This is a genomic window from Pseudomonas sp. B2M1-30, from assembly GCF_025447575.1.
GTDB classification, from domain to species: domain Bacteria; phylum Pseudomonadota; class Gammaproteobacteria; order Pseudomonadales; family Pseudomonadaceae; genus Aquipseudomonas; species Aquipseudomonas botevensis.
The window spans coordinates 1-184,589 of the sequence record NZ_JAOEJT010000014.1; the positions used below are offsets into that span (position 1 = coordinate 1).

At 60.4% G+C, this 184,589-nt stretch carries 171 protein-coding genes; 112 read left to right on the top strand and 59 right to left on the bottom strand.

Features of this window, described 5'->3' with window-relative positions:
- Positions 1–318: 318 nt before the first annotated feature.
- From mrdA to N8H74_RS23335, 5 genes are all read left to right on the top strand, one after another.
- Positions 319–2,211 (top strand): penicillin-binding protein 2, encoded by a 1,893-nt coding sequence (gene mrdA, locus N8H74_RS23315; protein WP_262150613.1) that lies wholly within the window; start codon positions 319–321, stop codon positions 2,209–2,211.
- 121 nt (positions 2,212–2,332) lie between these two features.
- Positions 2,333–4,237, top strand: a complete 1,905-nt coding sequence (locus N8H74_RS23320; protein ID WP_262150615.1) for a sigma-54-dependent Fis family transcriptional regulator — start codon at positions 2,333–2,335, stop codon at positions 4,235–4,237.
- Positions 4,237–5,955 (top strand): ABC transporter ATP-binding protein, encoded by a 1,719-nt coding sequence (locus tag N8H74_RS23325; RefSeq protein WP_262150870.1) that lies wholly within the window; start codon positions 4,237–4,239, stop codon positions 5,953–5,955. Before N8H74_RS23320 ends, N8H74_RS23325 begins: the two co-directional genes overlap by 1 nt.
- Positions 5,945–6,622, top strand: coding sequence for a S8 family serine peptidase (locus N8H74_RS23330; RefSeq protein ID WP_262150617.1), 678 nt, complete (start codon positions 5,945–5,947; stop codon positions 6,620–6,622). The genes N8H74_RS23325 and N8H74_RS23330 overlap by 11 nt, the downstream gene beginning before the upstream one ends.
- Positions 6,619–7,914, top strand: a complete 1,296-nt coding sequence (locus tag N8H74_RS23335) for an FAD-dependent monooxygenase (RefSeq protein ID WP_262150619.1) — start codon at positions 6,619–6,621, stop codon at positions 7,912–7,914. Before N8H74_RS23330 ends, N8H74_RS23335 begins: the two co-directional genes overlap by 4 nt.
- 53 nt (positions 7,915–7,967) lie before the next feature.
- Here the strand turns inward: N8H74_RS23335 and N8H74_RS23340 are convergent, their stop codons facing one another.
- Entirely contained in the window at positions 7,968–9,458 is a 1,491-nt protein-coding gene (locus tag N8H74_RS23340) for an aldehyde dehydrogenase family protein (RefSeq protein ID WP_262150621.1), read from the bottom strand.
- Positions 9,459–9,856: 398 nt separating this feature from the next.
- Here N8H74_RS23340 and N8H74_RS23345 point away from each other — a divergent pair, with 398 nt between their 5' ends.
- The gene (locus tag N8H74_RS23345) at positions 9,857–10,057 is read left to right on the top strand and encodes a hypothetical protein (RefSeq protein ID WP_217831522.1); all 201 of its coding nucleotides are present in this window, start codon (positions 9,857–9,859) and stop codon (positions 10,055–10,057) included.
- Positions 10,058–10,324: 267 nt separating this feature from the next.
- Here the strand turns inward: N8H74_RS23345 and N8H74_RS23350 are convergent, their stop codons facing one another.
- Entirely contained in the window at positions 10,325–12,271 is a 1,947-nt protein-coding gene (locus N8H74_RS23350) for an amidohydrolase family protein (protein WP_262150624.1), read from the bottom strand.
- Between the two features lie 371 nt (positions 12,272–12,642).
- Between N8H74_RS23350 and peaA the strand changes: the two genes are divergently transcribed.
- The 4 genes from peaA to peaD all read left to right on the top strand — a co-directional run bounded on the left by peaA (position 12,643) and on the right by peaD (position 17,220).
- Positions 12,643–14,223 carry a quinohemoprotein amine dehydrogenase subunit alpha gene (gene peaA, locus N8H74_RS23355; RefSeq protein WP_262150626.1) on the top strand — a complete coding sequence of 527 codons (1,581 nt, stop codon included), beginning with the start codon at positions 12,643–12,645 and terminating at the stop codon, positions 14,221–14,223.
- Positions 14,224–14,302: 79 nt separating this feature from the next.
- Positions 14,303–15,733 (top strand): quinohemoprotein amine dehydrogenase maturation protein, encoded by a 1,431-nt coding sequence (gene peaB / locus N8H74_RS23360; protein WP_262150628.1) that lies wholly within the window; start codon positions 14,303–14,305, stop codon positions 15,731–15,733.
- A 1-nt stretch (position 15,734) separates the two neighbouring features.
- Positions 15,735–16,058, top strand: coding sequence for a quinohemoprotein amine dehydrogenase subunit gamma (qhpC, locus tag N8H74_RS23365; protein ID WP_007971075.1), 324 nt, complete (start codon positions 15,735–15,737; stop codon positions 16,056–16,058).
- Positions 16,059–16,098: 40 nt separating this feature from the next.
- Entirely contained in the window at positions 16,099–17,220 is a 1,122-nt protein-coding gene (peaD, locus tag N8H74_RS23370; protein ID WP_262150634.1) for a quinohemoprotein amine dehydrogenase subunit beta, read from the top strand.
- A gap of 93 nt (positions 17,221–17,313) precedes the next feature.
- On the opposite strand, the gene N8H74_RS23375 is transcribed toward peaD, so the two are convergent.
- Positions 17,314–17,718, bottom strand: coding sequence for a lysozyme inhibitor LprI family protein (locus N8H74_RS23375; protein ID WP_217831529.1), 405 nt, complete (start codon positions 17,716–17,718; stop codon positions 17,314–17,316).
- A gap of 193 nt (positions 17,719–17,911) precedes the next feature.
- Between N8H74_RS23375 and N8H74_RS23380 the strand changes: the two genes are divergently transcribed.
- Entirely contained in the window at positions 17,912–18,400 is a 489-nt protein-coding gene (locus N8H74_RS23380) for an SRPBCC family protein (protein ID WP_217831530.1), read from the top strand.
- Entirely contained in the window at positions 18,393–19,208 is an 816-nt protein-coding gene (locus tag N8H74_RS23385; protein WP_262150636.1) for an aminoglycoside phosphotransferase family protein, read from the top strand. The genes N8H74_RS23380 and N8H74_RS23385 overlap by 8 nt, the downstream gene beginning before the upstream one ends.
- Before the next feature lie 295 nt (positions 19,209–19,503).
- Here the strand turns inward: N8H74_RS23385 and acnA are convergent, their stop codons facing one another.
- Complete coding sequence (gene acnA / locus N8H74_RS23390; RefSeq protein ID WP_262150638.1) at positions 19,504–22,245, bottom strand: aconitate hydratase AcnA; 2,742 nt, start codon at positions 22,243–22,245, stop codon at positions 19,504–19,506.
- Between the two features lie 221 nt (positions 22,246–22,466).
- On the opposite strand from acnA, the gene rlmM reads away from it, so the two are divergent.
- Positions 22,467–23,540 carry a 23S rRNA (cytidine(2498)-2'-O)-methyltransferase RlmM gene (rlmM, locus tag N8H74_RS23395; RefSeq protein WP_262150640.1) on the top strand — a complete coding sequence of 358 codons (1,074 nt, stop codon included), beginning with the start codon at positions 22,467–22,469 and terminating at the stop codon, positions 23,538–23,540.
- Between the two features lie 113 nt (positions 23,541–23,653).
- Positions 23,654–23,905, top strand: coding sequence for a sulfurtransferase TusA (gene tusA, locus N8H74_RS23400; RefSeq protein ID WP_217831533.1), 252 nt, complete (start codon positions 23,654–23,656; stop codon positions 23,903–23,905).
- A 48-nt stretch (positions 23,906–23,953) separates the two neighbouring features.
- Here tusA and N8H74_RS23405 read toward each other — a convergent pair whose 3' ends face one another.
- Entirely contained in the window at positions 23,954–25,363 is a 1,410-nt protein-coding gene (locus tag N8H74_RS23405) for an MATE family efflux transporter (protein ID WP_262150642.1), read from the bottom strand.
- 159 nt (positions 25,364–25,522) lie between these two features.
- Between N8H74_RS23405 and pdxB the strand changes: the two genes are divergently transcribed.
- Positions 25,523–26,665 carry a 4-phosphoerythronate dehydrogenase PdxB gene (gene pdxB, locus N8H74_RS23410; RefSeq protein WP_262150644.1) on the top strand — a complete coding sequence of 381 codons (1,143 nt, stop codon included), beginning with the start codon at positions 25,523–25,525 and terminating at the stop codon, positions 26,663–26,665.
- 57 nt (positions 26,666–26,722) lie between these two features.
- Here pdxB and N8H74_RS23415 read toward each other — a convergent pair whose 3' ends face one another.
- Positions 26,723–26,905 carry a PA1571 family protein gene (locus N8H74_RS23415; protein ID WP_217831536.1) on the bottom strand — a complete coding sequence of 61 codons (183 nt, stop codon included), beginning with the start codon at positions 26,903–26,905 and terminating at the stop codon, positions 26,723–26,725.
- A gap of 258 nt (positions 26,906–27,163) precedes the next feature.
- Between N8H74_RS23415 and N8H74_RS23420 the strand changes: the two genes are divergently transcribed.
- Positions 27,164–28,936 carry an ABC transporter transmembrane domain-containing protein gene (locus N8H74_RS23420; protein ID WP_262150646.1) on the top strand — a complete coding sequence of 591 codons (1,773 nt, stop codon included), beginning with the start codon at positions 27,164–27,166 and terminating at the stop codon, positions 28,934–28,936.
- Between the two features lie 137 nt (positions 28,937–29,073).
- Here N8H74_RS23420 and N8H74_RS23425 read toward each other — a convergent pair whose 3' ends face one another.
- The gene (locus N8H74_RS23425) at positions 29,074–31,002 is read right to left on the bottom strand and encodes a transglycosylase SLT domain-containing protein (RefSeq protein ID WP_262150648.1); all 1,929 of its coding nucleotides are present in this window, start codon (positions 31,000–31,002) and stop codon (positions 29,074–29,076) included.
- A 215-nt stretch (positions 31,003–31,217) separates the two neighbouring features.
- On the opposite strand from N8H74_RS23425, the gene N8H74_RS23430 reads away from it, so the two are divergent.
- Positions 31,218–33,140: an ATP-binding cassette domain-containing protein gene (locus N8H74_RS23430; RefSeq protein WP_262150650.1), complete on the top strand. Its 1,923-nt coding sequence runs from the start codon at positions 31,218–31,220 to the stop codon at positions 33,138–33,140.
- A 69-nt stretch (positions 33,141–33,209) separates the two neighbouring features.
- Here N8H74_RS23430 and N8H74_RS23435 read toward each other — a convergent pair whose 3' ends face one another.
- Positions 33,210–33,647 carry a universal stress protein gene (locus tag N8H74_RS23435; RefSeq protein WP_217831540.1) on the bottom strand — a complete coding sequence of 146 codons (438 nt, stop codon included), beginning with the start codon at positions 33,645–33,647 and terminating at the stop codon, positions 33,210–33,212.
- Positions 33,648–33,750: 103 nt separating this feature from the next.
- On the opposite strand from N8H74_RS23435, the gene N8H74_RS23440 reads away from it, so the two are divergent.
- The 7 genes from N8H74_RS23440 to N8H74_RS23470 all read left to right on the top strand — a co-directional run bounded on the left by N8H74_RS23440 (position 33,751) and on the right by N8H74_RS23470 (position 42,163).
- On the top strand, positions 33,751–34,188 hold the full coding sequence (locus N8H74_RS23440) for a hypothetical protein (RefSeq protein ID WP_217831541.1): 438 nt from the start codon (positions 33,751–33,753) through the stop codon (positions 34,186–34,188).
- Between the two features lie 538 nt (positions 34,189–34,726).
- A complete protein-coding gene (gene fadB, locus N8H74_RS23445; protein WP_262150653.1) occupies positions 34,727–36,874 on the top strand; it encodes a fatty acid oxidation complex subunit alpha FadB in 2,148 nt (715 codons plus the stop codon).
- Between the two features lie 29 nt (positions 36,875–36,903).
- Positions 36,904–38,079, top strand: a complete 1,176-nt coding sequence (gene fadA, locus N8H74_RS23450; protein WP_217831543.1) for an acetyl-CoA C-acyltransferase FadA — start codon at positions 36,904–36,906, stop codon at positions 38,077–38,079.
- Between the two features lie 99 nt (positions 38,080–38,178).
- Complete coding sequence (locus N8H74_RS23455) at positions 38,179–38,415, top strand: DUF1653 domain-containing protein (protein ID WP_262150656.1); 237 nt, start codon at positions 38,179–38,181, stop codon at positions 38,413–38,415.
- Between the two features lie 114 nt (positions 38,416–38,529).
- Positions 38,530–41,157 (top strand): type I DNA topoisomerase, encoded by a 2,628-nt coding sequence (gene topA, locus N8H74_RS23460; protein WP_217831545.1) that lies wholly within the window; start codon positions 38,530–38,532, stop codon positions 41,155–41,157.
- A 141-nt stretch (positions 41,158–41,298) separates the two neighbouring features.
- Entirely contained in the window at positions 41,299–41,823 is a 525-nt protein-coding gene (locus tag N8H74_RS23465) for a DUF6586 family protein (RefSeq protein ID WP_262150658.1), read from the top strand.
- A 106-nt stretch (positions 41,824–41,929) separates the two neighbouring features.
- The gene (locus N8H74_RS23470) at positions 41,930–42,163 is read left to right on the top strand and encodes a hypothetical protein (RefSeq protein WP_217831547.1); all 234 of its coding nucleotides are present in this window, start codon (positions 41,930–41,932) and stop codon (positions 42,161–42,163) included.
- Between the two features lie 89 nt (positions 42,164–42,252).
- On the opposite strand, the gene sulA is transcribed toward N8H74_RS23470, so the two are convergent.
- Together sulA and lexA are read right to left on the bottom strand one after the other, a co-directional pair.
- On the bottom strand, positions 42,253–42,726 hold the full coding sequence (sulA, locus tag N8H74_RS23475) for an SOS-induced cell division inhibitor SulA (RefSeq protein WP_262150660.1): 474 nt from the start codon (positions 42,724–42,726) through the stop codon (positions 42,253–42,255).
- A gap of 10 nt (positions 42,727–42,736) precedes the next feature.
- The gene (gene lexA, locus N8H74_RS23480; protein WP_217831549.1) at positions 42,737–43,345 is read right to left on the bottom strand and encodes a transcriptional repressor LexA; all 609 of its coding nucleotides are present in this window, start codon (positions 43,343–43,345) and stop codon (positions 42,737–42,739) included.
- A gap of 229 nt (positions 43,346–43,574) precedes the next feature.
- Between lexA and N8H74_RS23485 the strand changes: the two genes are divergently transcribed.
- From N8H74_RS23485 to N8H74_RS23495, 3 genes are all read left to right on the top strand, one after another.
- A complete protein-coding gene (locus N8H74_RS23485) occupies positions 43,575–44,282 on the top strand; it encodes a TetR/AcrR family transcriptional regulator (RefSeq protein WP_217831550.1) in 708 nt (235 codons plus the stop codon).
- Positions 44,283–44,440: 158 nt separating this feature from the next.
- Positions 44,441–45,451, top strand: a complete 1,011-nt coding sequence (nagZ, locus tag N8H74_RS23490) for a beta-N-acetylhexosaminidase (RefSeq protein ID WP_225929995.1) — start codon at positions 44,441–44,443, stop codon at positions 45,449–45,451.
- 12 nt (positions 45,452–45,463) lie between these two features.
- Entirely contained in the window at positions 45,464–46,201 is a 738-nt protein-coding gene (locus tag N8H74_RS23495) for an S-methyl-5'-thioinosine phosphorylase (RefSeq protein WP_217831551.1), read from the top strand.
- A gap of 113 nt (positions 46,202–46,314) precedes the next feature.
- Here N8H74_RS23495 and N8H74_RS23500 read toward each other — a convergent pair whose 3' ends face one another.
- Genes N8H74_RS23500 through mfd form a run of 3 tightly spaced genes read right to left on the bottom strand, consistent with a single transcriptional unit; the run spans position 46,315 to position 53,058 of the window.
- Entirely contained in the window at positions 46,315–49,005 is a 2,691-nt protein-coding gene (locus N8H74_RS23500; RefSeq protein ID WP_262150663.1) for a DEAD/DEAH box helicase, read from the bottom strand.
- 11 nt (positions 49,006–49,016) lie between these two features.
- Positions 49,017–49,598, bottom strand: coding sequence for a CsiV family protein (locus N8H74_RS23505; RefSeq protein ID WP_217831553.1), 582 nt, complete (start codon positions 49,596–49,598; stop codon positions 49,017–49,019).
- Positions 49,599–49,608: 10 nt separating this feature from the next.
- Positions 49,609–53,058: a transcription-repair coupling factor gene (gene mfd, locus N8H74_RS23510; protein WP_262150666.1), complete on the bottom strand. Its 3,450-nt coding sequence runs from the start codon at positions 53,056–53,058 to the stop codon at positions 49,609–49,611.
- Between the two features lie 354 nt (positions 53,059–53,412).
- Between mfd and N8H74_RS23515 the strand changes: the two genes are divergently transcribed.
- A complete protein-coding gene (locus tag N8H74_RS23515) occupies positions 53,413–54,876 on the top strand; it encodes a glyceraldehyde-3-phosphate dehydrogenase (RefSeq protein ID WP_217831555.1) in 1,464 nt (487 codons plus the stop codon).
- A 94-nt stretch (positions 54,877–54,970) separates the two neighbouring features.
- Here N8H74_RS23515 and N8H74_RS23520 read toward each other — a convergent pair whose 3' ends face one another.
- Entirely contained in the window at positions 54,971–56,272 is a 1,302-nt protein-coding gene (locus N8H74_RS23520; protein ID WP_217831556.1) for an MFS transporter, read from the bottom strand.
- Between the two features lie 137 nt (positions 56,273–56,409).
- Here N8H74_RS23520 and N8H74_RS23525 point away from each other — a divergent pair, with 137 nt between their 5' ends.
- A complete protein-coding gene (locus tag N8H74_RS23525) occupies positions 56,410–57,396 on the top strand; it encodes an FAD:protein FMN transferase (protein WP_262150669.1) in 987 nt (328 codons plus the stop codon).
- Positions 57,397–57,593: 197 nt separating this feature from the next.
- Complete coding sequence (gene sthA, locus N8H74_RS23530) at positions 57,594–58,988, top strand: Si-specific NAD(P)(+) transhydrogenase (RefSeq protein WP_065260713.1); 1,395 nt, start codon at positions 57,594–57,596, stop codon at positions 58,986–58,988.
- A gap of 42 nt (positions 58,989–59,030) precedes the next feature.
- On the opposite strand, the gene N8H74_RS23535 is transcribed toward sthA, so the two are convergent.
- Both N8H74_RS23535 and N8H74_RS23540 read right to left on the bottom strand, forming a co-directional pair.
- Positions 59,031–59,753 (bottom strand): glycerophosphodiester phosphodiesterase, encoded by a 723-nt coding sequence (locus N8H74_RS23535; protein WP_217831558.1) that lies wholly within the window; start codon positions 59,751–59,753, stop codon positions 59,031–59,033.
- 14 nt (positions 59,754–59,767) lie between these two features.
- Positions 59,768–60,349 (bottom strand): PilZ domain-containing protein, encoded by a 582-nt coding sequence (locus N8H74_RS23540; RefSeq protein WP_217831559.1) that lies wholly within the window; start codon positions 60,347–60,349, stop codon positions 59,768–59,770.
- Positions 60,350–60,443: 94 nt separating this feature from the next.
- Here N8H74_RS23540 and N8H74_RS23545 point away from each other — a divergent pair, with 94 nt between their 5' ends.
- The 3 genes from N8H74_RS23545 (at position 60,444) to N8H74_RS23555 (ending at position 63,693) form a co-directional block, all read left to right on the top strand.
- Positions 60,444–61,694, top strand: coding sequence for a lipoprotein-releasing ABC transporter permease subunit (locus N8H74_RS23545; protein WP_262150672.1), 1,251 nt, complete (start codon positions 60,444–60,446; stop codon positions 61,692–61,694).
- A 7-nt stretch (positions 61,695–61,701) separates the two neighbouring features.
- Complete coding sequence (gene lolD / locus N8H74_RS23550; protein WP_217831561.1) at positions 61,702–62,385, top strand: lipoprotein-releasing ABC transporter ATP-binding protein LolD; 684 nt, start codon at positions 61,702–61,704, stop codon at positions 62,383–62,385.
- A 63-nt stretch (positions 62,386–62,448) separates the two neighbouring features.
- Positions 62,449–63,693, top strand: coding sequence for a lipoprotein-releasing ABC transporter permease subunit (locus N8H74_RS23555; protein ID WP_217831562.1), 1,245 nt, complete (start codon positions 62,449–62,451; stop codon positions 63,691–63,693).
- A gap of 93 nt (positions 63,694–63,786) precedes the next feature.
- Here N8H74_RS23555 and N8H74_RS23560 read toward each other — a convergent pair whose 3' ends face one another.
- Both N8H74_RS23560 and N8H74_RS23565 read right to left on the bottom strand, forming a co-directional pair.
- Positions 63,787–65,136: a heavy metal sensor histidine kinase gene (locus N8H74_RS23560; RefSeq protein WP_262150676.1), complete on the bottom strand. Its 1,350-nt coding sequence runs from the start codon at positions 65,134–65,136 to the stop codon at positions 63,787–63,789.
- Positions 65,136–65,816 carry a heavy metal response regulator transcription factor gene (locus N8H74_RS23565; protein WP_262150679.1) on the bottom strand — a complete coding sequence of 227 codons (681 nt, stop codon included), beginning with the start codon at positions 65,814–65,816 and terminating at the stop codon, positions 65,136–65,138. Before N8H74_RS23565 ends, N8H74_RS23560 begins: the two co-directional genes overlap by 1 nt.
- 168 nt (positions 65,817–65,984) lie before the next feature.
- On the opposite strand from N8H74_RS23565, the gene N8H74_RS23570 reads away from it, so the two are divergent.
- Positions 65,985–66,533, top strand: a complete 549-nt coding sequence (locus N8H74_RS23570; protein WP_262150681.1) for a cupredoxin family protein — start codon at positions 65,985–65,987, stop codon at positions 66,531–66,533.
- Positions 66,534–66,594: 61 nt separating this feature from the next.
- Positions 66,595–67,425 (top strand): NADPH-dependent 7-cyano-7-deazaguanine reductase QueF, encoded by an 831-nt coding sequence (gene queF / locus N8H74_RS23575; RefSeq protein ID WP_262150683.1) that lies wholly within the window; start codon positions 66,595–66,597, stop codon positions 67,423–67,425.
- Positions 67,426–67,512: 87 nt separating this feature from the next.
- Here the strand turns inward: queF and N8H74_RS23580 are convergent, their stop codons facing one another.
- Together N8H74_RS23580 and N8H74_RS23585 are read right to left on the bottom strand one after the other, a co-directional pair.
- Positions 67,513–67,776: a DUF4404 family protein gene (locus N8H74_RS23580; protein WP_262150685.1), complete on the bottom strand. Its 264-nt coding sequence runs from the start codon at positions 67,774–67,776 to the stop codon at positions 67,513–67,515.
- A 107-nt stretch (positions 67,777–67,883) separates the two neighbouring features.
- Positions 67,884–68,504, bottom strand: a complete 621-nt coding sequence (locus tag N8H74_RS23585; protein WP_262150687.1) for an HAD family phosphatase — start codon at positions 68,502–68,504, stop codon at positions 67,884–67,886.
- A 185-nt stretch (positions 68,505–68,689) separates the two neighbouring features.
- Here N8H74_RS23585 and N8H74_RS23590 point away from each other — a divergent pair, with 185 nt between their 5' ends.
- The 3 genes from N8H74_RS23590 (at position 68,690) to rssC (ending at position 71,364) form a co-directional block, all read left to right on the top strand.
- On the top strand, positions 68,690–69,379 hold the full coding sequence (locus tag N8H74_RS23590; protein WP_262150689.1) for a VacJ family lipoprotein: 690 nt from the start codon (positions 68,690–68,692) through the stop codon (positions 69,377–69,379).
- 321 nt (positions 69,380–69,700) lie between these two features.
- A complete protein-coding gene (gene rssB / locus N8H74_RS23595; protein ID WP_064117871.1) occupies positions 69,701–70,882 on the top strand; it encodes a two-component system response regulator RssB in 1,182 nt (393 codons plus the stop codon).
- On the top strand, positions 70,882–71,364 hold the full coding sequence (gene rssC, locus N8H74_RS23600; RefSeq protein WP_217831570.1) for an anti-sigma factor antagonist RssC: 483 nt from the start codon (positions 70,882–70,884) through the stop codon (positions 71,362–71,364). The genes rssB and rssC overlap by 1 nt, the downstream gene beginning before the upstream one ends.
- Before the next feature lie 86 nt (positions 71,365–71,450).
- Here the strand turns inward: rssC and tal are convergent, their stop codons facing one another.
- Both tal and N8H74_RS23610 read right to left on the bottom strand, forming a co-directional pair.
- A complete protein-coding gene (gene tal, locus N8H74_RS23605) occupies positions 71,451–72,377 on the bottom strand; it encodes a transaldolase (RefSeq protein ID WP_217831571.1) in 927 nt (308 codons plus the stop codon).
- A 192-nt stretch (positions 72,378–72,569) separates the two neighbouring features.
- The gene (locus tag N8H74_RS23610; protein WP_262150693.1) at positions 72,570–73,514 is read right to left on the bottom strand and encodes a glycosyl hydrolase family 5; all 945 of its coding nucleotides are present in this window, start codon (positions 73,512–73,514) and stop codon (positions 72,570–72,572) included.
- A 290-nt stretch (positions 73,515–73,804) separates the two neighbouring features.
- On the opposite strand from N8H74_RS23610, the gene N8H74_RS23615 reads away from it, so the two are divergent.
- Genes N8H74_RS23615 through N8H74_RS23650 form a run of 8 tightly spaced genes read left to right on the top strand, consistent with a single transcriptional unit; the run spans position 73,805 to position 83,319 of the window.
- The gene (locus N8H74_RS23615) at positions 73,805–74,245 is read left to right on the top strand and encodes a low molecular weight protein-tyrosine-phosphatase (protein ID WP_217831573.1); all 441 of its coding nucleotides are present in this window, start codon (positions 73,805–73,807) and stop codon (positions 74,243–74,245) included.
- Positions 74,246–74,284: 39 nt separating this feature from the next.
- Positions 74,285–76,510 carry a polysaccharide biosynthesis tyrosine autokinase gene (locus tag N8H74_RS23620; protein ID WP_262150695.1) on the top strand — a complete coding sequence of 742 codons (2,226 nt, stop codon included), beginning with the start codon at positions 74,285–74,287 and terminating at the stop codon, positions 76,508–76,510.
- 41 nt (positions 76,511–76,551) lie between these two features.
- Entirely contained in the window at positions 76,552–77,634 is a 1,083-nt protein-coding gene (locus N8H74_RS23625; protein WP_262150697.1) for a glycosyltransferase, read from the top strand.
- 14 nt (positions 77,635–77,648) lie between these two features.
- Positions 77,649–78,761 (top strand): polysaccharide pyruvyl transferase family protein, encoded by a 1,113-nt coding sequence (locus tag N8H74_RS23630; RefSeq protein ID WP_217831576.1) that lies wholly within the window; start codon positions 77,649–77,651, stop codon positions 78,759–78,761.
- Positions 78,758–79,987 carry a polysaccharide biosynthesis C-terminal domain-containing protein gene (locus N8H74_RS23635; protein WP_262150700.1) on the top strand — a complete coding sequence of 410 codons (1,230 nt, stop codon included), beginning with the start codon at positions 78,758–78,760 and terminating at the stop codon, positions 79,985–79,987. Before N8H74_RS23630 ends, N8H74_RS23635 begins: the two co-directional genes overlap by 4 nt.
- Complete coding sequence (locus N8H74_RS23640) at positions 79,978–81,081, top strand: hypothetical protein (RefSeq protein WP_217831578.1); 1,104 nt, start codon at positions 79,978–79,980, stop codon at positions 81,079–81,081. The genes N8H74_RS23635 and N8H74_RS23640 overlap by 10 nt, the downstream gene beginning before the upstream one ends.
- A gap of 12 nt (positions 81,082–81,093) precedes the next feature.
- Positions 81,094–82,131 carry an acyltransferase gene (locus N8H74_RS23645; protein WP_262150702.1) on the top strand — a complete coding sequence of 346 codons (1,038 nt, stop codon included), beginning with the start codon at positions 81,094–81,096 and terminating at the stop codon, positions 82,129–82,131.
- A 27-nt stretch (positions 82,132–82,158) separates the two neighbouring features.
- The gene (locus N8H74_RS23650; RefSeq protein ID WP_262150704.1) at positions 82,159–83,319 is read left to right on the top strand and encodes a GDSL-type esterase/lipase family protein; all 1,161 of its coding nucleotides are present in this window, start codon (positions 82,159–82,161) and stop codon (positions 83,317–83,319) included.
- A gap of 4 nt (positions 83,320–83,323) precedes the next feature.
- Here the strand turns inward: N8H74_RS23650 and N8H74_RS23655 are convergent, their stop codons facing one another.
- The gene (locus N8H74_RS23655; protein WP_262150706.1) at positions 83,324–83,740 is read right to left on the bottom strand and encodes a mannose-1-phosphate guanylyltransferase; all 417 of its coding nucleotides are present in this window, start codon (positions 83,738–83,740) and stop codon (positions 83,324–83,326) included.
- Between the two features lie 53 nt (positions 83,741–83,793).
- The gene (gene galU / locus N8H74_RS23660) at positions 83,794–84,624 is read right to left on the bottom strand and encodes a UTP--glucose-1-phosphate uridylyltransferase GalU (RefSeq protein ID WP_217831582.1); all 831 of its coding nucleotides are present in this window, start codon (positions 84,622–84,624) and stop codon (positions 83,794–83,796) included.
- 394 nt (positions 84,625–85,018) lie between these two features.
- Between galU and galE the strand changes: the two genes are divergently transcribed.
- The 6 genes from galE (at position 85,019) to N8H74_RS23690 (ending at position 91,221) form a co-directional block, all read left to right on the top strand.
- On the top strand, positions 85,019–86,035 hold the full coding sequence (galE, locus tag N8H74_RS23665; protein ID WP_262150709.1) for a UDP-glucose 4-epimerase GalE: 1,017 nt from the start codon (positions 85,019–85,021) through the stop codon (positions 86,033–86,035).
- 227 nt (positions 86,036–86,262) lie between these two features.
- Entirely contained in the window at positions 86,263–86,499 is a 237-nt protein-coding gene (locus tag N8H74_RS23670) for a hypothetical protein (protein ID WP_217831584.1), read from the top strand.
- 144 nt (positions 86,500–86,643) lie between these two features.
- Positions 86,644–87,705, top strand: coding sequence for a polysaccharide biosynthesis/export family protein (locus N8H74_RS23675; protein ID WP_225929997.1), 1,062 nt, complete (start codon positions 86,644–86,646; stop codon positions 87,703–87,705).
- Positions 87,706–87,719: 14 nt separating this feature from the next.
- A complete protein-coding gene (locus N8H74_RS23680; RefSeq protein ID WP_262150710.1) occupies positions 87,720–88,385 on the top strand; it encodes a YjbF family lipoprotein in 666 nt (221 codons plus the stop codon).
- Positions 88,382–89,146 carry a capsule biosynthesis GfcC family protein gene (locus N8H74_RS23685; protein WP_262150711.1) on the top strand — a complete coding sequence of 255 codons (765 nt, stop codon included), beginning with the start codon at positions 88,382–88,384 and terminating at the stop codon, positions 89,144–89,146. The genes N8H74_RS23680 and N8H74_RS23685 overlap by 4 nt, the downstream gene beginning before the upstream one ends.
- Positions 89,143–91,221, top strand: coding sequence for a YjbH domain-containing protein (locus N8H74_RS23690; protein ID WP_262150713.1), 2,079 nt, complete (start codon positions 89,143–89,145; stop codon positions 91,219–91,221). Before N8H74_RS23685 ends, N8H74_RS23690 begins: the two co-directional genes overlap by 4 nt.
- A gap of 204 nt (positions 91,222–91,425) precedes the next feature.
- Here N8H74_RS23690 and N8H74_RS23695 read toward each other — a convergent pair whose 3' ends face one another.
- From N8H74_RS23695 to N8H74_RS23705, 3 genes are all read right to left on the bottom strand, one after another.
- On the bottom strand, positions 91,426–92,820 hold the full coding sequence (locus N8H74_RS23695; RefSeq protein WP_217831589.1) for an undecaprenyl-phosphate glucose phosphotransferase: 1,395 nt from the start codon (positions 92,818–92,820) through the stop codon (positions 91,426–91,428).
- Between the two features lie 383 nt (positions 92,821–93,203).
- Positions 93,204–93,863: a helix-turn-helix domain-containing protein gene (locus tag N8H74_RS23700; RefSeq protein ID WP_262150715.1), complete on the bottom strand. Its 660-nt coding sequence runs from the start codon at positions 93,861–93,863 to the stop codon at positions 93,204–93,206.
- Positions 93,864–94,153: 290 nt separating this feature from the next.
- A complete protein-coding gene (locus tag N8H74_RS23705) occupies positions 94,154–94,891 on the bottom strand; it encodes a winged helix-turn-helix domain-containing protein (RefSeq protein ID WP_262150872.1) in 738 nt (245 codons plus the stop codon).
- Between the two features lie 554 nt (positions 94,892–95,445).
- Here N8H74_RS23705 and N8H74_RS23710 point away from each other — a divergent pair.
- Complete coding sequence (locus N8H74_RS23710; RefSeq protein WP_262150717.1) at positions 95,446–96,276, top strand: undecaprenyl-diphosphate phosphatase; 831 nt, start codon at positions 95,446–95,448, stop codon at positions 96,274–96,276.
- Between the two features lie 43 nt (positions 96,277–96,319).
- Here N8H74_RS23710 and dusA read toward each other — a convergent pair whose 3' ends face one another.
- A complete protein-coding gene (dusA, locus tag N8H74_RS23715; protein WP_262150718.1) occupies positions 96,320–97,339 on the bottom strand; it encodes a tRNA dihydrouridine(20/20a) synthase DusA in 1,020 nt (339 codons plus the stop codon).
- A 102-nt stretch (positions 97,340–97,441) separates the two neighbouring features.
- Between dusA and N8H74_RS23720 the strand changes: the two genes are divergently transcribed.
- Both N8H74_RS23720 and N8H74_RS23725 read left to right on the top strand, forming a co-directional pair.
- Positions 97,442–98,551: a site-specific integrase gene (locus N8H74_RS23720; protein ID WP_262150719.1), complete on the top strand. Its 1,110-nt coding sequence runs from the start codon at positions 97,442–97,444 to the stop codon at positions 98,549–98,551.
- 25 nt (positions 98,552–98,576) lie between these two features.
- Positions 98,577–99,158: a hypothetical protein gene (locus N8H74_RS23725; RefSeq protein WP_262150720.1), complete on the top strand. Its 582-nt coding sequence runs from the start codon at positions 98,577–98,579 to the stop codon at positions 99,156–99,158.
- Positions 99,159–99,185: 27 nt separating this feature from the next.
- Here the strand turns inward: N8H74_RS23725 and N8H74_RS23730 are convergent, their stop codons facing one another.
- From N8H74_RS23730 to N8H74_RS23760, 7 genes are all read right to left on the bottom strand, one after another.
- Positions 99,186–99,455, bottom strand: a complete 270-nt coding sequence (locus N8H74_RS23730) for a pyocin activator PrtN family protein (protein ID WP_150592490.1) — start codon at positions 99,453–99,455, stop codon at positions 99,186–99,188.
- On the bottom strand, positions 99,452–101,134 hold the full coding sequence (locus N8H74_RS23735; RefSeq protein WP_262150723.1) for a DNA cytosine methyltransferase: 1,683 nt from the start codon (positions 101,132–101,134) through the stop codon (positions 99,452–99,454). Before N8H74_RS23735 ends, N8H74_RS23730 begins: the two co-directional genes overlap by 4 nt.
- On the bottom strand, positions 101,127–101,492 hold the full coding sequence (locus N8H74_RS23740; protein ID WP_262150725.1) for a hypothetical protein: 366 nt from the start codon (positions 101,490–101,492) through the stop codon (positions 101,127–101,129). Before N8H74_RS23740 ends, N8H74_RS23735 begins: the two co-directional genes overlap by 8 nt.
- On the bottom strand, positions 101,489–101,920 hold the full coding sequence (locus N8H74_RS23745; RefSeq protein WP_262150727.1) for a hypothetical protein: 432 nt from the start codon (positions 101,918–101,920) through the stop codon (positions 101,489–101,491). The genes N8H74_RS23740 and N8H74_RS23745 overlap by 4 nt, the downstream gene beginning before the upstream one ends.
- A gap of 58 nt (positions 101,921–101,978) precedes the next feature.
- Complete coding sequence (locus N8H74_RS23750; RefSeq protein ID WP_262150729.1) at positions 101,979–102,296, bottom strand: pyocin activator PrtN family protein; 318 nt, start codon at positions 102,294–102,296, stop codon at positions 101,979–101,981.
- A 158-nt stretch (positions 102,297–102,454) separates the two neighbouring features.
- The gene (locus N8H74_RS23755; protein ID WP_262150731.1) at positions 102,455–102,739 is read right to left on the bottom strand and encodes a phage antirepressor KilAC domain-containing protein; all 285 of its coding nucleotides are present in this window, start codon (positions 102,737–102,739) and stop codon (positions 102,455–102,457) included.
- A 15-nt stretch (positions 102,740–102,754) separates the two neighbouring features.
- Entirely contained in the window at positions 102,755–103,345 is a 591-nt protein-coding gene (locus N8H74_RS23760) for a hypothetical protein (protein ID WP_262150733.1), read from the bottom strand.
- A 379-nt stretch (positions 103,346–103,724) separates the two neighbouring features.
- Here N8H74_RS23760 and N8H74_RS23765 point away from each other — a divergent pair, with 379 nt between their 5' ends.
- Positions 103,725–104,714, top strand: coding sequence for a DUF2806 domain-containing protein (locus tag N8H74_RS23765; RefSeq protein WP_262150874.1), 990 nt, complete (start codon positions 103,725–103,727; stop codon positions 104,712–104,714).
- A gap of 17 nt (positions 104,715–104,731) precedes the next feature.
- On the opposite strand, the gene N8H74_RS23770 is transcribed toward N8H74_RS23765, so the two are convergent.
- Positions 104,732–105,463, bottom strand: a complete 732-nt coding sequence (locus N8H74_RS23770) for a S24 family peptidase (RefSeq protein ID WP_262150735.1) — start codon at positions 105,461–105,463, stop codon at positions 104,732–104,734.
- A 79-nt stretch (positions 105,464–105,542) separates the two neighbouring features.
- On the opposite strand from N8H74_RS23770, the gene N8H74_RS23775 reads away from it, so the two are divergent.
- From N8H74_RS23775 to N8H74_RS23940, 34 genes are all read left to right on the top strand, one after another.
- Positions 105,543–105,803, top strand: coding sequence for a hypothetical protein (locus tag N8H74_RS23775; RefSeq protein ID WP_262150737.1), 261 nt, complete (start codon positions 105,543–105,545; stop codon positions 105,801–105,803).
- 331 nt (positions 105,804–106,134) lie between these two features.
- Entirely contained in the window at positions 106,135–106,653 is a 519-nt protein-coding gene (locus N8H74_RS23780; RefSeq protein ID WP_249490060.1) for a phage regulatory CII family protein, read from the top strand.
- The gene (locus N8H74_RS23785; protein ID WP_227233039.1) at positions 106,646–106,873 is read left to right on the top strand and encodes a TraR/DksA family transcriptional regulator; all 228 of its coding nucleotides are present in this window, start codon (positions 106,646–106,648) and stop codon (positions 106,871–106,873) included. The genes N8H74_RS23780 and N8H74_RS23785 overlap by 8 nt, the downstream gene beginning before the upstream one ends.
- A complete protein-coding gene (locus N8H74_RS23790; RefSeq protein WP_262150744.1) occupies positions 106,863–109,079 on the top strand; it encodes a VapE domain-containing protein in 2,217 nt (738 codons plus the stop codon). The genes N8H74_RS23785 and N8H74_RS23790 overlap by 11 nt, the downstream gene beginning before the upstream one ends.
- Complete coding sequence (locus tag N8H74_RS23795) at positions 109,072–109,431, top strand: hypothetical protein (RefSeq protein ID WP_119739013.1); 360 nt, start codon at positions 109,072–109,074, stop codon at positions 109,429–109,431. Before N8H74_RS23790 ends, N8H74_RS23795 begins: the two co-directional genes overlap by 8 nt.
- Before the next feature lie 527 nt (positions 109,432–109,958).
- A complete protein-coding gene (locus N8H74_RS23800) occupies positions 109,959–110,297 on the top strand; it encodes a phage holin family protein (RefSeq protein WP_085701142.1) in 339 nt (112 codons plus the stop codon).
- Between the two features lie 132 nt (positions 110,298–110,429).
- Positions 110,430–110,954 (top strand): terminase small subunit, encoded by a 525-nt coding sequence (locus tag N8H74_RS23805; RefSeq protein ID WP_262150748.1) that lies wholly within the window; start codon positions 110,430–110,432, stop codon positions 110,952–110,954.
- 43 nt (positions 110,955–110,997) lie between these two features.
- A complete protein-coding gene (locus N8H74_RS23810; protein ID WP_262150877.1) occupies positions 110,998–112,887 on the top strand; it encodes a phage terminase large subunit family protein in 1,890 nt (629 codons plus the stop codon).
- 10 nt (positions 112,888–112,897) lie between these two features.
- Positions 112,898–113,113, top strand: coding sequence for a hypothetical protein (locus tag N8H74_RS23815; RefSeq protein WP_262150750.1), 216 nt, complete (start codon positions 112,898–112,900; stop codon positions 113,111–113,113).
- 2 nt (positions 113,114–113,115) lie between these two features.
- On the top strand, positions 113,116–114,723 hold the full coding sequence (locus N8H74_RS23820; RefSeq protein ID WP_262150752.1) for a phage portal protein: 1,608 nt from the start codon (positions 113,116–113,118) through the stop codon (positions 114,721–114,723).
- Between the two features lie 2 nt (positions 114,724–114,725).
- Positions 114,726–115,958 carry a S49 family peptidase gene (locus N8H74_RS23825; RefSeq protein ID WP_262150755.1) on the top strand — a complete coding sequence of 411 codons (1,233 nt, stop codon included), beginning with the start codon at positions 114,726–114,728 and terminating at the stop codon, positions 115,956–115,958.
- Between the two features lie 12 nt (positions 115,959–115,970).
- Entirely contained in the window at positions 115,971–116,321 is a 351-nt protein-coding gene (locus N8H74_RS23830) for a head decoration protein (RefSeq protein ID WP_262150757.1), read from the top strand.
- A 12-nt stretch (positions 116,322–116,333) separates the two neighbouring features.
- Positions 116,334–117,365, top strand: a complete 1,032-nt coding sequence (locus N8H74_RS23835) for a major capsid protein (protein WP_262150759.1) — start codon at positions 116,334–116,336, stop codon at positions 117,363–117,365.
- A gap of 1 nt (position 117,366) precedes the next feature.
- Positions 117,367–117,579, top strand: coding sequence for a hypothetical protein (locus N8H74_RS23840; protein ID WP_262150761.1), 213 nt, complete (start codon positions 117,367–117,369; stop codon positions 117,577–117,579).
- Positions 117,580–117,581: 2 nt separating this feature from the next.
- Entirely contained in the window at positions 117,582–117,896 is a 315-nt protein-coding gene (locus N8H74_RS23845) for a hypothetical protein (RefSeq protein WP_262150763.1), read from the top strand.
- Positions 117,893–118,549 carry a hypothetical protein gene (locus N8H74_RS23850; protein WP_262150879.1) on the top strand — a complete coding sequence of 219 codons (657 nt, stop codon included), beginning with the start codon at positions 117,893–117,895 and terminating at the stop codon, positions 118,547–118,549. The genes N8H74_RS23845 and N8H74_RS23850 overlap by 4 nt, the downstream gene beginning before the upstream one ends.
- 4 nt (positions 118,550–118,553) lie before the next feature.
- Positions 118,554–119,090 (top strand): hypothetical protein, encoded by a 537-nt coding sequence (locus N8H74_RS23855; RefSeq protein WP_262150764.1) that lies wholly within the window; start codon positions 118,554–118,556, stop codon positions 119,088–119,090.
- Complete coding sequence (locus N8H74_RS23860) at positions 119,087–119,674, top strand: phage baseplate assembly protein V (RefSeq protein ID WP_262150765.1); 588 nt, start codon at positions 119,087–119,089, stop codon at positions 119,672–119,674. The genes N8H74_RS23855 and N8H74_RS23860 overlap by 4 nt, the downstream gene beginning before the upstream one ends.
- A gap of 53 nt (positions 119,675–119,727) precedes the next feature.
- The gene (locus N8H74_RS23865; protein WP_262150767.1) at positions 119,728–119,958 is read left to right on the top strand and encodes a hypothetical protein; all 231 of its coding nucleotides are present in this window, start codon (positions 119,728–119,730) and stop codon (positions 119,956–119,958) included.
- 5 nt (positions 119,959–119,963) lie between these two features.
- Positions 119,964–120,290 (top strand): GPW/gp25 family protein, encoded by a 327-nt coding sequence (locus N8H74_RS23870; protein WP_262150769.1) that lies wholly within the window; start codon positions 119,964–119,966, stop codon positions 120,288–120,290.
- The gene (locus N8H74_RS23875) at positions 120,287–121,171 is read left to right on the top strand and encodes a baseplate J/gp47 family protein (protein ID WP_262150771.1); all 885 of its coding nucleotides are present in this window, start codon (positions 120,287–120,289) and stop codon (positions 121,169–121,171) included. The genes N8H74_RS23870 and N8H74_RS23875 overlap by 4 nt, the downstream gene beginning before the upstream one ends.
- Position 121,172: 1 nt before the next feature.
- Entirely contained in the window at positions 121,173–121,778 is a 606-nt protein-coding gene (locus N8H74_RS23880) for a phage tail protein I (RefSeq protein WP_262150773.1), read from the top strand.
- The gene (locus N8H74_RS23885; protein WP_262150775.1) at positions 121,775–123,739 is read left to right on the top strand and encodes a phage tail protein; all 1,965 of its coding nucleotides are present in this window, start codon (positions 121,775–121,777) and stop codon (positions 123,737–123,739) included. The genes N8H74_RS23880 and N8H74_RS23885 overlap by 4 nt, the downstream gene beginning before the upstream one ends.
- A 2-nt stretch (positions 123,740–123,741) precedes the next feature.
- Positions 123,742–124,197 (top strand): phage tail assembly chaperone, encoded by a 456-nt coding sequence (locus tag N8H74_RS23890; protein WP_262150777.1) that lies wholly within the window; start codon positions 123,742–123,744, stop codon positions 124,195–124,197.
- A gap of 82 nt (positions 124,198–124,279) precedes the next feature.
- Positions 124,280–125,446, top strand: a complete 1,167-nt coding sequence (locus N8H74_RS23895) for a phage tail sheath family protein (protein ID WP_262150779.1) — start codon at positions 124,280–124,282, stop codon at positions 125,444–125,446.
- Positions 125,447–125,458: 12 nt separating this feature from the next.
- Complete coding sequence (locus N8H74_RS23900) at positions 125,459–125,962, top strand: phage major tail tube protein (protein ID WP_262150781.1); 504 nt, start codon at positions 125,459–125,461, stop codon at positions 125,960–125,962.
- Positions 125,963–125,974: 12 nt separating this feature from the next.
- The gene (locus tag N8H74_RS23905; protein WP_262150783.1) at positions 125,975–126,295 is read left to right on the top strand and encodes a phage tail assembly protein; all 321 of its coding nucleotides are present in this window, start codon (positions 125,975–125,977) and stop codon (positions 126,293–126,295) included.
- A 147-nt stretch (positions 126,296–126,442) separates the two neighbouring features.
- Complete coding sequence (locus tag N8H74_RS23910) at positions 126,443–129,088, top strand: phage tail tape measure protein (protein ID WP_262150785.1); 2,646 nt, start codon at positions 126,443–126,445, stop codon at positions 129,086–129,088.
- Positions 129,089–129,097: 9 nt separating this feature from the next.
- Positions 129,098–129,943, top strand: coding sequence for a phage tail protein (locus N8H74_RS23915; protein WP_262150787.1), 846 nt, complete (start codon positions 129,098–129,100; stop codon positions 129,941–129,943).
- Complete coding sequence (locus N8H74_RS23920; RefSeq protein WP_262150789.1) at positions 129,918–130,124, top strand: tail protein X; 207 nt, start codon at positions 129,918–129,920, stop codon at positions 130,122–130,124. The genes N8H74_RS23915 and N8H74_RS23920 overlap by 26 nt, the downstream gene beginning before the upstream one ends.
- Positions 130,125–130,211: 87 nt before the next feature.
- On the top strand, positions 130,212–131,261 hold the full coding sequence (locus N8H74_RS23925; RefSeq protein ID WP_262150791.1) for a contractile injection system protein, VgrG/Pvc8 family: 1,050 nt from the start codon (positions 130,212–130,214) through the stop codon (positions 131,259–131,261).
- A gap of 32 nt (positions 131,262–131,293) precedes the next feature.
- Positions 131,294–131,857: a glycoside hydrolase family 19 protein gene (locus N8H74_RS23930; protein ID WP_262150793.1), complete on the top strand. Its 564-nt coding sequence runs from the start codon at positions 131,294–131,296 to the stop codon at positions 131,855–131,857.
- Positions 131,839–132,381, top strand: coding sequence for a lysis system i-spanin subunit Rz (locus N8H74_RS23935; RefSeq protein ID WP_262150795.1), 543 nt, complete (start codon positions 131,839–131,841; stop codon positions 132,379–132,381). Before N8H74_RS23930 ends, N8H74_RS23935 begins: the two co-directional genes overlap by 19 nt.
- 149 nt (positions 132,382–132,530) lie before the next feature.
- A complete protein-coding gene (locus N8H74_RS23940; RefSeq protein ID WP_262150798.1) occupies positions 132,531–133,325 on the top strand; it encodes a DNA adenine methylase in 795 nt (264 codons plus the stop codon).
- Positions 133,326–133,420: 95 nt separating this feature from the next.
- Here N8H74_RS23940 and N8H74_RS23945 read toward each other — a convergent pair whose 3' ends face one another.
- The 5 genes from N8H74_RS23945 to N8H74_RS23970 all read right to left on the bottom strand — a co-directional run bounded on the left by N8H74_RS23945 (position 133,421) and on the right by N8H74_RS23970 (position 137,709).
- Entirely contained in the window at positions 133,421–133,855 is a 435-nt protein-coding gene (locus N8H74_RS23945) for a response regulator (protein ID WP_262150799.1), read from the bottom strand.
- A gap of 89 nt (positions 133,856–133,944) precedes the next feature.
- Complete coding sequence (locus N8H74_RS23950; protein ID WP_217831631.1) at positions 133,945–134,199, bottom strand: DUF6555 family protein; 255 nt, start codon at positions 134,197–134,199, stop codon at positions 133,945–133,947.
- A 1,555-nt stretch (positions 134,200–135,754) separates the two neighbouring features.
- Complete coding sequence (locus tag N8H74_RS23960) at positions 135,755–136,429, bottom strand: anti-sigma factor (RefSeq protein WP_262150802.1); 675 nt, start codon at positions 136,427–136,429, stop codon at positions 135,755–135,757.
- A complete protein-coding gene (locus N8H74_RS23965) occupies positions 136,426–137,061 on the bottom strand; it encodes a sigma-70 family RNA polymerase sigma factor (RefSeq protein ID WP_262150803.1) in 636 nt (211 codons plus the stop codon). Before N8H74_RS23965 ends, N8H74_RS23960 begins: the two co-directional genes overlap by 4 nt.
- A gap of 54 nt (positions 137,062–137,115) precedes the next feature.
- The gene (locus tag N8H74_RS23970; RefSeq protein ID WP_262150805.1) at positions 137,116–137,709 is read right to left on the bottom strand and encodes a fasciclin domain-containing protein; all 594 of its coding nucleotides are present in this window, start codon (positions 137,707–137,709) and stop codon (positions 137,116–137,118) included.
- Between the two features lie 782 nt (positions 137,710–138,491).
- Here N8H74_RS23970 and N8H74_RS23975 point away from each other — a divergent pair.
- Positions 138,492–139,166, top strand: a complete 675-nt coding sequence (locus tag N8H74_RS23975) for a helix-turn-helix domain-containing protein (RefSeq protein WP_262150807.1) — start codon at positions 138,492–138,494, stop codon at positions 139,164–139,166.
- A 109-nt stretch (positions 139,167–139,275) separates the two neighbouring features.
- Here the strand turns inward: N8H74_RS23975 and N8H74_RS23980 are convergent, their stop codons facing one another.
- Complete coding sequence (locus tag N8H74_RS23980; protein WP_262150809.1) at positions 139,276–139,647, bottom strand: NUDIX domain-containing protein; 372 nt, start codon at positions 139,645–139,647, stop codon at positions 139,276–139,278.
- A 515-nt stretch (positions 139,648–140,162) separates the two neighbouring features.
- On the opposite strand from N8H74_RS23980, the gene N8H74_RS23985 reads away from it, so the two are divergent.
- Positions 140,163–140,777 carry a LysE family translocator gene (locus tag N8H74_RS23985; protein ID WP_262150811.1) on the top strand — a complete coding sequence of 205 codons (615 nt, stop codon included), beginning with the start codon at positions 140,163–140,165 and terminating at the stop codon, positions 140,775–140,777.
- A 340-nt stretch (positions 140,778–141,117) separates the two neighbouring features.
- Here the strand turns inward: N8H74_RS23985 and N8H74_RS23990 are convergent, their stop codons facing one another.
- Together N8H74_RS23990 and N8H74_RS23995 are read right to left on the bottom strand one after the other, a co-directional pair.
- Entirely contained in the window at positions 141,118–141,333 is a 216-nt protein-coding gene (locus N8H74_RS23990; protein WP_262150813.1) for a hypothetical protein, read from the bottom strand.
- 1,266 nt (positions 141,334–142,599) lie between these two features.
- The gene (locus tag N8H74_RS23995; protein WP_262150815.1) at positions 142,600–143,670 is read right to left on the bottom strand and encodes a helix-turn-helix domain-containing protein; all 1,071 of its coding nucleotides are present in this window, start codon (positions 143,668–143,670) and stop codon (positions 142,600–142,602) included.
- Here N8H74_RS23995 and N8H74_RS24000 point away from each other — a divergent pair.
- Positions 143,669–144,460 (top strand): alpha/beta hydrolase, encoded by a 792-nt coding sequence (locus N8H74_RS24000; RefSeq protein ID WP_262150817.1) that lies wholly within the window; start codon positions 143,669–143,671, stop codon positions 144,458–144,460. The genes N8H74_RS23995 and N8H74_RS24000 overlap by 2 nt on opposite strands.
- A 100-nt stretch (positions 144,461–144,560) precedes the next feature.
- Positions 144,561–144,773 (top strand): hypothetical protein, encoded by a 213-nt coding sequence (locus N8H74_RS24005; protein WP_262150819.1) that lies wholly within the window; start codon positions 144,561–144,563, stop codon positions 144,771–144,773.
- Between the two features lie 3 nt (positions 144,774–144,776).
- Here the strand turns inward: N8H74_RS24005 and N8H74_RS24010 are convergent, their stop codons facing one another.
- From N8H74_RS24010 to N8H74_RS24035, 6 genes are all read right to left on the bottom strand, one after another.
- Positions 144,777–145,568 (bottom strand): transporter substrate-binding domain-containing protein, encoded by a 792-nt coding sequence (locus N8H74_RS24010; RefSeq protein ID WP_217831640.1) that lies wholly within the window; start codon positions 145,566–145,568, stop codon positions 144,777–144,779.
- Positions 145,569–145,627: 59 nt separating this feature from the next.
- Positions 145,628–146,500 carry a copper homeostasis membrane protein CopD gene (gene copD, locus N8H74_RS24015; protein ID WP_262150822.1) on the bottom strand — a complete coding sequence of 291 codons (873 nt, stop codon included), beginning with the start codon at positions 146,498–146,500 and terminating at the stop codon, positions 145,628–145,630.
- Positions 146,501–146,503: 3 nt separating this feature from the next.
- Positions 146,504–146,878 carry a copper homeostasis periplasmic binding protein CopC gene (gene copC, locus N8H74_RS24020; protein ID WP_262150824.1) on the bottom strand — a complete coding sequence of 125 codons (375 nt, stop codon included), beginning with the start codon at positions 146,876–146,878 and terminating at the stop codon, positions 146,504–146,506.
- 55 nt (positions 146,879–146,933) lie between these two features.
- A complete protein-coding gene (locus N8H74_RS24025) occupies positions 146,934–147,803 on the bottom strand; it encodes a copper resistance protein B (protein WP_262150826.1) in 870 nt (289 codons plus the stop codon).
- Between the two features lie 11 nt (positions 147,804–147,814).
- Positions 147,815–149,512 carry a copper resistance system multicopper oxidase gene (locus tag N8H74_RS24030; RefSeq protein WP_262150827.1) on the bottom strand — a complete coding sequence of 566 codons (1,698 nt, stop codon included), beginning with the start codon at positions 149,510–149,512 and terminating at the stop codon, positions 147,815–147,817.
- Positions 149,513–149,676: 164 nt separating this feature from the next.
- Entirely contained in the window at positions 149,677–150,159 is a 483-nt protein-coding gene (locus tag N8H74_RS24035; protein WP_217831645.1) for a hypothetical protein, read from the bottom strand.
- 164 nt (positions 150,160–150,323) lie between these two features.
- Between N8H74_RS24035 and N8H74_RS24040 the strand changes: the two genes are divergently transcribed.
- The gene (locus tag N8H74_RS24040; RefSeq protein WP_262150830.1) at positions 150,324–150,989 is read left to right on the top strand and encodes a ribonuclease T2; all 666 of its coding nucleotides are present in this window, start codon (positions 150,324–150,326) and stop codon (positions 150,987–150,989) included.
- A 66-nt stretch (positions 150,990–151,055) separates the two neighbouring features.
- Here the strand turns inward: N8H74_RS24040 and N8H74_RS24045 are convergent, their stop codons facing one another.
- The gene (locus N8H74_RS24045; RefSeq protein WP_217831647.1) at positions 151,056–151,913 is read right to left on the bottom strand and encodes a LysR substrate-binding domain-containing protein; all 858 of its coding nucleotides are present in this window, start codon (positions 151,911–151,913) and stop codon (positions 151,056–151,058) included.
- Between the two features lie 109 nt (positions 151,914–152,022).
- On the opposite strand from N8H74_RS24045, the gene N8H74_RS24050 reads away from it, so the two are divergent.
- From N8H74_RS24050 to N8H74_RS24060, 3 genes are all read left to right on the top strand, one after another.
- Entirely contained in the window at positions 152,023–152,727 is a 705-nt protein-coding gene (locus N8H74_RS24050) for a haloacid dehalogenase type II (protein WP_262150832.1), read from the top strand.
- A gap of 15 nt (positions 152,728–152,742) precedes the next feature.
- Complete coding sequence (locus tag N8H74_RS24055) at positions 152,743–153,516, top strand: aldolase (protein WP_262150834.1); 774 nt, start codon at positions 152,743–152,745, stop codon at positions 153,514–153,516.
- A gap of 188 nt (positions 153,517–153,704) precedes the next feature.
- Positions 153,705–155,273, top strand: coding sequence for a diguanylate cyclase (locus N8H74_RS24060; protein ID WP_262150836.1), 1,569 nt, complete (start codon positions 153,705–153,707; stop codon positions 155,271–155,273).
- Between the two features lie 107 nt (positions 155,274–155,380).
- Here N8H74_RS24060 and N8H74_RS24065 read toward each other — a convergent pair whose 3' ends face one another.
- Positions 155,381–155,680: a hypothetical protein gene (locus N8H74_RS24065; protein WP_217831651.1), complete on the bottom strand. Its 300-nt coding sequence runs from the start codon at positions 155,678–155,680 to the stop codon at positions 155,381–155,383.
- A gap of 208 nt (positions 155,681–155,888) precedes the next feature.
- On the opposite strand from N8H74_RS24065, the gene N8H74_RS24070 reads away from it, so the two are divergent.
- The 7 genes from N8H74_RS24070 to N8H74_RS24100 all read left to right on the top strand — a co-directional run bounded on the left by N8H74_RS24070 (position 155,889) and on the right by N8H74_RS24100 (position 168,308).
- Complete coding sequence (locus N8H74_RS24070) at positions 155,889–156,329, top strand: carboxymuconolactone decarboxylase family protein (RefSeq protein ID WP_217831652.1); 441 nt, start codon at positions 155,889–155,891, stop codon at positions 156,327–156,329.
- 416 nt (positions 156,330–156,745) lie between these two features.
- The gene (locus N8H74_RS24075) at positions 156,746–158,473 is read left to right on the top strand and encodes a ShlB/FhaC/HecB family hemolysin secretion/activation protein (protein ID WP_262150839.1); all 1,728 of its coding nucleotides are present in this window, start codon (positions 156,746–156,748) and stop codon (positions 158,471–158,473) included.
- 98 nt (positions 158,474–158,571) lie between these two features.
- On the top strand, positions 158,572–163,038 hold the full coding sequence (locus N8H74_RS24080) for a hemagglutinin repeat-containing protein (protein ID WP_262150841.1): 4,467 nt from the start codon (positions 158,572–158,574) through the stop codon (positions 163,036–163,038).
- 433 nt (positions 163,039–163,471) lie between these two features.
- Positions 163,472–164,170: a class I SAM-dependent methyltransferase gene (locus N8H74_RS24085; RefSeq protein WP_262150843.1), complete on the top strand. Its 699-nt coding sequence runs from the start codon at positions 163,472–163,474 to the stop codon at positions 164,168–164,170.
- A 91-nt stretch (positions 164,171–164,261) separates the two neighbouring features.
- Positions 164,262–164,762: a sigma-70 family RNA polymerase sigma factor gene (locus tag N8H74_RS24090; protein WP_217831655.1), complete on the top strand. Its 501-nt coding sequence runs from the start codon at positions 164,262–164,264 to the stop codon at positions 164,760–164,762.
- A gap of 40 nt (positions 164,763–164,802) precedes the next feature.
- Positions 164,803–165,786 (top strand): FecR family protein, encoded by a 984-nt coding sequence (locus N8H74_RS24095; protein WP_262150845.1) that lies wholly within the window; start codon positions 164,803–164,805, stop codon positions 165,784–165,786.
- A gap of 98 nt (positions 165,787–165,884) precedes the next feature.
- Entirely contained in the window at positions 165,885–168,308 is a 2,424-nt protein-coding gene (locus tag N8H74_RS24100) for a TonB-dependent receptor (RefSeq protein ID WP_262150847.1), read from the top strand.
- Between the two features lie 43 nt (positions 168,309–168,351).
- Here the strand turns inward: N8H74_RS24100 and N8H74_RS24105 are convergent, their stop codons facing one another.
- Positions 168,352–169,503, bottom strand: a complete 1,152-nt coding sequence (locus N8H74_RS24105) for an MFS transporter (protein WP_262150849.1) — start codon at positions 169,501–169,503, stop codon at positions 168,352–168,354.
- Between the two features lie 235 nt (positions 169,504–169,738).
- Between N8H74_RS24105 and N8H74_RS24110 the strand changes: the two genes are divergently transcribed.
- Positions 169,739–170,728, top strand: coding sequence for a diaminopimelate epimerase (locus N8H74_RS24110; protein ID WP_262150850.1), 990 nt, complete (start codon positions 169,739–169,741; stop codon positions 170,726–170,728).
- A 23-nt stretch (positions 170,729–170,751) separates the two neighbouring features.
- Here the strand turns inward: N8H74_RS24110 and codA are convergent, their stop codons facing one another.
- From codA to N8H74_RS24135, 5 genes are all read right to left on the bottom strand, one after another.
- Positions 170,752–171,999 (bottom strand): cytosine deaminase, encoded by a 1,248-nt coding sequence (gene codA / locus N8H74_RS24115; RefSeq protein ID WP_262150852.1) that lies wholly within the window; start codon positions 171,997–171,999, stop codon positions 170,752–170,754.
- Between the two features lie 13 nt (positions 172,000–172,012).
- A complete protein-coding gene (gene codB, locus N8H74_RS24120) occupies positions 172,013–173,284 on the bottom strand; it encodes a cytosine permease (RefSeq protein ID WP_262150854.1) in 1,272 nt (423 codons plus the stop codon).
- Positions 173,285–173,556: 272 nt separating this feature from the next.
- On the bottom strand, positions 173,557–174,369 hold the full coding sequence (locus N8H74_RS24125) for an alpha/beta hydrolase (RefSeq protein WP_262150856.1): 813 nt from the start codon (positions 174,367–174,369) through the stop codon (positions 173,557–173,559).
- A 192-nt stretch (positions 174,370–174,561) separates the two neighbouring features.
- Positions 174,562–174,918: a 6-carboxytetrahydropterin synthase QueD gene (queD, locus tag N8H74_RS24130; RefSeq protein WP_007955941.1), complete on the bottom strand. Its 357-nt coding sequence runs from the start codon at positions 174,916–174,918 to the stop codon at positions 174,562–174,564.
- Between the two features lie 95 nt (positions 174,919–175,013).
- Entirely contained in the window at positions 175,014–176,093 is a 1,080-nt protein-coding gene (locus N8H74_RS24135) for a patatin-like phospholipase family protein (RefSeq protein ID WP_262150859.1), read from the bottom strand.
- Between the two features lie 158 nt (positions 176,094–176,251).
- Here N8H74_RS24135 and N8H74_RS24140 point away from each other — a divergent pair, with 158 nt between their 5' ends.
- From N8H74_RS24140 to N8H74_RS24155, 4 genes are read left to right on the top strand one after another with little or no spacing between them, the layout of a single operon-like run.
- The gene (locus tag N8H74_RS24140) at positions 176,252–176,560 is read left to right on the top strand and encodes a PepSY domain-containing protein (protein WP_217831664.1); all 309 of its coding nucleotides are present in this window, start codon (positions 176,252–176,254) and stop codon (positions 176,558–176,560) included.
- On the top strand, positions 176,560–176,871 hold the full coding sequence (locus N8H74_RS24145; RefSeq protein WP_217831665.1) for a PepSY domain-containing protein: 312 nt from the start codon (positions 176,560–176,562) through the stop codon (positions 176,869–176,871). Before N8H74_RS24140 ends, N8H74_RS24145 begins: the two co-directional genes overlap by 1 nt.
- A gap of 3 nt (positions 176,872–176,874) precedes the next feature.
- Entirely contained in the window at positions 176,875–177,543 is a 669-nt protein-coding gene (locus tag N8H74_RS24150) for a response regulator transcription factor (protein WP_262150861.1), read from the top strand.
- On the top strand, positions 177,540–178,853 hold the full coding sequence (locus tag N8H74_RS24155; RefSeq protein ID WP_262150863.1) for an ATP-binding protein: 1,314 nt from the start codon (positions 177,540–177,542) through the stop codon (positions 178,851–178,853). The genes N8H74_RS24150 and N8H74_RS24155 overlap by 4 nt, the downstream gene beginning before the upstream one ends.
- A gap of 34 nt (positions 178,854–178,887) precedes the next feature.
- Here N8H74_RS24155 and N8H74_RS24160 read toward each other — a convergent pair whose 3' ends face one another.
- Positions 178,888–181,035, bottom strand: coding sequence for a methyl-accepting chemotaxis protein (locus tag N8H74_RS24160; RefSeq protein ID WP_262150865.1), 2,148 nt, complete (start codon positions 181,033–181,035; stop codon positions 178,888–178,890).
- Between the two features lie 294 nt (positions 181,036–181,329).
- Here N8H74_RS24160 and N8H74_RS24165 point away from each other — a divergent pair, with 294 nt between their 5' ends.
- Both N8H74_RS24165 and N8H74_RS24170 read left to right on the top strand, forming a co-directional pair.
- The gene (locus N8H74_RS24165) at positions 181,330–182,649 is read left to right on the top strand and encodes a Na+/H+ antiporter NhaC family protein (RefSeq protein WP_262150867.1); all 1,320 of its coding nucleotides are present in this window, start codon (positions 181,330–181,332) and stop codon (positions 182,647–182,649) included.
- A 113-nt stretch (positions 182,650–182,762) separates the two neighbouring features.
- A complete protein-coding gene (locus N8H74_RS24170; protein ID WP_262150868.1) occupies positions 182,763–184,445 on the top strand; it encodes a methyl-accepting chemotaxis protein in 1,683 nt (560 codons plus the stop codon).
- Positions 184,446–184,589 lie beyond the last annotated feature (144 nt).

The window sequence follows — 184,589 nt, forward strand, 5'->3', positions numbered from 1 at the left end:
TCCCCATGTGAGAGTAGGTCATCGTCAAGATTAAATTCCGAAACCCCAATTGCGAAAGCAGTTGGGGTTTTGTTTTGCCTGCGAAAAAGTGGCTGGCCGACTCTACGGGCTCGAAGCGAGAAGCCGCACGAATCGGAACTTCAATCCTGCACAAAGCGCACGAATCTCGAAGGATCCAATCGTCGCCACGACAACCGTCTGAGGAATTCCTCATGAAGTAACCATTCGGTTTTTGTTATGGTGCAGCTCGTTTTTTTAACGGACTGATGTCTCGCCCAAGGATCGGCGCTCATTTTTCGTCAAAGAGTTGCTGTAGAAATGCCTGAACCGATACCTATCAAGGATCACGAAAAAGAGACGAAGCTGGTCAACAAGAGGTTGATCGCCTGTGCTTTGTTCGTCTTCGTGGTCAGTTGCGCGCTGGTCGTGCGCTTGTACATCCTGCAAGTGGTGGAGTTCGACTATCACTCCACGATCTCCGAGAACAACCGGGTTCACGTCCTGCCAATCCCGCCGACACGCGGCCTGATCTATGATCGTAACGGTGTGCTGTTGGCCGACAACCGCCCCAGCTTCAACCTGACCATCACCCGCGAACGCGCGACCAACGTCAATCAAGAGTTGGATGAGGTCATCAATCTTTTGCACCTGCCGGCTGAAGATCGCGGAGTCTTCGACAAAGCCATGAAGCAGTCGCGCCATCCGTTCACACCGGTGACGTTGTTCTATGAGCTGACCGAAGAACAGATCGCGGTGCTGGCCGTGAATGAGTTCCGCCTCCCAGGCCTTGATGTCGAACCACAGTTCGTCCGCAACTATCCGCTGGGCGCGCACTTCGCTCACTCTATCGGCTATGTCGGCCGGATCAACGAGAAAGAATCCAAGACCCTCGACTCCGTGGAGTACCGTGGCACGCAATCCATCGGCAAGACCGGCATTGAACGGTTCTACGAGCCGCAACTGCATGGCCACGTCGGTTACGAAGAAGTGGAAACCAATGCCCAGGGCCGGGTCTTGCGAGTGTTGAAACACACCGATCCGGTGCCCGGTAAAAACATCGTCCTGAGCCTCGACGTCAAACTCCAGGAGGCTGCGGAAGCTGCTCTGGGCGATCGGCGCGGCTCGGTGGTTGCGCTGGATCCTTCGACCGGTGAAGTGCTGGCCATGGTCAGCAATCCGAGCTTCGACCCGAACCTGTTCGTCACCGGCATCAGTTCCAAGGAGTATTCGGCGCTGCGTGATTCCATCGACCGGCCGCTGTTCAACCGCGTTTTGCGTGGGTTGTATGCGCCCGGTTCGACGATCAAACCGGAAGTGGCGATCGCCGGTCTCGATGCCGGGGTGGTCACGCCGCAAACCCGGGTGTTCGATCCGGGTTATTACCAACTGCCGGACTTCGATCACAAATACCGCAACTGGAACCACAGCGGCGACGGCTGGGTGGACATGGACGCCGCGATCATGCGTTCCAACGACACCTACTTCTACGATCTGGCACACAAACTGGGTATCGATCGTCTGCATGATTACATGGCGATGTTCGGTCTCGGCGAGAAAGTCTCGCTGGACATGTTCGAAGAGTCGCCTGGCCTGATGCCATCGCAAGCCTGGAAGCGCGCAACCCGTCGTCAGGCCTGGTTCCCCGGCGAAACCGTTATCCTTGGTATCGGCCAGGGCTACATGCAGGTCACGCCGCTGCAACTGGCTCAAGCTACGGCGCTGATCGCCAATAAAGGTGTCTGGAATCGTCCACACCTGGCCAAGACCGTCGATGGCGTCGCTCCGGTGGACGAGCATCCGATGCCGAACATCCTGCTCAAGGACCCGCGCGACTGGGATCAGGTCAACCACGGCATGCAGATGGTCATGCACGATGCCCGGGGTATTGCCCGCGCGGCAGCGGCGGGCGCGCAATATCGTATCGCGGGCAAAAGTGGTACGGCGCAGGTGGTGGCGATCAAGCAGGGCGAACGCTACAACCGCGAGAAAACCCTTGAGCGCCATCGTGACAACGCCTTGTTCGTTGGTTTCGCGCCGGCCGAGCATCCGAAGATCGCGATTTCGGTCATGATCGAAAACGGCGAGGCCGGTGGTCGGGTTGCCGGCCCAGTGGTGCGGCAGATCATGGATGCCTGGCTACTGGATCAGGACGGCCACCTCAAGCCGCAATACGCGGCGCCGACCAAGGCGCCGGGTGATCCGCACGTCTAACCGCTCCCGCTGCAGCCCCAAGTGTCGCAAGGCTATTGCCATCGCCCTGACGTTAACGTAAACATTGGCGTCAGGGCGCTGAAATAATAAAAGCGCAAAGCGGACCGCTCCGGAGCGCTTGATGGCACTTATAAAAACAACCGATCCCAAGTCCCCTCACGAAGCCCGTCTCGCCCGGGAAAAACTGCATCTCGAAGGCCAGGTGCCGGACGGCGTGCTGCGTGCGGAGATCGACGCCTCGTGGCGGCGCAGCCTGAGCCACGGCGTACATTTCAATGGCAAACATGAGCTGAGCCTGGAATCCAGCGCCAGTCTCGACGTGCTGCTGGCGAGCAATCGCCTGCTGATCGACGCCGCGCTGCCGGCCATCGATTACCTTGCCGAACGCCAGGGCAAGGAAGGTCTGATTATCCTCGCCAACTCCGATGCCACCATCCTCGCAGTCGAGGGGCGCGCCGATCGTCTCAAGGGCAGTGGTCTGCAAGACATCACGCTGGGTGCCTGCTGGAGCGAAGCCGCCCGTGGCACCAATGCCCTCGGCACCGCGCTGGTGGAGGCACGGCCCACCCTGATCGACTGTGGTGAACACTACCTCGACCGCCTCACCGATTTCTCTTGCACCTCGGTGCCCATTCATTGCCCGCAGGGCGAAATCCTCGGTGTCCTCGACCTGACCCGCGAAGGCCCCCTCGGCCGGGTGCATGACAGCACCGCGTTGCTGAGCATGGCGGTCAGTCAGATCGAGAGCCGGGTGTTCAATAACAGCTTTGCGGATCAGATCGTTCTGGCGTTTCACAGTCGCCGGCAGTATCTCGAATCGCCGTGGCAGGGCCTGCTTGCGGTCAGCCTCGGCGGGCAGATCCTGGCGGTCAGCGCCCAGGCCTGCCAGTTGCTGCGGGCCGAGCGCTCGGCGTTGGTCGGGCACCGGTGCGAGGAGTTTCTCGGGGTCGATGGCGTGCAGTTGCTGACCCGCTTGCAACAGGGCGGAGTCGGTAGCGTGCAGACCGCCAAGGGCGAATTTTTCTACAAGACCCTGCGGGCTCCGGCGCGTTCGGTCAATCTCGGCGGACCGCCGCGCAGCGTGGCGAAAACCGCCAAGCCGCCACCGAATCTCGACGCTCTCGCCGGCAGCAATACCCGCTACGCCCGTGCGCTGCGCATGGCCCGGCAAGGACTGGCCAACGAGTTGCCGGTGTTGCTGCTCGGCGAAACCGGCACCGGCAAGGAAGTGATCGCCCGCGCGCTGCACATGGCCGGCAGCCGCTGCGACAAACCCTTCGTTGCGGTGAATTGTGCAGCGATTCCCGAAGGCCTGATCGAATCGGAACTGTTCGGCTACCGCGAAGGCGCGTTCACCGGTTCGCGCCGGGGCGGGATGATCGGACGCCTGCAACAGGCCCACGGCGGCACGCTGTTTCTCGATGAGATCGGCGACATGCCGTTGGCCTTGCAGGCGCGGCTGTTGCGGGTGTTGCAGGATCGCAAAGTGGCGCCACTCGGCGCTGGCGAGGAGCAGGACATTGACGTCGCGCTGATCTGCGCCACCCACCGCGACCTCAAGCGCCAGGTCGAGGACAAGCAGTTCCGCGAAGACCTGTTCTACCGGGTCAACGGTATCAGCGTGATGCTGCCGGCCCTGCGCGAGCGCGATGATTTCGCCGCTTTGGTCGAGCGTCTGCTGAGCAAGCTCGATGCGCCGAAAGTGCTGCTGCACGATGACCTCGAACGACTGCTCGGCGCCTATCACTGGCCGGGCAACATCCGCCAACTGGAGATGGTCCTGCGCACTGCGCTGGCGATGCGCGAACCCGGCGAAACCGTGCTGACCCTCGATCACCTGCCTGACAGCATGCTCGACGAACTGTCCGCCAGCGAGAAACCCCAGGCCGGCAGCATTCGCGAGAACGAACTGGAAATGATCCGCCAATCCCTCGACACCCATCAGGGCAATGTCTCGGCCGCCGCCGACGCGCTGGGCATCAGCCGCGCGACCCTGTACCGCAAACTCAAACAGTTGCGCTCATGATGCAGCGCCTGATCGTGCGGCTGATCGACAGCCACAACCCAGCCGCGCTGCAAGCGGCGTTGCGCTGGCTGTACGGTTTCGTGCGGCCGCAGCGGCTGGCGATTGCCGGGTTGCTCGGGTTGTCGGTGTGCGCTTCGTTGCTGGTCCTGGTGCAGCCCTGGCTGGTGAAGTTGCTGATCGACGACGGGCTGCTCGCGCGCAATTTCCCGATGCTGGTGTTGATCGCGGTGCTGATGATTGTTGCCGGACTGCTCGGCACCGCGTTGTCGGGGATCAATCGCTACCTGCACACGCGTCTGTCCGGGCGAATTCTGTTTGCCCTGCGTGACGACCTCTACCGGCATTTGCAGACCCTGTCCCCAGGCTTCTACGGTCAGCGGCGGATCGGCGACCTGATGTCACGGCTCGACGGCGATGTTGCCGAGATCCAGCGCTTCGCGGTCGACTCATTGTTCTCGGCGGTGTCGAGCGTGATTGGCCTGGTGGTGGCGATCGCGATGCTCTTTACCCTCTCATGGAAACTTTCATTACTGGCGTTGGTGCTGATCCCGCTCGATGTGTTGTGGCTGCGCTGGATGCGACGCAAGGTCGAGCGGGATGTGCGGCAATTGCGCGAGCGTTCGGCGGACATGTCGTCGTTCATGGTCGAGACCTTGCCAGTGATGAAATTCATCCAGTCCGCCGGCCAGCAGCAGCGTGAAGCGCGGCGCCTGGAAAGCCTCGGCCAGGGCTACATGAATCAGTTGCTGCGCCTGCAAGTCACCGAGTTTTTCACCCAGGCAGTGCCGGGCACGTTGACCTCGTTGTCTCGCGCCTGTGCGTTTCTGATCGGCGGTTACTGGGTGGTTCAGGGCACCTGGCAACTGGGCGCGCTGATTGCGTTTTCCACGTACCTGGGCATGGCGGTCGGGCCGGTGCAGAGCCTGTTGGGGCTGTATGTGGCGATCCAGCGCATGACCGTCAGCCTTGGCCGGGTCATGGAGTTGCGCGGTGAAGAGCCGACGGTGCGTTCGCCGGTCACGCCGCAACCGTTGCCGAGTTCTGGCGAGCTGCGTTTCGACGATGTGCATTTCAGTCATCCGGGACGTGCGAGCACCCTGAGCGGGATTGCGGCGACGATCCCCTACGGTTTGAAGGTCGCGTTGAGCGGCGGCTCCGGGGTCGGCAAATCGACCCTGATCGATCTGCTGCAACGCCATCACGATCCACAGTCCGGGCGGGTGCTGCTGGGAGAGGTGGACCTGCGGGAACTGGATCTGTTCGAACTGCGCCGCCGCATTGCCGTGGTCAGTCAGGACATCGTGCTGTTTCGTGGCAGCCTCGCTGACAACCTGGCCTACGCGGTGCCGGATGCCAGTCGCGAAGCGGTTGCCGAAGTGGCGCGACTGGCGCAGCTCGACAGCCTGATCGCGTCCTTGCCCGAAGGCCTCGACAGTCCGCTCGGGGAGCGCGGGCAGCAGTTGTCCGGCGGGCAGAAGCAGCGTATCGCCATCGCTCGGGCGCTGTTGCAGGATCCGTTGATTCTGGTGCTCGACGAAGCGACGTCGGCAGTAGACGAAGCCACCGAGCGTGAAGTGATCGAAGCCATCGACCGCTTGTTTGCCGGGCGCACGCGGATCCTGATCAGTCACCGGCCGTCGACTCTGGCCGATGCCGACCTGCGCTTTGAACTCCTCGATGGCGTGCTGGTGTCGAAGACGGTGCTGCATGAAGCCTGAATGGCGTATCGGCGTGGTCGACAGTGGACACTCGGCGGCCCAGCGGGTGCAAGTGGTCGCCGGGCGCCGGTTTACCCTGCTGGAAGATGGCTTGGTGACGTCGGAGCTGCGCGACGATCCCCTCGGTCATGGCAGCGCAGTCATCGAGGCGATCAGTCGTCGTGCACCGGCCGCGCAGATTTGCGTGGCCCAGGTGTTTGATCAGCGCGGGGTGACCAGCGCGTTGCAAATCGCTTCGGCCATTGATTGGCTGGTGGCCGAGGATGTGCGGCTGATCAACCTGAGTCTGGGGCTGCGTCAGGATCGCAGTCTGTTGCGCGCAGCCTGCGAAGCGGCGGTGGCTCGCGGGGTCTTGTTGTGTGCATCGAGCCCGGCGCAGGGCGCTGCGGTGTTTCCGGCGAGTTATCCGCAGGTGTTGCGGGTGACCGGGGATGCGCGTTGCACCGATGAGCAGTGGTCGTGGCTCGACAGCGCCCAGGCGGATTTCGCCGCGTGTGTGCATGGCACGTATCCGGGGCAGTCAGGCGCGAGTCTGGGGTGTGCGGCGCTGAGTGGGCATATCGCTGCTTTTCTTGTGGAGCATCCCGAGGCGAGCAATGCCGAGGTGATTGACTGGCTCCGGCAAAACGCCCGTTATCGCGGACCGGAACGGCGAACGGGGCCATGACGACCCTGGTGATACTCGGCGCGGGGCCGGCGGGCGCAGCGGTGGCGCTGGGGCTGCGACGGTTGGGCTACGCGGTGACGCTGGTCAGCGAGTGGCGACGCTTTGCGGCGCTTGAGGGCGTCTCGCAACGGGTGCTGGAGGCGTTACGCGGAGCAGGGTTGCAACGAGCGCTGACGGACGCGACATTGCCGTCCCAGCGTCAGGTGGCGTGGAACGGCCAGCAACATGCGCAGAACATCGAGTTTCTGCTGGACCGACCGACCTTCGATCGTGGTTTGCGCGAAGACTTGGCGCTGGCCGGGGTCGAGTTGATCGAGGGGCGGGCGCTCAGTGTGCAATCCCGCTCGGACGGGCATCGGATCGAACTCGACGGCGGCAAGACCCTCGAGGCGGATTTTCTGGTGGAGGCCCGTGGGCGTCAGGCACCGGCGTCGGGCAAAGGCCTGCGCGGGCCGGAAACCGTCAGTCTGCTCAATCGCTGGCAAGGCACGCCGGGCGCAACCGCCAGTGCCGTGGAAAGCCTGGAGGATGGCTGGGCGTGGATGGCGCGTCGGGCCGATGGGCAATGTTATTGGCAGTGGACCGTGGATGTGGCGAGCGCCGGGCTGCCGGGCAAGGCGCAGTTGCTCGATTACTGTCGTGAGCGGCGCCAGGGTTCGGGTTTTGCGCGTGCTTTTTTTGCCGACGGCGACGAATTGGGTCTGCAACTGCACGCCCGCAGCAGCACGGCGATTCTGGCGCCGCAGGTCTGTGGCGAAAACTGGATTCGTGTCGGCGATGCGGCAATGGCGGTGGATCCGCTGTCCGGCAACGGGATTTTCCAGTCGCTGTCTTCGGCGTTGCAGGCGCCGGTGGTGATCAACACTTTGTTGGTCAAGCCCGAGCGAGCGTTGTTGGCGCAAGCCTTTCATCGGCAACGGGTGGAGCAGTTGTTCATGCGCTTTGCGCGGATCGGCCGGGATTTTTATGCCGATGAACAGCGTTGGGCCGAGCAACCGTTCTGGCTGGCGCGGCGGCAGTGGCCGGATGCGGAAGTGGCGCATGCGGCAGCGGATTTTGCGGCATTGCGGATCGAGCGGATGCCGGTGCTGCGCGACGGGTTGGTCGATGAGGCCGAGGTGGTGATCACGGCGGATCAGCCGCTGGGGATCTGGCATGTGCAGGGGGTGGAGTTGGCACCGCTGGTGCGGCGGTTGCGGGGCGAATCGGTCGGGCAGGTGTTGGCGGGGTTGAGCGAAGAGCAGGGCAGGGTGATCCGGGGATGGTTGTTGAGTCAGGGATACCGGCCCTGACCCTCTCCCAATGGGAGAGGGAACCTGCGCTGGGGTGAGGGGCTTTTGATCTTCTACAACTTGATCAACACCGATTTCAGTTCGGTGTAGTGCTCTATCGCCGCATACCCCATCTCCCGTCCAACCCCCGACATCTTGTAACCGCCAAACGGCAGCGCCGGATCCAGCGCGCTGTGACAGTTGACCCACACCGAGCCCGACTTGATCCGTGGAATCATCCGATGCACCGCCGCCAGATCATTCGACCAGATACTGGCGCCCAGGCCATAAGGACTGTCATTGGCCATGCGCAACGCATCCGCCTCGTCATCGAACGGAATCGCTACCAGCACGGGGCCAAAGATCTCTTCCTGCACCAGCGAATGCTGCTGATCGACATCGACGATCACCGTCGGCTTGACGAAGAACCCCGGCCCGAACTGCTCGCCACCGCAGGCGATGGTCGCGCCGCTTTCCCGGCCCATTTCGATGTAGCGGTAGACGCGCTCCTGCTGGCGCGCGGAAATCAGTGGACCCATCTCCACGCTCGGGTCGAGGCCGTTGCCCAGTTTCATGGCGTTGGCGATGTCGCTGATGTCCGCCACCACATTGTCGAAATGCTTGCGCTGCACATACAGGCGCGAACCGGCGCAGCAGACCTGGCCCTGGTTGAAGAAAATCGCGCTGGCCGCACCGGCTGCTGCGGTTTTCAGGTCGGCGTCGGCCATGACGATGGTCGGTGATTTGCCGCCCAGCTCCAGGGTCACGCGGGTCATCGAATCCATGGCGATCTTGCCGATCTGTTTGCCGACGGCAGTGGAACCGGTGAAGGTCAGTTTGTCGACCAGCGGGTTGTGGGTCAGGGCCGAACCGGCGGTGATCCCGGTGCCGGTGACCACGTTGAACACGCCTTCGGGGTAGCCGGCCTCCAGCACCAGTTCCGCCAGTTTCAGCGCAGTCAGTGGGGTTTCGTCGGCAGGCTTGAGCACCACGGTGCAACCGGTGGCGAGCGCAGGGCCGAGTTTCCAGCAGGCCAGCAGCAACGGGAAGTTCCAGGCGACGATGGCGCCGACCACGCCCACCGCTTCGCGGCGAATGAAACTGTGGAACTGATCGCCAGGCATCAGTGGCAGCGATACCTCGACGCTGGAGCCTTCGATCTTGGTCGCCCAGCCAGCCATGTAGCGCAGGAAGTCGATCGCTAGTTGCACGTCCATCACTTGCGCCACGGCCGCGCTTTTGCCGTTGTTCAGGCATTCCAGTTGCGCCAGCAGCTCGGCGTCGCGCTGCATCAGGTCGGCGAGTTTCCACAGCAGGTTCTGCCGCTCACGGGGACGGGTGCGGCTCCAGGCCGAATCATCGAAGGCCTGACGTGCAGCGAGTACCGCGCGGTCGACATCCTCCGCAGTGGCCCTGGGCACCACGCACAGTATTTCCCCGGTGGCGGGGTTGTGCAGCGGCATGGTCTGGCCGTCGGCAGCTTCGACCCAATCGCCGCCGATCAGCATGCGTGGCGGGCGCTGGATGAAGGCCGAAGTGGCGGGAAGCAGATAGGGCAGGGACATGGCGAGACCTCTTGTTCTTCGATGGTGTGAGCAGGGTTTCGCAATGGCTGTGCCAACACTCCGGAAAGGGCGTGCAGCGCTGTCATGCGGGGGGAAAGGCAGAGCGAGGAGGGGGTGATGAGGGGGAATTTGTCGCAAAACGCAACAGTCATTGAGACGCAAGATACGGATCGGGGCCGTGTTGTCGGGCTCGGGACAAAACAGTGGCCGATCTGCTGTAGGAAGAGTCGCTGGCCTGTTGGTTTACAGCGGCTGGTAGATAAAAGAGGTTCGAGCTAACGTCCTTTTCCATCGGCGTCTCGGGGGTGGACGCGGATTCGGCGGATGATTCGTTGCCGCCGGTTTTTCAGCTTTGTCTGCCATGGAACCGGCAGGTTCGGGTTTTCACAAGGATGTCGATGAACAACAAAACCATTCGATGGACGACCAACTTAATGATGGGTATGGGGACTGGATTCATGGTGACGGGGGCTGCTGCATTCGTGATTGGCAACGTGAGTGATGCCGACACGATCCGCACAAGTGCTGCGATGACTGTCAGCAGTTTTTTCGTCATCGCTGCCTCTTTCGCCGTAGCCCTGCTCGAGGATAAATCATGACTTACCCAATGATTTTGGGCTTGTGGGTACTCGCGATCGCTTTGCTTATCGCGTTCGCGTTTTACCGGGATTATCGGATTGAAACCAAATCGCGTGGCACCAGAGAGTTGGCCGCAAAAGCGCAAGTACAGGAGACGAACTCAATGGTTTGCGAGTCTTGTGGGCGCTACAGGGTTCACCCGGACAACTCCGTTCGCTAGCCCCGAATGGGCGCTTGCCAATACAGGTCCGCCCGAGGGTGAGACCTGTATTGGCAAGGAGAATCGGTCAGCGCTCAGGGTTGGTATAAACCTTGTGCCCACCTTTCCAGGTTTCGCAGACCTTGATGTCACGGATGCTGGTGGCCGGGACGTTTTCGTCGAGCGGGTTCTGCCCGAGGATCACGAAGTCGGCGAAGTATCCGTCCTGCAACGAGCCGGTGAATTTATCCGCGTGACATTGCCAGGCCGCGTCATAGGTGATGGCTTTCAACGCCTCTTCTCGGCTCAGGCACTGGGCCTTGTTGAGCACCGGTTGTTGCGCTGGATCATCAATGAAGGTGCCGTCCTCGCCGCGTTTGCCTTCGAGTTTTCGGGTCACCGCCTGTTCCATGGAGCGCAGCGGTCCCAGTGGCGTGACCGTGCAATCGCTGTGCAGTGAGATGCGCAGACCGCGGCCCAGGGCGTCCTTGCACAAGTCGAGCATGTCGGTGGCTTTGGATTCGAAAATCGCCTGCTCGAACACATAACCCCAATAACCCACATGACCGATCAGGAAGCTGGGCGAGATGCCCAGGGTCTGCAGTTGATCGAGGGTGTCGGTTTTCAGCAGTGAGCAGTGTTCGATGCGATGACGTTTCTCCAGGCCGCTCTGACCGTTCAGTGCAGTCTTGTACGCCTGTAGGGTGAATTCGATCGCACGGTCGCCGTTGGCGTGGATCATCAGTGGCCAGCCCGTGGCCACGGCCTTGTTCAGGGTCGTCTGATAGGCGTCGGGGAGGGTGGTCGGTGTGGTGTTTTCCGCGCCGGGATCACAGAAGTTGAAGTTGCCTTTTTCCGGTGTGGTCTCGCAGCAGTAGCGATGCTCCTGATAACCCGTCAGCCCCTGGTTCGAGCCGTCGGAGATCAGTTTCACCGAGCCCTGGTAAAACAGCCGGGCCGCTTCTTTGGTCACCGGTTTGTAGGGCGCGATGTGGCTGAAATCCACGCCGTCGCAAGCCGCCGCGTAACCCACGCGCAGGTTGCGTGAATGGGTCAGGCCGTACGCTTCGAGAATCAGTTTGGAGGTCTTGTCCACCATCGCGTCATACAGCAGGGTGATGCCGCGTTTGGAGGCCGTTTCAAAGTAGTGCTTCATGTACTTGAAGATATTCACCACATCCAGCGCCTGCGCCAGCGGGATCGACAGGATGGCCGGCATGATGCCGGCTTCTTCCTGCAGCCTGCCCTGGGTTTTCTCGAGGAAGTCCTCGTAGCTGGTGTAGTGACTGCGCAGCTTCTCGCTGGCCTTGTTCTGATGGTGATACACGGCGTCGCACGCGGCGGTATTCAGGTAAACGGTGTGCATCGAGGCGCTGATCATCAACAGCGGGCGGTCGGACACGATGCTGTCAAGGTTGCCGGTGTTGTCGGTGTTTTTGTCGAAGTGCCGGTCGCAGTAAAAGGACGTGAGGGTGTTCAATTCACCCTTTTTCCTTGCCTTGACGAAGGGCATCAGGGCGGGGTCGACCATGCGTCCCAGAAACCAGCTCGACTTTCCGTCGGGAAGGTTTTCACTGATCCTTTTTTTGAGCCAGCTCCAGTCATAACGGGGTTTCAAGCGCTGCGTAGCGTTGTCGATCGGCCCCAGATCGACCCAGCCTTCCATGATGCAGGACTGGACGATATGCATGTGCGGCTCGATCAGGCCCGGGATCAGCGTCTTGCCGTTCAACGGATAGGTCTTGTAATGAATGCCCCTGTCTTTCATGCACTGCTGAACGTAAGCCAGGGTGCCCGAAGCGACCACGTCGCCGCCATGGATGCCGAGCGCGTCGACCCGTTCCTTCATGTTGCCGTCTTTGAGGGGATAGATGATGCCGTCGGTGAAAATCAACGACTCGCTGCCGGGTTCCGGCAGCAGGCCGGCGACCGTGCCTGTGAAGGCTTTGAGGTCGACCGTGTGCTTGAGTGCGTTCCATACCGGGTTTTCACAGCCGCAGTGCGTGCAGTTGTGACCAGTTCCTTGTGATCCCATGATTCCATTCCTCAGGTTGTCGGTGGTGTGAGGTGTGTCGCACTGAACATGCGAACAGCAAGCGTAGCAGGCACATTGATATCAGACGGTCACTCGTCGGCCGTCCGCTGGCGGGCACGGCAACTATGCTTGTCTCACACTGCAACAGCTGTCGCGAAATTGGACGCTGGCGAACATCGCCAGTGTCGTTGCGGCGTAGTGATCTTCACGTAACTGCTTGATTGAAAAGCTTATCGGCAAGCTGGCACGCTCCGTGTATTGCTCATCGCAGACGTTTCGCTTGCCTCCGTTCGCGGCGTGCCGCCAACGGCAGAAACCATAAAAACGATAAGCCACAACAATAAGAAAGCACCGTGCGAGGTTCGACGTTGATGAAGAGAAAACTCCGATCAGGCATGAGCGCCAGCCTGCTGGCCGTGGCCGCTTGTGTCGCCCTGCATTCCCCCCACAGCCTGGCGGCGCGCGATGCGCAGACCATCCTCAAGGAAACCTGCCAAGGCTGTCACACCCCGGAAGCCGATAATGCCCTGAGCCGCATCAGCCACCAGCGCAAGACCCCGGAAGGCTGGCTGATGAGCATCGCCCGCATGCAAACCATGCACGGCCTGCAGATCAGCGACGATGATCGCCGCACCCTGGTCAAATACCTGGCCGACACCCAAGGCCTGGCGCCTAGCGAAACCGATGGCGTGCGTTACGCGCTGGAGCGGCGGTTGAACACCGTTGAGCAGTTCGACGAGAAAACCGCGCAGATGTGCGGCCGCTGTCACTCCGGCGCGCGGGTCGCCCTGCAACGGCGTCCGGCGCAGGAATGGGAACGGCTGGTGAATTTCCATCTCGGTCAATGGCCGTCGCTGGAGTATCAGGCCCTGGCCCGCGACCGCGACTGGTTCGATATCGCCCGCAAGGAGATGGTGCCGCTACTGGCCAAGCGTTATCCGCTGGACAACCCGGCCTGGCAGAAGTGGCTGAAAACCGCACCGAAAGCCGACGCGCTGGTCGGCAACTGGAACTTCAGCGGCCACCTGCCGGGCAAGGGCGAACTGGCCGGCAGCATGAACGTCAGCGCCGACGGCAGCGACACCTTCAAGGTCAGCGTCAAGGGCCAGTACGCCGATGGTAGCCCGTTCAATGGCGACGGCAGCGCGATCCTCTACAGCGGTTACGAATGGCGCGGCAACGTGACCATCGACGGCGTGACCATGCGTCAGGTGTTCGCTGCGCAGGGCAATGCCATGCAGGGCCGGATGTTCGAGGCCGAGCATGACGAGCGCGGCCTGGACTTTGTGGCAGCCAAGCAGGGTTCGCAACGCTTGCTGGCGGTACAACCGGGTTACGTGAAGGCCGGCAGTGAAACCGAAGTGACCCTGATCGGCAGCGGTTTGAGCGGCAAGCCGAGCTTTGGCAAAGGCGTGGAAGTGGTCGAAGTGCTCGAGCAGAGCGCCGGGCAAATCAAGGTCAAGGTTAAAACGGCAGCCAATGCCCCGGCCGGGTTGCGCGCGGTCAGTGTCGGCAACCTGAAAGGCCCGAGTCTGTCGGTGTACAGCCAGATCGCCTCGGTCAAGGTCGTGCCGGAGTTCTCCGTGGCGCGGATCGGCGAGGGCGGCGGCTCGACGCCGAAAGTCCAGGGCCGTTTCGACGCGGAAGCCTGGGGCAAGGGCGCCGACGGCAAGCCGTATCGCATTGGTGTGTTCCCGGCGCAGTGGAAGGTCGAAGCCTTCGACGAGCGCGCCAGGGAGGACGAGGACGTCAAGTTCGCCGGCACCATGCAGGCCGATGCGGGCGTGTTCACGCCGGGTGATGCCGGGCCGAATCCGGCACGCAAGATGTCCACCAACAATGCCGGCAACCTCAAGGTGATCGCCGCCGTCGACGACGCAGGGAAATCCCTCACCGGCGAAGGTCACATGATCGTCACCGTGCAACGCTGGAACAATCCACCCATTCCGTAAGGCTGGCCGGAAACGCTTCCAGACACTTTTCGGAATGACCGCAGGTCCCGCCGGACGGGGCTTGCACAGGAGGTTTGCAATGGGCGCTATCTTGAATCTGGTCGAGCGTAACCTGCACGAAGTGCACGTTGATGCCGACCGCATGCTGTTCCATATCCCCAGCAGTTCGCTGTTCGCCAGCGATGAGCTGACCGGCACCATCATCGACGCGTTGCGCGGCCCCGGCTGCTCCTCGGAAGACCTGATCCAGCGCCTTGGCGCGCGCTTCAACGGCGAGGAAATCCACGAGACCCTGCGCGAGCTGATCTCGCTGGAGCTGGTCAGCGACGGCTCGCCACTGACCCCGGACATCGCTGTCAAACGGGTCGAGCGCACGGCGATCAACACCGTGGTGCTCAACGTCAACACCGGCTGCAACCTGAGCTGCACCTACTGCTACAAGGAAGACCTCGACAAGCCGTCCGCCGGCAAGAAAATGGACGTCGAGACTGCCATCGCCTCCGTGGAAATGCTGCTGCGCGAGTCCCCCGACGAAGAGCGTTTCACCGTGGTGTTTTTCGGCGGTGAACCACTGAGCAACCGCAAGCTGATCGAGTACATGGTCGACTACTGCGAAAAACGCTTTGCCGAGGCAGGCAAGTTCGTCGAGTTCGTCATGACCACCAACGCCACGCTGCTCACCGAAGAAACCGTGGACTATCTCAATGCCCACCGCTTCGGTTTGTCGGTGAGCATCGACGGGCCGAAAACCGTGCACGACCGCAACCGCATCACCGTGGGCGGGCAGGGCACCTATGACGTGGTGCGGCGCAAGGCCGAGATGCTGCTGTCGCGCTACAACAGCCGTCCGGTCGGCGCGCGGGTGACGTTGACCACGGGTGTCACCGATGTCGAAACCATCTGGGATCACCTGTTCAACGAGTTGAAGTTCGCGGAAGTCGGGTTTGCCCCGGTGACCTCTGGCGACATCAGCAGCTTCAACCTGAGCAACGCCGAACTGGTCGAGGTGTTCGCCAGCATGAAGCGCCTCGGGCGACGTTATCTGGACGCGGCACTGGAACATCGCAACATCGGCTTTTCCAACCTGCACCAGTTGATCACCGATATCCACGAAGGCCACAAAAAGGCGCTGCCGTGCGGCGCGGGATTGAAGATGCTGGCGGTCGATCACAAGGGCGAGCTGAACCTGTGCCACCGCTTCACCGGCTCATCGCTACCGACTTTCGGCAACGTCCACAACGGTGTGAAACAGGTTGAACTGAACGACTTCCTGTCCCAGCGCCTGGATCGCACCAACACCGGTTGCCACGACTGCCGGATCCGCAACCTGTGTTCCGGCGGCTGCTACCACGAGAGCTACGCCCGTTACGGCGATGCGGCGCACCCGACGTATCACTATTGCGAACTGATGCGTGACTGGGTCGATTTCGGCATCGAGGTCTACACCCGGATCATGGCCAATAACCCTGCGTTCATCAGCAGCTACATCACTCCGCGCAAGGCTCACTGATATGAAACATCTCAAGGCAATCAATAACAAAGCGTTGAAGCTGGATCAGGCGGCGGACGAGAACCGCATTGAAGAGGTGGTGGCGATGAGCTCCGTCGCCGGTTGCGCCTCGACCACCGATCCGGGCTGGGAAATCGATGCGTTCGGCGGGGTGTCGTCGCTGTGCCAGCCGATGGAGGCGGACCTGTATGGCTGCTCCGACCCTTGCTGGTGGCCGGCCCAGGTGCCGGACATGATGAGCACCTACCCGGACTGGAACAAGGATGCCCAGGCGTCCAACGAAAACTGGCGCAACCTCGGCACGGTCTTCCCGAAAGACAAATGATGCCCTTGAACAAGCAGCGTACAAGAAGAAGGATTCCAGCATGCCTAGCATCAACACAGCCTGCGGCCTGGCCGCGTTCGCCGCGCTGAGCGTTTGTTCGTTCAGTGTTCTGGCCGATGAGAACACCGCGCTGCAGGACGGTCACGAATACATGTTGACCACCAATTACCCGAACAACCTGAACGTCATCGACCTGGCCACCGACAGCCTGTACAAGACCTGCAAGATGCCCGACGCTTTCGGTCCCGGCACCGTGCAGCTGTCGCCGGATCGCAAGACCGCCTATGTGCTGAACAACCATTACGCCGACGTTTACGGTGTCGAACTGGACAACTGCAAACAGGTGTTCCACGCCAGCATCACCCAGCAACCGGGGGAAAAGGCGCGGTCGATGTTCGCCTTTACGGTCAGCCATGACGGCAAGGAAATCTACACCATCGCCAACCCGACGCTGATGCTCAACGACCGCTACGAGGTCAGGCAGCCGCGCCTGGATGTCTACGCCGCTGACGCCGGGATGAACGCCAAACCGGTGCGCAGCTTTGCGGCGCCACGGCAGTTGACGATCATGCAGAGCGGCGATGATGGCACGTTGTATGTGGCCGGCGCCGATGTGTACAAGGTCGATGTGAAAACCGGCAAATTCGATGTGCTGATCCCCAGTCGCCACTGGAAGCGCCCCAACTACAGCGCACCGGACGTGCTCTACGTGTGGAACCAGCAGACTTATCGCCACGACTTCTCGCTGCTCTACACCGCTGCCAAGTTCAAGGACAAGAAGCAGGACCCGGCCACCGCCGAATACCTGTACGGCCTGTTCAGCATCGACCTGAAGACCGGCAAGACCGAAACCACCGACTTCGGCCCGCTGACGGAAATCTACTTCAGCGGCATGCGCTCGCCGAAGGACCCGAACCTGATGTTCGGCGTGCTCAACCGCCTGGCCAAGTACGACATCAAGCAGAAGAAGCTGATTCAGGCGGCAACCCTGGATCATTCCTACTACTGCATTTCGTTCAACAAGGAGGGCACCAAGATCTACCTGGCCGGGACGTTCAACGATGTGGCGATCTTCGATGCGGAGACGATGAAACAGACCGGCAGTATCAAGTTGCCGGGTGGGGATATGGCGATTACCACGGCGCAGGTTTTCGTCCGTTAATTTGCCTCACCTGAACTGCCGCCATCGCGAGCAAGTCGAGTCGTTGTACCGAGTCGACTTGCTCGCGATGAGGCCGTCACAACCTTCAAGTCATCAGGCCCCAGGCACCGGGCACCCCAAATCACCTTCCTCACACTTCAAATACTGCTTGAGCGCCTCGACCCGTGCCTTGGTCACGCCAGTCATGCAGTTGCTGTAGATCAGCGGATAAACACTCCCGCCCGTCACCCCGGACGCAGAGAACTTGCACTCCGCATCGCGAAACCCGATCCACGCCCGTTGCGCGCCCACCAGCAGCTTTTTGCCGTCGGGGTTGTCCTTCAGTCGCGCGGTGATCTGCTGGTAGACCGTGTTCAGTTCCTTGTCCGCCGCCTTGAATTCCTGCCCGGCGCATTGGTTCATCGTCGACTGGTCGCTGGCGTTGGCACAGTCGACGGCGGCGTGGGCCAGGGAGGTGAACAGCAATGGCGTCAGGAGCAAAAAGAGGCGTGGGGACATAAGGGTTCTCACTGTGATGAATGGACGTGCCGAGCAGTGTAGTGACTTCAATGCACTACTGAGATTCGCGCAGCCTGGACGCCTTGAGCAACGGGTCAGCCGTCGCCGCGATCGAGCGTCCGCACGGGATTGATACAACTTCGCATTGGACATGTGGTCATACAAGCCTACTGTTCAAAACAGGAGGTGACGTATGAAACCAGTACCTAACAGCTTTGAACGTAAAATCACCCTCAAGTCGCCGCGTTCCCACGTCTGGCGCGCTCTGGTCGATGCGGAGGCGTTCGGCCAGTGGTTTGGCGTTGCGCTGGAGGGCCGGCGGTTCATCGCCGGTGAGTGGACGCAGGGGCAGGTCACGTATCGCGGCTATGAGCATGTGTTATGGAATGTGTTGGTGGAGCGCGTCGAACCGCAGACCTTGTTTTCCTTCCGCTGGCATCCCTACGCGGTGAACCCGAAGATCGATTACTCCACGGAGCCGACCACGCTGGTCAAGTTCGAGCTGGAGGATTACGAGGGCGGCACCTTGCTGAAAGTCTCCGAGACAGGCTTTGCGCACATCCCCGATTTTCGCCAGAAAGAGGCGTACTACATGGACAGTCGTGGCTGGGAGGAGCAAATGAGCCGGCTCGAGCAATTCCTCATTGAAAGTGATCGGGCCCGGGAGCGTGAGGGTGGCTGACGGCGACCTGTTCGAGCCGTGGCTGCAACGCTGGGCGCTGGTGCCGGACGGCGCGCCGATCATCACCCCGGGCAGCCGTCTGTTGCCGGTGCGCCGGGGCGATACCCCGGCGATGCTCAAGGTCGCCGTGGATGCCGAGGAAAAGTACGGCAATCTGCTGATGACCTGGTGGGATGGCGACGGCGCGGCCCGGGTGCTGGCCCAGCATCAGGACGGGTTGCTGCTGGAGCGGGCCATGGGCCGGCGTTCGTTGATGCACATGGCGCTCAATGGCGAGGACGACACGGCCAGCCGGATCCTGTGTACGGCGCTGGCGCGCTTGCATGCACCGCGTCCAACGCCGCCACCGCCGCTGGTGGAGCTGGCGCCATGGTTCGCTTCGCTGCGAATGGCTGCCGCCGAACAGGGTGGGGTGTATAGGCGCAGCTTGCAGACCGCCGAAACCTTGCTCGCCGAACCTCAGGAGGTTGTGGTGCTGCACGGCGACATGCACCACGACAATGTGCTGGACTTCGGCCCGCGTGGCTGGCTGGCCATCGACCCCAAACGGGTGTGCGGTGAGCGCGGCTATGACTACGCCAACCTGATCTGCAACCCCGAGTTGCCCACCGCCACCGATCCCGAACGCTTTCGACGACAGGTCGAGGTCATCTGCGAAGCGGCAGGGCTGGAGCGCCGACGTTTGCTGCAATGGGTGCTGGCGTTCGCGGGACTGTCTGCTGCGTGGTTCCTGGAGGATGACGAGCAAACGGCCGCTGCGGGGCAGCTGAAAGTCGCACAGCTCGCGGCTTGCGCGCTCGATGCCTGACAGGGCTAAGGGTTTTCGGAAGGGGCGCTATGGCGAATGTCTTACACGCGATGGTAGCTATGTCGACTATTGCCGATTGGATCCGAAGCGTAATCTAGCCTCATCAACTGAAGCACAGGGAGTGTTTCAGGATCACGGATGATCGACCAATGCAAGGATCGCTGCCGACAGGGAGTCGATATGGTCTTGGGAAAAACCCGCTTCGGCGGGTTTTTTTTCGCCTGTAGGAAAGTGCCGTCTCCAGCCGTGTTTGCAGATCGTCCCCCGCGCGGAGCGGGGGAACGATCAAAGCGGATCAAGAGGCAATCAACTGCCGCAACACGTAATGCAGGATTCCGCCCGACTTGAAGTATTCAACTTCGTTCAGGGTATCGATGCGGCACAGCACTTCGATTTTCTCCTGACGCCCGTCTTCGCGGGTGATCACCAGCGTCAGGTTCATGCGCGGTGTCAGCTCGACGCCGGTCAGGCCCTGGATGTCCAGGGTTTCCTTGCCGGTGAGGTTGAGAGTCTTGCGGTTCTGATCGAGCTTGAACTGCAAAGGCAACACGCCCATGCCGACCAGGTTGGAACGGTGAATCCGCTCGAAACTCTCGGCAATCACCGCTTTCACGCCCAGCAGATTGGTGCCCTTGGCCGCCCAGTCGCGGCTGGAACCGGTGCCGTATTCCTGCCCTGCGATCACCACCAGCGTGGTGCCCGAGGCCTGATAACGCATGGCCGCGTCGTAGATCGCCAGTTTCTCGCCGGTAGGGATATAGATCGTGTTGCCACCTTCTTCCCCGCCGAGCATTTCGTTGCGGATACGGATGTTGGCGAAGGTGCCGCGCATCATCACTTCATGGTTGCCCCGGCGTGAACCGTAGGAGTTGAAGTCCCGTGGCTCCACGCCTTGTTCGCGCAGATAACGCCCGGCGGGGCTGTCGGCCTTGATGTTGCCGGCCGGGGAGATGTGGTCGGTAGTCACCGAGTCGCCCAGCAAGGCCAGCACTCGCGCACTCTGGACATCCTTGATCTGCGGCAACGGGCCGGCGATGTCATCGAAGAACGGTGGATGCTGGATGTAGGTCGAATCGTCCTGCCAGACGTACGTCGCGGCCTGCGGCACCTTGATCGCTTGCCATTGTTCGTCGCCGGCGAAGACCTCGGCGTACTCCTTGTGGAACATCTCGGTATTGACCCGCTCCACCGCGTCGGCAATTTCCTTGCTGCTCGGCCAGATGTCGCGCAGGTACACCGGATTGCCCTGTTGATCGTTGCCCAGGGGCTCGTTGCTGATATCGGTGCGCACGCTGCCGGCCAGCGCGAACGCGACCACCAGCGGTGGCGAGGCCAGCCAGTTGGTTTTCACCAGTGGATGTACCCGGCCCTCGAAGTTGCGGTTGCCGGACAGCACCGAGGCCACCGTGAGGTCAGCTTTCTGGATGGCTTTTTCAATCGGTTCCGGCAACGGCCCGGAGTTGCCGATGCAGGTGGTGCAACCATAACCGACCAGGGAAAAGCCCAGTTGGTCCAGATACTGGGTCAGCCCGGCGGCCTTGTAATAGTCGGTGACCACTTTCGAGCCGGGGGCCAGGGAACTCTTGACCCATGGCTTGCGGGTCAGGCCTTTTTCCACGGCTTTTTTCGCCAGCAGCCCGGCGGCCATCATCACGCTCGGGTTCGAGGTGTTGGTGCAGGAGGTGATGGCGGCGATCACCACGGCACCGTTTTTCAGGCGATAGGTTTGGCCGTCGGATTCATAGTCGGTTTCGCCCACCAGATCGGCATTGCCCACGGCAACACCACCGCCGCCCTCGCTTTCCAGACGACCTTCTTCCTTGCTGGTCGGTTTGAATTGCAGGTCGAGAAAGTCACTGAACGCCTGGCCGACCTGCGGCAGCGAAACCCGGTCCTGCGGACGTTTCGGTCCGGCGAGACTGGCTTCGACGCTGCCCATGTCCAGCGCCAGGCTGTCGGTGAACACCGGTTCCTGGCCCGGCAGGCGCCACAGGCCCTGAGCCTTGGTGTAGGCCTCGACCAGTTTCACCACTTCGACGGGACGGCCGGACAGACGCAGGTATTCAAGGGTCACGTCATCGACCGGGAAGAAGCCGCAGGTCGCGCCATATTCCGGTGCCATGTTGGCGATGGTCGCACGGTCCGCCAGCGGCAGGTCGGCGAGGCCGTCGCCATAGAATTCGACGAATTTGCCGACCACGCCTTTCTTGCGCAGCATCTGGGTCACGGTCAGCACCAGATCGGTCGCGGTGATGCCTTCCTTGAGTTTGCCGGTGAGTTTGAAGCCGATCACTTCCGGAATCAGCATCGACACCGGTTGCCCGAGCATCGCCGCTTCTGCCTCGATCCCGCCGACGCCCCAGCCGAGCACGCCGAGACCGTTGATCATGGTGGTGTGGGAGTCGGTCCCGACCAGGGTGTCGGGGAAGGCGTAGGTGCGGCCGTCCTCGTCCTTGGTCCATACCGTGCGGCCGAGGTATTCGAGGTTGACCTGATGGCAGATCCCGGTGCCCGGCGGCACCACGCTGAAGTTGTCGAAGGCGCTCTGGCCCCAGCGCAAGAAGGCGTAGCGCTCGCCGTTACGCTGCATTTCGATGTCGACGTTCTGCTCGAAGGCGCTGGCGCTGGCGAACTTGTCGACCATCACCGAATGGTCGATCACCAGGTCCACCGGCGACAACGGATTGATCCGCTGCGGATCGCCGCCGGCCTTGGCCATGGCGGCGCGCATTGCGGCGAGGTCGACCACGGCCGGGACGCCGGTGAAGTCCTGCATCAGCACGCGGGCAGGGCGGTACTGGATTTCCCGGTCGGAGCGGCGCTCCTTGAGCCAGGCGGCAATGGCCTTGAGGTCGGCGCCGGTGACGGTTTTGTCGTCCTCCCAGCGCAGCAGGTTTTCCAGCAGGACTTTCAGCGACATCGGCAGTTTGTCGAGATCGCCCAAACTCCTGGCGGCATCCGGCAGGCTGAAATAGTGGTAGGTCTTGTCGCCAATCGGCAGGGTTTTGAGGGTTTTCAGGCTATCGAGGGACGGCATTACGATCACTCCTTTGAATCCGCACGGCTACGGACTGAGGGGATGAATAGAGCTTTAAACCTAGCCCCGTTTTAGGTAGCTGGCTAATAACTGGACTCTATGGACAGAACCAAGGTTCCGACATGGGCTATCATGCGCCGGTTTTCGTGACAGGCTTTGCGTCAGCGCAAGCCTGGACATCGCGCAGCGGCCGAATGATCGCCCGCTGCCCAGGAGTAAGAATGAACACCCTATTCATGCATTGCCGGCCAGGCTTCGAAGGCGAAGTCTGCTCGGAGATTTCCGACCTTGCCGCCCGGTTGAACGTCGCCGGCTACGCCAAAGCCAAGCCGGCCACCGCTTGCGCCGAATTCGTCTGCACCGAAGAAGATGGCGCCGAGCGTCTGATGCGCGGCCAGAATTTCGCCGAACTGATCTTCCCGCGCCAGTGGGCGCGGGGCTTGTTCATCGATCTGCCGGAAACCGACCGCATCAGCGTGATTCTCGCGCAGATGGCCGAATTCCCGGTGTGCGGCAGCCTGTGGCTGGAAGTCGTCGACACCAATGACGGCAAGGAACTGTCGAACTTCTGCAAGAAATTCGAAGGCCCGCTGCGCAAGGCCCTGACCGTTGCCGGCAAATTGGTGGACGACGTCAGCAAACCGCGCCTGCTGCTGACCTTCAAAAGTGGCCGGGAAGTGTTCCTCGGTCTGGCCGACGCCGGCAACTCGGCGATGTGGCCGATGGGCATTCCGCGTCTGAAGTTCCCTCGCGAAGCGCCGAGCCGTTCGACCTTGAAGCTGGAAGAGGCCTGGCACCACTTCATCCCACGGGAGCAGTGGGACGAGCGCCTGCACAGCGACATGACCGGGGTCGACCTCGGCGCAGCGCCGGGTGGCTGGACCTGGCAACTGGTCAATCGCGGCATGCTGGTGACCGCCATCGACAACGGCCCGATGGCCGAGAGCCTGATGGACACCGGCCTGGTGCAACACTTGATGGCGGACGGTTTTACCTTCAAGCCGAAACAACCGGTGGACTGGATGGTCTGCGACATCGTCGAGAAGCCCGCGCGCAACGCGGCGATGCTCGAAGAGTGGATCGGCGAGGGGCACTGCCGGGAAGCGGTGGTCAATCTCAAGTTGCCGATGAAACAGCGCTACGCCGAAGTGAAGCGTTTGCTGGAGCGCATCGCCGACGGCTTCAAGGCGCGGGGCATCAAGGTCGACATCGGCTGCAAACAGCTGTACCACGACCGCGAGGAAGTGACCTGCCATCTGCGCCGCCACGACGTGAAAAAGCCAAAGTCCCGCTGACACCGCCAATAAACCTGAGGGAGCGTGTTTGCTCCCGCAGGTGTGGCGCAACGCCACAGGTGACCCGGCACCCGCCAATGCGCGACAATGCCGGCCAGTTTCAGGAGTGAATCATGAGTGAAATGATCGATACGCCGGTCGACGGCACCCTCGACGCCACCGGCCTCAACTGCCCGGAGCCGGTGATGATGCTGCATCAGCACATCCGCGATCTGGCACCCGGCGGCCTGCTCAAGGTGATCGCCACCGATCCCTCGACCAAGCGCGATATCCCCAAGTTCTGCGTGTTCCTCGACCATGAACTGGTGGGACAGCACGAAGACGCCGGCACCTATCTGTACTGGATCCGCAAGAAGTCCGCTTGATCGGACACAAAAAAAGACCTGCTTATGCAGGTCTTTTTTTATCGGCGATCAGCCCGCCGAGCGACTGATACGAATGCGCTTGCGGGCGCTGCGGGTCAGGCGGACCGACAGCATCAGCGCCGCGCAACTGAGGCCGACGATCAGGCCTTGCCACAAGCCGCTCGGGCCGCGTGGCTCGCCGAGCCAGTCGGTCAGGCCGAGGGCGTAACCCACCGGCAGGCCGATGCCCCAGTAGGCGAACAGGGTCAGGATCATCGTCACCCGGGTGTCCTGGTAACCGCGCAGGGCGCCGGCGGCGGTGACCTGGATCGCGTCGGAAAACTGGAACAGCGCCGAGTACACAATCAGCATCGCCGCGATGTGAATCACCATCGGGTCAGCGGTGTAGATCGCCGCAATGTGCTCGCGCATCAGCAACATCATGCTCGCCGACAGGCAGGCATAGGCCAGCGCGGTGCCCATGCCGACGCCTGCGGCGAACCGCGCTTCACGGGGTTCTTCACGGCCCAATGCCTGGCCGACCCGCACCGTCACGGCCATGCCCAGCGAGTAGGGGATCATGAACACCAGGGAGCTGACGTTCAACGCAATCTGGTGCCCGGCCACCACGGTGGCGCCGAGGCTGCCGATCAGCAGCGCGATCACCGCAAAAATGCTCGATTCGGCGAACACCGCAATGCCGATCGGCAGGCCGATAGCCAGCAAACGCTTGATCACCGCCCATTGCGGCCAGTCGAAACGGCTGAACAGCTCGCTCGACTGATAGGCCGGCGCCCAGCGCTCGTAACCGGCCAGGCCCAGCGCCATTACCCACATCACGATCGCCGTGGCCCAGCCGCAGCCGACGCCGCCCATGGCCGGCACGCCGAAGTGGCCATAAATGAAGATGTAGTTCAGCGGAATGTTCAGTGCCAGGCCGCACAGGCCCAGCACCATCGCCGGCCGGGTACGGCCCAGGCCGTCACTGAAGCAGCGCAGCACATGGTAGAACGCCACTGCTGGCAAACCGCTGGCGATGCCGTGCAGGTATTGCATGCACGGGCCGATCAGTTCCGGATCGACTTTCATCAGGTGCAGGATCGGCTCGGCGGCGACCAGCATCGACGTCGCGATCAGGCCCACCACCAGCGCCAGCCACAACGCCTGACGCACCACCGGGCCGATCTCGCTGTGGGTGCCGGCGCCGAAACGCTGGGCGACTTTCGGCGTGGTGGCCAGCAGGGTGCCGGTCATCAGCAGAAACACCGGCACCCAGATCGAGTTGCCCAGCGCCACCGCCGCCAGATCTCGTGGCCCCACGCGGCCGGCCATCACCGCATCGACGAAGCCCATGGCCGTCGTCGCCAGTTGCGCGATGATGATCGGCAAGGCCAGGGCGAGCAGATTCCTCAGCTCCAGGCGAACCCGGGCGGGGCGGTTGAGGGAAACGGCGGCAGGGCGGGCGGTCACGGAATTCACAGGCAAAGCGTCCACGGAGGTTGATGCGCAAGGCGGCGCATTCTACGCCCCTGACGCCTTGGTCAGGAAAAATCCTCTGTTGCGGATTTGTAAGCGCAAACCTGCTGGCCCATCGCGGCATCTGCACCTAAACTGCCGATCCGCCCAAGGAGCCTTGCCATGCTGATTGTTGCCGACGAAAACATCCCGTTGCTCGATGCATTTTTTGCCGGTTTCGGCGAGATTCGCCGCGTGCCGGGCCGCTCCATTGACCGTGCCACGGTCGAACAGGCCGACGTGTTGCTGGTGCGCTCGGTGACCAACGTCAATCGTGCGCTGCTTGAGGGCAGCCAGGTGCGCTTCGTCGGCACCTGCACGATCGGCACCGATCATCTGGATCTCGAATACTTCGCCGAGGCCGGCATTCGCTGGTCCAGCGCGCCGGGCTGCAATGCGCGGGGGGTGGTCGACTACGTCCTCGGCAGTCTGTTGACCCTGGCCGAAATCGAGGGCGCGGACCTGACCCGACGCACCTACGGCGTGGTCGGTGCCGGCGAGGTCGGCGGGCGTTTGATCAAGGTCCTGCAAGGGCTGGGCTGGAACGTGAAAGTCTGCGACCCGCCGCGTCAGGCCGCCGAGGGGGGCGACTATGTGAGCCTGGAGCAGATCATCGAGCAGTGCGACGTTATCAGCCTGCACACACCGTTGACCCGTAACGGCGACGGCGCAACCTGGCACCTGTTCGACCAGCAGCGCTTGCAGCGACTCAAACCCGGCACCTGGCTGATCAACGCGGCTCGCGGCCCGGTGGTGGACAACGCCGCGCTGCGCAAAGTGTTGCTGGAACGTGAAGACCTGCAAGCGGTGCTCGACGTCTGGGAAGCGGAACCTGAAGTCGATGTGGCCCTGGCTGAGCTCTGCGTGCTGGCGACGCCGCACATTGCCGGTTACAGCCTCGACGGCAAGCAACGCGGTACGGCGCAGATCTATCAGGCGTACTGCGAGTTCATCGGCCAGCCCGCCAGCATCCAGCTCGCCGATCTGCTGCCGACGCCGTGGTTGTCGCAGGTTTCCCTGCATGCCGAGAGCGATCCGGCCTGGGCGCTGGCAATGCTGTGCCGTGGCGTGTACGACCCGCGCCGGGACGACGCGGACTTCCGTAACAGCCTGATCGGCAGCGTCGGCGAACAGCGCGCGGCGTTTGACGTGTTGCGCAAGCAGTATCCGGTTCGGCGTGAGATCGAAGGGCTGAAAGTGCGGATCGAAGGGGATTCGCCGGTATTGCGCAAGATCGTGACGGCACTGGGCGCGGTACTGGTCTGATCGACCGGGCAGAAAAAACCCGGCCCAAGGGGCCGGGTCAGGAAGACGGTGGCTATATCACTCTTGTTCGGCAGGCTGCTTGACCAATCGCTTGTCCAGTTCGCGGCAGGCGTCCTGGATCATGTCTTCAGTGATCGGTACTTCACGGCCATCCTTATCGATGATCGAGCAACCCAGGGGCTGGCCGGGTTTGGTGCGGATCACTTGAATCTTGTCATCGCTGCTGTTTTGCAAGGACATGGCCTGTCTCCTCATCAGGTTGTGTACCCAGAATAAAACCGCCAGGTGACCGGGCTGTGACAACTCCCTGCGGTCGCTCTGGAACGGCATCTCCACTCAAGCAGAAATGACCGCTCGTCTCAACCCGGACTTTAGACCGATAGCGTCTAGGGGCTAGTCTTGGCGGTCATAATTAACCTGACTCATTGTGATTTGCAGAGTTCCACCCCATTGAATGTCCAGGCTGGCCCCATCCATCTGCACGAAATGTGAACCTGAATGATCCCGATGCTTTCCTCGCGCCATCGCCGCGCCTTGCGCCTGACCAGTCATTTTCTTGCGCCTTACCGCTGGCAGGCGTTCGGTGCATTGCTGGCGCTGATCGTCACCGCCGGCATCACCTTGTCGATGGGACAGGGCATTCGTCTGCTGGTCGACCAGGGTTTCATGACCCAGTCGCCGCACTTGCTCAACCAGTCGATCGGCCTGTTCATGCTGCTGGTGCTCGGGCTGGCGCTCGGCACCTTCGCCCGGTTCTATCTGGTGTCGTGGATCGGTGAGCGCTGTGTGGCGGACATCCGGCGACAGGTGTTCAACCATCTGGTGTACCTGCATCCGGGGTTTTACGAGGACAACCGCAGCTCGGAAATCCAGTCGCGCCTGACCGCCGATACCACGTTGCTGCAATCGGTGATCGGCTCGTCGTTGTCGCTGTTTCTGCGTAATTTGCTGATGGTGATTGGCGGGGTTGTGCTGCTGTTCATCACTAACCCCAAGCTCACCAGCATTGTGGTGATCGCCTTGCCGCTGGTCATCGCGCCGATCCTGATCTTCGGTCGGCGGGTGCGCAATCTGTCACGGCTGAGTCAGGACCGGATCGCCGATATCGGCAGTTACGTTTCCGAAACCCTCGGCCAGATCAAGACCGTGCAGGCTTACAACCATCAAGTGCAGGATGAGCAGCGCTTCGCCACGACCGTCGAGCAGGCGTTCGAAACGGCGCGCAAACGGATCTTCCAGCGCGCGTGGCTGATCACGCTGGTCATCGTCCTGGTGTTGGGCGCGGTGGCGGTGATGTTGTGGGTCGGCGGCATGGACGTGATGGCCGGGCGCATATCCGCCGGTGAGCTGGCGGCCTTCGTGTTCTACAGCCTGATCGTCGGCAGCGCCTTCGGCACCTTGAGCGAAGTCATCGGTGAGTTGCAGCGAGCGGCCGGCGCCGCCGAGCGCATCGCCGAGCTGCTGCGTTCGGAAAACATCATTCAGCCGCCCACCAGCGGGCTGGTGACGTTGCCGGAGCGGGTCAAGGGCGAACTGGAACTGCAAGACGTGCGTTTTTCCTACCCGTCGCGTCCGCAAAGCTACGCGGTCGATGGCTTGAGTCTGACGGTCAGGGCGGGCGAAACCCTGGCGCTGGTCGGACCGTCCGGCGCGGGCAAGTCCACGGTGTATGACTTGCTGCTGCGTTTTTACGATCCCGGCGAAGGGCAAGTGCTGCTCGATGGCGTGCCGCTGACCAGCCTTGATCCGCTGGATCTGCGTCGCTGCTTCGCGCTGGTTTCACAAACGCCGGCGCTGTTCTTCGGCAGCGTGGAAGAAAACATCCGCTACGGCTGCCCGACAGCCAAGTCGGAGCAAGTCCGCGAGGCGGCGAAAATCGCCCACGCCCACGACTTCATCGAACAAATGCCCGACGGCTATCAGACGCACCTGGGCGACGGCGGCCTCGGCCTCTCCGGCGGTCAGCGTCAGCGTCTGGCCATCGCCCGCGCGCTGCTGGTGGACGCGCCGATCCTGCTGCTCGACGAAGCCACCAGCGCCCTCGACGCGCAGAGCGAACACCTGATCCAGCAAGCCTTGCCCAGGCTGATGCATAACCGCACCACCCTGGTCATCGCCCACCGCCTGGCGACAGTGAAAAACGCCGACCGGATCGCGGTGATGGATCAGGGCAGACTGGTCGCCGTGGGGACGCATCAGGCGTTGATCGCGAGCAATTCGCTGTATGCGCGGCTGGCGGCGTTGCAGTTCAATGATGGTCATGGCGCCTAGACCGACCAAGTAACCGACCAAGTAATCGACCAAGTAATCGACCAAGTAATCGACCCGGAGGGGCGCCATGAAAAACGCCCGCATCTCTCGATGCGGGCGTTTTGTTTGTACGAAATTATCGGTAGTGCGGGTATCCATCACTGATCGTCAAAATACCGCTCATGCCAATCCACCAGCGGTTGTGGCGAGTTGAGTTTCTGGCCGTAGATCACCGAATAGGACAGCACGTTCTGCACGTACTGGCGGGTTTCGTCGAACGGGATGCTTTCCACCCACACGTCGAAACTCAAGTGGTCGGCGCCGCGCAGCCATTGGCGCACGCGGCCGGGGCCGGCATTGTAGGCGGCGGAGGCGAGGACGCGGTTGCCGTTGAACTGGCTGTGTACCTGGCTCAGGTAGGCAGCGCCGAGCTGAATGTTCTTGTCCGGGTCCAGCACCTGCTGAGGCGAGGCCAGTGGAATGCTGAAATTGCGGGCGGTCTCCTTGGCGGTGCCGGGCATCAGTTGCATCAGGCCGCTGGCGCCGACACTGGAGCGGGCGTCGTCCATGAAGGCGCTTTCCTGACGGGTGATGGCGAATACCCAGCTCGAATGCAGGCCACGCACCTTGGCTTCGCGCACGAGGGTGTCGCGGTGAGCCATCGGGAAGCGAATGTCCAGGTCATCCCAGTATTGCGCCTGGCTGATGGTGCGGATCGCCGGGAAATACCATTTCAGGTCATAGGCCAGTTTGGCCTGGGCCACCATTTCATCGCGGTTGAAGTGACGGCTGACGTGATACCACTCGCGGCGACCGTCGACGATCTGCCCACGGGCGTGGAACTCCAGCGCGCGGCGTACACCGGGAGTGTTGCGCACCTTGTTGATGGTGGCCTGGCTGAGCACCAGCGGTTTGTTCACCAGCGAGTAAGGCGACTGCGAGCGGTCGGCCGCGAGGAAACCGTAGAAATCACGTTCCCGCGCGAGGTTCTTGTACAGCGTCTGCGCTTCCGGGTTCTGCGGCTGGGCCAGTTCCAGGCTGCGCGCCTGCCAGTAGCGCCAGCGGTTGGTGGTGGCCAGGTCTTGCGGCAGGCGTCGGGTCAGTTGATAGGCATCGTCCCAGCGTGCCAGTCGCAGCAACAGGCGCAGACGCCATTCGGAGACGGTGTTGTCGCGCAGTTCCGGATCGTATTTGGTCATCACGTCCAGTGCGCGGCTGTCGAAACGCCGGGCCAGGGTCAGGCCGATTTCCCGGGCGATCGCAACTTTTTCATCGCGGGAAAAACGCATGCTGCTGGCATAGCCGTCGAGCAGGTCCATGGCCTTGTCCGGGTCCTGGCGGGCAAGACGGCGCAGGCCGAGGCTGACCACATCGGACATCGGCTCGTCGGCCGGGGTAAAGCGTGACGGCTGATTGAGCAGTTCGGGTTTCTGCGCCACGTCCACCAGCAGGCGACCGCGCGGGCCGAGGGTGGTCAGGCCGCTGACGAGGCTGTTGGCCAGGGGATAATTGCGATGCTGTGCGGCGAGCTTGGCCCGCTCCCAGCGCTTCTGCTCGGTCAACTGGCCTTCGGCAGCCCACATGCCGAACAACGCATCGCAAGCGGCGGGTTGCGACTTGCCGGTGAGCCAGAGTTTTTCGGCGTTGGCGAAGCCTTCGGCCTTTTTGTTGTGGCTGATCTGGTACTGCGCATTCAGGCAGTCCAGTTCGGTGAAGTTGAGTTTCGGATCGTAATACTTGACGAAGGTGGCCCAATCGCCGCGATCGGCCAGCCAGCGCAGCCAGCGCAACTTCATCCAGTTGGCCTGGGGCAGGTCACCGTGTTCGGCGAGGAATTTTTCGATTTCGGCATTGCTGGCGGTTTTCAGGCGAGCGGTCAGCTCGTCATAGGCCAGGTACGGCTCCAGCGGATAATCGGCCAGGGCCTGGCTGTAGCGGAAATAAGGGCCGGTATCGCCCTTGGCCAGGGCGCGTTTGGCTTCATCGTAATATTGACGTTGGGTGGACAGGTCCACCGCCTGAGCGGATTGAACGGCAGCGGCGGAAAGTAGCAAACAGGACAAGACACTGAGAAGGCGACTGCGCATGAGACATCCGGGCAGAGAAATCATGAATAAGCGCCGACCATTGCCGACACTGAATTATCCGTAGCTTAGCCTTTTGCCAGCAGGCGGTGAAAGCTTTGCGGGCCTTGTCGCACAAGTTCGCAACAAATGTTGTGCAGAGTGCGTCGACAGACAAATTGCCGGCCTGCTGAAGTCTCAAGTCAGGTAGAATGCGCGCCCGGTTTTTGGAGAAGCTCATGACCCTGCTCAAATTCAGCGATGTGTCCCTTGCATTCGGCGCGATGCCGTTGTTGGACAAGGTGTCCTGGCAGATCGCCCGTGGTGAGCGGGTGTGCATCATCGGTCGCAACGGCACTGGCAAGTCCAGCATGATGAAACTGGTCAAGGGCGACCAGAAGCCTGACGACGGCGCGGTGTGGCGTGCCCCCGGTCTGAAAATCGGCGAATTGCCCCAGGAGTTGCCGGTGGCCGACGAACGGACCGTGTTCGACGTGGTCGCTGAAGGCCTGGACGGCGTGGGCGCATTGCTCGCCGAATACCATCACTTGAGCCAGAACATCGTCACCGACGCCGATCTGGAAAAACTGATGCACGTTCAGCACGACCTTGAAGCCCGTGACGGCTGGCGTCTGCAAACCCTCGTCGACAGCACCCTGAGCCGCCTGCAACTGCCGGCCGACAAGACCCTCGCCGAGTTGTCCGGCGGCTGGCGTCGTCGCGTGCTGCTGGCACAGGCGTTGGTGTCCGAACCTGATCTGCTGCTGCTCGACGAGCCAACCAACCACCTGGACATCGGTGCGATCGCCTGGCTCGAAGAAGCGCTGAAGGATTTCCAGGGTGCCGTGCTGTTCATCACGCACGACCGTTCTTTCCTGCAAAACCTCGCCACCCGCATTCTTGAACTGGATCGCGGCGGCCTGATCGACTGGAACGGCGACTACGCCAGCTTCCTGGTGCATAAAGAAGCCGCGCTGGCCGCTGAGGAAACCGCCAACGCGCTGTTCGACAAGCGTCTGGCCCAGGAAGAAGTGTGGATCCGCCAGGGCATCAAGGCCCGTCGCACCCGTAACGAAGGCCGCGTGCGCGCCCTGAAAGCCTTGCGCGTCGAACGCAGCGAGCGCCGTGAACGCACCGGCAAGGCCAACATTCAGCTGGAAACCGCCGAGAAGTCCGGCAAACAGGTGATGGTGCTGGAAAACGTCAGCTTCGCTCACCCGGGCGGCCCGTTCCTGATCCGCGATTTCTCCATGGTGCTGCAACGCGGCGACCGCATCGGTCTGCTCGGCGCCAACGGTACTGGCAAGACCACCCTGCTGAAACTGATGCTCAGCGGTCTGCAGCCGACCAGCGGCACGGTGGAAGAGGGCACCAAGATCGACGTGGCCTATTTCGACCAGTTGCGCCATCAACTGGAACTGGAAAAAACCGTGATCGACAACGTGGCCGAAGGTCGCGACTTCATCGAAATCGACGGCCAGAACCGCCATGTCCTGAGCTACCTCGGCGACTTCCTGTTCAGCCCGCAGCGCGCCCGCACGCCGGTCAAGGCGTTGTCCGGTGGCGAGCGTGCGCGTCTGTTGCTGGCCAAACTGTTCAGCAAGCCGGCAAACCTGCTGGTGCTCGACGAACCGACCAACGACCTCGATGTGGAAACCCTCGAACTGCTCGAAGAAGTGCTGCTGACCTTCAGCGGCACCGTGCTGATGGTCAGCCACGACCGGGCATTCCTCGACAACGTGGTCACCAGCACCCTGGTTTTCGAAGGCGAAGGCAAGGTGCGCGAGTACGTTGGCGGTTATCAGGACTGGATCCGTCAGGGCGGTTCGCCGCGCCTGCTGGGCGTGACCGAAAGCAAGTCTGGCAAGGCCGACCTGAACTCGGCAGTGGTGACGGCCGAGCCCGCTCCGGTGGCGGCGCCTGCTGCGGCGGCGCCGGCGGCCAAGAAGAAGCTGAGCTACAAGCTGCAGCGCGAACTGGAAGCCCTGCCGGGTGACATCGACGCCAAGGAGCAGCAGATCGCCGCTGTCGAAGCTGAAATGGCCGAAGCCGGTTTCTATCAGCGTCCGCCGGCCGAAACCGCCAAGGTCATTGCCGCGCTCGAGCAATTGCAGGCCGAACTGGACGCCATGGTGGAGCGTTGGGCCGAGCTGGATGCCTGATCGGTTCCCGTTGTGAAAAAGCCCGGCCTCATTTGCGTGAGGCCGGGCTTTTTGTAGGTGCCTGAGGGGCTAGCGTTTTACCAGATGCACCGCCAGCACATCACAAGGCGCGCCGTGCAGCACATCGTTGGCGGTCGAGCCCAGCAGTAGCGCCAGGCCATGCCGGCCATGGCTGCCGACCACGATCAGGTCGCATTGCTGCTCCTTGGCGAAGTGGTGGATTTCCTGGCGCGGCTGGCCGTAGGTCAGGTGGCAATTGGCGCCTTCGAGTTCGTTGTACTTGTGCTTCAGGCGCTCGAGACGCTCCTTGGCCTGATCGAACTGCTGCTGTTGCAGTTGTGACAGATCCATTGGTACGTCACCCCCGAAGGCCATGGCCATCGGTTCGACAATATGCACCAGCGACAGCTTGGCGCCATTGCTCACCGACAGCTCTCGGGCGCGGTGAATCACAGGGTCGCACTCTTCGGTCAGATCTACGGCGACCAGGATATGGTGGTAGGGCATGAGGTGCTCCTCCTGAGGTTTCAATATTGTTAAGTATGGCTGGTTTCAAGCGCATTGGTTCCAAAGTGACACAATGGGCTCATCTAAAATCGGGAGTAGAGATATGACGGTCTGGTTGGTGGTGTCAATCCTGCTGGTGGTCTTGAGTCCGCTGGCGTGGTTGCGACCGTCGCGTGTGCAGAGTGGGCGAATGGCCCTGCGCATGGAGGCCAGGCGCCTTGGCCTGGCCATGCAACTGGCCCCCCAGGAGTGGCCGCACTGGCTGGCGCCAGAGCCGCCGAACCCGTGCGCGCAATACCATCGTCCACGACGCGGCAAGCAGCCGGCATGCTGGACGTACTGGCAGAAGTCGCCGGGTGTGTGGGTCAATCAGTGGCAGGAAGTGTGTGAGGATCCGCTGCTGGTCAATCATTTCGAAAAATTGCCGGGCAACGTTTTCAAGATCGAAGCGGACAAACAGATGATTGCCCTTTACTGGGGCGAGAAGGGCGAAGCGACAGTTTTGCACGACATAGACGCCACGCTGAAAGCGCTGGCATGACTCGCGGACTTTTCGCGCTGCAACGGTGCGAAACGTCCGGCAGACGAGCAATAAAAAGCCCGACATGCTTCATCGGGCGGGATTGGCCAGGCAGGCCGGTAAATTTTTGCGCAGTGATCGGTTTCGGTCGGGCAGCAAAAGCGCGCCTGTTTTGCCCCGTAGTCCAGCCAGCGTAGCCTTTTAAACAGGGCGCGCCGTGAATTAGGGCGAATTTTCTAACAATTGATTCTATGAATGGCTTTCCATGCAACGGCGGGTTGCTGGCCTTTGTCTTACGGAAATGACTGCAAGGTCGCATTTCAACCCCTATTTCGGGCGATTGACAATTGTCGGAAATTCCGTGAAGGTGACATACCCAAATCAAACGGGCGTATGAATTGAGCGTTTGTATTGCAGAACGCTCCTACAGAATCCCGACTATCGCGTTGGCGGGTGTGCCGGGTGGATTGGCGTCAGCATCGACGAAAAAGCGTCCTGCCGAGTCATTCGCCTGCGTCCGACGTGTACTGTTCAGCTTCCATATCGTGGAGATCAGTTGATGATTTACGAAGGTAAAGCCATCACGGTTAAAGCTCTTGAAAGTGGCATCGTCGAACTGAAGTTCGACCTCAAGGGTGAGTCCGTCAACAAGTTCAACCGTCTTACCCTGAACGAACTGCGTCAGGCCGTAGACACCATCAAGGCAGATGCTTCGATCAAGGGCGTGATCGTCAGCAGTGGCAAGGACGTATTCATCGTCGGCGCCGACATCACCGAATTTGTCGACAACTTCAAGCTGCCGGATGCCGAGCTGGTTGCTGGCAATCTCGAAGCCAACAAGATCTTCAGCGATTTCGAAGACCTCAACGTTCCGACCGTAGCCGCGATCAACGGTATCGCTCTGGGTGGCGGTCTGGAAATGTGCCTGGCGGCGGACTACCGCGTCATGTCCACCAAGGCCAAGATCGGTCTGCCGGAAGTCAAGCTGGGTATCTACCCGGGCTTCGGCGGAACCGTGCGTCTGCCGCGTCTGATCGGTGCCGATAACGCCATCGAGTGGATTGCCGCCGGCAAGGAAAACCGCCCTGAAGACGCGCTGAAAGTCGGCGCAGTCGACGCTGTGGTTGCTCCAGAGAAGCTGCAGGACGCTGCCCTTGAACTGATCAAGCGCGCCATTTCCGGCGAGTTCGACTACAAGGCCAAGCGCCAGCCGAAACTGGAAAAACTCAAGCTCAACGCCATCGAGCAGATGATGGCTTTCGAAACCGCCAAAGGTTTCGTGGCTGGCCAGGCGGGTCCGAACTACCCGGCACCGGTCGAAGCGATCAAGACCATCCAGAAAGCCGCGAACTTCGGTCGTGACAAGGCTCTGGAAGTCGAAGCCGCCGGTTTTGTGAAACTGGCCAAGACGTCGGCCGCACAGAGCCTGATCGGCCTGTTCCTGAACGATCAGGAACTGAAGAAAAAGGCCAAGGCCTACGACGAAATCGCCCAAGACGTGAAGCAGGCCGCCGTTCTGGGCGCCGGTATCATGGGTGGCGGTATCGCCTATCAGTCGGCGTCCAAAGGCACGCCGATCCTGATGAAGGACATCAACGAACACGGTATCGAGCAGGGCCTGGCCGAAGCCGCCAAGCTGCTGGTTGGCCGCGTCGACAAAGGCCGCATGACCGCCGCGAAGATGGCTGAAGTGCTCAACGGCATTCGTCCTACGCTGTCCTACGGCGATTTCGGTCATGTTGACCTGGTCGTGGAAGCGGTCGTCGAGAACCCGAAGGTCAAGCAAGCCGTTCTGGCCGAAGTCGAAGACAAGGTCAAAGAGGACACCATCCTCGCGTCCAACACCTCGACCATTTCCATCAGCCTGCTGGCCAAGGCCCTCAAGCGTCCGGAAAACTTCGTCGGCATGCACTTCTTCAACCCGGTACACATGATGCCGCTGGTGGAAGTGATCCGTGGCGAGAAGTCCAGTGAACTGGCCATCGCCACCACCGTTGCCTACGCCAAGAAAATGGGCAAGAACCCGATCGTCGTCAACGACTGCCCGGGCTTCCTGGTCAACCGCGTGCTGTTCCCGTACTTCGGCGGTTTCGCCAAACTGGTCAGCGCCGGTGTGGACTTCGTCCGTATCGACAAGGTCATGGAAAAGTTCGGCTGGCCGATGGGGCCTGCGTACCTGATGGACGTGGTCGGTATCGACACCGGCCACCACGGTCGTGACGTCATGGCCGAAGGTTTCCCTGATCGCATGAAAGACGATCGTCGTTCGGCTGTGGACGTGCTTTACGAAGCCAAGCGTCTGGGTCAGAAAAACGGCAAGGGTTTCTACGCCTACGAGGCGGACAAGAAGGGCAAGCAGAAGAAAGTCGCCGATCCGTCGGTGCTGGAAGTGCTCAAGCCGATTGTCTACGAGCAGCGCGAAGTCACTGACGAAGACATCATCAACTGGCTGATGATCCCGCTGTGCCTGGAAACCGTGCGTTGCCTGGAAGACGGCATCGTCGAAACCGCCGCCGAAGCCGACATGGGTCTGGTCTACGGTATTGGTTTCCCTCCATTCCGTGGCGGTGCGCTGCGCTACATCGACTCGATCGGTGTTGCCGAGTTCGTTGCCCTGGCCGACCAGTACGCTGATTTGGGCGCGCTGTACCACCCGACCGCGAAGCTGCGCGAAATGGCCAAGAACGGCCAGAGCTTCTTCGGTTAAGCGCCCCCAACTAGAGTGAGAGTGAACTTATGAGCTTGAATCCTAGAGACGTCGTGATTGTCGACTTCGGTCGTACTCCGATGGGCCGCTCCAAGGGCGGCATGCACCGCAACACCCGCGCCGAAGACATGTCGGCGCACCTGATCAGCAAATTGCTGGAACGCAACACCAAGGTCGATCCTGCCGAAGTCGAGGACGTGATCTGGGGCTGCGTGAACCAGACCCTGGAGCAGGGCTGGAACATCGCTCGCATGGCGTCGCTGATGACCCAGATCCCGCACACTTCGGCCGGCCAGACCGTCAGCCGTCTGTGTGGTTCGTCGATGAGCGCCTTGCACACTGCCGCGCAAGCGATCATGACTGGCAACGGTGACGTCTTCGTCGTTGGCGGCGTCGAGCATATGGGCCATGTGAGCATGATGCACGGTGTCGATCCGAACCCGCACATGTCCCTGTACGCGGCGAAAGCTTCGGGCATGATGGGCCTGACCGCTGAAATGCTCGGCAAAATGCACGGCATCACTCGCGAACAGCAGGACGCCTTTGGCTTGCGTTCCCACCAACTCGCCCACAAGGCGACCGTGGAAGGCAAGTTCAAGGACGAAATCATCCCGATGCAGGGCTACGACGAGAACGGTTTCCTGAAACTGTTCGACTACGACGAAACCATTCGTCCGGAAACCACCCTGGAAAGCCTGGCGACCTTGAAGCCGGCGTTCAATCCAAAGGGCGGCACCGTGACTGCCGGTACTTCGTCGCAGATCACCGATGGTGCTTCGTGCATGATCGTGATGTCGGCGCAGCGTGCTCAGGATCTGGGTATCCAGCCGATGGCGGTGATCCGTTCGATGGCGGTGGCGGGTGTGGACCCGGCGATCATGGGCTATGGTCCGGTACCAGCGACCCAGAAAGCGCTGAAACGTGCGGGCCTGGGCATCAACGATATCGACTTCTTCGAGCTCAACGAAGCGTTCGCTGCACAGGCGCTGCCGGTGCTGAAGGATCTGAAAGTGCTCGACAAGATGAATGAGAAGGTTAACCTGCACGGCGGCGCGATCGCCCTGGGTCACCCGTTCGGTTGCTCCGGTGCACGGATTTCCGGCACCTTGCTGAACGTGATGAAACAGAATGGCGGCACCTTCGGGGTGGCTACCATGTGCATTGGTCTCGGCCAAGGCATCTCCACCGTCTTCGAACGCGTTTAAGCGTCTCGTCGATGGAAGCCGGGGCCAAGTGCCCCGGTTTTTGTTTTTGCGGGTTTATTTTGTTTTTATTTTGAAAAAAAATTGAGAGAGGGCCGAAGCATGCCGATACAACCTGGGCTCTACCAACATTACAAAGGTCCGCAGTACCGCGTATTCAGTGTCGCACGGCACTCCGAGACGGAAGAGGAAGTGGTCTTTTACCAAGCCCTGTATGGCGAATACGGCTTCTGGGTTCGCCCCCTGAGCATGTTTCTGGAGTCGGTCGAGGTTGACGGCGAGCAGGTGCCACGCTTTGCTTTGGTGCAGGCCGAACCGAGCCTTTTTTCCAAGCCATAGGGCGAGTACGCGCAGAACCCTGCGCTTGACCTCACCTTGTAGCCACTATATATAGCGGTGCCGCGTCAGGCGCCAACCGCCTTTCACTTTTAGAATTCAGGAATTTTCTGATCCATGGGCAAATCGCTGGTCATTGTGGAATCCCCGGCTAAGGCCAAGACCATCAACAAGTATCTGGGCAACCAATACGTGGTGAAGTCGAGTATCGGCCATATCCGAGACCTGCCCACCAGCGGTTCGGCTAGCGCCAGCAAAGAGCCTGCCGCCAAGCGCGGCAAGGCCGCCGCAGGCGAAGGTCCGGCGCTCACGCCGAAAGAAAAGGCGCGCAAGCAGCTCGTTTCGCGCATGGGTGTCGATCCCGATCATGGCTGGAAAGCCAAGTACGAGATCCTCCCGGGCAAGGAAAAGGTCATCGAAGAGCTGCGCCGGCTCGCCAAGGATGCTGACACCATCTATCTCGCAACCGACTTGGATCGCGAGGGGGAAGCCATTGCCTGGCACCTGCGCGAAGCCATCGGTGGTGACGACAGCCGCTACAAGCGCGTGGTGTTCAACGAAATCACCAAGAAGGCGATTCAGGAAGCCTTCTCCGAGCCGGGCGAGCTGGACATCGACCGTGTCAACGCCCAGCAGGCGCGCCGTTTTCTCGACCGTGTCGTCGGCTACATGGTTTCGCCGCTGCTGTGGGCCAAGATTGCCCGTGGTCTGTCCGCCGGTCGTGTGCAATCGGTTGCCGTGAAACTGGTGGTTGAGCGTGAGCGTGAAATTCGTGCGTTCAACCCGGAAGAGTACTGGGAAGTGCATGCCGATCTCGGCAGCGCCAAAGGTTCGACCGTACGTTTCGAAGTGGCCCGTGAAAAAGGCGAAGCCTTCAAGCCGCTCAACGAAACCCAGGCCATGGCCGCGCTGGAGAAGCTCAAGTCTTCCAGCTACAGCATCGCCAAGCGCGAAGACAAACCGACCAGCAGCAAGCCGTCGGCACCGTTCATCACTTCCACGCTGCAACAGGCCGCCAGCAACCGCCTGGGCTTTGGCGTGAAGAAAACCATGATGATGGCCCAGCGTCTGTATGAAGCCGGCTACATCACGTATATGCGTACCGACTCGACCAACCTCTCGGCCGATGCCGTGGCGATGGCGCGTACCTACATCGAAAGCGAGTTCGGCAAGAAGTACCTGCCGGAAGCGCCAAACGTCTACAGCAGCAAGGAAGGCGCACAAGAGGCTCACGAAGCGATTCGTCCGTCCGACGCCAACACCATTCCGAGCAAGCTGTCGGGCATGGAGCGCGACGCTGAGCGCCTCTACGAGCTGATCTGGCGCCAGTTCCTGGCTTGCCAGATGCTGCCGGCGCAATACCTGTCGACCACCGTCAGTGTGGCCGCTGGCGACTTCGAGCTGCGCGCCAAGGGCCGTATCCTGAAGTTCGACGGTTACACCCGCGTTCTGCCGCAAATCGCCAAGCCGGGCGATGACGACGTTCTGCCAGACATGGCGCAGGGCGACGTGATGAAGCTGATCAAGCTCGATCCGTCCCAGCACTTCACCAAGCCGCCGGCCCGTTACTCGGAAGCCAGCCTGGTTAAAGAGATGGAAAAGCGTGGTATCGGTCGTCCTTCGACCTACGCCGCGATCATCTCGACCATTCAGGATCGCGGATACGTGACGCTGCACAACCGTCGTTTCTATTCGGAAAAGATGGGCGATATCGTCACCGAGCGTCTGTCAGAGAGCTTCTCCAATCTCATGGACTACGGCTTCACCGCCGGCATGGAAGAGAACCTCGATGACGTGGCCCAGGGCGAGCGCGACTGGAAAAACGTGCTGGACGAGTTCTACGGCGACTTCAAGAAGAAGCTCGAAGTAGCGGAAAACCCGGACGACGGCATGCGTGCCAACCAGCCGGTGATGACCGATATTCCGTGCACGACTTGCGGTCGTCCCATGCAGATTCGTACCGCGTCGACCGGCGTATTCCTTGGCTGCTCGGGTTACAGCCTGCCACCGAAAGAGCGTTGCAAGGCGACCGTCAACCTGGTGCCGGGCGACGAAATCGCTGCGGACGACGAGGGTGAGTCGGAATCTCTGGTGCTGCGTGGCAAGCACCGCTGCCCTATCTGCAGCACGGCGATGGATGCTTACCTGCTCGACGAGAAGCGCAAGCTGCACATCTGCGGTAACAACCCGGATTGTGCCGGCTACGAAATCGAAGAGGGCAGCTACCGGATCAAGGGCTACGAAGGCCCGAGCCTGGAATGCGACAAGTGCGGCAGCGAGATGCAGCTCAAGACTGGTCGCTTCGGCAAGTTCTTCGGTTGCACCAACCCGACCTGCAAGAACACCCGCAAATTGCTCAAGAGTGGTGACGCGGCGCCACCGAAGATGGATCCGGTGAAGATGCCGGAGCTGAAGTGCGAAAAGGTCAATGACACGTACATCCTGCGTGACGGCGCGTCCGGCCTGTTCCTGGCAGCCAGTCAGTTCCCGAAAAACCGCGAGACCCGTGCTCCGCTGGTGATCGAGATTCTGCCGCACAAGGACGAAATCGATCCGAAGTATCACTTCCTCTGTGACGCACCGCAGAAGGATCCTGATGGCTTGCCGGCGGTGATCCGTTACAGCCGCAAGACCAAGGAGCAGTACGTCCAGACCGAAGTCGACGGCAAGCCGACTGGCTGGAAGGCGTTCTTTGACGGTGGCAAGTGGACCGTTGAGGACAAGCGTCCGGCGGCGAAGGCGTAACGAGGCGTTCGTACTGAAAAGGCCGCATGAAACTTTCGGGTTTCATGCGGCCTTTCTGTTTTGGGCTTGCGGTGGGATCGGCTGATCCATGACACTGTCCGGCCTGTGTGAAGCAATTATTTCGTTGTGGAGAGCGCCGTCATGGCTCAAGAACTCTATACCCGTACCAATCAGAAGATCTATTTCGCTGGCTTGTCGCTGGAAGCCCTGGCAAGAGCCGAAGAGGGGCGGGCGATGAATGCTCTGGCACTGATTCAGGCCGGGCGCGAGTCGGCGCTGTTTCATCTGTATGGTGCGTTGTTGGGGCTTTGCCATGAAATTGCCGGGTTTTACCGACTGCCCGAGGCCAATGCACAGCGGGCTGAAGCGCTGTTGACCCGTGAGGTGCTGGAGTCGATCGCGATTCCGGAACTGGCTGAGATGATCGAGCTGGCTGGGAATCCGGAAACCTGGCTGGCCAAACTGTTGGCGGCGCATTCGGCGATGTTTCAGCCTCCGCGAGTGCCTCACAAGCCCAAAGGCGACGTGACGCAACCGCTGATTCAGGCAGTGAATCTGGATGAGGAAGAGGCGCCGCAAGAGCTGAGTCGCCAGGAGTTGGAAGTGTGGCGGCAAAACCTCAAGAGTCTGGCGATTCGCTTTCGCGACGGCCTGAACGAATGCTGAACGGGTTCGGGGTGATGGCAATCTGAAACATGCTGCTGGTCAAGATCCCGAGCGAAGCCTGAACGATGTCTATATAATCCCTGCCTTTCGTGGAGAACAGACCCCTATGCCAACGTCCTTTCTAGAAATTGTCGAGTTACCAGACGGCCGTATCGAGCTGCGCAGGGCCGAGGACGAGGGTTCTTTGGTTACTCTGGATTTCTCCGAGGATGCCAAGGCGTTCCTGCAGGGCCAGCATGTAGAAATCGCCAAGGCGATGCTCAGTGTCGGCGTCCAGATGGCAGGTCGCATGGTCGAGGGCGAGTTTGACAAGGATGAGGGGCAGCGGGTTCTTCATTGATCCCGGCTCAGTCGTTACCGCATCAGATCGGCTTCTCTGTCCCTGGAGAAGCCCTGCGCTTCACACAGCGCGCATTACAAGCAAGTGAATCAACCCAAGCGAATATTCAGGCTCTGCGCATCACCGATGCGTGCGGCGCTGACCAGTTGTTGCCGCGAACTTGTGTTCAGAGGGTTGAGCCAAGTGACGACAGTGTGGCTGCGACCCAGGCGCAATGCTTCGCAGGCCAGTTGCTGAGCACTTTGAGTGCCGCGCGGTTGCAACAGCAGAATGCGCTCCCTGTTCAGGCCGGCCTCCCGCAGCCAGGTCTGGGTGAGGCTGGCGGGTGGGGCGATCAAGGTCAGCCATCGCGCATCCTGATCCTCACTCAATTCGCGAAGAATGGGCGCCAGCAGGCTCAGACAGTTCCCGGCCGCACCACGCAATGACAGTTCGCTGAAGACTTCGGGTTGTGCATTCCAGGAGCGCTCGACCACGTCGTTGAGGATCGGAGCCAGTGGCTGCGCCAGAAACGCATCGAATAACGGCAATTGTGTTTGCTGAGGTGCTTGTGGGAACTGCATGGAGCCTCCTTTAGCGGCGAATGACGCCGACACTCAAGCCTTCGATGACCAGTTCCTGGTCGTTCAGGTTGACTTCGATGGGCGCGAATTCCGGATTCTCGGCAATCAGCCAGACTTTGCTGCCGTCGCGCTTGAAGCGTTTGACGGTCACTTCATCGCCGATCCGGGCCACGACAATCTGGCCGTTGCGCGCTTCGCGAGTGGTGTGAACCGCGAGCAGGTCGCCGTCGAAAATACCGATGTCCTTCATGCTCATGCCGTGTACGCGCAACAGGTAGTCGGCGCGCGGATGGAAGAAGGCCGGGTTGATGTTGCAGGATTCTTCAATGTGCTGTTGGGCGAGGATCGGGGCGCCGGCGGCCACCCGACCGATGATCGGCAACGTGGATTCGTCGTCCTTGGCCTCAAGGCCGGGAATCCGAATGCCGCGAGAGGCGCCAGGGGTCATCTCGATGGCGCCTTTGCGGGCAAGCGCCTTGAGATGTTCTTCCGCCGCGTTGGGCGATTTGAAACCCAGCTCCTGAGCGATTTCGGCGCGTGTCGGCGGGTAGCCGTTGTCTTCGAGGCAGCGTTTGATGAAGGCCAGAATCTCGGCTTGGCGTGGCGTCAGCTTTAGCATATTGATCGCTCTGTTTTTTTATACAGTGGCTGGGATTATATACAGTGAAGCGACCTTGGCAATGCCCGTTTTTTGGCCAGCTGCCGGACGGTCGGCGCGAGCGCGGATGGAAGCGTCTGCCTTGTGTGGTTAAATAGCTGACCGACCATTCCCAAAACGACTTCGCAAGCTTGACAACGCACAGGCTGAAACGTATGTTTCAAACAAGTGTTTGTCAGGCGGAGTAGCCATGGCCCAGTCGGAAACCGTTGAACGCATTCTTGATGCTGCCGAGCAGTTGTTCGCGGAGAAAGGTTTCGCCGAAACCTCGTTGCGTTTGATCACCAGCAAGGCCGGGGTCAACCTGGCGGCGGTCAACTATCACTTCGGCTCAAAAAAGGCGCTGATCCAGGCGGTTTTCTCGCGTTTTCTCGGGCCGTTCTGCATCAGCCTCGATAAAGAGCTTGAGCGGCGTCAGGCCAAGCCCGAAAACAAGCCGACCCTGGAAGAGTTGCTGGAGATCCTGGTCGAGCAGGCATTGGTCGTGCAACCGCGCAGCGGCAACGACTTGTCGATCTTCATGCGCTTGCTCGGTCTGGCCTTCAGCCAGAGTCAGGGTCACCTGCGGCGTTATCTGGAAGACATGTACGGCAAGGTTTTCCGCCGCTACATGTTGCTGGTCAACGAAGCCGCTCCGCGCATTCCTCCCATCGAATTGTTCTGGCGTGTTCACTTCATGCTCGGTGCGGCAGCCTTCAGCATGTCCGGGATCAAGGCCTTGCGCGCGATTGCCGAGACCGATTTCGGCGTCAATACATCCATTGAGCAGGTCATGCGCCTGATGGTGCCGTTCCTGGCCGCCGGCATGCGTGCCGAAACCGGCGTCACTGACGATGCCATGGCCACCGCTCAGTTGCGTCCGCGCAGCAAGACCGCACCGGCGGTTGCCAAGGCCTGATCGACTGCGATATCCGGGTGGGCGCGGCAGCTGACATCCGCTAAGCTAGCCGCCCATGCCGACTCTCGTTCTGAACCCGTCTCCATTGAAACCGCCGCCTGGGATAATCCCGGCGGCGTTTTCGTGTGCGACGGGTTTTTCGTTTTAAAGGAATCTCTATGACTGCAGGCCTGCAAGGCTCGTTGATGGTGGACGTCGCCGGTACCTGGCTGACGGCTGAAGATCGCCAACTGTTGCGCCAGCCCGAAGTGGGTGGCCTGATCATTTTTGCCCGCAACATCGAGCATCCACGCCAGGTTCGCGAGCTGAGCGCAGCGATCCGCGCCATCCGTCCGGATCTGCTGCTGGCGGTGGATCAGGAGGGCGGTCGCGTGCAGCGCCTGCGTCAGGGTTTCGTGCGTCTGCCGGCCATGCGCGCGATTGCCGACAATCCGAATGCGGAATATCTGGCCGAACAATGTGGCTGGATCATGGCCACCGAAGTGTTGGCGGTCGGCCTCGACCTCAGTTTCGCGCCGGTGCTGGATCTGGATTACCAGCGCAGCGCCGTGGTCGGCACCCGCTCGTTCGAGGGCGATCCCGAGCGCGCCGCGTTGCTCGCCGGGGCCTTCATTCGTGGCATGAACGCAGCCGGCATGGCGGCCACCGGCAAGCATTTCCCCGGTCATGGCTGGGCAGAGGCTGACTCCCACGTCGCGATCCCCAACGACGAGCGCAGTCTCGACCAGATCCGCGCCAATGACCTGGTGCCGTTCGCCAGATTGAGCAAGCAATTGGCGGCGGTCATGCCGGCCCATGTGATCTATCCGCAAGTCGACGCACAACCTGCCGGTTTCTCCCGTCGCTGGTTGCAGGACATTCTGCGTGGCGAGTTGCAGTTCGATGGCGTGATCTTCAGTGATGACTTGTCGATGGCCGGTGCTCATGTGGTCGGCGATGCGGCCAGTCGTATCGAAGCGGCGCTGACGGCCGGTTGCGACATGGGCCTGGTGTGTAATGATCGCGCCGCTGCCGAGCTCGCCCTGAGCGCTGCGCAGCGCCTGAAGGTCAAGCCGTCGGCGCGTATCGCGCGGATGCGCGGGCAGGCGTTCGCCAATACCGAATACCGTCAGGATCCACGCTGGCTGGCCGCTGTCGGCGCGCTCAAAGACGCTCAACTGATTGATTAAGGATTTTTCGCTATGACGGTTTACGCAATCATCGGTGGCACCGGCCTGACCCAGCTCGAAGGCTTGAGCATTCGTCAGTCACTGGCAGTGGACACGCCCTACGGCGCGCCATCGGCCGACGTGCAGATTGGCGAATACGCCGGCAAGGAAGTGCTGTTCCTCGCCCGTCACGGCCATCCACACCGCTTCCCGCCGCACAAGGTCAACTACCGCGCCAACCTGTGGGCGTTGAAGCAGGCCGGGGCCGAGGCGATTATCGCGGTCAACGCCGTGGGCGGGATTCATCCTGCAATGGGCACCGGGCATTTCTGTGTGCCGCATCAGATCGTGGACTACACCAGCGGTCGCGAACACACCTATTTCGCCGATGACCTGGAACATGTCACGCATATCGACTTCAGCTTTCCCTACAGCGAGCCGCTGCGTCAGCAACTGATCGCCGCGCTGGCCGCCGAAGGCTGCGAGTACAGCGATCAAGGCGTCTACGCCTGCACCCAGGGGCCGCGTCTGGAAACGGTGGCCGAGATCGTGCGCCTGGAGCGTGACGGTTGCGACATCGTCGGCATGACCGGCATGCCGGAAGCGGCGCTGGCTCGTGAGCTGGAGCTGGATTACGCCTGCCTGTCGCTGGTGGTGAACCCGGCGGCGGGCAAGACCACGGCGGTGATCACCATGGCCGAGATCGAGCAGGCCTTGCATGACGGGATGGGCAAGGTGAAATCGACGCTGGCGCGGGTGCTCAAGGGCTGAGTCCGGTTTTGAATTGTGTTGCCCCTTTCGTGAGCAAGCCCGCTGCCACAGGTTTTGTATGACGCCTGTGGCAGCGGGCTTGCTCGCGAATGAGATCTGACAAGCGCCGAGATTCAGCGCTTGTCGAACTTGTCCGGCAACGGCGCAAACAACGCATCGATATCGTCGTTCTGCAGCTTCCAGTCTCCGGCCTTGCGCCCATCCAGCACGCCCGCCGCCAGGTCGGACTTTTCCTTTTGCAGGTGCTGAATCTTCTCTTCCACCGTGCCTCGGGCAATCATCTTGTAGACGAATACCGGCTTCTCCTGGCCGATTCGGTAGGCGCGGTCGGTGGCCTGATTCTCGGTGGCCGGGTTCCACCACGGGTCGTAGTGAATCACCGTATCCGCTTCGGTGAGGTTCAAGCCAACGCCGCCGGCCTTCAGGCTGATCAGAAAGATCTGACGCTTGCCGCTCTGGAATTCCTTCACTGGCGTGCGCCGGTCACGGGTCTGCCCGGTCAGCAGGGCGTAGGCGACGTTGCGTTTTTTCAGTTCGTCTTCGATCAGGGCCAGCATCGACGTGAACTGTGAAAACAGCAGAATCCGCCGACCTTCCTCGAACAGTTCCTCCAGCATCTCCATCAGGCTGTCGAGTTTGCCCGAGGTGCTGCCACTAGCGGGCAGGGGAGCGTCGTTGACCAGGCGCAGATCGCAGCAGACCTGACGCAGCTTGAGCAGCGCCTCGAGAATGATGATCTGGCTGCGTGCCACGCCCTTGCGGGTGATCTCGTCGCGGACTTTCTTGTCCATCGCCAGACGCATGGTTTCGTACACGTCGCGCTGGGCTTCGTTGAGTTCGACCCAGTGGATGATCTCGGTTTTCGGCGGCAACTCGGTCGCCACCTGTTCCTTGGTGCGGCGCAACAGGAATGGCTTGATCCGGCCGTTAAGGTGCTGAAGCCTGACTTCGCTGGCGTGTTTTTCAATCGGCACGCGATAAGAGGCATTGAAGCTTTTGACGTCGCCGAGCCAGCCGGGCAGCAGGAAGTGAAACAGCGACCACAATTCGCCCAAGTGGTTTTCCAGCGGCGTTCCGCTCAGGCACAGACGCTGGCGAGCGTTGAGTTCGCGCGCGGCCTGCGCCGCCTTGCTGTTGGGGTTCTTGATGTATTGCGCTTCGTCCAGCACCAGCACATGCAACGATTGCTGCGCCAGACGTTCGACATCCTTGGGCAGCAACGCATAAGTAGTGAGGATCAGATCGTAGTCGGCCAGATGTTCGAAGTGTTTTTTGCGACTGGGGCCGTACAGCGCAACCACCTTGAGTTGCGGGGTGAAGTGCGCTGCTTCGTCGAGCCAGTTCGGAATCAGGCTGGTGGGCATCACCACCATGCACGGACGATCCAGGCGTCCGGCGTTTTTCTCGCTGAGAATGTGCGCCAGGGTCTGTAGGGTTTTGCCCAGGCCCATGTCGTCCGCGAGAATCCCGCCGACTTCGAGTTCGCGCAGCGATTGCATCCAGCTCAGCCCTTCGAGCTGATAAGGGCGCAGTGTCGCGTTCAGGCCTTTTGGCGCCTTGGCGTTGTAGCTGCGAATATCGCGCAGGCGCTGGGCGAGGCTGCGAATCTGGTCGCCGCCCTCCCACAGCAAGGGAATGCCTTCCAGTGCATTGAGTCGGGTGGCGTCGGCCTTGCTCAGACGCAGGGTGGTTTCGCCCGGCTCTTGCAGGTAGAAGTTGCCGAGGGTCGCCAGCACCGGTTTCAATCGACCCAGAGGCAGCGCCACCTGCAACGGCCCGTGTTCGCTGTTGCGTTGCGGAATGTTGACCAGGATCAGCTCATCGTCGCGCCGGCGGGCGAGGCGCTCGGGGACAAGAATCTCGGTGTGCGAGCGCATCAGGTTGAGCAGAATCGGCAGCAGGCTCAGGCGCTCGCCGTTGACGATGATCCCCAGTTCCAGGTCGAACCAGTCGCGTTCCGGCGTCTGCTCGACGGTGGCGTACCAGTCGTCGACGGCGGTCAGGTCGAAACCGAACTCGTCGTCGATCTGCAATTCCCAGCCCTGGGTGCGCAGCTTTGGCAAATCATTGAGGGTAAAGGTCAGCCAGGCGCTGTCATTGACCATCTCGTACAGCTCGCCGGCGCTTTCCGGCAAGGCCTTGCTCTGCCGGGTGGCGATGCGGAAACCGAGGATGCGCAGTTGCTCGCGATACGTCTGCTCGATGTCCGGATGACGCTTGATGCGCAGGGTCTGGGTTTCCTGGCGAATCAGGATGTCGCTGTTTTTCTGCCCGCTGACGTATTCGTCGAGATAGCTGAAAGACAGTGCCGCGCGATGCTGGATGTAGCGCTGCATTTTGCCGTTGCGTGGCTCGAAGGCGCTGAACTCGACGCTCGCCAGCCACAGGCGCGGCATTGGCTGGACGTTGTCCACCAGCACTTGCGGCGGCGCTTTGGGGCTGCGGTTTTCCAGCACGGCCTGGAGTTTCTCCAGCAGTTCGGCGTCCTTGGCGGCGGCGGGGTATTCGAGGGTTTCCTGCACTTGCAGCAATACGGCTGCACAGTGTTTGCAGTTGCTGTGAACAGGGCAGGTACAGGTCGCGTCGACCATCAGCAGCGTGCCTTTGGCCGACTCGCGCAGGCGAATCGTCTGGCGATAGACGTTGCCGCCAGAGCCTTCGCAACTGGCGGTGATGGTGGCGTCGCCGACCTGAACGATGCGTACCCGGTTTTCCAGAGCGTAGCGGCGGCCACGCTCCAGGCTCTGTTCCTTGAATCGGCTGACCCAGGAGGGTGCCAACGGCTTGCTCAGAGACGCGGACATAACGACTTCGATCAGTCCGGAACGACTTCAGGCGCTTCCCGTGGCGCAGGCGCCGTCAGGGAAGTGATCTTGATCAGCAGGGCCAGGTGGCCGTTGTCGAGATAGTTGAGCTGGCCATTCTTGGTGTGGCTTTCCTGTTTCAGCCGTTCGCTGGCGGTGACCATGCCGTTGCCATCTATCTGATTGACCCAGAAGTCGGCGTTCACGTCGGTAAAGCGCCCGAGCTGCATTTCCAGGGTGCCTTCGATCGGGTATTGGCCGAACTGCTCCTGGCCCTCGCTGACTGCGACCTTTGCTGGCGCCTCGCCCAGGGTCTGTTGCCAGGCCTTGTGCATCAATACGCTGTACTCGCCGCTGGCGGTCAGCTTCGCCGCGACGTCGCCCAGTGCCGGGGTGCGTCTGGTTTCATCGCCGAGGCGCTGGGCGCCAGCGGCCCAGTCTTCCGGTGCGGCACGGCTGACAATCGCCGGCACCGCGTTCTGGCGGACCAGAATCATTTCGACCTGATACGTGTCATCGGCAAATGCCGTGGGGGCCAGCAGCGTCATCAAGAGCGAGGTCATCAACAGGGTTGGTGAACGAAACAGGCGCATGCGGCGTCCTTCAAGCAGTTTTCGGGATGAGGCGCTCGAACAGCGCCTCCACAGTATTAAAGCGCTCTTCCGGGCGCTCCATCGGCACCATGAACTTGAACATCGTGGCGCCTTCGAATTTGTAGCGTTTGGGCTGGCCCTGGATCAGTTTGATCAGGGTCAGCGGGTCGACCGGTGTCTGCGCGGCGAACTCGATGCGTCCGCCCTGCGGGCCGCCGTCGACTTTCTTGATGCCCAGCTGTTCGGCCTGCAATTTCAGCGCGGTGATCCGCACCAGGTTCTTGGTCGGTTCCGGCAGCAGGCCGAAGCGGTCGATCATCTCCACTTGCAGGTCTTTCAGGCCTTCTTCGTCGGTGGCCGAGGCGATGCGCTTGTAGAGGATCAGTCGGGCGTGAACGTCCGGCAGATAGTCTTCCGGAATCAGCGCCGGCACCCGCAGATTGACCTCCGGGCCACCGCCGAGCGGTTGGTCGAGGTTCGGCTGCTCGCCCTTGCGGATCGACTTGACCGCGCGTTCGAGCATTTCCATATAAAGGGTGAAGCCCACGGCCTGGATCTGCCCGCTCTGGCCATCGCCGAGCAGTTCGCCGGCGCCCCGGATTTCCAGGTCGTTGGTCGCCAGCACGAAGCCCGCGCCAAGGTCCTGGGTGTTGGCAATCGCCTCCAGGCGCTTTTCCGCATCGGCGGTGATTTGCTGGCGCGGCGGCGTCAGCAGATAGGCGTAGGCCTGGTGGTGACTGCGGCCGACGCGTCCGCGCAACTGGTGCAGCTGCGCCAGGCCGAACTTGTCGGCGCGCTCGATGATGATGGTGTTGGCGCTCGGCACGTCGATGCCGGTCTCGATGATGGTCGAGGCAATCAGCACGTTGAAGCGCTTGTGGTAGAAGTCGCTCATCACCTGTTCGAGTTCGCGCTCGCGCATCTGCCCGTGGCCGATGCCGATCCGCGCTTCCGGCACCAGTTCGGCCAGGTCGGCGGCGCACTTCTCGATGGTCTTCACGTCGTTGTGCAGGTAGTAGACCTGACCGCCGCGCAGCAACTCACGCAGCAGCGCTTCCTTGACCGTGCTCTTGTTCTGCTCCATGACGAAGGTGCGCACCGACAGGCGTCGTGCCGGTGGCGTGGCGATGATCGACAGGTCGCGCATGCCCGACACCGCCATGTTCAGCGTGCGCGGAATCGGCGTGGCGGTCAGTGTGAGGATGTCGACTTCACTGCGCAGGGCCTTGAGCTGTTCCTTCTGACGGACACCGAAGCGGTGTTCCTCGTCGATGATGACCAGCCCGAGGTTTTTGATCTTCACGTCGTCGGACAGCAGTTTGTGCGTGCCGATCACGATGTCGATCTTGCCTTCTGCCAGATCGGCGACCGCGGCGTTCACTTCCTTGGCCGACTTGAAGCGGCTCATCACTTCCACGGCCACCGGCCAGTCGGCGAAACGATCGCGGAAGCTGTTGTAATGCTGCTGGGCGAGCAGGGTGGTCGGCACCAGGATCGCCACTTGTTTGCCGCCGTGTACGGCAATGAACGCGGCGCGCATCGCCACTTCGGTCTTGCCGAAGCCGACGTCGCCACAGACCAGGCGATCCATCGGCTTGGGCGCGAGCATGTCTTCGCGCACGGCTTCGATGGTGGCTTGCTGGTCCGGGGTTTCCTCGAACGGGAAGCCGGCGCTGAAGGTCGCGTAATCGGCTTTCGGGTCGGCGAAGGCGTAACCCTCGCGAGCCGCGCGACGGGCATAGATGTCGAGCAGTTCGGCGGCCACGTCGCGCACCTGTTCGGCAGCCTTGCGCTTGGCTTTCTGCCAGGTCTCGGAGCCGAGGCGGTGCAGCGGGGCGAGGGCGTCGTCGCTGCCGGTGTAGCGGGCGATCAGGTGCAGGTTGGCCACCGGCACATAGAGTTTTGCGCCCTCGGCGTATTCCAGGGTGAGGAATTCGGCGGCCTGATTGTCGATCTCGAGGATCGTCAGGCCCAGGTAGCGGCCGACCCCATGGTCGATATGCACCACCGGCGCGCCTTCGCGCAGTTCGGTGAGGTTTTTGATGACGGCGTCGTTGTTGGCATCGGCGCGTTTTTCGCGACGGCGACGCTGCATCACGCGCTGGCCGAACAGCGGGCTTTCCGCCACCAGCGCCAGCGCCGGGTTGTCGAGCATCAGGCCTTCATCGAGCGGGGCGATGGTGATTGCCAAGCGCTCCTTGCCGGCGACGAAGTCCGGCCAGCTGTCGACGGTTTTCGGTCGCAGCTTCAGGCGTTCCAGCAGCTCCAGCAGCACCTCGCGGCGGCCGGCGGATTCGGCGGTGAACAGCACCCGCCCGGGGAACTCGTCGAGGAACGCCGAGAGCGCGGCCAGGGGTTGTGTGGCCTTGGCTTCAATCGCCAGATTCGGCAGTGCCTGGGCCGGGAAGCGCTCGCGGCCGATCCCGGTTTCCACGTCCTGCTGGCTGGCGACCACGCGCGGCCAGCTCTTGAGGCGGGCGAAGCAGTCTTCCACCGGCAGGAACAATTCGGCCGGCGGCAATAAAGGACGGGATGGGTCGACGCGGCGTTCTTCATAACGATTGCGCACGTCGTTCCAGAAGTTTTCCGCCGCCTGCTCGATACCCGGCAGCGAGAACACCTGAGTGTCCTGGGGCAGGTAATCGAACAGGGTCGAGGTTTCTTCGAAGAACAGCGGCAGGTAGTACTCGATGCCGGCCGGCGTGATGCCGCTGCTCAGGTCCTGGAAGATCGGGCAGCGACGGAAGTCGACATCGAAGCGTTCACGAAAGCGTGCCTTGAAGCGGGTGACCGCTTCCTTTTGCAGCGGGAATTCCTTGGCCGGGAGCAACTTGACCGAATCGACCTTGTCGATGGAGCGCTGGTTTTCCGGATCGAAGGTGCGCAGGGTTTCGATTTCGTCGTCGAACAGGTCGATCCGGTACGGCAGTTTACTGCCCATCGGGAACAGGTCGATCAACGCGCCGCGCACGGTGAACTCGCCATGCTCGTAGACCGTGTCGACGTAGCGATAGCCGCTGGCCTCGAGCCGCGTGCGCATCTGTTCGACATCGAGCTTCTGGCCGACATCCAGCACCAGGCTGCTGCCGAGCAGGAATTTGGTCGGTGCCAGACGATGCAGGGCGGTCGTGATCGGCACCACCAGCACGCCGTGTTCCAGCTCCGGCAGTCTATAAAGGCTGGCGATGCGCTGGGAGATGATGTCCTGATGCGGCGAGAACAGGTCGTACGGCAGGGTTTCCCAGTCGGGGAAATGCAGTACGGGCAAATCCGGGGCGAAGAAACTCAGCTCCTGTTCCAGCCGTTCGGCGCTCTGGCTGTCGGCGGTCAGTAGCAGGGTGAAGCGCTTGGCAGCGCTGGCAGCCTCGGCAATCGCCAGGCTCAGGGCGGCACCGGGCAGATTGCCCCAGTGCTGTTTACCTGCCGCGGCAGGGAGAAGCGGTAGACGCAGAACAGGCACGGAAGGTTGAGCTCCAGGCTTTGCGACAAAGTCGGTAATTGTAGCGGCGTCCGGTGCCGCCTGTCAGTTGCAGACTGTGTCTATCTTCGTGGTTTGGGCGAAATGTAGTGGTAACCATAAAAACGAGCACTTTTTTTGCGGTTATGTAGTGCCGAAAGTTGGTGGTGTTACGGAGGGTTACAGACATCGTCTAACAGTCGTCGGAAAATTGACTGCGCTGGAGGCCCCGGTTTTACTGGGCTGGCGCGGGGTGCAAATTTTTCTACCGGCGTTTTGTTACCGATTGCGCGACAAGCGCGCATTGCTACAGGAGGATCTGGGCGGCATAATGTAGCCCCTTTTTTCTGCCCCTACATGTGGAAGGTTACCGTGACTCAGAAGCCCGACCAGTGTCTTGGTGAATGGATCGACCGTGAAGCACTCGCAGAAGCGATGATTCCGCTTATCGGTCAGCTCTACCGCAATAACAACGTGGTGAGCTCGATCTATGGCCGCAGCCTGATCAACCAGTCTGTCATCGCGATTCTCAAAGCTCATCGCTTTGCTCGCCATCGTTCTGCCGACGATAGCGAACTCTCCGTCCACGAAACATTCCCACTGCTCAAGGCCATGAGCGAGCTCAAGCTCGGCGCGGCTTCGGTGGATCTGGGCAAGTTGGCGTTCAAATTCCGCAACGAAGGCAACGGCCGCACCGCCGAGCAATTCGTTCGTGAAGAAATGGCTGACGTGGTTGGCCAGCAAAACGCTTCGGCCCGCAAAGGCACCGACGTTGTTCTGTACGGCTTCGGTCGTATCGGCCGTCTGCTGGCGCGCATCCTGATCGAGAAAACCGGTGGTGGCGACGGTCTGCGTCTGCGTGCCATCGTGGTGCGCAAGGGCGCCGAAAACGACCTGACCAAGCGCGCCAGCCTGCTGCGCCGCGATTCGGTACATGGTTCGTTCAACGGCACCATCACCATCGACGAAGAAAACAACACCATCACCGCCAACGGTAACCTGATCCAGGTGATCTACGCGAAGAACCCGACCGAGGTGGATTACACCCAGTACGGCATCAAAGACGCGCTGCTGGTGGACAACACCGGTGTATGGCGTGACGCCGATGGCCTGGGTCAGCACCTGCAGTGCCCGGGTATCGACCGCGTTGTTCTGACTGCGCCTGGCAAGGGCAAGCTGAAGAACATCGTTCACGGTATCAACCACGGTGAAATCACCGCTGACGACAAGATCGTGTCCGCCGCTTCCTGCACCACCAACGCCATCGTGCCGGTGCTGAAGGCTGTGAATGACAAGTTCGGCATCGTCAACGGTCACGTCGAAACCGTTCACTCGTACACCAACGACCAGAACCTGATCGACAACTTCCACAAGGGTGATCGCCGTGGCCGCAGCGCCGCGCTGAACATGGTCATCACCGAGACCGGTGCTGCCACCGCTGCCGCCAAGGCCCTGCCTGAGCTGGCCGGCAAGCTGACCGGTAACGCGATCCGCGTTCCGACGCCGAACGTCTCGATGGCCATTCTCAACCTGAACCTTGAGAAAGCCGCCACCCGTGAAGAGATGAACGAGTACCTGCGCTACATGGCGCTGCACTCCGAGCTGCACAAGCAGATCGACTTCGTCAATTCGCAGGAAGTGGTTTCCACCGACTTCGTTGGCTCGCGCCACGCAGGCGTTGTGGACGCTGAAGCGACCATCACCCAGGATAACCGCGTTGTTCTGTACGTCTGGTACGACAACGAGTTCGGTTACAGCTGCCAGGTGATCCGCGTGATGGAAGACATGGCCGGTGTAAACCCGCCAGCGTTCCCGCGCTAAGCCTTAGCCGCAAATGAAAACGCCCCGACTCTGGTCGGGGCGTTTTTGTTTGTGTATCCGTTGGGCCTTTGTTGTCAGTGCCCGCGAAGGCGTCCTAGCGGGCGCCGCCAGGTACGGCTGCCTGTGCCGTGCGCAATTCATGTTTGTTGCCACGGAACAGCACCAGCGTCGCGATCAGCCCCAGCACTGCCGCGCCGCTGAGCCAGATCCCTGGCGCAGCCTTGTTGTCCAGCACATGAATCAGATAGGTGCAGGCCGCTGGCGTGAAGCCGCCAAACGTCGCGGTCGCCAGGCTGTAGGCCAGAGAGAAGCCGGTCGTACGAACTTCCACCGGCATGATCTCGGTCAGCGCCACCACCATCGCCCCGTTGTACGAACCGTACAGGAACGACAGCCACAGTTCGACGATCAGCAGATGGCTGAAACTCGGGTTCGCCACCAGCCACGACAGCGCCGGATACGCGGTGAGAATCGCCAGAATCGTCGCCGCCAGCAGCAGGGGTTTGCGGCCGATCCTGTCAGACACTGACCCCATGACCGGCAGCCAGAAGAAGTTCGACAGGCCGATGCACACGGTTACCAGCAAGGCATCGAAGTCGGACAGGTGCAGTTCCGCCTTGCCGAAGGTCGGCGTGTAGGCAGTGATCAGGTAGAACGACACCGTGGTCATCACCACCAGTGCCATGCCAGCGATGACGATGCCGAAATTCTGGCCGATGGAGCGGACGATTTCCCGCAGGGTAGGGCGGTGTTTGCGCGCCTGAAACTCCGGGGTTTCCTCCAGTGAGCGACGAATCATGAAGATCGCCGGGACGATCATGCAGCCGACCAGAAACGGTACGCGCCAGCCCCAGTCACCCATTTGCTCCGGACTCAGCCAGTGGTTCAGGCCCACGCCAAGCAGGCCGGCGAAGACCACGGCCGCCTGCTGGCTTGCGGATTGCCAACTGACGAAAAAGCCCTTGCGGCCCGGTGTGGAGATTTCCGCCAGATACACCGACACGCCGCCCAGTTCCACGCCAGCGGAAAAGCCTTGCAGCAGCCGGCCGAGCAGCACCAGCAGCGGAGCGGCGACGCCGAGGGTGGCGTATCCCGGAACGCAGGCAATCAGCACCGTCCCGGCCGCCATCAGCGCCAGCGTGATGATCAGGCCTTGTCGACGGCCATGGCGGTCGATATAGGCACCGAGGAAGATCGCCCCCAGCGGACGCATCAGGAAACCGGCGCCGAAGGTCGCCAGTGAGAGCATCAGGGAAGCGAAGGCGCTGTCGGCCGGGAAGAACGTCTTGGCGATGGCCGTGGCGTAGAAGCCGTAGACCATGAAGTCGAACATTTCGAGAAAGTTGCCGCTGACAACGCGAAAAATCGCTTTGCCTTTGCCCGTGGTCGAGGACATTTTTAGTTACTCACTTTTGAGTTTTGTATAAAGGCGTTGCATTCGTATGGGAGCGAGCGGGCGCTGTATTCATAATGGCGGGCGCGGTTTTGCGGGGAGATGAAGAATTGTTAACTGGACGGTTAGCGGCAATTGTGATGCTGATGGCGATTTTGCCTGGCTGCGGTAACAGCGATGCCATGGAAAGCTTCGGCGGGCCGACCATGGGCAGCACTTACTCGATCAAGTACGTGCGCCACGCCGGTCTGGCTGACGCCGAACAAGTGCGCAGTGAAGTGGAAGCGATCCTCGGCGAAGTGGATCGGCAAATGTCGACTTATCGCAGCGACTCGGATATCGAGCGTTTTAACGCCTTACCGGCCAATCGTTGTCAGACCATGTCGGCCCCGGTGCTCGAATTGATTCGTGTCGGCGAGCAGCTGTCAGAGCAAAGCGAAGGCGCCTACGACCTGACCGTCGAACCGCTGATGAACCTTTGGGGCTTCGGCCCGCAAGGGCGCGAAGAAAAAGTCCCGAGTCCTGCGGCGCTGGCCGAAACCCGGCAACGGGTCGGTTACCGGCACCTGCGCATCGAAGGCGATCAATTGTGCAAGGACGCGGCGGTCGAGGTCGACTTCAACAGCATCGCCGCCGGTTATGCCGTCGATACCATTGCCGCCCGGCTCGAAGCGATGGGCATCCATGACTATCTCGCCGAGGCCACTGGTGAGCTCAAGGCCTCTGGCAAGAAGCTGGATGGCTCGCCCTGGCGTATCGCGCTGGAAGAGCCGCGAGACGATCAGCAGGTCGCCGAGCGCATCATCAGCGTCGACGGCTACGGCGTCTCTACTTCCGGCGACTACCGCAACTATTTTCAGCAGGATGGCCGGCGTTATTCCCACACCTTCGATGCCCGCACTGGTGCCCCCGTCCTGCATAACCTGGCGTCGGTCACGGTAATTCATCCTTCAGCGTTGATGGCCGATGGACTATCGACGCTGTTGCTGATTCTCGGGCCCGAAGCGGCGTGGGACTATGCCGAAAAACACGACATTGGTGCATTCTTTGTGATTCGTGCCGATACAGGTTTCGTCACACGCACCAGTCAGGCTTTCGAGCGCCTCAGTGGTGGAAAAACTGACTGAGGACAATACGAAAACTGGCGTTCCAGTGCAGGCAAAAGTAGCCTACGACGCGACCAAGGGTTAATGTGCGCGGCGTTGACGCTTCTATAGACTGTGTCCGGGTTCTTCACTGGCCCCCAATTGTTCCTTCGCGCCGTCGTTCGGCGTGATTTAGCCGCCGGTGCTGCTGGCATCGCGGCCTGTTCTGAGGAGTACGCATGGCTGTCTACAACTACGACGTGGTGGTGCTGGGTTCCGGCCCGGCGGGAGAAGGCGCGGCAATGAACGCCGCCAAAGCAGGGCGCAAGGTGGCGATGGTCGACAGCCGTCGCCAGGTCGGCGGTAACTGCACCCACCTGGGCACCATCCCGTCCAAGGCACTGCGTCATTCGGTGCGGCAGATCATGCAGTTCAACACCAACCCGATGTTCCGGGCCATTGGTGAGCCGCGCTGGTTCTCGTTCCCGGACGTGCTGAAAAGCGCCGAGAAGGTCATCTCCAAGCAAGTCGCCTCGCGTACCGGTTACTATGCCCGTAACCGCGTCGACGTGTTCTTCGGCACCGGCAGCTTCGCCGACGAGCAAACCATCGAAGTGGTCTGCGCCAACGGTGTGGTCGAGAAACTGGTGGCCAAGCACATCATCATCGCCACCGGCTCGCGCCCGTATCGTCCGGCGGACATCGATTTCCACCACCCGCGCATCTACGATAGCGACACCATCCTCAGCCTCGGTCACACCCCGCGCAAACTGATCGTTTACGGCGCCGGCGTGATCGGTTGCGAATACGCCTCGATCTTCAGCGGCCTGGGTGTGCTGGTTGAGCTGGTGGATAACCGTGGTCAGTTGCTGAGCTTCCTCGACTCGGAAATCTCCCAGGCGTTGAGCTACCACTTCAGCAACAACAACATCACCGTGCGCCACAACGAAGAATATGACCGCGTCGAAGGCGTGGACAACGGCGTGATCCTGCACCTCAAGTCCGGCAAGAAAATCAAGGCCGACGCCTTGCTCTGGTGCAACGGCCGGACCGGCAACACCGACCAGTTGGGTCTGGAAAACATCGGCGTCAAGGTCAACAGCCGTGGCCAGATCGAAGTCGACGAGAACTACCGTACCTGCGTGCAGAACATCTACGGTGCCGGTGACGTGATCGGCTGGCCGAGCCTGGCCAGTGCCGCCCACGACCAGGGTCGTTCGGCCGCCGGCAGCATCGTCGACAATGGCAGCTGGCGCTTCGTCAATGACGTGCCGACCGGCATCTACACCATTCCTGAGATCAGCTCGATCGGCAAGAACGAGCAGGAGCTGACCCAGGCCAAGGTCCCGTACGAAGTGGGCAAGGCGTTCTTCAAGAGCATGGCGCGGGCGCAGATCGCAGGCGAGCCGCAAGGCATGCTGAAGATCCTGTTCCACCGCGAGACCCTGCAAGTGCTGGGCGTGCATTGCTTCGGCTATCAGGCGTCGGAGATCGTCCACATCGGTCAGGCGATCATGAACCAGCCGGGTGAGCTGAATACCCTGAAGTATTTCGTCAACACCACGTTCAACTACCCGACCATGGCCGAAGCCTATCGGGTAGCGGCGTACGACGGCCTCAACCGGCTTTTTTGAGCGGCTCCGGCCGGTGGCCTGAGCCGGCCGGGGAGACCGATTTCAGCAATTCTCGAGGGTGGCAGTGGCCAAACCGGGAAAGTCTGTAATCAGGCTGTCAACGCCGAAGTCGGCGAGTCTGCGCATCAGCGCAGGCTCGTTGACGGTCCACACCGACACATGCAGCCCCTGACGCTGCGCCTTCTGCAAGCGTTCCGGCGTGCAGAGTGTCCAGTTCAACGCCAGAATCTCGCAGCCATAGTTTTGTGCCACCTTCAGCGGGTCGAGCCAGGCGTACTCGGCGACCAGTCCGCGCGAGACGTCGGGCACCAGTTCCTGCGCAGCCTTCAATACTTCCCGCGAGCTCGAAGTGATTGTCACCTTGTCGAGCAGGCCATGCCGTTGCACCATTTCGCGGATGGCCAGCACGGTGGTTGCAGCGCGGGTGCGTGAGGCGCTTTTGACTTCCAGTTGCCAGTGATCGAAATCACATTTCTCGAACAGCTCTTCCAGCGTCGGGATCGGGCAGGGCTTGATCCAGCCCGGGCCTCCCTTGCGCGCATCGTAGGTCACCAGCTCTGCGGCCGTGTGCTCGACGACCTTGCCACGCCGGTCGGTGGTGCGTTTGAGGGTCGGGTCGTGGATGACCATCAGCTCGCCGTCACTGGACAGGTGCAAGTCCAGTTCGCAACGGCGCACGCCGTGCTTGAGGCATTCCTGAAAGCTGGTCAGGGTGTTTTCCGGTGCTTCGCCCTTGGCGCCGCGGTGGCCGTAGATAAGGGTCACGGTTCTTCCTTAATTTAAATGCCTGAATCGTTTTGTTCGCGGGCCAGACGTCGTTCCTGGGCCTGCTTTTGCAAGATGTAGCGGGCGAGCAACTGGCGCTGGGCATCGGTCAGGTGTTCGAACTCGGTGCCGATGTCGTAGCCGTCGCCCTTGCGGTCGCAATGGGTCACGCGGGCGCGCAGCAGCAGGCCGTGTGCCTGGGGCATCAGCACCATTTTGACCGACAGGTGCGCGCCGGTGGCGATCGGGGCCGGATTCTGGAAGTCGATGCCGCCCTCGGAAATGATCACCGGTTGGGGCTCGCCGATCTGGCCGAGCGCGGTCAGGGCGATCACCTGGCTGAGCAGGTCGATGCGTTTGTTCTGGGATTTGAGGAACGCCGCGATCGCCCGGTCGCGCTCGTTGATCTGGCGCAACAGGTGCTGCGACTCGAATTCGCTCAGGTGCAGTTCGCTGAGCACGTTGAAAAGTGGAGAAGCATCCTGCAACACTTCCTGGCCTGCGGCTTCGAGAGCGGACAGGGGCCGAATTTCCAGTGCGATCGAGTCCTCGATACGGTAGTATTCGCGGCGATCTTCTTCATCTAATGTCGACATGGCGAACCCATGGTAGCGGCGGTGGTCTGAGTGTAAAGCTGGTTATCGACCCCCGCCACAAGGACGTTCCTTTTCCCTCCGAACAAGCCCCGACATGTTCAGACCTCTCTTCGTATTTATCGGCACGCGTTATACCCGTGCAAAGCGTCGCAATCATTTTGTGTCATTCATTTCCCTGACTTCGATGATCGGGCTCGCGCTTGGCGTGGTTGTGATGATCGTGGTGCTGTCGGTGATGAACGGCTTCGATCATGAGATGCGCACCCGCGTGCTGGGCATGGTGCCCCACGCGACCATCGAATCCGGTGAAGCCATCAGCGACTGGCAGAGCCTGGCTGCCAAAGTGAAGCAGAACCGGCAGGTGACGGCCGTCGCGCCGTTCACCCAGATGCAGGGACTGCTGACCAACAACGGCCAGGTGTCCAAGGTGTTGCTCAATGCCATCGACCCGGCGCTCGAGCGCAACGTGTCGATCATCGATAACTTCATGAAGCAGGGCAAACTCGACGACCTGACACCGGGCAGCTTCGGCATCGTCATCGGTGACAAGGCCGCGACCAAGCTTGGCGTGGGCATCGGTGACAAGATCACCTTCGTCGCCCCGGAGGTCAGCGTGACCCCGGCCGGGATGTTCCCGCGCATGAAGCGCTTCACCGTGGTCGGCATCTTCCATGTCGGCGCCGGCGAGCTCGACGGCTATCTGGGCGTCACCAACCTGCAGGATCTGGCGAAGATGCATCGCTGGAAGCCGGATCAGGTGCAGGGCCTGCGGCTGAAGTTCGACGACTTGTTCCAGGCGCCGCGCGTGGCCTGGAACATCGCCCAGCAGCTCGGCGAAGACCATTACTACGCCCGCGACTGGACCCGTACCCACGGCAACCTGTATCAGGCGATCCGCATGGAAAAAGCCATGATCGGCCTGCTGTTGCTGCTGATCGTTGCCGTCGCCGCTTTCAACATCATTTCCACCCTGGTGATGGTGGTGAACGACAAGAAGGGCGACATCGCCATTCTGCGTACCCTCGGCGCCACGCCGGGCACGATCATGCGCACATTCATGGTGCAGGGCACGGTCATCGGCGTGGTCGGTACAGCCATCGGTGCGGTGGTCGGGATCTTTGCCGCACTCAACGTCAGCGCGGCGATTTCGGCCCTCGAAGGCTTGATCGGGCACAAGTTCCTTAATGCTGACGTGTATTTCATTGATTATCTTCCGTCGCAGGTACAGACCCAGGATGTGGTCATGGTCTGCGCCGCTGCGTTGGTCCTGAGTTTCCTCGCCACCCTGTATCCAGCCTGGCGTGCCGCGCGCACCCAGCCGGCGGAGGCGCTACGTTATGAGTGAGTCGGGCATGAGTGAAAAAGCAATCTTGAGCTGCCGCAACCTGGGCAAATCCTACGAGGAAGGCCCGGAGTCGGTGCAGGTGTTGGCCGGTCTGCAACTGGAGTTGCACCCAGGCGAGCGGGTGGCAATCGTCGGCACGTCGGGTTCGGGCAAAAGTACCTTGCTCAACCTGTTGGGCGGTCTCGATACCCCGACCAAGGGCAGCGTCTGGCTCGACGGCGAAGAACTCTCGGCGCTCAACGAGAAAAAGCGCGGCCTGCTGCGTAACCGTGCGCTGGGCTTCGTCTACCAGTTCCACCACTTGCTGCCGGAATTCACCGCGCTGGAAAATGTCTGCATGCCGCTGCTGATCGGCAAGACGCCGATCCCGGAAGCGCGTCAACGCGCGACCGCGCTGCTGGAGCGAGTAGGGCTGGCCCATCGCCTGGAGCACAAACCGGCCGAGCTGTCCGGTGGCGAGCGTCAGCGCGTGGCCATCGCCCGCGCGCTGGTGAACAAGCCAGGCCTGGTGATGCTCGACGAGCCGACCGGCAACCTCGACTCCCACACCGCCCAGGGCATCCAGGATTTGATGCTGGAACTCAGCACTTCGATGCGTACCGCGTTCCTGGTGGTGACCCACGACATGAACCTGGCCCGCCAGATGGATCGCGTCCTGCACCTCAACGAAGGTTGCCTGACACCTATCTGATGGGTTGAAACCCGAAGCCTGAGAAGGCTTCGGGTCTTTTATTTTTATACGGTGCCCCAGCGAATGTTCAGACCGTTATCGATCTTTATCGGCACGCGCTATACCCGCGCCAAGCGCCGCAATCGCTTTGTTTCGTTCATTTCGATGACCTCGATGATCGGCCTCGCCCTCGGCGTGCTGGCGATGATCGTGGTGTTGTCGGTGATGAACGGCTTCCAGCGCGAAATGAGTTCGCGCATCCTCGGCATGGTGCCCCACGCGACCATCGTCGGCGTCAAGCCGATCGATGACTGGCAGCCGGTGGCCGCCGCCGCGATGAAAAATCCCGAAGTCACCGCCGCCGTACCGTTCACCGAGATGGAAGGCATGCTGTCCTACAAGGGCTTGATGCAGCCGATCCAGATCAGCGGCGTCGATCCGGCCCAGGAAGGCAAGGTGTCGATCGTCGCGCAGCACATTGTTCAGGGGCGTCTCGATGCCCTGAAACCGGGCGAATTCGGCGTGGTGCTCGGTGAAATCACTGCACGGCGCTTTCGCCTCAACGTCGGCGACAAGATCACCCTGATCGTGCCGGAAGTCAGCACCGCACCGGGGGGCATCACCCCGCGCATGCAGCGCCTGAATGTGGTCGGTGTGTTCAAGGTCGGCGCCGAGCTGGATGGCTCCATGGGCCTGATCCATGTGGCCGATGCCGCGCAGATGCAACACTGGGAGCCGAATCAGGTGCAGAGCGTGCGCCTGGCGGTGAAAGACCTGTACGCCGCGCCGAAAGTCTCCTCGGACATCGCCGCCGGCCTTGGCGCCGAGTTCAAGGCTGACGACTGGACGCACACCCAGGGCAGCCTGTTCAGCGCGATGAAGATGGAAAAGACCATGATCGGTCTGTTGTTGCTGATGATCGTCGCGGTGGCGGCGTTCAACATCATCGCGACCCTGATCATGGTGGTGAACGACAAGGGTGCGGACATCGCAATCCTGCGCACCATCGGCGCCACGCCACGGCAGATCATGGCGATCTTCATGGTGCAGGGCACGGTGATCGGGATTGTCGGCACACTGATCGGCGGCGTGCTTGGGGTGATCGCCGCGCTGAACGTCAGCGAACTGGTGGGCTGGATGGAGCGGGTGACCGGGCAGCACATCTTCAGTTCCGACGTGTATTTCGTCAGCAACCTGCCGTCCGAATTGCAGGGCGGCGACGTGCTGCTGATCTGCTCGGCGGGCTTTATCCTCAGCTTCCTGGCAACGGTGTATCCGGCCTGGCGTGCGGCGAAGATCGAGCCGGCGCATGCGCTGAGATATTCGTAAGCGTCAGGACCGCTTTCGCGGGCAAGCCTGTTCCTACAGGGATTTGTGCATGACACAGGCCTATCGTGGGAGCGGGCTTGCTCGCAAAAGGGCCTAAAGGCCTTTGGGCAACTCAATCACAAACCGCGTCCAGCCCTGATCCGATTCGCAATGAATCTGCCCACCGTGGGCCTTGATGATTGACTGAGTGATCGCCAACCCCAATCCCGCATGTTCGCTGCTACCTTCCTGCCGTGCCGGATCGGCCCGGTAGAAGCGGTCGAACAAACGCGGCAGCAGCTCCGCCGAAATCCCCTCGCCACTGTTCTCTACGCTCACCCGCAGTCCTTTCGAGTGCTCGGCGATCCGCACCCGCACTTCGCCTTCGGCCGGGGTAAAGCGCAAGGCGTTGTCCAGCAGGTTCGACAAGGCCCGGCGCAACATGGCGCGGTCGCCGTCGAACGGCCCTTGGCCTTCGCGACTCAGGCGCACCCGGGCGTCTTCGGCCAGCGGCGCGAAAAACTCCAGCAGGATGTCCGATTCCTGCCCCAGTTCCAGCGGTTCACGCTTGGGCACCAGCAATCCATGGTCGGCCTTGGCCAGGTAGAGCATGTCGTTGACCAGTTGCGCCATCCATTGCAGTTCTTCGAGGTTGCTGTGCAGCGCCTCGCGGTAATCCTCGATCGGCCGTGGCCGGGTGAGGGTGACCTGAGTGTGGGTCAGCAGGTTCGACAGCGGGGTGCGCAGTTCATGGGCGATGTCGGCGGAAAACGCCGAAAGCCGCTGAAAGGCGTCATCGAGGCGTCCGAGCATGGCGTTGAAGCTGTGGGCCAATTCGCCAAGCTCCGTAGGCATCTGCGCTTCCGGCAGGCGTGCGTTGAGCGATTGCGCCGAAATGCCCCGGGCCACCGCACTCATGCGGCGCAACGGACGCAAGCCGCTGCGGGCGGCCCAGGCCCCGAGCAGCGCGGTCGCCAGGGCCGAGAGGCCGACGGTGAGCCAGATCAGATGCTGCATGCGCTGGAGGAAATGCTGGTGGTGGGTGATGTCCAGCAACAGGGTCAATTGCGCCGAATCGGGATTGCCCGGCTCCAGCGCGGCATTGAGCAGACGATAGTCGGTGCCGTTGTCATTGATGGTCGACAGTCCGGGCTGTGACGACAGGTTCGTCGGCATTTGCAGCGTGCGGCCAAACCAGCGCTCGCCGTCGCTGTCGCGGATACGTAACGTCAGATCGCCCTGATGGCTCAGTTCTTCGGCTATCCGCGTCTGGCGGTCGGCGGACTGCCTGTTTTGCGCGACCTGCCGCAAGCCGATCAGTTTGCTTTCCAGCAGTTGTTGGTCGAGTTCGATGAAGTGCGCTTCGCTGGCCCGGTTGAACACCACCCCGGCGACCAGCGAAACCGTCGCGGTGCAGGCGGCGAACAGCAGCGCCAGACGGCCGCTCAATGACAGTCGGCGCATCAGGCGGGACGCTCTTCGAGGACATAACCCATGCCACGGACGGTGTGAATCAGCTTGTCGGGAAACTCATCGTCGATCTTCAGGCGCAGTCGGCGGATCGCCACTTCGATGACGTTGGTGTCGCTGTCGAAGTTCATGTCCCAGACCTGCGAGGCAATCAGCGATTTGGGCAGCACTTCGCCCTGGCGACGCAGGAGCATTTCCAGCAGGGCGAACTCCTTGGCGGTGAGATCGATGCGCTGGCCGCCGCGTTCGACGCGGCGACGGATCAGGTCCAGACGCAGGTTCGCCAGTTGCAGGCTGGTTTCCTGCGGGGTGGTGCTGCCGCGTCGCAACAGGCTGCGCACCCGGGCCAGCAGTTCGGAAAAGGCGAAGGGTTTGACCAGATAATCATCGGCGCCGAGTTCGAGGCCATGAACCCGGTCTTCCACGGTGTCCTTGGCCGTCAGAAACAGGATCGGCGTTTCCAGCCCGGCGCTGCGCACCGCTTGCAGAATCTGCCAGCCATTGCGGCCGGGCAGCATCACGTCGAGGATCAGCAAGGCATAGTCCCCCGTGAGTGCCAGTTGCTGGCCTGTGGTGCCGTCGGCCACCAGTTCGGTGTTGAACCCGGCCTCGGTCAGGCCCTGGCGCAGGTAATGACCGGTTTTCGGTTGGTCTTCGACGATCAGCAGTTTCATGGCGTGGCTCTGGTGGACATATCTGGCGTTGGGAACAGGGGCTTTATACCGTGCGAGCCGCCAGCGCGGCCCAACCTGACAAAGTTGTAATCTGCCTGTCAGGTTGATGCCAGCCCAGGCCGGCTAGAGTTTCCCACAGGCTGAACCTTTCTTTGTTGGAGTACGACTATGTTTTTGCGCAATCGTCTGGCCCTTGCCGCGTGTCTGCTGGCGCTGAGTTCGCCGCTGTGGGCAGCGCCGGCCCATACCTATGATTTCGGCCAGCCGGCCAAGGCCGCGCAGGCCATCCGCAGCATTGAAGTGGTGATGGGCGACATGTCCTTCGATCCGAAGGCGATTCAGATCAAGGCCGGTGAGACGGTTCGTTTCGTTCTGGTGAACAAGGGTCAGTTGTTGCACGAATTCAACCTTGGCGACGCTGCGATGCATGCCAAACACCAGCAGGAAATGTTGCAGATGCAGCAAAGCGGCATGCTCACGCCTACTGGCATCAAGGAAATGTCCCACGATATGGCGGGCATGGATCATGGCTCGATGGATCACAGCGCGATGGCGCAGGGCATGAAACATGATGACCCCAACAGCGTGCTGGTCGAGCCGGGCAAGACCGCAGAACTGACCTGGACCTTCAGCAAAGCCGTGAGCCTGGAATTCGCCTGCAACATTCCCGGGCATTATCAGGCCGGGATGGTCGGCAAACTGACTGTCAGTCAGTAAGCACTCAAAGGCGGGAGCAAAGGCTGGTAGAATCCGCTGATTCTTCAGTCAGGTTTCCGCCATGCATCCCGCAGCCGAACATTCGCCGCTGGGCAAGTCCAGCGAATACATCGCCACGTACACACCGTCCTTGCTGTTCCCGATCCCGCGCACCGCGAAATGGGCCGAACTGGGCCTGACCGCCGAGACCCTGCCGTATACCGGCGTGGATTTCTGGAACTGCTTCGAGCTGTCGTGGCTGCTGCCGTCGGGCAAACCGGTGGTGGCGATCGGCGAGTTCAGCATTCCGGCGGATTCGCCGAACATCATTGAATCCAAGTCGTTCAAGCTGTACCTGAACTCCCTGAACCAGACCCCGTTCGCCGACATCTCCATGCTGGAAGCGACGCTGGTCAAGGATTTGTCCGCCGCCGCCGGTAAACCGGTGGGGGTGCGGGTTCGCAGTCTGAAAGACGTCGAGGCCGAAGGCGTGGTCGCACTGCCGGGCGTTTGTATCGATGATCTGGATATCAGCGTCAGCAATTACGAGCATCCACGGCCGGAGCTGCTGCGTTGCGACGAATCGCGGATTGTGGAGGAGAGCGTGCACAGCCACCTGCTCAAGTCCAACTGCCCGGTGACCAGCCAGCCGGACTGGGGCAGCGTGGTGGTCGAGTACCGTGGCGCGGCGCTGGATCACGCCAGCCTGCTGGAGTACATCGTCAGCTTCCGCCAGCACTCGGACTTCCATGAGCAATGCGTGGAGCGGATTTTCCTCGATCTGCAGCGTCTGCTGAAACCGGAAAAACTGACGGTGTTTGCGCGTTATGTGCGTCGCGGCGGTCTGGATATCAACCCGTACCGCAGCACTGAAAGCGCGCAACTGCCGAACCATCGTCTGGTTCGCCAGTAACCTCTTTTGCGGGAGCGGGCAAACCCGGCCCCGCAGACATGAAAAAGCCCTGCCAGCGATGGCAGGGCTTTTTTGCATCCGCAGGGTTCAGATACCCATGCTGACCAGGGAGTTGGCGATATTGCGCAGGGTGCCGGCGATGGTCGGGTGTTCGAGTTCGAAGCGTTCGACCGCCAGATTCACGCCGTCGGCGATGCTGTTGTCCTGGGTGGATTGTTCCAGTTTGATCTCGGATTCGATCTGCGCCATCAGTTCATGCAGATGTTCGCGCTCGGCATCGGTCAGCGGCGGGTTCTGATCCAGTTGCTCGCGCAGGGTATTGAGCTGTTCTTGCAGTTCGCGGGCGGGCATGGCGGTTTCCTTTTATCGAGAGGCACTGGCATAGACCGCAGCCTCGGGCCAAAGGTCTATGGCTCTCTTAAGACTAATCCACTCTCGGCCAACCTGCATGATCCCGGTCAGGGCTTTTCGCCTTTGAGCCGGCGCAGGCTGATGTCCGCCAGGCAGGTGTCGAGTTCGCCCAGATGATCGATCACCGAATGCACGCCGAGGCCGAACAGCTGCACCGTGGCCTTGCCGCGCAGTTGTTCGCGCTCTTTCTGGCTCAGGGCCTGCCACTCGCCGGGTGGCAGGCCGCAGAGCGATCCGCAGGATGCCAGGCCAATCGTCCACAGTCCGGCATTCAGACCCGATTGCAGCAGGCGCGGCTCGCCGCTGACCAGCACGCAACCGTCGAGACGGTCGACGTTCAGTGTCATCAAGGCCTGCCAGCAGGCGTTGGGTGCCGGCCATGGGGAGTGTGTTGCCGGATGTTGCGATGGTTTGATCCAGTCCGGCAGCGCCGACGAAAGTTGCTGCGTGAGGGTAGGGGGCAGCTCGTCGAGCCAGGCGCAGGGGATCAGTTGACGTTGCAGGCTGTGCAGACTGTCGAGGGCGCCGGGCGTGGCGTCGGCGTGTTCGGTGGTCGGGTTGGCGTGATGTCGGGCACGGGCGCCGAAGTCCACCAGGCAACCGCTGAGCCCGAACAGCACGGCAGTCAGGTTGGGCGCGGCGACAGACAAGGCTTCGGCGTGCGGCATGAAAAACGTCCCTGAAATAGGGATCAGGCTATGCACGGTCGGTGACAGTTGAATGACAAGCGCATGACGAAGCGTCCTACGGAACGATTCGCCGGGGGAAGTGCCTAAAGCGCCTTTCCGTCTTATACTTAGCGCCATCTCACCGTGGCCAGGTTGCCGCGTCCGTACAATCCAAGGAGTTTTCTATGCGCTGGAGCCATCCTCTCGCTCAGCTTTGTGTATGTGCCAGCGTGATGCTGGTGCCGTTCGCCGCTCAGGCTGCAACGGAAGAAGACCCTTGGGAAAGCGTCAACCGTCCGATCTTCGAGTTCAACGATTTCGTCGACACCTATGCACTGAAGCCGCTGGCTCAGGGCTATGAATACGTGACGCCGCAGTTCCTCGAGGACGGCATCCACAACATGTTCCGCAACGTCGGTGATGTCACCAACCTGGCGAACAATATTCTCCAGGCCAAACCGGCCGCTGCCGGCGTCGACACCGCGCGCCTGATCTTCAACACCACTTTCGGCCTGCTCGGCTTCTTCGATGTCGGCACCAAGATGGGCCTGCACCGCAGCGACGAAGATTTCGGCCAGACCCTCGGCTACTGGGGCGTCGGCAGCGGTCCGTACGTGATGCTGCCACTGCTCGGCCCAAGCACCCTGCGTGATGCGCCGTCCAAGTACGTCGACAGCTACACCGGTCCGTACCGCTATATCAACGATGTGCCGGTGCGTAACTCGATTTTCGGCCTGAACATCGTCGACACCCGCGCCAGCCTGCTGTCCAGCGAGAAGCTGATCAGCGGCGACAAGTACACGTTCATCCGCAACGCCTACCTGCAGAACCGCGAGTTCAAGGTCAAGGACGGTCAGGTCGAAGACGATTTCTGATCCTCATCGTTGAAAGGCCGAAGGCGACCGCAAGGTCGCCTTTTTTGTGCGCCAACCTTTCATTGGGTTACGGTTGAGGGCGTTCTTATAACTCTCTGTGATTTGACAAACAAAGTCGTCAAGCGACCATCGGCGCATGCTTGAAACGCTCTGCGGATGGGAGTACCGTCTGCGCCTTAGAAGGGCACCTCTGGTGCAATCGTGTGCAGGGCAAAGGCTCTGAAACGGTGCAACAGAGAGGCTAGAAAGCGAATCCAGTAGTCTGCGCCGGGCCGTTGCCCCGCCTGCTACGCCAACCTAATTCTGGCGCCGTTTGCCCACATGCCAAAAACCAGTGCCACGCTGCTGATAATCGATGATGACGAGGTAGTGCGCGCGAGTCTCGCGGCCTATCTGGAAGACAGTGGTTTCAGCGTCCTGCAGGCCAGCAACGGTCAGCAGGGTCTTCAGGTATTCGAGCAAGACACGCCCGACTTGGTCATCTGCGATCTGCGCATGCCGCAGATGGGCGGTCTCGAACTTATCCGTCAGGTCACCGAGCGGTCGCCACAGACCCCGGTGATCGTGGTCTCGGGTGCCGGCGTGATGAACGACGCGGTCGAGGCCCTGCGCCTGGGCGCGGCGGATTACCTGATCAAGCCTCTCGAAGATCTGGCCGTGCTCGAGCACTCCGTGCGCCGGGCCCTGGATCGTGCGCGCCTGCTGCTGGAAAACCAGCGCTACCGCGAGAAGCTGGAAAAGGCCAACCGCGAACTCGCCGCCAGCCTGAACCTGCTCCAGGAAGACCAGAACGCCGGTCGTCAGGTGCAGATGAACATGCTGCCGGAAAGCCCGTGGAGCATCGACGAATTCAAGTTTGCCCACCAGATCATCCCGTCGCTGTACCTGTCGGGTGATTTTGTCGACTATTTCCGGGTCGACGAGCGCCGGGTGGCGTTTTACCTGGCGGACGTTTCCGGTCATGGCGCCTCTTCGGCGTTCGTCACCGTACTGCTGAAGTTCATGACCACGCGCTTGCTGTTCGAGTCCAAGCGCAACGGCACGCTGCCGGAATTCAAGCCTTCGGAAGTCCTCGGTCATATCAACCGGGGGCTGATCAGTTGTAAGCTGGGTAAACACGTCACAATGGTCGGTGGAGTCATCGACGAGGAGACCGGTTTGTTGACCTATAGCATCGGCGGCCATCTGCCGTTGCCTGTGTTGTACACGCCTGACAGTGTTCGCTACCTCGAAGGGCGCGGTCTGCCGGTGGGGCTTTTCAACGAAGCCACCTACGAAGATCACGTACTCGAGCTGCCTCCGACGTTCAGCCTGACGCTGATGTCTGATGGCATTCTGGATCTTTTGCCAGAGCCCACACTCAAAGAGAAAGAAGCTGCTTTGCCCCAGCGGGTGAAGTCGGCGGGCGGCAGCCTGGATGGTCTGCGGCAGGTTTTTGGATTGGCCACGCTAGGGGAGATGCCGGATGATATCGCCCTGTTGGTGTTGAGCAGGAATCTTTAATGAGTACCGGTAGAATCCAGTTCGCCGAGCAGGACGGCACCTTCGTCCTGAAGTTCGTCGGTGAAGTTCGCCTGACCCTGTGTTCGGCGTTGGATGCGACTATTGAGAAAATCTTCACCGCGCTGAATTTCAGCTCGATCGTGATCGATTTGACCGAAACCCGCAGCATCGACAGCACCACCCTGGGCCTGTTGGCCAAGCTGTCGATCCTGTCGCGGCAGAAAGTCGGCTTGCTGCCGACTGTCGTCACCACCAATGAAGACATTACCCGTCTGCTGTATTCGATGGGTTTCGAGAACGTGTTCAACATCGTCAACTATCCGGTGCCATGCCCGGAGTGCCTTGATGACCTGCCGGATCAGGATCAGTCTGAAGAGACCGTGCGGATCAAGGTGCTGGAAGCGCACAAGATCCTCATGGGCTTGAACGACTCCAACCGTGAAGCCTTCCATGACCTGGTGAATGCCCTCGAGCGGCATTGATTCAGTCGATCCGGTTTTCAGCGACAAGCCAATAAAAAAGGGCGAACCCGAGAGGGTTCGCCCTTTTTGCGTGGCTGCGGCCTGAATTACAGCTTGGCTTGCAGCAACGCCTCGAGTTTTTCCTGGTCGCGGGCAAACTGACGAATGCCTTCGGCCAGTTTCTCGGTGGCCATCGCGTCTTCGTTGGACAGCCAGCGGAACTGCGATTCGTTGAGGCTCAGGCGTGCCTCGCCGGCGTGCCCTGGCGCCAGTTTGCGTTCGAGCTTGCCAGTGTCCGCCGCCAGCTTGTCGATCAGATCCGGGCTGATGGTCAGACGGTCGCAGCCGGCCAGGTGCTCGATCTGGTTCAGGTTACGGAAGCTCGCACCCATGACCACGGTCTTGTAGTCATTGGCCTTGTAGTAGTTGTAGATGCGCGTCACAGACTGCACGCCTGGATCGTCGGCACCGGTGTAGTCGTTGCCGTTGACCTTCTTGTACCAGTCGTAGATACGGCCCACGAACGGCGAGATCAGGAACACCCCGGCGTCGGCGCAGGCAGCGGCCTGGGCGAAGGAGAACAGCAGGGTCAGGTTGGTCTGGATGCCTTCCTTTTCCAGGATCTCGGCGGCGCGGATGCCTTCCCAGGTCGAGGCGATCTTGATCAGTACGCGCTCGCGGCCGATGCCGGCCTTGTCGTACAGCTCGATCAGGCGATGCGCGCGCTTGAGCATCGCATCCTTGTCGAACGACAAGCGTGCATCCACTTCGGTGGAGATGCGGCCGGGGATGACCTTGAGAATTTCCTGCCCCACCGCGACGCCGAAGCGGTCGCTGGCCAGGCCGATATCGCCCTTGCAGTCGCTGACGGCGGCGTTCAGTTTGTCGGCGTACGCGGGAATGGCGGCGGCCTTGAGCAGCAGGGAAGGGTTGGTGGTGGCGTCGACCGGTTTGACCCGGGTGATCGCATCGACATCGCCGGTGTCGGCAACGACGGTGGTGAACTGTTTGAGTTGTTCCAGCTTGGAAGTCATGAGCGTGCTCTGTCCTATGGGTCTGGTGACATTACCCGAGCGCTGACAGCCACTCAAGGGCATCGAGGTGTATCGACCGCCCCGGTGGCAACAACCTGAAAACGGCTGTTTGAATGGCCGGGGCGTGGTATCGATTCATACGATGTCAAAACAGACCACAGGTTCCAGACAACTGACCTGTGACCGTGATGCTTACTCGCTATTCAACTGCGTTCTGGCGGCGGTTTGTGCCGGTTTCGGCTGACCGTCAGAGGTCAGCAGGCCGAAGTTCTTCTCCCGGTCGTCCTTGCCCGAATCGCTGTTCTTCCATTCGTAAATGGATGTGAGCGGGATCTTCAGTCTTTTCACGTCGGCGATGAACGCAGCGATCTTGCTGGCTTGCCCGTCAGGCCCGCCATTGGAGGTGAGTGCCGAGATCCCCCACTCGCTGATGACCCCCGGCAGTTGGAAGTTCTGCTGGATGAAGGTCTGGGCGTTGCTGATCTGCGTGGCCGTCATGCCATAGGGGTGGTAGGAAATGGCGTTAAGGCACTTCGGATAAGCGCCGAGGATACTGTTCAGCGCCACGGTCGAGGCCGAGCCTGCACTGGGCGGGCGGGCGAAACCAAAGCCGATCAGGGGCGTGGAAGGTGGTTTGCCTTGCAGCGTCTTGCACATGGCCGTCATGAACGGCACGAACGTGGTTTTGAAGTTGCCGGTGGGCCAGTAGGTGTCCAGATCCGGCTCATTCCAGATTTCGATCGCTACCAATTGCGAACCGTAGGTTTGCTCCAGTCCCGATACCTTGTTGGCAAAGGTTTCGCCGGCCGTGGTCAGTTCACCGCTCAGCGGCTTGGTGGCGCGAACCGTCAACAGAACCGGCAACCCGGCGGATTTGGCCGCGACAAACGCATCGCTGACCTGCTTCTGATAGGCCTTGCCGCCGAGGCTGTCGCTCCAGACGCCGAAGCGCACGAAACTGAACCCGGCCGCCTTGATCTGCTCGGCGTCGGCCGCAGAAAAACTCTGGATCTTGACCTGAACACCGATGGTTTTGCTGGGCAGCGCCGGAAACAGTTCGCTGGCCTGGGCCTGACTGGCCGCGCCCAGTAATAACAGTGTCAGGGCGCCGAGCCGTTTGAGATGTGCTGATTTCATGTCTGCTCTCCTGATGAGAATGACATCTAGCCAATAGTTATCTCGTTACAGGAGTTTCGATAACGACAAGGGTGCTAAGTGCACGAATGTTATTTTTTGTCGGAAAACCACGAGTCGAAAATCACAGTTATTTTTAGTCCGGTAATTCTGGTTGGGTGACTTTTAGGCGCATGGTACTTAATGCACTTGTATTGGCCGGGCGAATCTATTTCCGAGTTCAGGAAGGTCTTGTGGGTTCATTAAATCCACGAGCGGTATTGGCCGATTGACATTACACGGGAAAGTAAACCTTGTTCAAAAAGATCCTTGTCGTCTGCGTTGGCAATATCTGCCGAAGTCCGACAGCAGAGTTGTTGCTGCGTAATGCGCTGACCACCTCCTCGATCACAGTGTCCTCCGCAGGCCTTGCCGCACGGGTCGGCGAGGGCATGGAGTCGTCGGCGCGCCAGGTGCTCGAAGACCACGGGCACAGCGCTGCTGACTTCACGGCACGGCAGATCACCTCCGATATCGTCAATGAGTCGGATCTGATTCTGGTCATGGAAAAAGAGCATGTAAAACAAGTACTGAAGATTGCCTCGCATGCGCGGGGCAAAGTGTTTCTGCTCGGAAAGTGGCAGAGCGAGCGAGAAATACAGGATCCGTATCGTCAAGGCCAAGCCGCTTTTATTCATGCACATGCATTGATTGAAGATGCTGTCAGCTCATGGGCGCAGCGCCTCGGACATTGATGAATATTCTTCAGATCAGTGAATGGTAAGAACAGACTTATGCAGTTACCGTCAGTAATCGGCACCCGGGACAACGAACGAGACGATATTGATCTTCTCGGTATATTCGGCTCTTTGATCGATCAGAAATGGTTGATAGGCGCGCTTACCGGCGCATTCATGATGACCGGCGTTGCCGTTGCGGTGTTGTCGACGCCGGTGTACCTGGCCAACGCCTTGGTCCAGGTCGAACCGAAAAAGAACGACATGCTCGGGTTTTCCGATCTCAGCAGCATGCTCGGCGGACAATCGCCGTCGGTGACTGAAATCGGCATCATCAAGTCTCGCGCGGTGATCGGCAAAACCGTCGATGACCTGCACCTGGATATCGAGGTCACGCCCAACACGTTTCCGATGATTGGCGGGTTTCTCGCCCGGCGTTATCGCGGCACCGGCGAGTTCAGCGTGGCGCCAGCGCGTTTCGGCCTGAGCCGCTATGCCTGGGGTGGTGAGCGGCTGGACATTCCCCGGCTCAATCTGCCCAAGGAACTGCTGGGCAAGAAGCTCACGCTGATCGCTGGCGAGCAACATCGATTCCAGTTGTTCGACGACAACGACAATCTGTTGGTGGAAGGCGTTGCCGGCAGTGCTTTTGCGCAAGACGGCGTCGAGGGGCTGGTCGCCCAGTTGGAGGCCAATCCCGGCACCCGTTTTGAAGTGGTGCGCAATCCACGGATCGTGGCGATCCAGGATTATCAGGATGCGCTGGAAATCACCGAGCAGGGCAAGGAGTCGGGCATCATCCGCCTCGCTCTGGCCAGCGCCGACGCGCCGTTGGCGGTGAAGATCCTCAACAAGGTTTCGTCGTTGTATGTGCAGCAGAACGTGCAGCGCACCTCGGCCGAAGCGGCCAAGAGCCTGGATTTCCTGCAAGGCCAGTTACCCCAGGTCAAGCGTGATCTGGCCAAGGCCAGCGAGGCGCTCAACGGTTATCAGACGCGCGGCAAGACCGTGAACATCTCCCTGGAAACCCAATCGGTGCTGGGCCAGATCGTCAGTCTGGATACCCGTCTGTCCGAGCTGAAAATGCAGCAGGCGGAGATGGATCGCAAATTCACCAGGCAGCATCCGGCGTATCGCGCGCTGATGACCCAGATCGGTGAATTGACCCAGCAGCAGAAGTCGCTGGAAGGCAAGGTCGGCGATCTGCCCGCCACGCAGCAGGAATTGCTCAACCTGACCCGCGATGTGGAAGTCGCGTCGCAGATCTACACGCAACTGCTGAACAAGTCCCAGGAGCTGGACATCGTCCGTGCCGGGGCGGTCGGCAATGTGCGCCTGATCGACACGGCGGATGTCGACCTGACCAGCCCGGTCAAGCCGCGCAAGGCGATCATCGTGCTGATCGCCACGTTCCTGGGGGCGTTCCTCGGCGTGGCGCTGGTGCTGCTGCGCAAATCGCTGAGTCGCGGACTGGAAGGCCCGGAAGCCATCGAGCAACTGGGTCTGCCGGTGTACGCATCGATTCCCTACAGCGCGCTGCAGCAGGAAGAGGACACGAAAAAAGTCCGCGCGAAAAACCCGGACACACCGGCGTACCTGCTGGCCCTGCGCAACCCGACGGACCTGTCGATCGAGTCGATCCGCAGCCTGCGCACCTGCCTGCACTTTGCCGGGCTGGATTCGACCAACAACCGCATCATGATTTCCGGTCCGAGCCCGCAGGTCGGCAAGACGTTCGTCTCCTCCAACCTCGCAGCGGTCATGGCGCAAAGCGGCCAGCGAGTGGTGCTGATCGATGCCGACATGCGCAAGGGGCATTTGCACAAAACCTTGAACACGCCGATTGCCAATGGCCTGTCGGATCTGCTGGTCAAGCGCTGCAGTCTCGAACAGGCGATCAACAAGATCGAGGTCGACAACCTGCATTTCATCAGCCGAGGTCAGGTTCCGCCGAACCCTTCGGAACTGCTGATGCACGCCAACTTCCGCGACCTGCTGGCACAACTCAGTGAGGTGTACGACGTGGTGATCATCGACACGCCGCCACTGCTGGCGGTCACCGATGCGGCGATCGTCGGCCGTGAGGCGGGGATCAGCCTGATCGTCACGCGCTTCGGGGTGAACCCGGCCAAGGAGATCGAACTGACCATCCGCCGCTTCGCCCAGAACGGCATCGAGTTGAAGGGCGCGGTGTTCAACGGCGTCGAGAAACGTGCGGCCAGCTACTACGGCAACGGCGGCTACGGTTATTACAACTACGAATACGCGTCGGACAAATCCTGAGTGTCAGCGATTGTTCTTACAGGCAGGGAAGTGGGTGGATTGTGAAAAAAATACTGCACGTGGCGGAAACGATCAAAGGTGGCGTCGCGACGGTGATCCGCACGATTTCGGCGTCACCCGAAAACGAGACGGCGAACTACGAGCTGGTTTATCTGGTGCCGCTCGACCAGAAGCAAGAGCTGCACGGCATTGATGAGCGGCAGATCCGCACCTTCGCCCGCAACGGGCGCAATGTGCCTTCGCTGCTGCGCTTCGCCTGGCAACTGACCAGGGTCATGCTCAAGGAAAAACCCGACGTGGTGCATTTGCACAGCACTTTTTCCGGGGTGATCGGGCGGTGCGTCTGCGTGCTGCTGCGACCGTGGCGCAAACCGAAAATCGTCTATTGCCCGCATGCCTTTTCGTTCCTGATGGAGAGTTCGCCGGCCAAGCAGAAAGTCTATTCGCTGATCGAGCGGGTGCTGCAGAAGGTCACCGACACGATCATCTGCGTCAGCCAGTACGAGCTGGACAAAGCGGCGGCGTTTGGCATCGAGCGCAAGCGCATGACTTTGATCTACAACGGCATTCACCCCAAGGATGAAACGCCCAAGGCCAGCGATCCGGAGCCGATTCATCTGCTGTTTGTCGGCCGGCTCGATTACCAGAAAGGTTTCGATGTGTTGCTCAAGGCTTACGCCAAGGTGCAGCGCCGCGACCTGAAGCTGACGGTGGTCGGCAGTGCGGTCAACGAGGACAGCGTCGAGTGCCCGCCGATGGAGTCGGTGGAGTACCTGCCGTGGGTCACGCCGAGTGAAGTACAGGCGCTGTACCAAAAGGCCGACGCACTGATCGTTCCCAGCCGTTGGGAAGGCTTTGCCATGGTGCCTCTGGAGGGCATGGCGTTGGGGCTGCCGGTGATCGCCAGTGATTGCACGTCGCTGCCCGAACTGGTCAGCCACGGTGTGTCCGGCTACGTCTTCCCGACCGGTGACCACCAGGCGCTGGCCGACCGTTTGATGAAAATCCAGAAACCGGCATTGCAGGCCCTGGGAATCGAGAGCCGGCGCATCGTCCGCGAGCGCTTCAGCGCCGCGTTGATGATCCGCCAGACCTACGACGTGTATTGCGCTCCCACTTATTAAGAAGAACTCAGTTTATGAACGTAACGATCTTGCATGGCTACAGCGCCTCCAACTCCGGTGACGGTCTGCTCGTGGATCTGGCGATTGCCCTGGTGCAGCGCAACTTCGGCGCCGACACGTCGATCAACGTCGTGGCATCCGATCCGCAATCCTTCAGCTATTTGCCGCACAAGCGCTACGACGCACCGGTGATGGCGGCCAAGGGGCTGGGGCGGGTCAAGGAAGCGGTGTTTCTCAATCAGTCCTATGCGGGGCTCGCGGATCTGTTGAAGACCACTGACCTGATCGTCGGCGTCGGCGGCGGCTACATGCGCTCCAAAAGTGCCTTCGAACACATCAAGCTGAAACTCGGCCACGCCAAGCAACTGGAAACCGCGATTCTCAGCAAAGTCCCGTCGGTGTACCTGCCGCAGAGCATCGGGCCGTTCCACGGCGAGAGCAGCAAGATTGTCGGCCACTACGCCAGCGCCGATGCGGTGTTCGTCCGCGACAATCGTTCGTCGGCGCTGTTCGATGCCTGTGAAAATGTCTACCGCGCACCCGATCTGGCGGTGCAGGCCCTGGCCGGCAAAATCCTCCTGCAATCGAAGTTCGCCCACTGCGCATCGGCGCCGGCCACCGTGTGTGTGGTGCTGCGCAAGCCGCCGGCGTGGAGCAAGGAAAAGAAGCTCGCCTACGTCGCCAACCTGAAGGTGCTTTTGCAGCGCTTGAAGAACAAAAGCAAGGTGGTCTGTGCGGTGCAGAGTTCGGTGCGTGGCAACGATGACGGCGCGTTCTATCGCGAACTGGGGATCACCGAAGACCTGCTGCCGTTGAAGGCGACACTGGCGAAGTATCAGCCGGATCTGGTGATTTCCGTGCGCCTGCACGGTGCCATCGAATCGCTGCTGTCCGGTGTTCCGGCGTACCACATCAGCTATGAGCGCAAAGGCTTCGGCGCCTATCAGGACATGGGCGTGGAAGACTGGGTCATCAATGGCGGCGACATCAACGTCGACACCATCCTTGAAACGGTTTATGCGCCGAACGCTCTGGCCAGTTTCGGCAAGCGCCTGACCGACACCTGCCGCGAGATCGAAGCCAAGACCGTGATGATGGACGAGATCATCAAAGGGATCGTTCGATGATATTTCGGCTGTTGCTGCGGGGCGGGGCACTCGGCGCGAAGTTTCTGCTGGTGCTGGCCATCACCCATTACCTGGGCTATGAAGCGCTGGGGTTTTACGGCGTGGTGGTCGCCGCTTCGTTGATCGCGTCGAAGTTCTACAGCGTCGGCTTCAGTTCCGAGATCAATCGGCTGATCAGCGTTGGCGGCAGCTCGCGGCGGGTGGTCGACAAGGTGCTGCTGCTGTACCTGGCCGTGGGGCTGTTGCTGTCGGTGCTGACGGTGCTGATTTATTCACTGTTCCAGGACGTCCAGGCGCCGACCGCACTGATTGCCTGCGTGACGCTGGTGCTGCTGACCGAGCACCTGTCCTTCGAGATCAACTCGTTCGTGTTTTCCGCGCAGAAAGCCACGTGGGGCGCGGTGCTGTTTTTCATCAAGACCGGTTTGTGGGCGCTGCTGGCGGTGGGCGGGATGATGCTCGACTGGGTGTCTGGAATCGCCAGCGTGCTGTGGTTGTGGGTCGCCGCCAACGTGATAGTGATGGTGGCCGGTTACGCGATTGTGGCGAACGTCCATCAGGGTCGGGCAGCGACTGAACTGACCACGGGCACGGTCTGGAAAGCCGGGTTGCCGTTTTACCTGGGCACCGGCCTGATCGCCTTGAGTCAGTACGCCGAACGCTTTCTGATCATCGACCTGGAACCCTACGCCAGCCTGGGCAAATACGTGTACGCCTGGTCGGCGGCCAATACCTTGCAGGCGTTGTCCTATGCGGTGGTGGCGGTGGTGGGCATTCCGCTGCTCGCCAAGCGCTATCAGGCCGAGCAGCAACCGTTCACGGTCAGGCAACTGTTCGTGAACAAATGGGTCATGCGCTCGCTGCTGGTATCGGCGGCGGTGGCGGTGCTGATTTATCTGTTCTTCAACGTGGTGCTCGATTACGTCGCCACCAGCGTTCCGCGTCCGGATAACGGGATTCTCGGCGTGCTGATTTTCTCCTTCGCGTTACGCGCGATGGGCGACATCGTCTGGGGTGGCCTGATTGCCTCGAAAAACAGTCGGGTGTCGCTGGCCAGCGCCGCGATCTGCCTGCTGGTTTCCGTGCCGGTCAGCTATGTGCTGATCAAGCACTACTCGATCTACGGCGCGGCGTGGGGCAACGTGTTCGCGATCATCGTGCAGCTCGGGGTGATTGCCGTGCTGACCCGTACCACCCAGGCGAAAAGGGCGCTGGCATGGGGTTGAAGCTGCCGCGTATCGAGTTTCGCGGCCGCAAACTCGATTCGTCGATTTCGTTCCTGATCCTCTTCAGCGGCCTGTTTCTGTCGGTGGCGATGCCGTTGCTGGTGCCCCGGGCCCCAGGCCCGGATGCCATGACCCTGTGGATGTCCTACGCCCGCGCCGACAATTGCAACTTCTGGAATCCGTTCTCGCCGGATCGCTCGTCGTACGAGTGTTCGGCGTTTCTGCTGCGGCCCACCGGTATCAATCTGACCAATGCCTGGGCCTATGGGATGTTCTGCAATTTCCTCCTGACGACGATCCCGGTGTTCATCTTCCGGCGCATGCCGCTGACGATATTTTTTACCCTGTGTCTGTGGGGCGTGGTCCGCTCGTTTTTCCTGGAAAACCTGACCAAGGAAATCATCGTTTCGGTGGCCGTGCTGTCGATTCTGTTTGCCTCGTATACGCGCAAGTATCGTGGCGGCTTTTTTTTGTCCGCTGCGATCTACGGCATCTTGATCCGGCCGTACTGGATTCTGTTTTCCCTGGCCTGGTTCGGCGTCTGCGTGATGAAGAAATACGTCTCGCGCTTCACCTTCTTCCTGATGCTGTTCCTGTTCTACCTGGCGATCGCCACGGCGATCCAGTTGGCCCTGGGCTATTCGGTGTCATCGATCCGCGCGAGCAACAACGAGCTGCGCACGGCGGGCGAGGAGGGCTCGAAGTCGCTGATCGTGTCCTGGCTCAGCGGCGGCGACTTCGTCTCGCAGGCGCTGGACTCGATGATCATTTTCTTCCGGCTGTCGTTTCCCGTGGAGCTGATCCTGCTGTCCGGGCCGGGTCAGGCGATCTTCGTTGCGTTGATGATCATGACCTCGCTGCTGCTGTTCAAAGTCATTACCTCGACCAACTACAAAGGCGTGCCGATCCAGACCAAGGCCAAGGAACTGATCGCGATTCCTTTGTCCTTCCTGCTGGTCCAGGGCCTGTTCGAGCCGGACTTCGGCTCCTTCGCCCGACACTTTTCCATGGTGGTGCCGGTGTTGTTCGTCGGGTTGGGATTGATGTTGCGGGCAAACAAACCGGTGTTGGTTGAATCAAGAATCCTGAGTTGAGGCTTGTGCTTTATGTCGAGCAAAAATAAGTCGCTGGAGATCGAAACCCTGCGCGGCCTGGCGTGCCTGTTGCTGGTGCTTTATCACGTGATCGGCCCGTTGGGCGGCGGCTTGAAAATAGACCTGGGCTCGCCGTTCCGGGTGATCGCCGACTCCATGGTCTACGTGCGCATGCCGCTGTTCACCTTCATTTCGGGCTACATCTATTCCATCTACAAAATCCGTGGCAACGACTTTTCGGCGTTCTTCACCGGCAAGGTGCGGCGGCTGATCGTGCCGCTGTTTTGCGTTGGTGTGCCGTTTTCCGTGTTGCAGGCGGTGGGGCCGGGCGTGAACAAGGATGTCGGTGTGGTCGACGCGTTGTTGTCGTTCTACGTGCCGGTCAACCACTTCTGGTTCCTGCAGGCAGTGTTCATCATTTTCATGTTCGTCGGCCTGCTGGAGTGGCGTGGCCTGCTGCGCTCGGCTACGCGCTTGTACCTGCTGTTTGCGTTTGCAGCGCTGGTGTTCCTGCTGCCGCCGTTCAAGGTCGATGCGTTTGGCATCAATGGCGCGACCTATCTGTTGCCGTTCTTTGTGGCGGGGATGATCGGCCAGGAGAAAGTCGACACCCTGAGGCATTTCCTCAAGGTGATCGGGCCGTGGGTGTTCGTGATGATTTCGCTGGCGCTGCTGTATGTGGCGGCGAAGGATCGCGAGCTGATCGTCGATCGCCGTAGCCTGGTCGGGCTGACGGTGGGCTGCGTGTCGTGCTTCGCACTGCTGTCGAGTGATATGCGCTCGAAGTGGCTGACCTGGCTCGGCGGTTATTCCTATGCGATTTTCCTGTTCCATGTGTTGTTTGCCGCCACTTCGCGGTTTGTCCTGGGGCGTCTGGGTGTGCATGAAGACGCGGTTCTGGTGCTCGGCGGCGTGGCTATGGGCTTGTTGGGGCCGGTGCTGCTGTCGATGCTTTTCAGTCGGTTCAACTTCACCTCCGTGCTGTTTCTGGGGGAGCGTGCCGCTGTCAAAAAACCTGCGGCGAAAGTCGCTCCGGTGGCGCAGGCCTGATGATTGTCTGGATAAAGGAAATGCCCCATGGTGGCTGTCGATAACGCTCAACCGGTTGCCGCGTCGGTGGTCGAGGTCGGCGACGCACGCGAGCGCTTTGCCCAGTGGCGCGAGGGCAAGGCCGGGAAGGTTCTGTCGATCTCGGTGATTGGCGACAGCTACAGCGCCGGCCAGGATTTCTATCTGAACCGGTTCGTGCAGCGGCTGGTCGGGGAGGCGGGTTTCGCCGGCCCCGGCTACATCGGTTTCAATCACGGCGCGGCGCTCGGCGGCACTCATTTCAAGTACACCCGAACCAGCGAGAAATACTTTGGCGGCGACTGGCAGGTGTCCGGCCTCGGCCAGGCCAGCCCCGACAGTCGTACCGTGACGGGCCGCCCCGGTGCCTGGCTGGAAGTCGATGCCCATCCAACCCCGGCGATCAACACCGCCGTCAGCCAGGCCAAATTGCTCTATCTGGGCAACGGCGAAAGCAGCGAGTTGCGTTATCGCTGGGCGCCCGCGCAAGCCTGGCAACCGCTGAAACTGGCAGGCGAGGGCGTTCAGGAAGTGCCGCTGTCGGGCGCATCGGCAGTCGCGGACTGGGCGTTCAGGCTCGAAGTGGTGAAAGGTTCGCCGACATTGTTCGGCCTGTGGATGAGCAACGAGCAGGGCGGCGTGCGGGTGTCCAAACTGGCGGCCTCCGGTGCGGCGTCCGCTGACTTCTATCACGCGGATGATCGCTGGCAGGCGCAGTGGAAAGCGGCAGTGTCGAAGATTCCCGCTGACATCTACCTGATCATGCTCGGCGGCAACGATCAGGGTTTTGGCGTCAAGCCCGAGCAATACCTGAAGAACATTCGAGGCCTGGTGGGGATGGTGCGCGAGATTCAGCCACAGGCGAGCATCAACCTGATCCTGCGTCAGGACACGTCACGCGCCAGCGCCTATCCGATGTCGGCTTATGCACAAGTGCTGCAACCCTGGGCGCGCAAGGAACATCTGGGCTACGCCAATCTGCAATGCGCCTTCGGCAGCGACGTCAAACGCTATGCCCTGGGCGGGCCAATGCCGATGATCGGTCCGGACCGGATTCACCCGCTTCCGGACACGGGGGGAAAGGTGATTGCCGACTACTTCCATCGGCTGATCGTGGGCGGTCACAAAGCGGTTTCGCCGCAGGACACCTGTGGCGAAACCTCGCGCTAAGCCTTCAGCTCGCCATCTGTTCGAAGCGATCCAGTTGACTCAGCAACTGCGCCGTGCGTAGCGGCATCAGTTGCAGATCGCAGCGGGTTTCCACATTGATGATGATCGCCGGGTCGTTGCAGCAGATGCGCACCCGGAAGCGCCAGTCGCTGAAAATCACTTTCAGGCCGTCGCGGTCATCGATCTCCAGCGCCTGTTCGGCATAGAGCTGTTTCAGGTGGGCGAGCAGGGGATAGGGATCGGGCAGCGGGCGGCGAATGTCCCCTGACGAGGGGAACATGCCGATGCGTTCGACCATCAGCAGCGGCCCCAGCCAGGATTCATTGGCGCTGGGCAGTGGCTGATGCCGGGACAGCCAGCTCATCACCCCGAGGTTGCCCACCTCCGGTTCAAGGTTTGCCGCGTGTTGTGCACTGTTCATGGTTGCCTGCCTGAATGGAAAGTGGGCCTGGGGTGGTGGCTGACGGGGCCGACTCAGCGCCCCTTGTACAGGTTCTCGTAGCAGAAATTGGTGGCTTCGATGTAACCCTCGGCGCCGCCGCAATCGAAGCGCAGGCCTTCGAATTTGTAGGCCAGCACGCCACCGTTGCGCGCCTGTTTCATCAGGGCGTCGGTGATCTGGATCTCGCCGCCCTTGCCAGGCTCGGTGTCGGCGATCAGGTCGAAAATATCCGGGGTCAGGATGTAGCGGCCGATGATCGCCAGGTTCGACGGAGCGTCCTGCGGGGCAGGTTTCTCCACCATGTTGTTGACCCGGTAGAGGCCGTCGGCAATCTGCTCGCCAGCGATCACGCCGTACTTGTGGGTCTGGTCGTGCGGCACTTCCTGGATGGCGACGATCGAGCAGCGGTGCTTCTTGTAGAGCTGGATCATCTGCGTGAGCACGCCGTCACCGGCAAGGTTCAGGCACAGGTCATCGGCCAGCACCACGGCGAACGGTTCTTCGCCGATCAGCGGGCGGCCACTGAGGATCGCGTGGCCCAGGCCTTTCATTTCCACCTGGCGGGTGTAGGAAAAGGTGCAGGTATCGATCAGCTCGCGGGTGCCGGCGAGGAATTCTTCCTTCGCGGTGCCACGGATCTGGTGTTCGAGTTCGTAGCTGATGTCGAAGTGGTCTTCCAGCGCGCGTTTGCCCCGCCCGGTCACGATCGCCATGTGTTGCAGGCCGGCGTCCCGTGCTTCTTCAACGGCGTATTCGATCAGCGGCTTGTTGACGATCGGCAGCATTTCTTTGGGCATGGCTTTGGTGGCCGGCAAGAAACGCGTGCCGTAGCCGGCAGCGGGGAACAAACATTTACGAATCATAAAAGTATCCTGGGACATTCATGGAACGCAGCCAGTGGCCGCGCGCAAATAGCGAATGGTTGCAAGTTTCAATGATTATTGAAGGTTTACTTTAATACCCGAGTCGGATAGCCAGTGGCAATTAGTAATTAGTGCGGGGCGGGTCAATGTTATTAGATGTCGGCTGGATACTTGTTAGTTATTTTTAGTCGGTATCTGTCGATAGTGGTGAGTGCGTTTCGAGTGCTAATAAGTACCAGGCAATACAGTTTGGCCTGCAAAAATATTTATTGCCAGTGGTTGAACTGTTTTTGTTTTGAGTTGTTGTCGAGCCTGTTTGTGTGCGTCATGACACATATTCAATAAGTGGGGCTTGACACGTTAGTTGGCACTTTTACCCACCATGGACCGCGCTATGAAGATTCTGGTAACGGGTGGAGCCGGATATATCGGCTCGCACACCACACTTGCGCTGCTTGAAGCAGGCTATGAAGTCGTTGTTCTGGATAATCTTTGCAACAGCAGCGATGCGGCCCTGCACGCCGTGGAAGCCATTTGCGGCAAAAGTGCGCTGATGATTCGCGGCGACGTGTGTGACCGGGCGCTGCTGGATCGGATCTTCGAGGAGCACGCGATTGACGCGGTGCTGCATTTCGCCGGGCTCAAGGCCGTCGGCGAGAGCGTGCGCAAGCCGCTTGAGTATTACGAAACCAACGTCGGCGGCAGCATCGCGCTGTGCCAGGCGATGGCGGCGGCGGGTGTTTTTCGTCTGGTCTTCAGTTCGTCGGCCACGGTCTACGGCGAGCCGGCGCAGATGCCGATCAGCGAGGATTTTCCGACGGGCATTCCGACCAATCCCTATGGGCAATCCAAGCTGATCGTCGAAAACGTCCTGCGCGACCTGGGCAAGGCCGAGCCGCGCTGGAGCATCGCGCTGTTGCGTTACTTCAACCCGATCGGTGCCCACGACAGCGGCCACATGGGCGAGGACCCCAGCGGTATCCCGAATAACCTGGTGCCCTACATCAGTCAGGTAGCGGTCGGCAGCCTTCAGGAACTGTCGATCTTTGGCAACGATTACCCCACCGTCGACGGCACCGGCGTGCGCGATTACATTCACGTTGTCGACCTCGCTGACGGGCATCTGAAGGCGTTGCAGTCCATTGTTGGCCGCACCGGCATTCATACCTGGAACCTCGGCACCGGCGATGGCTACAGCGTGATGCAAGTGCTGCGGGCGTTCGAGCAGGCGTGCGGGCAACCGGTGCCGTATCGGGTAATGCCGCGCCGTTCGGGGGATATCGCCGAGAGCTGGGCCGACGCTTCCAAGGCTGAAAAGGAGCTGGGCTGGAAGGCCACGCGCAATCTGCAGCAAATGATGACCGACACCTGGCGCTGGCAATCGAACCATCCCCGGGGCTATCTCGAGTGATGTCATTTTGGCCCGATGTTAGTTTCAGTCAGGTTGTTAGATATCGTCGGGAAAATACGCTGGTAATGACTTTTACAAGTCCGTAGATATAAACCCGCCGTTGGACATTAACAGGCAGGTAGTGCTGTTAATGAATAGCGGATCTTGTCGCGTTTTTTGCGACTTGAACTCTACCACCTCTAACGGAAGACCCGATGTTATAAGTCGGATGTTAGAAAGGAGTTGATATGAAAAAAGTGATGGCGATTGCTCTGTTGACGATGTTGAGCAACTGGGCATCCGCAGCTGAAGCGCCGCTTACAGCGGTGACCAATGTAGTGGGAAGTGTGGCGGCCTCGTCGGCGCCCGCAGCCAGTACTGCAATGGTCGCCAGTGCCGTAGCGGCGTCCAACAGTGGTGGAAGTGCCAACGGCGGTACCACCGGTACGACAGGTACTACTGGCACAACCGGCACACACAACTAACTGAAACAACTGTTGGTGCAGTACAAGGTCGCCCGACGAAAGTCGGGTGACTTTGTTTTTGGATTCGCCCTTGAATAGCGTAGTGCCATTATGACTCGTAGTTTTTATCTTTTAATGTTGGCAAGTATCGCTTTGCAAGGTTGCATGTTTTCCCCCGGCCAGTACCTGAGCACCAGTAGCATCACCCGCCAGGGCGCCAGTGAAAGCAGCCGGGTCGAGCTGATCCCGATCACCCCCAAGCTGATCTCCATGAACCGCGCCACCGCCAAGCGTGAGTCGGTGCCCGCCGAGTTGCTGGAGACGCCCGCCGAGTACCGCATCGGCAGGAACGACGTGTTGTACATCACCGTCTGGGATCACCCCGAACTGACGGCGCCGTCGGGCGCGCAACAGCAGATCGATGCCAACGGCCGTCTGGTGCGTTCCGATGGCACGCTTTACTACCCGTTCATCAAGGAAGTCCAGGCCGCCGGCCGGACCATCCAGCAACTGCGCTCGGACATCGAACAGCGTCTGTCGGCGTTCATCGCCGAGCCGCAGGTGGATGTCGCCGTGTTGCGTTTCGCCAGCCAGAAAGTCGTGGTCACCGGCGCTGTGGCGAAGGCCGGCCCGCAAGCCATTTCCACCAACCCGCTGAGCGTGGTCGAGGCCCTTGGTTCGGCCGGCATCGATACCAACAATGCCGACTTGTCCGGCCTGCTGCTGACGCGCAACGGACGGGTGTACCCGCTCAATCTCGATACCCTCAATCAGCAGGATTCCGAGTTGCAGAACGTCTACCTCAAGGGGGGCGATCAGTTGTATCTGCCGTACAACGACAACAAGCGCATTTACGTCATGGGCGAGGTCAATCAGCCCCGCGCGCTGAGCTTCAAGACCGCGACCATGAACCTCTCCGATGTCCTCGGGTCGGTCGGCGGATTGAGCCAGACCACCGCCAACGGCAACGCCGTGTACGTGATCCGGGGCGTTGAAAACCTCGATGTCGAACCGGCGAAGGTCTATCAACTGGAAGCCGAATCGCCGACCGCCATGGTCCTGGCCACCCACTTCGAAGTGCGGCCCCAGGACGTGGTGTATGTCGGGCCTGCCAACGTGACTCGCTGGAACCGCCTCATCAGTCAACTGGTGCCGTCGGCATCGATTGTCGGGACCGGTGCTTCCGCTGCGAAGAACTGGAGCGAATTCAGTAACAACAGCAAATAAGGCCAGGCCCGACTGTGAAAACGTTGAAAGTTGGCGTCTGCCTGATGGCGGCCTCGTTGCTGTGCGGCTGCAACCCGCTGATGGTCGCCTCTGTGACCAACCTCAAATCGGCGGTGACCGGGCCGGATGACCTGGAAGTGACGGCGGCCCAGGTCGCCGAGGTGCGTTATCCGCAAATCAAACTGACCACGCCGTCCGGCTCCGGGGTGCTGGCGCTGGTGCGCGAGCGCGAAGACCTGCAGTTCTGGGTCGCCGCCGGCAAGCAAGTGCTGCTGCTGCGCGACGGCTTGGCGGTGCGCAGCATCGGCCTGGGCACCGAGGGTGATCTGGACGGCACGCGGCTGTCCGACGCCGCGCCGTTCAAGCGCGGCTTGCACCAGGTCACCGATGGCTACACCAGCCAACGCTGGATCGATCTCTACAAGGGCCAGGAAGTCGGGCTGATCGTACACAGCCGCTTCTCGCGCAAATCCATGGAAACCCTCGAAATCCTCAACAAGGAATACGCCGTGTTGCGTGTCGATGAGCGCATCGACGTCCCGGCCATTGGCCTGCGGGCGACCAATCGTTACTGGGTCGATCCGGTTGACGGTTTCATTGTGCAGAGCGAACAGCAACTGACCTCGCAACTGCGGGTGAAGATCGTGCAACTGACCCCCGATCGCAGGCATGTGCCATGAAGCGCCTGCGCACGTTATCCGCGTGCCTGCTGTTGCTCAGCGCGGCGAGTCAGGCGGCGGTTACCGTCACCGGTGATGTTGCCAATCCCGGCCCGGTCGAATTGCCGGCCGGCGGGCGCCTGCTGGACGTGATCGGCGAGGCGGTGCCGAATGCCGAAGGTTATTGGCTGGCGGGGGTATTGCTGCGCCAGTCGCTGCTGGAGGAACAGACCCGGCTCAAGGCTGGCGTGCTGTTCGACCTCGATGTGTTGCATCGCCTGTCCTCGTTGTTCGACCGACCGAGCCGGGCCGCCCTGGCCGTGCGCATGTCCGAGGACGTGCGGCAGATGCCGGTCACCGGGCGGCAGATCGCCGATCTGGACCCGGTCGCACTGGAAGTCGGCTTCGCCCGCAATATTCGTCTGGACGATGGCGATCGCCTGATCTACCCGAAGCGAGTCGACGAGGTCGAGGTGCTGGGCGCAGTCGCCGAGCCGTGCCGCTTGCCTTACCAGCCGTTGCAGGAGGCCCGTGAATACCTGCAAGGCTGCACGTTGCTGGAGAGTGATGCCGACGCCGATTACCTGTGGCTGATCCAGCCCAATGGTGTCTCCCGGCGGATCGGCATCGCTCACTGGAACCGCGAGAGCGGGCATCTGCCGGTCGCCGGCAGCAAGATTCTGGTGCCGTTGAAAAACGATGATCTGGACCCGCCGATCCCTGAACTGAATCAGCAGTTGGCCGAATTCATTGCCACGCAGCTGGCTGAGGTGGTTCGTTGAATTTACGTTTTGCAGCTGTATTTCTGTTGCCGTGCGGTCTGGTTCATGCGGAGCCGCGCATTACTCAAAATGACTTCGGTGGCACCGGGCTGTTGCAGACGCCGACGGCGCGCATGGCCCCGGCCGGCGAGTTGAGCGTCAACGCCAACCGCACCGAACCCTACAGCCGTTACAGCGTGTCGTTGCAGCCGCTGGACTGGCTCGAAGGCTCGTTTCGCTACACCGCGATCACCAACCGGCCCTACGGCTCCGAGGCCCTCAGCGGCAGCCAGAGCTATAAGGACAAGGCGGTCGACGTCAAGGCTCGCCTGTGGGAGGAGAGTCACTGGGCGCCGGAAGTGGCCCTGGGCTTCCGGGACGTCGGCGGTACGGGTTTGTTCTCCAGTGAATTCCTGGTGGCCAACAAGCGCTATGACAATTTCGATTTCAGCGCCGGCATTGCCTGGGGCTACATCGGCAATCGTGGCGACGTCGACAACCCGCTGGGGTGGGCTTCGGATCGCTTCAACACGCGACCGAATCTCGAAGGCACCGGTGACGTCAACGCCGGCTCGTACTTCCGTGGCAGTCCGTCATTTTTCGGCGGCGTGAGCTACCAGACACCCTGGGACCGACTCAGCCTGAAACTCGAATACGAAGGCAACGATTACAAACACGAGCCGAAGGACAACGTAATCGAGCAGGATTCGCCGATCAACCTTGGCGCGGTGTTCAAGGTGACCGATTCGATCGACGTCAGCGCCGCGTGGGAGCGCGGCAACACGGCGATGTTCGGCGTCACCTTCCACACCAATTTCGTCAGTCGCAAGGCCCCGGCCAAGACCTTCGATCCACCGGCCGAATCGCTGCCGGCGAAGGCGCCCGTTACCGCGATGGATCAGGTGAACTGGCCCGAGGTTTCGCAACGCTTGCAGCAGAATGCCGGCTACAAGGTCGAGCGCATCAGCCAGCGCGGTTCCGAGTTGATCGTGTACGGCGAGCAGCAGCGTTATTTCCATTCGGCCAAGGCCGTGGGGCGTGCCAGCCGGATTCTCGACAACAGCGTCAACGACGACATCGACTGGTTCACCGTGGTCAACAAGCGCTACGACCTGCCGCTGGAAGAAACCAGCGTGCCGCGCCAGACGTTCCGCGAAGTCATCAACAATGAAGAACCGCTGCAATCGCTGCACCGTACCACCGAAGTCAACCCGGCGATGCCGCACAACGAAACCACGCTCTACACCGAGGCGCCGCAGCACTTCAGCCACGGCATCGGCCTGGGCTTCAAACAGAACGTCGGCGGTCCGGATGGTTTTCTCTATCAACTCAGCGCCGATGCGGACGCCGAATACCGGTTCAACCGCAACACCTGGTGGAGCGGCTTGCTCAGCGCCAACCTGATCAACAACTTCGACAAATTCGGCTACGACGCACCCAGCGGCTTGCCCCGCGTGCGTACGGATCTGCGCCAGTACCTGACCACCTCCGAAGTCACCATGCCGTTGTTCCAGGTCAGCCACGCCGAACAGTTGGACAAGGACCTGTATGGCATGGTCTACGGCGGTTATCTGGAGTCGATGTTTGCCGGAGTAGGGGGCGAGGTGCTGTTTCGTCCGACCGGCCAGCGCTGGGCGGTGGGGGCGGATCTGAACTACGCGCGCAAGCGCGATTTCGACCAGGGCTTCGGTCTGCAGGACTACTCGGTAGTGACCGGGCATATCACCGGCTACACCGATTTACCCTATGACACCCTCGCGGCGGTCAGCGTCGGGCGCTATCTGGCCGGTGACTGGGGCGCGACGGTCGACATTTCCCGGGAGTTTTCCAACGGCGTGCGTTTTGGCGCCTGGGCGACGATGACCACCGCCTCCAGCGCCGAATACGGCGAAGGTAGTTTCGACAAAGGGCTCTACCTGTCCATCCCGTTCGACGAACTGATGAGCATGTCGACCATGCGCCGCGCCAACCTCGTCTGGGCACCGCTGACCCGCGACGGTGGCGCTCGACTCAATCGCGCCTATCAACTGCACTCGATGACCGACAGTCGTGATGACGACATGTTCTACCGCAACTTCGGGAAGATCACCGAGTAAGCCTGTAACCGCAAAACATCCCGATGGGTGCGGGCTTGCTCGAGAACGCGGTGGGTCAGCCACTTCAATGTTGACTGACCTGACGCCTTCGCGGGCACGCTCGCTCCCACAGGTGTTGTCCGGTCAGTCGCCTCGCCGAATCCCGCCCACAAAAAAGGGGACTTGCGTCCCCTTTGCGGTATTGCCTTTTGCAGTGCTAGCCCATCAGTAGATGTCTTTCGACAGCAGGGTAAACGGCGTCTTCACCAGGATCTTCAGATCCAGCCACAACGACCAGTTGTTGATGTACTTCAGGTCGATTTCCACGCGCTTCTGCATCTTGTCGAGGGTGTCGGTCTCGCCACGGCAGCCGCTGATCTGTGCCAGGCCGGTGATGCCCGGTTTGATTCGGTGACGCGCCATGTAGGCGAGAATTTTCCCCGAGTAGTAGTTGTTGTGCGCAACGGCGTGAGGACGCGGGCCGACCAGCGCCATATGCCCTTGCAACACGTTGAACAGCTGCGGCAGTTCGTCCAGCGAGGTCCGGCGGATAAAGCGTCCGACGGCGGTAATGCGCGAGTCGTTGCGGCTGGCCTGCTTGACCTCGCGGTCATCGTGAACACGCATCGAGCGGAACTTCCAGACCTTGATGACCTTGCCGTTCCAGCCGTGGCGATCCTGCTTGAAGAACACCGGGCCGGCCGAGCTGAGTTTCACCGCCAGCGCGACAGCCAGCAGCACCGGGCTCAACAGTATGATCGCCAGCAGCGCGACGATCTTCTCCACCAGGCTTTTGCTCAGTGCAGCGGTAGGGCGGCTGGTCAGCGGGCTTTCGTTGAGGTAGATCGCCGGCAGGCCGTCCACGACTTTCACCGAATGATTGAGCAGCGTCAGGCTGTTCAGGTCCGGCACCCACACCACGTCAACGTTGGCGCCCAGCAGATCGACGTACATCGCTTCGATCTTTGCCGCTTCCGACAGGGGCAGGGTGATGTACAGGCGACGGATGTCGTAGGTCTGGATCAGCGCCAGCAGATCTTCCTGGTCGCCGACGACGCGCGGTGCGTCAGCCTCCAGGGACGGTTTCGTACCGTTGCTGACCAGACCCACCAGCGGCAGGTTTTCCAGCTGACTCAACTTCTTCGCCAGCCCCAGTGCCAGTTCGCCAGTGCCGACGATCAGGGTCTTGTGCTCGCTTTTACGCGAGCGCTGGTAGTACTTCGAGAATGCATGCAGCGGCGCGTACAGGAAGGCCTGACCGAGGAAACCATACACCGCCCAGCTCAGGATCACCTGCCGTGAAAACAGCTCATCGGCCTTGCACACGAACGCGATGCACGCCAGCGCCGCCATGGTCATGGACCAGCCCATGAACAGACGTCCCAGTCCTGTCACGTAGTTGTCTCTTTTTCGATACACGCCGCTGAAGGTGTAAGCCGGAACCGAAGCCAGTACCGCCAGCGTCGCGCACATCCGGTAATAGAACGCGACGGTCCCGGTGTGTTGCTCGGCAAGTATGAACAACAGCGAAACAATAAAGCCTTGCGCCAGCGCCCATTGGCCCCAAAAGGTCAGTCCCTTGAGGCCGGTGTTTCGATTGATACGAAGAGTAAGATCCATACGATATCCCCAAAAGACGTCCATTCAGGTTTCAACAGTTGAAATCCGAGTTGTTAAACAGACTTATTGTTTTTGTTGGTGCGAGTGTTCTGAGGTAACAACGTCGATATGCCGAACTGTCGTCAGTCAATAGACTAAGTTATCGATGGAATTGCTGTGCTGACGAGTTCTAACAAAGATGGCACAGTGCCAACTATCTAAATTGTAAATAGAGTGGGCGTTAGAAAAGGTCAAATAGAAGGGGGTGAATTATTTATGTTGTGTTTGATACTGTAGGAGGGGTCGGGGCGACAGACTTTAATCAGGGAGGGATGAAACCAAACAGAGTGCTCTTGTTGTTTTTGTAATCGCACTTTTTTCTGTTTGTCTGGCAGGCGTGCGTATTACGCGACGACTTCCTGGATCAGGCAATAACCGCGATTGCGCACGGCACGAAACAGTCGCTCACCATTGCTGGCGCTTTTGAATTTGTCTTGCAGGCGACTCAGGCACATTTCCAGTCCGCGATATTGTTCCGGTTCTCTGCCGATGCTGAGGATCAGTTCATCCCGGCTGACAACCCGCTCTTCATGGTGCAGCATTTTCCTGACCAGCGCAGTTTCGAGCCCAGTGAGACTGATCTCGACGCCTTCTTTGGTCAGTGCGCCCTGATCATTGTCCAGATGCCAGGCATCTGTGCAGGGCGTGTCGCATTCGAGGGTTCGGGAAGTGGCGCCGGGTTCTCCGGTGATGGCTGTGGAACTGTGGAATGGATTTGCCGATTGCGCTGCCAGCCATTCGGACTCGAGGGTGGCCAATATTCTCTGGGTATCATGTTCGATGCTGTGTGCGACAGGCTTCCTTGTGCCGCGTGGGTAAGTGAATTCCATCAGCATCGGAGTGGAAGAGGGCGAAGCAACACCTTCAATGAACATTTGTGCCTGGGACGTGCCGAACGAATTGAAACGCTCGCTGGAAAGAATACTCTCGAGTTCACGTTGCGACGCTGAGTTGTTGGTCACGACAACAAAGTATTTCCTTGGGAGGGTTGTACTAGTTTCCATGTCTCTCTCCTAAAACACACCAAATTTGGCTAAAAGATAATCGGCAGTCGAGCAATGATTTCCTCGGAATCAATCGATAGGCAGGGTCTGGACCCAAAGATGGCCCTCGATAAGTTCCACTCGGTCTGCTGTTAGAGTAATGATTTATTGTTATGTTTAAGTGTTGCAGCGCTCATGCAATTGACTGCTTATTATTAAATATGTGATGTAAGTAACACTGTGAGATATCGGATCTTTATAGCGTTGCATCAGACGTTCCCTCGTATGCTGCAAAAGATTGCCTTCCTGATTCAGGCGGTTGAAATCAACCCCCTCATCAGACGATAGCCATACCCGCGAATGCTCTGGATGGCGTTCGTACCGTACACGTCCTTGATTTTTCCACGCAAGCGGCTTATCGATTTTTCCAGCGCCCGGGGATCATAGAAATTGCTGTTGAGGCCCATGATGCTGGCGATTTCGTCGTGACTGAGGATGTGATTGCCGGTCTGCGCGAACGCTTCCAGAATCTTCATCTCGGCAAAAGATATGTCCAGTTTCCTGCTGGTGTCCGACAGGCAGATGCGGGTGGGATCCAGCATCAGATTGATATCTCGTTGCCATTCTTCGCTGTTGAAGAATTCGGCGAGCAACTCAGAGCCTTCGTCGGAAACTGTATTGAACTTGATACAGAAATCGGCGCCGGCAAGAAAGTACTTGATCTTGTTGAAGGCGCCACGTCCCGTGATCACGGCACAAATGATCGGTTTCAAGTTGTCGGCGCGCAGGTTTTCCACCAGCGCCAGGTTGTCTTCGAGTGCCTGAGGGCTGTCGATGACAATGAATATGGCCCGATACGAACCAGGGAATTCATTCTTGTATGAACTAGTGTAGGTATCTGCCTCAAGGGCAATATCGGTCCGCAAATGTCTGGCGACCAGCGCACTAAAGTGTTCGGCCACGCCACGGGTACGACCCAGAGTGAGAACACCCGGCTCGTCGCTTATCCGCTGCTGGCGGCTAGTCGCTAAGTTCCCTGTGAGCATTATGCATTGACTCGAAAAAGTGCTGACATCGGGATGTTAAAGCACCGGTTCTCATCTGTGACTGACAATTGGTAACATTTACGCGGTTTTTAGACTTGGCTCCCGAGTTTTCTAACAATAATTAAGCTTTTCAAGCTTTTAGTTGCTTTTCTCGGTGCTCTGAACTAGCGGAATAGAGCGGTTTAGATGGTGGCAATATGAAATTGTGCCACTATTTTGAATCTATGGCGACTGAATAATTAATGTCCCTTTGCCACTGTTTTCCGGGTCATGAGTTCATCTCATGGCTTCCGTTTTTTTCTGCAGATGCCCGATAGTGTGAGACGGATCACATTTTATGGAGTGATGAAATTATTTTCTACCGAGGCCCTAAATATTTTTCAGGAAGTTCGTAGCCGGACGATTATTAACATGGCTTGAGTGTGTCTTTTAATAAGACATATTCTCCGTCCCCGAGTCAGGCAATGGGTGTGGATATGCCGATTGTTCTACTTCAGATGCTCAATTCCGAGTGCAGTTAACCGGGCGCTCTCCAGGAGCGGTCTGACGGAGGATTAATGGATTTCTGGACCTTTTTCCAGGTGTTGATATTGGGTGCGGTTGAAGGCCTTACCGAGTTTTTGCCCATCTCCAGTACGGGTCACCAGATCATCGTTGCAGACTTGCTGGCGTTCGGCGGTGAACGCGCCATGGCGTTCAACATCATTATTCAACTGGGCGCGATTCTGGCCGTCGTGTGGGAGTTTCGGCCGAAGATCTTCGAAATCGTCAAAGGCTTGCCGACTCAACGCAACGCGCAACGTTTCACGGCGAACCTGTTGATTGCCTTTCTTCCGGCCGTCGTGTTGGGCGTGCTGTTTGCCGATGCGATTCATCATTATCTGTTCAACCCCATCACCGTCGCCGTCGCATTGGTCGTGGGCGGCATCGTGATGTTGTGGGCGGAGCGGCGGGATCATGTGGTGAGTGTCGACCATGTCGACGACATGCATTGGTCCGACGCGCTGAAGATCGGTTTCGTACAGTGTCTGGCGATGATTCCGGGCACATCGCGCTCCGGCTCGACCATCATCGGCGGTTTGCTGTTTGGATTGTCGCGCAAGGCCGCCACGGAGTTTTCGTTCTTCCTGGCGATGCCCACCATGGTCGGCGCCGCCGTGTATTCAGGCTACAAATACCGCGAACTGTTCGAGTCCAGCGACTTGCCGGTGTTCGCCCTGGGCTTCGTGATTGCGTTTATCTTCGCGATGATCGCCGTGCGCGGTTTGCTGAAGTTCATTGCGAACCACAGCTACGCCGCTTTTGCCTGGTATCGGATTGCGTTCGGCTTGTTGATCCTGGCGACCTGGATCTTCGGCTGGGTCAACTGGACGGCTGCGGCCGCCTGACCTTTTTATGCCAGGCGGCGCAGGCCGCCTGGCTGCCTTATCTTCAACGGCCCTCAAGCAATTGAGCGGCCTGATCCAGCAGCGCCAACGGATCCTTGGCCTTGTGGATATCCACCGACAACAACTGGCGAAACTTGCGCGCCCCCGGAAACCCGGTGCCCAGCCCCAGTACATGTCGGGTGATGTGATGCATCGCGCCCCCGGCCAGCAAATGCTCGGCAATGTAAGGTCGCAACTGCGCCAACGCCTCGGCCCGGCTGATCACCGGCGCGGTGCTGCCGAACAACTGCTGATCCACCTCGGCCAGCAGATACGGATTGTGATACGCCTCGCGCCCCAGCATCACGCCATCGAAGGTCTGCAAATGCTCGTGGCAGGCCTCCATGGTCTTGATCCCGCCGTTGAGAATGATCTCCAGCTCTGGAAAGTCCGCCTTTAACTGCGCCGCCACGTCATAACGCAGCGGCGGAATGTCACGGTTCTCCTTCGGCGACAAACCCTCCAGAATCGCAATCCGCGCATGCACGGTAAAACTGGTACACCCGGCATCCCGCACCGTGCCGACGAAATCGCACAGCTCGGCATAACTGTCGCGCCCGTTGATCCCGATGCGATGCTTCACCGTCACCGGAATCGACACCGCATCCCGCATCGCCTTCACACAATCGGCCACCAACTGCGGATGCCCCATCAGGCACGCACCGATCATATTGTTCTGCACCCGATCGCTCGGGCAGCCGACGTTCAGATTCACCTCGTCGTAACCATGCTCCTGGGCCATCCGCGCACAGGCCGCCAGATCCAGCGGAACGCTGCCGCCCAATTGCAATGCCAGCGGGTGCTCGGCCTCGTTATGACGCAGGAAGCGTTCGTGATCGCCATTGAGCAGAGCGCCGGTGGTGACCATTTCGGTGTAGAGCAGGGCGTTTTTCGACAGCAGGCGCAGGAAGTAGCGGCAGTGGCGGTCTGTCCAATCCATCATCGGCGCCACACTGAAGCGGCGAGACGGCTCGGAACGGGTATGGCTAGTATTTACGGGCGCTTCAGGTTTTTCGAAATTCATTGATACTGATCTTTTATACAGCGGTTTTTACCCATTTTTCCTTGTTTTCTGAAGTCGCTTGCTACAATGTAGCAAGCGAACTCGGCAATGTAGCAACTGGAAATGGGCACGATCACATCACGCAAGCGCAAGGACAACTCGACGGCCTATACGGCGCAGATACGGATCAATCGGGACGGGCGCACAGTTTATCAGGAAAGCCAAACCTTCGACCGAAAGCAGGTCGCCCAGGCTTGGATCAAACGGCGTGAGACGGAGCTGGCTGAACCGGGTGCGATTGAGCGCGCAAACCGTAAGGGTGTGACGATCAGGAAGATGATCGAGCAGTACCTGGACGAGTACGAAAAGATCCGGCCGCTGGGCAAGACCAAGAACGCGACGTTGAAGGCGATCAAGGATACCTGGTTGGGCGACCTTGACGACTCGGCTTTGACCAGTCAGAAACTGGTGGAATTCGCACAGTGGCGGATAAGTAAAGAGGGCGGCAGTGTTCAGGCGCAGACGGTCGGTAATGATCTCTCGCACCTGGGGGCAGTCTTGTCTGTAGCGCGGCCGGCTTGGGGCTACGAGGTGGATCCGTTGGCCATGCCGGATGCGCGCAAGGTGTTGCGCAAGCTGGGCATGGTCAGCAAGAGCAAGGAGCGCAACCGTCGACCGACGCTCGACGAGTTGGACAAGTTGATGGAGCATTTTTTCGAAATGCAGCTTCGTCGCCCTGAGTCGATCAATATGCCGAAGATGATTGCCTTCGCGCTTTTCTCGACGCGCCGGCAGGAGGAGATCACGCGGATTCGCTGGGATGACCTTGACGAGTCTCGTCAGGCCGTCCTGGTGCGTGACATGAAGAACCCCGGGCAGAAGATCGGCAACAATGTGTGGTGCCATTTGCCGGATGAGGCCTGGGCGATCCTGCAGAGCATGCCCAGGACTGAGCGGGAGATCTTTCCGTACAACTCCAGGTCGGTATCCGCATCGTTCACGCGGGCATGCCCGTTGCTGGGGATTGAGGACTTGCACTTCCATGATTTAAGGCATGAAGGGGTGAGCCGTTTGTTCGAGATGGATTGGGATATTCCGAGGGTTTCGAGTGTATCTGGTCATCGAGATTGGAATTCTTTACGAAGATATACGCATCTGCGTGGAAGAGGGGATCAATATGCTCAATGGCCGTGGCTAAAAAAACTGTTTAATAAGAATTTGGCAGTGTTGTAGTTTTCATTGTTAAGAGGCGTTTAATGTGGGTGTGAAGGAGCTGGTCGAATTATTGACGAAAAATTTAATAGCTTTGGTCGTTTTGGTTATTACCTTTGCGAGTGGGGTTTATTATTTGGTAGATGGCTTTCGCGATCTGGCAGAAAAGAGGCAGGAGTTGTCTCAGCAGGTCCAAGCCTTTGAAGCTGAGAAGTCAGAGTTCAAAGTGCAGCAGATTAAGACAGAATATGATCTAAAAGAACGCATTGCTGTTGTGGCGCGTCGTGAGCAAGAGGTAGACAAGCGTAATGCTCTTCTCGAATCAAAAGAAAGCGCTTTAGCCATTGCGGTCGATGGTCTTCAGCAACAGGCTGTGATGCTTAGTAAGGAGCAGCGTGCTAAGGACGCGGAAGATAAAATTGAACGTTTGATAGCCCAGTTTACTGATTTGGGAGTCAATTTATACGATAACCCCATGTGCTCTAATACAGAAGCTGTCAGGAAATATAATACCGCGAAAGCAATATTCTCAATGATAAATTCGCTGGCTAGGCAAAACTTCATGACTGGTAGGTATAGCGATTTTATAAATAAGCATCGAGGTCGAGATTTTATTGATTGTCGATAAGGAAAAAAGGGGCGGACGCCCCTTTTGTTATGCCGCTCTTCCCATTAGCTGGTTCTGCTCCTTAGTTGCCTTTTCTCGTTGGCGGTCAATGTAGTCAGCGAGGTCTTTTAGGTGGACTCCAAGCGCTGCCTTCTGAGTGTCTGCCCCTAAACGAACAACTGGGATGTCAATTTCACCATCAAGTCTTTTGCGTTTGAACTTTTCCACGGTTAAATGCATGTAGTCAACGCACACTCGGTCGAGTGGAATTACAGCTTGTCCGTTGTACTGAGCCATCAGCAAAAAAAGTGTGTTCATGCTGCTGCCTCCATCTCGCTCACACTCAGTCCGACGGCAACTGGGCGCACCCAGACCGGCATGTTATGGAGCATAAAAGTCTCACCGGCCTCGGCCAGTAAAAGAGTGGTTCCCATAACGTGTGCGATGGCCTCCGCTGCGGCCGGCGGTACTGCATTGCCGATCCGCTCGCGCCATGCTTGATCACTGAGGCCATCCAGCTCGAACTGTTCTTCCGGCTCGACCAGACTCTGCAGTGCAGCCAGTTCCAGTGTGGTAAATGGCCGGTGCCAAGTGCCGTCAAGGCTTTCGATCACGCAGGTCAGTCGATCATCCGCCGCCGGCATGCGGGGATCCGCAACTGACCACCTGCCGTTGTCTTGGCGAGCGCTTGCTGACACTGCGCCCGCTTGATTCCCCCAACCAACAACGCCGTAGTGCCCCCCGGTCAGGTAGGCATCGCCTTTCTGTCGTTTCATTCCTGGACGAGGATCAGCGATCGATAGTTGTCCAACCTGGACGCCCTTTCCTCCGGCAATGATGGTGGAGCTGTGGCGATCAAACCTCATGACAGTCAAGTTGTTGCTGTGCCGTTTCCAGTTCGGCCGTGGATCTGCGACGCTAAAAGTCCCTTGCCCGGGCGATTTCACACCGATGATCGCCCCCGTGGTTTCGTCCCAGCGGCGAACGCCATATTGCTGGTACTGGAGGGCTCCGGTTTTTGCGCGGGGATCTGCGACCGAGAACGCACCATTTGTTGGGCTTGAGCGGCCAGCGATAGTGCCAGGCGTGTCGCACCAGTCATGTACGCCCATATAGCCGGCGCGGTATCCAGGCACGATCACCAGGTCACGCAGATAGCCGTCCTCGATGACTAAGTCGTTCAGGCTACGCCAGTCCTTGCCGGCTTCTACCAAAGCAAGACGAACCCACGTTTTCCACTGGAGAGCTGGAACTCGGTGCATTGGTCCGGCGGCGTTGATATCGCCAGCGAGAGGCATACGGCCCAGAATTGAGCCGACAGACTGCAATGTCTTTTTCTCCGGTTCGTAAAGAAACGGTGGCACTTTCTCGACGTGACGAGCAACCAGTAAGAAGCGCTTGCGGCTCTGCGCCAAACCGCCAATGACACCGCAGTCATGTGTCGTCTCGGCCACGGCATAACCGTAATGGTTGAGCAGCTTGTTGATTTGGTCGAGCAGGTGCCGGCCGCGAGTGGCCAGACGCGGCACGTTCTCGAAGACGATCAGTGATACTGGATCGTCCTTCCATGCTTCACACATCAGCCAGATGCATCGCAACGTCAACTCGTTCAGGGCTTGGTACTTCGGCGTCAAGCTCATGGTCTCCGACAGCAGCCCTGAAGCGCCTTTGCATGGACTGGAGATGAACACGGCATCAGGGCGCTCGTTGTTCGCGGCGCGGCGCAGATCGTCGGCACTGGCTTCGACCCATCCCATGGGCGGCTCTTTGCTGTGGAATCGGGTGTACTGATCGCGCGTGAACAGATCCATCAGCGTGCCAGGAACGCCGGACAGTCGCTCGAAGTCGCGTAGGCCGGCCGGATCTACGTCCACGCCACCAATGCATCGCCACTCGGCTTGGATGTGTCCAACGATAGGCTTGGCTCGGTTGAAGCCTTTGGCACCACCGCCCAGGCCACAGCACATGTGGAAGTGGTTGAGAGCGCGCTTAAGCATTGGCGTTCTCCTTTTCAGTGGTCGTATACCCCTCAGCAGGCTGCGCGGGCGGGCGATTCTGAGCGATTAGCGTTGCATTGGGTGTGGCTGCCTCGCGCAGCTTTTCGTGGGGTATGAGCGCCTCGGTGGTGCTGCTGGAAGAAGCAATAATGCCTGCTGCTACGCAGCAGAGGCTGTTTGTTTCTAGTGTGTCGACGCTGGCTTTCTCGCGGAGCAAAGCGGTCGGGGATTGGGTGTTGTGCTGGTCCTTTTGCATGCCGCTTTCCTCCGAGGTTCGATTGCGCGTTGGCTCATCAGCCGCTGGTGAGGCGTGAGCCGGGTTGCGGTGTGTGTGGGATTGGGAGTAAGCCTGGCTCATGCGGCGCTCTCCTGATCTGCTGGCTCCAGCAGTGCAGCGATGGCGAGCGCCTGGTCGCGCAGGACGCGGGTTTCGCGTTCGAGCTTTTTGCCCGTGCGGAAGGCGGCGAATGTCTCGGCTGCGATCCGCAGTTTCTCGGCAATCTCCAGCAGGGTGATCCGTGCAGGTTCTCCAAGCTGTGAGGCCTCTACGGCGCGTTTGTAAAAGTCGTAGAGTTGCTCGTGTTTGTTTTGAACCTGCTTGAGCGATAGCGTGAGGTTGCGGATCTCTTCAGATTTGTCAGCGCTCTGAACTGCTATGCCTTCGCTGTAGCCTTCTGCATAACCCTCGGTGAGGCCGTTGCTGAATCCGTTCCGGTAGGCGAGCCAGTAAATGCCGGCGGTCATGAGGACGATTGCTATCAGCGCGCAGATTTGAATTGCAGTCATGTGGTGTGCTCCTGGTGATGTCATCGACCGGTGGTGGCAGCCGCTTGGTTTGTGGGTGTTACTCGTTGGTGTCGTCCTGCTGTCGCTGCATGTCTTCGTCGGCCTTGTAGGCGCGGATGTCGATCAGTGAGGCGACGTGCCTAATGTGGGCGTACTTCGGTGCCTTGCGGCTGGTGTCCAGTGTGGTGATGGGGAGCTGGATGCGGCCGCTGCTGATTTCGGCCGCGAACGATTGCTCGTTGAGGTTGCGAAAGTAGCGTTCGCGAATTCTGTCTAGCGGGATCAGAACGTCGCCGAAGGTGCGAAAAAGCAGCTCGACGGTGGCTGACTCCGGTGCCGGATGCAGGCGCAGCGGGTTTTGTGCTGTGTTACTCATGGCTCTGTTGGGCCTCCTTGCGTTGTTTTCGGGCCGGGTGGTTCCAGGCGTTCAGACAGTGGGTTCTGGTCAGCTCGCGCAGATGTTCGGGCACTTCGAGGAGCGCGGCGTTGCGCTCCTCTCGTGTCCGCATGGCGATGATCTGGCGGGCGTATTCCCTAGGCCACGTCACGGTTGTCTGCCGGAATGGCAGGCAGGTCGATGCCCAACTGTTCGGCCAGCCAGCGGATGCCGGGTTGTCTCACCCGGGTCGACTGGCTGTACTGCATGCCGAGCTGGTCGTGGTACCACTGGCCGTCCTTGATGCGCAGGTAATCGCGGTCGCGGTTGGGGTAGGCCGGCAGGTTCTTCTCGTTGAGCAGGCCTTTTTCCCGCATGCGAGCGATGAGCTTTGGACGGGTGAGGCCAAGTTGGGTTGCGGCGTGGGCGAGGGTGCGTTCCATGGCGTTCCCCCCCCCTCATGCCGCGTGCGCGGCTGGGGTGGCCGCTGCAGCGAGATGCTTGATGGACTCGGTGACCTTGCCGTAGATCTCGACATCGGTCCCGTACACGGTGAAACACCGGGTGTGCGGGCTTGTGTTGCCGATGCTCAGGATGGTGGTGACGCCCGAACGTGATTGTGTGCGGTGCAGCGCGACCTGCAGGGGATAGTCAAAGCCCATGTCGAGGCTCAGCATGCCGCCGATGCGTATCAGCTCAAACACGCGTTGCTTGTCGGAGATCTCGAAGCGGCCATATTCGCGACTGGCGTGCGGGCGGTGCACTAGGTCGCTGGCGTTGCTTGCGTCAAATGGTCCGTTGGCGATCTCTTCGATGAAGTCGGCCAGCTTGAGGTGTGTTTTCTTATCGTTCTGCAGGGTCAGCGTGTGGCGTTCGCTGCCCAGCTCGACGACGAAGGTGCTCTCCGCTGTGCCGCGTTCGACCTTGAGGCGGAACGCCAGGCATTCACGCTTGGGCGCTGTACGGAGGACATGGTTGAAGGTCTCGGTCAGGTTGACCTGGGCGTTGAGCAACTGCAGGGTGCGGTTGTCGATTTTGTACTTGATCATGCTGCATGCCCTCCGCCATTCGGATCAAATGGGGTGGGGGCAGTGCGAGGTGGCTGCTTCGGTTTGCTGGTGACAAATGAGCAGCCGCTCTCGCGGGCCAAGCGGCGTATCTCGAAGATTCGGAAGGGATCAGCTGCGGCCGGGTGGACGTGCAGGGTTGCTGTGGTGTGCATGGTTTTGCATCGCTCTGTGGTGGGAGAGTGGGGCAAATATCAACCTGCAAACCCTGTATGTCAACCAAAAGTTGATATTTTGTGCCTAGCCGTCAAACGATCTAAATTCACTTTGTAAATGCCACCAGCGGGATACCGGCGTCATTAGCATTCGATCTAGTAGAGGGTAGAAAAAAGCCATGTACGGAGAGCAATTGTTGAGTCGAATGTGGGAAACTCTTTCGGAAAAAATGATTGGATCTTACCTGAAACCTTATCAATTGCGCCGAGTGGGAGAGGCAGAGTTAGATTTGATGCGGATTGGGAAGTTGATATCAGCACAGGCAGAGCGCGAAGCTGATGAGATCAGAAAGGGTAATAAAGATATATCAGATTTTTCTCGGAAAATTGAGTTTAAAAAGATTGCAAAATCGAATTATATCGCGGAGCGCTTAGAGCCAACGATTGACGCAGTTCATTTAATAGAGGGCAGTTATCGTAGAGCAGCGATAGACGCTACAAGGAAAGAAGTTAACGTTGCTAAGTCAATTTTGTATGCTGAAGAAGTGTTGGTTAATGATCCTCAAGAACCACCTGCAGATGATGTTGACGATGATTGGTTGTATCGTTGGAGGGATTGTTCGAGTGAGGTTTCTTCTAGTGATATGCAGAGACTTTGGGGGCGATTACTCGCGGGTGAAGTAAAGTCTCCTGGTATGTATTCTCTTCGGTGCTTAGACTTTCTCAGGAACTTGTCCCAAGCAGAGGCGAAGCTGATTGAAGAGATATCCTGTTTTGAAATTCAAGGTATGCTAGTTAAACAGGCAGTTGACGAACGATGTCAGTTCGAAGATTTGCTACAGCTTGAAGATTTAGGAGTTTTATCTGGAGTTGCATCAGGGGGATTGACAAATAATGTTCCGTTGTCAATGCAGCTTACTGATGCAGAGCTTGAGTGGCAGTTACGCGCGGATAAACTGTGTTTGACCGTTAAGAGTCTCCTTTCAGCGAACCGTTTAGAATTAAAGGCGTACCGTATTACTCCAATGGGGCAACAAATCATTGCGCTCGGACGGCTTCCTGACGATGTTGACTACATCAGGGCAGTGGGTAAGATAATTGCAAGAATGCATTTTAAAGTCACGGTCTGTGAGTATCATAGATCCGGTGAGTATATTATGGTTCCTGAGAACCAAGAAATAATAACACCGGATTGATATTGGCCGTTGACTTTTTATTCCGGGATGAAGGAACCTACAACCTTTCCGCAAATGTGTGTTTCCTCCGTAATATCAATGATTGGATATTGCGGATTGATTGGGCGTAAAAATTGCCGTCCTGCGTCCTCTACGAGGATTTTAAATGTCGCTTCATTTGTGCGTGGTACTCTAGCAATTACTCGATCCCCGGTTTTTGTCTCGGCCTCAGGATCCACAAATATTATACAGCCGGTTGGGTAACTCCGGCCTGGACCAGGGTTGGTCATAGAGTCACCTAGAACTTTCAGCGCATAACCATGTGCGCTTATAGGGACAGGGCAGGACAGCCATGACTCCGTATCATAGCTCTCAAAGTTTGAGATGGCCTCACACCACGCACCGGCCTGGACCCAAGAAATGAGCGGTACTTTGCCGAAGCGATGGTTAATCTCGGTCACATTGCTGGCATCGCCGATATTGATTTGGTGAACATTAGTATCTCCAACTTGTTCTTTTGGGAGTACACCATATTCCAACCATTCTCTACGAACCTTCAACCATGAGCAAAGTGCGGACATGCTATCGGCCTCTGCTATTGCTTCTCCGTTTAACCATTTACTAATCGCCTGCGTGGTCTTATTGACGCCTTGTCTCTTCAATTGGCGATGGATGTCAACACCTCGACCACGGGCTCGCACACCTGCGGCGTCGAGAGCTTCGTGTAGGCGCTCGCTGAAAGCTGCGCGGAGAGAGTTTTTATCAACCATAGGTTGAGGGTCTCATAGAGGTTGCGCAATAGTCAGTTGATCTATAACATCAACCGAAAGTTGATAATTAGAGGTTGTCATGTTGGACCCCGCAGATTTTCCGAGCGCGATTGCGTTTGCTTTTGAAGCAGTGGGCGGCATTGGGGCCGCCGCCAAGGTATGCGATCGCAGCTATCAGGCTCTGAACAAATGGCGTCAGGCTGCATGCCTGCCGAGAACGGATTACACAGGTGAAACCAAGTATGCCGAGCTGTTAGCGACTGCTGCTAAACAGAAGGGCAACGCATTTCAAGCTGCTTGGCTGTTAAACGCTTCGGCCCCTCACAAAGCTGCAGCGTAGCAAGAAAAAAGGCGACCAAAAGGTCGCCCAGTTCCTCCCGACACGCACCACCACAGCGCTGCCGGGACGCGATAAAGGTAGGTGGGCACACCACATGCAACCACCGCCCTTTATCGCGCTTTTCCAAGGCTCGGAAGCCTTGGTGTTGCTGCCTTTTCCACCACAGATTGGGCAGCTGTTGCGCCAGGGGTGAACAACGGATTGTTCGCCCCGGCACGGTGCCGGTATCGATCCCGAAGATCTAGCCGGCGTTTGGGCCCTTTCAAGCCACGCGGCAAATGTATCACTACTGCATGTCGCGCGGCACTGGCAACTTACAAGGATTAATGCCATGAGCCGTATCATTCTGAGCTCTCTAGACCGGGCGCAGCGGGAAGTTTTGCCGCTCGATCTCGCGCTTTACCATGCCGCACGGGACTACCCCGGCGGCGCCGCTGCTATCGCCGCCACCACTGGCCGAAATGCGACCACGCTGCAGCACAAGCTTTCCCCAACCCACCCAAGCCACACGGTGAACATCCAAGAGTTCGGCGAGATTCTGGAGCTGACCAAGGATCGCCGCATCCTGGATGCAGTGCATGCGTTGGTCGGTGACACAACTTGGCAGGAGCTGGCCGAGGCGTACACCAATGACATGCCTGAGACGCTGACCACCGGTATCGCGGAATACTTCCGCAAGGTGGCGGATCTGGCGGACACCTGGGCTAAGAGCATTGGTGACGGTGTCGTCACTGATGAGGAACTCGCCGCGATTCGTCTGCAGGTGTTTCGTGGGATTCAGGGGCTGTTGGGGCTGTTCAACCGCGCCACGTACGTCAACCAGACGACGCGGGGTGTTGATCGTGGCTGATATCGCTGACTTCGCTAATGACCTGGTGCAAGAGCGTATTGATCAAGCGCTCGCTGCACGCAACGCCGCCAAGCCCGCTTTGGCGGCGCATTCGTTTCTGTTCTGTGAGAACTGTGAAAACCCGATTCCTGAGGGACGCCGCATCGCTGTTCCTGGGTGTACACAATGCGTGAGCTGCCAAGAGGTCGATGAGATCTTGGGGGCCATTTATGCTCGATGATGTCTTGGGGCAATTCGCGGATTACGGTCTTGAGCCTGCGCAGCCGCTGGTGTTTGGCAAGCTGACCCGGTGCAAAACAGCGCAGGACAAGGGCAAGGAAAAGAACGGCTGGTACATCGCCCATGAGCATCGCACCGAGAAGGGTGAGACGCTGATTTTCGGCGCATTTGGTGATTGGCGTTCGGGTGAGTCGCAAAAGATCAAGGTCAAGGCCGGACGGATGTCGCCGGAAGAGCGTGAGGTCATGCGCGCTCGACAGGAGGAGGCGAAGCGCCGGGCTGCGGAGATCGCAGCCAGTGCGGCGCGTCGTGCGGCCAAGCGTGCGGCAGGGATGTTCAAGCGCATGCCGGAGAAAGGCCGAAGCGACTATCTGGATCGTAAGCAGATCGTTGGTATCGGTGTTCGGTATGCACCGCGAACTGGCGCGTTCCTGGTGCCGATGTGTAACGTGCGCGACGAGATTGTCGGCCTGCAGGTGGTGTTTCCAACCAAGCAGGAAGACACCGGTCGGGACAAGACGTATTGGCCCTATGGGATGTCGAAGGAGGGCGCTTTTCACTTGATCGGTCCGCATCCGGATCCGGGTGAGCCGGTGTTGGTGTGTGAGGGCTACGCCACGGGCGCAAGCCTGCATATGGCGACGTCGCTGACCGTGGCCATTGCGTTTGACGCCGGCAACTTGCTGGTGGTGTGTAAGGCGATGCGTGAGCGCTTCGCCGGCTGCCCGCTGATTATCTGCCGGGACGATGACTGGAAGACCACGAAGCCCAACGGTGATGCCTGGAACCCTGGTGAAGAGAAGGCCAACAATGCGGCGCTGATCGTCGGTGGCCAGGTGGTTGCGCCGATCTTTTCCGGTGAGCGTGAGATCAAGTGGACCGACTTCAACGACCTGCATGTCGCCGAAGGTTTGGAGGCCGTGCGCCGTCAGGTGCTGGCGGTGGTCAAGCCGCCGGCTGCTGGTGGCTGGAAAGACTTGCTGGCTCGCAGCGAGAGCGGGGCGTTGATCGCGCACATGCAGAACGTCGAGTTGATCCTAGCCAACGATGAACGCTGGGCCGGGGTGATCAGTTACAGCGCTTTCAGTTCGAAGATCGTGAAGCTGCGTGCGGCACCGTATGGCGGTGGCACTGGCGATTGGGCGGACATCGATGATGTGCGGGTGATGAAGTGGCTCGCGCAGCAGTACAACTTGCGGGTCAAGGCGTCGCATGTAATCGAGGCGGTGAGCGTTGTTGCGCATGACCATGCGTTTCATCCGGTGCGGCAGTATCTGCGCAAGCTTGAATGGGATCGCGTGCCGCGCTTGGAAAGCTGGCTCACGGATGTCATGGGTGTGAAGGCCTCCGATTACTCGAGCAAGGTCGGTAAGCGCTGGATGTTGTCGGCCGTGGCGCGGGTGATGAAGCCGGGCTGCAAGGCTGACTCGGTGATGATCCTTGAGGGGGCGCAGGGCGCCGGTAAGTCGACGGCGATGAGCATTCTCGGCGGCGAGTGGTTCATGGATACGCCGTTCGCCCTGGGCGATAAGGATGGCTTTCAGGCGATCCGGGGCAAGTGGATCGTCGAGCTGGGCGAACTGGACAGTTTCAACAAGGCCGAGAGCACCAAGGCCAAGCAGTTTTTCTCGGCGTCCACGGACACCTACCGCGAGAGCTACGGTCGTCGCACGATGGACGTACCGCGTCAGTGCGTGTTCGTGGGGACGACTAACCAAGACGAGTACCTCAAGGACGCGACCGGTAACCGGCGATACTGGCCGGTGGCGTGTACCAAGGTGGATCTGGAGTTGTTGCGCTCGATGCGCGATCAGCTGTGGGCCGAAGCGGTGTTCTGTTACGACGCGGGCGATCTCTGGTGGGTGACGCTGGATGAGGCGGCAATGTTCGGCGAGGAGCAGGACGAGCGCTTTGTGGTGGACGAATGGGAAGGTCCAATTCTGACTTGGCTGGAAGAGTCGCAGATCGGCGAGACCACCACCGGCAGTGATGTGCTGACCAGTGCATTGAAGTTGGACTTCGGGCATTGGGGCAAGCCGGAGCAGATGCGGGTTGGGGTGATCTTGCATCGGTTGGGGTGGCGGCGAGTACGGTTACCTCCGTTGGTGAAGAGTGGTCAGCGGCCGTGGGCTTACAAGAAGCCTGCAGGGTGGGGCGGTGCTTCGGCGTTGAAGCGGGAACCGATTGAGGAGCCTTGCTTTGATTAAGGAGATCGATTCGCTGCTTCGTTTGTGGGCTCAGGAGCTGCATTCCGAACATTCGAAAGGGGGGCTTGCTGGGGGGAATATGGTTGCCATGATGATGGAGAGCAATGGGCAACTGATCCGTGGGCGGCGGGCCTTCCGTGCGCCGCTGGAGAGTTCTCTCGACATCGAGCTGATCGTGACCAAGCATCTGGCGCCCGAGCTGGTGACGGTTGTACGGGAGCATTACTGCACGCTCGACGTTGATATGCGCTTGCGTTACGCGCACTGCGGCTGCGGTCGTGACACGTACTACCAGCGTTTGCATGAGGCACACCTGCAGATCTTCGGAGTGATGATGGGGTTGGCTGCGTGACCCCTGGCATTCGTCCGGCTGTTGCTGTCCCACTGGCCCGTCTTGTCCCGCTGCATTTTGATGCAGTGGGACAGGTGCGGGCCTTGTCGTTATTGGGCTGTCCCACCGTCCCGCTACAAAGTGCCTCCCGCCCGTGTGAGCGTAGCGGGCAGCAGTACGCGCGTTTCACGCGCACGCGTGTTCCTTAAGATTCTTCCTTTACATGAGAAGGGAGAGAGAGAAGTAGGACTGTGGGGTGAAGCCCCGAATTTAGGCGCTCTCAGGCGTCCCACTTCGATTCCGAATGGTGGGACAGATGGGACGCCGCCGAAAAGGCAGAATGCCGGGGTGGGATATTCGCCGACATTCGCTAGGCGTTCACCCGGTGTTACCCACATATTCGCCGGGTGGCATTAAACCGGGGTTGCTGCCACCGGAATCGACCTGTAAAAAGTAGTCATCTTCGATAGGTGCGACCGCAGAGAGCGGCAGGCACCACACCACCAAACCCGGCCATTGCGCCGGGTTTTTGCGTTTAGGGGTTGGCGATGACAAACGAGCAACAAGCGCTGGCAGAGATGCCGATCTGGTTAGTGATCGTCCTGGCCCTGGTCGGCGGCGTATCGGGGGAGATGTGGCGAGCCGACAAGGATGGGGCGCGGGGCTGGGCGTTGTTGCGCCGCCTTGCGCTTCGGTCAGGTGCCTGCATTGTCTGCGGGGTGTCGGCGATGATGCTGATGATCGCAGCCGGCATGACGATCTGGACGGCGGGCGCCTTGGGTTGCCTGACGGCAATGGCCGGTGCCGATGTGGCCATCGGGTTGTACGAACGCTGGGCCGCCAAGCGGCTGGGCGTTTCGGAGTCGGCATCGACCGACCGCAGCTAGGGGAGCGGCCGGGTGGGGGTGCCATTTTTCCGGGTCCTCCCCGAGGGCCGCCCCCTACACGGGTTAGCGAACTCGCGGGATCTCTGCAGCTGAGAATTTTGCAGTGATGTCCGTCTTTTCAAAGGGTTAGATATGGGCAGGACTGTTAGCAAGGCCGACTTAAGCGAGATCGTCGGCCGTGATGAACGTACCCTGACCCGTTGGCAGAACGACGGCATGCCCGTAATGGAGTTCGGCATCGGGCGGGGCAAGGAAAACCAGTACGACACCGAAGCCGTGATCCAGTGGCTGATGCAGCAGGCCTCGCTCAACGGAAAGAAAGAATCCTCCCGCGACCGGCTTGACCGTAATCGTGCCGATCGCGAAGAGCTGGCACTGGCTAAAGACCTGGGCGAAGTCGTCATCGCTAAAGAGCTGATAGAGCGGTTCGAGGCCATGATCATCGCCGCCAAAGTAGAACTACTCAATTCACTCCCAGACGATTTGGCCGCTGATCTCTCGGCACGCTATGGCGTGGAGGTTGACGAGCAACTGATTCGGGATCCCATCGAAGCCATATTGAGGAGGCTGTCTGACTATGACGTGGATGATGCCTCGTCAGATGGAGATTTTGACGAACCGGACGATCCGGAGGTCTTTAAAGAAGACGGCGACTAAGGCGCTGCGCAGCGCTTGCCGCAAGTGGGCGCCACCGCCGCGAATGAGCATTATCGAGTGGGCGGAAAGGTACCGCTGGCTTGCGCCGGAAGAGGCTGCCCGTCCTGGTAAGTATCGGTTTGACGTGACACCGCACCTAACCTGGCCGGGTGGGCCGCTGGAGGCACTGGACGATCCGGCGGTCAGCGAGATCGTTGGCCGCAAATCCGCTCAGGTGGCCTGGACATCCGGCGTATTGGGCAACGCACTGGGCAAATGGATCGACATCGATCCGTCGCCGATCCTAGTGCTATTCCCCAAGGCTGAAGCCGCCAAGCAGTACGTCGGTGAAAAACTCGAACCGATGATTGAGGCCACTCCGCGACTGCGCAAGAAAGTCGACTTGCGTAGTCGCAAGCTGCAGCAGCGTCAGGACTTCAAACGCTTTCCCGGCGGCTTTCTGAAGATGGTCGGCTCCAACAGTCCGGCCAGCGTGAAATCCACGCCAGTGCCGCGGGTAGCCATTGAGGAGCCTGACGACTGCAACCTCAACCTGCGTGGCCAAGGTGACAGCATCAAGCTGGCCAAGGAGCGTCTGAAAACTTTCCGGCGCTCGAAGATCATCATCGGCGGTACGCCCACCATCAAGGGCCTGTCAGCCATCGACGCGGAGTTAGAGCTATCTGACAAGCGTGTCGGATTGGTGCCGTGTCACGAGTGCGGCCAAGAACATGCGCTCAGCTTCGACAACTTGCACTGCGACGAGGATCCGGAGTACCTGCACGAGGTATACGGCAAGAAGCGGCCGGAGAAAGCGTTTTACTCCTGCCCACACTGTGGTGCGATCTGGGACGATAACCAGAAGAACGCCAACCTCAAGTACGGGCGTTGGTCGGCCACGGCTGAGTTTCGTGGGATTGCTGGCTACATCCTCAACGAGCTGTATGCAACGTTTTGGGGATCGCGGTTTGAAGAGTTGATGAAGAAACAACTCGGCGCGGAGCACGAAGCATCAAAAGGCAACATTGGCCCGATGATCGCCTTCGTCAACAGCAACAAAGGTGAAAGTTACGAGTACCAGAGTGACGCGCCGAAGACCGATGAACTGGAAAAACGCGCCGAGCCCTACGCTGAACTGACAGCACCCAAAGGTGTGTTGTTGGTCACCGTGGGTGTCGACGTGCAGGGTGACCGCCTGGCACTGGTCATCACCGGGTGGGGGCGTGGCGAAGAGTCATGGCGGCTGTATTGGGGTGAGCTTCATGGCAACCCCATCGATCCGCATGATGCTGTTTGGCAGGAACTGGACCGGGTGATCTCCCAGCCGATTCCCACCGAGGGCGGCGCCCAACTGGCGGTGTCGGCGGTAAGCATCGACAGCTCCGACGGCAACACCAGCGATGCGGTTTATGCCTACGTTCGGGATCGCCAGCGCTACAACGTCATGGCGATCAAGGGTGCTTCCAAGGACAGCGCTGACAAGGAGATTTTCACCAAGCCCTCGCAATCGGTAGACACCTCGCAGGACAACACCAAGGCCTCTAAGTACGGTCTGCGAGTCTTCATCGTCGGCACCCACAAGGCTAAGACCCTGATCGACGGCCGACTACGGCTGAAAGGCGCAGGGCCTGGCCGAATGCACTGGTACAGTGAGATCCGCTCGGACTACTACGAGCAGCTCACCAACGAAGTGCTGGCGCCGCACCCGCGCACCCCCAGCAAGATGGTGTGGCAGAAGAAAGCGGGCCGTCGCAACGAAGCGCTCGACTGCGAAGTGTATTCACTACACGCCGCTCGCAGCCTGAAAACCCACCTGCTGCGGGATCACGAATGGGACCAACTGGAGCAGCAACTGCTACAGCCAACCCTGTTCACCACCGAACAACCGGTCGCACCGATACCGCGCCGAGCCATCGCTCGTGGGCGGGGCACCCGCAGTCGCGCGGGCTACTAGGAAAACAAATATGACAGACGCACAACAGCGCCTCGCGGAAGTCCGGGCGGCGATCTCTGACGTCCTGAAGAAAGGCCAGCGCTTGCGTCGTGCGGATCGCGAACTGTATCGCGCCGAGCTGAACAGCCTTCGCCTTCTCGAGCAGCAATACGCGAAGGAGGTTGCGCTGGAACAGGCCCAACAACAGGGACGCGGCCGTAGCCGCATCTCCTACATGAAGATCTGACTATGGGATTTTTTCGAAAAGACCCGGCCGAGTTGCTGATGCGTGAGGCGATCAAGCTCGCCAAGTCGGCAAACGAGGCCCGACCTATTGTCGCTCAAGGTGGTGGGGGTGGTGTCGAGACGCGCTGGCGCGGTGCCTCCCGCGTGCTGCGCAGTATGGCCAGCTGGATACCCGGCCTCGGCAGCCCGCGACGCGACCTCGACCAAAACGAGCGGCGCATGTTGGTGGCTCGTTCGCGGGATGCAATGCGTAATCACCTGATCGCAAGAGCGGCGATCACTCGCCTGCGTACCAACGTAGTCGGCACCGGCCTGGTCTGCCGTTCGCAGATTGATCACGCGGCGCTCGGTTTGAGTGAGGAGCAGGCCGAGGACCTCAATACCCAGCTCGACCGGCTCTGGTCGTTATATGCCGATGATCCACGTGAGTGCGACGCGGAAGCGACTCTCAATCACTACCAACTGCAGGCCCTGGTCATGGTCTCGTCGATGGTCGGTGGCGATGTATTGATTGCCAGCCCCGACGACGAACGTCCCGGCTGCGTGTTCAGTACACGGCTTCAACTGATCGAGTCGGATCGGGTATGCAATCCGGCTGGACAGCTGGATAGCGCGAACCTGGTGGACGGCGTCGAATTCGACAGACTCGGCGCTCCGTTGGCTTATCACGTCTGTACCGGTTACCCGAACGAGCACACCGCCGGCCAAGCGCTCAAATGGGAGCGTTTGCCAGCGTTCGGTGATGCTACGGGCAGGCGCCGAGTCATGCATGTCATGGCCGACAAGGAGCGCCCAGGGCAGAAGCGAGGCGCGCCGTACCTGGCCCCGGTGCTGGAGCCACTGCAGAAGCTGGAACGCTACAGCAGCGCCGAACTGATGGCGGCGGTCATCTCGGCCATGTTCACCGTGTTCATCAAGAAGACCAACGATTTTCAGGTTGGGAATCTACCGCTGACAGCGCTGGCCAACGAAGGCGATGGTCCTGGCGGTGATAGCACCGGGGATGGCGAACTGGCGCTGGGCGAGGGTGCGATTGTCGACCTGGGACAAGGAGAGGAACCGGTCATTGCCAACCCGGCACGGCCCAATGCGCAATTCGATCCGTTCTTTACCGCCGTGGTCAAGGAGATCGGCGCGGCCTTGGAGCAGCCGATGGAAGAGCTGCTGCTGCACTACAGCAGCAGCTACAGCGCGGCCCGTGCAGCGATGCTGCAGGCGTGGCGCTTCTACAGCCTCCGTCGTTGGTGGCTGATCTGCGACTTCTGCCAGCCCAGCCGAGAGCTGCTGATCGATGAGGCCGTGGCACGTGGGCTGATCAGGTTGCCTGGCTATGCCGATCCCGCCAAACGCAAGGCCTACTGCCAAGCGATCTGGATCGGTCCGGCCCGTGGCGCTATCGATGAATTGAAGGAGGCTAACGCCGCCGGAAAGCGCATCGAGATCGGCGTCAGCAACGAGACGCTTGAGACCGCCGCCATGACTGGCGAGCCGTGGCAGCAGGTCTACCGACAACGCGTGCGCGAAGTCGAACAGCGGCGCAAGGATGGCTTGCATGTCCTGCCCAAAGGACGCGAGCAGGAAACACCCCCCAATAACCCCATCGAGGAATAACCATGCCCCGCGCATTTGAGCTGGCTGCCTCGCAGCCTTGGCTGATGCTGCCCGGCGCCCTGGACAACCTGCTGACCATCGCAGACCGAATGGGTGACCCGGCGGCGCTGGAGACCCGTACAGGCATGCGGTTGGAGAACAGCCGTAACGTCAGCGTGCGAAACGGGGTAGCGATCATCCCGGTGGTCGGTCCCGTATTCCGTTACGCCAATCTCTTCACCGAGATCAGTGGCGCGACCAGCACCCAGGTGCTGGCCACCGATCTGCAAACAGCGTTGGACGATTCCAAGGTCAACGCAATCATCCTGAACATCGATAGCCCAGGCGGCGTAGCCGCCGGCATCAATGAGCTGGCTGACCAGATCCACGCTGCCCGCGACCGTAAACGCATCGTCGCCTACATCGGTGGCACGGGGGCCAGCGCGGCCTACTGGATCGCTTCGGCGGCCGGCGAGATTGTCATCGACGAGACCGCGCTCGCCGGCAGCATCGGTGTCGTGGTCGAGGCTGTGGTGGAGGGCGAGGCTACGAGCGGGCGCAAGCGTTACCAGATCGTCAGCCGCAACGCACCGAATAAACGGGTGGATCTAGGCACCGAAGAAGGCCGGGCCAAGGTCGGCGAAACCGTCGACGCAATGGGCGACGTGTTCGTGGCCAAGGTCGCCCGAAACCTGGGCGTGGATCCGGAGCGCGTTCCCGAGATGGGCGACTTCGGCGGACTACGCGTCGGCGCCGCCGCCGTCGAGTCAGGCCTGGCCCACCGGCTAGGTTCGCTCGAAACACTGATTACCGAACTGGCCAAACCGGCCGCAACCCAACCGAGGAAATTCAACATGACCACCGTCAGCAGCACGGCGGAGTTGCGTGAGGCGCTGGCCGCCGGCACGGATCCGCAAACCATCCAGATTGCCCAGGCCAGCCAGCCGGATCTGGACAGCATCCGCACCCAGAGTCGCGAAGAGGGCGCTACTGCCGAGCGACAGCGCATCACCGGCATCAACGCGTTGGCGAATAAGGGGTTCGAGAACGAGATCGCTGCCGCCATCGATGCCGGCACCTCGGTCGAGGCCACCGCGCTGCAACTGTTCAAGGTAGCGCAGGATCGCGGCATTTCGCTCAACGCGATCAAGTCCGACGCCACCGGGGCCTCCACCTCGACCCCAACGGGTAACGATGACCAGGGCGAACGCAAAGCCGTGGTGAACGCCATTGTCGTGGGCGCCTCGCGCCGCTGACAGGAGAAGAACATGAGCAACCCAGAACGCCAAACCTACGTGCCCGAGCAGCTTTCGGCGGGCGCATTCCCCGTGATGATCGACATCGCTGTGATCGCCGCTGGCCAGAACCTTCCGCGAGGTGCCGTCCTGGGCCAGGTCAAGGCGAGCGGCGAGTACGCGCTGTGCAAGCCCGCAGCCAGCGATGGCTCCGAGGTGCCTTCGGCGATCCTCGATCAGGCGACAGACGCCACCTCTGGCGCACAGATGGCGCCGATCCGACTGACCGGCGAAGTGCTGGCCACCCAACTCACCCTCGGCGAAGGACTCACTGTGGCGAAGGCTAAAGCCTCGTTGCGTGCCCTGTGCCTGTTCATTCGCTAACCGGAGTTTCCGATGGATATCTTTGACACCCGCACCATGCTGGAAGCGGTCGAGCAAATGCCGACCGCCCGCCGCTTTCTGCTGAACACCTTCTTCAACGGCGGCAGTCCAGTGACGTTCCCGACCAAGACTGTGGACATCGACATCATCAAGGGCAAGCGCAAGATGGCGCCGTTTGTGAATCCACGTCTGCCGGGCAGCTTGTCACTGCGTGAAGGCTATACAACCAGCACCTACTCGCCGCCGTACATTCAGCCCAAGCGCGAAACCACGGCCGAGCTGGTACTCAAGCGTTCGGCTGGCGACAACCCTTTCTCCACGCGCACTCCGCTGGAACGTGCCGGCCAGTTGTTGGGCAAGGATCTGCGTGACCTCGACGACGAGATCATCCGCCGCGAAGAGTGGATGTGCGCCCAGGCGCTGACCACCGGCAAGGTTCGCGTGATCGGCGAAGGCGTGGACGACACCATCGACTTCCTGATGGCCAACGACCACAGAATCAGTCTCGGCAGTGGGCAATGGAACACGGCTGAGAGCGACCCCATCGGCAACCTGCGCACTTGGAAACGTAAGATCGCCAAGGACTCTGGACGTACGGCCAACACGGTGGCCATGAGCGGCGAAGCGCTGGACGCCTTCCAGTCCAATGCGACGGTCATGAAGCAACTCAACACGCGCCGCGTCGACATGGGAATGATCAAGCCCGAGGAGTTGCCCGATGGCGTGACCTACCTGGGCTACCTTAACGATCCAGGCGTCGATCTGTACGGTTATGACGAGTGGTATCTCGCCGATGACGACGACGAAGAATTGCCCATGATCCCGGCCGGCGGCCTCATTCTTGGCTCAACCTCGACGCGCAACGCCATGCTCTACGGCGCGATTCAGGACCTGGAAGCCGTGGAAAGCGGCTTGGTCGAAGCGGCGCGCTTTCCGAAAAGCTGGGTTACCCAAGAGCCGAGCGCACGTTGGCTGAAGCTGCAGAGTGCTGCCTTGGCCGGCCTGCTGGAACCGGACGCCTTCATCTACGCCAAGGTGGTGTGATATGGCCAAGAGAGCCGAATACCTGGTGATCGACGGTTGCGTGCAGGACGGTCGTAACGTAGTGCTCAAGGGGCAACCATACAACCCACCCAGCAAGGAAGTAGCGGACGCCCTGTTGTCCGAGGGGCGTATCGCTGACATCAAGGATTCGCGCGCGCAACAACTGCTGCAAGAGAATCCTGACGCGGCCGCCGACGCCGCTAACGGTGAGTGACCGTGGGTTTTCGTGAGTTGAGCGACGACATGGATTCCCTGGTGCTGGATGGCTTGGGCGATGTGGGAATGGTCGGTGGTCGGGAGATCGCCGGCTTCTTTTCCGCGCCTTGGTTGCAACCGCGTATGGGGCGGATCAACACCGCATTGCGGGAGCCTCAGTTTGAGATCCGCGTTATCGACGCAGGCGGGGTCGCACCGGGTCAGTTGGTGATTATCGACCTGCCGGTGCAGGACGGTGGCGGCCAATATGACTTGGTGAAACTGGAGCCGGATGGCACCGGTTGGGTGGCGTTATTGTTGAGGGCCAAAGCATGAGCGTCGGAAGTCACTTCAAACCCTCAGCTGGCGGCGGGATGATCTCGCTGCAAACCTCGGCGGCAGACCTGAAAGCCTTTCAGGATTTCGCCGCCCTGGTGCCAAAAGCGGCGGCGAACGCCCAGCGCCGGGCAATCAATAAAACCCTGCGCTGGCTCGCTACGCACATCGCCCGCGCTGTGGGCCGGCAAGAACGGATTGCAGTCGCTGCCGTTCGGCAGCGACTGCGGGCTTACCCGGTCAGCGGCGGGGCCAACAGCGGCAAATTGTGGTTTGGCCTCAACTCTATTGAGGCCAGCCGAATCGGCCGCGCACGGCAGAGTCGATCCGGTGTGTCCGTGGCGGGGCACCGCTTTCAGGGGGCGTTCTTCAAGAAGGTTTACGGCAACAGCGCCGACATATGGATCCGCACGGCCAGCAAGCACTTCAATCCCGCCGATTACCCCGACAGCGACGTCAGCGCGGTCGGTGTTGTCAGTTCGGGCTGGATCGCTGAACACGACAACCGCTTCCCCCTGGCCAAGGCCAAAGTTTCGCTGGAACAGGCCCGCCCGCACTTCGAGAGCTGGGTGCGCAAGGCCGACGAGCAGCTACTGCATGTCCTGCAGCAGGAGCTGAACTTTGAACTGCAGAAGTGCCTGAAAGGGAAATGACGTGATGGAAGAAACAGAAGTCCCGTTCAGTCTCGACCAGCTGTATCAGGTCATCGAGCAGCACATTCAAGATCACCTGCCAGGTGTCCGGACTGTCGCTACATGGCCGGACCTCGAAGGCAGCATTGCGTTGCCGGCGGTGCTGGTCGAGCTGGCTGAGATGGAGCCGGGTCTTGATCCAGGCACCGGCGAGACTGGACTGAACTGCAAGTTCGAGGCGCGGGTCATTACCGACCCCATCGCTGCGGATCATCATCGGCAAGCGGTGTTCATTGCTGGGCAGTTGGCCGTGTTGTTGCGCACGCAGTGCTGGGGTGTGAAGGTCGAGCCGGCCGAGTTCGTGCAGGCCATGCCGGACTGGACCAAGCCGGAGCTGGACGGCTACACCGTCTGGGTCGTGGAGTGGACCCAGCAGATCTACCTCGGCGAAGCGCAGTGGCCGTGGCCAGATCAGCCACCGGGCACCTTGCTGTTAGGTGTCGAGCCGGATGCTGGGCTGGCCAACAAGGACAAGTATTTTGCACCGGAGAATCTGCCATGAGTGGCGGCTACGTGAGCGCTCAGCATGATCGTATGCTCGCCGGCCTGGTCAAGGACTGTTACGTGGTGGCGGTAGATCTGACCGCTTCACCACCGGTGTGTCGGGTATCGGACGGGGAATGGGTCAGCGGCTGGGTGCGCTGGCACAGTGTTGCCGCCGGCAAGGCCCGGCACTGGCGAGCGCCGAGCCTGAACGAGCAGGGCACCTTGATCAGTGCCAGCGGCGAGGTGGCGCAGGGCACATTCATTCCTGGTCTTTATGGCAATGGCGGCGCGCCGCCGGATAATCGCAATCACGTCGAAGTCTGGCATTTCGACGATGGCGGGCGTTTGGTCTACGACTGGCAGGACAGCATCTACAGCATCACCCTGCCCACCGGCACGGTTACCATCAAGGTCGGGGCGACCCTGGCTGAAGTGACCGACAACGCCGTCACCGTGAAGTCCGGAACGATCGATCTGGAGGGCGTTGTGAACATCAAAGGGCCGGTCAACATCAACGGCCCGCTGCACGCAACCCAAAGCATCACCAGCGATGCTGACATTCTGGCCGCCGGCCAAAGTGACAACCATCACAAGCACTAACTCAACCTTTATTCAGCCCGCTGCGTGCGGGCTTTTTCATGCCTGGAGTTCCCATGGCCAAACATCAAGATGATTCAACTGCATCTGAGTCCTCCCCAGTCAGCCAGGTGCTGACGCCCTCTACGGTGACTTTTCGCGACATGCTCTACACCTCGCGCACTGTCGTCCTGCCGGACGGGCGCACGCTCGCGGTGGCGAAAAACAAGGTCACGGTCGATAGCGCCGACGATGTGGCGCTCAAAACGCTCAAGGCCCAAGCCGAGTTCGAGCAACTCAAGGAGTAGTCCCGATGATCGGAATGGATCGCCACACCGGGCAACCCATATCCGGCATCGAACATTTACGCCAGTGCATCGGGGACATCCTCGGCACGCCATTGATGAGCCGGCGTGAGCGTCCGGAGTACGGCAGCAAGCTGCGGCGCATGGTCGACTTGCCTGTTAACGAGGGTTGGAAAAGCGCCGTGCAGGCAGAAGCGGCTCGCGCACTTGGCCGGTGGGAGCCTCGGTTGAGGCTGGAGCGGGTACGCGTGCTGTCCGTCTTGGGCGGCCAAATCAACATACAGATCAGCGGCGAATACCTCGGTGTGCGCGGCACGATGGAGGTGTGGGTATGAGTACCCTGGTGGATCTGTCGGAACTGCCGGCCCCGGACGTGCTGGAGCCGCTGGATTTTGAAGAGGTGTACAGCGAAGCGCTGGACGTGTTTCGCGGCCATATGGGTGATAACTGGACGGCTTCACTGGAAAGCGATCCGGTCACCAAGCTGCTGGAGGTCGGCAGTTACATCAAGCTCGGCAACCGGGCGCGTGTCAACGACGCCGCCAAGGCGCAATTGCTGGCGTATGCCGTCGGCGCCGATCTGGATCACCTGGCGGCAAACGTCAACCTCAAGCGCCTGGTGATACAGCCGGCTGACCCGCTGGCGGTGCCGCCGGTCGACGTGGTGATGGAGTCGCATGACGCTCTGCGTGAGCGTGTACAACTGGCCTATGAGGGGCTGACCACGGCGGGGCCGCGTAACAGCTACATCCTGCACGCGCGTAACGCTTCGGCGCTGGTGGCCGATGCCACGGCTGAAAGCCCGTCGCCGGCCTGCGTTGACGTCACGGTGCTGGGGCTGGAAGGCGACGGCACTGCCAGTCCCGATTTGCTTAGCCTGGTCGCCACCGCTGTAAATGACGACGACGTGCGCCCGGTAGGTGACCGCGTCACGGTGCGCGGTGCGCAGATCCTGCGGTATCGCATCGACGCCGTGCTGCACATGAAAGGTGCCGGCCCAGAGAACGATGCGGCACTCGTCGAGGCGAAAAAACGCCTTGCGGCCTGGATCAACCCACGCCGACGCCTCGGTGTCGAGGTGGCCCGGTCCGGCGTCGATGCGCAATTGCATGTAGCCGGCGTGGCGCGCGTGGAGCTGATGGGCTGGCAGGATCTGAAGCCGACTAAAGCGCAGGCCGCGTACTGCACCGATTACACCGTCGTGTTGGGAGGCTGAAATGCGCAGTCTTTTGCCCCTCAACAGCACTCCCCTGGAACAGGGGATCGAGGCGACCTTCGCCGAAACCACACTGATTCCGCTGCGCACCCTATACAACCCCGATACCTGCCCGCCGCATCTGTTGCCGCATCTGGCCTGGGCCTGGTCGGTTGACCGTTGGGATCCGGCCTGGTCGGAGTCAGTCAAGCGCGGGGCAATCAGATCCTCGTTCTTCATCCACAAGCACAAGGGCACCATCGGTGCATTGCGTCGAGTGGTCGAACCGCTGGGTTACCTGATCGAGATCGTCGAATGGTTCAACACGGTGCCGCAAGGCGTGCCCGGAACCTTCGCACTGAAGGTTGGTGTGCTGGATACCGGTATCACCGAGGAAATGTATCAGGAGCTGGAGCGCCTGATCGATGACGCCAAACCCGTCAGCCGACAGCTTACGGGGCTGGCCATCAGCCTCGAAACCCAAGGTCGTTTGCATGTGGGTGTGTCCCTGTACGACGGCGACGAACTCGACATCTACCCGCCCGAAATGAGCGACATCGAAGTCAGCGGCAGCTTCGGCGTCGTTGGCTGTGAACACTCCATTGACACTCTGGACATTTATTCATGATTGATGCGAATTCTAAGTTTTTCGCGATCCTTACGGACGTGGGGGCGGCCAAACTGGCGAACGCCAACGTCCTGGGCGTGCCCTGGAATATCACCGAAATGGGCGTGGGGGATGCGAACGATACAGACCCTCAGCCTAGTGCCAAGCAAACCAAACTGATCAACGAATGGCGTCGCCGGCCGCTGAATCAGCTCCGACTCGATCCGGTCAACGCGGCTGTCATTGTGGCCGAGCAAGTCATTCCGGCCGACGAGGGCGGCCGCTGGATCCGCGAGGTCGGTCTGTACGACGCGGACGGGGATCTGGTGGCGGTGGCCAACTGCGCCCCGACTTATAAGCCTGTACTTTCGCAAGGTTCTGGCCGCACGCAGGTGGTGCGGATGAACCTGATCGTCTCCAGCACCGCACAGATCGCGCTCAAGATCGATCCGGCGGTGGTGCTGGCCACCCGTGAATATGTCGATTCGCGCATCCTGGAAGAGCTGGCCAAGCTCGATGTGAAGCAATCGGTTCGCGCGGCGACCACGGCCAACGTCGCGCTGGTCGGGCTGCAAACCATTGATGGCGTTGCCCTGGTCGCGGGCGAACGGGTGTTGGTGAAGAATCAGGCCGCCGCCAAGGAGAATGGCCCGTATGTGGTGGCGCTCGGTGCCTGGACGCGGGCTAAAGATGCCGACAGCAACGTGAAGGTGACGCCCAACCTGACAATGGCGGTCGAGTCGGGTACGACGCAGGCCGATACCATCTGGCAGTTGGTGACGGATGGCCCGATTGTTGTGGGCACTACGGCGCTGACGTTCAAGGACATCACCGACGGCTTTGCCCGGTTGTTGTCGCCGAGTTTCGCCGGCAACCCTACCGCGCCGATGGCGAGCCAGTTCGACAACAGCAAGTCGCTCGCCACCACTGAGTTTCTGAGGCGTCGCGGCGTTGAGTTCTCAGGCTTTACCACTCCCACGGCCAGCCTGGTGATGGCCGCGGCGCATGTCGGCGGCGTGCATAGTTTCTACAGCGCCGCAGCTCTCACTGCGACGTTGCCGCCATTGGCGGGAATTCCTGTAGGGGCGTCGGTTACGCTGGTCTGTGCGGGTTCTGGTGGGCTTTCGGTGGTGCCGAGTGCTGGTGATGCGGTGACGTCGGTTAACGGGGGGTTTGGCATTATCCCGTTGGCGATTGGCGATACCGCTGAGTTTATTCGCACCTCGGATCAGTGGCGGCTGATCGGTGGCACGCTGGTGTTGCGTTACGCCGGGGTCATGACGGGCGAGAACTTTCAGACACGGCCGCAGTTCGACATCAGCAAGGCGCTGGCAACAACCGAATTTGTGCAGCGGTCGCTAGGCAGTTATGCCGGTTCAACCATTTACACCGGCAGTACGTCGACCATGACCTCGGCGGATGTTGGGAAATTGACTGTGGTCAATGGCACTACCGCGACGTTGGTTTTGCCTGATGCAGGGACGTGTCCAGTGGGAAGTCTTCTCCCGGTGCTGGCCAGTACAACAGTCGGCTTGACGGTTCAGGCCAAGGGTTCTCAAACGCTGCTTACGCTGTCGGGTCTGACTGGCCCTATTGCGCTACAGCCATCGTCAATGGCGGTGTTTCGCCGCTTGAACGATGGCACGGGCTGGGTGCTGGAAGGTGGGGATTCCGCACTGAAATACTCGCCGCTGTTCGTGGCCAGCAGTGGCGGTGTGGCTGGATTTTCCAAAAGTCCAAACGGTCGCATTGACCAGTGGGGGCAAGGGACGACCGACGCAAACGGCAACGTCTATGTGTCGTTCCAGACGGCGTTTCCCAATGGGGTGCGTAGCATCATGTTGCTGCATAGCGGGGGCCAGCCGGTCATGGGTTGCGTTGTTGCAGAGTCCATCACAAAAGCGGGCTGCACCTTGAAAATTGCGCAGCCGGCGAGTGTTCAACCTAGCTGGTCGGTGTACTGGCTGGCGATAGGGTTCTAATCATGAATGAAGTCATTTATTTCAGTCCGTCCACTCGCGGGGCCTACACGGTGGAGATGCACGGTTCTGACATGCCAGCGGACGTGGTGGAGATCGCCGCGAGTGCCTGGCGGGCGCTGTTAAAGGAGCTGGAAACCAGCCCCAAAATGGTGTCGTCACGGCCTGACGGTCATCCCATTCTGGTCGATCCGCCCCCGCTGGAGCCGGCCGAAGTGGCCGCGAATGAGCGGGTGTGGCGTGACGCGCAATTGACACTGACTGACCCGCTGGTTTCCCGGCATCGCGACGAGCTGGAAGAGAGGCGCGAGACCTCGCTCACCGCCGAACAGTATGCCGGGTTGCAAGCCTACCGTCGGCAGTTGCGCGACTGGCCTCAGGGCGAGCAATTCCCGCTCGCCGAACATCGACCGTCGGCACCGGCCTGGCTGGCCGAGCAAACCGGTAACGCCCCGCGCTGACGGGGCGTTTTTCATTCCACAACACGACAACCCTCACGGCCTCGCTCATGCGGGGCTTTTTCGTTTCGGGAGAACGAGTCTTATGAGTTTCTTTCACGGCGTCACAACCACGGCAGTCGATACCGGCGCGCGCACTATCTCGCTGCCGTCCTCATCGATCATCGGCCTGTGCGACACCTTCAGCCCTGGCTTGGTGGGCGGCGGTACGGCCAAGGCCGGAGAGCTGAAGCTGATCACCACCGAGCGTGAAGCCATTGCAGCGTTCGGCGCCGATTCAGCGATCACCAAGGCCTGCAAGGCGATTTACGCCAAGGCCAAGGCAGTAATCGTCGCCATCGGCGTGCCGAAGATGGACGACCCGGCGTTGCAGACCTCGGCCATTATCGGCGGTGTTCTGGCGTCCGGTCAGCGTACCGGTCTGCAGGCACTGCTCGATGGCAAAAGCCTGTTCAACGCGCAGCCCCGCTTGCTGATCGCACCGGGTCATTCGGCCACGCAGGCGGTGGCCACGGCGATTGATAGCCTGGCACAGAAGCTGCGCGCCATCGGCATCATCGATGGGCCATGCACCACCGACGAAGCTGCAATGGCCTACGCCGATAACTTCGGTAGCCGCAACCTGTTCATGGTCGATCCGGGCGTGCAGTTCTGGGATACCGGGGACAGCAAAACGGTGGATGCACCGGGCTCTGCGTGGACGGCCGGTCTGTTTGCCTGGACCGATGCGACTTACGGTTTCTGGGCCTCGCCGTCGAACAAGGAGTTCACCGGCATCACCGGCACCACGCGCGCCGTTGAGTATCTGGACGGCGACGAAACCTGCCGGGCCAATCTGCTCAACAACGCGAATATCACCACGATCATTCGTGACGACGGTTTCCGTCTGTGGGGCAACCGCACGCTGTCGAGCGATCCGAAATGGGCGTTTGTTACCCGCGTACGGACGCTGTTCATCCTCATGGACGCGGTACAGGCCGGGCACAAATGGGCGGTCGACCGCTCGATCACCAAGACCTACGTCAAGGACGTCACCGATGGCCTGGAAGCGTTCATGCGCGACCTGAAAAACCAAGGCGCGGTGATCAACTTCGAGGTGTTTCCGGATCACGAATTGAACACGGCCAGCCAGATCGAGCAGGGCAAGGTGTACTGGCGGATCCGCTTCACCGACGTGCCGCCGGCTGAAAACCCGAACTTCCTTTTCGAGGTCACCAACGAGTGGATGACCGAAGTGCTTGAACCTGCCTAAGGAGGCACCCTGATGATTCCTGAAGTTCTCTCCAACTGCGTCGGGTTTATCGACGGCGTCAGTTTTGCCGGCGAAATGCCGAGCCTCACCTTGCCCAAGGTGGTCCTGAAAACCGATCCCTATCGAGGCGGCGGCATGGCCGGCGAAGTCGAGATCCCGACCGGCGTGGAAAAGCTCGAAGCCGGTTTCACCACCAACGGTGTGCGCCGTGAAGCACTTAAGTTCTTCGGCCTGTCTGACCGCACCGCCTGCAGCGCGGTGTTCCGAGGCTCGTTCAAAGGGCTGAAGGGCAAGGTCACCCCGGTGATCGTCACGATGCGTGGTGGCATCAAGGAAGTCGACATGGGCGACTGGAAGGCCGGTGATAAGGCCGAGACCAAACACAACATGGCGTTGACTTACTACAAGCTCGAGGTCGGTGGTCGAGTGATCTACGAGATCGACATGCTGGGCATGGTGCTGGTCGTTGACGGCGTCGACCAACTTGCAGAAGAACGTACGGCCCTGGGCCTTTAAGGACACGAAGAAATGACTCAACCGAATCAAGCAACACCAGAAAAAAATCTCCCATCCTGGCTTCACCTGACCGAGGAAGGGTTTCGTGTCTCGCTGCGACACCCCACCGAACTGTCGGGTGTGCTGGTCGACACACTGACCCTTCGCGCGCCATGTGTGCGTGATATCCGGGCCGCGCAAGCCGCCTGCAACGGCGACGAAGAAAAGCGCGAAATGTCGCTGTTTTCCTCGCTGACCCAGACCCCGGAGGCGGATCTGATGGCCCTCAAGCTGGTCGACTACATGCGCCTGCAGAAGGGCTATTTTCGTCTGGTCCAGGACGACGAGGTTTGACGGACCGACGTTGAAGGGGCTGGCCAGGCGTTTGGCCCGAGAGACCGGTTTCTCTGCAGCCGAGATCACGGCCATGCCCTTCAACGAAATCGTGTGGTGGCTCACGGACTGAGCCGCCCCATCCATCCCTGACCCATAGGCACGCACATGGCGAAGAACATCGCGTTGGGCTTTGTCATCGGCGGGGCCGTCGATCCGACGGTCGGCAAAGCCTTCAAGGACGTCGAAAGCAAGATCAAGCATCTGGACACGGTGGGCAGCAAAGCACGAGTACTGCAGAACACCATCGGCGACACCATGCGACTGCGCGAAGAATGGCGCAAGGCGCACGCAACCGGCGCCGCCGGGGCGGACAAGTTGCTGGCCAAGTACGAAAAGAACCTCGACCTGCTGAAGAAACAGGGCGTCGAGGTTGGGCGTCTGAGCAAGGCCTACGCCACGATGGGCCGTGTTGCCGCCGGGGCTGAACTCAAGGCGCTCGGGCATCGGCAAATGGAGGAAGGCCGGCAGGGAATGAAAAGCACCCTCGGCCAAGCCGGTGCCCTGACGGCTGCCGTGGCCATCCCGACGAAGGTCAGCGCGGACTACGGCGCGATTATTCGTGACATCGCGATCAAGGCCAACATTGCCAACTCGCCAGAAGAGACGAAGCTTTCCAGAACCGTTATCGGCACGTCACGCGATGCAGGGATGGCTCGCAATCAGGTGGCGGAGGTAGTCAACGCCTTGGTCGGTGCCGGTATGGATCTGGACAGGGCGCAGGCCTATACGCCGGCGGCGGCTAAGTTCGCCGTGGGCCAGGGGGCAGAAGGCTCCGAAACGGCGAAGATGATCAACGCCTTGGAGCAGAACGCCAAGATCACCGATCCGGCAATCATGCAAAAGGCGCTGGAGGCCATCGCCTATCAGGGGCAGGCAGGTAGCTTTGAAGCCGTCGACATGGCTAAGTGGTTTCCTGAACTGTTGGCCGGCATGGGCAAGCTCGGAATCACCGGTATGGACTCGGTGACGCAACTGGGTGCAATGCTTCAGGTGCAGATGAAAACGGCCGGTGGTTCGGATGAAGCGGCCAATAACCTGAAGAACTGGATGGAGAAGATCGGCTCTGGTGAAACGGTCAAGGCCTACGAGAAAGCGGGTATCGACTACAAGAAGTCGCTGCAAACCGGACTGCAGAACGGCAAGTCCACGCTGGAGTCGAGTTTTGCCCTGGCCCAGAAATACATCGAGGCGACCGATCCTAAACGGGCGGCCGAAATGGCCAAGGCCACAGCTGCGATCAGTAAAGAGGCCGATCCCGAGAAAGCCAAGGCTATGATGAAGTCCTTGGAGGAGGCTTTGCGTACCGGTGATTTGTTCGCCGACATGCAGGTCAAGGCCGCTTTGACCGCGTACATGCAGAACAAGGATCTGTATGAGCAACTGAAGAAAGACTCGGCCAATGCCACCGGGATCCTCGACAAGAACCTGGCTGAACGTCGGCAGACGTCCGCGCAAAAATGGTCCGAGATGGCCCAGAGCATGGACGATGCCATGCGCAGCATCGGTGATGCGATTCGGCCGGTCACTGATGCGGTCGCGGACGGCATCACCAACGTCAGCCGTCAGCTCGCCGGGCTGGCCGACGAATCGCCGCGTTTGGTGACCGCCATCGGTACGGCCGTGGCGGGCCTGGTTGCGCTCAAGGGCGCCGTCAGTGCGTTCAAGATGGGCAAGGGCCTGATGAACATCGGGCGCGGCACCTTGATGGGCAATCCGAACATCCCGCAAAAGGTCATCGTCACCAACCTGCCATCCGTGGGTGGTGGTCTTGATGCCGGCGACTTCGATACCGGTCGTGAGGGGAAAAAAGGTAAGGGCGGCAAGGGCGGTAGGGGCGGCGGCAAAGAGGGTATTACCCGTGGAGGCGGAGGGGGGGCTAGCGTCGGTTCAGTTGTAAAAGGAGCTGCCGTGGTCGCCATTGCTGAGGCGGGTTACAAGGCTTGGGACACCTATCAGAACGCCGAGACTCAGGATGAAAAAGCTGAGGGTTATGGGCAAGCAGCGGGTGGGTTGGCCGGCACACTCGCCGGTGCTGCAGCTGGGGCCGCTATTGGATCGGCCATTCCCATCATTGGCACCATGGTCGGCGGATTGATTGGCGGTTATCTCGGTTACATGGGAGGCGATGCACTCGGCGGCTTTGCGGGCAAGGAGTTGTTCGGAACCCCAGACTCGCTTAAGAAAGTGCCGGATGCCGGGCCGCTGATGATGGTCAATGCCGGGCAGAACATCCCGCCGGTGATGGGCGATATCGCCCGTTCATTCGCGCCGGTGCCGATTGTCAAAGACCTGGCTCAGCCGCAGCCGAAAATGTTGCCCTTGATGACGGGAGCGGTGCCCAGCACTCAAGCGGATATCGAGGCCGCCAAACCCTTCGGGGTGATACCTGCAACGTTGCCAGCGCCTGCACCGGTGCCTCCCGCACCTAATGCCGCCATGCCTGCAACCGGGCAACTGTTACCCGAGCGGGAGCCGGCCAGCGCCGCCTTGGGCGATGTGACCCGCTCACTGAGCCAGCCGGCACCACCGAGCGTTCCCGCAACACTGGCACCGCCGGTCGAGGCGAAGACCCAGCCATCCAAGACTGAGCAGCGGTTCGAGATCCAGGCACCGCTGCACATCACCGTGCAAGGCGATGTGAAGGATCCGGCGCAATTGGCGAGGGAGCTTCAGCCCTATATCGATCAACAATGGCGTCAGTCCACGCAGCAACTGCAGAACCGTTCGCTGTATGACGAGCCGCATGTGTAAGGAGGGGCAATGGCCTACATAGAACAATTACAGTCGGGCCTGAAGCAACTGGCGGCGGCCGGGGAGAGCGGTCGCCGAAGCCTTGACGGCATGATGGGACCGGTCAACGGGGCGATCAGTGAAATCAGCGGTGCGGCGCTGGAGCTGGAGGGCGTCCCATTTGTTGGGCCGGCCATCGGAGCAAAGCTGCAGCGCGTGATGCGCGGCGTCAATGCCGCCCAGGCCAAGGTCGGCCAAGTGGTCGCCACCTACAACAAGGCGACCCGCGCCGTGTCGCAGATCGATGAGCGCATGGGCGAACTGAAGGAACAGGCCGCGCGGGCGTCCACCGCGATCAACAAGGTCGCCGGCAAGGTCAGCCCGTCACTGGCCAATATCGTGCCGACCAGTTCCCTGGGCGGCGATGCCACGCCGGTGCCGGAAGCGGTGAAGCCGTTCCCTCATCTGCTGATCGTCCAACCACGGGACCCGCAGGCGCAGCCGTACTACTTCAACCTGGACACCGCAGCTTTTGATGAACTGCGACGGTCGACCGAATTTCGGTGGGCCTCGCAAGAGCGCCTGACCCGGCGACCGGCGCAGCAGGCGGTGGGCATCGGTGAGGAAAAAATCACCCTCAAGGGCGCGATCTTTCCCGGCTTCAAGGGTGGGATCAAACAATTGGACACTCTGCGCAGTCTCGGTGCCCAGCTCAAGCCGCTGACCCTCACCACCGGTTATGGCGACGTGCTTGGCACCTGGTGCCTGAAGAGCGTTGAAGAAGAACAGAGCGCGCTGCTGCAGGGCGGGATCCCGCGCAAGCAGGCGTTCACTTTGGAGTTTGTGCGTTATGGCGACGACTTGCAGAACGTCTGACGGGGATCTGCTGGATACCTTGTGTTACCACGCTTATGGACATCTGGAAGGCACCGTCGAGGCGGTGCTCGATGCCAATCAGGGGCTGGCCGATGAGCCGCAACCCTACCGTGCCGGCATCGTGATCGAGCTACCGGATCTACCTGTTGCTACCGAGGAAACCATAGCGTTGTGGAATTGATGGACTATAGTTATTTGGTAACACTTCATTTCTGCAGCTCCACCCCTTTAAAACCCGCCCAGTGCGGGTTTTTTTTTGGAAAAAATAATGACTCCAGCGTTTCGAATAATTGCCGATGGTGCCGACATTACTGCGCTGATCAACGACCGATTGCTGCAGCTGAAAACCACCGACAAGCCTGGCATGGAGTCGGATGAGTTCGAACTGCGCATCGATGACCGTGACGGTGCGGTGGTCCTGCCCCCGCGCGGGGCCACCATCGAGATCTTCCTGGGTTATGCGCAGACGTCGCTGACCCGCATCGGACGTTATGTCGTCGACGAGATCGAGCTGTCCGGCCCACCCGATACATTGGTGATTACTGGCAAGGCCAGCGACATGCGCGGCAGCGGCAAAACCACCCGCAGCGGCAGTTGGGAAAACGTGCCGTTGTCACGGATCGTCGCCGATGTCGCCGCGCGCAATGGCTGGCAACCCGTGTGCTCGGTGCAAACCAAGGTGCCGCGTGCCGATCAGCTCAACGAGTCGGACTTCAACTTCATCACCCGTCTGGCCAAGCAGTATGACTGCACGGCCAAGGTGGCTGACGGCAAGCTCCTGGTGATGCCGCGTCAAGGTGGGCAGAGCGCTTCGGGCAAATCGCTCGGCGTGGTTCTGATCTCGCGCGCGGATGTCAGCCGCTTCCAGTTCCGGCTTGGTGACCGCAATACCCACAAAGCGGTGTCGACCAAGCATCAGGACAAGAAAAGCGGAAAGCTCGCCGTGGTCACCCTGGACAACGACGAGTCTCCGGATGGCCTGCCGCCGATTCACACCGACCGCCACATCTATCCAAACAAGTCGGCCGCCGAAGCGGCGGCCCAGGCCCGCCTCACCGCGTTCAACCGGTCCACTGCCGGTGTTCGCTTGGAGATGCGCGGCCGTACTGATCTGTTTGCCGAGCGATCGATTAACGCTCAGGGCTTCAAGGTCGGTCTCGATGGCGAGTACCTGGTCGACTCGGTAGAGCAGGTATTCACCCAGGCCGGCTGGAGCACGACGGTGGAGTGCAACGGCGGCAAGAAGGGCAAGGCGAAAGCCAAAGGCAAGAAGAAAAAAGCGGCGAAGGATCTGAAAGTCGTTCAGCTCAAGCAGTAGCGTCGCATTCCCCAACCTCACGGAGAACCTCCATGTCACTGACCGAACAACAGTTGCTACGCATCATGCCCAACGCCCGCCGCCAAGCGGGCGTTTTTGTTTCTGCACTCAACGCAGCGATGGCTCGTCGCCAGATCAACACACCGCAACGCCAGGCGATCTTCCTGGCTCAGGTCGGCCACGAGTCCGGCGAGCTGAATTTCGTTCGCGAGCTGGGTGGCGACCAGTACCTGAGCAAGTACGACACCGGCACTCTGGCCGCGAGGTTGGGCAACACGCCTGAGGCCGACGGTGATGGCCAGCGTTACCGAGGTCGGGGGCTGATTCAGATCACCGGCCATAACAACTACCTGCGTTGCAGCCTCGCGCTGTTCGGGGATGAGCGTCTGCTGCGCACGCCCGAGCTACTGGAGCAGCCGCAATGGGCTGCAGAATCGGCCGCGTGGTTTTGGTGGGTGCGTGGGCTGAACGCGCTCGCGGATCAGGGTGAGTTCGAAGACATCACTCGCAAGATCAATGGTGGTCTGAATGGTCTGCAAGAGCGTCTGCAGTTGTGGGGGCGGGCGAGGGCGGTGTTATGCGTCTCGGCGACTTGATCCCGGCTCCGTACCAATTGCTTGCGAAGGGCGCATTGCTGACCGTCTTAGCCGGCGGATCGGCCACCATCGCCTGGCAAGTGCAGGATTGGCGCTTTGGCAAAGCGCTTGCCGCACAGGAGCAACTCCATGCCGACACGCTCAATCAACTGGCCCAGGCCTCGGCCGCACAACAGCAAGCCGAGCAAAGTAAGCGTCTCGCGCTTGAGCAGCGTCTGGCGACCAGCGAACAAACCCATTACCGAGCCTTGAACGATGTCCAACGTGATCAGGGTCGTCTGCGCGACCGTCTTGCCACTGCTGATTTGCGCCTGTCAGTCCTACTCAGCGCCTCCACCGGCGCCGGCAACGGATCGGTGTCAGCCACCGCCGCCCCCGGCGGCGTGGTTCATGGTCCCACAAGAGCCGAACTTGACCCGGCGCATGCTCAACGAATTATCGGCGTCACCGACGACGGCGACCGGGGGCTGATTGCCCTCGCGGCCTGTCAGGCATACGCCAAAGAAGTCTCAACACCGAAGTGAAAAGAGCGGTCGGTCCGGATGCGTCAACATCCGGATCGACCGCCGTCCCTGCAGATTGTCCCTGCAAGTCCAGCCAAGGCTCTTGCTCCGTGCACAAAGCGCGGCGAGCCTAGCACCTGTTTATCCATACAGTAAAGGTCTTGCTTTCAATGTCTACACCCATCATCCCTTGGATGGGCGGCAAACGCCGCCTGGCCGACCGCCTCATTCCGCTTTTTCCGCCACACGAATGCTATGTTGAAGTCTTTGCCGGCGGTGCCGCGCTCTACTTCATGAAGCCCCAGCCATCGCCCGTGGAAGTCCTCAACGACATCAACGGCGACTTGGTCACGCTTTACCGCGTCGTGCAGAATCACCTCGAAGAGTTCGTGCGCCAGTTCAAATGGGCGCTCAGCTCGCGGCAGGTGTTCGAATGGCAGAAGATGACCCGCCCCGAAACCCTCACCGACATCCAGCGCGCCGCCCGATTTTTCTACCTGCAGCACCATGCCTTTGCTGGCAAGGTCTCAGGGCAGACATTCGGCACGGCGACCACCGCTCCGGCCATCAACCTGCTGCGCATCGAGGAAAATCTCTCGGCCGCGTGGCAGCGCCTGTCCGGCACCTATGTCGAAAACCTCCCCTGGCTTGAATGCGCTGAACGCTACGACCGTGCTCACACCTTTCACTACATGGATCCTCCTTACTGGCAGACCGCCGGCTACGGTGTGGACTTTCCTTTCGAGAACTACGAACGGATGGCCGACTTCATGCGCCGCTGCAAAGGCAAAGTGATGGTCAGTATCAATGACCACCCGGACATCCGCCGCGTGTTCGAAGGTTTCCATTTCGAAACTCTGGACATCCGTTACACCACGACCAACCAGCGGCAGGGAAAAGCCGACGTCAGTGGCGAGTTGGTGATCATGAACTGGAAGCCCGAGGCTTTGGGAGGCCTTTTTTAATCGCGCCGGTGGAAGTGGCACTGCGAGTAGTCAGTCGCGAAGAGCCGCATTCACTCGAGCGAACCGGTTTTCGTGTTCGCTCTACAGTAAATCAATCAGAGAGCTGGGGCGTTAGAAGGACCTGTGCGTTTTATAGGGTGCCCAGGCTGCAAAAGTGTAGCGACGGAAATAACAAGGTCTTCTAGCGACCAAGGTTTATGCAGATAGATCGTTGAGTGTGGAATGGAAGTGGGATCCAAGGCGTACCCAGAACTGAGAATCGATTTTACAGATGGCCATTTGCTTTCAACCATTGTTATAAATTCGATTCCCTTGAGCTGTCCCGGCAAACCTTGGTCGACGACTATCAATGGGCAGGGGAGCTGGGATTCAAGCATGTAAGTCAAGGCGTCGTCTGCTGTCTGGAATACTTTTGGACGTCCACCGATTTCAATAATGATGTCCCCCATAAGATCGCTCAGCACGGGGTCGTCCTCAACGACAATGATCTCCCCTGGGATCGGCAGCATCCCCTCCCAGCTAACGTTCACTTGTCGTCCTCCTTCATCGAGTTGGTGGGCAGCCTATCAAGTGGCCTGAAATGCTCCCATCGCGAACTGCCCGAAAAGTGACAGACTTCTCAACGCTGTGGCTCATCCCAATCAATGGTAGCTGACGCTCGCCATTTCACCTCGGTGATGCCAAATTTTTCAGCTTGAGGCTTGCTGATAACCTTCAGAGGGGGACGCCCTGGTTTTGGAATAGGCGCGATCCCTGCGTCGCAGCTTGCCCAATGCCAAGCGTCTGCATCCTTCATTGATTGGGCTCGGATCACGAATTCTTTGGGGCTTCCGTGCAGCAGATACCGGATATGGTATGTCGCGTAATTGCTCATTTTGAACTCCGTTTCTGGATTTTCAAAAGAGCATTTTGCGAGCCATTAATTCCAAAGAGTCTTGGACTCGCCGCAGATTCTTTCGTCAGTCCGCAAGTCGGCAGGTCCCGGAGACGATGCCTGATCAATGACCGCTATTTCATAGCAGGTTGTGGCTGTTGAACGCTATGGCGAACTATAGGCGAGCTTTAGAGAGGTAGGTCAAGGCACGTAGTTAACCCAGATTTGTTGACCGACGAGAAACAACCATCTCTTCCAGGATTTCCCGTACCAGTCTGTTAGCACCTGATTCGCCATGATATTGGGTCCGATCAATATTTGCGATGGTGAACTGACGTAGGTCAGGACCTATAACCTCCACAGAAAGCGTACGATCAGAATTTATAGTGCAGGTGATGGTGCATTGGGGAAGGCGGCGGGACAGCAGTTCTCCGATTTCACCTTTGCTCATTGTATCCACGATCTGTGGTTCCTTTTTCTTGAAAGATAGAAGCTAATAATGGAGGTTCGAGCAATTATGGCCAGTTGATGTCGCTCGGTCGAGAGATGAGCGTTTGCTTGACAATGGCTCTGGAGCGGGGTGACTGGATATGCAGGCTTGTGAGTTCTTTCCCGACGCTCTATGGCGGAAAAATCCTGCTAGTGTTAGTGGAATTTGCCAGAGTATGACGTCATGGAAGAAGTTTTTATCGTTCAAAAACGGCCGTGCGGAGGGATAGAGGCAGGTTTCTATTTCAGAATTGTCGACACGCGTACCGGGGAGCAACTCATGTCCAGCTTTCTTAATGAGTCGCAGGCCTATGAGCAATGCAGCCGATTAAATATCCATGCGGCCCGCCTACAGCCAAGCGCTCTGGCTAATCCGAATGGCCGCTGATTAAAGCATCCATCCCATGTGTAGATGCTGAGCGAGCCAGGGCGTTACCTCTCGTAGCGCCCATCCAGCCCCGCAAAGCATGCTCAAATAAATGGCAAAAAATTTGAGTTCCCAATTCATCTTGATACCCCTAGTAAGGCACTCGGGCAAGGATGGACAATCGCGCTGAACAGACTATATTTCGAATCGTGTCTACCTTACCAGTGCGCCCTCAGCTCGTCCCTGTAGCAGTGGTGAGGTAGGCCATTTAGATTTTAGACATCCCTGCTCTTTTGCTTTTCTAAATGGGTGGATGACGTACGCCCGATGACTTGATGAGCATAAGGTAGCAGCGGCTTGCTGATCCGGAGTCAGAGCTGTCGAGCGTGATCGATCTCGAAGGGTTATGAGCGTTCGGTGATTAGGAGCACATATGCGTCTCGAGTCTGCCGAAAGCACAATCAGACATCTTAACGGATACCTTGAAGTGGCGGGGTAGGCTAGAGACCTTGAAAATAGTGGGACGGGTGAATGAAATCTAGCCCTCGTTATCAGCTTGGGAAAGTCTGCCAGACTGACTGCTTTCGGCCAGAATCTGTCGTTTATGTTCATGATTAAGTTGTGCTCACTTCGGATTCTGGACGACCGATCAGTTAGCCGTTTTACTCACGAAAAAGATTGTAACTTGCCGCCCCTGAGTTATAACGCCGTAAGCACGCCCTGATACAGCACCGGACCAGTCGGCTGTCCTGTCGGCGATCCGCCCTCGGGCTCAAGACTGACGGCCAGAGTGATGGATTCACCAATGAGAGCTTTCTGCGCGCTGCCCAATTTGATTTCCCCGTCTCCGCCTGGGGGTATCACCCCAAGCGAAACGGGCTTGCCATCTTGCGGAATAACCCACATTTCCAGGCTGCGTTCCTTTTCAACCTTCGCCAAAGCCAACAGTTTAATTTTCAGGTAATTCTCGTGAGCTTCGATGCTCATCCACGACTGTGCGTCGGCACTGCGCAACGTGGCGCCGTAGCGCACATCGTCGCGGTTGTAGATAACGCCCAGTGTTACTGCTGCTACCAACGAACATGCTGCAATCGTCACCCGGAGCCAGTTCCAAAATGGCTGCCTCAAAGTGAGCTGCGGTGTTTGCGGATCTATACGCGCCGTAACTCTGCGCCATACACGATCCGGTACAGGTTGTTCAGCCAGAGTCTCAGTAAGGCTCATGAGGCTGTCCTGCCATTGTGCAAGTTCCGCGCGAAGTTCCGAGTCTTCGAGTAACAGCTGCTCAAAGCGCCGGCACGCGGTTGGTGGCATTAAACCGATCGCATAGTCGGCAGCAAGTGCACGACGCAGACTTGGAGTTTGGTAGTTCATGACTCAAGGCACCTGCGCAAACGCTCCATGCCTCGGCGGATCCAAGACTTTACCGACCCAAGCGGTGCCGACAGCTGCTCGGCCAACTCTGAACAGGAAAGTCCCTCAAAATAAGCAATGGTGATCGATTGGCGTTGCATCCCTTCGAGCCTATCTAGGCACCGATTCAATGAAGCGACCTCACGGAAGCTGTTCAACTGATCATGTGCCGAGGGGCTGTCGTCGACCAGCATCTGCGCGTCGAGATCACTCAGCGGACGTTCGCGATGCTTTCGCAATTGGTCGATGGACTGGTTTCGCGTGATGTTGATCATCCAGGTCATCGGCGCCGACAGGTGCGATTGGTAGCGTGAAGCATTGTTCCAAATACGCACAAAACTTTCCTGCAGCACCTCTTCAGCCAGATCCGCGCGTCCCATGAACCGCAGAGCCACGCCATGCAGACGCGGACTCACGTTACGATACAGCGCTTCAAAAGCACCTCGATCGCCGAGGGAACACTGGGCTAGAAGGTGTTTGAGTTGGTCAGTGTCGGCGATGGGAATAGCCTTTCTCCAAACGATTGGGTCGTGAGGTGATTCGAGTCGATTGCAGCCAGAGGGTAGCCCACGGCGCGCGGTTGTTCCATTCACGGGTGGGCTCCTCGGAAGACTCGCCGGTCTGCTGAGATCGACCGGCGACGCCGGTCAACTTTTCGGCATCAACACCTTGTCGATGACCTGTATCACACCGTTCGACTGGTATACGTCATAGGTGCTGATGTCGGCGACGTCACCCTTTTCGTCTTTGATGGTGATGTTGTGTGGTCCATTCATCATTGCCCACAGCTTGCCGCCCGAGACGGTGGTCAATTCGGTCTTTCCACCGCCGGCCTTGATCTTCTCGGCAAGGGTGGCCATGTCCAGTTTGCCGCTCACAACGTGGTAAGTAAGGATCTTGGTGAGGGTTGCCTTGTTTTCCGGCTTGAGCAAGGTATCGACGGTTCCGGCGGGCAGAGCTGTAAAGGCTGAGTTGACCGGTGCGAATACGGTGAAAGGCCCCTTGCCCTTGAGGGTGTCGACCAGACCGGCAGCTTTGACAGCGGCGACCAGGGTGGTGTGATCCGCGGAATTTACTGCGTTATCGATGATGTCCTTGCTGGGCGACATGCTTTGACCGCCTACCATTATGCTGTCGTGGCTCATCGATGCAGCCTGGGCACCATTGAGCATTAAGCCGGTACCGGCCGCCAAGGTCAGAAGACCCGCAATCAATGGCGTTTTGATCGAAATGCGTTTCATCGTGATGATCCTTTGTGAGGAAAATCGGCCAGGAGAGTCTGTCCGTGTTTGATATACGTGGCGGCGTTCGGAATGGATGCAGTAGCGCCTATTTTTTCGCAGGACTTGAGAGTGGGTGATCCAATGACCGATGCTTCTTAAACGACCAATCCCAGATTGAATGGGGGGAATGGATGCTTTTGGACGAAAGCATCTCCCCGTGAGCGCTTGGTATCGAACAAGATCGGTCGCCCATCAGGTCATGGTTCATGGAACAGTTACGCTCGGCATGACACTAATTCATTATTGTTAAACGAATATTCGTAGCAATGTCGTGAATAACAGTCGCATAAGTTAAAGTTTCTGAATAACTAGCGTTGAGATTAGTGTTCCTCGCTGACATTGCACGGATGTCAGTACTTAATTCCCTCCAGACTACTTAGCAAGTCTAAACTTTCTGCCGTCCGCACATTGTGATTGAATATTAACCTGCTGAAGGTGCTTTTTTCTTACTGACAAAGTTTCTCACATTATATATTTACTTGTGAAATGGAAAAGCAAAGCTATAATTTACGATAAGTTAGGTGCTTGGTAATAAGTCTCGCTAATTTTTATTCACGCGGAAAAATATGTTCAAAAACTTATCAGCAAGGAGGCGATTTACACGTAAGAAACTTTGTAAGGCGGCACTCTAAAAATAACAGTAAGCATGAGATATGTCTATGGCGAGCATCGCAGATGAGGTTGAGAGTATTTCCCCAAGCAAAAAAACGTGCTTTCGGTGTAGAGCGCAAGCATCCTGCATGCTTAGAACAATCGATAGAGAAATATTAGGCCACTATCAAAGCGATAGTAAAATCCAAAGAATGAATGTAAAAAAGGGACGCTTTGTAGTCAGGCAAGGCTCAATAGCAGCATATTTATTTAAAATAAAAGCTGGCTCAGTTAAAGTTGTCATTGAATCGTATAGCAATTTTGAGCACTTGCTGGACTTTAAGATGGCTGGAGATAATATTGGGCTTGATACAGTTGTTGGTGATCCTCATCGGACTAGTGCTATAGCAGTGGAGGACACAGAAATATGCAAAATCAACATCAGTCGACTAAAAAACGAGCCAGCCAGTCAACTATACTTACACGGTCAAATTCACAGTGCCACTAATCTAGATGTTGATCGCCTGCAAAAAAAAGCATTGCTGCTCGCCAAAATGACCGCCGAGCAAAGGTTATGTTGGCTTCTCTGTGATTTATCAGAAAGATATGCATCTAGGGGGTTTTCTGCCCAGTCACTTTATTTAAAGATGAGCAGGAATGAAATTGCATCATATCTAGGTCTACGCATGGAGACCGTTTGCAGATGTTTTACAAAACTGCATGAGCTCTCGCTGATAAATGTGGATGGAGCGAAAGTCGAAATAATTCATCTAGAAAAGATTAAAAATATAGCAATGGGCATCGATGAGGAAAGCCGGATTTAGGCCGAGTCTTCCTAGCGAATGACTGCTAATGGCCGATAGCTGACGCTCCTGGCCGCCCGCATTCGGCAAAAAGCGGGCCTGTCAGGATGCATAGAAGATAAGGCGTGACTTAGAGCCTTGGTTCAAAGTCAGCGAAATTTTTCACAATGGCCTTGGTCACGGGGCTTGACTCGATAGTGTGGAGTCGCCTCCGAGAGTTCCATCTACACGCGGCAATCTCATTTTTCGGAAATGGCTTTTCACCAGATTCAAGCATGAAGATGAAGACAAAGTGGACAGTACCGTCTTTCTCGAATCGTGCGAGATAGACTAGTTCCTCAGCAACTAGTCCCGTTTCCTCTTCAAGCTCTCGTGCGGCAGCTTCAGCAGGAGATTCTCCTGACTCGATCTTACCGCCTGGAAGCGCCCATTTGGATTTTCTTTTTCGAACGTAAAGGACACGGTCATCCTTTCGGCATATCACTGTGGCCCTAGCCTTCATGTCGGCCTCCACTGCAGCGCAGCTAAATCTTGGCGGGTGCAAAAGAGTTTCTTAGCTATAGGACTGTACTGTCATGAAATCGTCACAATTTTTAGATTGCAAATTTGATTACAGCATCCGACGAAAGCATAGATTCCTGAAGGGCCGCTTGAACCGATGGCGTGTCGACAAGCGGTTGTTACTGAGTAGCCATTATTTACGTGAGAGCGCGATGACCGCTCATGGCCGAAAGCAGCTGCTCACAAACGACCGCTTCCGACCAATTGCGGACACTGGAGGCAGCCCACATCTGCCCTCATCAACGAAGTATTCCTCGCATGGCCATAGCGATCCCTGACCGCCTAATCGCCGGGCAGGGCGTACTTAGCATAAAAGGTCACTGTATCGGAGTTTATTGTGGAATCTGTGTCTGACTGTCAGCCCCTTCGCTCGCTAGCATTGATGCTCTCGCGGCGAAAAACGTGATGAAATCTTCAACCAGACGCTGATACCGATCAACGCTAAGAGGGATCGAAATGTTCGACAGTACCGCGGTGCTCACTGTTTTCTGGGTTTATCTGGCAGGCGTAGTGATTCCGGGGCCGAACTTCGTCGCCGTTGTTCACAAGGCAGTAACCGCGACACGTGCCGAGGCGCTGGCCTTAGTCGCCGGTATAGTGACCGTGAACCTGCTCTGGTCTGGCTGTGCGATCACAGGCCTGGGCCTTGTGTTTGCAGCTTTCCCATGGGCGGTACTGGTTGTGAAGATAATGGGTGCGGCGTACCTGATGTGGTTTGGCGTACGCCTGATCGTTAAAGCAGGCAAGCATCCCGCCTTACGGCCTTGCGAGGGCTCGGCTGCCAGCGTCCGGAAATCTTTCTTTCAGGGTGTCGTTACCAACATCGGTAACCCTAAATCCATGGCCTTCTACGCCGCCGTGTTTTCAGCAGCAGCCCCCACCCACCCCTCGGTCAGCACCTTCGTCTCAATGCTGGCGGTTGTGGTGGTCGTTTCGCTGACCTGGTACGGACTGGTTGCGGTGGCTTTGTCGCAACCAAGGATTTCCACGGCGTATCAGAATGCTCGGAAAGTGATTGATCGCCTGTGCGGTGGTCTGATTCTGGGCCTGGGAGTACGACAGATGACCTGAATACTGAGTCGACCGCAAGACGTGGGGAGATTCCGCTAACGGCCAATTTCAGCCTTTCCTGAACGTCCGCTTCTGGCCGGTAGCGGTCGCTTGTGAACGTTCGGCTGAAAGGGGCGCCTGAGAGGAGTTTCCCTAGGATGGTCGCAGAAGACCGGTGAGGGCAAATTGAGGGTATATCGTAGGCGTGAGTGCCCTGTTCGGCCTAAAGCGGTCCCGAAGGAGTTATGAAGGGCTTCGAAACCCCATCTGGATCGTCAGCGGTGGCACTCGATTTAAAAGGGGCGGGCTCGATTACCAATCGACCCACCGGATATGAGGGAAAGTTGGTCATAAAGTCGACCTAGCCCTTGCTATTGATTTTCAGCCTCGCCAGCCCCTGTCTGATATGACCGGCGTTCTCACCAATAGTCCATAAGGCGCTTCGAACGTTGTCTCCAACCTCGGTCAGACCTTGCTTTTCAGCATGAAGCGTCAGCTCCATCAAGGCGGCCTCCAGTCCAAGTTGATTCTGATACATCCTTTCCAACACGTCCGATAACGAATATTCGTCTGACATGGCATGGCCTCCTTTCGAAAAAGTACAAGCATAGTACCGGTCATGCCGCTGTCAGGCAGTGATTGCGAATTGCTTAGAAATTGCTACAAGGCGAAGAAACTTCAGCTGATAAGCCCTTAAGGCTCGGGATTTGGCGGTTGCCTACACCCAATCCATCATCGGGGCCACGCTGAAGCGTCTGGACACCGTAGAGGCTTCATTTACGTGGGGTACAGCGGGCGTCTGGATCATTTTGCTCTACGTGTTTGAGGCCGATTTCAGGGAGAAAGCGGCGTTTTCGGGCGATGGGCGCAAGTTTACCAAGAGAGCCAGGCCTTCGCGTGAAAACGAGACCCGCTCGAGGTTGGATGGGAGATGGTGCCGTGAGGGTCCCTGGACGATTTGTCGGCAGGTGATGAGTTAAATGCCAGGCGAAAAAAAACCGCCTTTGCGGGGCGGTTCTTTGGTTAGGCATCGGGTTGCGACCGAAGCCTTGCGCATCATTGACTACGCTGACGTGCGTGCATGTTAAAAATTTCTGCTCGTCCTTGCAACGGTATTTTCCGATCGGCGCGAAGCAGGCGGGCGGCCGGGTAAGCGATCTTCGAGATTTGATCATGATCGAAGAAGTTATCAGAAATAACAAATTACAAAACCAGTCGATGTTTGGCGTGACGAGCCAAAGTATGAGTTTTTTCGAGAGGATTTCAGGCTAACATGTCGGCGCTCGCACCCAGTTGTAGTGGTGAGGCTTGGCTGGAGACCTAACAGTTTTGCGCCCTCTGACACGGTTTTGCACCCGTGCCGGAATGAAGGCTCGGAGGGATCCTCAACCGGCCGCCTCATTGACTACGCTGACGTGTAGTCCAAAGGCACGCGTGATCCGGTAAGTGCGCTGGAGGTTTGGCCCCCAGCCTGGAGGCCAAAACGTATGAAGCTTTTGCTGCGTACGCTGAGCCTTGTATGGAGATTGTTTAAAGCATTTCGCTTTTACGAGTTCCTGCGAGACCACTTTGACGACCTGAAGTAACGGCCGTCATCGCGGAGAAAAGCCCGTTTCAGTTTTGGCTGAGGCGGGCTTTTTTGTTTCATTAATGCTGTCATAAGTAGGATATTTTATCTTTCGCTTGTAGGGCATTTCGTATGTGATTGAAAGCGACCACTTTGCAGTCGTTCTTAAGCGGAAATGGAGCATCGGTTTCGAGTCGGCGTAGCCCGTCCCAGCCCTCGGTGGCAGTCGGAGCAAATGGCTGCCACTGAGGGCCCCGCCAACCGCTATTCAAGGCTTCACAAACCATAATCGCGCCACTCTCCGGGCGTCTGCCCCACCTGTGTCTTGAACAACCGAACAAAGAAGCTCACGTTCTCGTACCCCACTTCGTAAGCGATCGACTTGACCGACATGCCACTGGAAAGCAGCAGTTTTTTCGCCTTGTCGATCCGCACTTTTTGCAGATAAACGTTGGGCGACAGCCTGGTCGCCAGTTGGAATCGACGCTTGAGGGTGCGCTCGGTCAGCCCGGCCTCGCGGGCCATTTGCGCGAGGCTGACGGCCTCGGCGTGGTGCGCTTCGATCCAGTCCTGAACCTTGAAGATCGCTTGATCCTGATGATTGCGGTGCCCCGGCAGGATCGGGCTCAAACGCTCCGGCGCGGACACCAGCAGGTGCGTCGCGCACAGTTGGGCGAAGTGGTCGCCGAGGTTCTGAGCGAGCATTTCCAGGAGCGCGTCGAAGCCGCCGCCGAGTGAACCGCTGCTCCAGATGCCTTCAGAGTGCATGAAGGATTGATGGGCGACGAAATCGTGTTGCGGGTAGCGTTTTTTCAGTTGCCGGGTGAACGCCCAGTGGGTCGCCAAAAGGCTGCCTTTGGCCAAGCCGGCAGCGGCGACATAGCAAGCGCCGGTGGTCATCGCCAGCACGCGCGCGCCATGCGCCTTGCGTGCCGCCAACCATTGCAGTGTTCGTGGATCGGGTTCAAACCCCTGCGCGAGTCGAATGCCTTCAAGTGGAGGAATCACGATCAGGTTGCAGTCGTCTGCATCGTTCAACGCCGCATCCGGTCGGATCAAATGACCGCTCGCCAGGCTGATGTCGGCACCGTCCACGGACAGTACGCGGACGGCGTAGCTTTGAGCGACGTCGAGGTGTCGTTCCAGCAAGGTCACGATGCGAAAGAAGTCCGTCGCCGAGAACATGCCCATGCCCCAGCAGCCGTCGTAGGCCAGAATCGCAACGTTGATCATGAATTCTCCGTGGCCTGATCGGGCTATTGAATAACCCTTTAGAACATCGAACCTGAGCAACTGCAAGGATACGATCAGCAACACGTCGCGCAGCCCTATAAGGACAACATCCATGCAACACGTTTCCACCCGGCAGCATTGGATCGATACACCAGAAGGCGCGCTGTTTGCGCAAAGCTGGAACAGCGATGAGGCGCATAACCCGCCGATCATCCTGCTCCACGATTCTCTCGGTTGCGTCGCCTTGTGGCGCGATTTTCCCGAACGGCTTGCACGGGCGACCGGACGCAAAGTCATTGCCTACGATCGGCTGGGTTTCGGACGTTCGGCACCTTATCCCGGCAAGTTGCCAGGGAGTTTCATCGCGGACGAGGCCAGGAGCGGCTTTCGTGCAGTTTGCGAACATTTCGATGTCAATCGGTTTGTCGTATTGGGTCACAGCGTTGGCGGGGGGATGGCGGTGAGTTGTGCAGCGGCGTTTCCGGGAAGATGCCAAGGCGTGATCACCGAGTCCGCACAAGCATTTGTCGAGCAGGCAACTTGTGACGGGATTCGTGAAGCCGAACGCCAGTTTGCCTTGCCCGGCCAAATGGAGCGCTTGCACAAATACCACGGCGACAAGGCCCATTGGGTGCTGCGGGCATGGGTCGATACCTGGCTTTCGGATACGTTCAGCGACTGGAGTCTGGACGAGCTGTTACAACAGGTTCACTGCCCTGTGCTGGCATTGCACGGTGATCGGGATGAGTACGGCTCCACCCGGCAACCCGAACGCATTGCGGCACGGGTCAACGGCCCGGCGAGCGTGCAGATTCTCGCGAATTGCGGGCATGTTCCGCACCGTGAGTTTCCGGATGCGGTGCTGGCGAGTCTTTGCGCATTTGTGGAGTGTTCACCAACCTGAACCCGCGCTGTCGATCCTGAAAGTTTCATGTTGCCGTCGCCGAGACGGGCCTAGGATGCTCATACAAGATCTCGCCATTCATCCCCGAGGGTTCGGCACCATGAATACCCGTCTCGCCAAAGCGCTGTTGATCGCCGCTACCGTCTCAGTGCTCAGCGCTTGTTCCGGCGCCGGTGGTCTGACCACCACCAGTTGCTTCTCCACGGACTGCCAATCGCCGGACAGCCGTCATGTGAACACCCTGAAGTTTGGCGGGAGCAATATCGGCAGCAGTTTCAACCAATACAGCTCCAGCCTGATGAATGACGACTGACGGTCACTGCGCCGCTGGCACGGCAATCCATTCGCCCAGCACTTTCTGATATTTGCCGGTGACCTTGCTCAGGTGCAGCCACTGGTCGACGTACAGTTTCCAGCTGATGTCGTCGCGCGGCAGCAGGTAGGCCTTTTCACCGTACTGCATGTACTGCTCCGGATTGACCGCGCACAGGCCGGGTTTGAGTTTTTGTTGATAACGCGCTTCCGAAGCGTCGGTGATCATCACGTCGGCCTTGTTGTCGAGCAGTTGCTGGAAGATCGTCACGTTGTCGTGCAGGGCCAGTTGCGCCTTGGGCAGGAAGGCGTGGACGAAGGCTTCGTTGGTGCCGCCGGCCGGCTCGACCAGGCGTACGCCGGGCTGGTTGATCTGTTCGAGGGTCTGGTATTTCGACTGATCGGCGCAGCGCACCAGCGGGATCTTGCCGTCGACATCCAGCGTGTTGCTGAAGAAGGCTTTTTTCTGCCGCTCCAGAGTCACCGAAATCCCGCCCATGGCGATGTCGCACTTGCCGGCCTGCATGTCCGGCATCAGGGTTTTCCAGGTGGTCTGCACCCACTCGACCTTGACCCCGAGGCTGTCGGCCAGAGAGCGGGCCATGGCGATGTCGATGCCCTCGTAGTCGCCGTCCTCGCGCTTGAAGGTGTAGGGCTTGTAGTCGCCGGTGGTGCAGACGCGCAGTTCGCCCTGTTGCTGGACGCTGTCCAGGTGCGAGACCGGTTCCTGTGCCTGAGCGGCGCCAGCCAGGGTCAGCAGAGCGCAGAAGATCATCGTGCTTTTTGGAATTGTCATGGGGATCGGGCTTGTGCAGTGGGAGTGCGGGCCAGTGTAGTGAAAGCGTTCGCCGGGTGTCATCCCGGATCCGGGCTCAACGTTCCCAGCCAGGCCACCAGTCCCACGATCAGCAACGCAATGCCCAGTTCCACCGACACACTACGACGCAAGGCATTGGCCGCCACTTGATGCTGCCCCTCGCGCAACGACCGCTCCAGCAACGGCCCAAGGTGGAAGCGGTTCAACGCCGCTAGAACCAGCATGCCCGCAAACAGCAGAACCTTGAGCGCCAGCAGAATCCCGTAAGTGCCGAGCAGGACTTCGCCCAGTTTCGGGCCGATGATGAACAGGTAATTCACCACGCCGGTTGCTGTGAGAACGAGCACAATCGCCGCGCCGACACCCTCGAAGCGCTTGACGGAATTGACCAGCAAACCAATGTACGCAGCGCTGAACAGTGCGTCGAGCCGCGACATCCATACCAGCGCCAACATGGCACCCAGCCACGCACCCGCCGCGAGCAGGTGCAGGATGTCGCTGAGCAGGTGCCACGCGTTATCCATCGCCCCGTGTCCGCTCCAGGCCAGAGAGGCGAGGGCGAGTGCGCCGGCTATCGAGGCAAGCCACAACCCCGGCCTGATCATCACGACGATCAGCGCAATCATCCGCACCGTCCACGCCAGCCCGGCGTCCGTTTCCAGCAACATCATTTGCAGGTGCGGCCATAGCGCTGCGATCTGCGTTTCGCCACTCATGGCGCTGGTCATCAGCACCAATCCAGCCACTGACAGCAGCGCACCGAGCAACGCCATTCCGCCCAGCATCGGGCGAAACGGCAGCACGGCGTCCGTCCCTTTCGCGCTGTACAACCCAAACAGCGCGACCCCGAACAGCAGCAGTAAATCCACGTACAACGCCAGACGCAGGAGGATGTTGATCAGATCGGCCATCACTCACTTCACTTTGAAGGTGATGTTGCCGGTGATCGGGTGGGTGTCGGACGACACCGCGCGCCATTCGACCTTGTAAGTGCCGGCGGACAGCGGCGTGAGTGGAGTGACGAGCATGGTTTTCGGGTCGCTGCCGGCGCTGACCCGGGCTTTCATCGGCATGGGGGAGTGGGCCATGCCGGGCATTTCGGTCATCAGCAGTTTGGCGCCGGAGAACTGGGTCATCAGGTTCTCCGAGAAGTGCAGTTCGATTTTGTCGGGGGCTGCGCCATCCGCGCCTTCGGTCGGGGTCGACGTGAGCAGTTTCGGATGGGCCTGGGCCAGGGTGCTCAGGAGCAGGCTGGCGGCGAGTACTACGGCGGTTTTCAAGGTGCGCATGCAAGACCTCTTTGCCGCTCTTCGGCGGCGGTTTTCAGGGATGGATTGATCGGGGTCAGAACCACAGCCGCACGCCGAGCACGAGGCGCGTTTCGCTGCGATCTTCGCCGTCCTCCCGTGCGAAATCGGCAGTGTTGCCGTAGGTGCGGTTCCACGTCACGCCGATGTAGGGCGCGAATTCGCGGCGGATTTCATAACGCAGGCGCAGGCCGGCCTCGGTGTTGGACAGGCCGGCGCCAATGCCCCGTTGCGGGTCGTTTTTCCCGTAGACGTTGAGTTCGGCGGTCGGCTGCAGGATCAAGCGGTTGGTCAGCAGAATGTCGTAGTCGCCCTCCAGGCGTACGGCGGACTGACCTCCTTCGCCGATGAACGCGGTGGCCTCGGCCTCGAAGTTGTACAGCGCCATGCCCTGCAAGCCGAAGGCGGCCCAGGTTTGCGGAGCGCCGGGTTTGAAGTCCTGCCGCACGCCGCTGACCACGTCCCACCATGGCGAGATTGCGTGCCCCCACAAGGCCTGGATTTCTGCGTCTTCGGTCTTGCCGTTGCTGCGTTCGCCTTCGGAGCGCAGCCACAGACGATCGATGTCGCCGCCGATCCAGCCGGACAGATCCCAGGCCAGGGTGCCGGCGGCGTCGGCGTCTTGCCATTCGAGCTTGTCGGCGAGGAAGTAACTGTTAATTGCGCTGTCATGCACCTGATGCCCGCCGGGGCTGGTGAACACAGCGGCGCGGTCGGCATGGGTCAGCGCCGGAATCGGCGTGCGGCTTTCGCTGGGGGCGGCGGGCTGCATCCCGCCGTCGTCCATGCCTTGCAGGGCGGAATGATCCATGCCGGACATCTGGCTGTGATCCATGTCCGGCATGTCGCTGGCGGCCATGGTCGTACTGCCGACGAACAGCAGGGTAAGCGCGGTGAATCGAGTCATGATCGGCCCCTTCATTCTTCCACCCGGACTTCACGGAACATGCCCGTTTCCATGTGGTACAGGAGATGGCAGTGATAGGCCCAGCGCCCGAGTGCGTCGGCGGTGACGCGGTAGCTGCGACGGGTGCCGGGCGGCATGTCGATGGTGTGTTTGCGCACCTGGAAATCGCCGTTTTCGTCTTCCAGATCGCTCCACAAACCGTGCAGGTGAATGGGGTGGGTCATCATCGTGTCGTTGACCAGCACCAGGCGGATTCGCTCGCCGTACTTGAGGCGCAGCGGCTCGGCGTCGGAAAACTTCACGCCGTTGAACGACCAGGCGAATTTCTCCATGTGGCCGGTCAGATGCAGTTCGAGGGTGCGGCTCGGCTCGCGGCCATCAGGGTCTTCGAAGGTGCTGCGCAAGTCGGCGTAGGTCAGCACCCGACGGCCGTTGTCGCGCAGACCGAGGCCCGGGTCGTTGAGCTTCGGCGCGGGGCTCATGGCTTGCATGTCCACCAGCGGGTTGTTCTTTTCGCTGTCGGGGTGCGCCTGCATCGATCCCATGGCGGAGTGATCCATCGCGCTCATGTCCATGGAACCGTGATCCATCCCCCCCATGCCCATGTCGTCCATGGTGACCAACGGACGCGGGTCCAGCGGCGGAATGGCCGCCGACAGTCCGGCCCGGGTGGCGAGGGTGGCTCGGGCGTAGCCGGTTCGGTCCATGGACTGGGCGAACAGGGTGTAGACCTCGGCGTCCGGCTCGACGATCACGTCATAGGTTTCCGCCACGGCGATGCGCAGCTCATCGACGCTGACCGGTTTGACGTGCAGGCCATCAGCGGCGACCACGGTCATTTTCAGCCCCGGGATGCGCACGTCGAAGTAGCTCATGGCCGAGCCATTGATCAGGCGCAGGCGCAGTTTTTCGCCGGGGCGGAACAGGCCGGTCCAGTTGCTGTCGGGCGTGTGGCCGTTGATCAGGAAGGTGTAAGTGGCGCCACTGACGTCGGCGATGTCGGTGGGGTTCATGTTCATTTGCGCCCACATCCTGCGGTCGGCGACGGTGGCGCCCCAGCCTTTCTCACTGACGTCATGGATGAAATCGCCGACGGTGCGTTTGTGGAAGTTGTAGTAATCGGACTGCTGCTTCAGGGTCTTCATCAGGCTGACCGGGTCTTCGTCGGTCCAGTCGCTGAGCATCACTACGTAGTCGCGGTCGTACTGGAACGGTTCCGGCTCCTTCGCATCGATCACCAGTGGCCCGTAGACGCCGGCCTGCTCCTGCAATCCGGAATGGCTGTGATACCAGTAGGTGCCGTTCTGCCGGACCTTGAATTGGTAGACGTACACGCCGCCCGGTTCGATGCCGTAGAAGCTCAGGCCGGGCACGCCGTCCATGTTGGCTGGCAGCAGAATGCCGTGCCAGTGGATCGACGTGCTGTCCTTGAGCCGGTTGCGCACTCGCAATGTCACGGTGTCGCCTTCGCGCCAGCGCAGCAGCGGGCCGGGCAGGCTGCCGTTGATGGTCAGTGCAGTACGCGGCTGGCCGGTGAAATTGACCGCTGTTTCGCCGATGAACAGCTCGAACTGCGTGCCGCTCAACTCGTTCACCTGGCCCGGACGGTTCAGCGCCCAGACCGGCGTGTGCCACAGGCCGAGGCCGCCGAGCAGACCGCCGGCGGTCAGACCTTTGACGAAGGTGCGTCTTGAAGTGTTGGAATGCATGCGCGCTGAGTCCTCCCGAGCCGTCTGGTGTGTCACATGACGGGGGAGGCTAGCGGCCGGCAGCTTTCAGTTGGCTGAGGCGCGGATTACAGTTGTGACAGGTTCAGGCAATGCGCGGGCGACCCCGCCCGGCGCATTGCCTGGCATCGTGGCGGTCAGGCGTCCTACAGCCCGAGTCCTTCCTGGACGACCAGCAGCAGGTTGTTTTCCGTCAGTGCAATGGCATCCAGTTGCTGCCCGGTTTCGATCGTCTGCAACCACCAATGGCTTTCGCCATGTTCATCGACGGTGCGCAGCAGCGAGGTTTCCTTGCCCGGCAGAAGAATCTGCACACGCCCGGCGCCGTCCTCGGTGAAGCGCGCAATGGGGTCGAGCGTCAGACTGTGATGGTTGGCTTCAATCAGCAACTGGTCGATGGCGTAGTCGTGGGTTTCACCATCCGGCGAACTTTCGCAAACATGCGTAGGATTGCGCCTTATCTTCAACCCGACCTCGGTGACCGGTTGCAGCCAGCCCTCGATACGGTGGTACAAGTCGTAGACCACGGCCGGCCAGCAATCGATTTCCAGTGCGGCGCGGCTGATTTCATCCGCGTGGGTGTGCCGGGTCTGTTTGAGTTTCGCGGCGAGTTCGTCTGCTTTACTCATTTCGGTTCCCTGTGGTGAGGTCAACATCATCGTAGTCCTTTCAAAGTAATGCAGGTTTTGCCCTGCGTCATGCGCTTGCAACACGCGCATGACTCAATCAAGCCCCTGACCCTCGCGGTCAGATCACGGAAACCATGGACGCAGGCGTCCCAAGGAGCGGGAACATGAAAAAGCTTTTTACAATTATCGCGCTGATTGCGCTGACGGCCGGCAGCATCGGCCTGAGTTCGGCGCGTCAGTCGCACGCCAACAAGGCACAGGCGGAATCGGTGGCGGGGGTGTTCGACTATTACCTGCTGACCCTTTCCTGGTCGCCGACCTTCTGTCTGACCCACAAGGACGATGCGCAATGCTCCGGCAAGGGTTATGGCTTCGTCCTGCACGGCCTGTGGCCGCAATACGCCAAGGGTGGCTGGCCGGAATCCTGCCCGCCGTTGACCAACCTGACGGCCGCCGAAACCAGCAAGGGCCTGACGCTGTTTCCGACACAGAAACTGCTCAACCACGAATGGTCCAAGCACGGCACTTGCAGCGGCCTCGGCGCCATGGGTTATCTGGATGAGGCGGACAAGGCTGTCGCCGCCGTGAAAATCCCCGAGGAACTGCAACCGTTCAGTACGTCGTATTACTTCGAGGCGCAGGAAATTGCCGACCTGTTCCGCAAGAACAATCCGGGCATCCCGTCAGACGGTATCGCGGTGATCTGCAACGGCCCGGAGCTCTCGGAAGTGCGGGTGTGCATGGGCAAGGATCTGCAATTCGGTGCGTGCGGCAAGGGAGTGAAGACCCAGTGCCGGGCAGGGGATATCCGGGTTCCGCCGTCGCGTTGAAACGACCAGGAATCGAGCCAAGGTAAAGAAACGGGCACCGTGTCGGGTGCCCGTTTTGGTTTGGTCTCAAGCAAATCCCCCGGCATCCACCCCCAATTCCCCGCGCAAAAACTCCACCAACCCGCGCTGCAACCCGCTCAGCATCCCTTCACGGCTGACCAGCGCCAGTTCGGTGGGTGCCAGTTCCGGCAGATCCGTACACACCCGATGTTCGGGCAACACCGCCGACGCCGGCAGTACCGAAACCCCGAGGCCCGAGGCCACGGCCGCCTGGATCCCGGTCAGACTGTGGCTGCCGAAGGCTACGCGCCACGGGCGTTGTGCGACGTCGAGCAGGCGAATCGCCCGTTGCCGGTAGAGGCAGCCCTGAGGGAACAGCGCCAGTGGCAGCACGCCGGTGGATGCGTCGAAATCCGCGCCCTTGACCCACACCAGACGCTCTGGCCATGTCGCCCAGGCCGGGCCGCTGTCAGGCTCGCGTTTGATCAGGGCGATGTCGATTTCGCCGCGAGCCAGTCGCTGGCGCAGGTCGAGGCTCATGCCGCTGAGGGTTTCCAGGCGTGCCTGTGGATGGCTGCGGGTGAAACCGGCGAGGATCAGCGCCATGCGCCGGGCGTCGAAGTCTTCCGGCATGCCGATGCGCAGGATTTCCAGATCGAGTTCGCTGGACAGCGCTTCGCTGGCCTCGGCGGACAAGGCCAGCAGGCGCCGGGCGTAATGGATCAGCAACTCGCCGTGCTCGGTGACGCTGACATTGAGTCCGGTGCGATCGCGCAGCAGCAGGGCATGGCCGACCAGCTCTTCGAGTTTGCGCACCTGTTGGCTGACGGTGGACTGGGTGCGATGCACCCGGTCGGCGGCGCGGGTGAAGCTGCCTTCGTCGACCACGCAGACAAAAGTTTTCAGCAGTTCCAGATCCAGCATGACGGCGGCCTCGATATTTGAATAGCAACTGACATATGGCTATTTATTTAATTTCACACTATCACCGGTCGCTCATAAGCTGAAGTCCTCACCCCAGAGGAATGCTTCCATGACATTGGTAAACACCCCGCGCCCGCAATGGTTGACCTTCGACTGCTACGGCACGCTGATTCAGTGGGACGAAGGTCTGCAAGCGGTGGCCGGCCAGATCCTCAGCGAGAAGGGCGAACACCGGATCGAGGTCGGGCGCCTGATCGAGGTCTACGATCGTCACGAACATCGCCTCGAACAAACGCCGCCGCACCGCTCATTTCGCGAGTTGAGCACCCTCGGCTTGCAACTCGCCTTGCAGGAACTGGGATTGCCGAGCCTGCCCGAAGACAGCCAGCGGCTGGCTGCCGCGATTCCGCGCATGACACCGTTTGCCGAAGTGGTCGAGACTCTGGCTCGATTGAAAGCCATGGGGTTCAAACTGTGCATCGTCTCCAACACCGATGACGACATCATCGCCGGCAACGTCGCCCAGCTCGGCGGGCACATCGACCGAGTGATCACCGCGCAGCAGGCCGGGGCTTACAAACCGGCACCGCGACTGTTCGACTACGCTCATGAGCAACTGGGCGTCAGCCGCGATCAGGTGGTGCATATCTGCGCCAGCCCGATGCTCGATCACACCGCCGCGCGGGATATGCAGTTCCGTTGCGTGTGGATTGACCGAGGCACCGGTCGCCAATTGCTGCCGGACTATCGCCCCGATGCGATCCTCAACACCCTGGATCAGGTGCCGGAGCTGTTCGAGTCCCTCGGCTGGTAATCACGGAGGTTTCCCATGGCTCATACCTTGACCGGCAACGCCCGGCCCGTGCGCTCGACCTCGCTGGATCTGGACAGCGAAGCGATCATCACCGCCCGACACGAACTGGCGGCATGCTTTCAACTGGCGGCGTTGCATGGCCTGGAGGAGGGCATCTGCAACCATTTTTCGGCGATGTTGCCGGGGCGTGATGACCTGTTTCTGGTCAATCCCTACGGGTATGCGTTTGCCGAAGTCACGGCGCAGAACCTGCTGGTCTGTGACTTTCACGGCAATGTGCTGGACGGTGACGGCCAGCCCGAAGCCACCGCGTTCTACATTCATGCGCGCCTGCATAAACAGCAGCCACGGGTGCGGGTCGCGTTCCACACCCACATGCCGCACGCCACGGCGCTGTGCCTGCTGCAAGGGCCGCCGCTGTTGTGGCTGGGGCAGACGGCGCTGAAGTTCTACGGTCGCACGGCGGTCGACGAACACTACAACGGTCTGGCGCTGGACGACAGCGAGGGCGACCGCATCGCCAGCGTGCTGGGCGATGCCGATATTCTGTTTTTGAAGAACCACGGCGTGATCATCGCGGCGCCGACCATCGCCGAAGCCTGGGACGATCTGTATTACCTGGAGCGCGCCGCGCAGGTGCAACTGCTGGCGATGGCCACGCAACGAGAGTTGAAACCGGTGCCTGCGGCGATTGCACAGCGGGCCTATGAGCAGATGCGCGAGGGCGATCCAGAGAGTGCGCGGGCGCATCTGCGCAGTGCGATGCGACGCTTGTCGGCGCAGGGTTGAGAAGGGGAAAACCAGCCAGGCAAAAATAAATCGGCGCGACGGTCATCCAATTGCCCGGCGCGCCGATATCCATGGGATCGGGGTTGTGTCGGTAGCGCTTGGTTGCCCCGCACAATTGCGTGGGCTACGCTCACAAAACCCAAGGGTTTCGGGCTTTTGCCCCTGTCGTACCTGCCCAGGACACACTTTTGCCATTCCCCACCCACGATCCTCATCAGGCCCCCGGCGCGCTCAAACGCTTGCCGCTGCGCAAAGCGGCGGCGCTGTTCATCGTTGCCGTGTGTCTGTGCCTGTTCGGTTTGCTCTACCTGCAACTGGAACAGTCGCGACAGCAGGATCTGGCGGTTGCGCAAACGTCCTCGGCCAACCTGACGCGGGCGATGGCGCAGCAGGCCGAAGACACGTTTCTCGCCGCCGACCTGGTGCTGACCAGCCTGGTCGACTGGATTGAGGACGACGGCTACGGCGCGGCGCAGAAACCGCGGTTGCAGAAAACCCTGGCGCGGCGCGTGCAGCAACTGGAGCAATTGCACGGGTTGTTCCTGTTCGACCGGGAAGGCCAGTGGCTCATCACCTCATTCCCCAATCTGCCACGGGGCAATGGCGTGGCCGATCGCGAATATTTCAAGTTCCATCAGCAGAATGTGTCGTCGGTGGCGCACATCGGCCCGGCGATTCGCAGCCGTGAAAACGGCGAGTGGATCATCCCGATCTCGAAACGCGTCAACGACCATGCCGGCAACTTTCAGGGCGTGCTGCTGGCCGGGATCAAGATGTCGTACTTCGACCGGTTCTTCAAAAGCTTCAGCCTCGACGACAACGGCACCATGTTCCTCGGCTTGACCGACGGCACCTTGCTGGCGCGTCGGCCGTTCGACGAGGGGCTGATCGGCACGTCCCTGGCGCAGGGCGAAATCTACCGCAAGCTGCTGCCCAACGCCTCGGCCGGCACCGCGATGATCGAATCGGTGGTCGATGGCGTGCCGCGTCTGTACGGGTATCGGCAATTGGGCAGTTACCCGTTGGTGGTTTCCGCGTCGACGTCCCGCGAGACCATTCTCGAGGGCTGGCAGGCGAGGGCGTTCCAGTCCAGCGTCATCGTTGCCCTGGTGATTCTCGGGGTCGGGCTGTTCGGCTGGGTGTTCATTCATCAGGTGCGCGATGGCGAGCGGATCGAGAAGAACCTGCGCAAGGCCCAACGCTCGCTGGAACAGATCGCCACCCACGACAGCCTGACCGGGCTGGCCAACCGGCGCTTGTTCGAGCGCTCCCTGGAAATCGAATTCGCCCGTGGCGCCCGGCAGTCGAGCCCGGTGAGCCTGATCATGCTCGATATCGATTTCTTCAAACGCTACAACGATGCCTACGGGCATGTGGCCGGTGATCACTGCCTGACCCAGGTTGCCCAGGTGTTGAAAAGCTGCTGCCAGCGCAAATCCGATCTGGCGGTGCGCTACGGCGGCGAGGAATTTGCTGTGCTGCTGCCGGACACCGACATCAACGGCGCCCTGGCGATTGCCGGGCAGATCCGTCGCAGCGTAATGGACAAGCACATCACCCACAGCGGCTCACCCACGGGTTATCTGACGGTAAGCCTGGGCTGCTATGCGTTTATCCCGGCCGGCAACGACAGCCCGGAACTGTTTATCCAACGGGCCGATGCGGCGCTGTATCAGGCGAAAAATGCCGGCCGCAACCGGGCGGCGGTGGTGACGCTGGATGGCGGTATCGGCGAGTTGCTGCGTTCGGATCGCTAAGCTGTCCCACAACTAAGCTGTCCCACCAATAACCTCCACAGCATTTCCGCCAAGGGGATTTCAGGCAGCCGCAGGCCGGGTACTCACCACGGCCTGCTCTTGTTCGTTCAGCCACCCGTCCCCCCGCCGGCGCCGCCCGTGCCGCCACCGGCCGCACCGGTGCCACCACCCGCTCCCGAACCCGAACCGCTGGCGCCGCCATTGGTGCCGGTGCCCGAACCTGGGCCGTCGGAGCTGTTGCCGCCGGAAGGGGAGCCGGGGGTGTTGTCGGGAGGCATTGTCGAGCCGCTGGTGGCGCCGGATTTTGTGCCTGTGGCATCGGCGCCGTCATTGGCGGCGAAACTGGCGGCGGATGCGCTGGCAAGCAGGCCGGCCAGCAATAAGGCAGTGAGTTTGCGCGTGATCATGGTGCGTCTCCGCAAAAGGGTATGTACCTGATATTGGTCTGGCGCGCAGAACCCGGGGTGCCGTCCGGATGACAGGCGGTCATCGCCTCATGCGCCGGCAGTGATCGAGTGGACTCCTCGTCTTCCGGGAGATTGGCTATTTGCCTGACCGGACTGCGGGACTAACGTAGCCACACATTCACTTCACATCCCCTGCCGGAGAGTCACCATGAAACCTCGTGTCGATTTCTACACCGCTTCCCCTGATGCCCTGAAGGCGATGATGGCCCTGGAAGGCGCCGTTTCGAAGCTGCCGCTGGAAAAGACCCTGATCGAACTGGTCAAGCTGCGTGCTTCGCAGATCAACGGCTGCGCCTTCTGCATCGACATGCACACCGCTGACGCCATCAAGGGTGGCGAGACGCCGCGTCGCCTGTTCGCCGTGACGGCCTGGCGTGAAGCGCCGTTCTTCAGCGACCGTGAGCGCGCCGCGTTGCTGTGGACCGAGTCGCTGACCCAACTGAGCCTGACCCACGCGCCGGATGAAGACTACGAAACCGTCGCCGCCCAGTTCTCGCCCAAGGAAATGGTCGACCTGACCGTGGCGATCAGCACCATCAACAGCTGGAACCGTCTGGCGGTGGGCTTCCGCAAAACCCCGCAGGCCTGACAGCAGTCCCGGTCCCTGTGGTTGATCCACAGGGACGCGATGGGTGTAGGAAAATGTTGCATTTGTGTTGCCGAGGCTCGGGGTTTCTCTGGTACTCGGCATGGCGATTTGCAAGCCCCTGACCCGGACACCGATCAATTATGGGGATTGATGGGGCAGGGCCACGGCGCCGCAGACCCTGGTTTGTCCCTGGCTGACAGGGGCGAAATTGACCTTCACAGCCTGCCGCAAAAGCCCTCGGGGAAACCCTGATGACCTGCAAATTGCTGGCACAACGACTGGCGATTCGAGCAAAAACGGCATTTGTTTAATAAATGTAATGGCTGTTTAAAGAACCTTGCAATTTGCACGAAGCACTCTGACTATCACTGACAGTGATGGAGTTGTATTTCGTCTGTTGATAGCAAGGATTCCGCGTGCTCTATTCGTTTCACGCTGTTTTACGTCGTCCTTCCATGTCCTGCCGGTTGTTTTCGGCGTTTGTGTTGAGTGCGCTGCAATGGCCTCTTCACGCGGCCGAACCTGCATCTCCAGGCCAGGAAGTGCTGCGCCAGCAGCAACAGCAGCAACGGGATCTGCAACAACTGCAAATGGAACAGCGTCGCCGGCAACTGGAGCGCGGCGCATTCGGCCCCACGCCCGCCACACCGGCGATTCCCGCCCATGTCATTCCGGATGAACGCTGCTGGCCCCTGAGCGGGACGCGCATCGGCGGTGTGACGCTGATCAATAGTGACAAACTCAACGTCCGCATCAAGCCGTTGCTGGCGCCGTGCATGGGTGTCGGCCAGATCAATCATCTGCTGGCCACGATCACTGCGATGTATGTGGAAAAGGGCTACATCGCCAGTCGCCCATACCTGAGCAGTGCGCCGGCGGCGGGGCAGTCGCTGGACATCGTGGTCGACGAGGGCTACATCGAGTCGATCGAGTTGGCCGACCAGAGCCTGCCGGTATCCCTCGGCGGAGCGTTTCCGGGCATGCTCGGCCAGCCGTTGAACCTGCGCGACCTGGAGCAGGGCCTGGACCAGTTGAACCGTCTGCGCTCCCTCGATCTCACCGCCGACATCGCCCCCGGCAGCCAGCCCGGCGCTTCAAGAATCATCCTGCGCTCGCGGACATCCGGGCAGTCACGTTGGGCGTTGGGCCTGGGCGCCGATAACCTCGGCAGCGCCAGCACCGGGCGCGACCGCGACACCTTGAGCCTGACCCTCGACAGCCCACTGGAACTCAACGATTTGTTGAGTCTCAGCGCCAGCGACACCCTCAATCAGGGTGATCGCTACAGTCGCAACGCCAGCCTCTACTACGCCATTCCCTACGGTTACTGGACGTTCAGCACGTTTGCCAGCCACGCCGAATACCGCGCGCCGTTCAAGCTGCCCAGCACCACGCTGTACAGCACCGGCCTCACCGATCAACTGAGCCTGCGCGCCGACCGCGTGTTGTGGCGCGACCAGAGCCATCAGCTCAGCGCCAACCTGCAACTGGCGCACAAGGATGTCGACAGCTATCTGGAGAATGTCCGGCTCGGCATCCAGAGCCCGACCCTGACCGTGGCCGAAGCCGGACTCAACCTGTTCTGGCTCGACCGCGCGGTATGGAACCTCGACGTCAACTACGCCCAGGGCCTGCGTTGGCTGGGCGCCGATGACGACGGCCAGCGCCAGGTCAGCAACTTGCCCAAGGCACAGTTTCGCAAGTACCGCGCCGGCCTCAGCCAATGGCGCAACGGCCAGTTCGGCACCCAGGCCTGGCAATGGCAGAGCCAGCTCAACCTGCAATACAGCCCCGACCCGTTGCCGGCCATCGAACAACTGCTCGGCACCGACGATTCCGCCGTGCGCGGTTACCGGGTCAGCAGTCTGTCCGGCGCCAGCGGCGCGATCTGGAGCAACACTTTGCGTCTGCCGCTGCACCGCGAATGGCCGGTACAGGTCACGCCACGGCTGGGCCTCGACCACGGCTGGATCAAGGCCGATCACGGCACCGAGGGCAAGCGCCTGAGCGGTGCCAGCGTCGGACTCAACCTGGCCTGGCAGAACCTGCAAGTGGACGTCGATTACCAACGCAGCCTCAACACCCCCAGCGGCCTGCACCACGAGCCCGAGGCCTGGCTGATGCGGATCGGCCTGCAGATATGAATACAAAGGCAACCCACCAGCCGGCGGATCTGAGCGCGACAGCCCCGGCCTTCATCCCAACGCGCAGCGTGACGCCGTACTTACATGGAGAGTGACTTATGTCAGTGAACACCTTTGCGTTTCATCTTTCCCCTCGGGGCAAACTGCGCTGGGCGATCAGCAGCCTGTTCATCGCCGCCATTCCAGCGGCGCTGGCCGGCGGTGTCGTCGTCGCACCGGGGCCTGGCGGCACGGCACAATTGCAGACCCAGGGCGGCGTGCCGATCGTCAACATCGTCGCGCCGAACGGCGCCGGGCTGTCGCACAACCAGTTCCTCGACTACAACGTCGACCGTCAGGGCCTGGTGTTGAACAACGCCTTGCAGGCCGGGCAATCGCAACTGGCCGGACAACTGGCGGCCAACCCGCAACTGCAGGGCCAGGCCGCGAGCGTGATCCTCAACGAAGTGATCAGCCGCAACCCCTCGGCCATCAACGGCGCCCAGGAAATCTTCGGTCGCGCCGCCGATTACGTGCTCGCCAACCCGAACGGCATCTCGGTCAACGGCGGCAGTTTCATCAACACGCCGAATGCCAATCTGGTGGTCGGCCGTCCCGAGTTGAACGACGGCAAACTGCAAGGCCTGAACACCCGTGATGCCAGCGGCCAGCTGCAGATTCAGGGCGGCGGGCTGACCAACCGCGAAGGCTCGATCAACCTGATCGCGCCGCGCATCGACAGCCAGGGCAGCCTCGCGGCACGGGATCAACTGAACCTCACCGTCGGCCGCAACCAGGTGGATTACCCTAGCGGTCAGGTCAAAACCGTGGACCCGGCGGGCCACACCGCCGATCAACGGATCGACGCCAGCCTGTTCGGTGCGATGCAGGCCGGACGCATCAACATCGTCAGCACCGCTGAAGGCGCGGGCGTGAAAGTCGGCGCGGTACAAGTGGCGGGGCACGACGGGGTGCAGATTCGTTCGGCCGGCGACCTGAGTGTCAGCGGCAAGGCTGTGCCCGACAGCCTCGACGTGACTCGCGCGGGGATCCGCAGCAGTCACGGTGACGTCGGCCTGCACAGCGGCAAGGATCTGACGCTCGCCGCTGCCGATGTCAGCGGTCGCGACGTCACGGTCGACGCCAAACGCAACCTGACCCTGACCACCGTCGAAAGCCGCAAACTCCAGGAACAGCGCGAGAACTGGAGCAACAGCACGATAGGCATCACCTGGGAAACCTATGATCGCGTCGAGACCGACAGCGATTCCCGCCAGCATGGCAGCCAGATCGTCGCCAGCCGCGATGCGCAGTTGTCGTCCGGCAAGGACACCGAACTGCAAGCCGCCAAGGTTGAGGCGGCGAACAAGCTGAGCGTGCAAAGTGGCGGCGATCTGCGTCTGACCGCTGCCACCGAAACCCACACCAAAACCGACAAGGGCGACCATCGCAAGCATCTCTGGAAAGCCAACTGGAACAACAGCAGCGAAGAGCAGCGCAGCGTCACCAGCCAGTTGAAGGGCGGCAACATCGCCCTGCAGACCGCCGCGCTGTTGCGCGCTGAAGGCGCCGAGCTGAGCAGCGCCGGTGACCTGAATCTGGCTGGCAAACAGGTGGAAATCACCACCGCCACCCGCACCAACCGCAGCAGCGACAACCGCTATTCCGGCGATCTGGTGGGCGGTGGTTTCTTCGGCAAGACCGGCGACGCCGACAAGGGCCAGACCCAGCACACCGGCAGCAAGATCAACGCCGCCGGCAAACTGGTGGTCAAGGCCGACGATGTGCGTATCAGCGGCAGTCAGGTACGCGGTGCCAGGGACGCCAGCGTGATCAGCGACAACGGCTCGCTGGTGATTGATGGCGTACAGGACACCTCACACAGCAATCAGCACGACAAGGACAGCAAGTTCTTCGGTGTCGCCAAGGACGAATCACGGCAGAACACCCAGGACAGCACCACCGTGCGCAGCGAACTGGCCTCCGACAGCAATCTCAAGCTCAAGAGCGCCAGGGACATCGAAGTGGCAGGTTCCACGGTCAAGGCCGGTGGTTCGCTGACGGCGGAGGCGGCGGGGGATGTGAACGTGCATTCGACGCAGAACACCCACGACAGCAGCACCACCAGCGAGTCCCGTGGCTTTGATCTCTACGCCAAGGAGAACACCGCCGAGCAGTACCGCGCGGGTGTGCACTACGAGGACAAAAAGCAGACGGTTACCGCCAATGACGTCACTCACCAAGGCTCCAGCCTCAGCGGTGGCAGCGTGCAGGTACAGGCCGGTGGCGATCTGACGATCAAGGGCGGCGAGGTGAAGTCCACCGCTGGCGACACCACCCTCGGCGGCAAGAATGTTGCGTTGCTGGCCGAGCAGGACAGCCACCAGACGTCTGACGAACAGCGCAGCACTGGCGGCGGTTTGTATGTCAGCGGCGGTCTCGACCGGGCTGGCGTCGGCGTCGATTTCGCTCATGTCACTTCGAAAGACACCTCCAGCAAAACCACGGCGCAGACCACCAGCGTGCAGAGCAGCGGCGGCCTGACCATCAATGCCGACAAACTCACCACCGAAGGCGCGCAACTCAAGGCCGACAGCGGTCTGCACGTCGCCGCCAACGAAGTGGACAACCGCGCGGCCAGCAACACCGAAAGCAACTCCCACGACAGCAGCAACTGGTCGGCGGACATTGGCGTCAACGCCGAGTACAAGGACATCGCCCGACCGGTGGCTGGCGTGGTCAAAGAAGTACTCGACGGCAAGCTGCCGGACAAGGATGCGCTGGGCAAACTGGGCCAGCCGAACCTGGGTGTCGACGTGGCGATCGGTCACGCCGGCAGCGGCAAGACAGAGCAGGCCAGCAACGCGGTGGTCAGCCGTTTCGATGGCGGCAGCGTGGATGTGAATGTCGCCGGAACCTTGCACGATCAAGGCACCCGGTACAACGCCAGCGCCGGCCAGGTGAATATCGGCGCGGACAAACTGGTCGCCGACGCCGCGAGCAACACCCACAGCAGCCGTGATAAATCGGTGGACGCCAAGGTCGACGTGCGGGTCTACACCAAGACCGGTGAAGACCTGAACATCGCCGGCAGTGGCGCGGGCGGCAGCAGCCAGACCCGCAAGGACGAGAGCACGGCAGTGGTCGGTGGTTATGCCGGTAGCCAGGGGGTGAACATCAAGGTCGGCGGCGACGCGCAGTTCGAAGGCAGCCGTTTCGACGGTGGGCAGGGCGGCGTGAGCATCAAGACCGGCGGCGATCTGGCGCTGAATCAGGCCAATGACCGCCAGACCAGCGACAGCTCCAGCCTGCGCGGCGATGGCTCGCTGACGGTCGGCACCTTGCCCGGCACTGACGGCACCAACGTCGATCTCGGCGCCGGGTTCCAGCTCGACCACACCGGCAAGCGGACTGAAGACAGCCAGGCGCAGGCCGCGAGCATTTCCGCCAACGGCCCGGTGCAACTGAGCAGCGGCGGCAATCAGGTTCAGCAGGGCACGAAAGTCGACAGCGCTGGCGCCATCGATGTGCAGGCCGGCGGCAAGCTCGATCTGCAAGCGGCGACCGACAGCCATGTCGCCACCGGCAGCAATCTGGGCGGCGGTCTGAAGGCCGGCGGCAGCAAGACCAGCAGCGAGAAGAGCCTCGACAAGGGCGGCAATCTGAACGCCAGTTTCAACATCGGTCGGGTCGACGAAAACACCCAGACCCTGACCGGCGGACAGTTGAACAGCCAGAGCGGGATAGCGCTGAGTGGTGATTCGGTTCATCTGCAAGGCACTCAGGTCAGCGGGCCGAAGGTGAGTGTCGATGCGCAGAAGGGCGGCCTTGTGATGGAGTCGGCGCAGTCCACGGAAAGTCGCAACAACTGGAACGTCGCCCTGAATGCCGGTGGCAATCTGAGCAGCAGCACACCGACCGCTGAAGACGAAAAGCCGAGCAGCGACCACGGCTTCAATGCCGGTGCCAAGGTTGGCGTGGACTATCTGCAAGCCACCACGCAGCAGAACAGCCAGATCAAGGCTGACAGCGTGGCGCTCAACAGCGCCGGCGATGCGCAACTGGCCGGGGCGCGGATCGACGGTAAAACCGTCACCGGTCAGGTGTCCGGTGATCTGACGGTGGAAAGCCGCCAGGACTCGAAAACCGAAGCCAAAGTCGACGTGGACCTGGGCATCACCGGCAAGAAAAAGCCGGCGGACGACAAGGGGCAACTCGCCGGCACCGACTACAAACCGACGCTCAAGGCCCAGGGCGAATACACCCGCAAGGACAGCGTGGGGCAGGCCTCGGGCATCAGCGGCAGTCAGGGTGTGAAGCTCACGGTCGACGGCGCCACGCGACTGGTGGGGGCGCGGATTTCGTCGACGGCGGGGCAGGTTGATCTTGGCGACTCCAGCGTCAGCAGCAGCGACCTGAGCAACCGCGATGCCGGGTTCAAGGCCGGGCTGGATCTGCCGCAGAAAACCGAAGAAAACGCCCCCAAGGTGTCCTTCGAAAACGGCAACCTGAAAGTCGGCCCGGTCACCGTCAGCGGTCACTTCGACAGCCAGACGCTCCAGGCCGGCATCGACGAAAGAGGCTGAAAGCCTAACGGTGGATGTGCCCCAATCCACATCCACCTCTACTCCAATGTGGGAGCCGGGCTTGCCCGCGAAGGCGGTGGCTCAGTCACTGCAAAGTTGCCTGAGCCACCGCTTTCGCGAGCAAGCCCACACAGGTATCTCGCTCCAGATCGCAGCCCCTCACCCTAGCCCTCTCCCGGGGGAGAGGGGACCGATCGGGGGATGTTCGGGAAGATCGCCAGCCTTGAAGTGCATGGCTGAATCCATAATCGGCGCAGGCGTTCAGGTCGACGTGTAACGCCAGACACCTCGGTCGGCGCCCTCTCCCTTGGGAGATGGCTGGGGTGAGGGGGAGCGGTTGACACCGATCCAATGGGGGTGATGTGCGGCGGGGGGGCTTGACAGCTCTGCGATACTGGAAGCGATCCCATCACCACGCAAAGGAAAGTGCTCCATGCGCAATGACGAACTCAAGGCCTTGTTCGACCAGCAGTCCGCCGTCTACGACAAGCAATGGGCCGGCATGGCCCCGATCCGCGATGCGCTGTACATGTTGCTGGATTCGGTATTCGCCGGTCTGCCGGAAAACGCGCGGATCCTCTGTGTCGGCGTGGGCACCGGTGTCGAGCTGGCCCACTTGGCGGGGCAATTCCCCGGCTGGCGATTCACCGCCGTCGACCCCTCGGGCGCGATGCTCAATGTCTGCCGCGAGCGAGCGGCGCAGGGCGGCTTCCTTTCCCGTTGCGATTTTCATGAGGGCTATCTTGATACGCTGCCCACCGGCCCCGGCCATGACGGCGCGACCTGTTTTCTGGTGTCGCAGTTTTTGCTCGAGCCGCAGGCGCGCACCGCGTTCTTCCGGGAGATTGCCGATCGGCTCGTCCCCGGTGCGATCCTGGCGAACGCCGACCTCGCCTCTGACACCGAATCACCCGCCTATGAAGCGCTGCTGCGCAACTGGATGACGCTGATGTCATCGGCTCAGGTGCCGCCGGCAATGCTGGAACGCGCGCGTGCCGCCTATGCCAAGGATGTGGCGATTGTTCCGTCAGCGCAGGTTGCCGGTCTGATAGAGGCGGCGGGGTTTACGGCGCCGGTGCAGTTTTTCCAGGCTGGTTTGATGCATGGCTGGTTCTGCACGCGCAAACCATAGATCAAGAGCTTCGTCGGCCTCTCCGAGGAATGCATTGCTTCGGCTTAATAGGAAGCATTACTATTCACGCCCCTTTCCACAGCACGCCGCAATGATCCCCATGCTGCCTCGCAGACCCGGCTTTCTCGAGCATTACGAAGAGTTGATCGGCACCTGGACCCGACGCCTGCGCAATCGTCAGCAGGCCGAGGATCTGGCGCACGACACCTTTGTGCGGGTGCTCGAGTCGGATGCTTCGGCGGTGCAGCAGCCACGGGCGTATCTGCACCAGACCGCGCGCAATATCGCGGTGGATGGTTACCGGCGTGAGGATCGGCGAGGCGCCATGGAGTCGGAGGCGATCGATCTCAGTGAGTCGCCAACCGGTGACCCGGAGCATTACATGCATGCGATCCAGTTGGCCGACTCCATCGAACGGGCGCTCACCGAGCTTCCGGTCAACTGCCGGCGGATTTTCGTCTGGCAGAAGATCGAAGGCCTGACCCAGGCGGAAATCGCCGAACGCCTGGGACTGTCCAAGAACATGGTCGAAAAGTATATGATCCGCACCCTGCGGCATTTGCGCGATCGTCTGGACGGGTTGCAATCATGAGCGGCCGCGCCTTTTCATCCCCAGCCAAACAGGACATTCCATGATGGATACTCGTGATTGTGCGTGCGGGCAAACAACGGTGCGCGATGACGCGGCTCGCTGGTTTGTGCGTTTGCAGGAGCCGGCCGTCAGTGCCGACGAGCAACAGCGTTTCGACGTCTGGCTGAACGAACACCCGCAGCACCGCGACGAGTTCCAGTTGCTGCAAGGCCTGTGGAGCGCTGCTGACCTGCTGCCGGCGCCACGCCTGCAAGCCCTTGTCGACACCCCGCCCGGTCGTCGCGAGCGTCGTCCGCTGCTGCGTTACGCGGTGGCCGCCAGCGTGCTGGCGGTGGCGCTCGGGCTGGGGTTGTTCAGCGGTCTGAACCACCCGCAGGGCTACAGCGCCGAATTCGCCACGGCCCTGGGTGAGCGCAGGCACGTAGCGCTGCCGGACGGTTCGGTGATCGATCTCAACAGCCGCAGCCGTTTGCAGGTGCGTTTCGAGAAGGATCGCCGGCTCATCGAACTGGCTGAAGGCGAAGCCATGTTCAGCGTCGAGCACGACACCTCGCGGCCGTTTGTGGTCGAGGCCGGCAATGGCAAGGTCACGGTCACCGGTACGCGTTTCGACGTGCGTCGCGACGTCACGCAAACGCGGGTCGCGGTGGAGCAGGGCACGGTCAAGGTGCAGGGGCGCAATGCACCCGACAGCCAGTTCATCAGCCTGACCGCTGGCCTGGGCACGCATATCGACGCCAATGGTGTGGTGGCGTCGGCCTATGCGGTCAACCCGGCGGAACTGACCGCCTGGCGCAGCGGCAAACTGGTGTTCAACAACGCCAGCCTCAGCGAAGTCGCGGCGGAAGTTTCCCGTTATCGCGACAAGCCGTTGAAGGTCGCCAACCCGACCGTGGCCAGTCTGCGCCTGACCAGCGTGTTCAAATCCGACAACACCGACGCCTTGCTCAAGGCCTTGCCGAGCATCCTGCCGGTGGCCGTGCGCACCCTCGCCGACGGCAGTCAGGAAATAATTTCAAAATAAAATTCAGGTTTTTTTCGAGTTCGTCGTCTTCCTGTTCAACTGCAACTGGTTTGCATTAACAGCCGCACACTCTTGCGATCCACAGGACTACGTTCGACGTGAAAAACTCCACCGCCAAAAACAAAAAATCCCCTTGGTTGCCGCTGGCGCTCGCGCTGGCGGTCAATGCTGCCGTGCCGCTGGCATTTGCTGCCGACGCCATCCATATCCGCGCGCAGCCGCTGGGTCAGGCCCTGAGCGAGCTGGGTCAGCAAACCTCGTTGCAGGTGTTTTTCAGCCCGGACCTGGTCGCCGGCAAACAGGCGCCGGCGGTGGACGGCAATCTCTCTGCGGAGCAGGCCCTGCGCGAGTTGCTGCAAGGCAGCGGTCTGGATTACCAGATCAACGAAGGTTCGGTGACCCTGTCGCCCGCCGCGACTTCCGCCGCCAATGGGCCTCTGGAGCTGGGCGTGACCGACATCAAGGTGGTCGGCGACTGGCTGGGTGACGCCGACGCCGCCGTGGTGCAGAACCACCCGGGCGCCCGTACCGTGATCCGCCGTGAAGCGATGGTCGAGCAGGGCGCGATGAACGTCGGTGACGTGCTGCGTCGCGTGCCGGGCGTGCAGGTGCAGGAAGCCAACGGCACCGGCGGCAGCGACATTTCGCTGAACGTCGGCGTGCGCGGCCTGACGTCGCGCCTGTCACCACGCTCCACCGTGCTGATCGACGGCGTGCCGGCCGCGTTTGCGCCATACGGCCAGCCGCAACTGTCGATGGCGCCGATTTCGTCCGGCAACCTCGACAGCATCGACGTGGTACGTGGCGCCGGTTCCGTGCGTTATGGGCCGCAGAACGTCGGCGGGGTAATCAACTTCGTCACCCGCGCGATCCCGGAAAAAACCACCGGTGAAATCGGCACCACCCTGGAAACCTCCCAGCACGGTGGCTGGAAGCACATCGACACCGCGTTTCTCGGCGGCACCGCCGACAACGGCATCGGCATGGCGCTGTTGTACTCCGGCGTCAACGGCAACGGTTACCGCGAGCGCAACAACGGCAACGACATCGACGACGTGTTGCTCAAGACCCACTGGGCACCGACCGATCAGGACGATTTCAGCCTCAATTTCCACTACTACGACGCCAGCGCCGACATGCCCGGCGGCCTGACGCAGAAGCAGTACGACGATAAGCCGTTCCAGTCCGACCGCGACTACGACAACTTCAGCGGCCGCCGCAAGGATGTCTCGTTCAAGTGGATCCGCCAGATCGACGAACGCACCCAGGCTGAAGTGCTGACCTATTACACCGACAGCTTTCGCGGCAGCACCATTGCCGCCCGCGATCAGAAAACCCTCAGCTCGTTCCCACGCTCGTATTACACCCTCGGTATCGAGCCGCGTGTGTCGCGTGTATTCGACGTCGGTCCGACCACTCAGGAGGTCAGCGTCGGTTATCGCTACCTGAAAGAGGCGATGCACGAACAGTCGAGCCGTCTGGCGCTGGTCAATAACGAGCCGGTGGTCACCAAGACGTCCGACGGCCATGTGTTCCAGGATCGCACCGGCGGCACCGAGGCCAATTCGGTCTACATCGACAACAAGATCGATGTCGGCAACTGGACCATCACGCCGGGCATCCGTTTCGAACACATTAGCACCGACTGGCACGACCGCGCCGTGCTCGACACTGCCGGCAAGCGCGTGCCGGAGAAAAACCGCAGCATCGAGAGCAACGAACCGCTGCCGGCCCTGAGCGTGATGTATCACTTGTCGGACGCGTGGAAGCTGTTCGCCAACTACGAAACCTCGTTCGGCAGCCTGCAATACTTCCAGCTCGGCCAGGGCGGCTCGGGTGATCAGACCGCCAACGGCCTGGAGCCGGAGAAGGCCAAGACCTACGAGATCGGTACGCGCTACAACGATGACGTGTGGGGCGGGGAAGTGACGCTGTTCTACATCGACTTCGATGACGAACTGCAATACATCAGCAACGATGTGGGCTGGACCAACCTCGGCGCGACCAAGCACCAGGGCATCGAAGCGTCGGTGCATTACGACATGGCGGCGCTGGACCCACGCCTTGATGGCCTGACCGCCAACGCCGGTTTCACCTACACCCGCGCCACCTATGAAGGCGAGATTCCGGGCTTCAAGGGCCGTGACCTGCCGTTCTATTCGCGTCAGGTGGCGACGGTCGGCCTGCGTTACGACATCAACCGCTGGACCTACAACATCGACGGGTTCGCCCAGTCCAAGCAGCGCTCGCCAGGCACCGGGGTCAACGCCGACGGCAGTTTCAACGGCAACTACATCACCGAAGGCACGGCGGACGGGCAGTATGGCGACATTCCGGGCTACGTGACCTGGAACGTGCGCGGCGGCTATGACTTCGGTTCGCAGCTGTCGAACCTGAAACTCGGCGCCGGGGTGAAGAACATCTTCGACAAGCAGTACTTCACCCGCTCCAGCGACAACAACTCGGGGATCTACGTCGGCACGCCGCGTACGTTCTTCGTACAGGCCAGCGTCGGTTTCTGATCACGCTGGAGGATCGTTCCCGCGCCGTGCGTGGGAGCGATCCTCAAACCTTCAGCACTTTCCCGCCAATCGCCACTGCCACCAGCAGCACGGCCATCAACCCGAAGGCAAAGCTCAGGCTGCTGGCGTGGGCGACAAAGCCGATCACCGCCGGCCCCGCCAGAATCCCCGCATAACCCAACGTCGTGATCGCCGGCACCGCGATGCTTTCCGGCATCACCGTCTGCTTGCCTACCGCCGTGTACAGCACCGGCACGATGTTCGAACACCCGGCGCCGACCAAGGCATAACCGAACAGCGCGGCTTGCCAGCTCGGGGCGAAGGTGGCCAGAAACAAACCGGCCGCCGCCGTCAGTCCGCCAAACAGAATGATCCGCGTGGCGCCCAGACGCCGGACGATGCGGTCACCCATCAAACGTCCTGCAGTCATGGTCAGGGCAAACGCTGCGTAACCCAGCCCGGCATACGCGGTGTCGATGCCGCGCTCCTCGGTGAGGAACACCGCGCTCCAGTCCAGCGCCGCGCCTTCGGTGAGGAACACGATGAAGCACATGCCGCCGATGAACAGGACGATCCCGTGGGGCACCGCGAACGCCGGACCCGAGCTTTCACTGCCGTAAGGCAACATGTGTGGCACCGCTTTGAACAGCGCCGCGATCAGCAGCGCGATCACCACCAGCATCGCCGCCAGGGGCGACAGGCCGAGGCCGAGTAGGGCACTGACGCCCGCCGCGCCGACAATCCCGCCGAGGCTGAACAAGCCGTGGAAGCCCGACATCATGTTCTTGCCGCTGGCGCGCTCGACGATCACCGCTTGCAGGTTGACCGTCGAATCCACCGTGCCCAGCCCGGCGCCGAACATGAACAGCGTGGCGATCAACGCCGGGATCGACGACACCGTCGCCAGCAGCGGCAGCGCCGCGCAGATCAGCAAGGTGCCACCGGTCGCTACCCGCCGACAGCCGAAGCGCGTGGCGAGAATCCCCGCCAGCGGCATCGCCAGAATCGAGCCGACACCCAGGCACAACAGCAGCAGCCCCAACGTCCCTTCATCGAGCCCGGCCCGCGCCTTGGCATACGGCACCAAGGGCGCCCACGCGGCGATGCCGAGCCCGGCGATGAAGAAGGCGATGCGCGTGGACATCTGTTGCAGGCGTCCGGGAATGAACGTGTCTTGGGTGTTGAGGCTGGTCATATCGATCCTTGGCAAAAAACATCGCGTCCCCGAAGGACAGTGATCGCGCGTCGAGGTTCGATCGGGCGGGCAGGTCATCGGGGGCGGACGGACATCCTTGCACAGCCGACTCGTTCAGTCAGTCACCGTGTGTAACGGATGGCCCGACCGACCGTCTTCGCGAACAAGCCCGCTCCCACGCTGGAGTGTGTTGCCGTAGAGTGGTGCGCTATCGATATTCACTGAAGGCCGGTTCATGACGCAGTTCTACGATGCACGGGGCAATCTCTACGGGGTGGTTTCGCCGCAGGCGTTACGCGAAGCAGGGATTGATTTGCCCGTCAGCGCCGCCGAGTGTGCAGCATTGCGGCAGGCCTGGAGCCTGGCCGCCGTGGCTCATTGCTGCGACTGGCCCGAGGGGCAGCGGCCCGTGGGGGCCAAGGCCCATCGCAGCGATGGTTTGCTGGTCGGCCCGTTTCAGTCATCGCTGCCGTTCGATGTGTTGATCGTCAACACCGATGGCACGCTCGCCGAGCGCAGCGGCAACGGTCTGACGATCTTTTCCCAGGCGCTGCTTGAGCAAGGGTTGATGCCGCAAGAGGGCGCGTCGTTGCAGGTGCATCACGACAAGGCTGACGCACTGTCGCCGGTGGCGACTTCGGTCAAACCGGCGCAGGTCGCGGATGTGCAGGGTTTCTGGCTCGACCTCGGCCAACCCGGTTTCGGCCCGGAGGCTGTCGGCGCGCACAATGTTGCAACGGTGACGCTGGAGAATTGCCAGGTGAGCCGCGTCCAGCCATTGGCGCAACTCGACGCGGCCTGGGGCCACAGCCAATTCGTGCGCATCGGCAATCCCCATTGCGTCACGCTGGTGAGTGACGTCGCCGCGCTGCCGAGCAATGAGCAAATGCGCACAGCGGCGCTGAGCGAGGGCCTGACCCGGATCGCCTACGCCATGCCGACGGGCAGCGGCCAGCCGTGTCCGGCCGGGGTCAACCTGCAATGGGCCATGCGCGAAGCCCTTCAACGCATCGTCGCGCGGGTGTTCGAGCGCGGCGAAGGGCCGACGGCGTCATCCGGCACCAGCGCCAGCGCGGTGGCGTGCGCGGCCTGGCGGGTCGGTTGGGTGGCCGCCGGAGAGGTGCACGTGGTGATGCCCGGCGGGACGGCGCCGATTCTGCTGGAAGAGTCGGAGGGGCAACTGGTGCGCGTCAGACTGTTCGGTACGGCGCGGTTGATTGGCTGAGGCCTACAATCGCGACACATCAATCAGATCTGCGCACCACTGAACTCCACCACCGGCATCTGCCGTTTCATCAGCACCTTGCCCGCGCGGATCGAATACAGCGGCAGGCCCTGGCTGCGGATCACTTCGTAATCGCTGTCCGCCGACAGGATCAGCAGGTTCGCCGGGCGCCCCTGTTCCAGCCCGTAACGCTCACCCAGGTGCAGGGCCTTGGCGCTGTTGTCGGTCACCAGATCCAGCGCACTTTGCAGGTTGCGATAACCGAGCATGTGGCAGATGTGCAACCCGGCCTCAAGCACCCGCAGGATGTTGCCATTGCCCAGCGGATACCACGGATCGACGATCGAGTCCTGGCCGAAACACACGTTCATGCCGGCTTCGAGCAACTCGTTGACCCGGGTCACGCCACGGCGTTTCGGGAAGTTGTCGAAGCGCCCCTGCAGGTGAATGCTTTCGGTCGGGCAGGAGACAAAACTGATCCCCGAATGGCCGAGCAGGCGGAACAGCTTGGCGCAGTAGGCGTTGTCGTAGGAACCCATCGCCGTGGTGTGACTGGCGGTGACGAGGGCGCCCATGTCGCGGCTGCGCGCCTCTTCGGCCAGCATTTCGAGGAAGCGTGAATGCGGGTCGTCGGTTTCGTCGCAATGCACGTCCACCAGGCAACCGGTGCGTTCGGCCAGGTCCATCAGGAACTTCACTGAACTGACGCCCTGATCGCGGGTGTACTCGAAATGCGGAATGCCGCCGACCACATCGGCGCCCATGCGAATGGCTTCTTCCATCAGCTCGCGGCCGTTGCGGAACGACTCGATGCCTTCCTGAGGGAACGCGACGATTTGCAGGTCGATCAGGTGCCGGGTTTCTTCGCGCACTTCGAGCATGGCCTTGAGCGCGGTGAGTTGTGGGTCGGTGACGTCGACGTGGGTGCGCACATGCTGGATGCCGTGGGCGGCCAGCGCCTGAATGGTCTTCTTGGCGCGGGTCTTGGTGTCTTCTTCGGTGATGGTGACCTTGCGTTCGCCCCAGCATTCGATGCCCTCGAACAGGGTGCCGCTCATGTTCCACCGCGGCTCGCCGGCGGTCAGGGTGGCGTCGAGGTGGATGTGCGGTTCGACGAAGGGCGGCACCACCAGATTGCCGCCGGCATCGAGGTCGTCGGGGCCGAGGGTCGGGGCTTCGGTCTGACGCGCGATGCTGCGGATCAGGCCGTCTTCGAGGTGTAACTCGTGCAAACCGTCCTGGTTGCGCAATCGGGCGTTGATGATGTGCATCGGGCGAATCCTTTTATAGATCTTGTAGAGGGGCGGCCGCGTTGCGGGCGCCGAGCAGGCCGGTCACTGCGATATACGTTAACGCGGCAACGGCGATGCCGACCAGCGGCGCGACCCACGGCGAGCCGAACGCAGCGAAGGTTCCGGCCGCGTAAGCCGCCAGCCCCGGCCAGTTGAACGCGGGTAACCGTGCGTCGGCCAGACGCGGATAACGCCCGCGCCAGCGGAAGAAAAAGTCCGCCATGATCACGCCGCCAATCGGCGGGATTACCGTGCCGAGCAGGATCAGATAAGGCACCAGCATGTCGTACATGCCCAGCAGCGCGAGCGCCGTGCCGATCACGGCACCCGCCAGGGTCACGGTCTTGCGGCGACCGGTGCGCAGCAGGTTGCAGCCGGCGACGGCGAAGTTGTAGATGGTGTTGTCTTGGGTGCTCCAGATGTTCAGTAACAGCATCGCCATCGCCGCCATGGCGAAGCCCTGTAACAGCAGCACTTCAACCACATCGGGTTGTTGGTAGACGATTGCGCCATAGGCGCCGATCAGCACCATCAGGCCGTTGCCGATGAAAAAACCGATCAGGCTGGCCAGTACCGCGACCCGCGCCGAACGGGAAAAGCGCGTCCAGTTGGTGGCCTGGGTTGCACCGCTGACGAAGGTGCCGAACACCAGCGTGATGGCGGTCGACCAGTCCAGCGAACCCGTCGGTACGACGCTGAGCAAACCGTCGAGGCCACCGACTTTCACGGTCGCCACCCACATCGACAGCATCAGCAGCAACATCATCGCTGGCACCGCGATGTACGACAGAATTTCCAGTCCGCGATAACCGACATACGCCGTGGCGCAGAACACCAGGCCGAACAGCACCATCAGCCCCAGTACCGTGGCTTCATTCAGATCGAAATACTTGCCCAGCACCACCGCCGCCGTCGCGGTGCCCCAGGCGTACCAGCCGATCTGGGTGAACCCGAGGATCAGGTCGCTGAGCTTGCTCCCCACTTCACCGAAACAAAATCGCCCCATCAGCACCGAATTCAGCCCGCTCTTGAAGGCGATGTAACCCAGGCCTGCGGCGTACACGCCGAGCAGCAGGTTGCCGATGACGATGACGGCGAGCATTTCGCCGAAGTTGAATGCCACGCCCAGCTTGCCGCCGGCAAACATGGTAGCGGTGAAGAAGGTGAAGCCCAGCAGCACCATGGCCGTGGAGGCCAGACCTTTACGCGCGTGCATCGGCACTTCACTGAGGGGGTAATCGTTACCGGGATCGTTTTGCGTCATGGGGGCGTTCCTTGCTGGAAGGGGGAGGACGCGAAGAGGTTGCAGCGGTCGTGCCAGTCACGGATTGACGGGATTATGTATAGACGAGGTGGCGGATTTGGCGCGAAAGCGGTGCGCCTGCACACACCCAGGCACAATGTGGGAGCCAGCCAGCCAGCCAGCCAGCCAGCCAGCCAGCCAGCCAGCTGGCGATGGCGTTGTGTCATACAACACAAATGCTGGATGTGCCGGCCCTGTCGCCAGCAGGCTGTCTCCCGCGGGTCATTTTGGGGTCAGAGGAACCGCAGCAGGGCGGCGACGATGGCCTCGGGTGCATCTTCCTGCACCAGATGCCCGGCATTCGGGATCGGGTGAAATTGCGATGCGGGAATCATCTTGTGCAACTCGCGTCCTCGCTCAATGGGAATCCACTGATCGTCCTCGCCCCAGAGAATCTGCACCGGACAGCGGATCGTCGGGTACAGCGGCTGCACTTGCAGCGTGTAGCGCTGATCCATCTGCGCAATCTGCCGGTAGAACGCCGCTTGCCCCGGATCGCCCAGCCACGGCTGCACATAGGGCGTCAGTTCCTCATCGGGAATATTCCGGTGAATGGCCCCGCCAATGTAGGTCGGCACGATGGCGCGCTGGATGTAATCCGGCAGGCCGCTGAACGCCGCCTCATGCTCGCGCACGTGCTGCACGAACGGCGAACCCCAGGGCGTCAGCGCAACCGGATCGATCAGAGTGAGGCTGCGGTAATCCTTGCCGTTGAGCAGATGGGTGCGCAGGACGGTGGCGCCACCGAAGTCGTGGGCAACCATATCCGGGCGTTGCAGGCCCCAGTGCTCCAGCAACTGCGCGAGCAAATCGTTTTGCACACCGAGGGAGACATCGGCGTCCGGTTGCTCGGATTGTCCGTAGCCCAGCAGGTCGAAGTAATGCACCCGATGGGTGGCGAAAAAATGCGGCGCAATGCGGTGCCACACATAGGAAGAGAAGGGCGTGCCGTGCACGAACACCAGTGGCGGGCCGTCGCCGCGCACCCCGTGGCGAATCTGTCGCCCGTTGAAATCAAAGACCTGATCCAGCAGCCAGTCCGTCATGGGCCTGTCCTCTTGGCGGGTTCGAACCAAAAAGCATAGGCGTAAAAAAACAGCCTCGGGGGCTGTTCAATCAAACACTGAGGCGCCTTCTATCCCTGTGGGAGGAGCGTGCTCGCGAAGGCGCCGTGTCATGGCGCAGCGCTTTCGCGAGCAAGCTCGCTCCCACAGGGTGTTCAGGGACGTCTGGACGGGTTACTCGCCGCGATAGATGCAACCGCTGGTGCAGGTTTCGTGAATGCGGATCGCGCTCAGTTCCGGCAGCAGGGGCTTCAATTCATTCCAGATGAATTTGGCCAGCACTTCGCTGGTCGGGTTCTCAAGGCCCGGAATGTCGTTCAGGTAGTTGTGGTCCAGGCGCTCGTACAGCGGTTTGAAAATCGCCTTGATCTCGGAGAAATCGCGAATCCAGCCAGTGTGCGGATCGAGGTCGCCGCTCAGGTGAATCGCCACCTTGAACGAGTGACCGTGCAGGCGTCCGCACTTGTGGCCGTCCGGTACGTGGGGCAGGCGATGGGCGGATTCGAAAGTAAATTCCTTGAAGATTTCCACAGTATTTTCGGCTCTGTTCAGATGGCGTTCGCCGCAGCGATTCGGGCAGGCGGCGAGTTTACCAGCTTGTCTGCGGCGATGCGGGAAAACACTGACTAAAGGGTCAGCAAGCGCTCGGCGAGGCGACCGTTGGCGCTCAGTTCGAGAAACTCGTCGCCCAGGCGTCGGCTCTCGTCCATCGCCGCGCGCCAGTATTTCTGGCGGCTCGGCGCATCGCCCATGAAACGCTTGAAGTCGTTACGGTCGGGCAGTTTGCCGTAGGGCAGGCGCGCCAGGTATTCCTTGGAGGGGGCGAGTAGCAGCACGTCCTGCAAACGCTCCACCGATGCCCGTCGCCACGGCAGGGTCTTGTCGAACCAGCCGGGGATCACCCGATCGGTGAAGTGCGGATAGAGCACGATGCCGTCGCCGCTGTAGGGCAGGTCGAGGTGATAGTCCAGCAGACCGCCATCGCGGAAGGTGCCGGCACCGGCGCCCGGCAGGTCGCGCACGCCTTCCATGACCATCGGGATCGATCCCGAGGCCAGCAACGCCTGGCGCAGGTTGCCGGTGTCGAGGGCGATGAAGCGCGACGGAAAGTCATTCAGCGCATTGACCGGTGGCGCCAGGCGCGGGTCGTGGATGATCAGCCGTTCGAAGTGCCGTGACAGCCGCGAGCGGCCGCGCAGGTTGTCGGCGATCACCGAGCCCAGCGCCAGGCCAAGCCGGCCGCGATGATCGTCGGCCAGGCCGCCGTGGCTTTTGACCACCATGATGTTCAGGCGGTAATGGGCGTTGTCCAGCAGGACCGCGTCGCGGCCGTCGAGCAAGTCGTCGAGCATGCGCTGCGAACTGCGGCTGACTTCGCTGATGGTCACGCCTTTGTTGAAATTCTGCTCTGTGTACAGATGACCGAGGCGGCGGATGCCTTCGGCGGCGTCCGGCAGGCAGGCGCTGGCGAAGCGCCAGGAACCCACCGAGGCGCCGATCAGCGAGCGTTCCCGTGGCGCGCTTGGCAGCCATTCACCGAACAGCGCCAGGTCCAGCCCCTGGATCCCCAGCGCCTTCGGCCCGCCGGCGGCGCCGGGCAGGGTGCCGACGTCGGCGGCGTTCAGGCCCTGGGCACGGATGCGCGCCATGGCTCGTGGGCCGGCCTTGAGGGTGAGGGCGGGGAACTTGATGTGGATGGCGGTCATACCGGTCTCGATCGTTGGCAAGCGGAGGATTATAGATCCACGCCCTCTCCTGTGGGAGCGAGCGTGTTGTCATGACCAATGATGGCCATTCAGTTTCAGTTAAGTTCAGCCCGTTAAGGTGCCGGCCGTAGCGACACATAAAAATACGGAGACACCCCATGAAATCCCTGACTGCCCTGTCCATCGCCTCGATCATCGGTCTGACCGCCAGCCTCGCTCACGCCCGTGATCTTGGCCCCGACGAAGCCCTGCGCCTGCGCGACGCTGGTACTATCCAGTCTTTCGAGCAGCTCAATGCCACGGCGCTGGCCCGGCATCCGGGTGCGACGATCACCGACACCGAGCTGGAAGAGAAGTACGGCAAGTACCTCTACCAGATTGATCTGCGCGATCGTCAGGGTGTCGAGTGGGATCTGGAATTGGACGCGGTCAGCGGGCAGGTGCTCAAGGATCATCAGGATACGTAATGAAGGTTAATGCTCGCGCCTGCAGTCGGACTGCGTTGGCGCTTCTGTTTTTCTGCTCGCTGGTGGCGGCGCGCGACCTGGATCAGGACGAGGCCCTGCGTCTGCGTCAGCAGGGTGCGATTCTGCCGCTGGAGCAACTGCTCAAACAGGCGCTGGACCGCTATCCCGGCGCCAAACTGCTGGAGGCGGAGCTGGAAGAAAAGCACGACGTCTACATTTATGAGGTCGAGCTGCTGACGGTCGAAGGCGTGGTGCGCGAACTCGATCTGGAGGCCGCCACCGGCCGTTTACTCAAAGACAAGGAAGATTGACCGATGCGTTTGCTTCTGGTGGAAGACCATGTCCCGCTGGCCGACGAACTGATGGCCGGCCTGCAGCGTCAGGGTTACGCGGTGGACTGGCTGGCGGACGGGCGCGATGCGGTCTATCAGGGCAGCAGCGAGCCTTATGACCTGATCGTCCTCGACCTCGGCCTGCCCGGTGTGCCGGGGCTGGAGGTATTGGCGCAATGGCGCGCCGCCGGGCTGGCGACGCCGGTGCTGATTCTCACCGCGCGCGACTCCTGGGCCGAGCGCATCGAAGGCCTGAAGGCCGGTGCCGACGACTACCTGACCAAACCTTTTCACCCGGAAGAACTGCACCTGCGGATTCAGTCGCTGTTGCGCCGCTCCAAGGGCCAGGCCAATCAACCGACGCTCAAGGCTGCCGGTCTGCATCTGGATGAGGGGCGCCAGTGCGTCGTGCGCGACGGCGCGGACATTCAACTGACCGCCGCCGAATTTCGCCTGTTGCGCTATTTCATGCTGCACCCGGAACAGATCCTGTCGAAAAGTCACCTCGCCGAACACCTCTACGACGGTGAGACCGAGCGCGATTCCAACGTGCTCGAAGTCCACGTCAATCACCTGCGCCGCAAGCTCGGGCGCAGTGTGATCGAAACCCGTCGGGGCCAGGGTTACCGGTTCGGCGGGCAGACTTCGTGAGGTCGATCCAGCGCCGCTTGAGCCTGGGGCTGGTCAGCGTGATGGTGATCGTCGGTCTGGTGCTGGCGCAAACCAGTCTGTGGCTGTTCGAAATGGGTTTGCAGCGCTACCTCGAGGCAGGCCTGCGCAATGACAGCGAAAGCCTGCTGGTGGCGCTGGTCCGTGGCCCCCAGGGCCTGCAACTGGACGAGCGCCATTTGTCACCGGCCTATCAGCGGCCGTTTTCCGGGCATTATTTCCGTATCGATTTTGCCGAGAGCCACTGGCGCTCCCGTTCGTTGTGGGATCAGGACTTGCCGCTGCTCGACCATCCCGGCCTGCACAGCAACCTGCAATTAGGCCCGGACGGCCAGCAGTTGCTGGTGCTGCGTTCGGATTATCGGCGGCTCGGGCAGTCGATCTCGATCAGTGTGGCGCAGGACTACACGCCGGTGCGCGAGAGTTTCCAGCGCATGCGCCAGATCGGCTTGGGGCTGGGGCTGGCCGGCCTGTTGCTGATCCTGTTGCTGCAACGCGTCACCGTGCGCCGGGCGTTGCGTCCACTGGAAAAGGCTCGCGAGCAGATCGCGCAATTGCAACAGGGCCAGCGTTCGCAACTCGACGAGCAAGTGCCGGCGGAACTGGAGCCGCTGGTGGCGCAGATCAACCATTTGCTGGCGCACACCGAGGACAGCCTCAAGCGTTCGCGCAATGCGCTGGGCAACCTCGGGCATGCGCTGAAAACGCCGTTGGCGGTGTTGCTGAGCCTGGCGTCGAGCGAGCGGCTTGATTCTCATCCCGAGCTGCGCAGGATCCTCAAGGAACAACTGGAGCAGGTGCAACAGCGGCTCAATCGCGAACTCAACCGCGCGCGGCTGTCCGGCGATGCGCTGCCGGGGGCGCTGTTTGATTGCGACGCGGAGCTGCCGGGATTGCTCGCGACGTTGAACATGATCCATGGCGAGCACCTGGCGCTGAGCCATGTGGCGCCGCCGGGGCTGCAACTGCCGTGGGACCGCGAAGACCTGCTGGAACTGCTCGGCAACCTGCTGGACAACGCCTGCAAATGGGCGGATGCCGAGGTGCGCTTGAGTGTGACCGAGACGGCGCAAGGCTTTACCCTGAGCGTGGAAGATGACGGGCCGGGGATTCCCGAGGAGCAGCGAGCGCAGGTGTTCAGCCGGGGAGCGCGCCTGGATGAGCAGACTGACGGGCACGGGCTGGGGCTGGGGATTGTGCGGGATATCGTGGCGACGTGGGGCGGGGTTCTGGTGTTGGGCGAAAGCGAGTGGGGCGGGCTGAAGGTGGAGATCCAGCTGCCCCGGCGCTGAACCCGAAAGCCCCCTCACACCCGCCAATCGTGAATCAGACCCGGAACTGATCCATCAGGCTCTGCTGCTGATTCGCCAGGCTGTTGAGCGACTGGCTCACCCGCGCCGACTCATTGGCCTGACCCGACAGCGATTCGGTCACGTCGCGAATGGTCGCCACGTTGTTGTTGATCTCCTCGGCCACCGCGCTCTGTTCCTCGGCGGCGCTGGCGATCTGCAGGTTCATATCGCTGATCACCGTCACCGCATCGCCGATCTGGCGCAGGGCGGTCACCGCCTGGCCGACCTGCTCCACGCTGCCCTGGGCCTGGCGATGGCTGTTGCCCATCGAACCGACCACATCCTGAGTGCCGCTCTGCAACTGTTCGATCACCTGGCGGGTTTCTTCCACCGACTCCTGAGTGCGGCGGGCGAGGTTACGCACCTCATCGGCGACCACCGCAAAACCGCGTCCGGCTTCACCGGCGCGGGCGGCTTCGATGGCGGCGTTCAGGGCCAGCAGGTTGGTCTGCTCGGCGATGGCGCGGATGGTTTCCAGCACCGTGCCGATCTTCTCGCTGTTGGCGGCCAGGCCTTCGACCTGCACCATCGCCGCGCTCATGTCGGCGGCCAGGGTGTCGATGCTGTGGGTCGTGCGATCGATCACGGTCAGGCCCTGGCGGGTCGCGCGGTCGGCGTCCTTGGCGGCTTCGGCGGCTTGCGCGGCGCTGCGGGCGACGTCCTGGGCGGTGGCGCTCATTTCGTGGGACGCGGTGGCGACCTGATCGACCTGGCGGTATTGCTGCTCCATGCCGGCGCTGGTCTGGCTGGCGATGGCCGAGGACTGGTCGGCGGTGTTGCGTGCGTCCTGCACCGAGCGCTTCACCTCGGCGATGATCGGTTGCAGCTTGTCGAGGAAACGATTGAACCAGCCGGCCAGTTGACCGAGTTCGTCCTGCTTGTCGTAGGCCAGGCGCCGGGTCAGGTCACCTTCACCGCTGGCGATGTCTTCGAGCATGTGCGCCACGCCGAGGATCGGTCTGGTCACGCTGCGCGCCATCAGCCACACCAGCAGCAGGCCGAGCAGGGCGGCGAGGACGCCGAGGCTCAATTCGATCAGGGTGCCGGACGTGTTGCTGGCATCCAGTTGCTGCTTGAGCGCTTCGGCGCGGCTGACCAGGACTTTTTCCGGGACATCAAGCAACACGCCCCAGGACGGCCCGCCGGGAATCGGCTGGAACGGCGACAGCACTTTCAACTGGCCATCGCTGTGCAGGCTGCTGACGCTGCTGCCGGCTTTCAGACGTTGCAGCAGCTCGCTGCCGCTGATCTTGTCCACGGCATCCAGACGCTGGCTGAGTTTGCTGGCGTCCGGGCTGTAACCGGCGAGCAGGCCGACCGGGCTGATGATGCTGACGGCGGTCTGGCCGTCATACAGCTTCTTGCTGGCGCCCTGACTGATGGCCTGCAGGCTGTTGAGGTTGATGTCCACCGACAGCGAGGCGATGACTTTGCCGTTGACGGTCAGCGGGAACACGATGCTGGTCATCAGCACGTTCTGGCCGTCGATCACATAGAAGTAAGGTTCGATCACGCAAGGTTTGAGCGTGGTGCGCGGGCAGGTGAACCAGGCGTTGGCGGCCTGACCGCTGGGGCCGGTGCTGGTGTCGGCCATGTCGCTTTCCGGCAGTGCCATCGAGGTGACCTTGCCCGGCGTCGGTTGCGACCAGTACAGGGCGAAGCGGCCCTTGTCGTTGCTGCCCAGCTCGGCCTGGCCGGCGAACAGCTCATCCTTGCCGTCCAGCGCATTGGCTTCGAACACCAGCGACAGACCGAGCAGATCCGGGTTGGCTTGCAGCGCCGACTTGACCTGACGGGTCATGTCTTCACGCAGATCGAAGGCATCGAGGAAGCGTTTCTCGGCCTGTTCGCGCAGGAACAGCACCTGACGCGAGAAGCCGTGGCCGTACTGGTAGGCATCCATGAACTGCTGGCGAATGCCGGCCGCCTGCACTTCGCCCTGGGACTCGATGCGCGCCTGGGCCGACTCGGTGAGCATCTCCATGCTCGATGCCTTCACCAGCTCGGAACTGTGCTCCATGCGATACAGCGAAAGACCCACCAGTAGGGTCACGATGCCGGCCAGGCAGAGCCCGGCGAGCAGGGTGATTTTCCATTGGATGGAAAGTTGTCTGAGCGACATGGAGACGTCCTTATTCGATAAATATCTGAGACTTTGCACTGTAACGGCCGCGTTTGCGCTTTCTTTATGTTCGAAGCACAAGATGACGAATTGACGCACGTTTGTGACGTCTTCACCGATTGTTACATTGTGATTCGGCCGGTCACTTTGACACCGCCGCCACTCTGCGGCACAGTGCGCGCCCTTCTAATAAGACCCTCTATGCAAATCCGCTGACGGCCCTCGGGCGCTGTCGGGCGGACTCATCCTGTCTGGCGGTGAATTGCTCCATCGCAGTGTTTTTGAGGTAGTGAAATGAATGCAGTCATAGCTGCGGTCGGCGTCATGCTGATCCTCAGTCTATCCCGCGTGCACGTGGTGATCGCCTTGATCGTCGGCGCACTGGTCGGCGGCCTGACCGGAGGCCTGGGCATCGATGCCACGCTCAAGGCGTTCAACAGTGGCCTGGGCGGCGGGGCGACCGTGGCGTTGTCCTACGCCTTGCTCGGCGCTTTCGCCGTGGCGATTGCCAAATCCGGCCTGGCCCACGCCCTGGCCGACAAGGCCCTGGCGATGGTCGACCGGCAGCATTCGAGCGGTGGTGGCAGCGTCAAGTGGCTGCTCATCGGCCTGCTGTGGGTGGTGGCCATCGCGTCGCAGAACATCCTGCCGATTCACATTGCGTTCATTCCGCTGCTGGTGCCGCCGCTTCTCTATGTACTGACCAAGCTGCAACTGGATCGCCGGCTGATCGCCTGCGTCATGACCTTCGGCCTGATCACCCCGTACATGGTGTTCCCGGTAGGGTTCGGCAACATCTTTCTCAATCAGATTCTGTTGGCCAACGTCAGCAAGGCCGGGGTCGATATCAGTCAGATCAACGTCATGCACGCGATGGCCATTCCGGCGATGGGCATGGTGTTCGGCCTGTTGCTGGCAGTGTTCTTCAGCTACCGCAAGAAACGCGTCTACGACCTGGAAAAGATCGAGCAGGTGGAGCAGGTCAGTGTCGCCTACAACCCGAGGACCATCGGCATCGCCGGCCTGGCGATCGCGGCGGCGTTCATTATTCAGTTGCTGCTGGACTCGATGATTATCGGTGCGCTGGCCGGGTTTCTGATCTTCTCGGCCTCGGGGATCGTCAAGTGGCGCGAAACCGATGACCTGTTCACCGAAGGCATGAAGATGATGGCGATGATCGGCTTCATCATGATCTCCGCCTCGGGTTTCGCCGAAGTGCTCAAGGCCACCGGTGAGGTGCGCTCGCTGGTGGAAAGCGCGGCGGCGTGGATCGATCACAGCCAGGCGATTGGTGCGCTGCTGATGTTGTTGGTGGGATTGATGGTGACGATCGGCATCGGTTCGTCGTTCTCCACTGTGCCGATCCTCGCGGCGATCTTCGTGCCGCTGTGCGTGCAACTGGGCTTCAGCCCGATGGCGATTGTCTGCATCGTCGGCACCGCAGGCGCGTTGGGCGACACCGGCTCGCCAGCCTCGGACTCGACCCTCGGCCCGACCTCCGGTCTGAACATCGACGGCCAGCATCACCATATCTGGGACACCGTGGTGCCGACCTTCCTGCACTACAACCTGCCGTTGCTGGCGGCGGGCTGGGTGGCGGCGATGGTGCTCTAGACCTCAGCCCCTCGCTTTTGTGGGAGCAGACACAAACCCCCGGGCTCAACTTTTGGATTGGCGTGCCGTTAAAGCCTTTAACCACGCCAATAAAACCAAAAGAGTGAGCCCCCATGCGCCTGAGTCTCAAGGCTAAAGTCCTGTCCCTTGCCGTCCTTCCGGTGTTGCTCTTTGCGCTGGTGATCAGCCTGACCACGCTGTTCATCCTTCAGGAACAGGCGCACAAGGAGGTCGAGCAGACCCGTGAGCGTCTGCTGGGCGACGCCAAGGCCACCCTGCAAAGTTACGTCGCCGTGGCGATGACCACGATCAAGCCTCTGTACGATGCCGCCGCTCCCGGCGACGTCGCAGCGCGGGCGCAAGTGATCAAGCTGCTGTCGGGCATCAAGTACGGCAAGGACGGCTACTTCTTCGGCTACGACTCCGAGACCGTGCGCCTGTTCAAGGCCAACGACCCCGACGGCGTGGGCAAGAGCTTCAAGGACAATCGCGATCCGAATGGCGTCTACGTCAACCGCGACCTGGTGAAGGTGGCGAAGGACGGCACTCACTACCTGCAATACAGCTCGCCGCTGCCGGGCAATGCGCAGGTGCTGGTGCCGAAACTCGGCTACACCGAATACCTGGCGAAGTGGGACATGGCCGTGGGTACGTCGGTCAACCTCGACGGCATCGAAGCGCAAGTGGCGCTGGTTGAGGCCCAGGTGCAGGAACGCATGCAAGGCGTGGTGTTGAGCATCGTTGGCGTGGCCGTGGTGGTGCTGTTGGTGATTGCGGCGGCGGGGCTGCTGCTGGCCAATACCATCCTGCGTCCTTTGCATCTGATGAAAGCCAATCTCGACGACATTGCGGCGGGCGAGGGCGATCTGACCCGACGCCTGGCTATCACCAGCCAGGACGAACTCGGCGACCTGGCCGGTTCGTTCAACCGTTTCGTCGACAAGATCCATGGTCTGGTGCGCCAGATCAGCGAGATGACCACGCAACTGACCGGACTGGTGACGCAGGTCTCGGATCAGGCCCAGCGCTCCGACCAGGCCATGGAACGCCAGCGCCACGAGACCGATCAGGTGGCAACGGCGATCAACGAGATGTCGGCCGCCGCCCAGGAAGTGGCGAAAAGTGCGCAAAACGCGGCAGTCGCCGCACGCCAGACCGATGAAGAGGGCCAGGCGGCCAAGCGCGTGGTGGCCGGCAGCATTCAGCAGATTCATGCGCTGGTGGACGACATTCGCAACAGCGGCGTGTCCCTCGACAGCCTGCAGCAGGATGTGTCGTCGATTGTCGGTGTGCTCGGGGTGATCCGTTCGATCGCCGAGCAGACCAACCTGCTGGCGCTGAACGCCGCGATCGAAGCGGCGCGGGCCGGTGAGGCCGGGCGTGGTTTTGCCGTGGTGGCCGATGAGGTGCGGGCGCTGGCCAGTCGGACGCAGATCAGCACCCAGGAAATCCAGGGCATGATCGATCGGTTGCAGGCCGGCACCCAGTCGGCGGTGGATGCGATGCGCCGTTCCAGTGAGGCCGGTGACGGGACTTCGGCGCAGGCCAATCAGGCGGGCGCGTCGCTGGATGCGATGGCTGAGCTGATTGCGACGATCAATTCGATGAATGCGCAGATTGCCAGTGCTGCCGAGGAGCAGACGGCGGTGGCTGAGGAGATCAATCGCAGCGTGCATCAGATTGCGGTGGCGGTGGATAGCGTTGCCGATGAGACCCAACTGGGGGCGCAGACTTCGCGGAGTCTGGCTGAGTTGGGGCAGGGGTTGGGGCGGTTGGTTGGGCAGTTTCGTATTTAGCCTTGGCGGGCTTGGCGGCCTTTGGGCCGGCCAGGCTCTTTGGGGTTTTGGGTGAATATCCGTTTTTTGGGTGTTGCGGCTGGCGGTTTCGCCCTTACGGCGAGTCACCTTTTTCAGACGCCAAAAAGGTAACCCAAAAGGCTT

Bases quoted from the DNA above. Each gene is read 5' to 3' on its own strand.
- N8H74_RS24095 (WP_262150845.1), top strand. From the start codon at position 164,803: ATGATGGATACTCGTGATTGTGCGTGCGGGCAAACAACGGTGCGCGAT.
- N8H74_RS23990 (WP_262150813.1), bottom strand. From the start codon at position 141,333: ATGTCAGACGAATATTCGTTATCGGACGTGTTGGAAAGGATGTATCAG.
- N8H74_RS23560 (WP_262150676.1), bottom strand. From the start codon at position 65,136: ATGCGCCGACTGTCATTGAGCGGCCGTCTGGCGCTGCTGTTCGCCGCC.
- sthA (WP_065260713.1), top strand. From the start codon at position 57,594: ATGGCTGTCTACAACTACGACGTGGTGGTGCTGGGTTCCGGCCCGGCG.
- N8H74_RS23330 (WP_262150617.1), top strand. From the start codon at position 5,945: ATGAAGCCTGAATGGCGTATCGGCGTGGTCGACAGTGGACACTCGGCG.
- N8H74_RS23655 (WP_262150706.1), bottom strand. From the start codon at position 83,740: ATGAACAGTGCACAACACGCGGCAAACCTTGAACCGGAGGTGGGCAAC.
- N8H74_RS24085 (WP_262150843.1), top strand. From the start codon at position 163,472: ATGCGCAATGACGAACTCAAGGCCTTGTTCGACCAGCAGTCCGCCGTC.
- N8H74_RS23745 (WP_262150727.1), bottom strand. From the start codon at position 101,920: ATGACTGCAATTCAAATCTGCGCGCTGATAGCAATCGTCCTCATGACC.
- N8H74_RS24000 (WP_262150817.1), top strand. From the start codon at position 143,669: ATGCAACACGTTTCCACCCGGCAGCATTGGATCGATACACCAGAAGGC.
- N8H74_RS23485 (WP_217831550.1), top strand. From the start codon at position 43,575: ATGGCCCAGTCGGAAACCGTTGAACGCATTCTTGATGCTGCCGAGCAG.
- N8H74_RS24065 (WP_217831651.1), bottom strand. From the start codon at position 155,680: ATGATCACGCGCAAACTCACTGCCTTATTGCTGGCCGGCCTGCTTGCC.
- N8H74_RS23320 (WP_262150615.1), top strand. From the start codon at position 2,333: ATGGCACTTATAAAAACAACCGATCCCAAGTCCCCTCACGAAGCCCGT.
- N8H74_RS23640 (WP_217831578.1), top strand. From the start codon at position 79,978: ATGGGGTTGAAGCTGCCGCGTATCGAGTTTCGCGGCCGCAAACTCGAT.
- nagZ (WP_225929995.1), top strand. From the start codon at position 44,441: ATGACTGCAGGCCTGCAAGGCTCGTTGATGGTGGACGTCGCCGGTACC.
- pdxB (WP_262150644.1), top strand. From the start codon at position 25,523: ATGCTGATTGTTGCCGACGAAAACATCCCGTTGCTCGATGCATTTTTT.
- N8H74_RS23610 (WP_262150693.1), bottom strand. From the start codon at position 73,514: ATGAAATCAGCACATCTCAAACGGCTCGGCGCCCTGACACTGTTATTA.
- N8H74_RS23775 (WP_262150737.1), top strand. From the start codon at position 105,543: ATGTTGGACCCCGCAGATTTTCCGAGCGCGATTGCGTTTGCTTTTGAA.
- peaA (WP_262150626.1), top strand. From the start codon at position 12,643: ATGAAGAGAAAACTCCGATCAGGCATGAGCGCCAGCCTGCTGGCCGTG.
- N8H74_RS23895 (WP_262150779.1), top strand. From the start codon at position 124,280: ATGAGTTTCTTTCACGGCGTCACAACCACGGCAGTCGATACCGGCGCG.
- N8H74_RS23540 (WP_217831559.1), bottom strand. From the start codon at position 60,349: ATGTCGACATTAGATGAAGAAGATCGCCGCGAATACTACCGTATCGAG.
- N8H74_RS23940 (WP_262150798.1), top strand. From the start codon at position 132,531: ATGTCTACACCCATCATCCCTTGGATGGGCGGCAAACGCCGCCTGGCC.
- N8H74_RS23515 (WP_217831555.1), top strand. From the start codon at position 53,413: ATGTGGAAGGTTACCGTGACTCAGAAGCCCGACCAGTGTCTTGGTGAA.
- N8H74_RS23765 (WP_262150874.1), top strand. From the start codon at position 103,725: ATGTGGGAAACTCTTTCGGAAAAAATGATTGGATCTTACCTGAAACCT.
- rlmM (WP_262150640.1), top strand. From the start codon at position 22,467: ATGAACACCCTATTCATGCATTGCCGGCCAGGCTTCGAAGGCGAAGTC.
- N8H74_RS24035 (WP_217831645.1), bottom strand. From the start codon at position 150,159: ATGAGTAAAGCAGACGAACTCGCCGCGAAACTCAAACAGACCCGGCAC.
- N8H74_RS23950 (WP_217831631.1), bottom strand. From the start codon at position 134,199: ATGAGCAATTACGCGACATACCATATCCGGTATCTGCTGCACGGAAGC.
- peaB (WP_262150628.1), top strand. From the start codon at position 14,303: ATGGGCGCTATCTTGAATCTGGTCGAGCGTAACCTGCACGAAGTGCAC.
- N8H74_RS23830 (WP_262150757.1), top strand. From the start codon at position 115,971: ATGAGCAACCCAGAACGCCAAACCTACGTGCCCGAGCAGCTTTCGGCG.
- N8H74_RS23585 (WP_262150687.1), bottom strand. From the start codon at position 68,504: ATGCCGCACGCCGAAGCCTTGTCTGTCGCCGCGCCCAACCTGACTGCC.
- N8H74_RS23620 (WP_262150695.1), top strand. From the start codon at position 74,285: ATGCAGTTACCGTCAGTAATCGGCACCCGGGACAACGAACGAGACGAT.
- N8H74_RS23645 (WP_262150702.1), top strand. From the start codon at position 81,094: ATGTCGAGCAAAAATAAGTCGCTGGAGATCGAAACCCTGCGCGGCCTG.
- tusA (WP_217831533.1), top strand. From the start codon at position 23,654: ATGAGTGAAATGATCGATACGCCGGTCGACGGCACCCTCGACGCCACC.
- N8H74_RS23810 (WP_262150877.1), top strand. From the start codon at position 110,998: ATGAGCATTATCGAGTGGGCGGAAAGGTACCGCTGGCTTGCGCCGGAA.
- N8H74_RS23905 (WP_262150783.1), top strand. From the start codon at position 125,975: ATGACTCAACCGAATCAAGCAACACCAGAAAAAAATCTCCCATCCTGG.
- N8H74_RS24030 (WP_262150827.1), bottom strand. From the start codon at position 149,512: ATGCATTCCAACACTTCAAGACGCACCTTCGTCAAAGGTCTGACCGCC.
- N8H74_RS24105 (WP_262150849.1), bottom strand. From the start codon at position 169,503: ATGACCAGCCTCAACACCCAAGACACGTTCATTCCCGGACGCCTGCAA.
- N8H74_RS23495 (WP_217831551.1), top strand. From the start codon at position 45,464: ATGACGGTTTACGCAATCATCGGTGGCACCGGCCTGACCCAGCTCGAA.
- peaD (WP_262150634.1), top strand. From the start codon at position 16,099: ATGCCTAGCATCAACACAGCCTGCGGCCTGGCCGCGTTCGCCGCGCTG.
- N8H74_RS23670 (WP_217831584.1), top strand. From the start codon at position 86,263: ATGAAAAAAGTGATGGCGATTGCTCTGTTGACGATGTTGAGCAACTGG.
- N8H74_RS23570 (WP_262150681.1), top strand. From the start codon at position 65,985: ATGTTTTTGCGCAATCGTCTGGCCCTTGCCGCGTGTCTGCTGGCGCTG.
- N8H74_RS23735 (WP_262150723.1), bottom strand. From the start codon at position 101,134: ATGCTTAAGCGCGCTCTCAACCACTTCCACATGTGCTGTGGCCTGGGC.
- N8H74_RS24055 (WP_262150834.1), top strand. From the start codon at position 152,743: ATGGCTCATACCTTGACCGGCAACGCCCGGCCCGTGCGCTCGACCTCG.
- copD (WP_262150822.1), bottom strand. From the start codon at position 146,500: ATGGCCGATCTGATCAACATCCTCCTGCGTCTGGCGTTGTACGTGGAT.
- acnA (WP_262150638.1), bottom strand. From the start codon at position 22,245: ATGCCGTCCCTCGATAGCCTGAAAACCCTCAAAACCCTGCCGATTGGC.
- N8H74_RS23580 (WP_262150685.1), bottom strand. From the start codon at position 67,776: ATGCCCGCCCGCGAACTGCAAGAACAGCTCAATACCCTGCGCGAGCAA.
- topA (WP_217831545.1), top strand. From the start codon at position 38,530: ATGGGCAAATCGCTGGTCATTGTGGAATCCCCGGCTAAGGCCAAGACC.
- N8H74_RS23835 (WP_262150759.1), top strand. From the start codon at position 116,334: ATGGATATCTTTGACACCCGCACCATGCTGGAAGCGGTCGAGCAAATG.
- N8H74_RS23865 (WP_262150767.1), top strand. From the start codon at position 119,728: ATGGCCAAACATCAAGATGATTCAACTGCATCTGAGTCCTCCCCAGTC.
- N8H74_RS23335 (WP_262150619.1), top strand. From the start codon at position 6,619: ATGACGACCCTGGTGATACTCGGCGCGGGGCCGGCGGGCGCAGCGGTG.
- rssB (WP_064117871.1), top strand. From the start codon at position 69,701: ATGCCAAAAACCAGTGCCACGCTGCTGATAATCGATGATGACGAGGTA.
- N8H74_RS23430 (WP_262150650.1), top strand. From the start codon at position 31,218: ATGACCCTGCTCAAATTCAGCGATGTGTCCCTTGCATTCGGCGCGATG.
- N8H74_RS23545 (WP_262150672.1), top strand. From the start codon at position 60,444: ATGTTCAGACCTCTCTTCGTATTTATCGGCACGCGTTATACCCGTGCA.
- N8H74_RS24110 (WP_262150850.1), top strand. From the start codon at position 169,739: ATGACGCAGTTCTACGATGCACGGGGCAATCTCTACGGGGTGGTTTCG.
- dusA (WP_262150718.1), bottom strand. From the start codon at position 97,339: ATGAATTTCGAAAAACCTGAAGCGCCCGTAAATACTAGCCATACCCGT.
- N8H74_RS23900 (WP_262150781.1), top strand. From the start codon at position 125,459: ATGATTCCTGAAGTTCTCTCCAACTGCGTCGGGTTTATCGACGGCGTC.
- N8H74_RS23935 (WP_262150795.1), top strand. From the start codon at position 131,839: ATGCGTCTCGGCGACTTGATCCCGGCTCCGTACCAATTGCTTGCGAAG.
- N8H74_RS23375 (WP_217831529.1), bottom strand. From the start codon at position 17,718: ATGTCCCCACGCCTCTTTTTGCTCCTGACGCCATTGCTGTTCACCTCC.
- sulA (WP_262150660.1), bottom strand. From the start codon at position 42,726: ATGCAGTTCCCACAAGCACCTCAGCAAACACAATTGCCGTTATTCGAT.
- N8H74_RS23565 (WP_262150679.1), bottom strand. From the start codon at position 65,816: ATGAAACTGCTGATCGTCGAAGACCAACCGAAAACCGGTCATTACCTG.
- N8H74_RS24140 (WP_217831664.1), top strand. From the start codon at position 176,252: ATGAAATCCCTGACTGCCCTGTCCATCGCCTCGATCATCGGTCTGACC.
- N8H74_RS23675 (WP_225929997.1), top strand. From the start codon at position 86,644: ATGTTTTCCCCCGGCCAGTACCTGAGCACCAGTAGCATCACCCGCCAG.
- N8H74_RS23730 (WP_150592490.1), bottom strand. From the start codon at position 99,455: ATGAACACACTTTTTTTGCTGATGGCTCAGTACAACGGACAAGCTGTA.
- fadB (WP_262150653.1), top strand. From the start codon at position 34,727: ATGATTTACGAAGGTAAAGCCATCACGGTTAAAGCTCTTGAAAGTGGC.
- N8H74_RS24145 (WP_217831665.1), top strand. From the start codon at position 176,560: ATGAAGGTTAATGCTCGCGCCTGCAGTCGGACTGCGTTGGCGCTTCTG.
- N8H74_RS23780 (WP_249490060.1), top strand. From the start codon at position 106,135: ATGAGCCGTATCATTCTGAGCTCTCTAGACCGGGCGCAGCGGGAAGTT.
- N8H74_RS23870 (WP_262150769.1), top strand. From the start codon at position 119,964: ATGATCGGAATGGATCGCCACACCGGGCAACCCATATCCGGCATCGAA.
- N8H74_RS23345 (WP_217831522.1), top strand. From the start codon at position 9,857: ATGAACAACAAAACCATTCGATGGACGACCAACTTAATGATGGGTATG.
- N8H74_RS23850 (WP_262150879.1), top strand. From the start codon at position 117,893: ATGAGCGTCGGAAGTCACTTCAAACCCTCAGCTGGCGGCGGGATGATC.
- galE (WP_262150709.1), top strand. From the start codon at position 85,019: ATGAAGATTCTGGTAACGGGTGGAGCCGGATATATCGGCTCGCACACC.
- galU (WP_217831582.1), bottom strand. From the start codon at position 84,624: ATGATTCGTAAATGTTTGTTCCCCGCTGCCGGCTACGGCACGCGTTTC.
- N8H74_RS23805 (WP_262150748.1), top strand. From the start codon at position 110,430: ATGGGCAGGACTGTTAGCAAGGCCGACTTAAGCGAGATCGTCGGCCGT.
- N8H74_RS23695 (WP_217831589.1), bottom strand. From the start codon at position 92,820: ATGGATCTTACTCTTCGTATCAATCGAAACACCGGCCTCAAGGGACTG.
- N8H74_RS23465 (WP_262150658.1), top strand. From the start codon at position 41,299: ATGGCTCAAGAACTCTATACCCGTACCAATCAGAAGATCTATTTCGCT.
- N8H74_RS24005 (WP_262150819.1), top strand. From the start codon at position 144,561: ATGAATACCCGTCTCGCCAAAGCGCTGTTGATCGCCGCTACCGTCTCA.
- N8H74_RS23790 (WP_262150744.1), top strand. From the start codon at position 106,863: ATGCTCGATGATGTCTTGGGGCAATTCGCGGATTACGGTCTTGAGCCT.
- N8H74_RS24135 (WP_262150859.1), bottom strand. From the start codon at position 176,093: ATGACCGCCATCCACATCAAGTTCCCCGCCCTCACCCTCAAGGCCGGC.
- N8H74_RS23380 (WP_217831530.1), top strand. From the start codon at position 17,912: ATGAAACCAGTACCTAACAGCTTTGAACGTAAAATCACCCTCAAGTCG.
- N8H74_RS24090 (WP_217831655.1), top strand. From the start codon at position 164,262: ATGATCCCCATGCTGCCTCGCAGACCCGGCTTTCTCGAGCATTACGAA.
- N8H74_RS24025 (WP_262150826.1), bottom strand. From the start codon at position 147,803: ATGACTCGATTCACCGCGCTTACCCTGCTGTTCGTCGGCAGTACGACC.
- N8H74_RS23750 (WP_262150729.1), bottom strand. From the start codon at position 102,296: ATGAGTAACACAGCACAAAACCCGCTGCGCCTGCATCCGGCACCGGAG.
- fadA (WP_217831543.1), top strand. From the start codon at position 36,904: ATGAGCTTGAATCCTAGAGACGTCGTGATTGTCGACTTCGGTCGTACT.
- N8H74_RS23800 (WP_085701142.1), top strand. From the start codon at position 109,959: ATGACAAACGAGCAACAAGCGCTGGCAGAGATGCCGATCTGGTTAGTG.
- N8H74_RS24070 (WP_217831652.1), top strand. From the start codon at position 155,889: ATGAAACCTCGTGTCGATTTCTACACCGCTTCCCCTGATGCCCTGAAG.
- N8H74_RS23630 (WP_217831576.1), top strand. From the start codon at position 77,649: ATGAACGTAACGATCTTGCATGGCTACAGCGCCTCCAACTCCGGTGAC.
- N8H74_RS23815 (WP_262150750.1), top strand. From the start codon at position 112,898: ATGACAGACGCACAACAGCGCCTCGCGGAAGTCCGGGCGGCGATCTCT.
- N8H74_RS23685 (WP_262150711.1), top strand. From the start codon at position 88,382: ATGAAGCGCCTGCGCACGTTATCCGCGTGCCTGCTGTTGCTCAGCGCG.
- N8H74_RS23925 (WP_262150791.1), top strand. From the start codon at position 130,212: ATGACTCCAGCGTTTCGAATAATTGCCGATGGTGCCGACATTACTGCG.
- N8H74_RS23915 (WP_262150787.1), top strand. From the start codon at position 129,098: ATGGCCTACATAGAACAATTACAGTCGGGCCTGAAGCAACTGGCGGCG.
- N8H74_RS23435 (WP_217831540.1), bottom strand. From the start codon at position 33,647: ATGCCCTACCACCATATCCTGGTCGCCGTAGATCTGACCGAAGAGTGC.
- N8H74_RS23740 (WP_262150725.1), bottom strand. From the start codon at position 101,492: ATGAGCCAGGCTTACTCCCAATCCCACACACACCGCAACCCGGCTCAC.
- N8H74_RS23590 (WP_262150689.1), top strand. From the start codon at position 68,690: ATGCGCTGGAGCCATCCTCTCGCTCAGCTTTGTGTATGTGCCAGCGTG.
- N8H74_RS23970 (WP_262150805.1), bottom strand. From the start codon at position 137,709: ATGAAACGCATTTCGATCAAAACGCCATTGATTGCGGGTCTTCTGACC.
- codA (WP_262150852.1), bottom strand. From the start codon at position 171,999: ATGCACATCATCAACGCCCGATTGCGCAACCAGGACGGTTTGCACGAG.
- tal (WP_217831571.1), bottom strand. From the start codon at position 72,377: ATGACTTCCAAGCTGGAACAACTCAAACAGTTCACCACCGTCGTTGCC.
- N8H74_RS23415 (WP_217831536.1), bottom strand. From the start codon at position 26,905: ATGTCCTTGCAAAACAGCAGCGATGACAAGATTCAAGTGATCCGCACC.
- N8H74_RS23875 (WP_262150771.1), top strand. From the start codon at position 120,287: ATGAGTACCCTGGTGGATCTGTCGGAACTGCCGGCCCCGGACGTGCTG.
- N8H74_RS23820 (WP_262150752.1), top strand. From the start codon at position 113,116: ATGGGATTTTTTCGAAAAGACCCGGCCGAGTTGCTGATGCGTGAGGCG.
- N8H74_RS23960 (WP_262150802.1), bottom strand. From the start codon at position 136,429: ATGAACTACCAAACTCCAAGTCTGCGTCGTGCACTTGCTGCCGACTAT.
- N8H74_RS23710 (WP_262150717.1), top strand. From the start codon at position 95,446: ATGGATTTCTGGACCTTTTTCCAGGTGTTGATATTGGGTGCGGTTGAA.
- N8H74_RS24040 (WP_262150830.1), top strand. From the start codon at position 150,324: ATGAAAAAGCTTTTTACAATTATCGCGCTGATTGCGCTGACGGCCGGC.
- N8H74_RS23755 (WP_262150731.1), bottom strand. From the start codon at position 102,739: ATGGAACGCACCCTCGCCCACGCCGCAACCCAACTTGGCCTCACCCGT.
- N8H74_RS24165 (WP_262150867.1), top strand. From the start codon at position 181,330: ATGAATGCAGTCATAGCTGCGGTCGGCGTCATGCTGATCCTCAGTCTA.
- N8H74_RS23885 (WP_262150775.1), top strand. From the start codon at position 121,775: ATGATTGATGCGAATTCTAAGTTTTTCGCGATCCTTACGGACGTGGGG.
- N8H74_RS23635 (WP_262150700.1), top strand. From the start codon at position 78,758: ATGATATTTCGGCTGTTGCTGCGGGGCGGGGCACTCGGCGCGAAGTTT.
- N8H74_RS23340 (WP_262150621.1), bottom strand. From the start codon at position 9,458: ATGTCCCTGCCCTATCTGCTTCCCGCCACTTCGGCCTTCATCCAGCGC.
- N8H74_RS24125 (WP_262150856.1), bottom strand. From the start codon at position 174,369: ATGACGGACTGGCTGCTGGATCAGGTCTTTGATTTCAACGGGCGACAG.
- N8H74_RS23350 (WP_262150624.1), bottom strand. From the start codon at position 12,271: ATGGGATCACAAGGAACTGGTCACAACTGCACGCACTGCGGCTGTGAA.
- N8H74_RS23890 (WP_262150777.1), top strand. From the start codon at position 123,742: ATGAATGAAGTCATTTATTTCAGTCCGTCCACTCGCGGGGCCTACACG.
- N8H74_RS24050 (WP_262150832.1), top strand. From the start codon at position 152,023: ATGACATTGGTAAACACCCCGCGCCCGCAATGGTTGACCTTCGACTGC.
- lolD (WP_217831561.1), top strand. From the start codon at position 61,702: ATGAGTGAAAAAGCAATCTTGAGCTGCCGCAACCTGGGCAAATCCTAC.
- N8H74_RS23880 (WP_262150773.1), top strand. From the start codon at position 121,173: ATGCGCAGTCTTTTGCCCCTCAACAGCACTCCCCTGGAACAGGGGATC.
- rssC (WP_217831570.1), top strand. From the start codon at position 70,882: ATGAGTACCGGTAGAATCCAGTTCGCCGAGCAGGACGGCACCTTCGTC.
- N8H74_RS23855 (WP_262150764.1), top strand. From the start codon at position 118,554: ATGGAAGAAACAGAAGTCCCGTTCAGTCTCGACCAGCTGTATCAGGTC.
- lexA (WP_217831549.1), bottom strand. From the start codon at position 43,345: ATGCTAAAGCTGACGCCACGCCAAGCCGAGATTCTGGCCTTCATCAAA.
- N8H74_RS23500 (WP_262150663.1), bottom strand. From the start codon at position 49,005: ATGTCCGCGTCTCTGAGCAAGCCGTTGGCACCCTCCTGGGTCAGCCGA.
- N8H74_RS23980 (WP_262150809.1), bottom strand. From the start codon at position 139,647: ATGAAGGCTAGGGCCACAGTGATATGCCGAAAGGATGACCGTGTCCTT.
- N8H74_RS23520 (WP_217831556.1), bottom strand. From the start codon at position 56,272: ATGTCCTCGACCACGGGCAAAGGCAAAGCGATTTTTCGCGTTGTCAGC.
- N8H74_RS23650 (WP_262150704.1), top strand. From the start codon at position 82,159: ATGGTGGCTGTCGATAACGCTCAACCGGTTGCCGCGTCGGTGGTCGAG.
- N8H74_RS24150 (WP_262150861.1), top strand. From the start codon at position 176,875: ATGCGTTTGCTTCTGGTGGAAGACCATGTCCCGCTGGCCGACGAACTG.
- N8H74_RS23720 (WP_262150719.1), top strand. From the start codon at position 97,442: ATGGGCACGATCACATCACGCAAGCGCAAGGACAACTCGACGGCCTAT.
- N8H74_RS24080 (WP_262150841.1), top strand. From the start codon at position 158,572: ATGTCAGTGAACACCTTTGCGTTTCATCTTTCCCCTCGGGGCAAACTG.
- N8H74_RS23470 (WP_217831547.1), top strand. From the start codon at position 41,930: ATGCCAACGTCCTTTCTAGAAATTGTCGAGTTACCAGACGGCCGTATC.
- N8H74_RS23425 (WP_262150648.1), bottom strand. From the start codon at position 31,002: ATGCGCAGTCGCCTTCTCAGTGTCTTGTCCTGTTTGCTACTTTCCGCC.
- N8H74_RS24160 (WP_262150865.1), bottom strand. From the start codon at position 181,035: ATGTCGCTCAGACAACTTTCCATCCAATGGAAAATCACCCTGCTCGCC.
- N8H74_RS24045 (WP_217831647.1), bottom strand. From the start codon at position 151,913: ATGCTGGATCTGGAACTGCTGAAAACTTTTGTCTGCGTGGTCGACGAA.
- N8H74_RS23555 (WP_217831562.1), top strand. From the start codon at position 62,449: ATGTTCAGACCGTTATCGATCTTTATCGGCACGCGCTATACCCGCGCC.
- N8H74_RS23860 (WP_262150765.1), top strand. From the start codon at position 119,087: ATGAGTGGCGGCTACGTGAGCGCTCAGCATGATCGTATGCTCGCCGGC.
- N8H74_RS24170 (WP_262150868.1), top strand. From the start codon at position 182,763: ATGCGCCTGAGTCTCAAGGCTAAAGTCCTGTCCCTTGCCGTCCTTCCG.
- N8H74_RS23840 (WP_262150761.1), top strand. From the start codon at position 117,367: ATGGCCAAGAGAGCCGAATACCTGGTGATCGACGGTTGCGTGCAGGAC.
- mrdA (WP_262150613.1), top strand. From the start codon at position 319: ATGCCTGAACCGATACCTATCAAGGATCACGAAAAAGAGACGAAGCTG.
- N8H74_RS23825 (WP_262150755.1), top strand. From the start codon at position 114,726: ATGCCCCGCGCATTTGAGCTGGCTGCCTCGCAGCCTTGGCTGATGCTG.
- N8H74_RS23770 (WP_262150735.1), bottom strand. From the start codon at position 105,463: ATGGTTGATAAAAACTCTCTCCGCGCAGCTTTCAGCGAGCGCCTACAC.
- N8H74_RS23325 (WP_262150870.1), top strand. From the start codon at position 4,237: ATGCAGCGCCTGATCGTGCGGCTGATCGACAGCCACAACCCAGCCGCG.
- N8H74_RS23910 (WP_262150785.1), top strand. From the start codon at position 126,443: ATGGCGAAGAACATCGCGTTGGGCTTTGTCATCGGCGGGGCCGTCGAT.
- N8H74_RS23760 (WP_262150733.1), bottom strand. From the start codon at position 103,345: ATGATCAAGTACAAAATCGACAACCGCACCCTGCAGTTGCTCAACGCC.
- N8H74_RS23920 (WP_262150789.1), top strand. From the start codon at position 129,918: ATGGCGACGACTTGCAGAACGTCTGACGGGGATCTGCTGGATACCTTG.
- N8H74_RS23985 (WP_262150811.1), top strand. From the start codon at position 140,163: ATGTTCGACAGTACCGCGGTGCTCACTGTTTTCTGGGTTTATCTGGCA.
- N8H74_RS23455 (WP_262150656.1), top strand. From the start codon at position 38,179: ATGCCGATACAACCTGGGCTCTACCAACATTACAAAGGTCCGCAGTAC.
- N8H74_RS23505 (WP_217831553.1), bottom strand. From the start codon at position 49,598: ATGCGCCTGTTTCGTTCACCAACCCTGTTGATGACCTCGCTCTTGATG.
- codB (WP_262150854.1), bottom strand. From the start codon at position 173,284: ATGACGCAAAACGATCCCGGTAACGATTACCCCCTCAGTGAAGTGCCG.
- N8H74_RS23995 (WP_262150815.1), bottom strand. From the start codon at position 143,670: ATGGATGTTGTCCTTATAGGGCTGCGCGACGTGTTGCTGATCGTATCC.
- qhpC (WP_007971075.1), top strand. From the start codon at position 15,735: ATGAAACATCTCAAGGCAATCAATAACAAAGCGTTGAAGCTGGATCAG.
- N8H74_RS23440 (WP_217831541.1), top strand. From the start codon at position 33,751: ATGACGGTCTGGTTGGTGGTGTCAATCCTGCTGGTGGTCTTGAGTCCG.
- queF (WP_262150683.1), top strand. From the start codon at position 66,595: ATGCATCCCGCAGCCGAACATTCGCCGCTGGGCAAGTCCAGCGAATAC.
- N8H74_RS23975 (WP_262150807.1), top strand. From the start codon at position 138,492: ATGCTTAGAACAATCGATAGAGAAATATTAGGCCACTATCAAAGCGAT.
- N8H74_RS23420 (WP_262150646.1), top strand. From the start codon at position 27,164: ATGATCCCGATGCTTTCCTCGCGCCATCGCCGCGCCTTGCGCCTGACC.
- N8H74_RS23930 (WP_262150793.1), top strand. From the start codon at position 131,294: ATGTCACTGACCGAACAACAGTTGCTACGCATCATGCCCAACGCCCGC.
- N8H74_RS23525 (WP_262150669.1), top strand. From the start codon at position 56,410: ATGCTGATGGCGATTTTGCCTGGCTGCGGTAACAGCGATGCCATGGAA.
- N8H74_RS24010 (WP_217831640.1), bottom strand. From the start codon at position 145,568: ATGACAATTCCAAAAAGCACGATGATCTTCTGCGCTCTGCTGACCCTG.
- copC (WP_262150824.1), bottom strand. From the start codon at position 146,878: ATGCGCACCTTGAAAACCGCCGTAGTACTCGCCGCCAGCCTGCTCCTG.
- N8H74_RS23700 (WP_262150715.1), bottom strand. From the start codon at position 93,863: ATGGAAACTAGTACAACCCTCCCAAGGAAATACTTTGTTGTCGTGACC.